The organism is Flavobacterium beibuense (genome assembly GCF_004151245.1).
Classification (GTDB): Bacteria; Bacteroidota; Bacteroidia; order Flavobacteriales; family Flavobacteriaceae; genus Flavobacterium; species Flavobacterium beibuense_A.
In genome coordinates, this window is record NZ_JUIW01000001.1 from 173,015 (window position 1) to 403,700 (window position 230,686).

The following is a 230,686-nucleotide window of genomic DNA, read 5'->3' on the forward strand; positions in this document are numbered from 1 at the left end:
CTGTCTGTAAGGCTGAGTGGTGAATATATAGTTAGTCCGGGGACTGTTTGGTTTGTGCTTAATTCTACATGGAGTGTTGATACCGGTATGGTTGACGTAGTTGTTGCCGAAGTCATTTCACTCGATGATGCCTTAACAGATAATTGATAATTACTAGGAGAAGTAACCCTTAAACCGTTTTGAACTTCAACTGATACCCCGTTAGTATAATTTTCAGCAGTATTAAAATAAAGATTAAAAACTTTAGCACTTGGTTGTAAAATAACATTTTGCTGTCCGTTATTACCGCTATAGTTTATCTGCAAACGTGCACTACCGCCTACTGATTCTGTTCTTGTGGCAATAAGATCTTCGGTTCCGTTACTTTTTATCCTGTATAGCTTGTACTCATAAGCCGATTGATAAGTACCATTTGGACTTGTAAGCAAATGATTTCCTCCCTGTATGATAAGGTTAAACTGAAATACCCTGTTAACCGTATTTGTTAAAGGTACAGTGCTGTGTATAAGCGTTACCTCATTAGTCTTACTTAACTGTATAGGCTGTGTGGAAATATTTATTAGGCTACTGTTGCTCGATCCGTTATTTTGTTGCTGATTAAATTGCAATGAGCTGTATTGTGCGCCTATATTATATGAGTCATAATTATAGTCTTGTATAAGCCTAACGGTAAGTCTCCATTCGGTAACATTATTTGATCCACTGTACTTTTGAATGTTAACGGTTGTTTGATTTACTTCTGTTTTACCATTTACCATTTCGCTGTAAGTACTCATTTGCGGTTGACCGCCACCCCACGAATTAAGGGTTATTTGAGCATTAACAGGTAAGAACGCTACAAGGAAAGCAATAATCAGTATATTTTTAATTTTCATCATAAACTAAATTCGAGTTCTGCTATTTTTATCACGTCTTTTTCGCCGTAAGTCAGGATTGCCGAAACCGTATAATCCCCTTTAGGAAGATCTGATGGTAACACCTGCTTTAATGATCTTATATTATCCGGAAGTGTATAGAATTCTGATTCTTTTAAAATTGTTTTTTTACCGGTACTGTTGTTAAACAGTTCCCATTTAATGGTACCGTCTGCCCAAATTTTGCTTTGATTTTCAATTTTAAGTTCAAGAACTTTATTGTTATCATCATCAGCATAGCTCAGGAAATCAACAAACTCAATAACGGACTCATTTTCCTGTTGGAAACTGTGATAGATTTTTACCCCCATTCTTACAGTAACCTGTATGGAAGCTCCATTTTTATCAGTTGTTTTTCCCGGATTAAGTTGGGTGAAAAAAATCATTGAAGTGTGTACAGGAATTTCAGTATTTGCATCCTGTGGTACCTTAAGTATTATTTCCACCTGCTTTGTTTCGCCTGGCTTGATTACAAGAAATGACGAAGGCAGTATCTGTATCCAGTCAGAGCACGATGTTTCCAGTGTATTAGCATCCAGAATCTGGTTTTTACCTGATTCCTCATACTCCCAGTCACTGAATGAAGTACCTATTTCAAGTTCTTTTTCTGTTGGGTTTGTGATTTTTACAAACTGTGAAACTGAGTTCCCTTTTCCGGTCCTATAATATAGTCTGCCCGGTGTAACCGATATTCCTGCCTGTGAGAAAGCAGTGTTTACAGAGATAAAAGACAAAGCGATAACTAAAAGGAAATTTTTCATGATCTATGGTTATTTATATCATAAAGATATAGAATTTACTGAGGGACTACAGTGTATATAACACTTGTAGTATAGGTTCCGGGTTCTTTATTTAAATAACTACTTGTTTGAGAAGCAGGTATAGTGTATGTTACATGGAAACCTCTTGCACTTTCTCCTTCCCCTGAAGTGATTACTGTGGTGTCGCTCGTGCTTAAAGGTACCGAACCATTAACCGATAAACTTGATGATGGATTGCTGTTTGTACCTGTAAGATCATCTCCCAGTGTAGTTTGTACCATAATAGTATTTACCGGCAATGTAGATGTATTGCCGTTTAGAGAGAAAAACTGGGATGCAGACCTTACACTAACTTCATAACCATTGTTAGAAGTTATCTGTATATGATTAGTTTGCTGAGCAGACGAGTTTCCATTAATGAAGTGCGTGCTCAGGCCCATATCAATATTTACAGAGGGCTGCGATACCTGTATGCTAAGTACCTGGCCTATTAAGACATTAACCTGTGTTTCGGCAGAGCCGATTTGGGAGAAAGCGATAGCCGGGCAAAACTGTAGCACAAGTAGTAAACAGATTTGCGGTATTCTTTTCAAGGGGGATAGTTTTCTTTTGCTTAAGGCAAAAAAATACAAAATAAAGAATGTGAAGAACAGCTCCAACTACCTTGCAGGCAGTTGGGGCTGTTCCTATAAATTTCTCTTACAGTTTGTTTTAATTACAGCGCGTATAGCGAGTAAGTTACTGTAGTAGTATAAGTACCTGTTGTGTGGTTAAGGTATTCTGCAGCACTTGCAGCAGGAATTGAATACTCAATATTGTACCCTCTTAAAGATTCACCAGTATCACAAGAAATGATAGTGTTCTCAGTAGAAGTGCTTAAAGATTGCGCAGTAAGTGTTGGAGAAACAGAAGCCTCTGAACCTGCACCAAGGTAAGAACCTACAGTAGGAGTTACAGTGATTGTACTTACAGGAATAGTTTCAGCACCAGATGTTAAATCTGTAGAAGCGATAACTTTTACTTCATATTCACCTGTAGCACTTACTTGTACGTGGTCAGTTTTTTGACCAGAAGTGTTACCAGACTGGAAATGTTCAGGAGTGTCCATGTCGATATCTACTGAAGCATCAGCAACAGTGATTTCGAATGAGCTACCTAAGTTAACGTTTAATGTTGTTTCTGCAGTGTCTTCTGCTTGAGCGAATAGTGAGTTTGCTGTTAAAGCAACAATTGCAACGGTTGCAACTTTGAAAAAATTAGTCATTAGTTGTTTAATTTTAGTGGGACAATTAAATCTAATTCTTAGGGGGCTAAGCACTTAGATTTTTTCTTTTTGTTAGTTTTAACGATGCAAAAGTATATTCAAATAATGACTAGACAATAGTCAAAAAAGTACTTTTTACTATCATTTTAAGAAAAAAATAACAATGCGCTATTTTAATGTTAAATATGAACTATTTAAGGCATTAAAATGGTATAAGTTACTAGAGTTGAGTATGTTCCGGTAGGCTTGTTAAGGTATTCACTACCTCCGGATACATGGTATTCGATATCGAATGACCTTTTTATGTCCCCACTAGTGGACTGTACTAATGTGTTGTCAGTAAGTGATAAAGCAATAGGTGACATTGTTATACTGCCTTGCGATTCACCACCGATGTTGCCCTGTGTAGGTGTTAATGTGACGGTTCCTATATCTATAGTTGCACCCTCACCGGAAAGATTTGAAGCGGCAGAGACCCTTATTTCATAATTACTGCTGCTCATTATTTCAATGTGGTTTGCCTCAACTATTGATTTACCGTTAATATAATCGTTTGAAGTATTTAATGAAATGCCTACGTTGCTTTGGCTTTCATTAATTTTAATACTTTGTATGTCGTTTAAATGAATATTAAGATTTGTTCCTGCACTATTTTGTGCATTTGCTTCTGTAATATAAAATGAAGCCAAAAGTGCAAATAGTATAGTGTAAATCGTATTCATAAGTCCCCCCTAAAATCAAACAATACCCCAAATATATTATTGAAGGAAATAACTCGTATTAATAGAAGGAAAAAAAACGTTTAAAAGTTTTATTTATTCGATGAAATGCATTTTTTAAAGTTCTGGTAAGAGGGCATTGTGCTGTTTAGAGTAGTCTCTGTACTCTTTAGGTGACATGCCTACACATTTAGAAAAGAAGCGTATAAAGTTGCTGGGTTCTTCGAAATTTAGTTCAAAAGCAATTTCTTTAATATTCATGGAACTATGTAGTAAAAGCCTTTTTGCTTCGAGTATTGTTTGGTCTGTAATCAGTTTTTTAGGTGATATCCCATATATACTTTTGGTTACTTCAGTAAGTTTCTTTGTTGAAGTGTTTAGCTCATCAGTATAAAAACCAAGCTGTTTTTGCTTTTTGAAATTTTCTTTTACTAATTGCCTGAAACTGTTCGCTAACTCATTGTCCGGATTCGCATTTTGATTATAACTTTCTAAGTTATTTAAAAGAGATTCTCTTTGGCAATAAAGCAAGAGTCTTTCTACGCTATTGTGTGTAATTAAATAGGTAAGTTCGTTAAAAGGCTGGATGCATTGTTCTGAGAGAGCTTTATAATGCTGTTCCAGTATAATTTGAGTCGGTATGTCCAGTTTGTATTTAAAAAGTTTTGTTGAATTATCGAAAAACTTACAACTGTTAAGAAAGTTAATGTCAATGTCGTGTCTGCAATAAAAGCTTTCTTCAAAGCGTAGTACCAAAACCTGAAAGGTAGAAGGTGTTTGTATTTTAAAAACCTGGTTTATGCCAATAAAAGCACATTCACCTCTTTTAATATTGATGTTGTTAGTGTCTATCTGTAAATTTACTTCTCCTGATTTTACAAAGAACAAAGTGTAAAAATCTCCACGGCATGAATTATTAAGCACTTCCGATTTTTCGGGCGTGACATAAAAAGCTGCAAACCCGTATGGATAGATATTTTTGTCTAAAGTTATTTGTTTAATCATTTTTTAAATATGGGGTATGTTTTTTCAAAAATATAAAAAACATAGTATTTTGAGATAAAGAAATATTATTTTACGGATAATGCGCACTTTTTAGGGTTAATTTGTTATTAAAAGGTTAAAAGGGATTTAAAAATTATCGAGTTAAGTATTTTTATGAATAACTTGCGTCGCTTTTTAGAATATTTATTGTGTGAATATTTTTACGATTGATGTACGTGGAAAGTGAACTTAAGTTTTAAAAAAACTTATTTAGAAAATAATCTATCTATATTTGCAGGTAAAACCCCAAACTAATTATTAATACCCTTTAAAGTCTTAAATGGAAAATAAAATACGGATTTTGATAACCGGCGGTGCCGGATTTATTGGTTCTAATTTATGCGATTATTTTATAGATAAAAATTATGAAGTAGTATGTCTTGATAATTTTTCAACAGGTCATAAAAAAAATATTGAGCATCTTTTTTCTAACCCTAATTTTACTTCAATAGAAGGAGATATAAGAAATTTCGAGGATTGTAAAAAAGCTGTATCAGGAGCAAAGTATGTACTACATCAGGCTGCCCTAGGGTCAGTGCCCCGATCTATTAATGATCCAATCACGAGTAATGAGGTCAATGTAAGCGGTTTTTTGAATATGCTTACTGCTTCACGTGATGAAGGAGTGAAGAGATTTGTATATGCGGCCAGCTCATCTACTTATGGTGATTCAGAATCACTGCCGAAAGTAGAAGAAATTATAGGTAAACCACTATCTCCTTATGCTGTAACAAAGTATGTTAATGAATTATATGCTGATGTTTTTAGTAAAACATATGGGTTGGAGACCATAGGTTTAAGGTATTTTAACGTGTTTGGAAGGCGTCAGGATCCTAATGGGGCTTATGCAGCTGTAATACCAAAATTTGTAATGCAGTTTATGAGTCACGAAAGTCCTATTATTAATGGGGACGGTAATTATTCTAGAGATTTTACTTATGTAGAGAATGTTATTCAGATGAATGAGCTAGCTATGTTTACAGAAAACCCACAAGCCGTTAATACTGTTTATAATACAGCTTTTGGTGACAGGACTACCCTAAATGATCTAGTAGGATATCTTAAAACGTTTTTATCACAATATGATGCTAAAATAGCAGATGTTGATGTAATTCATGGCCCAAATAGAATTGGTGATATACCACATTCCTTGGCGAGTATAGATAAAGCAACAAAATTATTAAATTATAATCCTAAATATTCTCTTAAAAATGGTCTTGAAGTGGCAGTTAAGTGGTACTGGGATAATTTAAAATAATATACTTCTTTTTTTAATCTAATTATGAAAATAGCAATAATAGGATTGGGTTATGTTGGATTGCCTTTAGCAAGGTTGTTTGCTACAAAATATTCAGTAGTAGGTTTTGATATTAATAAGTCTCGAGTAAATGAATTAAATTCAGGGAAAGATAATACTTTAGAGATTGAGGACGATTTATTAAGATCTGTACTTAAAAAAAGTTCTTCTGAAGATAATGGGTTGTATTGTACAACTAATCTTGATGATATTAGAGATTGTAATTGTTATATAATTACTGTTCCGACCCCTGTTGATAAAAATAACAGGCCAGACTTGACTCCTTTATATAAAGCAAGTGAAACAGTAGGTAAAGTGTTATCAAAAGGAGATATAGTGGTTTACGAATCTACAGTATATCCTGGGGTTACAGAAGATGAGTGTGTTCCCGTACTTGAGAAAGTAAGTGGACTGGAATTTAATAAAGATTTTTACGCAGGTTATTCACCTGAAAGAATTAATCCCGGAGATAAAGAACATACTGTAGAAAAAATATTAAAAGTTACTGCTGGTTCTACTCCAGAAATTGGCAGACAGGTTGATGATTTGTATAAGTCGGTCATTTCTGCAGGGACTCACTTAGCTCCAACGATAAAGGTCGCTGAAGCAGCAAAAGTTATAGAAAATTCCCAAAGAGATATTAATATAGCTTTTGTTAATGAATTAGCTAAAATATTTAATTGTCTTGATATTGATACTCATGCAGTTTTGGAAGCTGCAGGTACGAAATGGAATTTTCTTCCTTTTAAACCGGGATTGGTAGGAGGACATTGCATAGGAGTTGATCCATATTATCTGGCTCAAAAAGCTCAGGAGGTAGGTTATCATCCTGAAATTATATTGGCAGGAAGAAGACTTAATGATAGTATGGGGGAATATGTTGCTTCTCAGGTTGTTAAGTTGATGATAAAGAAAGGAATAGTGGTGAATGGTGCTAAAGTGTTAATACTTGGAGTTACATTTAAAGAGAATTGTCCTGATGTTAGAAATACAAAAATTGTAGATGTAATAAAAGCTTTGCAAGAATACAGTATTGAAGTTGATATTTATGATCCGTGGGCTAGTGCTGAAGAAGTAAAGCATGAGTATAGACTTAAGGTTACTAATACTCAACCTGAAGAAAAGTATAATGCGATAATTTTAGGTGTAGCACATAACGAGTTTAAGAACTTAAATTATGAAGTGCTTAAAGCGGCTAATGGAGTTGTTTATGATGTAAAAGGAGTGCTTGGTGAATTAGCAGATAGTAAACTATAAAGATGGTAGTTAGAAATATATGTTGTATTGGAGCAGGTTATGTAGGAGGGCCTACTATGGCTGTTATTGCTTATAAGTGTCCTGATATAAAGGTTACTGTTGTAGATGTTAATGAGGCCAGAATTAAGGCATGGAATGATGAAGATATTTCTAATATACCTATATATGAGCCAGGGCTAGAAGATATAGTTGCTGAAGCAAGAGATAGGAATCTGTTTTTTTCTACTGATATTGAAAAAGCTATTGACGAGGCGGAAATGATTTTTATCTCGGTTAATACACCTACAAAAACATATGGTTTAGGTAAAGGCAAGGCTGCCGATTTAAAATATATTGAGCTTTGTGCCAGGCAAATTGCTTCTGTGGCTAAAACGGATAAAATTGTTGTAGAAAAGTCTACACTGCCTGTTAGGACAGCTGAAGCAATTAAGAGTATTTTAGATAATACCGGAAACGGAGTTAAATTCCATATTTTATCAAATCCGGAATTTTTGGCTGAGGGTACTGCGGTTCAGGATTTGTTGAATCCAGATCGAGTATTGATTGGCGGTGAAACTAATGAAGATGGTTTTGTTGCTATAAATGCTTTGGTTGATGTGTATGCTAATTGGGTTGGCAGGGACAAGATTTTAACTACAAATGTTTGGTCATCAGAATTATCAAAACTTACGGCCAATGCTTTTTTAGCTCAAAGAGTTTCTTCAATAAATGCTATATCAGCATTATGTGAACAAACAGGGGCGGATGTTAATGAGGTATCAAAAGCGATAGGGATGGATAGTCGTATCGGGTCTAAGTTTTTAAAGGCTTCTGTAGGATTTGGAGGATCTTGTTTTCAAAAGGATATTTTAAACTTGGTCTATATAGCAAAGAGTTACGGACTTAATGAAGTGGCTGATTATTGGGAGCAGGTAATTAAAATGAATGATTACCAAAAAAGACGCTTTGCTTCTAATATCGTTAAGACTCTCTATAATACAGTGTCAGGTAAGAAAATAGTTTTTTTGGGGTGGGCATTTAAAAAAGATACTAATGATACCCGAGAGTCGGCAGCAATATATGTTGCTGATGATTTATTAAATGAAGAAGCAAATATAGCTGTTTATGATCCTAAAGTTGAAAAAGAAATAGTTTATAGAGATATAGACAATCTTAATACAAGAACTTCGGAATTAAATAGAAAACATATTGAAGTTGTTAATGATCCTTATGAGGCTTGTAAAGATGCTTATGCAATCGCTGTTTTAACAGAATGGGATGAATTTAAAACTTATGACTGGCAAAGGATATATGATAAGATGAAAAAACCGGCTTTTGTGTTTGACGGAAGAAATATTATTGACGGAGAAAAGTTAAGAGAAATTGGCTTTGTTTTTAGGAGGATTGGTAATTAAGATATAATATGCAAGAGCAATCAAAACGATTATTATCCAATACTTTTTTTTATACTATTGGTAATTTTGGGGCTAAGTTTTTAATATTAATACTTCTTCCTTTTTTATCATTTTATCTGAGTAGAGCAGATTTAGGGATTTATGATTTAATGATTACTGCCTTAAATTTATTTGTTCCAGTAATAACCTTACAAATTTCAGATGCTGTTTATAGATGGATATTACCTATCAAAGAAGATGATCAGTTGATAAGGAAGGTTGTTTCTAATGGTTTTATATTAATAAGTGGAGGTGTGTTGTTTTTTCAAGTAATATTCTTTTTAACATCTTTATTTGTTGATTTTAAGTATAAATTGTTTTTTTCAATAATGATTATAACGTATTGTTATCTTCCTTTTTTTCAGTATGTTATAAGGGGAGTAGGAAAGACAAAAATATACGCTATAGGTAGCCTTCTGAATGCTTTTTCACTCTTGTTACTTAATGTCTTTTTTTTAGTTTTTTTTAAATTAGGCATTCAGTCTCTATTTATCTCTGTTGTATTGTCTAATTTTCTAACGATATTATTTTATGTTTTTTTTGGAGAGGTGAAAAAAAACTTATCTGTCTTTTCATTTGAAAAAAATCTATTGAAGGAGATGCTTTTTTTTTCAGTTCCTCTAGTTCCAAATACGATTAGTTGGTGGTTAATTAATGCTTCGGATAAGTTCTTGATTTTATATTTTTTAAATGCAGAATTTAATGGGATTTATGCAGTTTCTACAAGATTTCCATCAATAATGATTTTACTGAATTCAGTGTTTATTTTGGCATGGCAAGATCACACTATTACTTCTTTAAATAGTAAAAATAGTTTTGAAGAGAAGGTGTTTGATAAATATATGAATTTTGAATTTTCAGTAGTTTTATTTTTAATTTCTACATCAAAATATTTAATTATGTTTACAGTTGATGGGGATTTTTATGATGCTTATAAGTATATGCCTTTATTGTATTTAGGAGTTGCATATTCTGCTTTCTCAGGTTTTTTTGGTGCGGCATTTTTAAAAGTAAAAAATACTAAAGGTGTTTTAGTGTCAAGTTTTTTTTCAGGCCTAATAAATATTATTTTGAGTTTTTTTTTAATACCATATATAGGGCTGTATGCTCCAGCATTAGGTACACTAGTAAGTTTTATCTTTATGTTTTTTTTAAGGGTTAAACAAACTAAAGATTTTTACTTTATTAAAGTGAATTACTCTAGATTGACTTATTTAACAATTTCGTGTTTATCTTTTGCTTATTTGAGTTTTCTTGATATAAAAGTTGTCAATATTATTTTAATTGTTGTTTCCGTCATTTTATTAGTTGTTTTAAATGCTAATACGATAAAAAAAATTATAAATAGATGAAGAGAATCTTAGTTGTAAATGAAGGTTTTAGTAATAATCTTGGAGATCAGGCTATTAAAAAAAGTTTAGTGCAGTTTTTTGAAGACCGAAATTATCTAGTAGATTTTTCATATTACTCAAATCCTAAAATACAAAGTTTACCTAAATATGATTATTTTTTTAACGATACTTCGTCCTTAATAGAGTTAAGGTTAAAATTAAAAAGTAATCCAATCTTTAATTTTCTATTAATTCTAAAAAATTATTTGAGATTTGTAAAATGGTATTTAAAAAATAGAAGGTTTATTAAAAATCTATTAGTTAATGGAAGATATGACTATGTTGTTATTGGAGGAGGACAATTAATTAATACTACTAATAGAGTTTCTCCTAGTCTTTTCTCTATAGCGGCTTATACATGGAGTACTTTATCATGTAATAGAAGTAAACTAGTCTTTTTAGGAGTAGGAGTAGCGGGGAAGTTTAATGTTGTAGAAAAAAAGCTGTATAAAATAGCATTAAATAAAGCATCTAAAATATGGGTGAGAGATAAGTTTTCTAACTTAGTTTTGTCAGATACATTTAATATCCAGTCGGAAATTATTCCAGATGTAGTATTTTATGATGAATCTTTAAATAGTAGTAAAAGAGTAAAGCAAAAAATCGCGTTGGTAGGTATTTACAGTTTTCATGAATATAATGTTAAACATAAAAATCAATTACTTGAGCTTGAAGACTTTTATTTACCTTGGGTTAATAAAGTTAAGAAATTAAAATCTGACGGTTATATAGTGGAACTGTTTTATACAACTAAAACAGACGCTATAGAGACCATTACGTTTCAAAAAGTATTATATCAAAAATATGATATTGATATCAAAGTATTAAGTGCTACTTCTTTAAATGAATTATATCTCTCTCTTTTAGATGTTGATTTTGTTTATTCTGGGAGAATGCATGCTTTGATTTTTGGATTGAAGGCGGGTTGTAAGGTTGAAGCATTTATTACATCAGATAAATTACAAACGTTTAATGACGAATATATAATTGGAAATAAATCGCCTTTTGAATATAGGGAAATGTTAATAAATGCTATTAATGATTATTTTGTAATATGAAAGTTTTAGTTATCGTTAATAGGCTTGATATGGGAGGGATAGAAAATATGTTGCTTGCCTCTATTAAAAGCTATAAAACAAAAAATATTGATATTTATATAATATCTAATCTAGGAGGGGGGCTAGATCATGAGTTTGTTAAAAAAGGAATTACTTTAATAGATTTAAAAGGGACTAACCCTTTTAAACAGTTTTTTAGACTTTTCTATATTTTAAAGATAGAAAAATTTGATATTGTACATAGTCAGTATAGTCATAATTCAGGTTTCTTAGCTTTGGCTAGCTACCTTAGAAAGGTTCCTTTTTTTATTTCGGTTCATAATCAGAAAGCTGTTTTTAAATTGTCTTGGGAAAATAAATTTTTTTTGTCTACTTTAAGAAGTTTATATTTAAATATTCATAAAAAATTATCATTAGATTTTTCATCTTTAATTGTAGGGCATTCAGAGGTTAATCTAGATTATTATTCAAGAAAATGGAGGGGTAATCAAAAATTTTTTGCAGTAAAGAATGGGATTGATTTTTCTAATTTAAATGAACAAGCAAATTCTAATAATGAAAATAATGTTGCTTTTAAGAATTTTATATACAATGCTTCAAAAGTATTTATTCATATAGGTAGCTTTAAAGATCAAAAAAATCATTCTTTCTTAATTGATTTATTTGAAAAACTTGAGCCAAAAAAAAATAATTATAAATTGGTATTATTAGGTTCAGGCAATTTATTAGGAGCAATTCAAGATAAAGTTAAGAATAGAGGCTTAGAAGATTTTGTTTTTTTTGCGGGTATGCAAAAAGAAATTGGTTTTTATTTGGAAAAGTCAGATATTTTTCTCTTTCCTTCACTTTATGAAGGTTTTGGTAATGTGTTAATAGAGGCTCAGTATATGAAAATTCCTGTATGTGCTTCACAAATAACCCCTCACTATGAAGCTGTTTATAAGGGGTATCATAAATATTTTTTTGATCCTAAGGATTTAAATGATGCGTTTATTAAGACTAATAAGTTAATTGAGGATTATGATAAATGTTCTTTGGGAACAATGATAGATAAGGCATGTTATTTTTCGGCAAATTTTTCTGTAGAGAATATGGTTAATGAAATAGTTTTAAAATATAAAGCAAGAAAACGAGAATTTAATGAAGGCTGATTTAAGAAACTTTACAATTTTAATTGCCATATTGGCAACTATATTCTATTCATTTTATGAAGGCTGGATTTCTTATTTGATTCTTTGGCTGTTTAGTATAGTAGGGACATATTTTCTTTTAAGGTTCTTTAAGAGAAATGAAAGCCGTGAATTATTCTCTTTGTTTCTATTCACATTCTCATTTTATTCTATATATATGTATATTACAAATTATATATATGTTAATAATCCGAGTGATGAGTTTTTCATGATGGTAGATTCTATGAAATTTTGGGATAACTCTAATTTTAAAATGTACACTTTTCAGGATTTATGGGATAACTTTAACGCGCAGGGCGATATTACGTTAAGGTATAGGTTGTTTAATTTTATTTCTATTTTCTTGTCTTTTTTTGCTCAAATTTTTGATGAAAATAATATTCTTGTTCAAAAATGGCAAAGTGTTTATGCCGGAGCATTATCCATACCATTTATATATTTGATTTTAAAGTGCTATGTTTCCCGTAATAAGGCATATAAGTATTCACTTTTCTTTTCGGTGCTTTCTTTTGTCTGTGTTTATTCGATTGTATTTAATCGCGATCCCCATGTGTATTTTTTATATGTTTTAGGAACATATTATGTAGTATATCATGATAGGAGCAAATACGTTTTTGCTAAGTTAGTGATGATTTTTATTTTTCTTATAGGCTTTCGTATTGAACATGCGTTGTTTTTTACACTTTTCATAATGTCTTATTTTTATTTGAAAGCTAAGAAGAATAAGCCTACGATATTGATATCAGGAGTTTTAATGTTTTTTATGTTGGCTTTTTTATCACCTATTCTGTTTAGTAAATATGAAGAGAATGCTGGAGCTTATGAAAATCAAATGGAAAGGGTTGATAGGAAAGAAGTTTCTGTAGGGGCATCCTTTTCGAGTTTACCAGTTGGATTAAAACAATTAGCTATGGCAATAAATGGGCAAATTGCCCCTGCAGTTCCTTTTTGGCGCGGCTGGTACATTGAAAATGCTAATTTGGAAAATTTAAAACATACTTATCCCGGTTATTATACTCCTTGGCGTTTTATGGAAAATGTTGCGGCTACAGTTTGGCTTTATGTGTTAGCAATTGTATTTGCAGGTTTTTACTTTAAGTTACATAAGGCTATTCCTTCTGAGCTATTAGTCCTTTTTGGTTTGGCTGTTCTTTTATTATTGTTGTCTAGTTCTTCAATAAATACCAGGAGAGTGTATTGTGTTTATCCAATTATATATATTGTATCGGTTTTGTTTTACAATGTATTACCTGTTGACTTAAGAAAAAAAATAGTTAATAGGACTACTTTGAGTGTTATAGGATTATATTTGTTGTATTTCTATATTAAATAAGATTTTGTTGATGAAAATTACAATTGTAACAGATCATAGGTTTTTTAGAAAAGGGCATAGTGTATATGACGATTATGTGTTTAATTATGATTTTTTTAAAACATATTTAAAAGTCTTTGATGAAATTCAAGTTGTAGCAAGAGTTAAGAACGTTCAGTCTATTAATCCAAACTGGTCTGTCTCTAATGGAGATAATGTGAGTTTTATTGATATACCCGATATACATGGGTTTAAATGGCTTTTTTTTTCTTCTAAATATTTTAAATTAAAAAAGGCTGAAATTTTATCGACAGATTGTTTTTGCTTTAGAGTTCCTTCACATGCGGCTTGGATTGTTTATAAACTAAACTCCAATAAAAAAGCATATATGTTTGAGTCTATTGGTGATCCGGAAGATGCTATGGCTTCGTCTGATGATGGAATGATAAAGAGAAGTATTTTTAAAATTGTAGGTAGACTTTTAAAAAGGAGAAAACAGAAAATTACTCTGCATTCAAATTTGGGAAGCTATGTTAGTATTAATCACTTACAGCATAAATATCCTGTTAAAAGAGATGTGTTAACAGAATCCATATCAAGTATAAGGCTTGATAAATCAAATTTTTTGACTAATCCAAAGCAATTTGGTTCTAAGACAATAAAAATAGTGCATGTTGGAAGCTTTATCTCTCTTAAAAATCAGAAGGATTTAATTCAATGTGTTCATAAATTATCTAAAGTTTTTGATGTACGTTTAGATTTGATTGGGGATGGAATATTAAAGAACCATTGTTTTACTTTAGCGCAACAATTAAATATTTCAGAAATTGTAACTTTTCATGGTCAAGTAACAGGTTTCAATAAAATAAAAGCTATTTTAGATGATTCTACTTTTTTTGTATTACCATCCTCTAATGAAGGTATGCCAAGAGCGCTAATAGAGGCAATGGCAAGAGGATTGATTTGTTTTGGATCTAGTGTTGGAGGTATAGCTGAATTGCTTTCAAAAGAGTTTACATTTACTCCTGGTAATATTGATGAGATGTATTCTTTAATTTATAACTTCATAGAAAAAACACCCAAAGCTGATTACTTGCTAATAAGTAAAGAAAATGTAAAAAAAGTAGATAGATTTGAGTTAGGAATATTGGAGAGTAAGAGAATAAAATTGATGAAAGAATTAAAGAAAATTACTTATGAAAAGTCTTAAAAATCAGCTTTTTTATGTTTTACCTCTTTGGTTTGTTCAATTAATAACTAATTGGCTTCCAGATAATAGATTGGTTATAGGTTTTAGGGGCTGGCTTGCTCATTTTTTTATTAAGGAATGTGGGAAAAGGTTTCAATTAGGGAGGGATGTAACTTTGTTAAATACTTCTAATTTAAGAATAGGAGATGATGTATATATAGCTAAAGGTTCATGGTTAAATGCTATGGGAGGTTTGTCGATTGAAGATGAGGTTGTTATAGCTCCTTATGTTGTTGTCAGTACTTTGCAACATGTATTTAAAGATAATTCGGTTAGGTTTGGTGGGAGTATAGCTGGGGAGGTGCATATTGGAAAAGGAACTTGGTTAGCTGCACATTCTTCGGTGAAATGCGGAGTTACAATAGGTAAAGGTAATCTTGTTGCTGCAAATTCATTTGTTGTTAAAAGTACAAAAGATAATGTTATCCTCAGTGGAGTGCCAGCAGTATTTGTTAAAAAGAATGAAGATGGTGAGGCATCTTTTTTTTCTAGAGGAGAGTATGAAGAGAAAAAATAAAATAGTTATAGCTATATCAGATTCTTTTTGTGCAAACTTTATTAGGGGGCAGGCGACATTTCTCAAGAGTAAGGGTTATGAGGTTGTTATTGTTTCGGCTCCGGGCACCGAAGTGGAGAAATTGGCATTGGATGAAAAGGTAAGGTTGGAGATTATTGAATTTAGTCGTGAGATATCTATACTTAAAGATCTGAAATCCTTATATGCTGTAATAAAATTTTTAAAAAAGGAAAAGCCAGATTTAGTTAATGCAGGTAATCCGAAAACGGGTTTTCTTTTTATGCTGTCAAGATTTCTTTTTCCGAAAACCCCAATGGTTTTTACATTGAGAGGTCTTAGGTCAGATACATTAAAAGGTCTTAAAAAGAAAATTGTTCGGATAACAGAAAAAATTTCCTGCTCATTTTCCAGTGAAGTGATTGTAATAAGTCCTACATTGAGAGAGCATGCAATTAAGACAGGTATATTGAAGGAGGGTAAAGGAGTCGTTTTTGGTAAAGGCAGTAGTAATGGTGTTGATGTTGATAAATTCATATTGAATGAAGAAAATAAACATCTTGGGAATAATTTAAGACACTCTTTAGGGATATCTGAGGAAGATATCGTAATAGGGCACGTAGGGAGAATTACAAAAGATAAAGGAGTTGAAGAGTTATATAAGGCGTTTAAGGTGTGTGCTTCTTTGAATGATAAGTTAAAGTTGATTTTAGTTGGCCCTGTTGAAGATGGTGATCCCATATCTAATGAAGTACGGGAGTCAATTCTTAATGATTCCAGTGTTTTTCTTTTAGGTAAAAAAGCTAATGTTGCAGAGGTGTATGCAGCATATAACATCTTTGTTTTGTTTTCGTACAGGGAAGGTTTTGGTAATGTAGCCTTAGAAGCAGCAGCGATGAGTAAGCCTGTAATCGTGTCTGATATTCCAGGAGCAAAAGATACAGTTGAGCATATGAGTTCTGGGATGCATGTGGCTTCTAAAAATGTTGAAGAACTTACAAAAGCCCTTCAATTCTATATTGATAATTCAGAGATAAGAATTAAACATGGTGAGTATGGTGCGGTGAGGGCTAGGGAATATTTTTCGTCTGAAGTGATTTGGAATGGTCAATATGAATTATATAAAAATCTTATAAGTGAATAATATTTATATAACCGGAGTTAATGGGTTTGTTGGTACTAACCTTAAGAAATATTTGGATAGTAAGTATAACTGTATAGGTATTTCAAGGAAAAAGACTGTTGAGAATAATATTTTTTCATATGATGACTTTTTGCCAAATCTTAAAGGTGATGCTATAATACACTTGGCTGGTAAAGCCCATGATACAGCAAGTACTTCAAGCCCTGAGGAGTATTTTAATGTAAACAGGGATCTTACAATTAATATTTTTAAAACTTTTTTAGAATCTGATATAAAAGACTTTTTTTATTTCAGTTCTGTTAAGGCTGTTGCAGATACTGTTACAGGAGTATTGAAAGAAGATGTAACAGGAGAACCGCATACTCCATACGGAAAGTCCAAACATGAGGCTGAACAATACTTGTTGAGCCAGGTATTGCCTAAAGGAAAGAGGTTGTTTATAATACGTCCTTGTATGATTCATGGACCGGGTAATAAAGGTAATCTTAACCTACTTTATAAAGTAGTTGAAAAAGGGGTACCCTGGCCGCTAGCTGTGTTTGAGAATCAAAGGTCTTTTTTAAGTATCGATAATTTATGTTTTTTAGTAAATTCACTGCTTGAAAATAAGGGTGTAAAAAGTGGAGTTTATAATTTTTCCGATGATGAAACGCTTTCTACAAATAAACTGATCTATTTAATGTCTCAATCATTAGGAAGAAAACCGAAATTATGGAGGCTAAATAAAGGTCTTATTGTAAAAATAGCTTGTATAGGAGATAGGCTTAAGTTGCCTCTAAATTCAGAGAGACTTAAAAAACTGACCGAAAGCTATGTCGTTTCCAATGATAAAATTAAGTTTGCGTTAGGATTAGAGAAACTACCTGTTGCTGCAGAAGAAGGGCTTAGTGTAACTTTAAGTTCTTTTCGTAAATAATAATTTTTATATTTTATACGATGTTAGATTACTTCTTAATATTTATCTCATTACTTATTTTAATATTAATCTATTTTAAGATTGCCGACAGGTATAATATAATTGATAAGCCCAATGAGCGATCTTCGCATTCTGTTGTTACAATAAGGGGCGGTGGTGTGGTGTTTTCTATAGCTGTAGTAATTGCTTTTCTTTTAGGTTATGCCACTCTTAGCTTAACAGCAGCTGTTCTATTGGTTGCTGTTGTTAGTTTCATAGATGATATTAAACCATTACATCAATTGCCTCGTTTCTTTTCGCATTTTATAGCCGTTTTGTTAATTGTTCTTGATTTAGAAATTTATAATATTAGTTTACTTCTCTTGCCGGTAATTTTAATTTTTGGTATAGGATGGATTAATCTATTCAATTTTATGGATGGCATTAATGGTATTACTGTTTTGTATTCTCTTTCCTGTATTATTACACTGGGCTTTGTTTATAAGATGGACGAGGCTGTATTTCCTGTCTTGGTTATTATGGGACTCTCCTGTTTGGTCTTTGCCCTTTTTAACGTTAGGAAAAAAGCTAAAACTTTTGCAGGAGATATAGGTAGTATCAGTATGGCAGTTTTTCTGGGTTATTTTCTTTTAAAATTGGTTTTAAAAACTAATGAGATTGGCTACATGCTTTTGATTAGTATTTATGCGGTTGATTCCATTGTAACTATAATTTATAGAATTAGGGAAAAAGAAAATATTTTTAAGCCACATAGAACACATTTATATCAGTATCTGGCTAACGAATTAAAAATACCTCATCTAGTTGTTTCATTTAGCTATGCATTTATCCAAATAGCTATTAATGTACTGGTTATTTACACTATTTCAATAGATGTTATGACGATTTATATGTTTTTTGGAATATTGGTACTCCTTACAGCTGTGTATTTACTGCTAAGAGGTAGTGTTTTAAAAAAAATATCTGATAATGCCTAAAGATGTAGTAATAATAGGGGCTGGTGGTGTAGGTAGAGAAATATATGCTCTTATACATAAATATTTCGCCGATGTTTATAAAGTGGTAGGTTTTATTGATGATATAATTAAACCTGGTTCTTTTGTTAATGGCATTGAGATACTAGGTGGAATTGACTGGTATAAATATTCAGGTATAACTAATAGTGTTATAATGGCTCTTGGTAATCCTGAATTTCGTAAGAAAGCTTTTTTAAAATTAGGGGATAACTATGATTATCCTACTATTATTCATCCTGATGTTAAAATTCATGACGAAGTTAGGGTAAAAGTTGGAAAAGGTTGTTTTATATCTGATAACTGTGTTTTAACTACGGATATAATTGTCTCAGATTTTTGTTTTATTAATACCAGTTGTAGTTTGCATCATGATACTCATTTAGAAAAGAATTGTGTTATAATGCCAGGTGTAAGGATAACAGGCGGAGCCAAAATAGGAGAGAACAGCTATATATCTCCTAACGTAGTAATTGCTTCCAAAGTTAATATAAAGGCAAATAGTATTGTAAAGGAGTCAATTTTATAAATTAAACTAAAAAAAATAAGAATCTAATTTTTTTAGATTATTTTTGGATAGCATAAAATAGATAGTTTTGGGGCAGAGAGAAAAGAATAACAACACCTATAAATTAAATGATTACCGATTTTGGACATCATTACATAATCTGGGGTATTTGCCAAGATGGATAATACTCTTATTGGATTTAGTAGTAGTGTCTTTTACCGGTATTTTCTCCTATGTCTTAATTCATAGAACGGGAGTGTCTGTTAAACCTGATTTATATATTATAAGTATTGTTTTCTATCTTTTGATAACTCTTCTATCATTCAGGGCGTTTCGTACTTATGCGGGTATTATAAGGCATTCTTCATATATTGATGCTGTGAAGATTTTCTTTGCTCAGTTTACTACGGCTTTTCTTTTACTTGCTTTTAATAGTCTTTATGAAACGATTAAAGGAGATTTGTTATATCTCAATGTAGGAATATTAATAAATGCTGTTTTTTCATTTAGCTGTTTGTTTCTGTATAGAGTTTTAGTAAAACAGGTTTTTGAGAATTATTTTAATAGTAGTAATGGTAAGAAGTTAGTTAGAGCTATTATATATGGCTCTGATGCTAATGCTATTGCAGTGGCTAATGCATTAAAGTCTGAAATTCCGGGAAGATTTAAATTAGTAGGATTTATTGATAAATCAAGTTATAACAAATCTAAGATGATTTTAGGTTTGCCAATTCTTCAACATAAAAAAAGGATTTCTGTAGTAATGCGGGTTTTCAATGCTGAAGCTTTAGTTATTGCTGATAAGAGTTTGTTAAAAGAAGAGAAACTTGCTATTGTTGACGAATGTCTTGAGTTTAATTATAAAGTCTATACCGTACCCTTAATATCGGATTGGGAAGATCAAAAGGAGATATCTAGGAAAATTAAAAATTTTCAGATACAGGATTTACTTGAAAGAAAGCCTATTGTATTGGATAATAATTCGATTTCTTCTCAAATTAAAAATAAAACTATATTAATTACTGGGGCTGCAGGCTCTATTGGCAGTGAGATTGTTAGACAGGTAATTCAGTTTAGTCCTAAAAATGTTATTATGCTTGATCAGGCTGAGACTCCTTTACATCAGTTAAGTCTTGAAGTTGCCAGGTTAGATTCTCAAGCTAATATTTTTTCTGTTATTTCAGATGTAAGAAATAAAGATGCAATGTCGGAGGTTTTTAGAAAATATAAGCCACAGGTTGTTTATCACGCTGCTGCATATAAGCATGTGCCTTTAATGGAAGACAACCCTTCTCAGGCAATTTTTGTTAATATTTTAGGTACTAAAAATATTGCTGACCTAGCCTGTGAATTTGAGGTTGATAGCTTTGTAATGGTTTCTACTGATAAAGCGGTTAACCCAAGCAATGTTATGGGGGCAAGTAAGAGAATAGCGGAAAAGTATGTTCAGGCACTTCATAATAAGATGATTGTCGAATCAGGTAAATGTAAAACTAAATTTATTACTACCCGTTTTGGAAATGTTTTAGGCTCTAATGGCTCAGTTGTTCCTTTGTTTACAAAGCAAATTGAAGCTGGAGGTCCAATTACTTTGACACATCCTGATATAATTCGTTACTTCATGACAATTCCTGAAGCGTGCCAGCTAGTACTTGAAGCCGGAGCTATGGGGAATGGTGGAGAAATTTATATTTTTGATATGGGTAAGCCAGTAAAAATTATAGATTTAGCAAAAAAAATGATTCGTTTAGCAGGTTTTATTCCGGATAAGGATATTGAAATAAAAATTATAGGATTAAGGCCCGGAGAAAAACTATATGAAGAATTGCTTAATGATACTTCAAAAACGTTACCTACACATCATGAAAAAATAATGGTAGCTCAGGAAGTTTTTGATGATTTTGTGTGCCTTGAGCATCAGGTTGACGATTTGATAGTGATTGCATGTGGTTATTCTTCTGAAGAAGTGGTTTACAAAATGAAACAAATTGTTCCTGAATTTATAAGTATGAATTCTGATTTTGCTATTTTAGATAAAAAAGCATAAATTTCTCTTTTAACTTTTAATTCATACTTTCCGTTTAAAAAAAATTATCTTTGTGCCGTAAAAAAATATTTTCTACTGGAAATTTGTTATCTCTTATTAATTTATATGATTAGAAAAGTCTTACCCTTTTTATTGCTATTTTTAGTGTTCACTTCATGTGTGCCGAGAAAGAAAATTGTGTATTATCAAAATTTACCTTCTTTTGAGGATTCTGAAAATAATTTTGAAACCCGAATTAAATCTGATGATTTATTGATGATAATAGTGTCTGCTCCGGGAGATGCTGCTAAAGATTTTAATTTACCCATTGTTGCTGTAACAGGTACTGATATGTTTTCTTCAAGTATGGATATGGCTTCGGGGCAACAGAGAGTTCAGACTTATCTTGTAGATAATGAAGGTTTTATACAATTCCCTGTTTTAGGGAAGCTAGAAGTAGCTGGAAGAACAAAAAATGAAGTGATTGAAATGCTAAATGAAAAACTTAGTGAATATTTAAAAGACTATGTTGTTAATTTAAGAATTGTCAATTTTGAAATAGTAGTATCTGGAGAGGTTGCAAGACCAGGTAGATTTACTTTACAAACCGAAAGAATAACATTGCCAGAGGCACTTGCAATGGCTGGAGATATGACTGTTTATGGTAAGAGGGATAATGTTTTGGTGAGGAGAGATGTTAATGGTAAAAAGACTTTCAATTATATTGATATGACAAAAGCAGATTTTATCAATTCACCCTTTTATTACCTTGAACAAAATGATGAAGTATATGTTGAGCCGAATAAAACAAAGATAAATTCATCTGGTGTTGGTCCTAATGTTAGCGTGATTATTTCAGCTACATCGGTATTGATTGCTTTAATTGCCATACTTACAAGATAGAAAGATGCAGAATAATTTACCTATACAAACTGAAAACGAAAATAGTGTAAACAGTTTTAATATAAGAGAACAAATTGATAAATATTTCGTTCATTGGAAATGGTTTACTGTTAGTGTAATTGCGTGTTTGTTTTTGGCTTTTCTTTATTTGAGATATTCAACTCCTGAATATCAGATTAGCGCAACCATTTTAATTAAAGATGAAAAAAAAGGTGGTGTAGCCAATGAAGTTTCAGCTTTAAGTGAATTAGGATTGATGGGGGGAAACAGTAATGTAGATAATGAAATAGAAGTTCTTAAAGCCAGGTCATTAACTAGAAACACAGTAAAAGAACTTAAATTTAATATTAGCTATTTTACCAAAGGAAATGTTAAAACAACAGAAGCTTACGTTAGCCCTTATATAAAGGTTAATTTCTACGATGTAATTGACGATTTTTATGAAAAAGATACAGTTTTTACTGTTAAGACAATTTCAGATACTAAGTTTGAAATTTTTGATGCTGAGTCTAATAAGTTAGGTGTACATTCATTTGGAGAGTCTTTTTCTTCAAATCTTGGAACGATGTTGGTAACAATAAATACTGATAGTATCTCGACAAAGAAAATTGATGGTACTAATAGGGAGATAATTGTACAATTAAAAACTTTGGATAAAGTAGCTGAAGAGTACAGGGCTAAACTTCAGATAGCTACAGTAAATAAAATGACGAGTGTGGTTTCTTTATCACTTACCGACAGGGTAAAAGAAAAAGGAGTTGATTTTCTTAATAAACTTATTTATACTTATAATCAGGATGCTATAAATGATAAGAATCAGGTTGCAAGAAATACTGAGGATTTTATTAATAAACGTCTTGAATCTTTAACAAAAGAGTTGGATACAGTTGAGAGGGGAGCTGAAGATTTTAAAAGAGTAGAAAGGCTTACTGATATAGAATCTGATGTGAAACTTTTTCTTAACTCAGCAAATGAATATGAAAAAAGTGTTGTAGATAATAATTCGCAATTGGAGGTAGTAGGTTTCATGATTAATGAATTAAAAAATTCAGAAGAATTTAAGACTTTGCCTTCAAATCTTATTTCCGAAGGAGAGGCTTCGGAGTTGATACAGCAATATAATATGTTAGTGTTAAAAAGAGAAAGAGATTTGGATAGAAGTATGACAGAGATACATCCAAACATATTAGCTATGAATATGCAGTTGGAAGGGTTAAGGGGAAGCATAGTTAAAAGCTTAACTAACCTGCAGTCTTCATTGAAAATTGCGAAAAAGAACCTTGAGCGTCAGGAAAATATGATGGAGGGAAGGGTAGGACAAGCCCCGAGGCAGGAGAGACAATATAGGGTTATTGAAAGACAAAAAGAGGTAAAAGAGCAGCTGTATTTGTTCTTACTTACTAAAAGGGAAGAAAATGCTATTTCTAAAGCCGTAACAGCTCCAAACGCAAAAGTAATTGATAGTGCTTTTGCTAAAGAGCAACCGGTTTCTCCAAAAACTAATATAGTTTTGTTAGCAGCTCTAATGCTAGGTTTATTTATTCCGTTTTTAATTATTTATTTGAGAGAGCTTCTTGATACAAAAATTCATAGTAATGCTGATATAGATCATTTAAAAGTGCCATTTTTAGGTGATGTGCCAAGATCTGAAACGAGTAGTGAGTTGGTTAACTTACATGGTAGATCGGGAACTGCTGAAGCTTTAAGGATCATTAGAACGAATATGGAGTTTATGCTTAATAATGTGCCTGCCGGTACTGCAAAGACCATATTTGTAACATCAACAATTCCAAAAGAAGGTAAGACTTTCATTTCGGTTAATTTAGCAACAACTATTGCTATGACAGGTAAGAAAGTTCTACTGATTGGTATGGATATCAGAAATCCTAAATTAGATGAATATATTAATATACCTTCTAAAGGTTTAACGAATTATTTGTCAACTCCTGGTAGTACAAATATCAATGATTATATAGTTAAGTATGGAGAGTTTGAGGATTTCTATATTATGCCTCCAGGTATAATCCCTCCAAATCCTGCAGAGTTACTTATGAGTAGTAAAGTTGAGGAAATGTTTAAAAAACTACAGACCGAATATGATTATATTATTGTAGATACTGCTCCTGTAAGTTTAGTTACTGATACTCTTATTGTTGCTAATTTAGCACATTCGTTTATTTATGTGTCAAGGGCAAACTATCTTGATAAAAGAATGCTTGTTGTGCCTGAAACTATGTATAAGGAAAATAAGCTTCCTAACATGGCAATGGTGCTTAATGATACCGATAAGAAAACAGGCTATGGCTACGGATATGGTTATGGCTATGGCTATGGCTACGGTTATGGAGCCGATATGGAAACTACTAAATCAGACTGGAAGAGTAAAATTTTTGGTAGAAAGTAAAATCTGACAGTTTTTATAATAATAAAGCGCCTTCTTTAAATTTTAAAGAAGGCGTTGTTTTTTAATGCTTCAATAAGAGGTTCATGCTTTTTGAAGGGTATTTTATTTTTAAAAGCTTCAGCATGTCTCATGTGGTGCGTGTCAGATCCTGTAAAGTCAATTAATTTTTCATTTAATAGTCTTTCAGCTGTCTTAAGTACGCCTTCTCCGTAATATCCTGTAACCGATAACAAGTTAAGTTGGAACAGGCATCCTGCTTTTTTTAGCTTATAATATTCGTCAAATTTCGTATGATAGAATAAGTATCTTTCCGGATGTGCTAATACAGGCTTGTAGCCGGCTACCTGTAATTCAAATAATATGTCATATAAGTTAATTGGTGGATTGATATATGACATCTCCACTAATACATAATTCTCTTTTAGAGTTAATAACTGCTCTGATTTGAATAACTCTACAAAAGTGTCATCCATTAAATGTTCGGCAGCGGCCTTAAAGGGAAAAGAGATATTGTTATCCTTAAGAAATGAAAGAGTGCTTTTTTCTTTTTTAAGGATTCCTTCTCTTGTATTGTTCCAAACTCCCGGTAAGATATGTGGTGTAGCCGTAAATTGAGAAAATCCATAACCTTGAAGAGAGTCTATTAACTGCAAAGTATCGTTTTCGTCTTTGGCTCCGTCATCGATTCCCGGTAATAGGTGTGAATGTATATCTACGTAATCGCTTGGGATTAAATCTGCCAAAGCGACTTTTGGTTTACTGAAAAAAAGCAAGGTTAAATGGTTTTATGTTTAGACTGTAAAAATAAAGTAAAACAGTAACCTTGTAAAGATAATGTAGTTAAATTATACTAAACAGAAGTTTTTAAATACTTTAAGGTTCGTAATATGGCTACTGAGTTAAGTATAATAAGGGGCAACATTATTACAAAATGGGGTTTATTTATAATCAAAACCGTATAAATTACAATTAATGCAATCGAACCCAAACTAAGTGATTTAAGCGCTTTTTTTCTATTAGATATAGCTAGTATGGTTATAACGATAAAAAGAGGATTAAAAAGCAATATATTGTAGTTTAGGAGCAGTTCGTTATGTGATGAATAAAGACTAACTAAACAGAAAAGAATACCAAACAATCCTGCAATTACCAAATAAGATAAATATCCTACTCTTTTTACAGTTAATGCTAATAATATTATTATGAGTATGGTGTAACTGTAATAGCTGTTTAAAAAGGAATTTTCCGATGTGGTTTCGGTTTTTTCTACAATAGTGAAGGTTGACTTTGCTAAAGGGCCATTTATGGTTGTTGTATTGCTAATACCTTCCATTAACTCCTTAGGTAAAAACAGCTTTTCGGATGTGTTATCGGTTTTATAGCCAAACAACAGGTTAATGCCTAGGTTCTCATAAAAATGATTGTCTGCCAGATAAGTGTAAATGATTTCCCTGTATGTTTTTCCTTTGTCTGAATTTTCTAAGGAAATTTTTACCTGTTTATCAATAATATCTGCAACCATAGTGGTACAGTTGCGATCTATAAATTTATAGGTATAATATTTTCTGTCAGAGAAAAGTATATTGTTCAGTTCGTCTGCTATCTGTTGTTTCTGATTAAGGTTTAGATTTAAAACCTGCTCATATACATCTCTTCCGTAGTATTTGTATTCATAGATAAAATCAGCATAAGAAGCTACAGATACGAAATACTGCAAATCGCCCTTTACAAACTTTAAATAAAAATTAGGAGTGTCAAAATCAAAAGTACCGAAATTATAAACAGTATTAATGTTGCTTACAGGGTCAAAAACCCTTATTGCAGTATGACCGAAAACAGAGTAAAGCTCGTTACCCGGGCCACAAGTTAAAAGACTTACTTCAGCTTTTTCCGATAGCGGTATTTGTGCAAAGCTTTTAAATGATAACAGGCTAAAAAATATAACAGCTAATAATACTTTTAAACTTTGCATGGTATTTTTTATCTAAAGAGTCCTAAATCTATTTTTAAAGAAAAGATGTTTGAATATAATGCAGCACTTTGGTCGCCAATATCAGTTAAAGCATAGTCTACTTCTATGCCCTTGTATTTAAAGCCTAAACCAATATTTGGCTGATAGCTTAACTTACCGCTTCCGTCTAATTCCCTTATGTTTTGAAAATTACCTACACCACCTCTAAGGAATACTAAATCTATATATCCGAATTCAAAACCAAAGGCAGGGTCAAAACTCACCGACTCTGTAGATACAAGGTCGTTGGTTTGTGCAAACTGCATGTTGATGTTTGCGGCAGCTAATATACTGTAATCGTAACGGATTATGAATTTTTTTGAAAAGCCCAGCTGTGCTTTTGGTAAAGTAATCTCGCTGCTTTCAGGTAGTTCCTGGTTCTCGCCCGGTACTGCATCACGAATAGCGTCAAAAGCTTCTTCGTTTATATTCCATACATTGTAAGTTGTTGTGATGTCTCTAAGCATTAAACCAAAATTCCATTGATCTTTAGTTTGATACTGTAATCCGATATCAAAACCAAAACCCCATGAATCGGCAAAATCTCCGATTATCCTGCGGATAACTTTGGCATTAATCCCATATTGTAACCCATCTAAAGGTAACGAGCGGGCATAGGATAAGGTAACACCATAGTCGGCCGTTGAAAACAGACTGATCCTGTTGTAATCTATATTCCCTTCGCTGTCTATTAACTGAGTGGTGTTTAAGATGTCGTCTACCCCAAAACGGATAACGGATAAGCCAAAAGCACTTCTGTCGTCTATTGGCATGGCAAATCCGGCGTAGTCATACTGTGCGATATTTGCAAAATAACTGGCGTGCATCAGTGCGAGCTGTTTGTCTTTTACCTTTAAGAGTCCGGCTGGATTCCAGTAGCCGGAATTTACATCGCCGGTACTGGCAGTAACAGCATTGCTCATGCCCAGTGCAGCAGCATCTACCCCAATATTCATGAACTCATTGGAGTACTTTCTAACCGATTGAGCCTGGCTTAAAAAGCAAAAAAATAGTATGGGAAATATAAATTTCTTCTTCAACGCTGTTAATTTGTGCAAATATGAAATAAAAATCTCAATTACTAAACTCTATTTCTATTAACTTATTGTGTTAACTTTGCAGTAAAATTGTAGAACTATGTCTGTTAAAAAACACATTCCTAACGTAATTACATTATTAAATCTTACTTCAGGATTAATTGCACTTGTTTATGCTTTCAATACAAATCTTCAAATGGCATTCTTTTGGGTTTGTATGGGTATCTTTTTTGATTTTTGGGATGGTTTTTTTGCCAGGATATTCAAGGTACAGAGTAAACTCGGCCTACAATTAGACTCTTTGGCAGATATGGTAACCAGTGGTGTAGTGCCGGGTGTTACAATGTATCAGCTTCTTGCTAATATAGCCGACCTAAGGGATGATGCTAATTTAAGTGCCGATAATGCTTATTTAGGTATCCTGCCGTTTGTTGGTTTTATTATAACAATTGCATCTTGCTACAGACTTGCTAAATTTAATATTGACGAACGTCAGACAGACTCTTTTATAGGTTTACCAACACCTGCAAATGCTTTGTTTATTATGAGCCTACCTGTTATATTAGATAAAACAGGGGGAGTAGGACTTGTTTTTGAATGGTTGAGTAATCCGTTTATACTGGCAGGTATAAGTGCTCTTAGTGCATACCTGTTAAATGCAGAAATACCTTTATTCTCACTTAAGGTTAAATATTTTAACTGGGAACGTAACAAGATTCAGTTTGTGTTCCTTATAGTGTCTATTCTGTTATTATTCTTTTTCCAGTATTTTGCCATACCGCTTATTATCCTTTTTTATGTAATATTGTCGGTAATCAACAATATGTCTGCTAAAAAGGTTCATGAAAGCCCATCCGCAAAAGAGTAACGCAAAAAAAATACGTAAGCCTAAACCTAAACAGGCTAAAAAAATAACTCCGGGAAAAATACTCAGGTATTCTTTCCTTATTTTGCTATTGTCTTTTATTGTTGCTGTAGGGTATCATTATCGCAATGGTTTTTTATATTATCTGGGTTTTAAAACCAATAAGCGTATTGAAACTCTTACCAAAGAAGAGCGTAAAATTGCCGATTTAAGGATATATGAGATTGTTTCCCGACACAAGGATAAGGTTTTTGGATTTGATATATCGCAGTATCAGGGAAAGATAGATTGGGACAAGGTGCATGGGGAGAATGAACATTATGCTATGAAGTTTGTTTTTATCCGTTCTACCGCAGGGAAAAACAAAACCGACAGTCAATACAAAACGAATTGGAAACAGGCCGGTAAAAAGGGTTTTATAAGAGGGGCTTATCATTACTACAGACCCAACGAAAATTCAATTAAGCAGGCAGAGAATTTTATCAGTACGGTTAAGCTTGAAAAGGGAGATTTGCCACCTGTATTGGATATTGAAAAAATTCCGAGTAAACAAAGCATGGATAGCCTTAAAGTAGGTTTAAAGCGCTGGCTGGATAAGGTGGAAGGTCACTATGGTGTAAAACCTATAATTTACAGTGGAGAAAGTTTTTATACCGATTTTTTAAAAAAGGAATTTGAAGGCTATACAGTATGGATTGCCAATTACAGTTTCTTTGAAGACGAGATAAGAAAAGAATGGCACTTTTGGCAATTTACCGATAAAGCAGCTATTGAAGGTATTGACGGAAATGTGGATGTAAATATCTATAACGGTAATTATGATGAGCTAAAAAATCATACGCTTGAATTGAGGCAATAAAACTATGATGGTTTAATTGTTTGTTAGTTGTTTTTCGAAACAGATGCTGCTTTCCACATCTTTATATTGTCCGTAATTTGGAATAATACTATAGCCGTTTTTAGTGTAAAGGCTTATTGCGGCTTTTAATTCTTTACTTGTTTCAAGAATACATTTTTTATATCCCAATTCTAAAGCCCATTGCTCTAAGTCATTTAAAACTTTTGTGGCAATTCCCAGCTCGCGTTTATCAGGATAAACAAACATACGCTTTACTTCCATAATTTCAGGTTCATACTCCTTTATTGCTCCGCAGCCACAAGGTATTTCTTCATGAAATGCAACAACCGTATGTCTTATCAGGCCTGTTTTATTATGTTGAGCAAAAAAAGCATGTTTTTCACCGTTTAGGATAGTGAGAAATTTGTCAAGTTCCATTACAAGATTCCTGAAGTCTGTGTCAGATGAGTCAGTTCGTTTTAATTGTATCATTGTGTCAGGTTAATAAAAAAGCACGGATAACCGCGCTTATATTGAATTTTAAAAATTTTCTTCATCAGGAACATTGCTTGGTGCAGCATGTTGCTGGAAATCGAGCTTTTTCTTTCTTAGCTCAAAATTTTGTCCCAGGTATACTTTACGAACCATTTCATCACTTGCCAGGTCTTCCGGTACACCGGCTTTCAATATCCCTCCTTCAAACATAAGATAGGTTTTATCCGTAATGGCCAGGGTTTCCTGTACGTTATGGTCGGTTATAAGAATGCCGATATTTTTATTTTTTAACTGTGCTACAATACGCTGAATATCCTCAACCGCTACAGGGTCTACTCCAGCAAAAGGTTCATCGAGAAGAATAAATTTAGGGTCGGTAGCCAGTGCACGTGCAATTTCTGTTCTTCTTCGCTCACCGCCGGATAAAAGATCGCCTCTGTTAGTACGTATGTGTTGCAGGGAGAACTCATCAATAAGCGCTTCCATTTTAGCTTCCTGTTCTTTTTTAGAAAGATTGGTAAGCTGTAGTACGCTAAGTATATTGTCTTCTATACTTAATTTTCTGAAAACAGAAGCTTCCTGGGCAAGATAACCTATACCATGCTGAGCACGTTTGTACATAGGGAAATCGGTAATTTCCATATTATCAAGGTAAATCTTACCGCTGTTAGGTTTTACAAGCCCTACAATCATATAGAATGAAGTGGTTTTTCCGGCACCGTTAGGTCCTAAAAGACCAACGATTTCACCCTGATTCACTTCAACAGAGATGCCTTTTACTACGCTTCGTCCTTTGTATGTTTTTATTAAGTTATCTGCTCTTAATTTCATGTTTTCAGGTTTCTTGTACGTTATTCGCCTTTGCTGTTTTCTTCCAGAGCTTCCCAAAATTCGTAAGCTCTCCTTAGGTGAGGTACTACTATGGTTCCACCTACAAGTGTTGCAATACCCAGTGCCTCCATAACCTGCTCTTTGTTAAGACCTTCTTTATGGCACGTTTCAAGGTGGTATTTTATGCAGTCGTCACAACGAAGTACTGCCGATGCAACCAGTCCTAAAAGTTCCTTGGTTTTTACATCAAGGGCACCTTCCATATAGGCGTTGGTATCAAGGTTAAAAATACGTTTTATTATTTTGTTGTTATCCGCCAGAAGTTTGTCGTTCATTTTTTGGCGGTAATCATTAAATTCCTGTACTAAATCAGCCATGGTTTATTTTTTTAGCTCATTTGTTTTTAATTCTTTTTTCTCCATTCTGGCCGAAATAAGAATACTTATTTCATATAAAATAGCTAGTGGTATAGTTACTATAATCTGACTCACCACGTCAGGAGGCGTTACTACAGCAGCTACTATAAGCATTATTACGTAAGCAAACTTCCTGTAGCCTCTTAGAGTGGCGGCGGTAACAAGCCCTATTTTAGAAAGGAAATATATTACTATTGGCAGCTCAAAAATCAGGCCACACGATATTACTGTAGTTTTAACCAAGCTAAGGTAGGAGTCAAGGTCAATGTCATTTTTAACCACATCACTAATCCTGTATGTTCCTAAAAAGTTTATGGAGAGGGGAACTATTAAATAATACCCAAATAATACACCTAAAAAGAACAGGGTAGAAGTGGTGAATAAAAATGCGAGAGCATACTTACGTTCCTTATCATAAAGTGCCGGCCTTATAAATTTCCAGAATTCCCATAATATGAATGGAAAAGCCAAAATAAAACCTGCGGTTATGGCTGTCCATATATCGGTAGAAAACTGCCCATCCATGCGGCGGCTTTGTATCTCAAAAGGAATTTCGGTTACGCAAAAACTCTTGTCAAGATCATATTTGTTGGCCAGGTCGCAAAAAAAGCGATAAGTGATAAAATTGCCGTCTTTTGGTGCAAAAATTATTTCGTCAAAAATAAATTTGCTGAAAGCGAAAGCTACGCAGGCAGCTATTAAAATTGCAACGGTACTCCTTATAAGCAGCCACCTTAACTCTTCAAGGTGATCCAGGAAAGACATTTCGCCAGAGTTGCTTTTTTTTGCTTTTTGAGCCATATTAAACTATTCCTTCTTTTAAAATATCGTGTAAATGCAGGATGCCTTTGTATTCGCCATTATCCACTACCACAAGTTGTGTGATGCTAAAGTTTTCCATGGTGTTAAGAGCATCAGCAGCCATATCGGTAGATTTTATTGTTTTAGGATTATGCGTCATGATGTCGCGGGCCAAAACACCTGCAATGTTATCACGGTCGTTAAGCATCCTCCTTATATCTCCGTCGGTAATTATACCTATTACTTTTTCATTTTCCACAACAGCAGTTACACCAAGCCTTTTTTCTGATATCTCAACAATAGCTTTCTTGATGCTGCAGTCAGGACTAACAACCGGTTTATGAGTATCGTCAAGCATATCGCCTACACGAAGCAGCAGTTTTTTACCAAGTGCTCCGCCCGGATGATATTTTGCAAAATCCTCACTTTTAAAGTTGTTAAGCTCCATAAGGCAAACGGCTAATGCATCGCCTAAAACAAGCTGTGCTGTGGTGCTGTTGGTTGGGGCAAGATTATTAGGGCATGCCTCATTTTCTACATACGCATGAAGTACGTAATCGGATTCTTTTCCTAAAAACGAATTTTTATTGGCAGTCATTCCAATAAGTACGTTGCCAAAGCGTTTTAGTAGTGGTACCAGTACTTTTATTTCGGGACTGTTACCGCTTTTTGAAATACATATAACAACATCACCGGGTTGTACCATGCCTAAATCGCCATGAATGGCTTCGGCAGCATGAAGGAATAATGAAGGTGTTCCGGTCGAGTTAAGGGTGGCAACCATTTTGTTTGCAATAATAGCGCTTTTGCCTATTCCGGTTACAACCAGCCTGCCTTTGCTCTGGTAAATTATCTCGGCAGCTTTTGCAAAATCCTCATCTAAATATTGAATAAGGTTAGCAATGCTCTCACTTTCAGAAAGTATGGTTTTCCTGGCAGAAGCCAGTATTGCTTGTGTATTTATCAAACTTGCGAAATGTTTAAAAAGTTGTGCGTATTAAAGATTTTTGTATCTTTATGTTCTGCAAATTTATGTAATTTACTATTAATAAATAATGAAATCGACCGAAATTGACTTACACAAAGAGTTAAAAAAATATTTTGGTTTTAACAAATTTAAAGGTCTCCAGGAAGATGTTGTAAAAAGTATCATTACAGGGAACAATACATTTGTTATAATGCCTACAGGTGGCGGAAAATCACTATGTTACCAGTTACCTGCTCTGGCACTCGATGGAACAGCTATTGTAGTTTCCCCACTCATTGCGCTGATGAAAAACCAGGTTGATGCCATAAGGAGCCTTTCATCAGAACCAGGAATTGCCCACGTACTTAACTCGTCTCTTACAAAAACAGAAGTTAACCAGGTAAAGAAGGATATAACTTCGGGAATAACAAAACTTTTATATGTTGCACCTGAGTCGCTTACCAAAGAAGAATATGTTACTTTTTTAAGAGGAGTAGAGCTTTCTTTTGTGGCTATTGATGAGGCTCATTGTATTTCGGAATGGGGTCATGACTTCAGGCCTGAATACCGTAACCTTAAGAGCATTATTAAACAGTTGGGTGATGTGCCTGTTATAGGTCTTACCGCAACAGCAACACCAAAAGTTCAGGAAGACATACTTAAAAACCTTGATATGTCTGATGCCAATGTGTTTAAGGCATCTTTCAACAGGCCAAACCTGTATTATGAAGTAAGGCCTAAAGCAAAAACCGTAGAATCGGATATTATTCGTTTTATCAGGCAGCACAAAGGGAAATCAGGAGTTATTTATTGCCTTAGCCGTAAAAAGGTTGAGGAAATAGCACAGGTGCTACAGGTAAACGGTATCAGTGCGGTGCCATACCATGCAGGACTTGATGCTAAAACACGTGCCAAGCACCAGGATATGTTCCTTATGGAAGATGTGGATGTGGTGGTGGCAACCATTGCTTTTGGTATGGGTATAGATAAACCGGACGTGCGTTTTGTTATACACCATGACATCCCTAAATCACTTGAAAGTTATTATCAGGAAACAGGTAGGGCCGGCCGTGACGGAGGTGAAGGACACTGTTTGGCGTACTACTCGTATAAAGATATTGAGAAACTTGAAAAATTCATGTCGGGCAAACCGGTAGCAGAGCAGGAAATTGGTTTCGCATTGTTACAGGAGGTTGTTGCCTATGCTGAGACTTCTATGTCAAGAAGGAAATTCCTGCTTCACTATTTTGGGGAGGAATTTGACGACGAGACGGGAGAAGGTGCCGATATGGATGATAATGTTCGTAACCCTAAGAAAAAATCAGAAGCAAAAGACCAGGTGGTTACTTTGCTGGAAACGGTTAGGGATACCAAACAAATGTATAAATCCAAAGAGGTTATATTTACTCTTACCGGAAAGGTGAATGCTCTAATAAAAGCGCATAAGACCGATTCTCAGGCTTTCTTTGGGAAAGGTAAGGAATATGATGAAAAACATTGGATGGCCCTGATCAGACAAGTGCTGGTTGAAGGGTATCTGTCAAAAGATATTGAAACTTACGGTGTTTTAAAGCTTACCAAAAAAGGAGAGGAGTTTATTGCTAATCCTAAATCATTCATGATGACAGAGGATCATGATTATGGCGATGAAACCGATGAAACTACCGTTACGACAGGTAAATCTGCCGGAGGGGTAGCTGATGAGGCTCTTGTAAGTATGCTTAAAGATCTTCGTAAAAAAGTGGCTAAAAAGCTTGGAGTTCCGCCATTTGTGGTGTTCCAGGATCCATCTCTTGAAGATATGGCCTTAAAGTACCCGGTATCTATAGCAGAACTTGGTAATGTTCACGGTGTAGGTGAAGGTAAGGCTAAAAAATACGGTAAGGACTTTGTAGAGCTTATTGAACGCTATGTTGAGGATAATGATATTATAAGGCCGGATGATCTTGTGGTGAAGTCTACAGGAGCTAACTCGGCGCTTAAATTATATATCATCCAGAATATAGACAGGAAGCTTCCGCTTAACGACATTGCAAGCGCTAAAGGCCTTGATATGGATGCATTGCTTAAAGAAATGGAGCAGATTGTTTATTCAGGTACCAAGCTGAATATCAAATACTGGATTGACGAAATACTGGATGAAGACCAGCAGGAAGAAATCCATGAATATTATATGGAATCGGAGTCGGATAATATTAAGGATGCACTAAAAGAGTTTGACGGTGATTATGATACCGAAGAACTAAGGCTTATGCGTATTAAATTTATAAGTGAAGTTGCTAATTAAATTAGCAATAGATAAAATAATAAAAAAGCCCTGAGATTTCTCAGGGCTTTTTTATTGATATCAATATACTACTGCTCATAAAGTTCACCACGATGAGGTTTCAATGCATCGCGTACCTGTATCATGTGCTCATCGGTAACTACCATGTACGCTATAGCGTGCATATCGGTTAGGACTTCAAACCCGGTGATGTTTAACGGCAGTTTTTCTATTGCTATATATTCTTTTAAATGAATTTCATGGTGTTCTGCGGTTTTTGCTCCGGCAGGCCCTTTAAAATCCCATATCAGTTTTATTTTTCTCATTTTTAGAGTAGCTAAGTTAAAGAGTGGCAAAGTTACAAAGTTTGCCTAACAGGTAAAGTCTTTTCTATATTCTTATAGGTTTTAATGATTCAAACTTTTATATTTATCCGGAGATATAGTATTGCATATGGAAATTGAATATTTAAAAGTGTTAGAGTTGAATCCGTATAATTTTGGACATCCTGATTTGAAAAATAAATCTGTTTCATTAGCTGAGATTGAAGATCTTGAATTGTTGTACAATAATGGAAAGCCTTTTCCAAAAGCCTTAAAAGAGCTGCTCTTTTTGGCAGGTGAATATTGTTATATTCTTGATTATGGCATTTTTAATTCACAACAAGAGATGCAGGATTTTGTTAGAGAATTACTTGATGAGGATAATCTTTCAATAGAAAGGCCTTTTTTTGTAATAGATGTGTATAATGCTGGCGATCAGTTTTTATATGTTTATCTTGATGAAGGAAACAATCCTGCGGTATATGAAGGATTTCATTATTTTGAAATTAATTTTAATGGATATTCGCATTTGACTTCTACTAGTTTGCAAAAATTCATAGAGTCTCAAATAGGAGCGGTAAAACAAGGTGGAAATCCTTTTTAATCTGTTCGCTTTCCTTTTTATTACTAATCATAATTTAATACTTAGTAAACCTAACTAATAAAAAAATGAAACACTATTTACTTACCGCCTTATTTATAACCTCATTTTCTTTTGCACAGGAACTTACTTTAGAAAGGGCTAACGGACTTGCCGGGCTTCCGCTAAAGTGCATGCAAAAGGAATATCCTAATAAACTAAGCCAGTTATTGATTGATGAATCGGAACTTGGCGGGCCTAAAGAACTGCACCCTGCCTTTTACGGATGTTTCGACTGGCATTCTTCGGTACACGGGCACTGGAGCCTGGTCTATCTGTTAAAGCGTTTTCCGGATATTGACAGAAAAGAGGAGATAATCAGTAAGCTGAAAGTAAATCTTTCTAAAGAAAATATAGCGGAAGAAATAGCTTACCTGAGCAAAGAGCATGAAAAGTCGTATGAGCGTACATACGGTTGGGCTTGGCTTCTAAAGCTTCAGTTGGAGTTAGAAACGTCCGATATTGCTGAGGTAAAACAACTGGCAGACAATGTAAAATCGCTATCAGATCTTATCGCGTCAAGATATATTGAGTTTTTGCCAAAACTTAATTATCCGGTTAGGGTGGGAACACACACTAATACTGCTTTTGGTATGTCGCTGGCTTGGGATTATGCAGTGTATTCTAAAAACACTGAACTGCAAAATGTAATTAGGGATAATGCACTCCGCTTATTTAAGAATGATGGTGATTGTCCTTTTGCGTGGGAGCCCAGCGGAACCGATTTTCTTTCGCCTTGTATGGAAGAAATGGGTATTATGCAACGCGTAATGCCTGAAAAAGAATTTTTAAAATGGCTTAAGGATTTTGCCAAACCATTGTTTGATAAAAACTACAAATGGGAGCCTGGCAAGGTGTCTGACAGAAGTGACGGACATCTTGTGCATCTTGACGGATTAAACTTTAGCCGTGCATGGAATATGTACAGGCTGGCAAGTCAGTATCCTAGACAGTTTAACCATCTTGTACCTTTGGCTAATGAGCATTTTAATTATTCGTTGCCTGCCATAGTAGACGGTAATTATGAAGGAGAACACTGGCTGGCTTCGTTTGCACTGCATGCTTTTGAAGAGAAGGCTGCTCTTAAGTAGGTTTGTTTTTAAGTGAAAATAATCTCTAAATATTGATTATTTTTGCGGCATGCCAAGAGAACTCCAGATACAGGTTGCCCCAGAGGTAGCTGCACAGCAGCATTTACTTATAGCTCATGTAGCTAAACTTATGCAGGTTAAGCCTGAAGAGATTAATCATATTGCGGTTATAAAGCGCTCTATAGATGCGCGCCAAAAAGCTATTAAGATAAATCTTAAGGTTGCCGTATACTGGAAGGAAACTTTTGAGGAAAACACTGTTCCGTTACCGGAGTATAAAGATGTTTCAAACAGTCAGGAGGTTATTATTGTTGGCGCCGGCCCTGCAGGATTATTTGCTGCCCTTCAGTTAATAGAACTGGGTGTTAAACCTATAGTTTTAGAAAGGGGTAAGGATGTGCAGGAGCGCAGGCGTGACCTAAAGGCAATAAACCGAGACCATGTTGTAAACGAAGATTCCAACTATTGTTATGGTGAGGGAGGTGCAGGAACCTATTCTGACGGTAAGCTGTATACCCGATCTAAAAAGCGTGGTGATGTAGACCGAATTCTTAAACTGTTCGTGGCTTTTGGTGCTGCCGATAATATCATGGTAGAGGCACATCCGCATATAGGTACCAATAAACTGCCTAAGATAATAAAGTCCATGCGTGAAAAGATTATCGAGTATGGCGGTAAGGTACTTTTTGATACCCGTGTAACCGATATTTTGCTTAAAAATAACGAGGTTGATGGCGTTGTTACCCAAAATGGGGATATTATCAATGCAAAAAAAATCATACTTGCTACTGGCCACTCTGCCAGGGATATATTTGAACTTCTGGACCGCAAAAAGATATTTATCGAGGCCAAACCTTTTGCGCTTGGTGTAAGGGCAGAGCATCCACAAACTTTAATCGACAGTATACAGTACAGCTGTGATTTTAGGGGAGAATATTTACCGCCGGCGCCTTACAGTATTGTAAAGCAGGTAAACGGCAGGGGTATGTATTCTTTCTGTATGTGTCCGGGTGGGGTTATAGCACCATGTGCTACCAGTCCGGGTGAGGTTGTTACCAATGGCTGGTCACCTTCTAAAAGGAATCAGGCTACAGCAAACTCAGGTATTGTAGTAGAATTGAAGCTGGAAGATTTTAAACCGTTTGCAAAATTTGGTGCACTTGCCGGAATGGAATTTCAAAAAAGTATTGAGCAGAAAGCATGGCATCTGGCAGGGGAAACCCAAAAAGTGCCTGCGCAACGCATGATAGACTTTACCCAAAGTAAGGTTTCGGCCGATATTCCTAAAACATCTTATGTGCCGGGTACAACTTCGGTTGAATTAGGACAGGTGTTCCCGGGATTCCTTACACAGGTAATGAGGCAGGGGTTTGTAGATTTTGGTAAATCTATGAGAGGATATTTAACCAATGAAGCCATACTACATGCGCCGGAATCGAGGACGTCATCACCTGTGCGTATACCGCGTGATCCGTATACTTTAGAGCATGTGCAGATAAAGGGGCTTTATCCTTGTGGTGAAGGTGCCGGATATGCCGGAGGTATTATTTCTGCTGCAATAGATGGTGAGAAATGTGCTATAAAATGTGCTGAAGAACTGAATTAATTTATGGAGTCGGTATTTCCTCTTCATAAATTTTATGTCCTGCCCTGTCATAATAGATACAAGTCATTTCTACCATATCAACAACCCATTTTTCCACACCATCGTTGGCAGCATCTTTACAAAATTGCGGATAATCGGTTTCTCCTGCCTGATGGGCGTTGAGGTGATGTATAAAATCGCTCATGTTTCCGGTATCTGCAACCAGAAGATTGTCATATTTAGGGGGTGACTGTATGCGGTAATTGTCACAGCCCCAGTATACGGTATGGCCGTCTTTTACATAGGTATTGTAATGAATTACCCCAAGGGCTATAAGGTCCTGAATGTACTGTGGAAAGTCTGCACCACTTTTAACTTTAGAGTGCGCTTCCTTAATTTGGTCAATTGTGAACATACTCTATAAAATTTATTATATCAAAGATACATAAAATATTGGTGTCCAATAAATATGATCTAATAGGTAATAGGCTTCTTTTCCGCTAATATTTTCTTATTTTTGAAAGCTATTATATAAAGATGACAGAAGAAAAAGTAATACTTGTAAACGAAAAAGACGAACAGATAGGACTGATGCCAAAAATGGAAGCACATGAAAAAGCTTTATTACACAGGGCATTCTCCGTTTTTGTATTGAACTCTAAAAACGAAATAATGCTGCAGCAAAGGGCAGCAGATAAATACCACTCCCCATTATTGTGGACAAATACCACCTGCAGTCATCAGCGTGAAGGTGAAACTAATATTGAGGCCGGTAACCGCAGGCTTATGGAGGAGATGGGAATTAAAACCGAACTTAAAGAGCTGTTTTCATTTATCTATAAGGCTCCTTTTGATAATGGACTTACTGAGCATGAACTGGATCATGTAATGATTGGTTACTACAATGACGAACCTAATATTAACAGTGAAGAAGCCGAAAGCTGGAAATGGATGAGTATTGATGATGTGAAGGAGGATATGAAAGCCAATCCCGAGGTATACACAGTTTGGTTCAGAATTATATTTGAGGAGTTTTATCATTATCTTGAAGATCATAAATTACCGCAATAATGAGAGTTACTGTTAGCAGAAAAGCACATTTTAATGCCGCACACCGCCTTTATCGTAAAGACTGGAGTGAAGAGCAGAATGATACTGTTTTCGGGAAATGTAATAACCCTAATTTTCACGGGCATAACTATGAGCTTATAGTTGGTGTTACAGGGGAAATAGATCCGCAAACAGGTTATGTGATAGATATTAAAGTGCTGAAGGATATTATTGCAGAAGAGGTTGAGGTGCCTTTTGATCATAAGAACCTTAATCTTGATGTGCCGGAATTCAAAGATCTTAACCCAACTGCCGAGAATATAGTGGTAGTGATATGGAACAGGATAAGAAGGCGTATCGACTCTCAAATGGACCTTGAGGTGGTATTGTATGAAACCCCAAGGAATTTTGTAACTTACAAAGGCATCTAAATAATAAGTATTATAATGGAATTATATCCGCTGGTTTTTGAACCAATTTTAAAAGACAGGATTTGGGGAGGTACCAAACTCAAAACCGATTTAGGTAAAAACATACCTACACAAACAACAGGTGAAAGCTGGGAGCTTTCCGCTGTACCGGGAGACGTTAGTGTTGTTAGGGAAGGAGCTTATAAGGGCAAACCCTTAAGCCAACTTTTAGAACAGTTTCCTCAGGAGATTCTTGGAAGGAAAATACACGATCAGTTTGGGACACAATTTCCTTTACTGTTTAAGTTTCTGGATGCAAGGGAAGATCTTTCCATACAGGTTCATCCGAATGACGAATTGGCTAAACAGAGACATAACTCTTTTGGTAAAACCGAAATGTGGTATGTAATGCAGGCTGATGAAGGAGCTAGGATAATTGTAGGCTTTAAACACAAATCAAGTCCAGATGAGTATTTGGAGCACCTTAATAATAAAAACCTTATTGAGATTCTTAATGAGGTTGAGGTTAAAAAGGGTGATGTGTTTTTCCTTGAAACAGGTACCATACATGCAATAGGTGCAGGGATTGTTATTGCTGAAATACAGCAGACATCTGATATTACCTATCGTATTTATGACTGGGACAGGATAGATGCTAATGGTAATTCAAGAGAATTACACGTTGAGCAGGCTCTTGATGCCATGAACTACAATACTACCGATACACAAAAGCAGTACACACAAACACTTAATACAGGAAATGTAATGGTAGACTGCCCTTATTTTACCACAAGTTACTTTCCTTTAAACGGAACGGCTTCTGTTGATAAGGATGGCAGCAGCTTTACTGTTTATATATGTACTGAAGGAGAATATAGCTTTAAAACTGATGGTAAAAGCTATTCGTTTAAAAAGGGCGATACCATATTAGTGCCTGCTGCATTAAAAGCATTTGAGCTTAGCGGAGACGCTACGTTGCTAGAAATATGTATTTCTTAACAACGGAGGAAAAAATTAATTGTAATTTTGCATAAAATTTAAAAACAAAAATAAGATGGCAAGTGTAAAAACTTTAAAGAAGGACATTAATTACGTTTTAGGAGATATTATCGAGGCAGTTTACATTTGGGAGATGACAACTCAGGGGAAACCAACAAAAGAGTCGGAAGCTATTATAGATGAAGCTATTACTGTTTTTGATAACTTAATTTCAAAAATTAACCAAAAAAACGTAGAAAATAAAAAAGATCATTTCAGACAAATTAATAAAGAACTGGAAGAATCTGCTGGTCAGCTTGTTGCAAAAATCAACGCGCTGTAAGGAAAAATTTCAATAAAAAAGTGCAAATTTTTTTTTGGAAAATTCAAAACCAGTCTTATATTTGCACCCGTATTGAGATGCCGGTGTAGCTCAGCTGGCTAGAGCAGCTGATTTGTAATCAGCAGGTCGTGGGTTCGAGTCCCTCCATCGGCTCAATAAAAAAACCGCTTCATTTATGAAGCGGTTTTTGTTTTTATAAGTTATTTCTTTTTTGCACGGTTGTTCTATTTTTAGTAGTAATGGCAAAATGTTGAATGTTACTTCTACAGTTTTGGTGCCCTGCATCTAATGCATATATCTTAAAATAAAAACAGCAAGGTGTAAACCTTGCTGTTTTTATTTTATCGGAGTTTTAAAAAGCTTATTTCACTTCTGCGGCCTCATCTTTTTTTCTGTCCTCTAAAAGTTCGGTTAATATTTTTCCGTAGTGTGATTCTGCTACTTTAGGAGTCATGCTCTTTTGCATCGTGTCCAGATATTTTATATTGATATCGTGAATTTCAGAAAGGGCAATGTATGGCCCTACTTCGTGATCTGAATGATTGATAACAAAATTAGCAGTGATTAGGTACCTGCGTTTTAAAAGCTGTTCTTTCTTCTCACTGATGCTGTCTATTTGTTTCAGGTTGTTATTTTGAATTGCCTCAATACTTTTTTGGGTAAGGTCAAGGTCAATATCTATATAACGTTTCCTATGCTGAAGGAATTCTTCATATATCTTCTGGTTTTCCGATCCCGTAATTTTTGCTCTGGAATAGAAACCTTCAATATTTGAATTGATGGTCATATTACCAGGTTCGGCAAAAAACGCTAATTTATCGTCCATAGAATTTGTTTGCCCTCTGTCCAGTATAAGGTATAGCATTTGAGGCGAATCGATGTTTAAATCGCTTTTAAAACTTGAATTCCCTTTAATTATTATACTGTCCAGAGTAACATAAGAAGTGTCCTGGAGTTTCTTTATATAGAGTGTACCCTGTTTAAAGCCTCTAATGTTACCTGTAATATGCAGGTTGGTGTCGGCTTTTTTATCGTCGTTACAAGCAAAAAGTGTTACAGCGGCAAACAGGGCCAAAATAGTTTTTTTCATAAGTTAATAAAGCGGTTAAATTTTTCGCAAAGTAATAAAATTTACCTGTTTAGATAAATAAAAAATGCTGCTTTAAAGCAGCATTTTTTTTGGTATGTATAAATTGTTAATCGTCTAAAAACATTCTTGCCAGTTTTTTGTTGCTGTTATGAACAAACTCAACAAAAAACGATCCTATTCCATATCCCGGAGCTTCAGTACCTGTTGTACATACTCTGGTAGTCTCTTTTTTGGAAACTGTTTTTACAACAGTAGTGTCCTCAGTTCTAATGGCTGAAACCTTGGTCGTCTTTTCTGTCTTGGTTTCTTTGTTGGTGTGAGTAACTGTTGTATTGTTTTCTGTAGGATTTGGTGTGGTATTATTGCCGTTATTACCATTGTTGGCAAAAGCGGTAAAGCTTAATCCCATGAAAAATATGATAAATAATGCTTTCATAATAGTAAGGTTTTTTTGCCGCTTTGTGTTAAACAGCTTTGATTATAGGGCTTAAATATAATAAAATTTTGGATACCAAAGTGTTAACCTTTTAACCAGGCCTCCTTTAATTTGGTTTTACTTTCGATTGAAGCATGGTAACCTTCCACCTGTTCTGTAGGTAAAACAACTTTACCTTTTACATCCTGTTCCTTGCCTTCGCGCTTAATTTTTAGTGTAATATCTTCACCGTCTTTCCAGCTCATGCTTGTCATGATAAGATCGTAAATATTATCAAGGTTGTACGCTGTTCCGTTAACGGATGTTATAATGTCTCCTGTTTTAAGTTCCAGAGTATCCATAAATGCATTGCCTTCTACAGGAAGTAGTACGATTTCCTTATCCTTGTTTATGGTTACATAAGGGATTTCTTCGTTTTTAAGGAATGGTGTCCCTTTCTTTTCGACAATGGTTTGGGTTACCCCCATTTTCGCCAGATACTCGTCATAAGGAATAGGTGTGTCGCCACTTACATAAACCTTTAAAAAATCTTCTACCTGTGGTGAAGTAAGTTTTGCTATATCCGCAAAAAGGTCATTGTCATTAAAAGGTTTGTTACTTCCATATTCTGCCGAAAGGTTTCTCATAAGGTCTAAAATCCCTTTTTCACCGTTGGTGTTTTCTCTTATCTGTATGTCAATACACATCGCAATAAGCGCACCTTTAAGGTATACATTGTAGTAAGAATCTTTGTACGGAGACTCAAGTATGTTTTTACTCATTTTAGTGAAATTCATTGTTTCGCTAAACTGCTTAGACTGCGCAATCTTATCGGCCATACGGGCATAAAATTCATCTTCGGTTATGAGTCCCTGGTTTACCTGGAACAGATTGGCAAAATATTCGGTAACACCTTCATACATCCATAAATGTTCAGACATCTTAGGGGTGTTATAGTTGAAGTAATGAATTTCATTTGAGTGTATGCTTAACGGAGTCACAATGTGAAAGAACTCGTGAGATACCACATCTTTCAGGGTTGATATAAGCTGGTCAAGAGGCATCATTTCAGGCATAACCACAGTAGTGGATATTGTGTGTTCTAATGCTCCAAATCCTCTGGCATCCGGTTTTTCCATATCGGTTAGGTAAATCAGCACACTGTATTTCTTAGTGCTGTTTATAGCTCCTAAAAAACGTTTTTGAGCACGCATCATGGTTTCCATGTCCGGAGTTATATCGGCGGCTTTTACCTTTCCGCCAGGAGAGTATACGCTAATAAGAATTTCCATGCCATCTACCGTAAAGGTCGTGTAATCAGGCTTAGAATACATAATAGGATGATCTACCACATCAGGGTATCTCGGTGATTTAAATATGTCTGTCTCATTACTTGTATCCTCGTCTATAAAAGAGGTTGAGGCCCATAAATCGGCAGGGTGCGATATGGTAAGTACATAAGGCAATTCGCTCTTGCCTTCAAAGTAACCTACAAATCCGTGAGTGTTTAATACAAAGTTGTCATTTGCTGCAATGTTTGTTCCTGCCGGAGAGAATATATCGTGAACACCTGTTCCTTCAATATCATAAGTGTCGTTTACCCAGTAAGTAACTTTTACAAGTTTATTGGCATCGGCTATTTTCCATGAGTTTTCATCAGGATGCTCAACCTTAAGCTCACGTCCTTTTTTGTCATAAGCCTTAAAGTCGTCTATAAACTTACCGTAATTGTCGCTGGAGTATGTTCCGGGTACAATTTTCGGAATGTAGAAAGTAGTGGTTTTGTCGTCCAGTTTTGGAGCGGTAACAGTAACCTGTACTTTGTCGTTAGTAACATTTTTCAGGTCTATAGCAACCTGTACATCCTCATGCTTTTGAGCTGTTGCAACACTGCACACAGATAAAGCGAGTGCAATTGTTTTAATAATTGTTCTCATTTGCTGTTTTTTGGTACGTATATGTATATCAAAACATGAGGATGTTACAGATTATTATGATTTTTTTTGAAATTATTTTACCTGTTGCTTAATCCAGGTTGATATTTCATTTAAGGCTACAGGAGCAATGGTTTGTTCTATGGTTTCATATTCCGACACCTCTCCGGTTGTACATTCCTGGAATAAGTGATTTAGGTTAGGCAGTTCCTTCGTTGTAACCTTTTTGTTTCCGCCTTTAGCTGTTGCATTTTTTATGCCTGCAAGATCTTCCTGTGGCGGTACCTGCAGGTCTTCACTGCCATTAATTGCCAGTATAGGGCATTTTACTTTTTCCAGATTTGGGGCAGGATTGTATCGGATAAAATACAGGAACCATGGAGAGGTAAGCTCTGCAATCTGCATTTCTGTATATTGATCAACCTGTTCCTGTGGAATACCTTTTTCAAGGAATAAAGGTTTCATCTCGGTATTGTAAATTTGAGATAATCCTGATTTTATAGTGTTCTTGTCGGTTTCCTTTAAAATCACATCATATAACTTTCTGTTTACAGAACCCAGTTTTTGAAGCTCTTCTTCCGGCATACCACCTGCCTTGTTTATAAGGTAGTTTTGTTTCATTAAAATTTCATCACCTGATATTCCGGGACCTGCCATAAGTACCAGAAAAGCAACGCTATTGTTTCTGGCCGCTATCATTGGGGCTATCATACCGCCTTCACTATGCCCTATCAGTCCAACCTTGTTTTTGTTTATTTCCGGTCTTGACTTAAGGTAATTAAAAGCGGCTTCGGCATCAGTAGAAAAATCGGCAGAAGTTGAGGTAGCAAAAACACCCTTTGACTCGCCAACACCTCTGTCGTCAAAACGAAGTACGGCAATACCGTTTTTAGTTAAGTAATCTGCAAGTAGCAAGAAAGGTTTGTGATCCAGTATTTCAGAATTCCTATCCTGAGGGCCGCTACCACTTATTAGTACTACAGCAGGGTAGTTGCCTTCTTTTTTAGGTAATGTAAGTGTTCCGGCTAAAGTTATTCCCGCGCTTTCGTTTTTAAAAGTTACGTCTTCAGTATAGTAGCCATAGGGAGGCTGTGGCTCCTGTGGCCTTTTTGGTTTTTCTATTTTTATTTCATCCCTTCCTAAGTCAAGCGGAATTTCATACCCCTTTTGTTTATAGGTACCTTTTATAATGTTGTTTTCCATAGTTCCGTTATACTCCAGCTGTCCTGCCGGAATAGCAAAGGCAAGGGTGTTATTTTCAAAACTTATGGTTGTTACGGGAATTCCTGTTACTCCCTGATCAGGACTGTCCATAGTTGCGGAATAGCCGGTTTCGGTTTGTGTAATATTAATAACAAGGCGAACTGTTGTGCCCGGTACTTTTAATAATCCGTTCCATGTGCCTGTAATATCCTGAGCAAATGCAATACTGGCAAAACACAGTGTTATAAGGGTAATAAGTTTTTTCATAATGTTTTAGTTAATAGTTGAAATCAATAGGGATGAAACTACTTCTGCAATAATAATAGCCAGTATAAAAGCTATAGTGTGTGCTACCTTTTTAGAATTACTGGCCGTTTTAAATCCGTTATACAATAATGTGATATACCATACCAGTGCCCCAATCATTACAATAGCTGTAATTCCTATTGCGGTATAGTCTAAAGCTGTAAGATTTAGTGATTGTGGGTCTTGTGGGTCTATAGAAAGTAATTTTTCATCTATTCCGGGAGAAATGAATTCCGGATTGAATATAGGTAAGAAACAATAGATAATTCTTGCAATAAGTACAGTATTAAGGATATCTATTATTCGGGTCTTTTTATTTACAGTAATGGCTGCGGCAAAAAGAAACACGGAAAGGGTAACTATATTGATAAGATTATCTATAAAAGGAGCTTCAAATCTTACATCGTTTACAAGATGCATGTCAAGTATACCGTCAAAGCGGGCATTAAGATAATAGGCAACTAAGGAGCATAAGGCAGCCATTATAAAGCCTGTTATAAATAGCTGTTTCTCCGTGTACTTTTCAAAGGGGTTAAATAGTAATTTTTTCATGGTGGTTATTCCTGGTTTTGCAGTTGTTTTATTTTACTGATAAGGTCGTCAAGCCTGTTTCTTACTGTAGGATAGCTTATTCCCATTTGTGAAGCCATTTCCTTAAGGCTGCCGCTGGTTAAAAAGAACTGGAGTATAAAATCCTGTTCTTCCTGGTTAAGCCGCAATAATACAGGTAAGGGAAAGTTGCCGCTAACAGTAGTGCTGCACGAGGGGCAGGCCAGTTGAGAAACATTCAGCGATGACGAACAACTGGGGCATGTAATGGGCAGTTTAGGTATCATGTTAATATTGTTTACTTAATTGTATTGCAATATTAATAAAATTAAACTAAACTTTAATAAAGTTAAAATAAAAATTATTAAAGATTAAATTTTGGATATAAAAAAACTCCCATTCGGGAGTTATATAAGTTTTAAAATTTGTTCTTAAAGTAATACTTCGAATCCAAATCATCATCTTCCAAATCACTGAAGTTTTGTGGCTTAGGCTTTGGTTTTTTAGCAGCTACTTTTTTCTTCCACAGTTCAAAATTATCAGCCTGCAGTTTCTTTTTCATAATTTCGGTTACTTCCTTCTCGGATAAGCCAAATTCTTTTTTAATCTCCTCGAAAGGCTTCCTTTCTTCCTGAGCCAAAGTTACTATCCTTTCTATAGCCGCTTTGTCAAGTTCGTGGTTACTCTTTTTCATCAGATGAAAACATTAATATCAAATAATAGTTTAAAGTTTAATCAATATTACTAAAAAAAATGTTTGATTGTAAGGGTTCCGTAAATTTTTGTGTTTTTTTAAAAAGGTTTCAGTATTAAGGGGTTAACGTTGCAGTTTTTTAAAAAAATATCAAATAAGGGTTAAATTTTTTTAAAGAGATATTTTTTTAAAGCAAATTTAAACATAGCAATAGGCCCAGTATAACAATACAATTTGTAGAGGTAACCTTATAAATCGTATAGTTTTAGATAATCCTAACGAAACATTATCATTAAGATACATATACATATTTGCAGGAAATATGGCTATAAGTAATGCCATTATACCTAGTGCTGCATACGATGTTGCAAAAGGAAAACATAATAATACACCTAAAACTATTTCGGCTAATCCGGCTAGGATATTTAGCACTTTTGGAGCCGGAAAAAGCGGCGGTATAATTTTAGTGTAAATCTTTGGTACCCTAAAATGGTTAAGCCCTGCAAGTATATACAGTGTAGCCATTACATATAAGTGCCAGGGTAAGCTCATAACTAATTGATTTTATATCAAATATACTCATAATTGCCGGATTTGTTCCGGTTGCCAATATTCATTATTACAACAGCAGCAATTATAAGGGCTATGCCTGTCCATTGTACAGCAGTTACTTTTTCATGCAGGAGTACAAAAGCCATAGTTACGGATACCGGAAGCTCCAACGAAGAAACTATACTACCCAAACCAATACCGGTTAAAGGAAAGCCTGTGTTTAATAACAGCGGCGGAATAATGGTGCCGAATAAAGCCAGTACCAGTCCATATTTAATAAAAATATCCATGTTATAATTTCCTGTCCAGGTAAATGCAGTATAAATAAGTACTATTACTGCACCACCATATAAAAAGTAAAGACTCCTTTTTGAAGAGGAGAGATGCACTGCTATTTTATTAGAAGCAAACATTGTGGCCGTAAAGGCAGCTGCCGCAAGCAGGCCTAATACAATACCTCTCCAGTCGGGGATCTCGTTTGTGTTAAGTAAATTGGTCGCCATTGCCGTGCCTATAAGTACGATAATAACGGCTACTATTTTTTTGGCGGAAGGCAGGGTTTTGGTAAGCAGCGATTCCAGTACTACACCCATCCATACGGTTTGCATAAGTAACACAATTCCCATAGAAACAGGTATGTATATTACCGACAGGTAATAAAATACACTTGTAAATCCTGTTGATGTACCGGCTATTATAAGATGAAGTTTGTCTTTGTTTGTAGCTTTTACTTGTGTGTCCCCGTTTCTTTTCTTCTGAAAGAGGTTAATGAGTAACATGCCAACTATGCCTAAAAGTATTTGGGATGAGGTTACTTCGGCAGTGGTATAACCTTCTTTATAAGAAAGTTTTACCATAGTGGCCAGCATACCGTAGCTGGTAGCGCCCAGGCCAACTAAAAAAACGCCTTTTAATATATTCTTGCCCATTTGTTTTATTGAAAAACAAAGTTACTGTTTAAGTTTTTACCAATAAGTTAAAACTATGTTTATGGTTAATATACTAAATCAACTAAAAATATAGTTATAGGTAATAACCTACATCTTAACTATATGACTGCCAAATTATACTTACTGTTACTGCTTTCTGTTTTTAGTTGTTCAGGAACTAAAAAAGAGGAGCCTAAAGTAACCGAAAAAGACTATTCTGCCATACATACCGAAGCGCTTACCTTTTGTAAAGAAAAAGGTTTTAGCGAAGATTACTATTTTTTGGTAGACATGAGTGTACATTCTGGTAAGAACCGCTTCTTTGTATATAGTTTTAAAGATACGCTTGTTACCGACAAGAATCTGGTTACACACGGCAGCTGCGATAAGTTTGACGATAACCCATATAAATACCAAACTGCCAAATTCAGTAACAGAGCCGACAGTCATTGTTCTTCCAAAGGGAAATATAAGGTTGGAAAACGGGATTACAGTTCGTGGGGTATTAATGTAAAATACTGGCTGCACGGACTGGAAGAAAGCAATAACAATGCAGTAGACAGGGTAGTGGTATTACACTCTTGGGATGCCGTGTCAAACAGGGAAATCTATCCTCAATATAGTCCGCTTAGTTGGGGTTGCCCTGCGGTGTCAGATATTTTTATGAAGAAACTGGATGAAAAGCTGAAACAGACAACCAAGCCTGTTTTGTTATGGATTATAGAATAGAGTGGATTTGTTGATTAGGTTAACTGTGTTTCTTCGCTTCTTCAAGTAAATCGCTAAGGTGAACCCTTAATGCTTTTACCGATATGCTTATTTCCCAAAAGGAAACAGCAAACGATGCTAATAAAAGTAACAGGCTTAGCCCGAAAATATAGGTGCCCCAAAGGTTACTGCCTACAAATAATAATGCCATTGCAAATACCGAAAAGAACAGGCTTAATACTCCGTACATCTGCATGTGGCGTATTAAGGTCAGTCTTTTGTTGAGGTTTTGTATTTCCAGTAATATACTTTTTGTTTCGTTTTCGTCGTAGTTTTTCTTTAACCCGCGAACTATAGTGGCAATGGTAAGGAATCTGTTGGTATAAGCAAGCAGGATTAATGATGTTGCCGAAAATAAAAGAGCCGGGGTTTCAAGGGAAAGATTCATAAATCAGGTTTGTGAAATGGTGTTATAAAGATACTTTTTTTAATGAAGCCTTTAACAAAAAACCTGCAACTTTCGATGCAGGCTTCTCGGTTATTTTTTCTTCTTTTTCTTTGGTTTGCAGGTTTTGCAAAAATCAGCGAGTTCTTCAATTTCTTTCAGCACCTCTTCGTGAAGCCTTTTAAGTTCTTCACTTTTTTGACCTATGTCGGTTGCTTTTCCTGCTTTGGCAGTCCTGTCGGCATACTCTCTTCTTATATTATCAAATAATGGTTGTACATAACTAATATCTGAAAAAGTACCTTTTTCCTCATAAAGCATTTTCCTGAATTTTCGGGCATACAGTTCGCAGGCGTCAAATTCATATTGGGCAAAATCTACCATTTTTAATGCTGTTTCCTCATTAGGTGCGATTATAATAGCCGATTCAGGAAAAAACCTGTTGCTTACTTTAGAATTAAAGTTTTTGGTAAGCATAAACTCTATATTGGTCATTTGTACGCCATAATCTAAACTGGCAGAACTGTAAACACTATAAAGGTTTGTTTCTCCTATTTGTGTGCTTTCCGATTTGAAATCGGCCAACGTTAATTTATATTCCGGGTTCCAGTCTACAACATTAAAATCCTGTGCGGTAAGTATGCTGCATATAAAAAACAGGGCGAGTGTAATGTGTGTTTTCATAGCTTTTTAAAATTTTTCGCAAAACTAAGTAATTAAGCAGATTATAAAAACATAAAAAAACCTGTGGCTCTCACCACAGGTCTGTTATAATTATTTTGAAGAGAGATTTCTCGACTTCACGATGTTTCGCCCGAAATGGAAATTACTTTATCAGGTCAAAACTACGTTTTACAAAAGCGGTAAGCTCTTCACCCTTAAGAAGGTTTTGAGATAGCTTGGCAAGGTCAAGCGCCTGTTTTACCAATGCTTCCTGATGCGTTTTGTCTCCGCTGTTAAGTATGTTTGATGTAAGCTCGTGGTTAGTGTTTACAATAAGGTTGTACATTTCAGGGAAGTTACCCATACCAAACATACCTCCGCCACCTGTCTGGCTCATTTCTTTCATACGGCGCATAAACTCAGGCTGTGTAATCCTGAACGGAGCTGCATTACTGTCCATAGCCTCAAGCTGAACGCTGTAAGTGGTTTTAGGTACAATCTCTTCCAGTACGGTTTTAAGTTTTTCCTTTTCTTCTTCGCTTAGTTTAGAGATCTGCTCGTCGTCTTTCTTAATAAGCTTGTCTATATGATCGGCATCTACACGTGCAAAAGTAAGATTCTCGTTATCGGCCTCTAATTTTTGTATTAAGTGTGATACGATAGGGGAGTCAAGAAGAAGTACTTCGTATCCTTTCTCTTTAGCATCTGCAATATAGCTGTGCTGTGCATCCTTATCGCTTGCATAAAGTATTACCAGTTTACCGTCTTTATCTGTCTGGTTTGCTTTAAGGGCTTCTTTAAGTTCTTCCAGTGTGTAGAATTTGTTGTCTACAGTCGGGTATAGTACAAATGCACCTGCTTTCTCGTAGAATTTAGGCTCGCTAAGCATACCATACTCCAATACGATTTTAATATCGTTCCATTTTTGCTCAAAGTCCTCACGGTTTTCTGTAAACAGTGATTTAAGTTTATCGGCTACTTTACGTGTAATGTAGTTGGATATCTTTTTAACGGCACCATCTGCCTGAAGGTAAGAACGCGATACGTTTAACGGAATATCCGGAGAGTCGATTACACCTCTAAGCATGGTAAGGAATTCCGGTACTATACCTTCTACGTTATCGGTAACAAAAACCTGATTTTGGTATAGCTGTATCTTGTCTTTCTGAACCTGTAAATCGGCAGAAAGTTTAGGGAAGTATAAAATACCCGTAAGGTTAAACGGATAGTCTACATTAAGGTGGATGTTAAACAGCGGCTCCTCAAACTGCATCGGGTATAACTCATGGTAGAAGTTTTTGTAATCTTCCTCGTTAAGGTCGCTAGGCTGTTTTGTCCATGCCGGGTTAGGATTGTTTATAATGTTGTCAACCGTAATCTCTTCTGCTTTGTAATCTTCAGGAGCATCTTCCGGTTTAGGAAGTGTTTCTGTACGGGTACCGAATTTAATAGGCACCGGCATAAACTTGTTGTATTTTTTAAGCAGTTCGCTAATGCGGTGCTCTTCTAAAAATTCTGTAGAATCATCTGCAATGTGCAGGATTATTTCTGTACCTCTTTCGGTCTTGTCAGAAGGCTCTAGTGTAAACTCAGGGCTACCGTCGCAAGTCCAGTGTACTGCAGGCTCATCTTTATAAGATTTGGTGATAATCTCTACTTTTTCAGCAACCATAAATGCTGAGTAGAAACCTAAACCAAAGTGCCCTATAATGCCTGAATCTTTAGCTGAGTCTTTGTATTTTTCAAGGAACTCCTCAGCTCCGGAGAAAGCTACCTGATTGATGTATTTTTCTACCTCTTCACCTGTCATACCAATACCCTGATCGATAATATGAAGCTTTTTACCTTCCTTGTCTACCTTAACCTCTATAACAGGATTGCCATATTCTACTTTGGCTTCTCCTATGCCTGTAAGGTGTTTAAGTTTAAGTGTAGCATCTGTTGCATTTGAAACCAGCTCACGTAAAAAGATTTCGTGGTCGCTGTATAGAAATTTCTTGATTAAGGGAAATATGTTCTCTACCGAAACATTAATTTTTCCTGTTGTCATAGTATGATGTTTTTTATTGTTTTCTGATTGTGCTTATTCAAATAAGATACCAACACTCGTTTGGTGACAAATTGACATTTTGTTTTCCACGTTTGTCAGTAATCAATGGTTTTGATTTGTTAAAAAAAGAAAATTTTAAGAAAACATTAATTACAGCGGGGGTTTGCGAGGTTTTTTATTCTAATCCCGCTGATAATAAATGATTTGTAAGAGGTGAAAAAAATCTCACGTGAAATTAACCGATATTTCCTGTTAAAAAACAGTGGTAGCTATTGTTTGGTAACACTAAATGTGATTAACTTTATTCAACGAAATAAGTATATAACCTAAAAACTTAAAATAGCAGTTATGAAAAAAGTATTGTTTTTATGCATGTGTGTAATTGCCTTAGCCTCATGCTCTTCGCTACATCAAAAATCGCAGGTTGGTATTAAAGGAAACTGGACAATATCAAGCGTTACCTATCCGGGATCAGACTATATTAAGGTAACTTCCTTTGATGTTGCCGACTCTCAATGCTTTGTGGGAAGCTCATGGAAGTTTGTGAGTAACAACAACACTGGCGAAATGACCCTAAATAAAGTAGGTTGCCCTGCTTTTTCAAGTCCTATTATATGGTCGGTAACTAAAGACGGATCATTTACGCTAAAAATTACCGAAGGTGAAAAAGGGAAAAGAGTAACTCAGGGTTATTTCCTTAAAGTAATGAACCAGTCTGAAAGTTCATTCCAACTTGTAGACAATGTAAATGTTGGCGGTAAGAATGTAGATGTTGTTTACCAGTTTAACAAAATGTAATATCAATAAAACAAAAATAAAGATTATGAAAACGACGAAAATTTATTTATTGGCTTTTGCCTTTATTTTCAGTATAGGTTTTACATCGTGTGAAGCCACAAAGAATATGAATAATACACAAAAAGGTGCCGGTATTGGTGCTGCTTCGGGAGCGGTTATCGGTGGTATTATAGGTAACAATGTTGGTAAAGGAGGTAATACTGCACTGGGTGCCATTATTGGTGGTGTTGTAGGTGGTACTGCCGGAGGTCTTATAGGTAACAGTATGGACAAACAGGCAAGAGAGATTGATGAGGCTTTACCGGGTGCAGAAGTTGAAAGGGTAGGAGAAGGTATTAAACTTACACTGGGTGAGAACTCGGTTAATTTTGACCTTAACAAATCTTCATTAACTTCTACAGCAAAAGCTAATCTTGATAAGCTTGTTCCTGTATTTAATGACTATCCTGATACTAACATTGATATTTTTGGTTATACTGACAGTAGCGGTAGCGATGATTACAACCTTAAATTATCTGAGCAGAGAGCTGCTTCAGTAAAAACATATCTGGTTAGTAAAGGTTTAAGTGCCGGTCGTATCAATACAATTGGTCGTGGCGAGGCAGATCCTATTGCTTCAAATGATACTAAAGAAGGTATGAGTAAAAACCGTCGTGTTGAGTTTGCAATTACTGCAAATGAAAAAATGGTTGAAGATGCTAAAAAACAGGCTCAATAATAAATTGAGTTATATATACAGAAATAAAAAAGGCTGCCTATTGGCAGCCTTTTTTATTTTATCTCCAGTCGGAATCTCCTCGGTTTTTTCCTAAGTAGAAAACAAGGCCTGCAGAAAGGTTTAATAACTTACCTACCGAAGGCGGATCGGTTTCATTTCTGTATCGTGCGCCGTTATAATCAAAATCCTGACTGAAATTCATTATAAATGATGAGTCAAGATAAAAAGCCATACGATCAGTAATTTTGATTTGAGGCGTAATACCAAAAATAATATGGCCAATATTATCCTGGCCCGGATAGCGTTGCGATTTCATATTAGAATATCCAAGCCCGGCATGTGCTAAAAGATTAAAGCTAGTATCGCTGTGATATTTCAGATTAAAGGTGCGGGCAAGATTATTTACAACCTGTGCCGAAACCCTAAAATAATCAGAGCCATAGTTGGGAACATCTTTTTTTCTGAATTTATCTGAGCCGAAATCAAATTTAAACCCCCATTGCTCATCTGCCATATAACGGAAGGCAAATTCGTAATGTCTGAAATCAGAAAATCTTGCTACAGGAATACTCGCTCCATAGCCCCCTTCTAGGGAAAACTGGTCATTTTTACTTTGAGAAAAAGCGCAAAAAGAGAGCGCCAGCATACAAAGTGTGATGGTTTTTTTCATGTTTTAATAATTGGGTTAGATAGGTGTGTTTGTGTAAAGAAATAAAAAAAAAATAAAAAACAGTAAAAACTTAAAACCGCTACTACACTTTTTACGTATATATAACATATGTTATGATTTTTTTAAGAATTTATGAGATTCAATATTCTAAATGATATCTCACAAACGAGTTTGTTTATTTATTGGTTAGGTTGATAAGGGTGCTTTCTCCTCTTTTGAGATTGCGCCCTTATTTATTTTTAAGCACAGGGCTTTTTTGCTGTAAATCCTTTACTTTTGCAGGATTAAAAATTTATAATTTTCAATGCTTGCTGTAAAGAATATTTCTTTTGGATATACCGAAAAAAAAATAATCCATAATCTGGATTTTACTGTTAAGAAAGGACAGAATATAGCTGTAATAGGTGAAAGCGGTTGCGGAAAAAGCACTCTGCTTAAACTTATTTATGGACTGTTTGATCTTGATGAGGGAGAGATAATCTATAAGGGAGAACCTGTTTTAGGACCAAAGTTTAACCTTATCCCGGGAATGCCGTACATGAAATATCTGGCTCAGGATTTTGATTTGATGCCCTATATAACTGCAGCTGAAAATGTAGGGGCTTATCTTTCTAATTTTTATCCGGAACAAAAACAAGAACGCATTGCCGAGCTTTTGGAAATTGTAGAGATGACCGAATTTGCCGATATAAAGGCACAATACCTTAGCGGAGGGCAACAACAACGTATAGCACTCGCAAAAGTATTGGCATTGGAACCGGAGATCTTGCTTCTTGATGAGCCTTTTAGCCATATAGATAACTTTAGGAAAAATGCTTTGAGGAGAAACCTTTTTGCTTATCTCAAACAAAAAGGAGTTACCTGTATTGTTGCCACACACGATAGTACCGATGCACTTTCTTTTGCTGATGAGACTATAGTGATAAAAGGGGGAAGGATGATAGGTAAAGCACCCTCTAAAGAAATTTATTATAACCCCACAGATAAGTATACAGCATCACTTTTTGGTGAAGTTAACCAGATAAAACTGGAACTGCTTACACTAACACAAAAGGAAGACGAAACAGTTTTAATTTATCCGCACCAGCTTAAAGTAACAGAAGAAGGTCCGCTTAAAGTTGTTGTTAAACAATGCTATTTTAAGGGTAACCGATATCTTATTAAATCGGCCTTAAACAGGCAGGTAATATTTTTTGAACATTATAAAGAATTACCAGTAAATACAGAAGTAAGCCTTACGGTTGATAGAAACGCCTTTGGATAATCTGTCTTAAATATTGTAAAGCAGTTGTTTAGCATTCTTAAGTTTTGTCAAAAAACCAAATTATTTTCAATTCCTTTTTAAGGAATGTTTATTTTTACATCTGCATTTTTATTAAAACAAACAATTTATGTATCATTCAAAGATTTCAGGCTTAGGCTATTATGTTCCGGAAAATGTTGTTACAAATGACGATCTTTCCAAAATTATTGAGACCAATGATGAGTGGATTCAGGAACGTACCGGTATAAAGGAGAGAAGGCATGTAGTAAAAGGAGATGGTGATACTACCACTACTATGGGGGTTAAAGCCGCTAAAATAGCTATTGAACGTGCAGGTATTGACAAAGAGGATATTGATTTTATAGTATTTGCAACACTTAGCCCTGATTATTATTTTCCTGGGCCGGGTGTACTTGTGCAAAGAGACTTAGGTATGAAAAGGACTGTTGGGGCTCTTGATGTAAGAAACCAGTGTTCCGGATTTATATATGCACTTTCTGTAGCCGATCAGTTTATAAAAACAGGTATGTACAAAAACATACTTATTATAGGTTCTGAACTTCATTCAACCGGACTTGATATGACAACAAGAGGTCGCGGGGTTTCGGTTATTTTTGGTGATGGTGCCGGTGCTGCAGTTTTAACAAGGGAAGAAGATACTACTAAAGGTATACTTTCCACACATCTTCATTCGGAAGGGCAGTATGCAGAAGAGCTTGCTTTAATCGCCCCGGGTATGGGTAAAAGATGGGTAACCGATATTATTGCAGAGAATAACCCTGATGATGAGAGTTATTACCCTTACATGAACGGACAGTTTGTGTTTAAAAATGCCGTGGTTCGCTTTAGTGAAGTTATTATGGAAGGCCTAAATGCAAATAACCTTAAAGTGTCTGATATTGATATGCTGATACCGCATCAGGCTAATCTTAGGATTTCTCAGTTTATTCAACAGAAGTTTGGTCTAAGTGATGATCAGGTATATAACAATATTATGAAGTACGGTAATACAACTGCCGCTTCTGTGCCGATTGCACTTACTGAAGCTTGGGAAAATGGTAAGATAAAAGCAGGAGATACTGTAGTGCTTGCTGCTTTTGGTAGCGGATTTACATGGGGTAGTGCCATTATAAAATGGTAAATGAAATTTAAGAAGATGATTCTCTTAAGTGCACTTGCTGTTCCTGTTGCTTTAGGGATATATTATTTTATTCCTGAAAAAGCATTGCCAAAAGGTAGTGAGGTAGACAAGCTTGTAGTGTATAAATCTAAAAGGAAAATGCTGGCTTACAGCGGTGAAAGCCTTCTTAAAACCTATACAATTTCTTTAGGTAAGAATCCTCTAGGACATAAACAGTTTGAAGGGGATAACAAAACACCCGAAGGTGTTTATACCATTAACGATCGTAATGCCAATAGTAATTATCATAAAAATTTAGGTGTTTCCTATCCTAATGAGGCCGACAGGGAATTTGCTGAAAAGCAAGGCAAAGCACCAGGCGGACTGATTAAGATTCACGGGTTAAGAAATGACCGCGGATATATAGGTAAGTTTCATAGATGGAAAGACTGGACAGCCGGCTGTATAGCTGTAACCGATGAGGAAATAGATGAGCTTTATAAAGCAGTAAAACATAATGCGGTAATAGAGATACTGCCATAAAACAAAAAGCCCGAAACTATGTTTCGGGCTTTTTTACTAACTACTAAATCTAATGTATAAAAAAACTAAATTCTCTTATTTTTAGAACATACCGCCACCACTTTGTTTAGTGTTATTATCGCGGTATTTACGCTGCATAGCCCTGTTTTTACCACCTCCAAATCGGTAGTTAAGGCTAAAGTATGCCGTATGGCTCTCCCAACGGAATTCTCCGCTTTGCGGAAATGGGTATTGGCTGTCAAAAGCATAGCGCATGGTTTTGAACATGTCGTTAAAGCGAAGGTTAAATGTAAGTTGGTTGTCAAGCAGGTTATAGCTAACACCAGAATCAACTTTGTACATTTCCTTACTATTGTTTTGTACCCCGTTTACAGGGCCTCTGTAGAACCCGAAAAGGATAAAGCTTAGTCGCTTGTTAACCCTGAAGTTTGCATTAAGCCTTGCGTTAAATGCATTGGCGTCTATCTGCCTTATAACAAACTCATAGGTTCCGTCAGGTTGTGATTGGCTTACAGCTCCTTTTTGTGATATGCTTGAAAAATCGATAGCCGGCTGGATATCCATCCATTTTGCTATTTTATAGTTTGCTGAAACTTCAAATCCGTAAGACTTATTGTTGTTATAGTTGTCAAACGTCATGATCTGGTCGTTAGGGTTTTCTGTAGTTTCATCCGGATATAAAACCCTGCTAATCTCATCATTTATCAGTCTGTAGAATATACCTGCAGTAATTGAAGATCCTTTTTCAAATACTTTAGTATAATTAAGCTCTACCGAGTTAGTGAACTGTGGCTCCAGTTCCGGATTACCTAATGATGTAATAAGTGGAGTAGAAAATTCCCTAATAGGCTTAGTCTGTTCAAGGCTTGGTCTGTCTACACGACGGGTGTAGCTTACCTGGAACATATTTTTTTGGTTCAGGTTATAAGTTAGGTAAGCCGAAGGGTATACTGTAATATAATCGTCGTCAAAAGCTACGCCGCCGCTATTTGATTTTGCCTGTACCTTATAACTTTCAAAACGTGCACCTAACTGATAGCCTATTTTTTCGAATTTCTGTCCGAAAGTGGCATAGGCTGAATAGATATCCATATCGTAAGTATAGTCTGAAACCGGGTTTGTAATCAACGAATTCGTTGTGTTGTAATCGTTGTCTGAACGGATGATTCTGGACTCTGCACCAAGCTCTAAAGTAGACTTTTCGCTAAGCGGGTTTACATAGTCAAGGTTTATGGTTGTATTGGTGCGGTTATCTTCAACTCTGTCTATATAGTTGCTGGGTACATTACCTGTTACAATATCATAAATACCTGCCTGAGATCCTTTTGTCTCGTTAAGGTTACCTTCAAAATCTAAGGTATGTCCGTCTTTATCAAACTTATGCTTGTAGGCTAAGTTGTAAGTGTTGTTATGGTTACCACTGTCAAATACAGACTCCTGTGTGGTGTCTTCAGAATCACTACCTGCATAGTCTATGCCTATGTTGATGTTTGTGTCAGCAGAAAAGTTGTTCAGGTTTACATAGGCAGAAATGGTGTTTTTATCATCTAGATAAAAGTCTAAACCAAATTTACCAAAGTAATTTTCGTTATCGTTAACTACATCAATGTCTTGTAAAGAATTAACATCTGGAGTATTTCTCTCAACTTTTCCCCAATTATAGTTTTTGCCAAAGTTACTACCTGTGGTTGCAAAGAAGTTAACTTTACCCATACGGTAGTTCATATCTAAAGAGTTGTTGAACTTTGGTACTTTACCAAAAGTGATACCCGAGCTTAGGTTACCATTAAATCCGTCGTTTGTGTTTTTGTTCAGGATTATATTTATGATACCGGACATCCCTTCAGGATTGTACTTTGCACTTGGATTAGTAATAAGTTCTATCTTTTTAATAGAGGTAGATGGTATCTGTTTTAATAACTGTGTCGGACTTATATTGGTTGGCCTTCCGTCTAATAATACCCTTACATTCTGGTTTCCTCTAAGGGAGATGTTACCGTCCTGATCTACATTTACGCTTGGTATGTTGTTCATGATCTCGGCAGCAGTACCCCCGGCTGTAGTAAGGTCACGGCCAACAGTAATAACCTTACGGTCAAGTTTTTGCTCTATGGTAGAAACTTCTTTTACTATTTCTACTTCCTCAAGTACAGTGTTCGATTCTGTAAGCTGAATGATTCCCATGTCGATAAATCTTGCAGCATCACCAAGGGTAATATTTTCTTTGTGGGTTGTATAGCCCATAAACTGTACTTCTACAGTATATTTTTTAAGTTCGAGATTTTTAATTGTAAAAAGTCCGTTATCTTCGGTAATACCTCCGGTAACAACCTGGTCGCCGTTTTTAACCACTATACTTACATAAGGCAGGCTCTCTTTAGTTTTACTGTCTACTACCTTTCCTGTAATACTTCCCGGGTTTTGGGCATACGCAGAAATCAGGCTCCCGAACAGGAGCGCAAAAAGAAATTTGATTTTCATTTGTTCGATTAATTGATTGATGATTGAACCGGCAAGTGTACAGCCTTAAATGAATGGCGATACACTAAAACCGACAAGGCATTTTAAATTTTTTATCCCGCCTTGTTATACATAAGACATAACCGGGCATAAAATGTTACAGGTTTTTTTAAATTTTTTTTCATGCCCGCCCTAACAGCTTTATTATGAGTGTAAAACTAGTTTTTTAAATTGTAAATAAGGTGTTGCAAAACAGACAATTGAAGGGGGTTAACACGACAGGATTCAAAATATAACTGCTGTAATTATTTTAAGAATTTTCCTTTCTGCCTCTCGGGCAAATAATTTATCTTTGCAGGCTTAAAATCAATATAAAAATGGCATTATCACAAATACTTACTTCCCATATCGAAAAAGCGGTAAACGAACTGTTTAGTGTAACCCCTGAAAAGGTTGAACTACAGGCAACACGCAGGGAGTTTGAAGGCGATATTACCATGGTTATTTTTCCGTTGCTTAAAATTATAAAAAGCAATCCGGTAGAATTAGGAAATAGAATAGGGCAGTACCTTGTAGAGAATTCTGAAATTGTAGACGGGTTTAATGTAGTGTCCGGATTTTTAAATATTGTAATTTCTGATGCTTACTACATCAGTTTCTTTAACGGTATAAAAGAAAACGAAAACTTTGGTCTTTTATCTCCTGAACCGGGCGATAAGGCTGTAATGGTAGAGTATTCTTCACCTAATACAAACAAGCCGCTTCACTTAGGGCATGTGCGTAATAACTTATTAGGATACTCTGTGGCGGAAATTATAAAAGCTTCAGGTAAAAAAGTATACAAAACTCAGGTTATTAACGATAGAGGTATACATATCTGTAAGTCAATGCTGGCATGGCAAAAATTTGGCAACGGGCAAACTCCGGAAAGCACAGGCTTAAAAGGGGATAAGCTGGTTGGTAATTTTTATGTTGAGTTTGAGAATGAACTTAGGAAGCAGGCCAAGCCAATTTTTGAGGCATTTATAAATGGAGATTTCTCACAAGATAAGACAGCTAATAGTGAAAAGCTGAGCGGTTTTAATGAAGAGATTAAAAAGTTTACAGCTATGCGTGATGAAAAAATCGCACAGTTGGATATTCAAAAAATAGAAGCTTTTGATAAGGAATTGGCTTCTGAAATTACAGAAACTCTTTCTCAGGGAGGTACTATTTCAAAAACTTTTTCAGGATTCAGAAAAAATGCTCAGGATGACCTTTTGAAATCTAAACCTTTTAAAGAAGTAGATGCTTTATTAAAACCGATTATTTCTTTAGAAGATAAAATTGATAATCTGATTTCTGAAATTAATGATGCTGCCCGTAACAGTACTGTAGTAATGCAGGAAGCTAAAGAAATGCTTCGTAAATGGGAAGCAGGAGATGCTGAGGTAATTGCATTATGGAAAGAAATGAACCAATGGGTGTATGCAGGTTTTGCAACTACATACAACAATCTGGGAGTTAATTTTGATAGCTATTATTATGAAAGCAATACCTATTTATTAGGTAAAGACGTAGTTGAAGAGGGGCTTGCCAGGGGTATTTTCTTTAAAAAAGAAGATGGCTCTGTATGGATTGACCTGACCGAAGACGGCCTTGATGAAAAATTGGTGCTTCGTGCAGACGGTACATCGGTTTACATTACCCAGGATATAGGTACTGCCATACAGCGTGTAAAAGATTATCCGGATGTGGGCGGTATGGTTTATACTGTAGGTAACGAACAGGATTACCATTTTAAAGTACTTTTCCTTATCCTTAAAAAACTTGGTTTTGACTGGGCAGAGAACCTGTATCACCTTTCTTATGGTATGGTAGATCTTCCGTCAGGAAAAATGAAGAGCCGTGAAGGGACTGTAGTGGATGCTGATGATTTAATGAGTGAAATGACTTCAACAGCTAAGCAGATATCTGAAGAACTTGGTAAACTTGAAGGCTATTCTGACGGAGAAAAAGCAGAGCTGTACAGAACTATAGGCCTTGGGGCTTTAAAATATTATATACTTAAGGTAGACCCTAAAAAACGTATACTGTTTAATCCGGAAGAGTCGGTTGACTTTGCAGGTAATACAGGTCCGTTTATACAATATACTTATGCAAGGATACAGTCGCTTATCCGTAAAGCTGATTTTGATTTCTCTAAATCTCTATCAAATGCTGATATTGCCCTGCATGAAAAAGAGAAAGAATTGCTTAAGATTATAGCAGAGTATCCTGAGGTGATACAAAATGCTGCTAACAGTCATAGCCCTGCACTTATTGCCAATTATACTTATGAACTGGTAAGGGAGTATAACTCTTTCTATCAAAGTGTACCGGTATTGGGGTCGGAAATTGAAAACGAAAAAATATTCAGGATACAGCTATCCAAAAAAGTAGGCGAAACAATAAAATCTGCTTTCGCTATGTTAGGTATAGGTGTGCCGGAGAGAATGTAATAAACAGCCAGTTTTTGTGAGCCATAATAAAAAACCTTATTTCTTTCAGTCGTTTGCTATTGTCGTACTGTCAATAGCAGCATTTATTGGCTTTAAACAGGTTTTGCCAAAAAAGATTTTCACCGAATCAACTACAGTAAGTAAAAATGTTGTGGTAGACAGCCTTTTGCTCGAAGCAATTGAGGCTACCGACACCATAACTGTGGAAACTGATACGATTACCGAAGAGGATATTGTTTTTGAGAAAAAGTATGGTGTGCAGTTTCCAACAGAAACTTTTGAGCAGTATAAGGGATATCAGCACTTGGTGCCTTTGTTTCAAAAATTATATGAGCTGGAAACCACTGGTGAAGGTAAGGTTAGGATAGCTTACTTTGGCGACTCCATGACCGATGGTGATATGATCGTGCAGGATTTCAGGTCTAACCTTCAGGAGAAATTTGGGGGAGAAGGCGTAGGTTTTGTAAACATAACCTCTGAGTCTGCCGCATCAAGATCTTCTGTAGTACATCAGTTTTCAGGTAACTGGAAAACACAATCCTACTTAAATGTAAAAAATCCTTTAAGGCCTTTTGGTGTTAACGGCCATGTGTTTTTTGTAAAGCATGATACGGTAAATCCGGTATGGATTAAGTATAAGGCAGGTGGCTTAAAGCACATGTCTAAACTTAACAGTCCTACACTTTTCTATGGGCAAAGTGGTAATAATGAGGCAAGTGTTGCAGTGATAAACGGAAAAGATACTATAGTTAAAAAGCTTAATCCGACAAAAAGGTTAAATACCCTTTTACTTTCTTCCGGTGATCTTAAAACACTTAAGGCAGACTTTATTAAAGCCGATTCAATTCCTTTTTACGGAGTTAACTTCGATAATGGGAGGGGTGTTCATGTAGATAACTTCTCTAACAGAGGTAATTCCGGCTTACCTATTTCCATGTTCAATACTAACCTGATGAAAGCTTTTAATGATAAGCTGGGTTACGATCTTATTGTGCTGCATTATGGTACCAATGTGCTTAACTATGGCTCATACAATTATAAGTGGTATGAAAGGGGCATGACAAGAGTGATTAATCATTTAAGGGAATGTTTTCCGGGAGTTGCTATTTTAGTAATTTCAACTGCTGATAAGTCCACCAAATATGACCTTGAAATGAAAACCGATTCTGCAGTAGTACCTTTAGCACAGGCTCAAAAAAGATTCTCAATACAATCTGAAGCTGCTTATGTAAACCTTTATACACTTATGGGAGGCGACGGCTCTATGGTAAAATGGGTTGAAGAGGTACCTGCAATGGCAAATAAAGACTATACGCACTTTAATTATAAGGGAGCTAAAAAAGTAGCCGACCTGATTTATACCCAGGTTATAAATGGCTATGAGCAATATAAAAAACTCAGGGCTAAAAGTAAGCCGGTTGAAATAAATGATCCGGAAGAGCCGGAAACTGAAAATGATTCCGTAATACTTCATAAAGATTCGCTAAATGATTAAAAAGGTATTAGGGATGTTGTGTTGTCTGGCATTTTATGCCAATGCGTCTGCTCAGGTTGACTCTGTGGAAGTTGATATGGATAGTGTTGTGATAGACAGCACAATTATCATTTCAGATAATATTATCACAAACACTTCGGTGCTTGATCCGGTGTTTGAAAAACTTTTTAAACTGGAGCAGCAAAAAAAGGGGCATATCAATATAGTGCATATAGGAGACTCCCATATTCAGGCCGACTTGTTTTCAGGAAAGGTGAGGGAAGAGCTTCAGGCTAAATATGGTAATGCGGGCGCCGGGTTTTCGTTTCCTTACAATCTGGCAAAAACAAACGGAGGTTATAAGGTAAAATTTACTTCTAATGCTTCATGGGAAAGCAGGAGGAATATCTATACTCCCGATGGTACAGAAGTAGGTTTGAGTGCAATAGGGCTTACCACAGCCGAAAATTTTGTGCTTGGTCTTGAAGTGCGTGACACTTCCGATTATTTTAATACCATAAAAATTGTAACTCCGCATAATTCGTCTTTGTTTGATGTGGCTACAAGCTCAAAAACAATAACATTAGAATCGACAGAGCCTAAAGTTATAGTCCATAAGATAAAAAGCGGGGAAGCACTTTCCATAATTGCTGAAAAGTACAATACATCAGTATCGGAAATAAAAAAATATAATGGTTTACGCTCCAATAATATCAGGGCAGGGAAAACCTTGAAAATTCCTACGGGAGAGAAGGTTAAGAAAGAGGTTCAGCGTTCGGAATTCATTCCGCTGGATTTGCAAAAAGACAGTCTTAGCAGCTACTATTACAGCAGTGAGCGATTGTCTAAAATATACCTGTTGCCTAACAAGCAGGAAAAGCTTTATAACCTAAATGGGGTAATATTAGAAAAGGATGCTCCTGGTATATTGTACCACACAATTGGTGTTAATGGGGCAAAATGTTCTGACTATAATAAATACCCTATGTTTTTTGAGCAGTTACCGGCTTTGAATCCTGATTTGGTGATTGTGTCCCTAGGCACTAACGAGTCGTTTGATAAGCTTACAGCTACAGAATACATTGCCCAGCTTAATATGTTTATTGATAGTGTAAAGGCAGAAAATCCATATGCATGCGTAATTATTACTACGCCGCCGCCATCACTATTCAAAAAGAAATATCCTAATACATTTGTTGGGGATTATACAAGAAATATTCTGATACAGGAAACAGAAAAGGGTTATGCAACCTGGAATATGTTTGCTGTTTTAGGCGGGCTTTTTAGTGTAAATGAAAACGCTAAGAAAGGATTGATGTCTTCCGACAGGATACACTATTCAAGGGAAGGCTATAAACAGCAGGGAGAACAGTTTACAGAAGCATTTTTAAATGCATACAATAATTTTAAATTAAACAGGCAATAATGCAGTTTTCAGATTTAATTCCGCACTTATCGTGGCAGGATGTATTGGGTTGGTTTGCATATAACCCAAATGAGCCTTTACTTTTCAATTCGGGAAGGTTCTTAAAGCTGTTTATTGTTTTTTATGCCATATATATTCTTTTAAGGAAAACTTTTCACTTAAGGATATTCTATGTTATCTGTTTTTCGCTGTATTTCTACCAGCAGTCAAGCGGTAAGTATTTTTTGCTGCTGTTGTTTACTTCGGTGCTTGATTATACTCTTAGTTACTTTTTATATAGGGAGACCAATGCCCTAAAGAGAAAGCTTTATGTATGGTTTAGTGTTGTGGTTAACCTAACCTTTTTGGGCTATTTTAAATATACAAATTTCCTAATAGGTAATTACAACGATTTGTTTGGCGGAACATACTCTTTTCATGATATTATACTACCGGTAGGTATATCGTTTTATACGTTCCAGTCTATAAGTTATACAATTGAGATTTACAGAAAAGAGATTACCCCGGCCAAGAGTTTTCCGGATTATCTTTTCTTCGTTTCATTTTTTCCGCAATTAGTCGCGGGACCTATTGTAAGAGCTAAGGATTTTATCCCTAAGATTTATGAGAAACTAAATGTAACCAAGGAAGAGGTTAACTATGGTCTGTTTCTTATTATTGGCGGACTTATAAAAAAGACAGTAATTTCAGATTACATTTCAATAAACTTCGTAGACCGTGTTTTTGATTCGCCTAACAGCTATACGGCTTTTGAGAACCTGATGGCTTCTTATGGGTATACTATTCAGATCTATTGTGATTTCTCCGGTTATTCCGATATGGCTATAGGTATAGCATTGTTATTAGGTTTTGAGTTACCACCTAACTTCAGGACTCCTTATAAATCGGGTTCAATAACCGAGTTTTGGAGAAGATGGCACATATCGCTTTCTACCTGGTTAAAGGACTTTTTATATATCTCGGTAGGGGGTAACAGGTACGGTTCTATTGCCGGTTTTCTTTTCCCGTCGCTATTTTTCTTCGGGCTTATAATATGGGGTGTAACCTATGGACCCACAAGCTATATTCCTTTTGTAATAGGTTTAGGGTCTACTTTACTGTTCATACTTACATTTGTGCTTTCTAAGAATAAGGAGAAGACAATGTATACCAACGCAAACCTTATGACGACAATGTTGTTGGGTGGCTTATGGCATGGTGCCAGTCTCAGGTTTATCATTTGGGGAGCGCTACATGGTATGGGACTTGCTGTGCATAAGCTTTTTCAGGAATTTTTCCCTGATAAAAAGAATGTAAAACTAAATTTTGGTTCTGCCTTATGGAAAATATTTTCGGTAGTGCTAACATTTCATTTCGTAGCATTTTGCTGGATTTTCTTCAGGGCTAAAGACTTTACCACTGCACTCGATGTAATTAAAAATATAAGTGATGTAAGATTTAATCCTGAAGAATGGCAAACTATTATACTTGGATATAAAAATGTATTTGCCTTAATGTTAGTGGGTTATGTTTGGCATTTCCTTCCTGAGAAATTTACTGAGTTTATGAAACAGGCGTTTTATAAAACTCCGTTGATTTTCAAAGGTATACTGTTAGGACTGGTTTACTGGTTGGTTTATGCGGCAGCCTCAGCAGGGCCACAACCGTTTATTTACTTCCAGTTCTAAATATTTTTCATTCTAACGTTAAGTTAGTTAGGTTTTAATGCAAAAAATTTATTAAATTTCGCGTTTTAACACTAGCTTTACTAAGAATTATGAGAAAAAAACTACCATTTTTAACCTTTTTATGCCTTACTTTCTTTAGCAGTCTTACTTTGACTGCCCAGGAAGAACCTTACACTTTACAAGTGTTTAACCAGGCGGTGTATTACGGTATGTATGAAGCTACCGTAGACGAACCGGTACCTGCAGACGCTATAAGAAATAGCAACTCTTCATATGGTAAAATGCTTACAGAGGAACAACTTGCTTCTTTTGGTAACAGGCTTACTATGAGAGTTACCCTTAATCCGCTTTGTGATAATTATGACAGGATAGGGAATGTTAACCTTGCTTTTGTGCCTAAGGGACAAACTACTTATGTATATAATGAAGTACAAAGAATAGAGCTTGGTCGTTTCATAACTCCTTTTATGAATAAAAACAATACTTCTGTTCAGGAAGTACCTTATGAGTGGCAAATTGATAATATAACTCAGATATTTCATGATGAGAACATAACATCAGAATTCGACTTATGGGTTGAGCTTGAGGTTTATGGTTATCAGGGTGGTCCCGGTCAGGGTGGAGCCGCTGTTGAAATAGCAGGATGTGCAAACAGAAACGATGTTTATCAGGGTAGCCTTGAGTTTATTTCCACAGAAGATCCATTAATAACAAACGGAGATGATAATACATTTATTCCGCTTTCATTTAAGTATGAACTTAAAAACTACACTTTAGACGGAACGGATGTGATAGGCGAAACAGTAAGGACAATTAATTTTACATTAGACCAAGATGTGCCTAACGCCAAATTTTATCTTATAACGTCTAATCACGGATCAAATTCAGGAGGAGAAGAATATATCAGAAGACAGCATTATGTTTATCTTGATGATGAGCAGGTGTTTACTTATAAACCGGGAGGTGTATCTTGTGTGCCTTTCTTTAACTATAATACACAGCCTAGCTGTATATATTATGACTGTTCACAAAACCCATCTCCTCCAAGACCTGATACTAACGCAGCATGGTCATGGAATAACTGGTGCCCGGGTGATAAAATTCCTATAAGGGTAATTGATTTAGGAAACCTAGAGGCAGGTGAGCACTCGTTTAAAATTGATGTTCCGGATGCTCAGTTTGCCGGAGGACAGGGATACTTCCCTATGTCTGTTTATCTTCAGGGCTTCTCGCAAACTTTAGGAGTCGAGGATTTTAATACAACTGCATTTACATTATTTCCTAATCCGGTTGTTGATATTGCCGAAATACAAACTGTAGATGGTAGCAGCATAAGAAATGTTACTGTGGTAAATACACTTGGACAGATTGTTTATTCAGGTTCAAGCGAAAAAGTTAACTTGTCTCAGCTTCAAAGCGGTGTTTATATTGTAAATGTAAAGTTTGATGACAATAGGACAGCGACTCAAAAACTTATAAAGAACTAAATTGATTAAATGATAGTTTTTAAAAGCCCACTTAAGTGGGCTTTTTTATTTAGAACTTGAGCCTTATCATGGCGTTCGGTATACGTTCTACAGAGTATGTGTTTACAACCTCAATTAGGTCGGTGTCATTATTTATTCTGTAGTAGCGGTTAAGAATGTTTTTTCGGTTAAGAATGTTTAATATTGATACACCCATTTGTAAAGTCCCTGCATTTTTTACTTCTAATGAATACATGGTAGAGAAATTAACCTCAAAAAAGTTCTCTATATTCGATGAATTAGGATAAGAATAACTAATTTCAGGATATCCAGGGGTTGTATATACGGGGTCGTTACTTACAGGGACAGTTTCAGGTCGTCCTGTATGCCATTTTGCCCCTAATGCAAATTTCAGTTTTTTCCATTCGTAGGTTGCTGCACAGTTTATGGAGTGCTTAACTTCAAGATTGTTAGGGAACTTTGAAGGGTCAAAATCTTTAAAGTCATATTTGTTGTTATTCCAGGTATAGCTAAACCAGGCATAGAATCCGTGAAATTGTTTCTGAACTAAAAATTCGGTACCAAAAACCCTGTAGTTTCCGGTTAAATTGGTGAACTCAAGCTGGTTTTGAAAACCTTGTTCAGGAGTAGTTATACCTCTAACTTTTTTATAGAAATTTTCCAGGGAAACCTGCCAGCTGTTGTTTTTATAGTATATCCCGGCAGATATTTGTCGGCTTTTCTGTATAGGGATATCTTCTCCGTTTGCCATTATCCAGCGTCTTTTTTCTATGCCTAAAAAGTCCTGCTGTACTTCAGCTATTTGTGAGGTTGCCTGACTCTTAATTTCTCCCAAGGCTTCAAGCTTCCATGTGTTGTTAATGGTGTAATTAAACTGTAACCTTGGCTCCAGCAAAAAAGCGGAAAGTCCTCCAAAATAGTTGGCCCTAAGTCCTGCTTTGGCGTAAAAATTCTGATCTTCGGGGTTGTATTCTGCTTCAGCTATAGCTGCATGAGTTCTTAAAACATTTTTAGTGTCTTTATAAAAATCAGGTGAGTTTACCTTATCGATATTTCTTATGCCTAATTCGTTAAACTGGTAGCCGGTATTAAGCGTCAGCTCCGGCCTTAAAACAGTGCTGTTAGAAAGTCTTAAGCCTGTATCTGAAATGTTGTTTTCCTGCTCTACAACCTGATTGTTAAGCAGTGCTTCGTTATTCCCGTCAACGTGATAATATGAACTGTAGAGGGTTACTTCTCCTTGGTTTGTTTCATTCCATTGTGATTTCCATGTTGCAGATCCACCCAGTGTTAACTGGTTAAGGCTACTGCTGGTAACAACAACCTGTGTTTGTGTAATGGTTCCTTGTGTAAAATCAAGATTGTTTTTAATACCTATAAAATCGATAAATAATTCGCTTTTATCACTTGTCTTTAAATGATACTGTCCTGTAAAGTCGTAAAAATAGAATTCCTTATCACTTTTATAATTTACATCATTACTGTTGTTAAGCTCAGTAACTACTGTGTTCTGGAAAATCCGTTTAGAGTATTTACTGTAGGAGGGCAATTCTATAAAATCGGTAAAAGAACGTCTGGCAGACAGTTCAAGGCCTGATTTTTCGGATAACTTCAATACCGAATAAAAATCGATGTTAATCATGTTAGAGCCTATACCGAAACTGCTCTCATCTATATTTTTTGAACGGGAAGAAATATCCACAACGCTGGAAACACTTTCGCCGTAAAAAGCAGAGGTACCATTCTTAAAGATTTTTATCTGATGGGGCAGGTTAGGGTTAAAACCGGAAATTAAACCAAAAAAATGACCTGTTTGAAAAAGCCTTATGCCGTTCCATAAAAACAGGTTTTGGTCGTGTGTACCGCCCCTTACATTGATGTTGCTTACTGTTTCGTCTACACTACTTATGCCGGGTAACTGTTGCATGGTTTGCAGTACATCGGGTTCGATAAGTCCCGGTAGTATACCAAACTTTTTGGGTTCTATAACAAAACTTCCGTCTTTCTTTTTAGAGATACCGGTTGTAAGGTAACGATCGGCAACTATTTCAGGTAATGTAGTGTCAAAGATAATTTGCAGTATAATGTTACGGCAGTCATCTTTAAAACTCTTCGCTGTAAATGTAATAGGGTTATAAGAGGCGTGTGAAATCTCTAAATAATCATTGTTGTTCCTGATAATTTTAAAATATCCTTTGGAGTCGGTAATTTCTTCCTGGCTGCCATTAACGTACTTAATAAGTGCGCCTTCAACAGGAACCTGATTTTCATCCAGAACATATCCGCAAATAAACTCTTCACTTATAGGTTTATATATACTTATGTAATTACCCGCCTGTTTAAAGCTAAGACCTGTTTCTGTCTTTATATAGGAGATTTTTTCAGCTAAGTTTTTTTTGCTTTCAGGTGGTACAATCTTTATTGGAGATACATCCTCATTGAGGTAGCTGAACTTTACATTGTGTTGTTCCTCAATCTGTACCAATATGGTTTTTAAAGGCAAAAGCTTTTCAGTGTCCTGAGAGTAGGCTGCCCGGACGAAAAAAAAAAATAATGTAAAGAAAAAAAACAGCTTTTGTTTTAATATCATTCTGCCGATAAAATAACGGTGCCCTTACCTGTTTTTTCAGCTTTTAAATGATACTTTTCTGTGAAAAAGCTAAGTGTTGTTTCAAGGTCATTCATAGGCAGGGTACCTTCAAATTTGCTTTTAGCGGAAAAGGATACATTTTTATCCAGCTGAATTGAAACTGCAAAATGCCTTTCGATCTCCTTAATTACGTTTTCAGGTTTTTCGGCTGTAAATGTAATCTCGTTGTTAATCCATCCTGGCTGAGCAGCTTTAGTTTCAGGGATTTCAATTTCCTCTCCTTCCTCAAAGGTAACACTTTCGCCTGGAGTAAGGAATACTTCCTCTGTTTTATAAATAACTTTAACCTTACCTTCAAAGCAGGTAACATCAAAACGATTGTCTCTGGCTTTTACATTAAACTGTGTACCTACTACAGTAACAGTTCCAAGTGGGGTGTTTACATCAAAGGTTTTTCCTTTTGCAACTTTAAAAAAGGCTTCGCCTTTAAGCTCAACACTACGCTTTTTGTTCCAGTTCCATGATTTGTATTCAGCTTCAGAGTCTGAATTAAGTACAACTTCAGAGTTATCAGGAAGTAAAAATTCTGTTTTTTCACCAGCTGCCGCTATTTGGGTGGTAGCATGGTTTGTGTTGTAAAAGAAAGTAACACAAAGTGCTATTATTAAAACTGCGGCAATGCGAACCAGCCATGGCCTGTGCAGGCGTATAACTTTTGTTTGTGCAGTTTTGTTATTTCTTTTTGCTTTTATATTGTTGTAAATAGCGTCTGCATCTGTCTCGGGTGCTTCCAGCTGAGCAGAGTATTGGGCTATCTTTTTGTAAGTTTCAAATTTCGGCAATGATTCAAATTCCCTTAGCTCCTTTTCATCCATCTCTCCGGCAAGCCACTTCGCTAATTTATTATCGTCTTTCATTGTTTTGTTCGTTTCTTTGCTTTGTAAACAGTTATTATTCAAAATACCCTACCTAAAATTGTCAATTTCTTTTCTAAGCTCAACCAAGGCACCGTGAATTCTTTTTTCCACGGCCTTAACGCTTATGTCTAACATTTCGGCAATTTCATAATATTTCTTTCCGTCTATACGGTGAAGAAGGAATGCTGTTCTTTGTGCCTCCGACAGTTTTGCAATGGCATTTTGCAGCTTTGCTTTAAACTGGTCTTCTTCCATTACAAATTCAGGACTCTCTGATGAAGAGGTAGGTCCGTTATGCTTTTTTGCATATTCCAAAACAACTTTCTGGTGTGCTATCTGGTTTAAGGTAGTATTATTAGCAACGGTGTATATAAAAGATTTGGCTTTCTCAACCGGTACATTGGCGCAGTTTTCCCAAAGCTTTATAAAAGCTTCCTGGGTTACGTCTTCTGCCTGCTCTTCATTCCCAAATTTGTAAAACAGATAGTTTTTCAGTGTTTTGACGTGGGTCTTAAAGAAGTTTGAGAACAGAAGTTCTTCGCAGATATTGTTATTGGAGTTGTTTTTCATTTTCGGAGTACAATGTCTTTGTGAAATTATAAAAAAAAAGCAAACCAGGTAGGGAATTTTCTCCTTTAACTGTTTTACTATCCGAAAACGGTAATAACATTTATGAAGCTCGACAAAGCAAAAATATATATTTTTTTTATTCTCATAACATTATTTCTGTTTTCCTGTCAAAGTGAGGAAAATGTTGTTTTGCAGGATGATACCGAGAATCTTATTTCAGGTTCGCAATTGGTAGATAAAATGCTGCAGTTAACACAAAATCCGGTATGGGCAGATAATATAATTGACAGTACTGATTGTTTTTCGGTAAAGCTTCCTGTAAATGTTCTGGTTAACGGGCAGGAATTGCACATTGCCGAGATTTCTGATTTTATTTCGGTTGATGATATTTTCAACGAATCACAACAGGATGTAGACATGGTGCAGGTTGAATTGCCTGCAACTGTTGTTTATGCAGACTATACCGAAAGCGAAATTTTGACACAGGAAGATTGGGATTTAGCTTCAGATTGTGTTAATACTGCTTCTACAGGCTTAAAGTGTTTGCGTTTTGTTTATCCGTTGTCGGTAAATATCTACGACACGGTTTTTCAGGTGGCCGATGTACAGGTGATGGATGATGATATGGAATTTTATGGTTTTTTGAATAATCTTAATGTAAATGTTCTTTCGGCTATTGCTTATCCTGTTGTTGTGGTTAAACCCGGTGGTGAGGAAGTGAGCTGTAATAATAATAATGAATTGCTAAGTACTTTAAGTATGTTTTATGAGTGTGATTGATAATTATGGTAAATAATTTGATATTTTTATTAAAAACATTCAATTACTAACTTAAACTACTAATTATGAAAAAACACGTTCTTAAATTAATGTTGGCATGCACTTTGATATTGTTTGCAGCAGCATGTAGTTCTGATGATGACAACTCATCTGTAAACAATGATTTGTCTGAAATTATTAGTATGGCACAGTCCGGCTCATGGAAGGTATCTTCTTATGTAGATTCAGGTAACGATGAGACGAACCATTTTACAGGATATAATTTTACTTTTGGAAGTGGTGGCGTACTTACTGCAACAAACGGAGATGCTACTTACACCGGAACATGGTCGGTTACTAATGATGACGACAGTAATGATGATAACCCAAGCGGTGATGTAGATTTTAATATTGCATTTGCCTCACCAGCAGATTTTGCCGATCTTACAGATGACTGGCATATTGTGGAGGTTACTGCTACAACTATTAGTCTTATAGATGTAAGTGGGGGTAACGGAGGAACAGATACTTTGGTATTTGTTAACAACAATTAAAACAATTTCCTTTTGCAATATTTGTAAAGGAATAACAATAGATGAAAAAGAAAACTACTTATTTCTTGGATAAACAAGAAGCTAAAAATTTTTGAATTGCTATGAAGATCTAAAGCTTACGTTTATCGATTAAAAAACCAGTCTTTTACAGACTGGTTTTTTTTATGAAAAATGTTAGAAAACAGGGTAGGGTATAAATCAATATAACTGTTTTACTATCAAACCGATTAACAGATGCAATAAATTAATCGTAAAGTTTGTGTTTTTTTTAATATTCAAGTTTTTTCCTCAAGAAAACCGGTTTCTCATAAAGACCGGTTTTTTTATGCCTGTAAATCTGTAACTTCAAAATCAAATTCTTAAATTTGCACCTCATAAAACAGAACCGTAAATTATGTTTGATAATTTAAGTGATAAATTAGATAAAGCCTTTCATATCTTAAAAGGGCACGGAAAGATTACAGAAGTAAACGTAGCAGATACCCTAAAAGAAGTGAGAAGGGCATTACTTGATGCCGACGTTAACTTTAAGATAGCTAAAGATTTTACTACCAAGGTTAAGGAAAAAGCTATTGGTGAAAATGTATTGACTACACTACAACCGGGCCAATTAATGGTTAAGCTTGTTAAAGATGAGCTTACCGAATTAATGGGTGGCGATGTAGCAGGAGTAAACCTTTCAGGTAATCCGTCAATAATATTAATGTCAGGTTTACAGGGTTCGGGTAAAACCACTTTCTCAGGTAAACTTGCCAATTTCCTTAAAACTAAAAAGAATAAGAAACCTTTACTTGTAGCGTGTGATATTTACCGTCCTGCGGCTATAAACCAGCTTCATGTAGTAGGTGAGCAAATAGGTGTAGAGGTATACTCTGAAGAAGGAAATAAAAATCCGGTTGAAATTGCTCAAAATGCTATTAAGCATGCTAAAGCAAACGGATTTAATGTTGTAATTGTCGATACTGCCGGTCGTCTTGCTGTAGATGAGGAGATGATGAACGAGATAGCAAATGTTCACAAGGCTATAGAGCCGCATGAAACACTGTTTGTTGTTGACTCCATGACTGGTCAGGATGCTGTAAATACTGCTAAGGCTTTTAACGACAGGTTAAACTTTGACGGTGTTATACTAACCAAGCTGGATGGTGATACCCGTGGTGGTGCCGCTATTTCAATCAAATCGGTAGTTAACAAGCCAATCAAGTTTATAGGTACTGGTGAGAAGATGGAAGCGATTGATGTTTTCTATCCTTCACGTATGGCCGACCGTATTCTTGGTATGGGAGACGTTGTGTCGTTAGTAGAAAGGGCACAGGAGCAGTATGATGAGGAAGAGGCAAGAAAGCTTCAGAAGAAAATCGCTAAAAACGAATTTGGTTTTGACGATTTCCTTTCTCAAATACAACAGGTAAAGAAAATGGGTAACATGAAAGACCTTATAGGTATGATACCCGGTGCAGGTAAAGCACTTAAAGATGTGGAGATTGAAGATGATGCCTTTAAGCATATCGAAGCTATTATACATTCTATGACCCCGGGCGAAAGAAGCAAACCTTCTGTTCTTGATGCTAAAAGAAAGAACAGGATTGCAAAAGGTTCGGGTACGTCCATACAACAGGTTAACCAACTGCTTAAGCAGTTTGACCAGATGAGCAAAATGATGAAGATGATGCAGGGTGGTGCAGGAAAAAACATGATGCGAATGATGGGCGGAATGAAAGGCATGAGGCCATAAGAAAACTGTAGAGGCGCGGGTAACCGCGTCTTTTTTAATAATAATTAATAGATATAACATGCAGTTATTAGACGGGAAAAAAGTTTCTGAAGACATTAAGAATGAAATTGCCGCTGAGGTAAAAAAAATGAAGGACAATGGTGAAAAAGTACCTCACCTTGCAGCGGTTATTGTTGGTAATGACGGAGCAAGCCTTACTTACGTAGGTAGTAAAGTAAAAGCATGCGAGCGCATTGGGTTTGAGTCTACACTTATTAAGCTGCCAAGCACTATTTCTGAAACTGAGCTTTTAAAGAAAATTGAAGAGCTTAATCAGGATGATAATATAGATGGCTTTATAGTTCAGCTTCCTTTACCGGAACAGATTGACGACCAGAAAGTACTTATGGCTATAGACCCAAGTAAGGATGTGGACGGTTTCCACCCTGAGAACTTTGGTAAAATGGCTTTGGATATGACTACTTTTATTCCGGCTACTCCATTTGGTATTCTTGAGCTTTTAGAGCGTTATAATGTACAAACGGCAGGTAAGCATACTGTAGTTATAGGTCGTAGTCACATTGTGGGAAGGCCAATGAGTATTCTTATGGGACGTAAAGGTTTCCCTGGTAACTCTACAGTAACACTAACACACAGCCATACCAAAAACATCAGTCAGATTACTACACAGGCAGATATTATTATTACAGCTTTAGGTGTGCCTAACTATCTTAAAGCAGAGATGGTAAAAGACGATGCGGTTATTATTGACGTGGGTATTACCCGTGTGCCGGATGAAACTAACGAGAAAGGTTATAAGATTACAGGAGATGTAGACTTTGCTAATGTTAGCAAAAAAGCATCTTACATTACTCCGGTTCCGGGTGGCGTGGGTCCTATGACAATTGCAATGCTTCTTAAAAATACATTACTTGCAAGAGAACAAAGGGCTTTAAGAGGCCAATAATAAGGAAATAGTATTTTATATAAAATAAAAAGGCTGCTAATAATATTAGCAGCCTTTTTGCTTACGGAAAAAAACTATCATTAGTCAATTTTAAGCACTTTTATCTGCTTAGAATTATTACCGGAATGCACAGTTAGGAAATAAGCACCTGCCGAAAGATCGTTCATGTTTATTTCTGCCTGTTCTGCATTTATGTTTTGTTGTAATACAAGTTGTCCTGTAATATTATATACTTCTACAGTATCAATTATATTAGTATTGCTTACAGTTATGTTGTTTTTTGTTGGGTTAGGGTAATAGGCAAAACCTTTAAAGTTATTCTCGTAAATGCCTAACTCTTCTTCGGTAGTAAAACTTACCATTACCCAGTCGCTCCATATTGGCCCGCACTGTGTTCTTACAAAAGCATAGTATGTGGTTTCAGGTTCAAGTTCACTAAAATTGGTCGTAAAGTTTCCTTCCTGAGTACCTTCTGCCGGAGGAGTTTCGGTATTACCTATTGCATATTGGTAAACGTTGGGGTCTGAATTACCCTCTGTAGTGCCTTCCCAAGTTAGTGTAGCTGATGAGTCTGTAATATCAGATACCTGTAAATTTGCAGGTACACCACATGAGCTTTCTTCAATGCTAAAGTTGTCTACATAGATACTTCCCTGTCCGCCTTCGCTTTGTGCGTTGAAACCAATGTAGTATACTCCGTCTTCCTGAACCGTAATATAGTTTACTTCATTTGTAGCCGGTGTAGCAGCAGTAACAGAGTGATTTCCTAATACACCTCCTTGCGATGCTGTAACAGGGTCTGGGTTCGTACTTAAAGTAACTTTAAGAGTTTCTGTAAATTCACTGCTGTCGTTACCGTAAGTATACTCTACCTTATAACGAGTGCCTGCTGTAAGTTCTATTCCCTGAGTAAAATACCATGAGTCAGCGTTAGCTTCAGTACCTGTATATTGTAGTGTATTGGTTTCAAAGCCGCTTCCCGGATTGTTTGCAGTGCTCCACATATTACTGCTGTTTGTTGCTAATGAATTACATGCAGGTATAGCAGGTGCTGTAGCAGATTCAAAATCCTGTGAGTAAGGAACAGTTGCTGTTTCTGTACATGGAGTGGTAAATACCATTGCAGGAGTCCATTCACCTACTACAGGACCGCATAATGTTCTTAGAAACACATAGTAAGTAGTGTCTGCATCAAGCTCATCAAAAGTTACGTTAAGTTCGTTTGTCATTGCCATATCTTCTTCAGATGGAGTACTACTCGTTCCATAAGTATAAAAGTACCCTATAGCGGTGCCTCCCTCAGCAGGCGACCACTCTATAGTAGCGCTATCTGATGATAATGCAGTAATATTTGGATTTTCCGGCAGTTCACAATTCCATGTTGTGATTGTTATATCATCGATGTATAAGCTGCCTTGTGAAGCGTCGCTAGTAGCCTGGATACCAAAATAATATACACCAGCAGCCGGACTGAAAGGAGGTGATACAAACTGATGCTCTTCACCATCATTAATTCCGGTTACACTCATTAATGTGCCGGTCCATGTTTCAGGATCAGGTGAAGTGCCAAATTTAAGATTGAAGCTTTCAGTTGTGGTATCACTATTATTTCTGTATCTAAAACTTACTTTGTAATAAGTTGCAGCTTCTAATTCTACCGGTGCAGTAACAAATACTGCATTGGCAGCTTCAGTAGCGGTATTATACACTAGTGTATTAGTCTCAAAGCCATTACCAGGGGTGTTTGTTGTAGTCCAGTTGTTTCCTGTTCCTAAGTTGAAGGCTGCTGTACATTCCGGGAAATCCGGAGCATCTACCGATTCAAAATCTATTGTATATGGCAGGGCTACCGGTACACAAGGAGTAGTAAATTCAATAACTTCCCATTCGCTGTTTATATCGCCACACACATTTTTTACAAAAGCATAATATGTTGTATTGGCTTCCAGTTCGCTAAGGTCCTGAGATAACTCTGTAATAGTTTCTGGAGAGTCAGGCGGGGTGTTTGTGGTAGAGTATCCAAAATAGTACCCTGTAGATGAGATATTTCCTTCTGTTGCTTCTTCCCATGTTATTGTTGCGCTGCTATAAGTAACAGCACTAGCCATAGCATTTTCAGGAGTGCCACAAACAGTTTGCTGTATTGAAAAATCATCGACATACAGTTCGCCCTGATTTGCTTCGCTTACAGCACGGAAACCTATATAATATGTGCCGGTTTCTTCTACAGTAAAGAAGTGGTCATGTGTGTGCGGTATGGCATCATCTATGGTTGCTGCATATAATGGCATTGCATCTTCAGCAGTAGGTGAAAGCCCATAAGTAAGTATAATGCTTTCAGTGGTCTCGGTACTGTTATTACCATACCTAAATGATATTTTATAATTCGTTCCGGCTTCAAGCGCTATACCTTGTGTAAATAAAAAGCTGTTGGCTATAGCATTGCTTGGTATGTACTTTAGTGTGCCGCTTTCAAAACCAAATCCTGGATTTGTAACGGTTTTCCAATGAGGAGTTGAAGGAGCTACAGATGTTGTACATTCAGGCAATAAACTTGCTGTTACAGTTTCAAAATCCAAAGTGTATGGAGGCTGTACAGCCGGACACGATGTGGTAGTAAAGGTCACCCCGGTAGTCCAGTCGCTCCATACACCTGAACAAAATGACTTTACATAAGCAGTATAAGTAGTGCCCGGTAATAGCGGATAATAGCTTGCTAGGCTTGTTGTAACTGTAGTAGCACCATCAATAGCTTCTGCTGTGCCTTCAACAAAAGAGGTTTGGTAAAACTGTACTTCGCTACCTGTTGAAACGGCATCCCAACTAAGTAAGGCGCTGTTAGACGTGATTTCTGTTACTGCTGCATTGGTAGGTGCATTACATTGTGCATTTGTTGTAAGTACTCCAAGCAACAAAAAAGGAATCAAAAGAATAATTTTTTTCATGATCAATTTTTGTAATAGTTAATAGTTTGTAGTTTGAAATTTCCCTGCCGCCTAAAAAGTGTGACAGAAAAACCAGGTACAACATTAACGAAAAATCAATCTTTTTTTAGTTAACTTGTTGATATTGTGTTGTGTAAAAAAGCGACAATAGCATTGACAAAAAGTGACAGTTTGTATTTATGTTGTTGATAATGTGTTTGTTATGTTGGTATTGTGAGTTGTTTTTTTATTCTTTTCGAAAACGTTTTCATTTTTTAAATAAAAAGTATAAATAGGCGTTTTTGTGTGATAAAATGATAGAAAATAAAATTTTTGAGTTATGTTTTTTGTTAAAAAGCATAAAAATAAAAAGAGCTTAACATCTTAAGCTCTTTTTTATGAATGGTTTGTAGTTAGAAATCTGTTGAACGGCTAAGGCTGTCCCATTCTTTTATTTCCTGGCTAAGCTGCTCTATTTTAGCTTGTGCCATAGTTACTGAATCACTTCCTAGAAATAAATATAAGGGAGGATTTTCTGTTTCAGATGCTTTAATCATTGCCGCTACACCTTTAACCGGATCGCCCTGTTGATTACCGTTTATGGTGTTTTGATGCATTGCCTGAGAATCGCGGGTAGATTTATATTCTTCCATCGGATTTTGGGTAACTGCAAGAGAATCGGAATTTAGGAAATTGGTCCTGAAATAACCGGGTAACACGAGTGTTACATTTACATTGAATGCTTTAGCTTCTGCAGCCAGTGCCTCGGTAAAACCAGCCATTGCAAATTTTGTAGCACAATATATACCAAACCCGGGGAAGTTACCTACAAACCCGCCAATAGAAGAAATGTTGAATATATGTCCTGACTGTTGTTTGCGCAGGTAAGGCATTACTTTACGTATTATGTTAAGCGTACCAAAAACATTTACTTCGAAGTTTTGGCGTGCCTCTGCATCGGTTAATTCTTCCAGGCTACCTAATAAACCGTAACCGGCATTGTTTACTACATTATCAATGTGTCCAAATTTTTCTATTGTAGCTTTGATAGCTTTTTCTACGCTTTCTTCGCTGCTTAAATTAACTTCAAGAGGAAGGAAATTATCGTGTTTGCCTGCAGCTGTTTCCAGTTGCGTAATGCTTCTTGATGTTGCGGCTACATAATTGCCTTTTTCTAAAAGTTGTTTAACAAACTCAAGGCCCAGGCCTTTACTTGCTCCGGTAATAAACCATACTTTTTTTGTGTCCATTGTTTTTTGAAATTAAAAATCGGTTGATGTTGTAATATCTTTTGATACACCGATTTGGTTAGTTAAATCTTCAATTTTAGTTTTTGCCCTATTATAGGCATCTGATCCTATAAGTAGAAAAACTGGAGGTTCAGGGTTAAATCCTGTTTCTATTATTACAGCCGAACCTTTTTCAGGGTCTCCCTGTTGGTGTCCGTCTTTTGCTTTAAAAATTGAATGAGTTTCTCTTATGGCAGTGTAATCAGGAATTACATTTTCCGAAAGAAAAAGCGACTCATCCGTAAGAAAACTGGTTCTGAAAGCTCCCGGTAAGACAGCAGTAGCTTTAATACCTAATTCTTTTACGTCCTGTGCTAATGCTTCGGTTAATCCTGCTACTGCAAATTTTGTTGCTGCATAAGCTGTCCAGCCTATACCTGGTGCGAAACCTGCAATAGACGAAATGTTGATAATGTGACCTGATTTTTGCTTACGCATGTATGGTAATACATTGCGTATGGTATTGATAGTACCAAAAACATTAACATCGAAGCTGTCTCTTACTTCTTTATCGTTTAGTTCCTCAAGGCTGCCGCCTATACCGTAACCTGCATTGTTTATAAGCACATCTACAGATGAGAAAACGTCATTGGTTTTCATTATCGCAGCATTTACGCTTTCATTATCGGCAAGATTAACTTCTAAGGGAAGAAAGTTGTCTCCGGTAAAGTCAACTGCTTTAATAAGAGCTTCTTTGTTTCTGGAAGTAGCGGCAACTTTTTGGTTTAGTTTTAAAAGCTGCTTTACAATAGAGAGGCCTAGGCCTTTAGATGCTCCGGTTACAAACCATACCTTTTGTTCTTTTTTGCTTTCCATAATTTTTGTTTTTATTATGGTACAAAGTTCGGTAAGGTTTAGTGTTTAACTATTGCTCGAGTCAAACCATTGATTGCAAAAATCAAACATTTCTATAAGTAGAAGGCGTTTGGGTAGTTTGTTTCTTAAAAAAGTTATTAAAATGTGATGGTTCCTCAAAACCAAGGCTGTTACTTATCTCGGCTATATTCCAGTCGGTATGTCTTAAAAGGGCTTTGGCTTCGGCAAGTACTCTTTCACTAATAAGTGAGGTTGTGGTTTTACCTGTAGTTTGCTTTATAGCACGGTTAAGGTGGTTTACATGGATGGAAAGGTTTTGAGCAAAATCGTTGGCTGATCGCATATTAAATCGCTGAACGGGATTTTCTATTGGGAATTGCCTTTCCAGTAATTCATTAAATATGGAAGTGATTCTTGAATTGGCATTAGGGTGAGTGTATAGGTTTTCAGCAGGCTCGGTTTTTAACGCCAGGTGAATAAGTTCGTTAAGGTAGCCTCTTAGTAAATCATACTTAAATGTATAGTCTGATGCTATTTCGGTTAGCATTTTTTCAAATACAGCAGCAATTGTCTCTTCCTGAGCATGGTCTAATATATAAGACGGTTTGCCGCCCGGAGCAAACATAGGCAGTTCGTTAAGGCTTCCTTTTATTTTTTCCGTAAAGAAAGGTGCTGTGAATATGCAAAAGTAGCCTGTAGGATTGTCACTTAATGTTTCCCACGTATAAGGTACCTGAGGATTGAAAAATACAAGCGAAGTTCCATCTACCTCTAAGCTTTTATCAGCATAGTGGTATAGGTTATGTCCTTTTATAAAAGTTATTTTGTAATAGTCCCTGCGAGTATAGCGTACCTGTTTGCCGGGTTGCAGACAGTCTTCAAGCCTGAAAACATTAAAGTGGCCTACACCGTCGTTAAGGTTTTGAGGGACTTCTTTTCTTTTTTGTTCGTAAAACTGGATTAAAGATTCTGATTCCATAATAGAGCTTATTGCAAAATTCAATCAAAGATACGAAATAATGCAGTAGCCTTATGAATCTTATTTTCTTTTCCTGAAGTTGTCCCTGTTCCTGTTGTTGCCCGAATTGTTAGGTTTAGGTGTGCTACTGTTGTTAAAAGGCCTTTTTGCTTCAGGTTTCGGTAAGCTTGCTTCTTCTGTTTTACTTGAAGGCTCGATTAGCTTATTTAGTTCTTTAATTTCGTTAGGAGTAAGTTCACGGTATCTTCCTACAGGAACATCCAGCGAAATATTGATAATACGTATACGCTTAAGTGCTGTTACCTCATAGCCTAAAAATTCGCACATACGCCTGATTTGTCTGTTAAGTCCCTGGGTGAGTACTATCCTGAAAATATATTTGCTTATCTGCTCAACTTTACATTTTCGGGTAATAGTATCCAGTATAGGTACGCCATTGCCCATGCGTTGGATAAAACGATCTGTTATGGGTTTGTTTACCGTAACCACATATTCTTTTTCGTGATTGTTTCTGGCTCTAAGTATCTTGTTAACTATGTCGCCGTCATCAGTCATAAAAATTAGTCCTTCACTAGCTTTGTCAAGTCGTCCGATAGGAAATATGCGGGTAGGATAATTGATGAAGTCGACTATATTGTTTTTTACCTCGGGATTGGTGGTACATTCAATACCAACAGGTTTATTGAAAGCAAGGTATATGTTTTTGCCTCTTTTTTCGGTAATTAGCTTTCCGTCTATACGTACTTCGTCGTCCTGGCTCACTTTAGTTCCCATTTCCGGAACTACTCCGTTTATGGTTACACGTCCTTCCTCGATTAGTTTGTCGGCTTCCCTGCGGGAACAATAGCCGGTTTCCGAAATAAATTTATTTAAACGTTTAAGCTCTTCCATTGTGCAAAGATAAGGTTTATTCTATGCTTATTTCTCAAAAAGGAAAGTGTAGATTTTTTTGTATAGCTCGTCATCATGCATGCTGTGACCTAAACCTTTTGTTACTACAAATTCGACATCAGGCCATGCTTCGGCAATTTTTTTGCCTTCTTTAAATGATACTACCTCGTCTTTTACGTCGTGGGCAACAAAACCTTTTGCCTTTATTTGAGAGGCAAATATACTCCCTGAAAATTCGTCGGTTTTTATCTTGAAGTGTTTAAAGAAATGTTTTTTAAGTAACTGGATTACATTAAGGTTTAGGCTTAACATCCCCGCATAGTTTTTAAGTAGAGTGTTGAGGTCGCTTGGTGCTCCAAGTATTACCATTTTTTCTATGCTGTCGTTAGGGTAATAGAACTGATAGTGTAGGGCAGTGGCACCACCCATAGAATGGCCAACCATGAATTTTGGTTCAAGCTTTTTTACCACAATATCTAAAAACTCTGAATAACGCGGTACGCTAAACTCGTGCCCGGAAGAAAGACCGTGTGCAGGCGCATCAACCGCTATAATGGTGCACCCTGCTTTTTTAAGGTAAGGGATAAAAAGCTCCCATCGGGAGGCATTGCTTTCCCAGCCATGTACCAGTAGTACTTTAGTATTGTTACCTTTCCATATATATGTTTGGAAAATGAAATTATCATGAGTAATAATTTCGGCTTCGGCTTCCTTTAAAATATCCGGAAGGCTTTCTTTAGATAGTCTGCCGTCACGGGGTTCGCTAAAAAATTTATAGGCAAGCCTGCTTGCTTTTTGCGGAGCAATGTAACTGAGAATATTTATGTAAAGTCCTATGGATTTTGACAGGAAAAAAGTAATCAGTTTCTGCATGGCGGTTAAAAAAGCCCCGCATTGCGGGGCTTAGTAATTATAATTTTGCGAACAGTTGTTCCATTTTTTCTTTTTCTTCATCAGCAAGCATGCTGTCTACCAGAATTCTTCCGCTGTGCTCATCTGTAATGATTTTTTTGCGGGAAGCAATTTCCATTTGTGTTTGTGGCGGAATGGTAAAGAAAGATCCTGCAGAAGCACCTCTTTCAATAGATACTACAGCAAGCCCATTTCTTACGCTGGTGCGTATTCTTGTATATGCAGCAAGTAGTCTTTCTTCAATTTGTGCCTGATATTCAGCTGATTTTTCGATAAGGAAGTTTTCCTCTTTTTCAGTTTCAGCCATAATAGCATCAAGCTCAGATTTTTTATGGTTAAGGTGGCTCTTTTTAGCCTCAAGTCTGTCGTGAGACTGACCGATAACCTCTTTTTTGTGTTCAATAGAGGCTTTCATCTCCTTAATGTGCTTTTCAGCAAGCTGGATCTCAAGCTCTTGGAATTCAATCTCTTTAGTTAAAGAGTTAAATTCGCGGTTGTTGCGAACGTTCTTTTGCTGCTCAGTATACTTCTTGATAGCAGATTTGTGCTCATCAATGGCATTTTTCTTTTCCTTGATTTGTTCTTCAATAGATTCAAGGTCACTTTTAAGTTTGTCAAGCCTTGTACTTAATCCTGCTACTTCATCTTCAAGATCTTCCACTTCCAGCGGAAGTTCCCCTCTTACATTTCTGATTTCGTCTATTCTTGAATCAATTAACTGTAAATCATAAAGTGCCCTTAACTTGTCTTCAACACTTAATTCCTTGGTATTCGCCATATTTATAAGTACTTAACTGGATTTGTATTTTCTTCCGATAAAATGATTGCAAAATTAGGGATTTTTTTCGTAAGATAATCAACTATATAATTTTTTGTATAGCGTTCGCTCTCAAAATGTCCTATATCTGCTAATAAAAGTTTGCCTTCAGCTTCATAAAACTGGTGATATTTAAGGTCTGCCGTTAAAAAGGCATCTGCTCCCTGTGCTATTGCATTTTTTATGGCAAAGCTTCCTGAGCCGCCTAAAACGGCAACTTTTTTTATTGGTTTGCCTGTAAAAGCGCTATGCCTGATACCTCCGGTTTCCATTTTTTCTTTTACAAAGCGCAGAAAATCTTTTTCATCCATGGCCTGTTCTAACTCCCCAATCATGCCTAAGCCGATATTTTGATGCCTGTTTTCAAGACTGTAAATCTCATAGGCTACTTCTTCATAAACATGGTTGCTGAAAAGCGCTTTCAGGATTTTAGATTCAAGATGTTTTTCAAAAGTTACCTCAATTTTAATTTCCTTATCCTCTACAAACTCTCCGGGCATGCCTATGGTTGGGTTGCTGTCGTCGTTACCCTGATAGCTTCCAAAGCCCTGTGATGTAAAGCTGCAGTTTTCATAATTGCCTATATTTCCCGCTCCTGCATCAAATAATGCATTGCGCAGTTTTTCCATGTTTTCGGGTATGGTATAGGTAATAAGTTTTCGTATGTAGTTTTCTTTAGGGACTAATATCTTAGTATTTTGTAAGCTAAGCGCATCACAAAATATTTTGTTTACGCCGTGTTTATGATTATCAAGTGCTGTGTGAACTGCATAAATAGCAACATCGTTTTTTATAGCTTTTATTATGGAACGCTCTACATAGTTCTTTCCGGTAATTTTTTTAAGCCCCGAAAAAAGTATAGGATGGAAACATACAACCATATTGCAGTTTTTAGCAATGGCTTCATCAATAACATTTTCCAGCGCATCGTGGCATACCAATACTCCGGTGGTTTGATTATTACTGTTACCTACAAGCAGCCCTACATTATCAAAATCTTCCGCATAAGCCAGTGGAGCCATTTGTTCTAAAACCGTAATAACATCTTTTATTTTCATGATAATTTTATAGTGTTATCCCAAAAATAAAAATTATTAAGCTAAGGCCAATAAGAAGTTTAATTTATAGTGTAAAAAATTTTACTTTCGTAATATGAAATTCATCAGGAAAATTTTACTTCCTTTTTCGTTGTTGTATTGGTTACTTATGGCCATGCGTAATCTTTTTTATAATAAAGGGATATTTAAATCTACAGAGTTTACACTACCTATAATTGCTATAGGTAATCTTAGTACAGGAGGTACCGGTAAATCGCCACAAACAGAATATCTTATAAGGTTACTTAAAGATAAATTCAGGATTGCCACTTTAAGTAGGGGGTACAAAAGAAAATCTACAGGCTACGTTTTAGCAGATGCTAATGCTAATGCCAGTTTACTTGGAGATGAACCCTATCAGTTTTACAGTAAATTTCCGGATATTAATGTTGCAGTTGATGCTGACAGGACTAATGGGATTACCGAACTCTTGTCTCTTGAACCAAAACCGGAAGTTATTATTCTTGATGATGCTTATCAACATCGAAAAGTAAAAGCAGGTTTTTATGTTTTATTGACTGCTTACGGAGATATTTATTCAGATGATTATCTTTTACCTGCCGGGAATTTAAGAGAAGGAAGAAGCGGAGCTAAAAGGGCAGATGTGATAATAGTTACTAAATGTCCGTCTCATTTGTCTGGTGCAAAAAAACAAGGGATTATTAAGAAGCTACGCCCGTTACCTAACCAGAAGGTTTACTTTACAGCTATAGCTTATGATACTGTTGTTTACAATGGAGTGTCTCATCTTAATACAATAGAAGTAAAGGCTATGAAAAAAGTATTGGTTGCCGGTATAGCAAAGCCTCAGCCGTTTTTTAATCATTTAAAAAATGAAAATGATATTTGTCTTATTTATCCTGATCATCATGATTTTTCCGATAAGGATATAAAAGACATCCTTGCCGCCGCAAAAGATAAAATAATAGTTACTACCGAAAAAGATTATGTAAGGTTAAAAGGTAAACTTCCTTCAGATAAACTTTTTTACCTGCCTATAAAAACTTCTTTCCTTGATAGAGGAGACGAGTTTGATAAAGCCGTTTTAGATTTTATTGCTGATTATAAATAAAACCTACTTATTATAAATAAAACCTACTTGCTGATGAAAAGGATAAGGTCTATTATTCTTGAAGAGTAGCCTATTTCGTTGTCATACCATCCTACAACCTTTACCATTTTATCTATTACCGATGTAAGCTGGGCATCAAAAAGACATGAATTCCTGTTGCCTAAAATATCTACCGATACAATGGGGTCTTCAGTATAAGCCAATATTCCTTTAAGTTCATTTTCTGAAGCTTTCTTAAAAGCCTCATTTATTTCCTCAATAGAAACCTCACGCTTTACGTAGCAGGTAATGTCGGTTAGCGATCCGTCCGGTACAGGTACACGTATACCGCTTCCTCCAATTTTGCCTGCAAACTCAGGAAATATTTTGGTAAGTGCTTTAGCAGCTCCGGTAGTAGTAGGTACTATAGATTGTGATGCGCCCCTTGCCCTTCTTAAATCTTTATGTGGCTGGTCGTGAAGGCTTTGGTCTGTAGTGTAAGAGTGAACAGTAGTTATGTACGCCTGGTTAATACCGCAAAGGTCATTAATAACCTTCATCATTGGTGCTGCATTGTTAGTGGTACAGCTGGCATTTGAGATGATGGTTTCTGTACCATCTAAAACATCTTCATTTACTCCTAAAACAACAGTTTTAATTCTGTCATCTTCGGGCGGTGCAGAAAGTATAACTTTTTTGGCTCCCGCTTGTATATGTTCGTTAGCCTCTTCCAGTGTTTTAAATTTACCGGTAGATTCTACTACTATATCAACGTTAAATTGTTTCCAGTCAATATCCTTAACCAGTCTCTTTCTTAAAAAAGCATAACTTTTACCGTCAATAATAATTGAATCAGTAGTATTATTTACTTCATAAGGAAGTATTCCGTGTATACTGTCATACTTAATAAGGTGGGCCATGGTTTTTGCATCGGCAATATCATTTATGGCAACAACTTCTATTTGAGGATGGTTAAGCAAAAGCCTGAAAAGGTTTCGGCCTATGCGGCCAAAACCATTTATGGCAATTTTTATTTTGTTATCCATTGCTGTGAAAACAATTTAAGCGGAAGTGCTATTAAAGGATATGTTTTTGTGCTTTGTATGAAGAACGTACAAGGGCGCCGCTTTCTACGTGGCGGAAACCTAGTTCAAGTCCTATTTCTTCATATTTTTTAAACTGATCCGGAGTTATAAACTCTTTTACAGGAAGGTGTTTTTTACTTGGCTGTAAGTACTGGCCTATTGTAAGTACGTCAAGGTTTACGGCTCTAAGGTCGTGCATGGTTTGTATTACCTCTTCTTCGGTTTCACCAAGACCCAGCATAATACCCGATTTAGTACGGTTAATGCCATTATCTTTAAGATAACGAAGTACTTCAAGGCTACGCTCGTATTTAGCTTGTATACGAACCTCGCGCGTAAGTCTTTTTACAGTTTCCATGTTATGAGAAACAACCTCAGGAGAAACTTCAATAATACGGTCTATATTTCTTTCAATACCCTGAAAGTCCGGTATAAGTGTTTCAAGGGTAGTATTAGGGTTCATCCTACGGATAGCCTTAACGGTTTCTGCCCAAATAATAGAACCGCCATCCTTAAGGTCGTCACGGTCTACACTTGTAATAACAGCATGCTTTATGTTCATTAACTTAATAGAACGAGCTACTTTTTCAGGCTCATCCCAGTCCACAGTTTCGGGGCGTCCGGTTTTTACACCGCAAAATCCGCATGATCGTGTACAGGTGTTACCTAATATCATAAAGGTAGCAGTACCTTCACCCCAGCATTCACCCATATTAGGGCAGCTGCCCGAAGTACATATAGTATGCAGTTTGTACTTGTCTACCAGTCCTCTAAGTTCAGTATATTTTTTTCCTGTAGGAAGCTTAACCCTAAGCCATTTAGGTTTTTGTGTAAGCTGTCCGTTTTGGGCGGTTGGTCTTGCAGTGTCTAATACGGTTTCCATAATAAAAACTTTAGACTGCAAAGATAAGGGATATTTGTGGATATTATGTAATGATTAATTATTATGGGATAAGTGTGAAATTTTTTGTGTTATTATAATAAAAAAGCCCCTTGGTGAGGGGCTTTTGACACTATTTTAAGTTAAGTGTTATAGGGAGATTATATGCTGTTCTAACTGGCTTGCCGTTTTTTATGCCGGGTTTCCATTTTTTGTCAAGCGATTTCAACACCCTTTCAGCTTCTTTACCCATGCCATATCCCGGATCTCTTGTAACTTTTATGTTAGACATGGTTCCGTCTTTTTCAATGATAAAAGAAACAAACACTTTTAAGGTAATATTTGTCTGCGTTTGTGGGGCTTGGAATCGGTTGCCTACAGTTTTGTAGAACTTGTCCATCCCTCCGGGGTATTCGGGCTGTACATCAACCCTCATATTACTTATGGTTCCTTCGCCTTCGGTTACTTTGTCTCCTTCTGCCGTACCAAGTTCTTTCCCGCTTTCACCAAGTGTTATGGTTCCTTCAGGGTTTCCTTTTGCCGTAATGCTTGATGGATCGGCATCCTTAAAGTCATTCATAGTAGGTAAAGTATCAATAACTGTACTTGCATCTACTACCTTAAGTTGGTTTAGCTTAACTTTATTAGTTACAGGTGCCAGTGCATCCTGTGGTTTTGGCGGCTCAGGCTTTGACGGTTCAGGTGTCTCAGGGGCTGGTTTTTCCGGTTTTTCCGGAAGATTTACAAGCACAAGAGTATCTTTTTCAATCGGTACAATAGTTGCTGTCTCACCCGGGCGGGGAGTAGGGTTTATATTGCTCGCTATGGCTGGTATTGCCACTAACAGTGCAACTACAGCGATACCTGAGAACAAAGCCAGAAGAGTATTTTTCGGATCTTCTTTACGAAGTTGGTAGGCTCCGTATTCCTTGTTGCGGCCTTCAAAAACAAGGTCAATCCATGCTCGGTCGAAAACGCTTACTTTTGACATAATAAGATGATTTAAAGTTTGTTAATAGGATTTGATTTTATTACTAAAACGATTTCGAAGATTTTCTTATTGTAAGAAATATGATAAAGTTTTAATAATATTTATTGTGCTGAAAAGACATTTTTTTAATGAATATCTTTACGAAAAAAAAATATGCGGTTATTTTCTCTTTTATTACTGTTCTGTTTAACAGGATATTCTCAGCCAACTACAGGTTTGAAGTTTACCCAACTTACCGATGATATCTATGTTTACACTAACTATAAGTTCTTTTCGGGAACACAGTTTCCTTCAAACAGTATGTATATGGTAACCGATGAAGGTGTTGTACTTTTTGATACTCCCTGGGATGAAAATCAATTTCAGCCATTATTGGATAGCATAGAGAAAAGGCATAAAAAGAAAGTGATTCTTTGTATCGCTACACATTTTCATGATGATAGTAGTGCCGGACTGGAATATTACAGCAGTAAAGGAATAAAAACATATACTTCTAAAATGACCTACGATATTACCCTATCTAAAAAGGAGGGAAGTTCTGCAGAATACACTTTTAAAAAAGATACTGTTTTTAATATTGGCGGTAAGGTTGTTGATACATATTATCCGGGAGAGGGACATACTAAGGATAATATTGTTTTGTATGTAAAAGATGAAAAGGTTATTTATGGAGGATGCCTTATAAAGAGTATCGAGGCAGTGGATTTAGGGAATGTAGCCGATGCGAGCGTGGATGAGTGGGAACAGACAATGAAAAATCTAATGAAGAACTATCCTAATCCAAATTATGTGATACCCGGGCATTTTGCCTGGTCTAAAGGAGATGAGTCCATAAAACATACAATTAAGCTGTTGAGGGAAAGCAGGAAAGAATAAGGTTATTTCTTTTTACCGTTTCTAATAATATCGGCAAGTAATTTCTTAGCCCTAAGCAATTTAATCTTTACATTATTAAGAGGTTCGTTTAGCTGTTCTGCGATTTCCTGATAACTCAATTCCTGAAAGTAACGAAGCTGTATCACTTCCTGATAATGAGGTTTAAGCTGCTTTATACATTCTAAAAGGCTGGAAAGATTCTGTTCCTTAATCAGCTCGTCTTCAGCAGAAGGGGAGCTGTCGGCAACATTGTAGGCCTGTTGGTTTTCCTCGTCGGTAATATCAATAAACAGCGACGATTTCTTTTTCCGTAAAATGTCTATATGTACATTTTTGGCTATAGCAATAAGCCAGGTGCTGAAAGCATATTCCGGATTATAGGTTGAGATCCTGTCAAAGGCTTTGGCAAACGTTTCTATAACTATGTCTTCGGTATCGGTTTCGTTTTGGGTACGCTTCAGCATAAAGCCGTAAACTTCATTCCAAAAGAAGTCCAATAAAAAAGTAAAGGCAATCTGGTCGCCCATTTTTGCCTTTTCTATATTGCCTTGTATTATTTGTGAGTTTATTTCCAATGTACAGGTTTTGTAAACATGTTGCTTATATACACGTTAAGCTGAGTGAAGATAAGCATTATTTCTATAAAAGGAAACCAGTACATTACATCTTTTTCCTTAAGCTTGCCGGCGCTGTACCCTAAAGTTAACCATGCTATAAGATATCTGAAACCTATTACCGGAACCACATACAGCCAGTTATAGCCTGATATTAAAAGTGCAGCAGCAAAAAACGGGAAAAGAAGCTGGGCTATAAAAAACAGCCTGATGCGTAATTTGTCGCTTCCTTTAAAAATAGAGTGTAAGTATATCTGTCTCTTTTTTTGCGCAAACCATTGCCTGTATGTTTTTTTTGCCTCACAGTAGGTAAAACTTTCGGGAGTATAGCAAATTGTGGTGTTTTTTCCTGTAGCTGCCTGATTGATAAAAAGTGAGTCTTCACCACTTCTTACATGCATGTGGCTCATATAACCGTTTACAGCAAAAAATTCGTCTTTTTTGTAAGCCATGTTGCGTCCTTCACCAAGATACGGGCTTCCCATTTTTGCCCAAGCAAAGTATTGGGTAGTACGCAGCATCTCGTCAAAACGGATTATTTTATTTAAAAGAGAATTTTTCACTTTTTCATAAGCACCGTATCCTAATACAATGGTATCGTTTTGAGAAAATTGTGAACTCATTTGTGTTATCCAGTCTTTAGAAGTAGGGTAGCAGTCTGAATCGGTAAATAATAAATATTGTTTTTTAGCTGCTTTAATGCCCAGTGTAAGTGCAAACTTTTTGTTAGCCCAAAACGCTTCGTTATTTTCAACTTTTACGAGACGTATATGAGGATATTTTTGCTTAAATTCCTCTAAGATGTCCAGAGTTTCATCGCTGGATGCATCATCAATAAGTACAACCTCAAAGTCAGGATAATCCTGCTCTGCAATAAGAGGAATATATTTTTTTACGTTTTCTGCTTCGTTTTTAGCACATATAATAACCGAAACCGGAACTTTTTTAGGGGTTCCCGACTGTGCTTTTGCAAAGGCAAATCTTCCAAAAACAATTAGGTAATAAAATAGTTGTATGGCGGTAATACCAATAAAAATATAGAAGGTAATATTAAGCATGCAGGTATTTTTTGTTTGGCGATTTTACAGCAAAATTAGAAAAAAGATTGAGTTTGTTAAGGCTAAAAACAATTAAATAACATTAACCTCTGCTTCAATCCTGATTCCGAAATTAGTATAAACGGTTTCCTGTATTTTTTTAGCAAGCTGTAGTAATTCCTGTCCGGTTGCGTTGCCGTAGTTTACCAGTACCAGAGCCTGTTTTGCGTGCACACCTGCATCTCCAAAACGTTTGCCCTTAAAGCCCGACTGCTCTATAAGCCATCCTGCAGGAACTTTTACTTCAGTTTCCGAAACTACATAATGAGGCATTTGCGGGTGCTGGGCATGTGCTTTTTCAAAAAGTTCTTTGCTTACAATAGGATTCTTAAAAAAGCTTCCGCTGTTGCCCAGCTCTTTTGGGTCGGGTAATTTGCTTTGGCGTATTGCTATAACGGCATTGCTTACATCCTTTATGGTAGGTTCAGCAATATTGTTTTGGGCAAGCATCGCCAGAATATCACCATAGGCGGTGTTTATTTTATGGTTGTTTTTGGTTAGCCTGAATGTAACCGAAACAATAACATATTTGTTTTTGAGATTGTTTTTAAAAACACTTTCCCTGTATGCAAATTCACATTCCTCTTTTGTAAATGTCTTTATCTCCTGTGTTTCAATATCCATAGCTTCGCAGGAAACAAAAGTGTCTTTTATTTCGGTACCATAGGCACCAATATTTTGTATTGGGGTTGTACCTACATTGCCGGGTATTAATGAAAGGTTTTCAAGTCCGCCATAGTTTTGAGAAATACTGTAAACAACAAACTCATGCCAGTTTTCTCCTGCCATTGCTTTTAGGTGAACATGGTTGTCGTCTTCAAAGACCAGTTCTTTGCCTTTTATGTCTACATGTATAACCAGGGCATGGATGTCCTGAGTAAGTAACATATTGCTGCCGCCGCCCAGTATAAACTTTTGCTTATTGCTGTTTTCTTTAAGGGTTTGAGAAAGCTCTGAAACGGAGTGTACGGCTACAAACTCGTCTGCATGGGCATTAATGCCAAAAGTATTATAGTTTTTTAGCGGATAGTGTAAAGCAATTTCCATAGTATGGTTTACGTTTAGTGCGGCAAAAGTACATATTTAAACTACTCTTCGGTAGTCATGGCGCGGTTTATATATTCTATAAGCGGTTGCATTACCAATAATTTTTTTGCCGTTTCTTTTATAAAGTTTTTGTCGGCTAAATCTTTATCGCTTAGCTTATGTGTAACCGTGAAGCTTTTAAGTTTTAAAAAGTCTATGGCTGGATGATCTTTGTCATAATCCTTTGGCGCCGTTTTAAGGCTTTGCTCCCTGTCAAAATCGCCATACAGTTTTTTAAAATTTTTATTCTCCAGTATTTCTTCAAGGTCTTCATAAAAACCGGCTATTTCACGGCGCATTTTTTTAAGTGAAACAGGATCAGGCATGTGCAGGCCTCCGGCAATAAAGCTGGCGCCTTTTTCTATATGCAGGTAATAGCCACCCATGTTGAAATCTTTATTTCCTGCCGATAGCCATATTCCCATATTAGTTTTATAAGGGGATTTGTCTTTAGAAAAACGGATATCACGATTAATCCTGAAAGTACAATTTTTTGCTTCAAGATGCTTTAGCGAAGTATCTGTTGCACTTACTTCTTTTATAAGTTCTTCGGCAACATTTTTATAGTCTTCTTTATAAGTTTTATATCTTTTTTGATTTGCCTGAAACCACTCACGGTTATTATTGTTTTTAAGGTCTTCTAAAAACGGAAGTATAGATGATGGCAGCATAGTTTGGTTTTTTATAAGTTAAAGATACGATAACTCTGGTGGGTAGACTTCACAATGGTTTCGGTACGTTCAGGGTGTGTATCAGAAATAAATATCTGTCCAAATACCTTATCGTTAACCATTTCCACAATTTTAGATACCCTAGTCTCGTCCAGCTTATCAAAAATATCATCAAAAAGTAAGATGGGCAATACCCCGCTTTGTTTTTTTATAAAGTCAAACTGGGCAAGCTTTAAAGCTATTAAAAAAGATTTTTGCTGTCCCTGCGAACCAAATTTTTTGATAGGGTGGTTTTCTATTTCAAACGAAAGGTCGTCTTTATGTATACCTACACTTGTATATTGTAGTACCTTATCACGCTGTAGGTTTTCTTCCAGTAATTCATTAAGAGGTTTTTCTTCCAGCTGGCTCTGGTATACCAGTGTTACATCTTCTGCTGAGTTGGTTATGGCATGATGATGTGAATTAAATATAGGAATGAAATCGGCAAGGAATTGCTTGCGCTTTTCAAAAATAATATGCCCTAGAGTGGTTAGCTGCTCGTTATATATGCCTAGTGTTTCCTTGTCAAAAGTACGGTTAATGGCAAAATATTTAAGCAGGGCATTACGTTGTGCAACTATTTTTTGATAGCTGATGAGCTCCTGTAAATAAGCCGGGTCCAGTTGTGAGATAACACTATCTATAAATTTGCGTCTGGTTTCACTGCCTTCCATAATAAGGTCGTTATCAGAAGGGGAGATGATAACCAATGGTATAAAGCCGATGTGTTCAGAGAACTTGTCGTATGCTTTACTGTTTCTTTTTAAAACTTTTTTCTGTCCTTTTTTAAGGCTGCATACAATTTGCTCAGTACGCTCATTTTTTTCAAAAGTCCCGTCTATAACAAAAAATTCTTCTCCGTGCTTTATGTTTTGTATGGCTAGCGGATTAAAATAGCTTTTACCGTAAGAAAGATGGTATATGGCATCAAGTACATTTGTTTTACCAATGCCGTTTTTTCCCACAAAACAGTTTATCTTTGAGTCGAACTCAAAATTAGCTTCAGATATATTCTTGTAATTTAGGAGGGATAAATTTTTTAGGTACATTTGCAACTGTGTTCTTGATAGTGAGAACCTTGAATAATAATCGCACTTTTATAAAAGAGCCTGCAAATTATTGAAAAATATCGACAAAAAGGTCTTTTAATATTCAATAAAAATTTTATTTTTGCGGCTCACTAAATTAAAATAGATGGCAACATATAACAAAAGAGGGTACAAAGCTCCGAAACCGGAAGAGGTTAAAGATGTAGTAGAACCGCAGGAAACTTTTGATGGTCAGAGTACAACTGAAGAAGTATTTAATACACTTGACGAAACCGCTTCTAAAACAGAAGAATGGGTAGCCAGAAACCAGAAGCCTATTCTTGTAGGTTTACTAGTGGTTGCTCTAGGATTAGTAGGGTATATGTTATATGACCGCGTTTTAGTTGAGCCTAAAGAAACTGATGCCGTTAACGATATGTTCCAGGCTGAGCAATATTTTATTCAGGCTACAAATTCAACAACAGCAAAAGACTCTTTATTTAATCTTGCCCTAAACGGTGGTGAAGGTAAAATGGGACTTTTATCTGTTATTGATACGTACTCTGGTACTGATGCAGCTAATATTGCCGATTATATGGCAGGTATGGCTTACCTTAACACAGGTAAATACAAAGAGGCTATTGAGCATCTTGATAACTATAAAGGAAAAGAACTTACAACTGGTATATTAGCAAAAGGTGCTATTGGTGATGCTTTTGTACAATTAGGCCAAAATGAGCAGGCTCTTGAGTACTACAGCAAAGCTGTGGCTATGGGAGATGATGCACTTGCAACTCCTCGTTTCCTTTTCAAAGCAGGACAAGTTTCTGTACAGATGAATAAAAAAGCTGAAGCTAACAAATACTTTACTCAAATTAAAGATAAGTATGAGTCGGCCCCTGAAGCTAACAATATCGAGGCTTATATTGCAATGACAGAATAAGGAATGGCAACGGCTAATAAAAACTTATCACAATATGATAAAAACACAATCCCAAATGCGAAAAATTTTCGATTTGGGATTGTTGTTTCTGAATGGAATGAATCCATAACAGAAAATCTTTGCAAAGGTGCTATTGATGCATTGCTTGAAAATGGCGTAAGTGAAGAGAATATAGTTAAGTGGGATGTTCCCGGAAGTTTTGAGCTTATTTATGGTTCTAAAAGAATGATAGATACTCAAAACGTAGATGCTGTTATTGCCATAGGCAGCGTTATACAGGGAGAAACTAAGCATTTTGATTTTGTATGTGAGGCAGTATCCCAGGGAATAAAAGATCTTAACGTTCAAACTGATATTCCTGTCGTATTTTGTGTACTTACCGATAATACACTGCAACAGGCTATAGACCGCAGCGGAGGTAAACACGGAAATAAAGGTACAGAAGCAGGGATAGTAGCTATTAAAATGGCGTATTTAAGATCTGTTACCAGCTAAAAAATTTACTACATTTATATTACTTAAATTTTAATCAAATTTTAAATAAATATTTATTTTTTGAAACTAAAAAAGTAATATCTTCGTATAACAATAAAAAGCCGGATAAATTAAGGTAAGGTGTGGTTTACCGGCTTCCCTCCTGTCTTCGGGCAGGAGGGTTTTTCATTTTTAAGAGTAGGGTTATTGTTTTTATAATGAACTCTTTAGGTATTTTCTCGCTCTTGCAGGTAAGCATTTTTATTGTACTTTCATTATACTGTTTAATGAAATGTCAATCAATAAAAACGGGCTTATGTTTACCTTTTCTAATAGTATTAGTGTTTTTACATTGTTAGTCACGGCTTTAATGGCCGGATTGTTCTATTCTTATTCCTTTTCTGTAAATCCAGGACTGGCTCCTTTGGATGATAAAAGTTATCTTTTAGCTATGCAATCCATAAACAGGGCAATCTTAAATCCCATATTCTTTATCTGCTTTTTTGGCTCGGTGGCACTGCTTCCGCTAAATGCTTATTTAGGCTATGAGGGAAATATTACTTTAAAATTTTCTTTTTTGGCTCTTGCTGCAGCTTTTTATATAATCGGGCTGTTTGGTATAACTATTTTATATAATGTGCCTTTAAACGAAAGTCTGGGGGCTTTTAAAATTGAAGGGAGCAGTGCTGAACAACTTTCCGATATGCGCAAGGCATTTGAAGGACCATGGAACCGCTGGCACAGTATCCGTACAGGTGCTGTAATAATCTCTTTTATATTGTTAGCAATAGGTAGTGTATTGCCCAAGTCAACTTAAAATGATAAGTGAATTTATAGTTTTTAAATAAAATGCTTGACTCTTACCTTACGTCATACCCTAGTTTTGCAGCATAAAATTTAAGCAAATGGAAAAAAAGTATACAGTAAAACAGCTGGCAGAGATTGCGGGAGTGAGTGTCAGGACCCTGCATTTATACGATAGTATGGGACTTTTATCTCCTTTGGTAAGATCGGAAGCTAATTACAGGCTATATGGTACAAAAGAACTGTTGAGGCTGCAACAGATACTTTTTTACAGAGAGCTTGACATTCCTTTAAAGGAGATAGCACTATTACTGGATGATCCTGATTTTGATGAGTTACAATCGTTAAAGGCACATAGAGAAATGCTTATTTCAAAAAAGGAAAGATTGCTAATCTTATTAGAAACTATCGACAAAACTATTGATTCACTTAAAAACAAAACGATGTTAAAACCCGAAGAATTGTATGAAGGACTGTCGCCGGAAAAAGCGGCGGCCTATAAAAAAGAAGCTGTAAAAAAGTATGGCGAAGAAGTGGTAGATAAAGCCCAAAGCCATTTGCAGAATTTAAAGAAGAATGAACTTCAAAAACTGGTAGAGGAACAAAAGGAACTAGCGGTACAACTTTATCAATATAAAAATCAAAGCCCCATGAGTAATACCGTGCAGCTTCTTATCAGGAGGCATTATGAGAATACACGAAAGCTTTGGGGAACCAGTCAGGCCAAAGACACTCAGGCAGAAGCTTACAAAGGATTAGGGCTTCTGTATTTAAATGATGAGAGGTTTACCTTGGTAAACAATGTTTATGATGAAGAGTTTGCCCGCTTTTTGAGCCAGGCAATGGAGTATTTTTCAGATAATAATCTATAAAAAAAGAGCCCCTATATAGGGGCTCTTTTTTTATTTTGTTTCCGCAGGTTTTATTATCCCGTCTTTTTCAAGTTGCTTAAGCAGTGTTTCAGTATATCCCTTTACAAAGTTGTCTATATCATAAGGGTTGTAAGTTTCTGATTGTGCAGACCAGATTAGTTCTTCTGACGCAGTATCGTAAAGATTACTTTCAATATAATAGGTTCTGTCTGTTGTGTAGTAGCCTGGGTCATACATCATTGGATATACGTTTGAGTAGTATCCGTAAAAACTGCCATAATAACCATATCCCATGCCCATAGGGTAATAAGATGTGGTTCCGGGGACATATCTTGTTGAAGTTTCTTTATCTTTCATTGTAACCGTAAAAATTACATCGGCATTTGTAGCCTTAATTACTTTAAGTAATTCTTCTCTGGAAGGCATATCGTCTTTAGTAAATGTTCTGGTAAATACATTATGGCTTTTATAGCTCTCAACCCCTCTTTGACTGGCCTGAAATGCCAGTTCATTTTCCAGTGTTGTTTTGGCCTCCATGTTGCCTGTAAGTGCTGCTATAAAGATGCTTTTAATTTTTTCGCTTTTAATTTTTTCCTGATTGGCCCATGAACCGGTAATTTTTGTGTTTGAAGAAGAACAGGAAATTACAAGGGCTGAAAACAGTAACAGAAGTAAGTAACCTTTTTTCATAATCTATTGGTTTAGTGTTGTTTCCTTTAAAGATAAGATTTGTTTTCTTAAAATTTTCCCAATGAAAGTCTTTTTCCTCGTAATAAAAAAGACAGAATTATAATTCTGCCTTTTTTATTACTTTATTTCTTTCCAGTTTTTTAAAAATTTTATCGGTGTATTCTTTTGTGAGTCCTTCTAAATCATAAGGATTAAATGTTTCGGTAGTGGCAGTCCATAATAATTCATGAGTTTCTATATCATAAAGACTGGTTTCTACATTATATACTTTCTCAATTACATAATAACCTACAAAGTTAGTTTGTGATCCTGGAGTAGGCGTAATATTAATACTGCCAAAATCAAAAAAGCGAAAAAAGTAATCATAGTATCCTTTATCTATATCACCTGTTCCGGGTCTTACAATAAATCCTTTTATATATCTTTCGCAATATTCTTTATTTAGTATTGTAACTGTAAAAAGAGTTTTTGCTTTTGTTGTTTCTAGTATTCTGTCTAATTCAGCTTTAGAAGGCATTTCATCTTTGGTAAAGCTCTTAGTAAACAGATTATGGCTTTTATAAGTTTTAATATCAAACTGATTTGCTTTATAGGCCAGTTCATTTTCTATAATGGTTTGTTCGTCATGGTGAGGAGTAAGCACGGCTATAAAAATGCTTTCCAGAGGTTTGTCTTTAATTTTTTCCTTGTTTCTCCATGAATTTATAACCCTTGTGTGAGATGTTGAACACGAAATAAAAAGAACGGATAATAGTAATAGTAAGGTATTTTTTTTCATTTATTGGTTAAAAGTATTTTGTTAGGGTAAGGCTTTAATATACTTAATTATTGGTAGGTAACATAAGGAATCAATCCGCGAAGTCCCATATCTGTCAGAGTTTCTCCGGCAGCAGGTTCAAACTTGCCATCTGCATTTACCTCATTCCACTCAAAGCTGTCTTTAATGGAGAATGATAGGTTTATGGTAATATCCTTTGTTTCGTTTCCTGTTATGCTTAATCCGTTAGCGAACTGGCCTGTTAGTACACAAGATCCCTGAGGGATAGGAGAGGACTCAAATAATGGGTTAGGTACGGTTACCGCACCTTCAGGAGCCTGTCCGTCTATTATAAAGCCAAGGGTTTCAAATGCCCAGTACCCCTGTAGTTTATTGCTGTTTACCGCTACGGTATTCCCGTTAATATCAAAAGAGGTTATGTAATTGTTGTAGCCTATAAAACTTGCCATTGTACCGGTTAGTTCGTTACCGTTGCTTAGAAACTTTATGGTTCCGTTTTGATAGGAAACAGATACCCTTACCCAACTATAATCTCCTGCTGCTACCTGACTTAAGGGTATGGTAAGGAAAACTTCGCCATCCTGTCCTAAAATAGCTTTGCTAAAGTCGATAGCCTTACTTCCTCCTGCAGTTGTTTCTTCGCCTTTATAAACTATTTCTCCTTCTCCGAGTAAAGTGGTAGCCGAAGGGGCAAGTTCAATATAATGTGCACTCATGTAATTTACAAGCGGGGTTTGTGCTGCATTGCCTTCTCCAATTTCCGAAGGTTGCCCGAAGTTATTGAGCCTTACCTGGTTCTTATCAAACTTAAGTTTTATTACTAGGTTAGGTTCTGCTGTAGTTTGAGAATCGTCAGAGTTGCTGCATGAGAATAAAAATACAACGCTGCTTAAGGTTAATGCTATTAGTTTTTTCATAGTGGATGGTTGATTAATAATGGCAGTAAAAATAGTATTTTATTTATAATTAAAAAGCCGGACTATAAGTCCGGCTTTTTGTTATTTGTTTTAATATTATTTTAAATGCTTGGCAAAGAATCCCATCATGCATTTGTATAGTTCGAGCCTGTTTTCTTCATGTCCAAATCCGTGGCCTTCATTATATTTTACCATATAAGGAACATCAAATCCTCTTTTTCTCAGGCTTTGTACTACCTGATCGCTTTCATTGATGTTTACCCTTGGGTCATTAGCGCCCTGTACTACAAACAGAGGTTTGGTAATTTTATCTACATTAAGGGCAGGAGATACTTTTTTCATTATTTCCTGATCTTCTTTAGAGTTCTCGTCATACCATTGTTCATAAACCTGTCCTAAAAACGGTTTCCAGTAAGGAGGGAACGATTTAAAGAATGTAAACAGGTTGGATACTCCTACATAATCAACACCGCATGTATATAGATCCGGAGTTTTTACCAGGCTTCCTAAGGTGGCCAAGCCGCCATAGCTTCCTCCATATATAGCAATCTTTTTATCGTCAATCATGTTAAGCGATTTTACATAAGCAACGCCATCTTCAAGGTCGTCTAGCATTTTACGGCCTATCTGTTTATTTCCTGCCTGAGAGAATTCTTTTCCGTATCCGCCCGATCCTCTGTAGTTAACCTGAAGTGTTGCATATCCTCGACTGGCAAAAAGCTGTGTTTCCGGGTTGAAGCCCCAAGTGTCTCTTGGTCCGTATGGCCCTCCGTGCGGATTAACAATAAGGGGTACTTTCTTACCGTCTTTGGCTTCTTTAGGGATAGTTAGGTAACCATGTAATGTCAATCCGTCTCTTGATTTAAATTCAATAGGGCGCATCTCTGCCATATCTGCCTCTTTAAGATTTGGCATCAGGTTAAAGATTTCTTTAAAGGTATCTTTCTTAACATCGTAAAAATAGTATGTGCCATAAAGCTTGTCACTGCCTACATAAAGTAACAGCTTGTCCTCATCATCAGTTACATTGGTAATGCTTACCTCTTTGTCTTTAAATTCTTTTTTGAATCGTTTATCAAGTTTTTTATAAGTCTCACTTACGGGAATAACTTCCGATTTTTCGCCTGTATAATAATAGCAGTCTACTTCATAACCTCTTTTGCGTGATGTTTCTATCCCATCAGCATCATAGGTCTTATCTGCAAATAATTTCTTTATGGTTTTGCCTTGGGCAAAATCATAAAGTATAATTTCATTGGTATTGTTTTCAAGATTTGACAGCACATAGGCATCATGCGGATTCTCTGTAGCATAATTGAATTCCAGTATGCCAAACAGGTCTTTCCATGTTGTTTCCATAGCTTTTTTAAACGGCTCTTTTTCACTTAGCCTGTAATACAGGACATAGTTGGTGCCATTTTGCTGTTGGGTATATGCCTTAAGGTTTCCGTCTTTGTCAAAGTCATAACCGCTTATGGGGTTGGATAGGTCTTTGTTTTCAAAAAGCTTTACATAATCACCGGTATTGATATTTATTTTATAAGGTTCAAAAACTTCAGGATTGTCCTTATTCATCTGAATGATCATAAAATCCTTCTGGTCTTTCAGGTTATTTAAAACGCTAACCCTTACGCCATCAAACGGAGTAAGCTCTTTTTGATTTTTACCATCAAGATCCACAGCAAACAGATGGTAATTTTCATTACCTCCGTTGTCCATTACATAAATAAGTCTGTTGTTGTTAGCCCAACCATAGCCTCTTATAAGGTCTTTGTCTTCTTCAATAACGCGGGTTACTTTGTCTGTAGCAGTGTTTTTGACATACACATGCCTTTTGCCGTCGTCTTCTTTTTCCATGTATGAAAAATACATACCGTTAGGCGAGAACTGGAAAGAGCTTTGCATCGGTTTCTTAAAATAATCCTCTACAGAGTATTTATAGCTGCCTTTTTCCTGTGCCGCTAATTTTTCAAGTTCCTGTTTGGAGGAAGGGAGCGAAGTGTCTCCCGGCAATTCCGTTTTTTCCTGTGCCGTAATACTGCTTAAAACAGTAAATGCAAGAATGGTTAAGATTGATTTTTTCATTTTTTCTTACAGTTTAAATGATTGATTTTTGATTAATGATTCACTATAAATATACTGAATTATAACATTAACTGCTCTTTGAGTTAAATAGTATTCGTTTAAATGTAAAAAAGAGCGGTTGTACTTTATAAAAAGCACACCCGCCCAAACTTAAATAACCAAGACAATTAATTTATTAATCGTAATCGGTATATCTTACGGCAAATACACAACGGTTATCCTGTCCGTATTTAGAAGTTTCATATTCTGTAAGGTTCCATAAGTAACCTGTGCTGCTGTCATAGTAAAGGTCCTCAGCTCCGTGTGGCCAACGGTAACGTGTACCGGCTCCGTCACCGCTATAGTGACGCACTAAACGTGCAGTAGAACCTTCGTAACTGCTGTTACCTGTTGTTGTTAGTATACTTGTACCTGTTTGTCCTCTTCGATATACACCCTGTACTCTGTAAACAGGTCCGTTGTCGCCACTTTCGTTATCCTGAGGCTCAAGCTGCTGTACAGTCTGGCTTGTAATTATCTGTCCGTTTGAGTTTAAAGCAAATCCATATATCTTAGGAATTTGGTTGTCAGACTGATCTAGGTATTGTCCTGTCCAAAGTCTTGCCTCGCCATCATTTCCTGTTCCTAAAGATATACATGAGTAAGGATTAGCATTATCTATGTCATAATATCCTGTTTGCGGAAGTATATAAGCATAATCAAATGCTTTTAGTGTTCCGTCGCTCTCACGGCCTATACGGCTCTTTGTACTGTCGCCGGATACTGCGATAAGTTTTCTGATGTCAAATACACGCATACCCAGTTTAGTATCTACAACATAAATTTTGTTATTAGAGTAGGCTACACCTCCGGCATGTATGGTAACAGGGCAAAACAGATCTAACTGATTGTATGAGTTAGAAGACTTGTATAACTGGCTGTTGTTCATGTTAGCCTTGTTTTGTACAAGTAGGATATGACGATACGTAATACTGTTCATATTAGTAATGTCTACTAATGCAATTCTAACACCTTTGTGTTGGTTGTTAATACCTGCAATAGTACCGGGGCCTACACCATACCAAGTGGCAAGAAGGAATTTTTTCCCTCCGTAGCTAAATCCTGTAAGACCCTGTGGTCGCCATTCTTCGGTTTGTTCGTCACCGCTGTTCCATTTAAACCCTGTAACCTGATTGGCTGCCGGAATGTTAAACCCGTAAACGCTGTTGTAGCCGCTTTTAGTAGCGGTACGGTTAAGGCTAATGTCATCTGGCTCAAGGAAGCCGTAAGACGACAATGAGTTTACAAAGCTGCTCTCGTCTACATAGCTGATAGGCAGATTGAGAAAAGCCTTAGTTGTAACCTGGGTGTCCTGAGATGTTGCAGCATCATCAGCACTTTGCTCAAGATCGTTTGAGCACGAACAAATTGCACCAGCCATAAGCAGGGCTGCAAATTGTTTTAAGTAAGTGGTTTTCATTTTTATGGTTTTAATAATTATTCGGCTTGTAATGCAGAACAATTCCCCATCATCATTTTCTTTTCATGAAAGTGTTATTGCTTGTAAAAGACTCAAATAAAATAAAAATATACCATCTAATGTTTACGGCTCTATTATTAAAATATTAATAATAAAACGTTTATTTAATTAATAAATAGTGAATATTTATAACGTTAGTTTTTTCGCTATGATAGTTTCTTTTTATGCCTGCGGGAGTAAAACCGTGCGCCTGCTGCAAGCAGGATATAGAGTACAACTATTGCTGCCATTTGCTGCCACTGATTTTTAAGTTCGTAGTATAAAATGAGCAGCCCGCCCAGGGTTAATCCTCCAATAGCCAGGAGTGTCAAGACAGAGGAAGACTGTGTTTTGTCTTTTATTTTATAATTAGCAATAGCCATTAATAAAGAGACTAGTAAGAAGGTTACGCTGCCGAATTCCAGTATAAGCTCCAACCCGCCGATAAGAATAAGTACCGAAGCAAAAACGGCCATAAAAAGAGTAGCATTTCGCGGGATTTTATTTTTACGTTTGGTTACAATTTCCGGGAAGTAGCCATCGTCGGCAATAGCGGCAAGTTGTCGGGAAGCTCCAAAAACAGTCCCACTTATGGCGCTGCTGGTTGCTAGTAGTGCACCTGCAATTACAAGGGTGCTGCCCAGTTTTCCCAGTGCCTCACCTGCTCCGGCTGCCAGTGCATATTCCTTATTCTGAATTATTTTCTCCGCAGGAATGGCAAATAGCGCCCCTAATGCTATTACCACATATATAAGTATGGCCAAAACAATGGCACTGTATATTGCTCTGGGAATATTTTTGTCAGGATTTTTCATTTCGTTTACGGCATTGATAACGAGCTGAAATCCTTCAAAGGCAACAAAAGTAACAGAGGCGACTATCAGTATATTGAGAACACTTGATTTTTCGGCATCAACAGCCATAGTGTCTATAAAGTTAGAGAAGCTTGTTTCGCCATGCTTCATAAGTACAAATGATATTATGGAGAGTAATACCAGTTTGGTATATACCATTATGTCTTCTATTTTACCCATACCATTTACGCTCCAAAGGTTAATAGCGGTAAAAACTCCTATTATACCAATGGCTATTCCTTTCCTGATCCATATATCTCCCGAAAAATCGGTACTGCTTATAGCATAGGATGAAAAAGTATAAGCATATAAAGCCAGTGTGCTGATATATCCGAAAATAACAAACCATCCAATTACCGAGGCCAAAAAAGGTTTATGGGGATATGTTTTTTTATAGAAGGCATAAGTGGCTCCTTCGTCCTTATAATATAACCCGAGTTTTACATACGAGTAGGCAGCCAATGAAGCTATAATACCTCCTATGATAATAGCTACAGGTGTAACATTGCCTATTATTGATACGGATACACCAAGGATAGTAAAGATTCCTCCGCCTACCATTCCTCCTAAAGCAATTGCTATTAGTTCTGCCAGACCAAGGTTTTTGGTTTTAGATTGTAATCCCATGTAAGGTAAATTTTTGAGGTAAGTATAACAAAGTTAGGTCTTTGTAAGAGAGATAACATTAATTTTAGCTTAAAGCTTGTATAATGAAAGCATAAAAAAACCTGAGTAATGCTCAGGTTATATGGTTTTGATGGTCATTATCTTATCTTCAAACTCATCTTTGTTGTGTGATTTACTTTTTATACGGGTCTTGTAGGTATACACTGTTGAAACCGAAAGCTCAAGGAAGTCGGCAATTTGTGTACTGTCCTGTATACCCAGTCTATACAAGGCAAACAAACGCATTTCGGTGTTCAGTAGTTCTCCCTTCTTAATGATGGTTTTATGATTATCAGGAAAAAGGGCATTAAAATCCTCTATAAAAGTGGGGAATAACCTTAGGAAAATCTCATCAAAGTGATGAAAAAGGTTTTCCCTTTCCTTTTTTACATTATAACGCTTAAGGCTGGTAATAACTTCGTCGGTCTTTTTAGATATAATCTTTTGAATCGTACTTTTCTGTAAATGGTCAATTTTATTGATAAAGTCTGATGTAGCTTTAATAAAGTAGGCGATATATTCTTCTTTTATAATATTGGCTTCACTAAGGCTTACGTTCATCTCCTTTAGTTTGGTATAGGATTCTGCCATTGCTTTTCGGGAAGCATTCCTTTCTTTTAGCTGCCTGAAAATAATTACTAGGAATACTATAATGATAGCCGCAAGTACTGCCAGCAATATTACAATATTTTCAAGGGTATCATTCTTATCCTTAATTTTATTGAGCTGTGCTTTTTCTATAATAGGCAGTATGGAAGAAATTTCAATTTTACGGTGTCTGGCATCATAAAAAGTAGCATCATCCATTGCCAGATTAATGTATTTATTAGCTTTTTCAAGTTCACCTGTCTTGAAAAGCTCATTAGCAAGATTACGTAATGCAACAGTTTCCTTTGTGGCATTTTTAATATCTGCTATCGCTGCCAATGTGAGGTAGTAAATACCTTTTTCCTTTAATCCTTGTTCCGAATATATATACCCTAAGCTTGAAGTGGCGATGCCATAATACTCAACTGGAAGCTTATAGTTGTTTATCCAATAGCTAAAAGCAAACTCAGCATCTTTACGGTCCTGCTGTTTCATCCGCTTTAGGCTTACTACAGCCCAGTAATCGTTTGTATTGGTGTCGGCAATCGCTATAGCCTGATTGATATATTCGGTGCCTTTTTGTATATAGTGCACATTATACCTTTGGTCTCGGGTATAATCGGCAAGGTCATAATAGGCACGGGCTTTTACAGAGAAATATTCATATTGTGTTTTTAGATCAAGTCTTTCTGTGTTTTTAATGCTTGAAAGGGTGTCTATCGCTTCTTTAAATAGTCCTGATGATAACAAAACAAATCCTTCCTTTATTTTGGTTTTAGCCAAAAGCTCAGGGTCTTTTAATTTTAGTGCTACATCCTTAGCCTCTTCAATATAGTAGTATGCCGAATCATATTTAAATGATCTGTATTCATTAAACAATGACATATAGGTGGTATATAAAGCTCTTTCATCTTTGCTAAGGATAAACTTCTCCACATGGGTTTTTAATTCCTTTATAGCCGTATATTTCTTTTTAACGTAGAAATCCTTTTTTTGAAGTTCAGCATCCAGTTTTTCAAGAATAGGGTCATTGCCCTTTGCAAAAAGGGAAAAAGTTGTCAGCAAAAAAAAGAGGCTTAGAAGCTGTTTCATTCTGTGAAGTTTTATAGCCTTAAAATGTTGTTATACTACCACATCATTAGCTCACGGCTTTAATATCAAGATAAAAAATAAAGATTTTTTTAACAGATTATTATTGAAAGCCAAAAATACGGTAAAAATTTTCAAGTCAATAAAAAAAATATAATATAAATAAAGTATTGAAAATAAATAATATATATTTTTTGTATATCGTTATTTAATTAGCTTTTTATAAGTATAAATTAATCTAAACATCTACTTGATTTTTTATTGATTGATAAAAATATAATCAATTGAATAATAATAATTTATTTTGAAAAATACCTTTCAATTATCTTGATTTTTAATGAATGTTTTTTTTAAGATTTTTTTAAGAGGTAGTTTCGTATTACTCTTTATTGCATGAGTAACGATTACCTAACAAAAACAACAATTTATGAGAAGTAAAATTATTTATGGGTTAGCTATCATGGGGTTACTGGCCGTAGGCTGTAACGATCCGGATGATGGCAGTTATGTAAATCCTATTACCATTTATGAAAAGGTAGATGGCGAATGGGGATTAATGAATTTAAAGATGGTTGATGAATATGCTAAGGCAAATGCCATAGAACCATCAGAACAAAACCTTAGTGCATTATTTAACTACGAAGACTTTAAGCTACGTCTTAATGTAGACGAAAATATGCAGCCAACAACTTATGAGGTATTGGGTGATGTTCCTCCATTGTTTTCTCCTAACGGTTACTGGAAGCTTAGCTCTCCTTTCCAACAGCCAAATGGTGAAGCTATAAAAATATATTTATATAGTGATGCCCAAAAAACTACGCTTACAGATGAGCTTAAATTAATATCTGTACCGGGCAGTAATGAGCAAATGGAAATTCAGCTGGTAAGGACATCAGGAGGTACTCCTTTTGTTTCCTATTCATTTAAGTTAAATGCAGTTAATTAAGACTAACATGAAAAAAATTATACATTCACTAATATTAGCCTTTTTGCTGTTGCCGGGTATTGCCAAGGCACAGGAGGCGGCAGGGTCTATAAACGACATTTGGTCGTTCCCTGTAATATATGCTTACGACGAAGAAGTGACTTGGTTTTTTGACCTTTCCACTACAACGTTTGCGGCAGAATCTGACGTTTATTTATGGATATGGTCGCCATCTGAACCGGATGCAGGTAACTGGGAAAATTCATCTGAATTTGCCAAACTTACCTATGAAGGTAATATGGTTTGGAGTTTTACCCTTACGCCAACCGAATACTTTAATATGTCTGCCGAAGATATTGCTGCAAGTGCAGGCTTTTGGTTCCGTTTAAAAGACAAAACAGGTTCACTACAATCTGAAGTGCATAATGTAGGTTATACTCCTTTCTCTGATTTTCCGGGTTCAGGGGAGTTGTTTAAATCATATCCTTCTTCACCTCTTATCGATGAAGGTGTAAGTATCCTGTTTAACGCTAACCTTGCAGAAGGTTTTGAAGATGCTACTTCTGTACATTTTCACAGCGGGCTTAACTTTTGGGATCTTAAGGTAGAGTACCAGTCATGGATACCTGAAGTTGTTGAGAAAACACGATTAAAAAACATGGGCGGAGGTATCTATAAAATGGACCTTATACCTCAGGAATACTACAGTGCTCCTGATGGTTATGTAATGGAAAATATAGCTTTCCTTTTTGTTAAGGATGATTGGGCAGCTACAACTCCGGATCAGGTAATTTATGCCGGGGAGTTTATTCCGCCACCGCCACCGGAATTTAAATTTTTCCCTTTACAAATTAGCAAGAAAGACTTTTTAGGGATAATAAGAACTAACAATGAGCCGGGAATAAATACACTTATTTATACGATTACTGCTGGTTCTGTTGAACTTACAGGTGAGTTTGCCGGGGGAGTAAGCGAAATTAAAGGATTTGTTAATCTGGTTACGGCACTGCAAAATGTAGATGTTACAGAAATTCATGTAGTGGTAAAGGATAATACTGACAGGACGATATCTGATTCGGTTATTCCGCTTAAACAGTTGGATTAATAATTCACAATCAACTTAAAAAATCTTTCAATGAATAGTAAAAATACAAAAGCAGGCCTGTACCAGGTACGGGCTAATAAATTGCTGATGCTTACGGTTTTCATGCTTTTATTCTCGGTGGGTATGTATGCCCAGGGGAAAAAGCTGATTTCTGGTACTGTAAATGATAAAACCGGTATGGGTTTACCGGGCGTTTCGATAATTGAGGTTGGAACAACAAACAGTGTAGCTACAGATGTAGACGGTAAGTTTGTTATTGAAGCTGCTGTAGGCAGTACACTTGAAATATCGTTTGTAGGGTATGATACACAAACTATAGTAGTGGAACAAAATACCTCTACGCTAAATGTAACTCTCGAAGAAGGTGCTTTAATGCTTGATGCGGTTGAGGTAGTTTCGGTAGGTTATGGTACCATGAGAAAGTCTGACTTAACAGGTGCAATTTCGACTTTAAGCGGAGACGATCTGTTAAAAGGTAATATAACTTCTACGTCAAGAGTACTTCAGGGTAAAGTTGCCGGTTTAGCGGTAGTACAGGATACGGGTGATCCAAGTGCAGGTTCTTCTATAAGATTAAGAGGAGGTACATCACTAACGGCAAGTAACAGTCCGCTAATTGTAGTGGATGGTGTTGCCGGTGTGGATATAGATATCGTTCAGCCGAATGATATAAAATCAGTAGACGTTTTAAAAGATGCTTCTGCAACTGCTATTTACGGTTCAAGAGGTGCTAATGGTGTAATTATCATTACCACTAAGAGCGGCAGAAAAGGTGCATCAATTGTTTACAACGGTTTTACAGGTATAGGAAAGGCAGCTAACAATCTTGACCTTCTTTCTGCAGACCAATGGAGAGGTTATGTTCGTGATAACAACCTTGCTGATGCGGTTGATTACGGAGGGGATACAAACTGGCAAAAAGAGATTCAACAAACTGCGGTTTCTCAAAACCATAACTTAAGCATTAGTTCAGGCACAGAAACAAGCGGACTAAAAGCTTCGATTCAGTATTTTGATAATGAAGGTGTTATCAAAAAATCAGGCTTAGAGAGATTAAGCGGTAATATTAACGCTTATCAGTATGCTTTTAATAAAAAACTTAAGTTTGATGTTGGTTTAATGGCCAATATAGACAAATGGAATCCGGTTGATTACAGGGTTTTTGAACGTTCATTTAACCTGAACCCAACAATTCCTGTATATGATGAAAACGGTGATTTTACATCTGTAGGAGGTACTCTTTATGAAAACCCGGTTGAAATACTTACTAACCGTACTGCAGACAGCAGAAGACACAGGTTATTAGGTTATTTTAAAACAGAGGTAGATATATTTAAAGATTTTAAAGCCGTAGTAAACACTTCATTAGAGCACAATGCATTACAGGCAGATCAATACAAGCCTTCTTACGCAGTTCTTGAAGGTAGAACTGAAAACGGTTACGCACAAAAAACATATGCAGAATATACTACTGCCCAAATAGAAACTTACCTTACTTACAGCAAACTGTTTGATAAGCATAGCGTTAATGTTATGGCAGGTTACTCTTATCTTGAAAATGTATATCAGGGCTTTGGTGCTCAGCGCAGCGGATTTGAAACAGACTTATTTGGTTACAATAATTTAGGTGCAGGTTACAGTTACCGTTTGGGTGATGTTTACTCTTATAAAGGAAAGTCAAATCTTGTTTCTTTCTTTGGTAGGGCAAACTACTCTTACGATGGTAAATATATGGCTACGGCTACAATTAGGAGAGACGGTTCAAGCCGCTTTGGTGCAAACAACAAATGGGGTGTATTCCCTTCGGCTTCGGTTGCATGGAGAATTTCAGATGAAAACTTTATGAACTGGTCAGATAACTGGTTAGGTAACCTTAAGCTAAGAGTAGGATATGGTGTAACAGGTAACCAGGACGGTATTGGTGAATACAAATCACTTTCTATACTTGGAGTAGGTCAGGATAGTTACTATAACCCTGCTACCGGGACATGGAGCCTTGCTTATTCGCCAACACAAAACCCTAATCCGGATCTTAAATGGGAACAGACAGGTCAGTTAAATATTGGTCTTGACTTTACATTATTTAATATCCTTTCAGGTTCATTTGAATATTATTCAAAACAAACAAAAGATCTTCTTTATACGTATCAGGTACCACAGCCACCTTACTTAGTGGGTACTATGCTTGCTAACGTAGGTGAACTTTCTAACAAAGGTGTGGAGCTTACATTAAATGCAGATGTTATTAATAAAGATAAGTTTACATGGAGTGTAAACGGTACGTTTGCTCATAACAAGCAGGTTATTGAAAAACTTTCAAACCAGACTTATGAAACAGATATTATCTACAGTGGTTCGTTACACGGCCTTTCAGGTATGTCTAACCAGTACTCACAAATTATTGCAGAAGGTTATCCTGTAGGTACTTTTTGGGGTAAGGAATTTCTTGGGTTTGATGAGGACGGACAGTTTATCTTAAGTGAAGAGGAAAAAGCTATTGGAGATGTTCAGCCAGACTTTATTATGGGTCTTGGAATGAATTTTACATACGATAAATTTGATTTAGGTATTTCTGGTTACGGTATGTTCGGGCAGGATGTACTTAACGCAACAGCAATGATGCTTAACGATCCTAACAGGCTTCCGGCATACAACGTACCGGACAGCTATGTAGGTTCTGGTATTAATTCTGCTCCTACCTATTCGAGCTACTGGATTGAAAAGGCTTCTTTCTTCAGATTACAAAATGTAACGCTAGGCTATACTATACCATTTGAGAATATTGGTTCTAAACTAAGAGTATATGTAATGGGTGAAAACCTTGCTGTGTTTACAAATTATGATGGTACAGACCCTGAAGTAAACCTTACTGGTCTTGCAAATCCGGGTATAGACAGGTTTAACAACTATCCAAGGCCAAGAACTTTTTCAATAGGTCTTAATTTCACACTTGCTGAATAAGCGATTTGATAACCTTAAATTTTAAACTAATGAAAATTAAAATAACAGCATTATTCCTTACTTCGCTTTTTGCACTGTCTTGTACAGATCTTGATGAAGATCTGTATGACAGAGTTAAGGATGATAACTTTGGAACTACTCCAAGTGAGGTGGAGGCCCTGGTAGGTGGAGCTTATTCTTCATTACGAGGTTTTAGCGACGGAATTTCAAACTCATTTCCGGGTAGCGAATATGTGTTTTTCCTTAATGCAGTAAGTTCAGACGAAACCGTAATCCCAACAAGAGGTACCGACTGGTTTGATGGCGGGCAATGGCAAAGAGCACAAACCCATACATGGCAACCAAGTGACGGTATGATACTTTCTGCATGGCGTTATTGCTATGCGGGTATCGCAAAAGTGAACTCTATTATTTACCAGATAGATAAGTCAGGCTTAACGGATGAGGCTAAAACTCCTATCTATGCAGAGCTAAGAGCAGTTAGGGCTTATTATTACTACATGTTATTAGACATGTTTGGTAATGTGCCTATTGTTACTGATTTTGAAGACCAGAACTTACCTTCAAACTCAACACGTCAGGAAGTGTATGACTTTGTGGAATCGGAGCTTTTAGATGCACTTCCGCACCTTAAATCAGAAATTGTATACTCTAAGTTTACTAAAAATGTAGCTTATTCTTTACTGGCAAGGCTATATCTTAATTCAGAGGCATTTATTGGTGTGGCCCGTTGGCAGGATTGTATAGATATGTGCCAGAATATTTCAGGCTATTCTTTAAATGTAGACTACTTTGGAAACTTTGCTACAGAAAATCAGACATCAGGAGAGATAATATTTGCTATTCCTTATGATCATACAGCAGGTACAGTAGGTAACTATATGAGCTCTATGAGCTGCCATTACCTTCACAGGTTTACTATTTCGCCAACTGGAGACTATCCCTGGAGTGCAAATGGTATGTCTGCAGAACCGGGTGTTTACTCAAGTTTTGAAGAAGGCGACATAAGACGAAACGCTATGGTTGAAGGTGAGCAAATCAATCTTGCTACCGGTTCGGTTATTATTATGGATAGCGGAGAACCGCTTATTTATACAGAGGATATTCCTGATTTTACAAACTCTACTCAAAATGTAGGTATCCGTTTAGGAAAATATGAAATGAAACCGGGTGAGACCTGGGAGAGAGATCACGACCTTGTGGTTATCCGTTATTCAGAAATTCTTATGATGCAGGCAGAATGTTATGTACGTTTAGGTTCTCCGGGACTTGCACAGCCATTTGTAGAGCAGGTAAGATCTCGTGCAGGTGTTGATACACCGGGTACAATAGATTTAGACTTTATAGATAAAGAACTTTTAAGAGAATTCCTTTTTGAGGGAAGAAGAAGAACCGATAACATCAGATTCGGTACTTTCTTCCAGCCTGGATGGGAACTGGGGACTACAGAGCCATACAGAGCTATTTTCCCTATACCGGAAACAGTGGTGAATACCAATGCCAATCTGGTACAAAACCCGGGCTACTAATTTGTGTTAGTTGCCGGTCTTCCATGTTTGGGTTAGTCGTGGAAGGCCGGCATCTTTTAAGCTTAATAAAAAAAGATTTGATGAACAGGTATTTTACAATATTATTAATAGGGGCTGTAAATTTTGGTATTGCCTTTAGCTGCGGTAGCTGCAGTAAAGACGATTCAGGATCTCAGGATACTCCGCAGGAGGAAACCATAGATCCTGTAGCAGTAACTAAAACAAATGCTACAAAAATTTATATGCACTATATGCCCTGGTTTGAAACCAAGGAGAGCAGTGGCAATAACCAGTGGGGTTACCACTGGACAATGGCTAATAAAAACCCTGACAATGTTGATGCAAACGGGCACAGGGAAATAGCTTCACATTACTATCCGCTAATCGGACCGTATCATTCGGGCGATAAAGATGTTATTGAAAACCATTTACTGCTGATGAAGTACGCAGGAGTAGATGGTATTTTGATTGACTGGTATGGGACTTTTGATTTAAATGACTTTAAGGCATTAAAAGAAAACTCCGAACAGATTATCGATATGCTCGATGAGGTTGGACTGCAGTATGCCATTGTGTATGAAGACAGGTTTTTAAATGATATTGTGAATGCAGGGTTGGCACCTACCGTAACAGGAGCTGCCAAAACAGATTTGGGCTACATGCAAAGCAATTATTTTAATGATGATACTTATATCAAAATAAATAATAAGCCTTTGCTTTTAAACTTTGGTCCTATAGTGCTGCAAACACCAGATCAGTGGACCAGTGCTTTCAGTAACCTGAGTACAAAGCCTACTTTCCTTACCTTATGGAATGAGTCGGCAGAGGCTGGTTCAAATGCTTCGGGAGAGTATGCATGGGTGTATGAAAACAATGCAAACCTTAATAATTTTTATGTAAATAACCTTCCTAACCTGGATGTGGCTATGGGTAGTGCTTATCCGGGGTTTCATGATTTTTATGCAGAAGGCGGTACTTCTACAGTTATTGGCTGGACCATAGATCATAATAACGGGGCTATACTAGATGAAACATTAAGCATGGCACAAAACGCTAATCTTAATTACCTGCAGCTGATAACATGGAATGACTTTGGAGAAGGTACTATGTTTGAGCCAACGGCAGAGTTTGGCTACAACTACATTCAAAAAGTAAAAACATTTGCAGGGGTGCAAAACACAGGAAATGTTTTTACTGAAATAAGTAAACTTTACGATTTAAGAAAAGAGTATAAAGGCAATCCTGATATTCAGAAAAAGCTTGATAAAGCATTCAGTTATTTTGTTTCAATGCAAGCCGATAAAGCGATAGCGCTATTAAACGAAATCCAGTAATAATTGTAATTAATGCAGATAATGAAAAATAAATTATACAGGTTGTGCCTTACAGCTGTTGCTTCGGTATTGGTTTTTTCCTGTGGTACAGAAGAAAAAGTATATACAATAGCATCACCGGGTAACAACAACGAGTTGGTTTTTAAACTAACAGAAACAGGACAGCCTGAGTATAGTTTTTCCTTTAACGGGAAAAAAGTGATTGAACCTTCCTTAATGGGGTTTGAATTTCAGGATACAGATAAAATGACCGAAGGTTTTGAGGTAGTTAATACCGAACAAAATACGGTAAAACAATCATGGGAACAGCCTTGGGGCGAATTTAAAACGGTTGAAGACAACCATAACGAGCTTATTGTTCATTTAAAGGAATCTAAAGGGGCTGGCCGTTTAATGGATATTGTTTTCAGGGTTTTTAATGACGGAGTAGGTTTTAGGTATTCGTTTCCTAAACAGCCTAATCTTGACAAGGTTAAGATTTCTAACGAGGTTACACAATTTACTTTCCCTTTTGATAATGATGTGTGGTGGATTCCTGTTCATGGGGAGAACAGCTACTATGAGAGTTTTTATCGTAAAACTCCTATGAGTAAGACAGACACCATTAACACGCCGGCTACTTTTGAAACCAGGGACAGCCTGTTCGTTGCTGTACACGAGGCTAATTTAACAGACTTTGCATCCATGACTTTGTTAAAGACTCAGGGTAACACTTACAAGAGTGAACTGGTTCCATGGGCCGATGGTGTAAAGGTATATGCACAAACTCCTTTTGTAACACCATGGAGAACTATTATGGTAGGTAATAAGGCGGGAGATTTAGCTACATCTGCATTAACACTGAACCTTAATGAACCTTGTAAGATTGAAGATACTTCATGGATTACACCTACCAAGTATGTTGGTATATGGTGGGGCATGCATCTTGAAAAATATACTTGGGGACAGGGTGAAAAACATGGTGCTACAACAGAAAATACCAAAAAATATATAGATTTTGCCGCAGCAAATGGTTTTGACGGTGTGCTTGTGGAAGGATGGAATGAAGGATGGGACGGAGACTGGACTGCAGATGGTACTGCATTTAGCTTTGTAAAGCCTTATCCTGATTTTGATCTGGAAGAAATAACAAGATATGCCGCAGAGAAAAACGTGAGGCTTATAGGGCATCATGAAACTGCCGGGGCAGCAAGTCACTATGAAAGTCAGCTTGAAGATGCTTACAACCTATATAATAAAGTGGGTGTAAATTCGGTTAAAACCGGATATGTAAACAAGTATCTGGATAAGAAAGAATGGCACGACGGACAGTATGGTGTTCGCCATTACAGAAAAGTAATAGAAACAGCTGCCAAACACCGTATTATGATAGATAACCATGAGCCTGTAAAAGGTACAGGATTATGGCGTACCTATCCTAACCTTATGGCTCAGGAAGGGGCAAGAGGGCAGGAGTATAATGCATGGTCGGCAGATGGAGGTAATACTCCTGAGCATACTACAATTATGCCTTTTACAAGACTGCTTGCCGGTCCGTTTGACTTTACTCCGGGTAATTTTAATTTCGATTATAAAACACCTAACAATGCCATGGTACAAACTACCGTAGCTAAGCAATTGGCTTTGTATGTGGTTATTTTCAGTCCGCTGCAAATGGCTTCAGACCTGCCTGAAAATTATGAAGGCAAGCCTGCTTTTCAGTTTATAAAAGATGTACCATGCAATTGGGAGGAAACCAAAGTGCTTGATTCTAAAATAGGGGAATATGTAACTATTGCACGTAAAGACAGAAATAGTAACGACTGGTACTTAGGTTCGATAACCAATAGTGATGCAAGAGAACTAAATATTCCTTTAGATTTCCTTGAAAAAGGTACGGCTTATGAAGCAGAAATATATGCAGATGGTGAAGGAGCAAATTACAAGACAAACCCGTATCCGGTAGTTATAGAAAAGAAAACGGTTAACAGTACCATGACATTAGACATGAAGCTTGCTCCGGGCGGAGGTACTGCAATAAGAATAACACCATTAAAAATAAACAGGTAGATATAGACTTGTATTTGTGATTATGTTTTAGTTAAAGCGGGGAGTGGAGGCCCCGCTTTTTTTATAGTATAGAAGTAATAGTTTTTTTTAAGGCACTACCTGCCAGTTTAACCATCTCCGGCCAGTCGGTTGCAGCCGTGCCGTCTGCTCCGTCAGAAATATATTTAAGACAAAGGAAAGGTATGTTTTCCTGTTTTGCTATAAGAGCTAAAGGATAGGCTTCCATGTCAATTACATTGTAATCTTCGGTATTATGATCCATTACAAAACTGTCGCCTGTACCGCAAATTCCGTGAGGTAAATTATCAATACTGATGCCGTATTCCAATATCGGTTTATGTACGGAAAAAGGAGTTTGGTACTTTTCAAACCCTAATGCGGTAACATCCATGTCCCTTTGCACAAATCCGGTACAGCAAACCACTTCACCGCGTTTATGTGAAGTGCTTCCCGCCGATCCTAAGTTTATTATTATGCTGGGTTTTTCCTCATGAATGCGCTTCATAAGATTGTACATGGCATTAAGTTTACCAATGCCTACAAAAAGAGGGCTTACATCGGCAAACTCATGAGTTGCTTCCGATTCTAAAGCGAAAACATATAATGGATTTTCCAGTAATCCTGCTTGGGTAGTTAAATTAGGGTAATTTATAACAGACATGAATAATCTAAATTTCTGCAAATTTAAGCCAAAAAAATAAACCTGTTTTTAAACAGAAAGGCCAGACAATTGTCTGGCCTTTTTTATTAGATATATTGTGTTTTTAAAGCATCATACCTCCCGATACTTCAATACGCTGACCATTAATCCAACGTCCTTCTTCAGAACATAGGAAGGCAACCACTCCGCCAATATCTTCCGGTAAGCCTACGCGGCCTAAAGCCGTTACGCTTGCAACCTGAGCGTTAACTTCTTTGTTGTCTCTTACGTGTCCGCCACCAAAATCGGTTTCTATAGCTCCCGGAGCAACAATGTTTGCTGCAATACCGCGTGGACCTAATTCTTTAGCTAAATACCTTGTAAGTACTTCTATGGCACCTTTCATAGATCCGTAGGCAGATGAACCGGGGAAAGAGAAACGCGCTAAGCCTGATGAGATATTTATAATACGTCCGCCATTATTAAGATATGGTAGGGATTTTTGCGTAAGGAAGAAAACACCTTTGTAGTGAATGTTAAAGATGTCGTCTACCTGTTCTTCGGTAGTTTCTGCAAAAGGAGAATAAAGCGCAGTTCCCGCATTGTTTATAAGGAAATCGAAGTTAGTACTTCCTGTATGCTCCTTAAGATGTTCGGTAACTTGTTTTAAGAAAGGGTCAAAGCTTTTTGTGTCGGCAGTGTTTAACTGATATGCAATTGCTTTTTGTCCAATTGCTTTAATCTCTTCTACCACTTCATCAGCCTGTTGTTTGTTGCTGTGGTAAGTAAGTATAACGTCAATTCCTTTCTTTGCAAGGCTTATTGCCATATTTCTACCTAACCCGCGACTTCCGCCTGTAACTAAAGCTATTTTGTTTAATGTATCCATTTTTTAATCAATTTTTAGTTGTTATTATTTTATGGTACAAAGTTCAGACAGAAAGTCATCTTGAGGTTTGCAAACATCAATCGGTTATTTGCAAAATTCAAATATCGCTATCAGGAACGGAAAGAAAGTGGAGCTAATGCGGTCTGTTTTTTAAAGAAGTTAGAAAAATGTGCTACTTCCTCAAAGCCCAGACTATCGGCAATTTCAGATACATTCCAGTCGGTTTGCTTTAAAAGTATTTTTGCCTCCTGTAAAATGCGTCCGGTTATAATATCGGTAGTGGTTTTGCCTGTACTTTCTTTTAATACCTTGTTGAGGTGGTTTACATGTATGGCAAGCCTTTCGGCATATTCTTTTGCAGTGCGTAACTGTAGTTTTTGGTTAGGAGATTCTATAGGGAACTGGCGTTCCAACAGTTCTATAAAAAGTGCTATGATTCGGCCCGAAGCATTTTGTTCAGAACGCAAAACAGTAGCAGGCTGAAGCTTTTGTCCGTAATGAATAAGCTCTATCAGGTAATTGCGAAGCAAGTCGTATTTAAATTCATAGTCGGAAGCAATTTCTTTCTGCATCTTCCTTAAAACCAGTTGAATTTCATCGGCCATTTCGTCGTCGATTTCAAAAACAGGATATCCTCCCGATTTAAAGATTGGGAGTTCGTCCAGCACTATGCCACTTTTGTTTTTAATAAGGAACTCATCGGTAAATACACAAAATAGTCCTCCCTGATTTTCATCCAGCGGATACCAGTGATAGGGTACTTTTGGTGTGGCAAACAGCAGTGCGTTTTTTTCTATGTTAATTACCTTGTCCGCATACTCAGCGCGGTTCTTTCCCCTAATCAGGCTTATTTTATAATAGGCTCTCCTGTTATAAGGCATCACGTTTTTTTTCTTCACTTCCTTTATTGTTTCCGAAATATCAAACACATTAAAGTGGCCTACTTCTTTACTAATACCGGGAGGTAAAAGGGAGGCAATATCTCTTCCTGTAAAGTTTGCGGCTTCTCTATAAAATTCTTCAAGTGAGGTGTTGTTAATGTTTTTCATAACTACCGTTTTTTGCAAAATTCAAAGGTAGTAAATGTTTTATTTTTATTTTGATTAATATTTGTTTAAAATGTTTTATTGTATTTTTATATAAAAAAATGAAGTTCACAGTGAATAAAAAATATGATAGACTAGAGTTTAATAATTATCATATTTATAATAACAATAGAGGAGAAAAAGGTGGTGGCAATAAAATCTATGAAGGTTTTTTTAAGTGTAAATTAGTGCATAATAATATGTTCTCTGTAATAATTCCAGATCTCATATACATTAAAACTGCAGAAGATACTTTTTTGTGGTTTCAATTTTATTCTTTTTTACCCAATCACTTGTCTAAGTTTTCTTCTGAAGAAATAATGGGTATAGTTGATGTTGATATTGCTTTTGGGCATACCCTCAGAATTGTTTTTTCTAAAAAAGGGCATGTAAAAAATTTTCCTGATCAATCAAATCTTTTTCAATGTGAAATTTATGGCCCCGATGATTTATTAGAATATTCTACAGGTTGTGGGAAAATTATAGATGAAACACCTTATATAAAACTTTATCATCATACATTACCTGATATCAAAGTTTTAATTGAGAATTCATCATATTACAAAGGTTCTCTTTGGAATTTTCAAGGTACTAAAAAACTTAAATCAATATGCTATTCATATTTTACAAGTTTAGATAAAATTATTCAGGAGCAGGATTTGTTAGCTATTGCAATGTCAAGTGATGGAACTATTAATTTAGTGTTGGATATAACTTTAGAGCCAATATCTATTAAAGTTTATAGAGAAAGTACCTCAAATCGTACTGCAACTCTTGAACAATATATTGATTCAACAATTATTATGAATAATCATATTTGGATGCATAAACATGATACTAATGAATATGTTTATTATGAAGTATGTAGTTCTTTTATATATAGAGTAGGATTAGATATTCAAACAGATCTTCCTTTTAATGACAGTATAATCAGTAGAGTTGAAAATGTTATGACGCCAGATTATGTCGTTTTAGGTGATGCTGCTACTAAGTTAGGACTTTTAGCACCCTTTGATGAAGAATTTACAACCCATGTTTTTAAGATAGAGCCTTTCGATGGTGTTGAAACAAATATTTTAGACTTTTGGTTTGATAATTCAAATAAGGACTTATATACTGACAAAAAAATCACTCCACCTAAGTTTGAGTAAGATTAAAGCTCTTATTTTGTTGTATGATATTCCATCCAGCTTTGAATCCTGCCTACATACATTTTAAGGTAGTTTTCCGACAGGAAAATATTAGACCAGTCAAAACGTTGAGATTGTACTCCCAAGTAAAAAATAAAAACGGCTGCAGCTGCATACGGAATGATATCCAGTTCCTGTTGTGAAAGCGGATTTATACTTTGATAGCCGTTTATAAAGGCCTTAGCTTTTTTGTTATAAATGCCCTTATCTGCCTCTATAATGAAGAGATGTTTGCAGAAATAGGCAACATCAAGTATAAGCGGGCCGTTGCCAAAAAAGTCGAAATCAAAAACGGTTACTTCCTTTTTGTCGGTAATAGCCATGTTATCATACCACATATCCAAATGCACTATCCCTTCTTTAAGATGAACTTTATTGAAGGTCTCTTTTATTTCTTCTCCGAGTGCCTTTAGGTATTCCATCTCTGGTAACTCATTACTAAAAAACGCATTGGCATACTGATAGGGAAGGTCTACAAGGGTCTGGCTGTTATAATGTATTCGGTTTACAGTTTTGTTTTCCGCCGCCAGATGGAATTTACCCATAATTGTACCAATGTAATGGCAGGTGTCTTCATCAATAAAGCGCACTTTTCCTCCTTCTGCAAAAGAAAAAACTACTGCATAGCGAATCCCTTCGGGAGCGTTTATTTTCTGAATGTAACTTCCTGTTTTGTCCGGTATAGGGTAGGATATGTTCAGCTTATTTTCTTTTAATGATAAAAGCAGGGTGATTTCCTCTTCAATTTCCTGTTTAGAACGCCAATTATGGCAATATGACCTGAGTACATGTTTATCACTATTCCCAGATAGCATATAGGTGTGATTCATCCCTGTCCTAAAAAGTGAACATTGAGTGCTTTGTTCTAAGTTGTACTGAGATGTTATAAATTCTCCAAGCTCTTTTGCACTCAGTATTGATCTTGTTACAGGGAAGGTTTTCATGGTTGTTTAATTGAAAGGGAAGCAAAAATAAGGATTAATATGTTTTAAGCTGCTTTTTATCATTTTCACATTTCTATAACAATTGTTTAATTGTTTCTTGCTAAATTGGAGTTCACCAAAAACCAAAACCATGAATAAACGAGGAGAAATAATTATTGTTGATGATGATATTGATGATCTCGACATTTTAGAAGAAATATATAATATGTTACCCTTTGAGAACAAACTGGTGTTGTTTCATGATGGGGAAGAGGTTTATTCTTATCTTAAAGATCCTGAGGCTTATCCTTTTTTGATTATTTCAGATATAAATATGCCTAGAATGAATGGTTTCGAACTGCGGGATAAGGTATTAAGTGATGCCGAAATCTCAGGGAAGATTATCCCTTTTGTATTTATTTCCACATCGGCCGACAGGACTATGATGAAGAAATATTGCCGGAAATCATTTCATGGCTATTTTGAAAAAAAGAGCGATATAACTGAGATGACTAATATGATGGAGAGAATAATAGGATATTGGAAGGATGGCATACCTTCGGATTAAGTTGTAGTTGACAGAAAAATATTTAAAAAGCTTCGGTGAAAACCGGAGCTTTTTTTGTTGGGAAATATAATGTGTTTGTACAGCAAAGTAATGAGGTTATATAATTTAGCATTTTTTGGCATTTCTTTGTAATTTTCTTAAATCAACGTTTGTTAATTTAGAAGTCAAAAGCTAAAGAAATGGAAAACCTTAAACCAATTGTACTTATAGACGACGATATTGATTATATCGATTTAATGGTGGAAGCCTACGGAACGCTTCCGTACAGAAACAAACTTCTGATTTTTCATGACAGTATAAGAGCTTATGAGCATCTTGTTGAAAACAGTATAGCTCCTTTTTTAGTAATAAGCGATATTATTATGCCTAAAATGAACGGTTTTGAATTACGGGAAAATATACAGGCAAATCCGAAATTCTCAGGACATATGGTTCCGTTTGTTTTCTTAACCGGTGCAGCTGAGTTGCCACATAGTAGTAACAAGAGTTTAGCAGAAAATGGTTTTTTTGAGAAAAAATCAGATTTTCAGGATCTCAGAAAAACATTAGACGAAATTATAAACTACCATTATAATATGGTTGAAGTGTAGTTCTTACTATAGAAAAAACAAATAAAAAGCTTCAGTTTTCACTGAAGCTTTTTATTTGGGGTGGCTAAACGATTCTCTGTAATGTAATTTGTCAAACGTTTTAAATTTTAAAGTGGGAGAATATAACTAGTCAATTACAATACTTGCAATTGCTTTTTCCATAGCCGTTTCTTTAACTCCGGGTACTTTAAGGCCTTCAGCACGGAATACTGTGAGATCAGTCATTCCTAAAAAACCGAGAAAGTTTTTCAGGTAGGGAGTAACAAAGTCATTATCTTTTCCGGGACCTTCAGAATAGATGCCACCTGATGCCATGGCTACATATACTTTTTTGCCTGTCACCATACCAACAGGACGGCCGTCTTCCCCATATCCAAAAGTGACTCCAGCTCTTGTAATATGGTCAATCCATGATTTTAGTGATGAGTGTATTGTAAAGTTGATAAGCGGTGCACCGATTACAATAATATCAGCATTCATTAATTGTTCAACCAGTTTATTGGAGAGTTGAATAGATTTTCGGTCTTTTTCGGTCATCTGCTCTTCAGGTATAAAGAATGTGCCTAATACTTCTGGAGTGAGATGTGGTATGTCATTCTCTACCAGGTTTAACTCTTCAATAGTACTACCTGGGTATTTTTTCTGAATTTTTTCTACTACAGCATTTCCTAATTTGATACTATACGACTGTGAACCCATTAAGCTTGATTGAATATGGAGGACTTGTTTCATAAGTTTAAAATGATTTATGTTGAAACAAAGGTAGGATTTGGTGGTATGTAAAAGATAGTAGTTACCTAATGGAAAGTGGTTACTTTTAGGGAAGTTACTATCTTTGCTGTATGGAAACAATTGAAAATAAAATACTTCCAAATAAAGAAGAATGTGCAGGGGCTCTAAAAAACGTTTTTGATGCAATATATGTTTTAAATGGAAAATGGAAATTGCCATTAGTGCTTAGCCTCATGCAGTCTTCAAAGCGCTTTAATGAAATTCAGAAGGAAATAAATGGTATTTCGCCAAAAGTATTAGCCAATGAACTGAAAGACCTGGAATTAAATTTTCTTATTAAGCGTAATGTGTACCCCACAACCCCGGTTAGTATTGTATATGAAGCTACAGACTACAGCTATACCCTCAAAAATATACTGATTGAATTAAGTCATTGGGGTGAGAACCACAGGAATAAGGTAAAAGGTAAGGTTTAAATAAACGTATAATATTTCGTGATGTTATTTAAAATACTTTAATTTTTGTCAATGCGTTGACTCTTGTAATATTTGGATTTTGAAGTGCTATAAATAATGTATACTGTATACATTTTGTAAGGTGTTGAAATAAAAAAAGCTCCAGTTTTCACTGAAGCTTTTTTTGTCGGGGTGGCAGGATTCGAACCTGCGACCTCCTGGTCCCAAACCAGGCGCGATGACCGGGCTACGCTACACCCCGTTTCTCGGTTAAGAGGTTGCAAATATACTACTAAAAATCAATTTACAAACACTATAGTAAAAATTTATTTTTTGATAGTCAAATCTGATATATAAGTGTAGTTATTTTTTTAATTAAAACTTACATTTGCATCTCTTTGATTAAAACTAACAGTTAAAACTATGTCTGATTCTATCGAAAAAATAAAATGTCTTATTATAGGTTCAGGTCCTGCGGGTTACACTGCTGCTATTTATGCAGCAAGGGCTGATATGAACCCAGTATTATATACCGGTATGGAACCGGGAGGCCAGCTAACTACAACTACAGAGGTTGATAACTTTCCGGGATATCCGGAAGGTATTGACGGACCAACAATGATGGTGCAGCTGCAACAGCAGGCTGAGCGTTTTGGTACTCAGGTGCGTATTGGTATGGCTACAGCAGTAGAATTTAGCAAAGAAGCCGGAGGATGGCATAAGGTTACTATTGATAATAATAAAGAAGTTCATGCACAAACTGTAATTATTTCTACAGGTGCTACTGCAAAATACCTTGGATTACCAAGTGAGCAACGCCTTAGAGGCGGGGGAGTTTCTGCATGTGCAGTGTGTGACGGTTTCTTCTACAGAGGTCAGGATGTTGCTATAGTTGGAGCAGGGGATACTGCTGCGGAAGAGGCAACTTATCTTGCTAACATCTGTAAAAATGTTACCATGCTGGTAAGAAAAGATTTCATGAGAGCTTCTAAAGCTATGCAGCACCGTGTGGAGAACACTCCTAATCTAAAAGTACTTTACAATACTGAAGTTGATGAGGTTATTGGTGATCAGGTTGTAGAAGGGCTTAGAATGGTTAATAACCAGACAGGAGAGAAATCTGAAATTGCCATTACGGGACTTTTTATCGCTATTGGACACAAACCTAATACCGATATCTTTAAAGGTCAGCTGGATATGGATGAGACAGGTTACCTTATCACTCAGGGTAAGAGTACTAAAACTAACATTCCTGGTGTATTTGCTTCGGGAGATGTACAGGATAAAGAGTACAGGCAGGCAATTACTGCTGCGGGTTCAGGCTGTATGGCTGCCCTTGATGCAGAACGTTACCTTGCTACTTTAGAGAGTCATTAATAACTCTAAGTTTAGATATAAAAAAAGCAGTGCGTGAGCACTGCTTTTTTATTGATATAAATTTCTTTTAGATTTCTTTTTTAGATATAACCGCGCTGTCTGCAAAAGTTTTTACTTCTATTTTGGCATCACCATAAAAACCAACGGCTGCTTTACCCGAAGCTGAAATAACAGCTGTTTCTGCGGCCATAACATTACTGTTTGAGTAGCCTTCTGCTATAAGTTCAAGGTTTTTCACGGTAAATTTATGTCCGGTAAATGAGGCGCTGTTATCCACTCTTAATAGTGCCTGTGGCGCATCTCCTTCTATAACCGCTACACTTTCCTGATATAGGTCGAATTTAGCCGCCTCGCTGGCTGCTACTAATGCTTTTAGGTTTGCCTTTTTACTTAGTTCAAAAGAGCCTGTTTCTCCTTTAAAGTTTATTTCAGCCTTAGTCTTGTCGTTAAGGTAAAGGCTAAAGTTATTTGCCCTTACATTAAGGTAAGATTTTGAATAATCAAAGTTTTTAATAGTAACGGTGTCAAGTTCTAAATCGGCCAGGGCATTAATAACGGTCTCATGCCTTGCAGTAATATTTTTAAGGTTTTGAGTGTAAGTTACTCTTACGGTGAGTTTATCAAAACGGCTTATATCCTTAGAGGTATATATTCTTAACGTACTACCGTTAACATCGGTTTGTATAGCATCGTGAAGGTTGTCGTCTGCTTCGATCTCAATTCCTTCTCCGGCTCCTTTAACCAAAAAGATTTCAATATTATCTTCTACCTCCAGGTTTTCAAAAGATGCTATTTCTCGCTGGGTAACAGTAATGATTTTAGACCCTTTTATTTTCTCTTTTTTTTGTGCAAATGCTGCCGTACTAAGCAGTAAGGTTAATACTATTATAAAATACTTTTTCATGTGCATTGTTTAGTAATGGTTAGCGACAAATATATAAAAAAAACACCGGCGTGTACCGGTGAGATAAGGTTATACAAATTACTCTGCGGCTTTGTGGTCATAACTCAATATTCGCGACATTTTCCATGTTCCGTCAATCAGTAGCAATACATGAGTAAATTTTGCCGTTCCGGTTTTTTTCTCACTATTATTCTCAACTATATAAAACTCATGTTCCCCTGTTAATATTGCCCCGTAGCCTTCTAAAGGATAAACTTTAAATGTATTCGTCAATGGTTTGCGTAACACCTTTGTCTTGGAGTCATTACAAATGTAATTTTGCATACTTTCAATTAGTTTGTCCAGTCCTTTACTATAGCCGGCCTTGTCATGGTAAAACTCCAGATCTTCAGTAAAAAAGCTGCTGAACTGTTCCAATTTACAGGTGTTGTACATTTCAAAGGCTTTAGCGTCCAGAGCAATTATTTTTTCTTCAAGCTCTTTTTGTGATTGCGGATACTTATCCTGAGCGACTGAAAATGCAGAGATAAGTACTGCAAAAATGATGATTATATTTTTCATTTTGATTGCTTTGATTGATGATTAAACAAAAAAAACACTGTGGTAAGCAGTGTTTTTTAGAAATGGCCGGAAGGTTTATTCTTGTTTTACCTTACCTCCCGAAGAAGTGTTTTTATTTATTGTAGCCGGAGCGCCTGCGTATGAAACTGAAGCTCCGCTTGATGCTTCTGCATTTAGGCTATTACTTGGGTTTACAGTAACCGAGCTTCCGCTAGATGCCTCAGCATCTGCATTTGATACCAGTAAATCTTTAGCGTTAAGTGTACTTCCGCTAGAAGAGTCTGCTTCCAGTTTTTGGGCCTTACCGCTTACTTTTAAAGAGCTTCCGCTGCTTGATTCTGCCGTTACGTTGACCGCTTGAATACTAACTTCAAGTTGGCTTCCGCTGCTTGACGATAATCCTAAGTCATTACCTTTAATGGTATTCTTGCTAATTACATTAGCACCCGAAGAAGCAGCTATTCTTTCAATAACAGGCATAGTAACTATTACTTTTTTAGAGCTTGCTTTCTGGATACCTACATCGCTGGTAATAACCAATTCACCATTTTTAATCTTGGTAGTTATGTGCTCCTGTAGATTATCATCGGCTTCTACAACTATTGATGTCTGGCTTCCCTGTTCAATAACAACTTCAAGACCTCTGTTGCCGGATACCGAAGTGAAACTTGCATCGGCATTTCTTTGGGATGTTACGACGTTTCCGTTTCCGTCTATCCCAAATCCGCAAGAGGATAATAACAAAGCTGTAGCTATTGCTAATATGGCTTTTGTTATGTGGGTTACAATTTTTGTCATGATTCTGGTTTTAGCTGGTTTTATTTATTTGTTGATTGTGTCTTTTGGCTTCTCTGTAACTTTTATATTAATGTCGGCATTGCCTTCAGATATCATTATATGACCGTGTGCTACAACGTCTGTATCAACGCTATCTCCACTTTCCCCTTCAACAGGACAGTCAAGGCACTCCAGTTCGTCTTTCACAAGTTTGTATATGTGATCCTGGTCATTATACGGGATGTACAAAGAATAGTAGCTTCTGTGGTAATGTCTTATGCTTTTGTCGGCATTTAAAATTGTACCTTCCGGAATATATACATATACTTTAACCTTTTGATTCCTAAACTTGTTGCCAACCTCAGTTGTAATATAATTGTCTAAAGTTAAATTATTTCCTTGTAAATCAAAACTGTAGTTTATCTTTTCTGCTCTTTCCCTTGCTTCATTTATAGAGCCGCCTTCAGCAACTTTCTCTACCTGTAGATATGGGGTTTGGGCGTCGGTCTTCATAAAGTAAAGTTCAACACTATTAGAGTAAAGTAAGTTAGTACCTGTAGTGTCCTGTACAAATCTGAAGTCCGTATTCTGATCTACAGTTTTAGCAAAATATTCATCATACCTGAACTTAATGTTTAAAGTATCTCTTGGTGTAAGTAATATTTCTTCTTTTTGCATTGTTTTACCTTCATAAGCTACTTCGGTTGCCTGTCTTATTCCCAGATAGATTGAGAAGGCTACAGCAATAAGCCAGATGGCAAGCAATGTATACTTTGTTGTATTACCTATAGGTCTCGGGTTTTCAATAAGAATTTTAAGTCCTAGAAGGAATAGAAAGAAGAAAGGTATACCAATAGTTATAAAGAAAAGTAAACCTAATATCCATAGGGGAGTTTCGGTATAATTGGCAATGTTCATCAGTTCATGCCAAGGTCCGCCCGGTATTCCTGAAGTAAACAATACTGTAAAGAAAAATATGATAAGACTACCCAGTGTAATGGCTGCAAAAATTGTTATTAGCGCACCAATTACCTTAGAGATTGCTTTAAAAATTGCAAGAAATACATTACCGATGCCACTGCCAATTCTTTCGGCACCAGTTTTTGCATCGTTTCCCAGCTTGTTGTAATCTACGCTTTGAAATTTTGAGGAAATATTGTCAATTTCCTCACGAACCTTTTTTTCAATATTGGTAATGTTTATAGGTTCACCGGTCATTTCAAGTTTTTCTGTAGTTGTAATTGCTTTTGGGATAAGTATCCATAAAAGCAGGTAGACAAAAATACTTGTGCCAAATGAAATGAACAGTGTTATTATAAAGATGATTCTCACCCATAAAGGATCTATCCTGAAGTAATGCGCAACACCCGCACACACGCCTCCTATCATACCGCGGTCACCATCTCTGTAAAACTTTTTGGTTTTGGTGTAGCCCGGTGCAAAATAGGTTTGTGAAGAAGAACTGTAAGAACTGCTTCCTGTTGTTTCTTCGTCTATTTTATAATCTTCAGGCTGACCCATTATAGCAATAATATCGTCAATTTCTCTAATGCTCACAACCTGTTTGTCATTTTTAAGTTTTTCTGACAAAAGCTCTGCAATCCTGCCTTCGATGTCGTTCATTATCTCTTCTTTTCCATCCGGAGTAAGTGAGCGTTTTATAGCATCAAAATAGCGGGTTAACTTTTGATAGGCGTCTTCGTCTATATGAAAGAAAAAACCTCCTAAATTTATACTTACTGTTTTGTTCATGGCTATGAGTTTTGACTTGTTATAATGTTTACTGCGTCGGACAATTCTGTCCAGGTGATACTTAATTCTTTTAAAAATTCTTTTCCTTCATCGGTAAGCCCGTAATATTTTCTTGGTGGCCCCGAGGTTGATTCTTCCCAGCGATAGCTAAGAAGCCCGTCGTTTTTCAGTCTTGTAAGCAAAGGGTAAACAGTACCCTCTACTACCAGTAGCTTAGCGTTTTTAAGAGTGTCCAGAATTTCTGATGTGTAGGCATCCTTTTCCTTTAAAACTGAAAGGATGCAAAATTCCAATACCCCTTTACGCATTTGCGCCTTTGTGTTTTCAATGTTCATAAGACTCTTTTGTTTTTAATTGAACTGTTCATTTTTTGATTGATGATTGATGATTGATGATTGATGATGATTGAAATGGCTGATTGATTTGTTTATTTTATAAATTTTATGGTAAATGGATAATTGTAATTTTCTCCGTTACTGTTTTTTACTGAGGCATATATTATTAAAAAGAACTCAACAACTTTTATAGTAACAAGTAAGATGGCTGCTATTATGGCAATGGCAGCAATGCCTGATATTCTTCCTGTTGTAAATTGACTCTCCATATTATTAAATGCGTCAATAGAGTTAAAATCTATTCCGCTAAATACTGTATAAAGCAATAGTGGTATTGCTATTATGATTAAGAGTAAAGAGTAAACTAATAAACTAAGCTGAAAATTAATGATTTGCTTTCCGTTATAGTCTACAAATTTAGATTCCTGCTTTTTAATACTCCATATTATTACCGGAAAAATAAAGTTTCCTAGAGGTATAAAGTACTGAGTGTAAGCACTAAGCTGCATCAGTATGGCTGTATTTCGGTTTGCTGTGGTTTCCATAGTATATTGGTATGTCAGTTAATATTCTATGCAAATATATTTCTTTTAAAAGGTATTATGCAATACAAAGTACTTAATTTTAACAAAATTTTAACAAAAATAATTCTATGCAATCATAGCAATTAAATTGTTATATTAGCATGAAAACCAATGACTATGCGCTTTACACCATCAAAACTTAATTCGTTTTTGTTTTTAAAATTACCCTCGGCTTATATATGCGGAGTAAGGGTAAAACAAATTACTACAGAGCAATGTACTGTTACAGTAAAACATCGCTGGATTAATCAAAACCCGTTTAATTCTATGTATTTTGCCGTTCAGGCAATGGCTGCCGAATTAACTACGGGGGCTTTAGTTATGTACCATATTAAAGAGAGTGGTAAAAAGATCTCTATGCTTGTAGCTAACAATAAAGGAAACTTTACTAAAAAGGCGAAGGGAAGGATAACTTTTGTTAGTAATGATGGGCATCTTATTAAAGATGCTATAGAAAGAGCCATAGAAACAGGTGAAGGACAAACCTTTTGGATGACATCTATAGGTGAGGATGAGGCCGGAGACCAGGTTTGTCAAATGGAATTTGAATGGAGTATTAAGGTGAAATAGTTTTGTAAGTATAAAATCACAAAATTCAGTTAAAGCGCTTATGTTTAACTAATATTTACATAACTTGGTTTTAACTTTGATAAAAAAGAGGTATGAAAGTTTTGATCACCGGCGCTACCGGGCTTGTGGGAGGTGAATTGGTATCCCTTCTGCTAAAAAACGGTATTCAAATAAACTATCTGACGACATCACAAAAAAAAATACAAAAACAGGATTTGTATAATGGTTTTTATTGGGATCCTGAAAAAGGTATTATTGATGAAAGCTGCATTGAAGAAGTTGATGTTGTTATACATTTAGCAGGCGCACCTATTGCCAAACGCTGGACAAAAGAATATAAAGAAGAAATACTGGAAAGCAGAACGCTTTCAACGAATGTGATTTATAACCTGATTAAAAGTAAAGAAAACAGGATTCATCAGCTCATTAGTGCTTCCGCAATAGGTATTTACCCTGATAGTCTGGAGAAGGTTTATTCAGAAGATAGTAGTGAGGTTGATGATTCTTTTATTGGAAGTGTTGTAGAGAAATGGGAAGAAGCTGTAGATAGCTTTTCACGTTTGGGCATCAGAGTGGCTAAAGTAAGAACAGGCCTTGTACTTTCCGGTAAAGGAGGTATGCTTGCAGAAATAGCTAAGCCGGTACGTTTTGGTATGGGTTCGGCTTTTGGTTCCGGCAATCAAATGCAGTCATGGATTGATATAGAAGATCTTGTAGATATATATTATTATATACTTAATAATGAGCTTGAAGGGGTTTATAATGCAGTAGCTCCTTATCCGGTTTCTCAAAATGAACTGGTTAAGTGTGTAGCTAAAGTTTTAAACAAGCCTTACTTTATGCCTAATATCCCAAAATTTGCTATGGAATTAGTCTTGGGAGAAATGCATATGCTGCTTTTTACCAGTCAAAATGTTAGCGCCAAAAAAATAATAGGGCAGGGGTATCAGTTTAAATACCTTTCTCTTGAAAAAGCACTTGAAAACGAATTAAAATAAAAATCCCCGCCATTAGCGGGGATTTTGTTCTTTATAAAGATTACTTAGTAGCTTTTATGTTTACTTTAAGCTCAATTTCATCATCAACATATTTATCTCCTAAGTTGTCAAAAATACTTTTAGAAGAATAGTTTACGCTCCATAAAGTTCTGTTTATCTTGAAGTTTTCACTTGTAAGGGTAACAGCTTCCGGAGTAACTGTAATAGTTGCAGGGAATTTAATGTTTTTAGTTGTTTCTTTTAGTGTAAGATTACCTTCAACCATAGTTTTTCCTGCTTCCTGAGTAATGCCAGTAATTTCAAAAGTACCTGTAGGGTATTTTTTTACGTTAAAGAAATGATCGGCAGTATCTTCTTTGCCTAAACCTTTAAGGTGAGCCTCAAGATCTTCTTTACCATTTCCTGCCTCAAGGTCAGTTACGGTAATAGAGTTCATGTCTATAACAAATTTTCCTGATTCTACTGAATCATTCTTTACAGAGAATTCACCTTCAGAAAGGTTTATTGTACCTGTGTGTTTTCCTGTAGGTTTAGAACCTGTCCAGTCAATTGTAGATTCAGCAGTGTTAACTGTGTACTTTACAGCTTCTGCACTTGCCTCTGCAGCTTCAGTAGCGTCAGTTGTTTCAGCATTTTCTGTGTTGTCTTTTTTACATGAAACCGTAAATGCAAGCGAAGCGCAAAGCATAAGGATGGTAAGTTTGTTTTTCATACTAATATTTTATTAATGAATATTGAACACAAATCTAAAATAAAAAGCTTAAAAATAAACGTGACAATTTGACATTTTATCGGATTTGGCAATACATTTGCACTCGGTTTTCCACACTAGAAATAATGTTTAAGAAAATATTTAAAAATATGAGCCAGGAAAATTCTGAAAATGTTGAAAAAGACTTGACACAGGATAATATAGTTAACGATAATGAAGATACTGTAAATGAAGGTATTCCTTCTGCAGAGGGGTTGACGGAAGAAGAGAAGCTTAGAGAAGAGCTGGCTAAGGAAAAAGATAAGTTTTTACGACTTTTTGCGGAGTTTGAAAATTATAAAAAAAGAACATCTAAAGAAAGGGTTGAACTTTTCAGGACTGCCAATCAGGAAGTTTTACAGGCTTTATTACCGGTTCTTGACGATTTTGACAGGGCACTTGTGCAAATTTCAAAATCGGAAGATGAGATTCTGCTAAAAGGTGTAGAACTTATACATAATAAACTTAAAGATACGTTAGTGTCTAAAGGCTTAGAGCAGGTTGACATTAAAGCAGGTGACGATTTTAATGCTGACTTTGCCGAAGCTATTACACAAATACCGGCTCCCAGCGAAGACCTTAAAGGCAAGGTGGTAGATGTAGTGGAAAAAGGATATAAGCTGGGTGATAAAATTATTCGTTTCCCTAAAGTAGTTATAGGTAGCTAATTAGAGAACTGTAAAAGCAAACACAAGGATGAAAAAAGATTATTACGAAATACTTGGTATTGAAAAGGGCGCAACTGCTGAACAGATAAAGAAAGCCTACCGAAAGAAGGCTATTGAATATCACCCTGATAAAAACCCGGGTAACAAAGATGCGGAAGAGAACTTTAAACTGGCTGCTGAAGCTTATGAAGTACTTAGTGATCCAAATAAAAAAGCGCGTTATGACCAGTATGGTCATGCAGCATTTGAAAACGGAGGCTTTGGCGGCGGAGGTGGTATGAATATGGATGATATATTCAGCCAGTTTGGTGATATTTTCGGAAGCGCATTTGGCGGAGGCTTTGGAGGTTTCGGCGGCTTTGGCGGAGGCAGCGGCCAGCGCAGGATGAAAGGAAGCAACCTACGTATTAAAGTAAAGCTTAGCCTTGAAGAGGTTGCTAACGGTGTAGAAAAGAAAATTAAAGTTAAACGTAAGGTACAGGCTAAAGGTGTTAGCTTTAAAACATGTCCTACCTGTAACGGTACGGGGCAGGTTATGAAAATTACCAATACTATTTTAGGTAGAATGCAAACAGCATCTGCCTGTCATAGTTGTGGCGGTACCGGACAAATTATAGATTCTAAACCTAATCATGCCGATGCGCAGGGTATGGTAATGGAAGATGAAACGGTTTCAATCAAGATACCTGCAGGAGTTGTAGACGGTATGCAGTTAAAGGTTGCCGGTAAGGGTAATGATGCTCCGGGTAATAATAGTATTCCGGGTGATCTTATCGTGGCAATTGAAGAAATTGAGCACGAAACACTAAAACGTGAAGGCGAAAATCTGCATTTAGATCTTTATATAAGCTTTGCAGAGGCTGCTCTAGGTACAAGTAAAGATATAGAAACGGTGTCAGGCAAGGTAAGAATTAAGCTGGAGGAAGGTATTCAGTCAGGTAAAATTTTAAGGCTTAAAGGTAAGGGTATACCTAGCATCAATAGCTACGGAAGTGGCGATTTACTGGTGCATGTTAACGTATGGACACCTAAAAAACTAACTAAGGAACAAAGGCAATTCTTTGAGAATTCCCTTACAGATGAAAACTTTACTCCGAGCCCTGAAAAGTCGGATAAATCTTTTTTTGAAAAAGTTAAAGATATGTTTTCATAATTTAAGATAAATTTATATATTTGAAATTCACTAGGTAACTAGTGAATTTTTCTTTTTCATAGCAATTTTTCCCATCCTTATGCCAATAAGGGTGGGTTTTTTATTTATCTTTATATCATAACGTATAATAATCATTTTTATTATGAAGAATTTAATTGTTAAATCAATTTTTACATTAGTTATTGCAGCTTCGTTTACCGGATGCGGTGAAAATGAAACCAAAGAAATTTATTGTGGTACAGAAATGTCGGCATTTCAGGCTATGGAATTAAAGAAAACAGGTGATGCCGGATATAAGTTCTCGGATGATGATAAAAAGCTGGCAGCTGATGTGATTGAAAAACTTAATGCAATGTACGATGGTAAGTATAAGTTTAATTTAGGTTTTATTGAAAGAGACACTGAAAAGATAAGTTTATATGTTATTGTACCGGATGATAAAGAAGTAATGGAAAAAGTAAGCTGCTTTTTACTACAAAACGATTTTGAAGGGAGGCTTCCTAAAACCAAAAACCTTTTGTTCTATACAGAGTCGTATGATAAGCTGCTTATAGGGATAAAAAATAAACAATAATACTATCAATATAAAAAGAAAGAGCGGCAATAATATGCCGCTCTTTCTTTTTATATGATTAATTCTTAAACCTCTTCCATTGTTATTATTTTTTTCTCAAAGAGTTCGGTAACATCTTCGCTTTCGGGGTTGAGAGTCCATATCTTAAAGCCTAATGCCTCTGCAGCATCGGTATTAAATTTTTTATCGTCTATAAGCAATGTGCGCTTTGGGTGTATGTCGTGATTATTTATAAGGTAGTTGTAAGCTTCTATGTCCGGTTTTCGGACTCCTATTTCATGGGAGAAATAAACCTTTTCAAAACACTGGTAGAAATCCATGTAAAAAGAGGCCCCTGCGTCATGCTCAAACTTTTCTATATGTATAGGGTCGGTATTGCTTAACAGAAAGCAACGGTAATTAGCTGAGAGCTTTTGAAGGAACTCCAGTCTGTAAAGCGGAAAGTCGCCTATACCTGCATTCCAGGCTTCACGTATTTTTCCCGGATCGGCATTAGGTATGTAGGCTTTTATTCCTCTAAGGAAATCTGCCTCTTTAATCTTTCCTGTTTCAAACCTTTTTTCAAGCTTGTCCAATTCTTCAGTCCATTCTTTAAGGCCCAGGTTTTTCAGCGCATTATCGCGGGCTACATTATCTTTATTGATAAAAACATCGCCGAAATCAAATATAATAGTGTTAATCATGATTCCTGAAAATTAAAAGTTCGTCATTAAGTACAGTGTACCTTTTTGCTGCTGTGGCGTTTAATACCGGTGCTTTTATCCCCTCATGAAAAAGGGTTTCACCTTTAAAAACCCTGGCTTCGTCCCACAAACCATAATCAATAAAAGTTTGGAGGGTTTGCCTACCGCCCTCAATAATGACCGACTGAATGTTATGTTGGTATAACACCTGCGTTATCTGCCGGGGGAGGCTCTCGTTAAAATCTATTTTTTCAAAAAGGAAATTCCCTAAGTTAGGCAAATTCGTTTTTTCTGTCAAGATAATTGTATTTATTTTTTGATTTTTAACAAAATAACTACCTGGTATTCTGTTGTTTCTGTCTAAGATAATTCTTGTTGGGTTTGGTCCTGTCCAGTCTCTTACATCAAGTTTAGGATTATCGTCCATAACCGTATTAGTGCCGGCGAGTATGCTCATTTCTTCGCTACGCCATTTATGTACTAGCTGCCTGGAATAAGAATTGGCTATCCAAACAGGCTTTTTGCTTTCAACTGTGCCATCGTTAGGCCTGTTCTTTTGTGACGGACTTATAAAGCCATCAGCCGTTTGTGCCCACTTTAATATTATATATGGTCGTTTCTTTTCATGAAAAGTAAAGAAGCGCCTGTTAAACTCACGACATTCTTTTTCCAATACTCCTATAATTACTTCGCGATTTGCTTCCTTAAGCTTTTTTATACCGTTTCCTGCTACCTTTTCATGTGGGTCGGTTATTCCTATTACTATGGTTTTTATTTGCTGCTGTATGATTAAATCGCAACATGGAGGTGTTTTTCCGTAATGGCTACAGGGTTCCAGACTTACATAAAGGGTAGACAGGGGAATTAAATGTTTGTCTTCTTCTTTTACGGAATTAACGCAGTTTACCTCTCCGTGAGGTCCTCCGTAAGGAGAGGTGTGTCCTTCTCCTATAATTTTACCGTTATATACAAGTACAGCCCCTACAGAAGGGTTAGGCATAGCTTCCCTTAAACCTTGTGCGGCAAGGTCAAGACAGCGTTGCATGTAAAGTTCGTGGTTCATGGGTAGCGTAGTAAAACATCAAAGTTACAAAGTTTTATGCAGTGACAATTTCAAATTGAGTAGTTTTGCAAAATGGATTCGGTTATCATCAGGCCAATAGTGAAAGAAGACAATATAGCGGTTGCAAAAGTAATACGCGATGTACTTATAGAGCATAATGTGCCTAAGGTAGGTACGGCTTATGCCGATGCTTCTCTTGACTATATGTTTGAAACTTACAGCACATCCAATTCGGTATATTATGTGGTGGAAAAAAATGGCAAAATTATTGGAGGAGCAGGTATAGCACCTTTAGAGAACGGACCTGAAGATACCTGCGAACTGCAGAAGATGTATTTCCTGAGCGAAGCAAGAGGGCTTGGGCTAGGAGAGAAAATGATGCAAAAATGTATAGAGAGCGCTTCGGGTTTTGGCTTTAAAAGATGTTATTTAGAAACTATGCCATACATGGAGAGTGCACAAAAGCTGTATAAAAAGTCAGGATTTAATTATCTTGATGCCCCAATGGGCTGTACAGGTCATAATTCTTGTCCTGTGTGGATGATAAAAGAACTGAATTAACCAATGAACATTAGAGAGTACCGTAGTTTTTTTCTGGAGAAGCTAAGTGCTGTTTATGATACAGCAGAAGCTGAAAGCCTTTTTTACATATGTCTTGAAAACCTGAAGAGGTGGAAAAAGATAGATCTTGCCATGAATAGTAATGCTGAACTGACAAGAATAGAGCTTATTAAGTGGAATGAGGTTCTTACCGAACTGGAAGAACAACGCCCCATACAGTATATTTTTGAGAATGCCCATTTTTACGGACTTGAATTCTTTGTGAATGAGAGTACGCTTATTCCGCGGCCTGAAACCGAAGAGTTGGTAGAATGGATTATTAATGAGAATAAAGATAAGAAGGATATAAAAATCCTGGATATAGGTACCGGTAGTGGCTGTATAGCTATTACGCTGGCTAAATACCTGCCTAATGCTAAGGTATTTGCTATAGATGTATCTAAGGATGCCCTGGCAACGGCAAAAAGAAATTCGATTAGGAATGAGGCTGACGTTACTTTTATAGAAAAAGACATACTGACAACAGAATCACTTCCCGAAAGTTTTGATGTAATAGTATCTAATCCTCCTTATGTACGTAATCTGGAAAAGCACGAGATTAAGAAAAACGTATTGGCATTTGAACCTCACCTGGCACTTTTTGTAGATGATAACGACCCTTTGCTTTTTTACAGGAAAATAGCACAGCTTGCTAAAGCCAGTTTGCCAAAAGAGGGGAAACTTTACTTTGAAATAAATCAGTACTTAGGTTCAGAAACAGTAACTATGCTGAAGGAAAAGGCTTATAGTAATGTAGTGCTTAAAAAAGATATTTATGGCAACGACCGTATGGTTGCTGCTACACTTAAATAATTATTCATAACGCAGCGATTCCACCGGATCTAAAGCCGCAGCTTTAATAGCCGGGTAAGCACCTGATACTATAGTTACAACTAACACTGTACCGAATGCAGCCATAGTGGCTGTCCATGGCATAGGGAAAGAACCATTTATAAGAAGTGAAACCCCAAAACCGGTAAGTAGTCCCAATAATAGTCCTAATACGCCACCAAAAAAGCTTATTATCAGTGTTTCTGTAAAAAACTGCATGGCAATGGTATTTTTTGTAGCTCCTAATGATTTACGTACTCCAATTTCTCGTGTACGCTCGGTTACCGATACCAGCATGATATTCATAAGTGCTATGGAAGAACCAAAAACGGTAATGATACCTATTAACCAGGCGGCTGTTCCTAAAATCCCTATTTGGGTAATTAGTCTTTGTAATAATTCATCACTACGCTGTACACCAAAATTGTCTCCTTCAATGGGGTTTAGTTTTCTTACCCTTCGCATGGTGATTATGGCTTCGTCTACAGCACCGTCAATCATATCCTGATTTTCGGTTTTTACTTTTATATCGTAGTTTATGTTAGGTGCGGTAAATAACGATCTCGCTACCTGAATTGGTAATAGTACTCTTAAATCCTGTCTGTTGCCAAAGGTAGATCCCTGCTCTTTTAAAACACCTATAACCTTAAACTTTGCGCCTCTTATGGATAGGGTTTTACCTATAGGGTTTACATCTTTTAAAAGTCCTTTTTCAAAGTCAGAGCCTACAACACATACATAGTTGTTATTTTCAATATCAAACGAGGTAAAGTTTCGGCCTTTTGTGGTTTCAAGTCCGGAATTAGGCATGAAATAATGGTCTACACCCAGTATATTAATTTCCGGATCGGTCTTTTCTGCACCGTATTTTACTTCAATACCACTGGCTGCTGTAAAAGAAAGAGAAACAGTAGAGAGCGGGAAATTATATTTTTCCTGAAATGCCTTAGCCTGAGGGTATGTAATGGTTGGGTTAACTTTTACTTCATTAGAATTTTGTCTTATCTGTTCGGAAAAATCATAACGACTTAAAGAGAAAGTATTGGTTCCCATGCTTGAAAAATTGCCTGTAATAGTGTTTTCTAATACGGTTACTGCTGCAAGAATCCCTACAAGTCCCCAAATACCAACCCCAATAATAAGTACTGTAAGTATGGTGCGAAGCAATTGTGTCTTGATGGAACTGAAGGCTATTTTTGTATTTTCCCTAAACAGGCTAAACATAAATTATGATTTTAGCCACTAAAATACATAATTTGTTTCATGTTTGCAGAGTAAATTAATCAGGATGATGTTATGTAAGCTTAAAAGGTAATAATAGTAAGCAAAAGCCTTAAACTAAAAGCGCAAACTGTATTATATTTGCAATTAAATTAAAAATAAGATTTACTATGGCACAAAAACCGGGAATTCCGAAAGGCACAAGAGATTTTTCACCAGCAGAGGTGGCTAAGCGTCAATATATAATATCGGCGATAAAGCATCATTTCGAGACTTTTGGATTTCAGCCAATAGAAACTCCTACATTCGAAAACTCATCTACCTTAATGGGTAAGTATGGGGAAGAAGGAGACAGACTTATTTTTAAAATTTTGAATAGCGGTGATTATTTAAAAGATATTCGTGAAAATTGGGATCATGCTTCCCTTTTTGTAATTAACTTTTCTCATTTATTTACAGGCTTGTTTAAAAGATATAAGAGTAATGAAAATGACTATAATGAGGCCTTAGAAGAAGGGTTAGATATCTTTTTTTCTTATGATAAACAGGATAGAAGTTTTTTGAAAAGTTTTTTTACTACTCGAGAATTAGATTTAATTAAAATATTTGATAATATTGATAACTCAATAAGTAAATTCAAGTTTGAAGAACAAGAATTTTTTAGACTTGCACAGAGAGAATATCTTGACGTTAAACTGGCTAAACTATATGACAGTAATAAAATAGCGTCTCAAATTTCAGAAAAAGCCCTTCGTTATGATTTAACAGTGCCTTTTGCACGTTATGTGGTGCAGCACCAAAACGATATTGTATTCCCTTTCAAGCGTTACCAGATACAACCTGTATGGAGGGCGGATAAGCCTCAAAAAAGTCGTTACAGGGAGTTTTATCAGTGTGATGCTGATGTAGTTGGTTCTAAATCGTTATGGCAGGAGGTAGAGTTTGTGCAGCTGTATGATAATGTTTTTGCCTCTTTAGGACTTAGCGGTGTAACCATTAAGATTAATAACCGTAAAATACTTTCTGGTATAGCTGAAGTGATTGGAGCGAAAGATAAACTTATAGATTTTACTGTTGCCCTGGATAAGCTTGACAAAATAGGGGAAGATGGTGTTAAGAAGGAAATGCTTGAAAAAGGTATAAATGAAGATGCAATACAAAAGGTACAGCCACTATTTAATTTTACCGGAACCATTAACGAAAAGCTGGATAAATTAAATGCTTTACTAGCTTCGTCTGAAGAAGGTTTGAAAGGTGTAGAGGAGCTTCGCTTTATATGTGATAATGTTGCTGCTGTAGGTCTTGGCGAGTCAGTACTGGATCTTGATGTTACTTTAGCACGCGGACTAAACTATTATACCGGGGCTATATTTGAGGTTTCGGCTCCTGCCGGAGTAAAAATCGGCTCTATAGGCGGAGGCGGCAGATATGATGATCTTACAGGTATATTTGGTTTAAAAAATATGAGCGGTGTAGGTATATCATTTGGTTTAGACAGGATTTATGATGTAATAGAAGAACTTAATTTATTCCCTGAAACCGTAACCGAAGCTACAAAGGTTTTATTTATAAACTTTGGTGATAATGAATCGTTATACGCTGTAAAAGCGATAAAGAAATTAAGGGAAAGCGGAATCAAATCAGAACTTTATCCTGATGCTGCCAAAATAGGAAAACAGTTTCAGCACGCAGATAAAAGAGAAATACCTTTTGCGGTATTGACTGGTGCAGAAGAAATAGCTAATAATACGTTTACGTTAAAGGACTTGAAATCTGGGGAACAAACTTTGGTTACCTATGATGAGTTGAAACAAAAACTTCAATAATATAAAAAAGCCTCTTTTTAAAGAGGCTTTTTTATACCTCTATGGTCTGAATGCTGTTTCGGGTTACAAGACCTGTTGTGTCTTCCACTATTTCTATTCCTAAAATTTCAAAAGGGCGTTCTATAAAACCGTGTATAGATATATAATCCATAGCCAGTGTATCAAAACTATCGGGGTGAAGGACAATAGCAATACTGTCTGTTAACTCGTTTTCGAGTATGAAGTCCCTGATTCCGGCAAAATTTATTTTACCATTTTGCATGTTTACGTTATTTGGTAATCAGGTATTTATTGGGGAGGTTAATTGTACTGCAATTTGCAACTTTATTCCTATAATGTGTGTTATGCTATTTTACTATAATAGTTATAAGATTGTGATGTAAACAAAAAAATCCGGCCTTATGACCGGATTTTTTGTGATTTTGGTTAGCAAGATGAATTTTTATTGAACTGCATCTAAAATGTGAATTTTGCTTTTAGGTATATTACCATTGTTATCCTGAAGGATTTCAATGCCTAAAATTTCAAACGGGCGCTCAATTTGATTATCATTAAAATCCAGGTAATCCAGCACCAATTCATCAAAACTGTCAGGGTGTAGCACAATTGATACACTATCAGTTAATTCGTTTTCAATAATAAATTCACGCATAGCGTCATAAGTAATTTTCTCCATAAGCTTGGTTATTTAAGTTTTCATAAAAATAGATATTCTGATGAATCAACCTAAGGGAAAACTGTTAAAAATTTAAACTTTAACAAATTAAAAAACGATGTAGGTAAAATATTGTTATAAAAAAGTTAATAAAATTGCCGTTTAGAGATGTTGTTAAAATACTGACAATGTGTGATATTATGTTCTTTCTTGTTAAAAAGCTATTTTAGAATTCATTTTTTAAATAAAAAATATCTTTCTCTAAATAAATTTAAGTAAAGTTGCATATTCAATTAATATATAAATATTCATGATTTTGCGCTTTAAACTACAATTACTTTTATCAATTGTTTTTATTTCATTTACAGGATATTCTCAAAATAAAGAAGAGGTTTTAGAGCAGGGTAAACTTCTTTATAAATCGGAAAAAGCTTCATGGCATGGAACCGATTTACTAATGGAACGCTTTAAAGCTAAGACAAAAGTTGTAGGCGGCTATTTTTCTTATACCGAAAATAACAGGAATATTAATGTATTCTATAATAGGGACACAGTGCCACAGGTAATTTTATCTTTTTCATTTGATGATACCTATTTACCGGGAGCAGTTAAAATTGATAGTGTGGCAAGAGATCTTTCCTCTTACGAAAAAAGCCTTTATATCATTAGGAAAAAAGCAATGGAAGAGCTGCAAACCAATGAGGTGTTTGAGTTTTATAATGGTACAAACTTTAATCCGGTACCAATTATATACAAAGGTAAAAAGATGGTTTATTTTTTTACAGGGCCGCAATCCAGTAATGTTGTGATTTTTGGTAATGACTACCTTATTACTTTTAATGAAGATGATACTGTACAGTCGGTTAAAAAGCTTCACAGTAGCATTATACCTCTTAACTATAGTAATGACCCAAATCAAATCAGTTCACTGCATAGCCATAATGATGAATCGGGAGATATTATAACTGCGACCGATATATGTACCTTAATGCTTTACAGCCCGTATACAAACTGGGAAAATCATTATGTGCTTTCTACAAAATATGTTTCGGTTTGGGACTGTATTAAAAACGAACTTAGGGTAATTGACAGATCAACCTGGGAAAAGGCCATGAAGCCAAATAATGAATAGAGCTTATTCTTTAATAATATTATTCAGTTGCTCCAGTAAAGGTATCTGCTTTTCATTGATAAGGTTTTTGGCTTCTTCGAAGCTAAACCATCCTGCACGGTCAATTTCAGGGAATACTGTATGTTTTCCGGATTTTGGCGGCCATTCGAGGGTAAATGTATTACTCTTGATAACATAAGGATCTAAATCTCCTTTAGCAGCCCAACAAAATACTTTTTTGCCTCCTTTTTGAATTATGGGTAGTAGTTCGATAAAAGGAGGAATAGGTGTATATCCTGTTTCTTCTTCAAATTCTCTAGTAGCGGTAGTAAGAGGAATTTCATTTGGGAGGCTTTCTCCTTTTGGTATGGTCCACCAACCTTCATTTTTATTTTTAAAATAAGGACCTCCCGGATGAACCAGGAAATATTCGATGTTGTTATTTATATTCCTGAATAACAGGATTCCGTAACTAATTTTCATTTTTTTCTAAAAATGTGCAGTTAATAGATAAAAATAAGCATTTCGTAGTAATGTTAATGTTTTTAAGAAAATTTAAACATTTATTATCACTTTATTATCAAAATTTTAAGGAAAAAACATTGATATTTGCAACATTAACCAACAACAATTTACCCCATGAAAAAGAACATCGACCTTGCTACCATCAAAAGATTTATTCTGGCCAATGCTTTAAAAGGAAATGTGATGCTTATGCTTCATCCTTCTAACTTTGAAAAATTGGTTAATGCCGGAAAAAAGAAAGTTAAATCATTACGTGTTGCGGGAGTAAATATTATTGCCGATAACAATAATGAGGTGAAAGAAAACGAAATTGATGTACTTGAGATTAATTTAGCATAGTACATCAGTAAAGCTAAAAACGAGAAAAGAGCTGCCTTAATAAAGGCAGCTCTTTTTTGTTTTATCAATTTATAACATCCTTAAGAATACTTTATCATATCATTGGCTGTTAGGAGGTTAGTTATTAAATAACTTTATACTAAGTAATTAACCTAAAAAAAAGCAAAATTATGGAAGCCAATGTAATACAGCCGAAAGCTACGGCTACAGATAGTAAAAAGCAGAATTTTTCAAAATATGATCCTTCAGGAACAGATCCTAATCGTTATGCGGCAGTATCCAATCCTAAAGAGGCAGATGAATACCTTCATGGGAAGAAAAGTATTATACCGGGATTAAGGGTAAATGTAGGTACTACAGAAAGGTTACTTATGATAGCTGCAGGTTCTTACCTGTTATACCGCGCATTGAAAAAGAATGATGACAGCAAGGTATTAGAGAGTATGGCTGCGGGGACTATGCTTTTTAGAGGAGTAAGTGGTTATTGCCCTGCTTATGATGCCCTGAAAGGGAGTAAAATGCTTAAAAGTAATAATATTTCTATCACTGCTAACTTAACAGTTGATAAGCCTGCACATGAGGTTTACAGTGCGTGGCGTACTTTAGAAAACCTTCCGTTGTTTATGAAACATTTGGAAAGTGTGACTGAAGTAAGCGAAAACGTTTCTGAATGGAAAGCAAATATACCCGGAGGTCTAGGTTCAATTAAATGGAATGCAGAGATATTGATGGATGAACCGAATAAGGTGTTGAGCTGGCAATCGCTGCCGGGTGCAACAATTAATAATTCTGGTAAAGTGAAGTTTAAAGATAATGGGGCGAGTACAGAAATAGATGTTACTATTTCTTATCATGCGCCGCTAGGTATGCCGGGTGCCGGTGTAGCTAAATTACTTAATCCGATGTTTGAAAATATCGTATTTAATGATATAGAGGGCTTTAAAAGTTACATGGAGTCCGGTAACGCGCCTATACCGCAGGAATAAAGATTCCTTTTTAGTAGTGCCTTTGGGCACAAAAAAACTCCTCTTTTTTAAAGAGGAGTTTTTATTTTTTTAATTGGCTGTATGCCTTATTTAATAATTCCAAAAATTCCGGCTGCAACCATTGCAGCAATGATAGCCCCAACAGCAATTTCAATATATCTTATAATATTATCTTTCTTTTTGAAAGCTAAGTGAAAGTTATATTTCTTTTTACGGGCTAAAGTGTTTCCGTTGTAGTTAGGTGTGTTTTTCATAGCATTATTCGTTTATTACGTGGATAAATTTAATACATGCTAAATTTTAATGAAAATCATTTAACATTGCCTTAAAAATAATTATTTATTTGTAAAATCCAAATAGTATGCCATGTTTCGTTATTCGATTGGGTTTAACTAATTTTGTGCTTTAATATTACATTTTGAAAAAAGAAATTGTTGTTATAATAGGTGGGCCGGGCTCCGGCAAGACTTCTATAATAGATGAGCTTATTAAAAAAGGACATATCTGTTACCCTGAAGTTTCTCGCGAGGTAACGCTTGAAGCTAGAATACAGGGTATAGAACAGCTTTTTTTAGAAAAACCATTGCTTTTTAGTGAACTTTTACTTGAGGGCAGGAAAAAACAACACGCAGATGCTTTACAGGAAGAGTCACGGATAGTTTTTTTAGACAGGGGAATACCCGATGTGCTGGCTTATATGCATTATATAGGAGATTCATATCCTGTAGCTTTTGATGATGCCTGCAAGGAATATCGCTATACTAAGATTTTCTTTTTGCCACCCTGGGAAGAAATTTACTCTCCAGATGAAGAACGTTATGAAAACTGGGAACAGGCTAAGTTAATAGCCGATCATTTAGTGGAAACCTATACAAATTATGGTTATAATTTAATTGAAGTGCCAAAAGATACGGTTGATAACAGAATTCTTTTTATCTTAGGGCATCTTTCTTAATTTGAGTATGCAGCAACCCCTAGATATTTTAAAAAACTATTGGAAACACGATAGTTTTAGGGAACCACAGGAACAAATAATACAATCTGTTTTACAGGGAAAAGATACACTTACCATTATGCCAACCGGTGGAGGTAAGTCGGTGTGCTTTCAGGTGCCTGCTATGTTAAAAGAAGGCATTTGTCTTGTAATTTCCCCTTTGGTAGCATTAATGAAAGATCAGGTTGCTAATCTTCAGCAAAAAGGGATTAAAGCTATTGCGCTTACAGGAGGCATATCTGTTGATGAAATAAGTGATTTGCTGGATAATTGCCGTTTTGGTAACTATAAGTTCTTATATCTCTCGCCGGAAAGACTTCAGGCCGACTGGATATTGGACAGATTAAAGGAACTACCTATAAATCTTGTTGCTGTAGATGAGGCACATTGTGTATCGCAATGGGGGCACGATTTCAGGCCGGCTTATTTAAAGATATCTTCCCTAAAAAACTATCTGCCTAAAGTTCCTTTTCTGGCTTTAACCGCTTCGGCTACAAAAAGGGTGAGGGAAGATATTATTAAACACCTGCAACTTGATAGTCCTGCTGTTTTTGTAAAATCGTTTACAAGGGAAAATCTTGCTTATATGGTTTTTGAAACAGAAGACAAACTACACAGGATGCAGCAGATTCTTACTAAAAATCCGCAATCTTCCATAGTATATGTGCGAAACAGAAAATCATGCCATGATGTGTCAAGACAGTTGGAGTCGTTAGGCTTTAAGGCTACTTTTTATCATGGGGGGCTTACATCAGTAGAGAAGGAAAAGAATATGAAGCTGTGGTTAAGCAATCAGGCTCAGGTTATGGTGGCTACCAATGCTTTTGGTATGGGCATAGATAAACCGGACGTTAAAACGGTAATACATATACAACTTCCCGAAAATATGGAGAGTTATTATCAGGAAGCTGGCAGGTCTGGGCGTGATGGCACAAAGGCATTTGCGGTTTTACTTGTAAATGCATCTGATGCGCAGATAGGTAAAAAGCAGTTTTTAGAAGTGCTGCCTGACAGGCATTTTTTAAAAGACGTATATATAAGACTTAATAACTATTTGCAGATAGCTTATGGTGAAGGTATAAATCAAAGCTTTGCCTTTAATTTTAATGTTTTTTGCAGGCAGTATAATCTTCCGGTTGTAAAAGCGTACAATGCTTTGCAGTTTTTAGACAGGCAAGGTATTATTACCATGACAAAAGAGTTTTCGGAAAAAATCACTATCCAGTTTCTTATATCCAGTAAAGAGGTGATGAGGTATGTTAGCCTTAACCAAAATGATGAGGAAGTTATTCTTGCCATATTAAGGAATTATCCCGGAATATTTGATATGGAGACAAATCTTAATGCCGATTTGATTATAAGGAAAGCCAAAACCACTCTGGAGGAACTACAACAGGTTTTAAAAAGGCTGAGTGATAAAGAGGTTATATCGTATCATAGTTTGGGTAACGACAGCAGGCTTACTTTTAATGAGGTTAGAGAGGATGATTTAACCATCAATAGGGTTGCTAAGTTTTTAGAGAGACAGAATGATATTAAAACTACGCAGCTTGACCGGGTTATTAGTTATATAAATGATACCGAAACCTGTAAAAGCAGGCTGATATTAAACTATTTTGATGAAGAGTCTGATAAGGACTGCGGGATATGTTCCTGGTGTATAAATAAGGTTAGAAAAGCTAAGGAGCCGGCTGAAACGGCTACTGCAATTTTAGAGTTACTTGAAAAGGGAGCTATGTCGTCAAGAGATATAGAGGAAAAGCTGGAACTTACGCCAAAGGAGACTATTTTTGCAGTACAGATCCTTTTAGAAAACGACAGGATTAAGATAAATACCAATAATCAATATATATTAAAGTGATGGAAAGACTGAAGATCGTGTTTATGGGTACGCCGGAATTTGCTGTAGGGATACTCGATACCATATATCAGAATAATTATGACATAGCAGGTGTTATTACTGCACCCGATAAACCTGCCGGAAGAGGTCAAAAGGTAAAATTCTCTGCTGTTAAGGAATATGCACTGGAGAAAGGACTACCACTTTTACAACCGATCAATTTAAAAGACGAATCTTTTTTAGAGGAGCTTAAATCGCTGGAGGCAAATCTTCAGGTGGTTGTAGCTTTTAGAATGTTGCCGGAGGCAGTGTGGAAAATGCCTAAACTGGGTACGTTTAATCTGCATGCTTCATTGTTACCTCAATATAGGGGGGCAGCTCCTATAAACTGGGCAGTCATTAACGGAGAGGTGAGAACCGGAGTTACTACCTTTTTTATAGATGAAAAGATTGATACCGGCGCCATGATATTAAGAGAGGAAACATCTATTGATGATAATGAAACAGCAGGTGAGCTTCATGATAGATTAATGGAGCTGGGGCAAGGTACTGTTTTAAAGACTTTAAAGCTTATAGAGACAGGTCGTGCGGAAACTACAATTCAAAAGGAAACAGAAGATATAAAAACGGCTTATAAACTTAATAAGGATAATTGTAAAATAGACTGGTCTAAACCGGGTAGGGAAATACATAATCTGGTAAGAGGGCTTAGTCCGTATCCGGCTGCATGGTGCTTTGTAAAAGATAATGGAGAGGAGTGGAATGTGAAGATTTATGAAACCGTGTTTGAAGAAACAAAGCCAAATGAGACTGCAGCAAGCATAATTGCGGGTAAAAAAGAGATAAAAGTTGCTGTGACTGATGGTTATCTACATATAAAAAGTCTTCAGTTTCCCGGAAAGAAAAAAATGACAGCTCAGGAATTGCTTAACGGTATGCAGTTTTCTGACGCTGCTAAGGTTCTGTAACCCCAATAAACACTGATATTTTAAGAAAATTTTAATAAAACAAACAAGTTTATTAACATTTAAACCGAAGTTATCAACAAATAAACGGAATTAACCTATAAACACTTGTGTAATTTGATTTTCCTATTAAATTTGTAGTACAGGATTAGAAAAACAATAATTTTAACCAAACAATTAATAACAATTATTATGAACAAATCAGAATTAATCGACGCAATGGCTGCAGATGCAGGAATCTCTAAAGGTGCAGCAAAAAAAGCTTTAGAATCTTTTGTTGGTAACGTAGGCACTACATTACAAAAAGGAGGAAGAGTATCACTTGTAGGATTCGGATCTTGGTCAGTGTCTAAAAGAGCTGCTAGAGAAGGTAGAAACCCTCAAACAGGTAAAACAATTAAAATTGCTGCTAAAAACGTGGTTAAATTTAAGCCAGGGGCTGAGCTTGATGGATCTGTAAATAAGTAATATCAGTTTGCATATAGTATAAAAGCCTCCATATTTGGGGGCTTTTTCTTTTAAACTTTTATAAATTGTTTTGGATGTAGGTAATTTTTTCTTTAAATTTATTTCAAAATGCAAAGACTATGATTTCACTAAAACCCAAAAAAGGTCACCTGCTGATTGCAGAGCCTTCCTCCATTGGAGATCTGTCTTTTAACAGATCTGTAGTTTTACTAGCCGATCATAATGCAGAAGGTTCTATAGGCTTCATCCTTAATAAACCTTTAGGTTATTCGATACAGGATCTTATTCCTGAAATTCATGGTAAGTTTAAAATATATAATGGCGGGCCTGTAGAACAGGATAATTTGTATTTTATTCATAATGTTCCAGAGCTTATACCGGAGAGTATAGAAATTTCCAGTGGAATTTACTGGGGAGGTGATTTTAAATCTACCAAAGATTTAATTAATCAGGGTAAAATTAAGCGTAATAATATCCGCTTCTTTTTAGGATATACAGGTTGGGCGGCTCATCAGTTGGAGGATGAACTTGAAGATAATTCATGGATTGTTTCTGAGAACAGTTATGAAAACAAAATCATAGGTAAGTCCAGTACTTCTTTCTGGAAAGAAAAAATCATGGAATTAGGAGGAGAGTATCTGATTTGGTCTAACTCGCCTGAAAATCCGGCGCTTAACTAGCCGAGTCTTATTAAAACATTTAATTTTTTTATCAGTTCGGAAGCCAGAGTGTTTCCGTATTCCTTTTTGCGATATTTTGTTATCGGCTGAATTCCTTTTATCACATTTGTAATAAATATCTCGTCGGCCTTTTGAAGGTCAAAAGGAGATATGCTTTCTTCAGAAACTTCAAGTGCTTCAGTTTTTCGGGCAATAGAAAGTATTTGTTTTCTCATTATGCCGTTTAAACAGCCATCTGTTATAGGTGGGGTGACTAGTTTGTTTCCTTTAAGCATAAAAACATTGCCCTGTAAAGCTTCAATTACGTTTTTGTCATCATTTATAAGCAGGCAGTTGTTAAGTCCATTTTCGTGGGCAAAAATGCTTCCTGTTATCTGAATCATTTTGTTGGTGGTTTTCAGGGTAGACAAAAGCTGCTTGGTAACGTAAAAATCTTTAAACAGATCTACTTCATAAGTGTCTTCATTTAAAGAGTAAAGAGGCTCGGCTATTGCTTCAGCAGTAATTATAAATTCGGCATCATTTGTTGTTGGGAGATATAATCCGCCCGGTTTCCTGAAGAAAATTACCCTTGCGCGGGCAGAAGCTGATATTCCTAAGTTTTCGGTAAGGATTTTAACCTGTTCTTCCATGTATTCCATAGTGAAATGCATAGGGATTTCCATTCTGATAATCCTCATTGATGCCATTAACCTGAAGTAATGATCTTCGGGAAAAAGAATTTTTCCGTCTATTACTTTTAGTGTTTCAAAAACAGCGTCGCCATATAAAAAGCCTCTGTTTTGTTCTAATGAAAGGTTTGTGTTATCTGTAAGGTTACCGTTATAGTTAATCATAAAAAAAGCCCTGAAAATTCAGGGCAAATATAGCTTTTATATGAATGAATTCCTAAACGGAACCGATAACATGTTTAAGGTCGGAAATTTGATTTTCCCACAACTGTTTAGACTCGTCAACATCGTCTTCGTCAGCAAAATCAACAACAACTAAGGAAACGTCTTTCGTGATTTCATCCACAAGTATGCGCATTTCAAAATAATAGTCGGTATCGTTATTGTCGTCATCTAACCAGCGAAACTTAACTTTTTCACCATTTTTCTTAGAAGTCATCCTTGCTTTTTCCTCACTGTCGTTCCAAATAAAACTAAAAACTTCTCCTCTTGAGTTTACATTGTCTGCAAACCACTCTGAAAGACCTGAAGGGGTAGATATATATTGGTATAACAGTTGGGGTGAAGAGGTTAGGGGGAATTCTATTTCATATTTTACTTTTACGTCCATACTTAGTTATTTTTTGGAAATATATAATAATTACTATTCATATAAAAGCGATTTGAAAAATAATTTTTTTTCTGCAAAATATATTTGCAACCTTTAAATTTAGTTATATATTTGCACCCGCATTCAAGGATGTAATAACCGAGAATAAATGGCGAGGTAGCTCAGTCGGTTAGAGCGCAGGATTCATAACCCTGAGGTCACGGGTTCAACTCCCGTCTTCGCTACAAAATTTGTAAAAAGCTGTAAGAAAAACTCTTGCAGCTTTTTTTGTTTTTATACCTCTGTGGTTTTTTAGTTTAAAGCGATTTTAATTCTTAAAAACGATTCTTGTTTTTTTACTTTTTATCCTTCTTTTTACTTGCTTTTCATTTAAAATTTTTCGCTTATTAAAATCTTACATATTTAACTCCTTGCTAAAGAGCTTTTTTCGTGTTATTTCTAAAAAAAAACATAAAAAAATAACAGGTTATTACAACTTTGTTATTTAATTAACAAACGTATAATTCTTACAACTTTTAACAGATTAAACTGGTTATATTTGTTAAAAGGCCAGTATTTTTATGGCTTAAACATAAATTACGCTAATTAATTATCAACTAAATTTTTTTTCTATGAAGTTAAAATTACCTCGTTTTCTTTGTGCGCTGGTTCCTTTAATGTCGCTATCTGCGGCTGCTCAGGAGTACGTGCCTCTTACCGTAACATCGGGCTATAATGCAGACGTGGTTGCAAATGGTGCTGGTAGTGCTTCTTCATCTACCAGTATTCAGGTTGACAACGACAGTTTTGCCTTTTTAAGTACTGACTTTGTTTCGCCAAGTAATGCATCATATTCAGGAGCTTTGCCAGCTACAGGTTTAGTGAATTCAGCTGCTACTGCAGGATTAAGCTATCAGTTTGCTCCATTTAGCGGTAACAACTCTATGCGTATTCCTACTTCTTCTACCAGTTTAACAGCAGTTTTTTCTAATCAGGTAATGGCTAGTAAGCTTTATTTACTTGGTACCTCAGGAAGTGGACAGTCAACAATATCAGTAACAGTTAATTTTACTGATGCGACTTCGCAAGTTTCTACAGGTTTAATACTGCCGGACTGGTTTAACAGTACATTACAACCGGTAGCTGTATCTGGTTTTGGTAGGGTTAGTATTGCTACTAATGCTATTGAAACTCCAACAGGAAACCCAAGACTTTATCAGTTAACAGTAAATATTGATGCTGCAAATCAGGGTAAGCTTATTGAAAGTGTTCAGGTAACTAAAACATCTACTGCTGCCAGTGTTGTAAACATTATGGCTTTTACTGCAGATGCTATTCCTTCTTGTCCGGCTCCAACTAATCTTACTTCTTCTTCTACGCCGGATAGCGGTACAGTATCATGGTCTCCTGCACCGGTAGTGCCTTCTGGAGGATATGATTATTACATGTCTGCAACAAACACTCCTCCTACAGAAACTACTGAGGTTACTAACGTAGCTAATACTGTTAACTCGGTTACATTTGAAGATTTAACAGCTGGTACTACATATTATGTATGGGTGAGATCTAATTGTGGAACGGATGATTTAGGTAACTGGGTAATGACTACCGTTACTCCCGGACAAATTACGGCTACTTATAGCTTAGGTGATGCTAGTACATCTTTGCAGGGAGATCCTACACCTACAACTATTTCAAGTTGTCCTGTTCCATTATCAGTAACAGTGCCTGATGGGTATCAGGTGGCATCTGTTGATGTGTCTTATAATATGTTCTCGCAAAATAATGCTTATAAGTCAGAACAGCGTTCTATACTTTATTGTGTTACCTCTGGTAATGCAGAGCCTTCTGTAGCTGTTGGCGGTCCTGCTGATTTTCTGGGAGGACTTGTAACATATAACCGTACTGGACTATCAATTGCTAATGGATTAACTGGTGTTGTTCAGTTTCAATTAAGAGCGATGAGAACTTGGGGTCCTAATGAAGATTGCGGTGTATTTTACACAGCTGTAGTTAATGGTACATTTGAAATTACGGTTACTTATGAGCCATTCGTGTGTGATTTGCCTGCACCAGAAGCTGATGATCAGATAGCATGTGGAGGTATTGGTTTTACAGTTTCAGATTTAATGGTAGAGGGAGCTGGTAATACTGAGTTCTACTGGTATGCTACTGAAGATGCTACTGAGCCTTTGGATCCTGAAACTCTTATCGAGGAAGATGGTACTTATTATGTTTCTCAATATATAGGAACTTGTGAGAGTGACAGAACAGAAGTAGCTGTGACAGTGAACTCTGTAAACCCTCCAACTGCAGATGCTGAGCAAACAGTTTGTCCGGGATCTCTTATTGCGGATTTAACAGCTCAGGCTGAAACAGGCGGTGTTCTTTTGTGGTTCTTAACTGCTGATGCTCCAAACCCAGTGGGTACAAATACCCCTCTTACTGAAGGTTCGTATTTTGTATGTCAGCAAAAAACAGGTTGCCGTAGCCCGAGAGTTGAGGTTGAGGTGGTATTTACAGATGTTCCTCTTCCAACTGTAGAAGATCAGGAAGTTTGCCAGGGAGCAACAGTTGCTGATCTTGTTGCTGAGGGTGATGAAGGTGCAGCTATCCATTGGTATGCTACTGCTGATTCTCCTTTTGTTCTTAATGGAACTACAGTGTTACAGGAAGGTACTTATTTTGTAGCTCAGGCTCCTGAAAATTGTGGAGATAGTGACAGGGTAGAAGTACAAATTACTTTTACAGAAGTGCCTGTGCCAACAACATCTGCCAGTCAATCTCTTTGTGAAGGTGCAACGGTGGGTGATTTAATGGCTCTTGCAGAAGGTGAAGGTATGCTACACTGGTATGCTACTGCCGATGCTCCAAACCCGTTAAATGAATCAACACTAATTCAGCCGGGATCATATTTTGTTTCTTTTGAACAGTATGGTTGTGGAGAAAGTGAAAGGGTTGAGGTTGTTGTAGACTTTAACGAGATTGCTGCTCCCGGAACTGAAACTAATCAATATTTTTGTGGTAGTGTAACTGTTGATGAATTATTCTCAGTTGCTCTTCCTGGTGCTCAGGTACAATGGTATGCTACAGAAGATGCTGAAGAGCCAATTGCTGAAGGCACTGAACTTGAGCCCGGAACTTATTTTGCAAGACAGATAATTGCAGGATGTGTAAGTGCTGCAAACGATACTCATGTGTTTGTTAATGCTGTGCCAGATGCTCCTACAGGAGATGAAAACCAATCTTTTGCTGAAGGTTCTGTTGTGGAATCTCTAGAGGTTACTGCTGCCGGAAACGGTACTTTGAATTACTATGTGATGGTAGAAGGCGAGATGGTAGCTGTAGAGCCGGGGGATGAACTAATGGATGATACGGTTTACTATGTTACACAAACTGTTGAGGGTTGTGAAAGTGAGCCTCTTGAAGTTGAGGTTGCTATACTTCTTGGTGTAAATGATTTTGCTGCTGCAGGGTTGCAGGTTTATCCTAACCCGGTAGAAAGTATGCTAACTATTACAAGTAAAGAGTTTGTTTCTCAAATAACTATTACCAACCTATTAGGTCAAAAAGTAATGGATGTTGCTGTGAACGGTAACAATACAGAGCTAAATGTTTCTTCTCTGCCGCAGGGTACATATATCCTTCAGGTATATGGAGAGGAAGGGAAATCTCACTCTACTAAAATTGTAAGAAAGTAATTTCTAATAATATATAGTATAAAAAGGGCGCTATTAAGCGCCCTTTTGTTTTTTAAAGCCCTATAATACTAATTGGTTAAATTGCATACAGGGCTTTTATCGTATTACGAATGCTGTAGTTCCAGCTCGTTGTAATTTTTGTTGTCATTAGTTTCCGGTACCTCCACGTACTTTATTTTAAACATGGAGCGTATTATGGCAGCAGTACATAAAACACTTATAAGTAATACTGTTAGGTGAACGGCTTTAAAGATAAGATAGTTGGCTTCTCCTGTTTTGGTAAATTCTACAGAAAGGTTGTATCCTGAAATTGCCATCAGCACAACCGTTGGTATCAGCAATACTAGTTTCATACTGTTTATTTTTTATTGATTTGTATACTGCAATTTCGCTCTTATAAATCATAATTTTAGCCAACCATATGCTAATTAATGCTTAAAATTTATATTGTAACTAATTAGTTAACAGAATGATAAAAACTAACTTGATTATAAAGGGTAATAATGTAAATATGCATTACGTTTGTATTAAAGTATATGTAAAATGAAAAGTTGTGTAAAAGAATTTTGTAATTTTATAACGGATATGAAGCTGAATGAGTACAAACAATTAAGTGATGAAAAGCAGTATAATATACTTTGGGATAAAGGTGTTTTAGTTGATGCCTGTATTGAAGGTAAAGTGAAAAAACTGCTATATGCCATAGACAATTTTTTTGTTGAACTATGGTGCGATTTGTTAACTAATAATGTGAGCTGGAAACTCAGTTTTAAACAGGGGCGGCTTTTAGAGAAATATCTTAACCGATATCCGCTGGAGTTTATTTACAATATAGAAAAGGAATAAAAAAAGGCACTCATTGAGTGCCTTTTTTTATTTTACTGTAACAGCTTTATCAATTAGCCAGTTGTAAAGACGTTCTGCATCGTTTACATTAAACAAGCCAGTGCCGGGGTTCATGGTCGCTGCCGTGCCGCAGGCAACACCCATACAGGCCATTTGTGTTGCTGATCCGTTTTTTGCAAGTATAGATACCATTCCGGCAACCATGCTGTCTCCGGCGCCTACTGTACTCAGTTTTTTTACAGAAGGGGCGGGTATATGCAGGCAACTATTAGCAGTTACCAGATACGCTCCCTGCGGACCCATAGATACCACTATCATTTGAGCCTTCCCTTCTTTTATAAGTTTTTTAGCCGCTTCGTCAGCCGCTTCGTTGTCTAATGTTTCTATTCCTGTAAGACGACTTAATTCGCCAAGATTTGGTTTTAGCAGGTAAACACCTTCTTCCAGTATTGCAGTAAGTGCATCGCCCGATGTATCGGCTACCACTTTAGCTTTTTTCTGTTTGGCAATGGCCGTAATTTGTTTAAGTACGGCAGCATCCATCTCCGGAGGAAGGCTTCCGCTTATAACAACTATTTCGGGAAAAGGCGAGAAATTGCTGATAGTGTCTATTATTTTATTGACCTCTTCATTGCTTACAACTTCGCCAGGCATACCAAAACGGTACTGTTCGTTACTTACAGTATCTACGATAGTGAAATTTTCACGAGTTTCTCCCTGTGTGTTTACAGGTAGTATGTCTACTTTTTCTTTTAACAGTAATTCTTCAAGGAGTTTGCCGGTGCGCCCACCCGACGTGAATAAAGCTGTGGAGTTTATACCAAGCCTTACGAGTCCGCGTGAAACATTAATACCTCCGCCTCCCGGTTCATATTTAGGAGGTGCGCAGCGTAGTTTTTTTTCCGGTTTAATATTGGCTACTTCACTGCTTTTATCTACAGTGGGATTTAGTGTAATAGTAAGTACTTTCATTAAGGTTTAGGCTTATTATTTAGATAAAAGCTAATTTACCAAAATGATTGGTTTTGCACGTATGCAAAAAAGTAAAAATTAATAAAGCAAGTGGAAGGTGTGTGGGGTGAGTGTGTGTGAGGGAAAGATTAAGGCTGTAAAAAGCGCTCCAATATGCTATACTCGTTGCTTAGCTCGATATAATAGCAGTCTTTAGGGATTTCTACATCAAATTTTGAGATTTGCTTATCGGTAAAACCACGTTGTTTAAGCTCCTCTTTAGTGTGAAGTAGTACAGGCTCATCACCCACGTAATACAAATTTGCATCGTTTTTGCTAATTTCCTTAACGTGACCTGAGATGCCATAATCCATCGAATTATACAGCAAATCTTTTTCCAGCTCTTCGTCTGAAAGCTGGTTAATCCATGCTTTAAGGTCTTTCAGCTTCATAGGCTACAATTATTTTTAATGCTTAGCCTTTGGGGGACTAATCGGTTAATACACATAAAAATACGACGTAAAAATATTAAAATTTTGTTAATCTTTTATTAATAATCCTACTTTTTTGCATTAGAAAAAATAATTTATTATAGTGTAGCCGCCCTGAAGTTGGATTTATTCAGCTATTACTGACTTTAACCGATTTTGGTAAACTGTATATCGTCTAGATGTCACAAGGCAAAATGTTAGGGTTACTGTTCCTGTTAAACAAGTCTATAGATAACCAGATTTGAAGGGATTAAGATAAGGTTAATTTAAGGTTTTGCTCAATAAAGCCAGTGTTTAAGCGTTATATTAGCAGCTAAGGTGTTTAAAGAAAGTTTTTAATGAAGAAGTTAGATTTAAAGCATACCACATTCCATATTTTGATAGGAATTTATTTTTTGTGGGTCGCAGTAATTACCGTACTTATAGGTTTGACTGCCTTTAATCAAATAAACCATATAAATACCGAACTTAATGAAGTATTCCTGTTCTGGATACTTTTAAACCTGTTTATGGGTACTGCTATTTTTACAGTAATAAGAATGTTTAGAAATAAAACTATAGTAAACAGGATAGTACTTTATACTTATGTATTTGTTGTGGGCGCTTCGGCAGGGGTTTGGTATTTGGTAAAAGCATAAAAAAACCGCTGCTAAGGGTTGCAGCGGTTTTTAACCAAATAAACAATCTAAAATAACCTAACCTTTTTATGAAGATTTGTATTATATAGATGCAAATAATATAAAAAGGTTGCTTGATTAAAGAAAATATTTGTGTACTTTGTAAATCGTAACCCCAACAGTTATTTATAATAGATTTAGTGGGGTATAGTGTATATTTGCGTTTTATTTTTAATGTAGAATGGATAAGAAAAGCGAAGATTTTTATAGGAGACTTCATGAAGAATTAGCCGGATCAACTACTTGGCCCTCTGAATATTTATTTAAATTCATTGTGCCTTCAGATCCTGAAAAAATTAAAGAAATAGAAAAAGCCTTTGACCAAATGGGGGCAGTAATTGAAACAACACAATCCAAAACTGGAAAGTATACCAGTGTTTCAATAAATGTAACAATGAAAAGTGCCCAGGCTGTGGTAGATAAATATATTGAAATGTCTACCATAGAAGGTATCATTTCACTTTAAAAACAAAAAAATGAAATACAATCCTGACGATGCCATAGGATATCTGGAATATAATGCCGAAAGGCCTAAACTTATTATTCCGGAATATGGCAGGCATCTGCAAAAACTTATAGAACAGGCAGTAGAACTGGAGGATAGGGAAGAGCGTAACAAAGCTGCAAAATATATTATATCGGTTATGGGAAGCCTTAACCCGCACCTGCGCGACGTGCCCGATTTTCAGCATAAGTTATGGGATCAGATTTTTATAATGTCTGATTTTAAACTGGATGTTGATTCTCCATATCCTATACCTTCTAAAGAGATGCTGGAGCAAAAACCTGATACGCTTGGTTATCCGCAAAACTTCCCTAAATACCGTTTTTATGGTAACAACATTAAATACATGATTGATGTTGCTAATAAATGGGAAGAAGGTGACCTTAAAACTGCGCTGATTATGGTTATAGCTAACCATATGAAAAAATCATACCTGAGCTGGAATAAGGATACAGTAAAGGATGAAGTTATTTTTGAACACCTGCTGGAACTTTCGGGAGGAAAAATAAACCTTCTTAAAACAGATGAAGAGCTTTCGGCCTCTACCGATTTAATGAGGGTTAACAAAAAAACCAGCAACAAGACCCAGTTTAGCAATAACGGCAAACAAAAAGGGCACAGAAACAACAACACTAAGAACCAAAACAATAAAAACAGAAAATCCTAAATTTCTTTAACGCCGCATGGGAACATTTAAAATTGAAGGAGGAGTACAATTAAAAGGAGAAATAACGCCTCAGGGTGCAAAAAATGAAGCTTTACAAGTGTTATGTACTGTATTGCTTACACCCGAAAAAGTTACGATTACCAATATTCCGGATATTATTGACGTAAATAAGCTTATTACACTTTTAAAGAATTTAGGCGTAAAGATTGAGAAATTAGGACACGGTGCTTATATATTCCAAGCTGATGAGGTAAATTTAGGTTACCTTGAATCGGAAGCTTTTAAAGAGGAAGGTAAGTCACTTAGGGGGTCTATCATGATTGTAGGTCCGCTATTGGCTCGTTTCGGTAAGGGCTATATCCCTAAACCGGGAGGTGATAAAATAGGAAGAAGGAGGCTTGATACCCACTTTGAAGGTTTTATCAATCTGGGAGCTAAATTCCGTTACAATAAAGAAGATTATTTTTATGGCGTAGAAGCCGACAGGCTTAAAGGTACTTACATGCTTTTAGATGAGGCATCGGTTACCGGTACAGCAAACATTATTATGGCTGCCGTACTTGCTGAAGGCAAAACTACAATCTATAATGCAGCTTGTGAACCATACCTGCAGCAGCTTTGTAAAATGCTTAACAGCATGGGTGCTAAAATTACAGGAGTAGGATCTAATCTTGTGGAAATTGAAGGTGTGGAAAAACTTGGTGGTTGTGAGCACAGAATACTTCCGGATATGATTGAGATAGGAAGTTGGATTGGTCTTGCTGCCATGACCAGAAGTGAAATTACCATTAAAAATGTTAGTTGGGATAATTTAGGTATTATTCCAAGTACTTTCAGGAAGCTTGGTATTACACTGGAGCGTAGGGGAGATGATATTTACATCCCTGCTCATGCAGATGGTTATGAAATTCAAAATTATATAGACGGTTCTATACTTACCATTGCTGATGCTCCGTGGCCGGGCTTTACACCCGACCTATTGAGTATTGTACTTGTTGTGGCAACACAGGCAAGGGGTAGTGTACTTATTCACCAAAAGATGTTTGAAAGCCGCCTTTTCTTTGTAGACAGACTGATAGATATGGGGGCAAAAATTATCCTTTGCGACCCGCACAGGGCTACGGTTATCGGTCACGATTTCAAATCGCAGCTTAAAGGTATAATGATGTCTTCACCAGATATCAGGGCCGGTATATCACTTGTTATTGCGGCACTTTCTGCAAAAGGTGTAAGTACAATTCAAAACATAGACCAGATAGACAGAGGTTATGAAAGAATAGACGAGAGGTTAAGAGCGCTTGGTGCTAAGATTACCAGAGAAGCGTAATCCTTTACTCGCAATAATAAAAAAGAGCTGAAATTTTTCAGCTCTTTTTTTTATTAAATTTGATTTAGATTCACAGAAGTAAGATTTTTTGAAAACTCAAGATACAATAAGACCACTCTATAAACCAATTCAGTCAACAGTTATTGGAGAAAGTTTAATGTATAAAGAACTTCTTCCTGATTTTCAATTGAAGGATCTTATATATTGTTATTGGGAACTGAAAACTACACAAAAACTTTCGGAAGCTTACACTTATAATGTAGTAGCAGATGGTTGTATTGATGTGTTTTTTGAGCTGAACAATCCTCAAAACAGTTATGTGATGGGTTTTAGCAACACTAATACAGAGTTTGCCATAAATAAAACATTTCATTATATAGGCATACGTTTTTTGCCTACAGCTTTTACCCGCCTTTTTAACGTAAGGGCCACTGAATTGACTAATCGTTTTGAATCGCTTTATGATGTTGTGCCTGCTCTGTCAAAATTTATTTCTTTTAAAATAAAAGATAATTCTACTCATAACGAGATCGCCTCTTTATTAAATGATTTTTTCTGTAACTATCTGAATATATATAATGTTGATGTTGATAAACGTTTTTTCAATGCTTTCTTAATTACATTAAAGCATAGGGGAATTTTAAATGTTGAGACTGATCTGGACACAGGTATTAGCTCAAGGCAGTTAAGGAGAATGTTTGAACATTATGTTGGAACTAATGTAAAAACATTTTGTAAAGTGGTACGTTTCCAAAATCTTTTAAATTTATCACAACAGGGAAGCCGCAACATAAACAAAATTTTTTATGATGCAGGATATTACGATCAGGCACATTTTATAAAAGATTTTAAAAATCTTTATGGGATTACCCCGGGTAAATCACTACAAAAATAATGTCCGTTTTTTACAATTATAATTGTTTGATTTAAGCAAACTTTGTTTTATCAAACAATCAAAAGATGGGACATTTATTAATTACTCTTGTGATTGCTGTAACATTCAGCGGCTATTCACAAACTAAAAAGTCAGCAATTATGAAGTTAAATGCAGGAATTATTACTGAAAAACTGAGTGAAACCAAGAAGTTTTATACAGAGAATTTAAATTTTGGAGTAACATTTGAAAATGATTTTTTTATTTTGTTGCATACACCGGGGCATGAATCAGAAATTAGTTTTTTACTTCCACATCATTCCTCTCAACAACCTTTATTTCAACAACCTTTTAAAGGTGAAGGTGTTTATATTACAATAGAAGTGGAGGATGTTGATAAGCTTTATGAAGAAATTAAAAACAAAGGCATTCCAATTAAAATTGAATTGAGAGATGAGCCTTGGGGAGACAGGCATTTTGCTATTATTGATCCAAATGGTGTAGGTGTAGATATTGTAAAATATACTGCGAAATAATCAAAAAATCCCATCTGTAAAGATGGGATTTTTTGATTGATGACTGAACCCTAGGTATGAGTTTATGTGTGTGGGATTAAAGACTGTCTACTATATCTAAGAACTTAAGTCCGAACATTATACCGTCTGTTGCAAAGCCTCCTTGGTAAGCCCTTACGTAATCTACCCTAAATACCCTGAATTTACCAAAACCAATATTGTCAAATCCGGCGGTAAACTCATGATAAGGTTTGTAATCCGGGGTAGCAATACCATGATAACCTACTACAAGATTCCATTGTAATTTGTTAAGTAAAGGTATTTTATTCATTATAAAGCCCTTAAAGTTATGTTCTACATGCGACTCAAAATAAGAATCGTTAGTGCTGTGAGAGTAATAGGGTAACAGATTAAATGCATTAAGGTTACCATTACCTGAGTTAACATGAGTTTGGTTGCCGTTAAAGTGCTTGTAGTCCATAAATGCAATATTATCTGCATTAAAGAACTTGCCTGCTTTTAGGTTGATGCCAAAATCACCTTTGTTACCTAAAGTAACATTGTAAAAGGTTCTTGCAGCGATAAAATCATATTCATACTGACTTTCACTAGCAGCAAAAGCTTTTGTGTATTGTACCGCAATAGTAGGGTAGTTGGCAGTACTTACATTTATTTTGCCGTCAGGCCTTGTTATGTATTTTTGACCAAAACGTACAGTAGCATTAACTGTGGCCTCCATTAAATGATGAGTATCAAAAGCCGGAGTTGTATAATCGTTTGGTGCCAACGGGTTATTTGATGTGTAATCATGGTCGTTTTTAATCAGTACATAATCAGTATTATTAAACAGTTGCTTACGTCTTAAATACTGAACTGATCCGCCCATGTTTAAACCTGTAAATATCTCTTTGCTGTAGTTTAGTCTTGCAAAAGTCTTATCGTATAGTTTCATGTAATTATCCTTAAAGAATAATGTACTTACACTGTTTACAAACGGACTTATAGGTTGAGATGCATTAAACTGTTCAGTCTTGCTACCCCCCGATAAAGTAAAGATACCCACTTTGCCAAAACGGTGTGATAACCATCCTGTAACCCTAAGCCTGTCTTCTGCAACACCATAATTAAAATCAGCACCTACAGAAGTATATTTTTTAGTGTCTTCATCATAATGACGGAATGAAAGCCCACTTTTAAATACCCAACCCTGTACTGTGTTGTACATAGGTATTTGTAACAGGCCATCGTAACTGTATCTTGTATTTTTAGCCGAATTCCTGTACGTGTATCCCGAAATGATATCAGTTAAATGGAATTTATTGTTCTTTTTGTCGATTGAATCCAGGTATGCCGGAGATTTGTGAACGGTTTGTATACTGTCTTTTTTAAAGTAGTCTGTTACTTCCTCATCTGTAAGAGGTATTGGTCTCATTGTCTGCCAGTATATAGAGTCTTTTTTGTTAGAATCTTCTTCAATATATACTATTTCCTTACCAAATGTTCCTTTTTCAAAATGGTCCCGGAATACGTAATTATTGTAAACATGCGTAAATGTCCCTGTAATACCTACGCCAAATATTCCTGCTTTTATATCGAAAGTCTGTGAGTTTTTAGCCCAAATCCTGTTTGTGGTATTGTAACTGAAGTTTTGTTTAAGGTTAAGGTTTTCCAGTATCGGTTGTTGCATCCTGTATCCTTTAATGTCAAAGTCAACCGCATAGATAGCCCAACTGTCGTCTACTATATATATATAACCTTCAAAAACCGGTTCTTTATCTCGTCTTGGTATAACCTTAATTTTACTGATTGAGTTGTTATTGTCATCAAAGAAAGTTCCCTCAAATTTGTATTTATAGTAATTAAAGGCATTGTTAGCCAAAGGCGAAATCATTTTTATATTAAACTCTATATAGTTGTCATAAAAATTATAATAAGTACCTAAAGCGGTGTTGTAACTAAATCCGTTATCATTACCGCTTATTTTTGATGCTACTATACGTTCTTTTAGATTGTTAGGCTGTTCAAAGGTGATTTTTGACACCGTTTCGGAGAGGTAAACAATTCCCGATCCTGTCGAGTCTAAAACAGAAGTCATTTCTTCATCTTCAACCTTAACTCCCATAATTTTTGTTGGTACATTCTTTACCCTGAAAAGACCTTTTGAATAGAAATCGGCCTCAAAACGGCCTGTCTTTTCTGAATTTTCCTTTTTATGAGCGATGGCTTCTCTTATAATCCTGTTAGCCGGGTTTTCAGTATTCGATATAACTACCTCACTAAGGGTATAGGTCTCATCCTGTAAAACAATATTAAGGGTGTGAGGTAAAGAAGTTATGTTGATTGTTTCTTTTTTTGTTTTAAAGCCTATTGACTGAAATACTACTACATAAGTTCCGGTTTTTTTAATTCCCAGTTCATATACGCCTTCTTCGTTAGCAGTTGTTCCTGTATAGGTGTTTTCTAGGCTCACACTTACAAAAGGTACAGGCTCACCATTGGTAGTGGTGATTTTTCCTTTAATTTGGGCAGAGGTATTTAGTGTGGTAAACAGTAATAATAAACAGGTAATTAGTTTGTACATGTTTTTTAATAGTTAAGGTAAAATGATTATTTAGATTGGTTTTTTAAAGATAGACGTATAAATTTTATAAAAGGTTGCATGGCTGCATTATTTTATTCTTTCTTTATCTTTGAGGTCTATTATTCCTGATGTATGAAAAAGATAAAAGAAGCCGAGCTGAGAAAAGATAGTTCTGTAAATAAAATACAGTTTGACAAAGAGTGGTTCTATTCGGTTAAGGATATGCAGTACTATTTAGGAGAAGATCTTACCGGAGTAGAATATGTAACCCTTCCAGTATCTATTGATGGAGTAAAATTTAATATTAAGTGTGCTACACTAGAAGATATAGAACGTTTTAGGGAAAAAGAACCTCTTGAAGAATTCAAGGGCAGTGTTTTCAGGAAAAAATAATTAGTTTTCCAGAATATCCAGGAAGCTAAGCCCGAATATTACTCCGTCGGTCATTTTACTTCCCTGATACGATCTCAGGTAGTCTATTCTAAGGAAGCGGAAACGACCCCAACCCAAATTATCCAATCCTACGGTAAATTCCATATAAGGTTTCTGATCAGGAACTCCCAACACATGGTAGCCCGTAACCAGGTAATAATTCAGTTTATTGAGTAAAGGTACTTTGTTGGCCAAATACCCCTTGAAGTTGTATTCGGCATGTGCTTCAATATATTTATCGTTTGTACTGTGTGTGTAATATGGTAAAAAGTTGAAAACATTTAAATATCGCTCTGATTTGCCTACATGGGTTTGATTACCGTTAAAATGTCTGTAATCGGTAAAAGCTATGCTGTCACTATTGAAAAATTTACCAGCCCTTATACTTATTCCTAAATCACCCATATTACCTACTGTGGCATCATAAGTGATTCGCGTAGACAGATGGTCAAAATTATAATCATCTACATTTGAAGCAAATCCTTTTTCGTAACTCACCATCACTCTTGGGTACTTAGTGCCAAGGTTTATTTTTTCGTTAGGCCTTAGCATGTACTTTTGAGCAAATGTAAACCTCGCCGAAACCTTTGTTTTAATCATATGGTGCTTTTCAAAAGCAGGGGTGTCATAAGCTTCCGGGTCTAGAGGGTTGTTTGAGGTATATGGTTTACGTGCATTTTTAATGGTCGAAAAATTGGTGTTGTTAAACAGAGACCTTTTTCTTGTATATTCAGCTGAACTGAAGAATTCAATACCATTAACCAATTCTTCCTCATAGCTGAGGCGCAGGAAGTTATTGTCGTATAGCTTCATGTAATTATCCCTGAAAAATAATGTACTTACACTATTTACGATCCTGTTTATTGGTTTTTCAGGGTTAAACTGTTCTATACTGCTACCACCGGTAATAGTAAGTATTGGGTTACTTATGTTGTTAAATTTATGAGCGATGGTTCCTGTAGCTCTAAAGCGTTTTTCGGCGAAGCCATAATTTAGTTCGGTACCAACCGTAGTATAGGCTTTTGTTTCAGGATTTGTTTTAGTGAAATAGAAAGTTGGGTCTATATGGTAGGCCTGAACGGTATTAAAAGCAAGCTTTCTTATTATCCCCGAAAATTTTATTTCCCAGTTTTCATCAGTATTCGTGTAGGTATACCCGACAGGTAATGAAAAGACCAGAAAACGATTCTTCTTTTTATCCAGTGAATCTTTATACTGTTCGGTTTGTTTTAGTTCTTCAAGCTTTTCCTTTTTAATGTAATCTTCCTTTTCCTCTAAGGTTAAAGGTATTGGCCTGTTTTTATTCCAATAGGAATCAGGTTTTTTATTGGTATCCTCATCAAAAGCCAATACACGGTTACTTAAATGCTGTTCTTTAAAGTCTGGGTTCAGATTAAAATTACTGTATACAGCACTAAATCTTCCCGATAGGTCTACATCCATTATTTCAGTATTAAAGTCAATTGTCTGAACATTTTTTGTCCACGTTTTTTCCTGCGAGTTATAACCGAAGTTTTGCTTTATGGTAAGGATATCGACCAAAGGCTGTTCTATTAATAAACCTTTAATGCTTAAATCTAGGGCATATAATTCACCACTTTCATTTACTATATAGATATAACCATACATGGCAGGTTCACTGTCACGTTTTGGGGTAACTTTTATCTTGTTTATTAAATAGCCGCTTTTGTCGTTAAAAGAATTTTCTAATTCATAATTATAATAGCTAAAGGCATTGTCGGCTATAGGAGATATAACACTGGTTTCAAAAGGCAGGTAATTTTCATAAAAGTCGAACTCAGCGGCATTAGCATTATTATAGCTGAAACCACTGTCTTCTCCGCTTACTTTTGATGCAATTATAACTTCGTTAATGTTGTAAGGTCGCTTGAATTTTATTTTAGAGACCGTTTCAGAAAGGTATAAAACACCACTTCTTGTAGAGTCTAATGTGCCGCTAAAGTCACCCACTTTCTGACCGAGTATTTCTTCCGGGACATCGCTTATGCGTAATATACCACGAGAGTAAAAGTCGGCCTCATAATTGGATGTTTTTTCTCGGTTCTTTCTTTTTTCCTCTATGGCTTTTTTTATAATCTTGTCAGCCTGTTCTTTTTTGCTTTCAATTACAACTTCGTTTAGAAGATATTCTTCACTGTCAAGTTGTACATTAAGCTCAAATGGAAGTTTGTCAACAGTAAGTACAACCTCTTTTGTTTTATAGCCCAGCGACTTAAATATAAAGGTGTAATCTCCGGTTTTGGTTGCCGGAAGATAAAACTCACCATCCTGATTGGTTGAGGTGCCGTAGGAACTGTTTTTTACAACAATACTGGCAAAGGGAACTGGATCACCTTCTTTAGAAGATACTGTTCCTCTTATTTGTGCTACTACAAATGAGCCATATAGAAGCAATATTAGTAGCAGACACTTTTTCATATAATTTATTTTAATAATGATTGTAAGGCTAGATCGTAGCTTTTTAGACCAAAGCCAATAATAACTCCGGCAGCAACAGGTGATATAAATGACTGATGCCTGTAAGTTTCTCTTGAAAAAGTGTTAGATATATGAACTTCCACTACCGGAGCGGTAATGGCTTTAATAGCGTCGGCAATGCCAATTGAGGTGTGTGTGTAGGCACCTGCATTAAGTATTATCCCATCATAAGTAAAACCGGTTTCTTGTATCTTGTTTATAAGTTCGCCTTCTATATTACTTTGATAGTAGGATAGTTGCATTGAAGGGAAGCGATGCTTTAATGTTTCGAAATAATCCTCAAAACTTCTGCTTCCGTATACTTCGGGTTCGCGCTTTCCAAGAAGGTTAAGGTTAGGTCCGTTTATAATGATGATTTTCATATTCCTCTTTTTGTAAAAGTAGCTATTCACACCCAAGAAAGCATACTGCGTAAGAAAAAATTTAACATTTAAAAACAATAAAAAACCCGGATAAGACATGCATAACCGGGTTATTATTTATAATTACCTGATTTTTAAAAATAGTATCCTACTGATAACTGGAATACTCCATTTTTAGAATCTACATTATCATAAGTGTCTGTAAGGCCAATATTGTAACGGGCCTGTGCAAAAAGACCCATAATGATTTTAAGTTCCACACCGCCAGAAGCAGCTAAATCAAAACTGTTTGGGTCATTATCAAAAACTTTGTCTGCATCATTCACAAGGAATGAGAACTGTGGTCCTGCCATAAGACTGAATTTACTTGGTATAATGTAAAACTTAGCCATTACAGGAACAGAAATATAGTCAAGATTGATGTCTCTTGCTACTTCACCTATACCGCCTTCATCATATTTTGCTTTTCCTCCCTGTGATGAGAAAAGCCCTTCTGCCTGAACAGAAAACATAGGAACCAGGTTTATTTCAAGCGCTGCACCGGCATGAAAGCTGGTTATCCCGTCGCTGTTAATATCGCCCTGAAAGTTTGAAAAGTTTGCTCCGGCTTTAATACCTAAATCAATTCCCTGAGCGTTCATGGCAAAACTACCTGCCAAAGCTGCAATTAAAAAAAAGATTTTTTTCATAGTCATTATATTTAAGTTTGGTTACAGTACTTGTAAGTATCTAAACAAAAGTATATAATAACTTTTGAGAAAAATAGTACTAAAGTCAACATTTATGAGAGTTTTAGGTTAAATGTTTCTTAAAATAAGGAATGGTGATTATTTAAAATTTAAGTAAAAATTAACATTATTAATATTTATTATTTAAATAATGTTGCTGTATGTTGAAATATTTTTTACTACGTGTTGTTTTTCCTGTTAAAAAAATTATATATTTGGCCCGTAACAATTAAATTCAAAAAACGATGAAAAAAGTTTTATTATCATTAACTGCTTTATTTGCATTTGGTTTAGTAAGTGCTCAGGACACAAATGGAGGATTTGCCAATGGAGATCTTTTTATCTCAGGTACAGTAGGTTTTTCAAATGAGTCCACAGGTGATGTAAAATCTAACGGTTTTACAGTATCACCAAGATTAGGTTACTTTGTAAGTGAAAACATTGCAGTTGGTGTTTCTTTAGGGTATACCAGTACTACTGATAAAGCTCCAAACACAGAAGATGAAACACTTTCTATGCTTGAGGTAGGTGCATTTGGTAGATATTATTTTACTCCTGCCAACAAATTCTCTTTATTTGGCCAATTAGGTGTGGCATATGCATCTAATAAATGGGAGCAAGGAGATTTAGAGGCTAAATCTAATGGTTTTAACATTGGATTAGCTCCTGGTATCAACTATTTCGTTTCAGATCATTTAGCTCTTGAGGCTACTTTCGGTATTCTTGGTTATTCAACTGATAAGCCGGACACAGATGGTGCTGAATCAACTGATACTTTTGAATTTGGAGTAGATATGAGTAATATCAATTTTGGTATTGTTTATAAGTTCTAATTAAGTTTATAAGAAAGCAAAAACCTCCCAATAGGGAGGTTTTGTTTTTTTATATATGAAATAAGTTTTTAGAACTTATATCCTATACCTATCTGGAATACTGAATTTTTAACATCTCTGTTATTTACTATATCAGTAAATCCTTGAGTATAGCGTCCGGTAGCAAATAAACCCATAGGAGTTTCAAATGTAAGGCCTGCAGCTACACCAAAATCAAAATCTTCAGCTTCATCAACATTAAGATCACCATCATCAGCATTAGCTTCAGCATCAATTTCTTCATTTACTTTGAATCCAAACTGAGGTCCTGCTTCTATACTTAAGCCGTCTAAAATGTAAACCTTAGCTAAAACCGGTACGTTAATGTAGTCTAACTGATATTCAACTTTACCATCTCCGCCAAAAATACCGCCGTCTACATCAGTTTCAAATCCCTGACCTGAATATAATGCCTCTGCCTGAAGGGAAAACATTTCTGTTAATGGAAACTCAACCAGTGCACCTACATGGAAGCTTGTTCTTGAATCAGGGCTGTCAAAATCATCGCCGCTAACAGTGGCAAAGTTTACACCACCTTTTATACCAAATTTAGGGGTAAATGAATCGTTAGTTTGTGCATTTACCGTCGAGACTGCTCCCAGGAATAAAAATCCTACCGAAAATAATTTAATTAGTTTTTTCATCTTTTTCATGTTTTTTTGTTTTGTATGTCAAAATTATATTATTAATCTTGGGTTAATTATCAAGGAATTCTTAATTCACATAACTTTAACCTGTATGAAAAATTGGATTAAATTTATAACCGATTATAAATCGTACCTCAAAATAGAGCGTGGTCTGTCTGTAAATTCGGTTGAAAATTATTCTTTTGACATAAACAGGCTGGTAAATTATCTCTCTGATTCCGGGCAGGATATATCGCCTCTAAAAATAACTGAGGAGACTATACAGGAGTTTATTTATAGTGTTTCATCTGAACTTAATGCCAGATCCAGAGCAAGGATAATTTCGGGTCTCAAGAGCTTTTTTAATTATCTGGTTTTTGAGGATTATAGAAAGGATAGTCCTATGGAACTCATAGAAGTGCCAAAAATAGGGCGTAAGCTCCCCGATACGCTTTCTGTAGAAGAAATAGATAATCTTATAAACGCCATAGATTTAAGTACTAATGAAGGGGAAAGAAACAGGGCAATGGTGGAAACATTGTATAGTTGCGGGTTAAGGGTCTCGGAATTGATAAGCCTTAAAATGTCTGACCTGTTTTTTGATGAAGGCTTTATAAAAATTACAGGTAAGGGTAATAAGCAGCGTTTTGTTCCAATAGGTAATTATACTCAAAAGTACATTAATCTGTATGTTAGTACTATAAGGAATAAGCTTGAAATTAAAAAAGGACATGAGGATACTCTATTTCTTAACAGAAGGGGCAGTGGGTTAACCCGTGCCATGATTTTTACCATAATAAGAAATCTTGCTGAAAAAACAGGACTTAATAAAACAATTAGTCCACACACATTCAGGCATTCTTTTGCGACACACCTGCTTGAAAATGGTGCAGATTTAAGGTCAATTCAATTAATGATGGGGCATGAATCTATTACTACCACAGAGGTTTATATGCATCTGGATAGAAAATTCCTTAATAAAGTTCTAAATACATATCATCCAAGGAAATAAAAATTGCAGAATTCTTAAAATTTTAGTAAGTTTCAATCGTAATAATTGTGCTTACTTTTAGCATGGTTATTTCCTAACCACCTTAAACTATATGACTGACCCTCAAAACAAACAAAAGGCAGACAGTCTTTATAAAAAACTTCTGAATCAGATACCTGATTTGATTTTTTATATCTCATGGGATGAGGTAAACGGTTATTCTATATTGTTTCTGAGTGAAGCGGTAAATGAAATCTTCGAATATTCTGTTGAAGAGCTTTTGGAGAATAAAAGGCTTTTTTATACTGACAGGATACTGGAGCAGGACAGGGATGCTTTTGTTGAAAGGGTGGAATATTGCCGAAAAAGTTTAGTGAACTGGAATCAGGAATTCCGTGTTCAGTTGCCTAAAAAAGGTCTGCGTTGGATGAGGCTTAATGCCAAACCGGAAAAGCAGGAGGATAACAGTATTAATTTTTACGGAAGAGTAAGTGATATAACCGATCAAAAGGAACAGGAACATCAGCTCCAGGTTTCGGAGGAGCGTTATAAGTTTGCCCTTAAGGCAGCATCTGAGGGGATTTGGGACTGGGATATGCAAACCAATATGGTTTATTTTTCGGCTCAGTCCATGAAGATTATAGGTAAGGAGGAAAAAGAAGCCATTATACCGTTAAGGGATTGGCAGGAACGAATGCATGTGGAAGATATAAGAGAGCATGCCTTAGCAAAGGAAAGGCATTTAACAGGGGAGACACCCTCGTTTGAAAATATATACCGTATTAAAACCGATGAAGGTAAATACAAATGGGTTTTAAGCAGGGGAAGGGTAGTACAGTTTGACAGTGCCGGTGCTCCTATACGTTCCATAGGTACTCATAAAGATATTACGCAGTTAAAGGAAAAAGAAATTGAGTTAGGCGATACAATTAATATTGTTGGGGAGCAAAATAACCGATTGGTTAATTTTGCTCATATCGTTTCTCATAATTTGCGTTCGCATGCAGGAAACCTTAAAATGCTTATAGATGTTTTTAAAAATGCAGGCCAGGAAGAACGTGAGGAAATGCTTGAACATCTTGAGGCTATTTCAAATGGTTTATATGTTACCATAGGGCATTTAAAAGAACTAGTAGAAATCCAGTTTGAGGTTAAAAACGTAAAAGAAAGGGTGAACCTTAGGCACTATCTTAAAAATATCCTTAACATTTTGCATAACGAGATTAAGAAGCATGGCGTAAATATTGAAGTAAATATACCTTTAGATGTAATGGTTAATTACAATCCCGCCTATCTGGAGAGTATACTTTTAAATTTTACGACCAATGCGATTAAATACTCAAGTCCCGACAGACCCCCGATTATTTTATATGATTTTGAGATAAAAGACGGAAAGAAAATCCTTTCCATTACAGATAATGGTTTAGGTATTGATTTAAAGAAACACAAAAATTCATTGTTTGGTATGTATAAAACATTCCATAAAAATCAAAACTCAAGAGGCATAGGCTTGTTTATAACAAAAAACCAGATAGAGGCAATGGGTGGTAGTGTAGAAGTTTATAGTGAAGTGAATAAAGGGACCACTTTTAAAATTTATTTTAAAGATGAAGATTAGGAACCTGTGTGTAATAGATGATGATAAGATTTATCACTTTTTACTTAAGAATCTTCTTAAGCAAAACAATATTGATGTAAAGTCTGTCTTTTTTCAGAATGGGCAGGATGCTATTGATTTTTTGTCGGACGAAAAAAATAATGACGACTTGCCTGATCTTATTCTTTTAGATGTTAATATGCCTATAATGAATGGCTGGCAATTTCTTGAAGAATACATTAAGCTTAAGTCTAACTTTGGTAAAGATCCACATATATATATGATAAGCTCATCCAATAATGAGGTTGATATAAACAAGGCAAGGGAATTTTCTAGTGTAGTAAAAGACTATTTTTTGAAGCCTATCTGCAAGGAAGACCTTCTTAAAATCTTTATTTAAGCGATATATAGATTTTATTTATATGAGGTATAACAAAAAACAATTACTTAATACTTTGTCACGTTCCAGAAACGTAATAATTTTGCTTAACACTGTTAAGTAATTTAAAAGCTTTAAAAATGGGTAGTAAAGAGCGCATAATGAGACAGAAGGAAGAGACCCGGGCTAATATACTTACGGCCGCGAGAGAGATTGTTAAAGACGAAGGGTGGCAGGGCTTAAGTATGCGTAAGATAGCTGATAAGATAGAGTATACTGCTCCTATCATTTATGAGTATTTTGCGAATAAGGAAGCGATATTACAGGAACTTACGTGCAAAGGTTTTACAATATTGACTAAAGATCTGGAGACTGCCAAAGCAAAATCGGATAATCCGGCAGAACAATTAGAGGGAATGTGGTTAGCATACTGGAATTTTGCTCTTAAGAACAAAGAGATGTATCAGCTAATGTATGGAGTGGAAATGACATGTTGTGCACAACGCACTACAGAATCTGATGCTCCTTATCAGCTTATCAGCGATTCTATAGGTAAGCTGATGAAGGAGAGTAAGCCTGATCCACATGTAATAAAACAGAAATATTTTACTTTTTTCTCTGTAATACATGGTCTTATTTCAATAAATATTGTTGGAAACGGACTTTCTGATGATATAAACAAACAAATACTTAAAGATGCCATAAGCGGTATTATACGATACATAGAAGAATAGAGAAATCTATTTTTTTGATCTTCAACTTAACACTGTTAAATAGTTTATAACCGTAAATTAATTCATCAATCATATTTTTTTAATCTTTACTTAACATCGTTAAATAATTTAATCTATGTAAAACACTCAAGCAATCATTTTAATCAAAAATTTTTTTATCTAACAATTTAGCACCATTAAATAATTTAATAGTATTATGAATCGAATCACATTAATCTTAATTCTTGCAATTGCAATCCTGATGTCTGCCTGTACAGGTAACACGGCATCAGCCCCGGCCGCACAGGCAATACCGGTTCCGGTAATATCCATCAGCAAGGGTAAAGCAACTACATATCAGGAATATCCTGTAATGGTAGAGGGAAGGGTGAATGTACAGATACGCCCACAGGTAGACGGATATCTTGAAACATTATATGTGGATGAAGGAGCTTTTGTAAAAGCCGGACAGTCTATTTTTAAAATAGATGATCACCGTTATCGCGAACAGTTAAACAGTGCTGTTGGTAATCTTAACGCAGCTGAGGCAGCTCTTATAAATGCACAGTTAGAAGTTGAAAAACTAACTCCGTTAGTGGCTGAAAAGGTAGTTTCTGACTATCAGCTAAAATCGGCAAAGGCATCACTTAAAGTAGCTGAAGCTAATAAAAAGCAGGCTGAAGCCGCAGTAGCCTCTGCAAAAATAAACTTAGGTTATACTTTAATTACAGCACCTGTAGCAGGTTATATCACAAGACTGCCTAAAAAACAGGGAAGCCTTGTTTCTGCTTCAGATCCAGAGCCTTTAACTACACTTTCAGATATCGCTGTTGTACATGCTTATTTCTCTTTAGGAGAGTCGGATTTCTTAAGCTTTAGAGACAGGTATGAAGGAAATACCCTTAACGAAAAACTTAAAAACCTTCCTCCGGTTTCATTGGTTCTGGCAAATGGTACTGTGTATGAAACTCAGGGTAAAATTGATATGGTGGATGGGCAGTTTGACCGAACAACCGGAGCGATTACCCTGAGGGCTAGTTTTCCTAACAGTAAAGGATTATTACGATCAGGCAATACAGGAAGGGTACGTTTAGGTATAGCACATGATGATGTTATGCTTGTACCACAGGCTACAACTGTTGAAGTGCAGGACAGGGTATTTGTTTACACTGTTGATAAGGATAATAAAGTTGCAAGGAAACCAATTACCATAATAGGTAAAAGTGGTACAGATTATTTAGTTTCTGAAGGGCTTGAAGTAGGGGACAGGATAGTATCAAAAGGTTTCGAAAACTTACAGGAAGGAGCTGTGGTCGTTCCGCAGAAAGCAGAATCAGAAATGGCTTCCAAGTAATTTATAACCAACAATTTAATTAGAAACAAAGATGTTTAGAAAATTTATAGACCGGCCGGTTTTGGCTACGGTCATATCCATCCTATTGGTAATTTTAGGGGTAATCGGCCTCTTTAGACTGCCCTTGCAGCAGTTTCCGGATATTGCTCCGCCGGCTGTTCAGGTGACTGCTCTTTACCCGGGTGCTAACGCAGAAACGGTTTTGCGTTCGGTTGCTCCGTCACTTGAGGAGTCCATCAACGGGGTAGAGAACATGATATATATGAGCTCAACAGCCAGTAATGACGGTTCATTGGTTATTACAGTATATTTTAAACTGGGTACCAACCCAGATCAGGCAGCAGTAAACGTACAAAATAGGGTGGCTCAGGCTACCAGCCAGCTGCCATCAGAAGTTATACAGGCAGGTGTTACCACAGCTAAGCAGCAAAACAGCCTTATTATGGTAACTGCTTTATATTCTGAAGATGAAAAAACATACGACCAGACATTCCTTACTAACTATGCCCAAATTAATATTATTCCTGAGATTAAAAGGATACCGGGTGTAGGTCAGGCAGCAATTTTTGGTGGTAATAAAGATTATTCCATGAGGGTATGGTTAAAACCGGCCCAAATGACAACCTATAACATTACCCCTAAAGAAGTGATGGCAGCAATACAGGATAAAAACCTGGAGGCTGCGCCGGGTAAGTTTGGTGAAAACAGTGCTGAATCGTTTGAATATGTTATAAAATATAAAGGTAAATTAAGTAAGCCTGCCGATTATGAAAGCATGATTATACGTACAAATCCTGATGGTTCAATTCTACGACTTAAGGATGTGGCTCGTGTAGAGTTTGGTTCCTACACTTATGGTAACTTTACAAGGATTAATGGTAGGCCGGGAACTAACATTATGGTTATACAGTTACCGGGTTCTAATGCAAATGATATCCAGATTGCTATCAGCGAACTGATGGATAAGGCAGAAAAAAGCTTTCCTAAAGGAGTAAAACGTGTAAATATTTATAATACGAAGGTAATGCTTGATGCCTCTATTTCTCAGGTTAAATCCACTCTTGTTGAGGCATTTTTACTTGTGTTTATAGTAGTGTTCCTGTTCCTGCAGGACTTTAGGTCTACACTTATTCCTGCCATAGCGGTTCCGGTTGCTATTATGGGGACTTTCTTTTTCATGAGTCTGTTTGGGTTTTCAATAAACCTGCTAACATTATTTGCACTTGTATTGGCAATTGGTATTGTGGTGGATGACGCCATTGTAGTAGTAGAGGCAGTGCACTCTAAAATGGAGAGAGGCATGTCGCCTAAACATGCAACCACATCGGCAATGAGTGAAATTACAGGGGCTATTATTTCCATTACACTGGTTATGTCGGCAGTATTCCTTCCGGTAGGCTTTATGGAAGGATCTACAGGGGTGTTTTACAGGCAATTTGCCTTTACCCTGGCAATAGCCATTGTTATATCAGCAGTAAATGCATTAACACTAAGTCCGGCTTTAGCAGCGCTTTTTCTTAAGGATAATCATCATCACAATCAAAACGGACATGCTGTTAAAACCACTTTCAAACAACGCTTTTTTGCCGGATTTAATAACGGGTTTGAAAAAGTAACCAATAGATATATGGGAAGCCTTCGTTTTCTTATTCGCAATAAATGGCTTAGCCTTGGCGGATTAGGATTAGTTATTTTGGCTACCGTATGGATGGTAAAAACGACACCGTCAGGGTTTATACCTTCAGAGGATCAGGGATTCATAGCTGTATCGGTATCTATGCCGGCAGGTACTTCCCTTGACCGAACCATTAAAATTCTTGAAGAGGCCGAAGGTGTAATTAATACAGTAAAGGCTAACAGAGAAATTGACGGACTTTCCGGCTTTAATATGCTTACACAGTCTTCAAGCCCGTCGTTTGGTGTGCTTTTCCTTAATCTTAAACCGTTAAAAGAACGTGGAGAGATAAGCGATATAGAAGACATTATGAACGAGGTACGTGGTAAGCTTTCCTCAGTAAAAGGAGCTAACTTCTTTGTGTTTACATTCCCTACCGTTCCAGGTTTCAGTAATATTGACGGACTTGACTTTGTACTTCAGGATCGTACCGGAGGAAAGCTGGATAAGTTTAGTGAGGTTGGAAACAGGTTTATTGGCGAACTTATGAAAAGAGATGAGATTGCAGTGGCCTTTACACCTTTCAGGGCCGATTATCCTCAATATGAATTACAGGTGGATGATGTAAAAGCGGAGCAGCTTGGTGTAAGCGTAAAAGACTTACTGCAAACAGTGCAGGCTTATTACGGTAGTGCTCAGGTGTCTGACTTTAACCGATTTGGTAAGTATTACCGTGTAATGGTGCAGGCCGATAAAGATAATCGTGCCACACCGGAGTCGCTTAATGCGGTATATGTAAAAAACAGGACCGGTGAAATGGTGCCTGTAAATACACTGGTTAAACTTGAAAGGGTTTACGGACCGGAGAATGCATCACGTTACAACCTGTTTAACTCAATGGGGGTTAATGCAATTCCGGCTCCGGGATACAGCTCGGGAGCGGCAATTAAAGCAGTTGAAGAAGTGGCCGAGAAATATCTTCCTCAGGGATACTCTTATGAGTTTTCAGGTTTAACAAGAGAGGAAATTATTTCCGGTGGACAATCAACAGTAATTTTCCTTTTAAGCTTACTGTTTATTTACTTCCTTCTTGCAGCCCAGTATGAAAGTTATATACTACCGTTAGCAGTAATACTTTCTATTCCTACGGGTGTATTCGGGGTATTTGCAGCCATTGGTATGACAGGTATTTCTAATAACATTTATGTACAGGTGGCACTTGTAATGCTTATAGGTCTGTTAGCTAAAAATGCCATCCTTATTGTCGAGTTTGCAGTGCAGAGAAGAAGGCAGGGTAAAACATTGCTTTCTGCTTCACTAGAAGCGGCTAAATTAAGGTTAAGGCCTATTATCATGACATCGTTGGCCTTTATTGTAGGTCTTATACCAATGATGTTTGCCATAGGACCATCTGCTAAAGGTAACCACTCAATCAGTATTGGTGCTGCCGGAGGTATGCTTTCGGGAGTAGTACTGGGTCTGTTTATCATTCCTGTATTGTTTATTGTGTTCCAGTACATTCAGGAAAAAATATCGGGTAAACCACAGCCTAAAAACATCAAGCAGGAACATTTGGAACCTGCAGAACTTGAACTGATGAACTAATTTATTAAGGCTCCTCTTGAGTAGGAGCCTCTAAAATATCAACAATGAAAAATTTATATATATATCTTTTATCTGTTCTTTTTCTCATGCTAACAGGGTGTAAGGTCTCTAAGGATGTGGAAACTCCACAGCCTGACCTCCCTGTAGCATACAGAAATGCAATTACTACGGCAGATACTTCGACAATTGCCGATATTGAATGGCGTACATTTTTTCCGGATGCTACTTTACAGCAACTGATAGATAAAGCTCTTTCGGGGAATTACGACCTGCAACAGGCTCTTAAAAATATAGAGGCTTCCAGATTATTACTTAAGCAGTCTAAATGGGGTAATGTACCGCAGCTTAATGCTTATGTAACGGCAAGCTCTACAATTCCTTCCGAAAACAGTCTGAACGGATTGAGCGCTAATAATTTTCTAGGTACAAGCCATGTAGAGAATTATGATGCCGGACTATCATTATCATGGGAAGCGGATATTTGGGGTAAAATAAGCAGCAGGAAAAAAGAGGCTTTAGCGCAATACCTAAAGACTGAAGAAGCAAAAAAAGCAATACAAACGGAATTAGTATCAGGCGTTGCTCAGGGGTACTATAACCTGCTTATGCTTGATGCACAGCTAAGCGTAGCGAGAAAAAATCTTGATTTAGGTAATAACACTGTTCGCATAATACGAATGCAGTTTGAATCGGGACAGGTTACATCTTTAGCGGTAGAGCAGGCAGAAGCGCAAAGGCTTAATGCGGCTCAAATAGTGCCAATGCTTGAAAAAGAGGTTGTACTACAGGAAAATGCGCTTAGTGTACTAACCGGAGAGCTTCCTGCTGAGGTTGCCAGAATAGCTTCTATAGATCTTGAACCTGTTTATGAGGATATAAGTACCGGTATACCCGCAGCAGTTGTGAGCAGAAGACCGGATATTAAAATGTTTGAATACGATCTGGCAGCTGCAAATGCAAGGGTAGGGGTTACAAAAGCCCAAATGTATCCGGCATTAAATATTACGGCATCTGGTGGTTTAAATTCTTTTAAATCGGATAACTGGTTTAATATGCCTTCTTCTTTATTTGGTATGGTGGCGGGAAGCATTGCCCAACCTTTATTGAATAATAAAAGATTAAGGACACAATATGAAGTGGCTAAAGTAGAAAGAGAGAAGGCTGTATTGGCTTTCAGACAGGGAGTATTGGTAGCTGTTAGCGAAGTCTCTGATGCTTTGGTAAAAATAGAAAAACTTAAGGAAGAACAGCAGTTTGCTGAACAAAGGGTAGCAAGTTTACAAAGGGCTACCGGAAATGCTGACAAATTGTTTAACAGCGGGATGGCAAACTATCTGGAAGTAATTACTGCTCAAGGTAACGTGCTTCAGAGTGAGCTTGACCTGGCAGCATTAAAGAGAGACCAGCTAAGTGCCCTGGCCGAATTGTATAAGGCTTTGGGTGGTGGCTGGAAATGATGGTGTTTATTGTTAAAAAAGGAAAAGCTGCCCCAAAAGGGCAGCTTTTTTATAATAAACCGGATTTGCTTCCGTATTATTTAGCAATATTAACAGCTCTGGTTTCGCGGATAACAGTAATTTTTACCTGCCCCGGATACGTCATTTCTGTTTGGATTTTGTGTGAAATTTCAAATGAAAGGTTAGCAGCCATTTCGTCGCTTACTTTTTCACTTTCAACAATTACACGAAGCTCTCTACCTGCCTGAATTGCATAAGCACTTTTAACTCCGCCAAATCCGTAAGCGATATCTTCAAGATCTTTTAGACGCTGGATGTAAGAGTCAAGAACCTGTCTTCTTGCACCCGGTCTTGCACCTGAAATAGCATCACAAACCTGAACGATAGGAGAAAGAAGTGATTTCATTTCAATCTCGTCGTGGTGAGCACCAATAGCGTTACAAACTTCTTCTTTTTCACCATATTTCTCAGCCCACTGCATACCAAGTAATGCGTGCGGAAGATCACTTTCTGTATCCGGCACCTTACCTATATCGTGTAATAAACCTGCTCTTTTTGCAAGCTTAACGTTAAGCCCAAGTTCTGCAGCCATAAGTCCGCAAAGCTTAGCAACTTCGCGAGAGTGTTGTAGTAAATTTTGTCCGTAAGAAGAACGGTATTTCATTCTACCTACAATCTTGATAAGTTCAGGGTGTAATCCGTGAATACCAAGGTCGATAACCGTACGTTTACCAACTTCAATAATTTCGTCTTCAATCTGTTTTGCTGTTTTAGCAACAACCTCTTCAATACGTGCAGGGTGAATCCTTCCGTCTGTAACAAGTTTATGAAGTGCAAGGCGTGCAACTTCTCTTCTTACAGGGTCAAAACAAGAAAGAATGATTGCTTCCGGAGTATCATCAACAATAATTTCAACTCCTGTAGCAGCTTCCAGGGCACGGATGTTTCTACCTTCACGTCCAATGATTCTACCTTTTACATCATCCGATTCGATGTTGAATACAGATACACAGTTTTCAACTGCTTCTTCCGTACCAATACGCTGAATAGTATTGATGATGATTTTCTTAGCTTCCTGTTGTGCGGTAAGCTTAGCTTCTTCAATAGTATCCTGTATGTGAGACATGGCAGTGGTTTTAGCCTCTGCTTTAAGGCTCTCTACAAGCTGGTTTTTAGCTTCTTCTGCCGATAGGCCCGAAATAACTTCAAGTTGCTCTACCTGGCTTTTGTGTAACCTGTCAATCTCAGCCTGTTTTTTGTCAAGAAAATCTATACGGTTGTTGTAATCGGTAATTTTAGCTTCAACTTCGTCATTAAGCTTTTTTGTTTTAGCAAGCTCATTAGAAACCTGAGATTCTTTATCACGGGTTCTTTTTTCAGCCTCGGCAATTTTTTTGTCTTTGCCAAGTATTACCTGTTCGTGTTCTGCCTTTAGCTCAAGAAATTTTTCTTTTGCCTGCAGTAATTTATCCTTTTTAATGGCTTCGGCATCTGTCTTGGCATCTTTTAATATTGATGCCGCCTCCTTCTTCGCGTTTTTAATAAGAGTGGAAACGTTTTTCTTCTCCAGGAATTTTGCAATCCCGAATCCGAATCCGATCCCCGCGATGCTGCCAATAATTATCAATAGTGTCGAGTCCATAGTTTGTTTATGTAAAATATATATATAAAAAAAGCCTACATCAGGAAGATTGTATAAACTCGTAAAGACAAGTTTTGGGCTAACCCGCTGTTCAAGGATCTGCTCAAAGGCAGCTTGCTTTAGTAGCGATGATTCACCCATTTTAATTTGTTAGTGTTGAGTTTATCAAATATGTACTAATGTAGGCAGTATTTTTGACGTATGTTTAAGAACGTTTTTTTTATTTATCTGAGAGGAATTTACCCAGTTTTTCATCCATCTGCTGCAGTCTGTTAAAAGCTTCTTCAAAGTCGGTAGACTTGTCAATTTGCTTTTGTTCAACCTGTGCTGCAAACTGCAACGCACACATTGCCAGTACATCCTGCTTGTCTCTTACGGCATAGTTTTCTTCAAACTGCTTGATCATGGCATCAATCTTTTTGGAAGCGCTTCTCAGGCCTTCTTCCTGTGCCGGGGTTACTGTTAACGGGTACACCCTGTCGGCAATTGATATCTTTATCTTTAGTTTTTCATCCATTTCCTGCTAGTCAGAAAGTTGTGCTATGCAATAATCAATTTCGCGGATCAATGAATTTATTTTGAGTTTTGTATCCCTCTTATTTTCGTCACTGCCCAGTAATGAATTGGCGGTTTTTAGCGTTTCAATCTGCTTTTGCAGAGAAGCTATTTCCTGTGCCTGACCACTGATAACCGAAGACGAACGCGTAATTTCGTTCGCCAGCTCCTGATTTTGCCTTTCAAGCTTTTCCGTTTTCTGGACCAGCTTTTGCAGCTTATTTTCAAGAGAATCAACTATTTCGGATAATCCGTTCATTACAGTCAACTTCATTACATGATTCTACAAAGTTAATATTACTTTAATTACATACAACTGTTTGTTATAAAAATTATTACAATATCTTTATGTTTGCCGTAATAATTTGTTATGTAAACAGTTATAACAAACAGATTTTGGCACTATTTTTTCTGGTGCTTTTTTATAATTTAGCCATATGAGAATTTTCTTTTTACTTCTGTTATATTCAACCGCTTTATTTGCCCAAAACACTTATCCCGAGGATTATTTCCGTTCCCCAATGGATTTACCGTTACATCCTTCAGGGACTTTTGGTGAGCTTAGGCGCAATCACTTTCATGCCGGTATCGACTATCGAACCGAACAAAAAACCGGACTGCCTGTTTGTGCTGCTGCAGAAGGCTATGTATCGCGCATTAGGGTTTCCAGCTATGGGTATGGTACGGCTTTGTATATTGATCACCCTAACGGATACACTACGCTTTATGGGCATTTAAATGAATATGCACCAAAGATTGAGGAGTATGTAAGGGCGCAACAATATGAAAAGAAAAGTTTTGATATAGAGTTATTCCCAAAACCGGGGGAGTTGCCTGTTGGTAAAGGTGAACTCGTTGCTTTATCGGGTAATACTGGTGGTTCCGGTGGGCCACACCTTCATTTTGAATATCGTGATACCAAAACAGAGGAAATAATCAATCCGTTATTCTTTGGTTTGAATAAGATTATGAAAGATACCCAAATGCCTACGGTGTATGGCATTATGGCGTATGCTTTGGGAGATAAGGCTGTGGTAAATGAATCGGAAAAACCGGTTACACTGCACTTGAAATTACTAAAGGACGGGACTTATCTGGCCGATAAGATATATGCCAGAGGTAACGTTGGGCTGTCTATAAATGCTACCGACAAGAGTACGGGAAGCCTGGGTAATAACGGTGTTTTTAAAGTTGAGACTTTTGTAAACGGATCACCGGGTTTTAAGGCTGTTTTTGACCAGTTTGCTTTTGATGAGTCGCGTTACATCAACTATTATATAGATTACCAAAAGTATATGGCTAACGGTCAGCGTTTCCAAAAGCTTTTTGTAACAACCCCTTATCCTTTGGACGTGATTAGGGATAACGCCACAAACGGACAGATTGAAGTTAAGGAAGGAGAAACGGTAAACTACCGTATTGTGGTTTCTGATTTTCACGGCAATAAGAGGGTGGTGAACGGGAGTGTTGAGTTTAGCGACAAGCCTGCAACCATTACACAGCCAAAAAAGATAACGCCTTATTTTGTTAAAATGGCTAATGATAACAGCTATACAAAAGATGGGGTTTCGGTTTTTATTCCTGCTAATACACTGTACGAAGACTTTTACATGGACTTTGATGTAAAAGATTCCATCTTATATCTTCATGACGATTCGGTTCCGGTTCATGGCAATATTATCGTTTCTTTTGACGTTAGCCATCTGTCGCCCGAAGTGCTGCAAAGAACATTTATAGCTGGGGTAGACGGAAACAGAATTCTATATAACAACAGTTATATGGAAAACGGCAAGCTAACGGCTAAGGTAAGATACTTGGGTAAATTTAAGCTGGCGCAGGATAACACGCCGCCTAAAATATTCAGCCCTAGCTTTGCAGAAGGTAAATGGCTAAGTTCAAACAAAACGTTTAGTCTTAAGATTAGTGATGACCTTTCGGGTATCGCTACCTTTGATGCCTGGCTTAACGGTAAGTGGATATTGATGCATTATGACTACAAGACACGCATAATTTATCATAATTTTAGTGATGGTATTGTAGATGAGGGGCGTAACGATTTAAAAGTTACGGTTACCGATAATGTGGGAAATTCTGCTACCTTTGAAACACATTTTTTCAGAACTCAAAAAACAACATCTGTTGAAAAAGATAAATAAGTTATTTACGCTGGCTTTTTTATTGGTTAGCGCTGTAGTATTTGCTCAACAAAAACCCGTTATGTACGGTATACTTCTGGATGAAAATCAGAATCCTATTGAAGGAGTTAATATTTATTATGCCGATATTGAAGGCACCGTAAGAACAGTGTCTAATAGTAATGGTTTCTATAAAATTGAAATTCCTATAGAGAGGGAAGTTGTGGTGTGGTTTGAGCATACAAGCTTTAAACTGTCTTCATTAGATGTTGTGATGCAGGCAAACGATACTGCAGAATTTAATTTTATATTGCTTACAGGACATACAGAGCTGCAAAATGTTGTTATAGATAAAACTGTAGATAAGGACAGAATTGAAGGCATTATAAGTGTTTCACCTGAGGATATAAGAAAAATACCTTCAGCATCTGGAGGAGTTGAAGAGTTTATTAAGATTATAGGAGGTAATTCCAATAATGAGCTTAGTACACAGTATGCTGTACGTGGCGGTAATTATGATGAAAACCTTGTGTATGTAGAGGATGTGGAAATATATCGTCCTTTCCTTATTCGTTCCGGTCAGCAGGAAGGCTTAAGCTTTACGAATTCTACTATGGTAAAAAAATTAAGCTTTTCTGCTGGTGGCTTTCAGGCTAAATATGGTGATAAATTATCGTCGGTTCTTGATATTACTTACAGGAGGCCGGTAGATTTCGGGGCACAGCTTGAAGCCAGCTTTTTGGGTGGTAGCCTAACGGTTGAAGGAGTTTCTAAAGATAAAAAATGGAATGCCGTTGTAGGCGGGCGTTACCGTGATAATAGTTTACTGGTTAACAGCCAGCAGACAGAAACAAATTACAAACCTACTTTTGCAGATATACAGACAATGGTAAACTTTAATCCTAATGAAAAGTGGGAAATAAGTTTTTTAGGAAATGTATCTGAAAATAAATACCATTACCAGCCATTTTACAGGCAAACCAACTTTGGTACCATAGACGACCCTATTGCGCTTCAGATATTTTATGACGGACGGGAAAAGGATGAGTACAAAACCTATTTTGGTGCTTTAAAATCAACTTACATTGTATCTGAAGATTTTACCCTAAAGGTAATAGGTTCCATATATCACACACAGGAACAGGAACACTTTGATATACTGGCGCAGTATGCACTTGGTGAGGTAGATACAAATATTGGTTCTGAAACTTTTGGTGACGTACGTTTTGCCAGGGCAGTAGGCTCTGAATTGAACCACGGACGTAATGATCTTGATGCTCTAATTGTAAATGCAGAGGTAAAGGGTTTTCATGACCTGGAAAAGAATAAAATCGAATGGGGGATAAAATATACCCGTGAAGATATTCATGACCGCTTGGTAGAATGGCAGGTTATAGACTCTGCCGGTTTTTCTATAAATCCGCCAATTGTAGATTTACCACGTAACGATCAGCCCTATAACCCATATACAGGTCCGCTTGTACCTTATAGCGGAGCAAGGGCAACAAACTTTACTCAGGTAAACAGGTTTTCGGGATATGCACAATGGAGCAGAAGAGCAAAATGGGGTAGAAGTGAGGTTTGGATGAATGCAGGTGTGAGGGCACAACAATGGCAAATAACCGCAAGAGGTTATGAAGATGGCGACAATAAAATTGTAGTTAGCCCAAGGGCACAATTTTCAATAAAACCGGCTTGGGAAATGGATATGCTTTTCAGGCTTTCAGGAGGATATTACTACCAACCTCCTTTTTATCGTGAGTTAAGAGCACAGGATGGTTCTATAAATACCAATGTAGATGCGCAGCGTTCGGTTCATGTAGTCTTGTCTAACGACTATAGTTTTAAAACTAAAAAAGGTAAGAAATTCAAGCTTGTCTCAGAAGCTTATTATAAAACCCTTACGGATGTAAATACCTATACTTTAGAAAACGTAAGGATAAGATACCGCGCTAACAACGATGCTGTAGCATATACCTATGGACTAGATATGAGGCTTAATGGTGAGTTTGTGCCGGGTACAGAGTCTTGGCTGAGTTTTGGGTATATGAAAACAGAAGAAAACCTTAACGACAGAGGGTATATATCACGCCCTACCGACCAAAGACTTAAGTTTGGTATCCTTTTCCAGGATTATGTGCCTAACATCCCCAATATCAAAATGTATCTTAACCTGGTTTATAATACAGGGCTTCCGGGAGGTTCTCCTTCTTATGCCGATCCTTATATATATCAGTCAAGGCTTAATGATTATCGTCGTGCTGACATAGGTTTTTCTTATGTGTTTACAGGACCGGGAGTTGAAAAGAAATATGACGAAGATCATTGGTTGTCTACTTTTAAGGAGCTTTCACTGGGCTTAGAGATATTTAACCTGTTTAATAACCAAAATGCTATTACCAATACATGGGTGAGGGATGTATATACTAAAAATCAATACGGTATCCCTAATTATTTAACATCCCGTGTATTTAGCCTTAAGCTTTCGGCCAGGATTTAATTTTTTGAAACATTTTGTTTATTTTTGATATGGTATTCAATACAGGATACCGATATTCCCTATACAATGAAAAAAGTTGCAGTTGTTATATTAGCCTTTACATCATTATTTACCATTAGCTGTAAAAAAGAAGAAGAAAAACCTAAGGTTAAATATGAAGAGTCTATGGAAGTTAAAAAGGCCGTGAGAAAGCCGGATTCTTCGCAAATTAAGGTTGCCGATCTTCCGGTACATATGGAGGGAACAAAATACCTTATCCATCCGGTAGGGGACATGCGTATTTATGACGATAATGCTAAAACATACGGAAGCAGCAGAATGAATAATGTAAGCTATGCTATATCCAATTATAACCGCTATGAACTTACCGGTTATTTTGAGAACCTTAAATTTCAGCACATAGATTCTACAGCTTTAAATCCGTTAACGGATAAGCTTGTACAGATACAAACAGCCACTTATTTAAATACTGTTGCCGAAAGGATCAAAAAACAGATTTTAGTATATACTCTTGTAGATAGTGATACCAATCAGGATGGTAAAGTGGATTCGAATGACATTCGCTCTTTATATATAAGTGATATAAGCGGCAAGAACTTTACCAAGCTTTCTAAGGATATGCAGGAGCTTATAGACTGGAATATTATAGATGCTCAAAACAGGCTTTATTTCCGTACTATTGAGGATATCAATAAGAATGGTGCTTTTGATAAGAATGACAAAGTGCATTATCAGTATTGCCAGCTTAATTCCGGTGAATGGACGGTGGAAGCTTATGAGCCTGTATACTAAATAAGAATATCGCTTTCCAAATCCGATTTTTCAATATTAAAATTAAATCCCAATTGCTCCATAAGTTGGAAAACCAGGTTTTTGTACCAGTTTTCTGATTTTGGGTGTATGTATACTTTTTCTATAAGTTTATTGATATCGATATTTATCTTAACACCTTCATTAATATTAAGATTGTGTTTGGTAAGATTAGATATTATACGAACCTCCCTTTCATACTGAAAGCTTTTTCTTTTAAAGAGGAAAGGGAAAAAGTCATTATCAAAGGGAATATATTCTTTTTTGTAATCTATATATTTGACCTCGCCTATATGCTGTTTATAGCGTGTTTCAGGTTGTAATGCTTCTTCCAGTCGTTTAACGGTTGATTGTATGGCAAGTCCCTCGCTGTTTTGGGTAAATATTTGCCACATGGCATATGACTCATATTCATTGATGTGCCAGCTGCTTATTACCACATTTTTACGATGAGTTTTGTAGGAATCTAAAAATTTGGGATTGTTTTCGGATATTTTTTTCAGTTCCTCAAAAGTGGGTTCGCTAAAAGTACCTTCATACTGGTCTTCAAATTTATCAGACCGCGACATAAAGAGTTGTTTGCATAACAGGAGATCCAAAAACTTAGACAGGTCAAGGTATTTCCATACAATAGTGTCGGCATCCGGACGCGTTATCTGCTCATTAGAAACATGCATGGGAGGGATATTTGTACTTAAAGTTACGAATGTTCCTTATTACTACGGTTAAAAAAGTGTTATTAGTTTTTAACTGTTAAGGAAAATATCTTTAAGGTCTTTAAAATGTTCTATGGCATAAGTCGCTGATTTTATATCATGCCACCCAAACTTGTTATATAAAACGGTATCTATTCCTAAATCTTTTGCAGCCTGAATTTCCGATTTTGGATCATCACCTACTACAAGAACTTCTTCCGGTTTATAGTTATAGCGTTTCAATATACTGTCGAACACTTCCTTTTTACTGGTGAGTACAGGGTTTACAACATGAATTTCCTTAAAATCATTTTCAATCCCAAGATGTTTGATTTTAGAATACTGCATTTTTTCAAAACCGGTAGTAACTAAAAAGCGTTCGGCCTGTATGTTTTTAATTTCAGGGTAATCCTCAAAAGCAGCTATAGGTTGGCTGTATTCAAGACTTTCCTGAACGTCAATAGCTTTTTGTGTTAGTTCGTCACTAAGGCCGAATTCCTTGGCAACAAGCCTGAAAGGCGTCCTCATGGTTTCCTTTTTAATAGCTTCAAGATTGTCACTGTGAAGTCCTGTTTCGGCTATAAGGTCAAAAAGGGGTGCGAAAAGTTTGTCGCCTATTGCATGTACAGGGTATAATGTGTTATCAAGATCGTATATAATAGCTTTTTTAGGCATAGTAATTTTTTTACAAAATTATCGTATAATAAGAATGGCTGCAATATTGCAGCCATTCTTAACGTATTATTATCATACAACGTTTTAGTGTTATTCAAATGATTGCATGCCCACCAGTTTTTTATAAGTACCATCTGTGGCCATAAGCTCGTCGTGAGTACCTTGCTCTACAATACGGCCTTTTCTCATTACTACAATTCTGTCTGCCTTTTGTATGGTAGAAAGCCTGTGTGCAATAACTACAGAAGTACGGTTTTGCATCATGTTTTCAAGTGCCTGTTGTACCAGTCTTTCGCTTTCTGTATCAAGAGCAGAAGTAGCCTCGTCAAGAATCATGATAGGAGGGTTTTTAAGTACGGCACGGGCAATACTTAAACGTTGTTTTTGTCCGCCGGAAAGTTTATTACCACTATCGCCTATATTGGTGTCTATACCTTTTGGAAGGTCTTTTACAAACTCGTAGGCATTGGCAATTTTAAGTGCTGCCATGACTTCTTCTTCGGTAGCATCAGGTTTACCCAGCATTATATTGTTTCTGATAGTATCGTTAAACAGAATACTGTCTTGGGTAACAAGTCCCATAAGCCCGCGTAACGAATGTAAACTTAAATCCCTTATGTCTGTTCCGTCTATTCTTACGCTTCCTTCCTGTACATCATAAAAGCGGGTAAGCAGGTTTGCAATGGTACTTTTACCACTACCGGACTGACCTACAAGTGCAACGGTTTGCCCTTTAGGTACGGTTAGCGAGAATTCTTTAAGTACGTTTTCATCTTCGTATCTGAAGTTGATATTTTCAATGGAAATGCTATTGTCAAAAGAGGCTTTTTCTATAGCTCCCTGTTTGGTTATTATAGGATTATCCTGATCCAGTATTTCCATAACACGTTCTGCAGCTGCATTACCTTTCTTCACATTGTATGAAGCTCTTGAAATGGCTTTTGCGGGAGTAAGGATGTTGTAAGCAAGCCCCATGTAAGAAATGAAGTCGGGTGCGTCCAGTGTGCCTTCCACAAGCACCATGTGTCCACCAAACCATAAAAGGGCAGCAATGACTACTATTCCTAAGAATTCACTCAATGGAGTGGCTACGTTTTGCCTGTTTAGTATTTTATTTGAAAGATGGAAGAAACGATTGTTTGAATCTCCAAATTTGCCTTCAAAAGTTTTTTCAGCGTTAAATCCTTTTATAACTTTTAGTCCGCCCAGTGTTTCTTCCAATATAGAAAGAAAATAGCCCTGTTCTCTTTGTGCTTTATCGGACTGCCTTTTTAATGACTTGCCTACTATTGATATAAGCCATCCTGAAAACGGGATGAAGACAAAAACGAATAGTGTTAGCTTAACGCTTATTACAAACATTGTAATGATTGTAAAAAGTATAGTTAACGGTTCGCGTACTATAAGCTCCAGGATAGAAAGGAAAGAGTGTTGTATTTCTAATACATCAGACGATATCCTTGACATGATATCACCTTTTCTCTTTTCTGAAAAGAACGAAATAGGTAATGCTACCGTTTTATTATAAATGGCGTCTCTTATATCTTTAAGTACTCCGTTTCTTAAGAAAGTAATAAAGTACATTGCTCCATAGTTGCAAAGGTTTTTGAGAAGGAACAGGGAAATGATTAGTCCTATCATTATGGAAAGAACATATTGTTGTCCGTGTTCGGCTGAGGTGGTACTGATGTAGTATCCCATATAATCTTTTAGGTATCTTCCGGTATCCCTAAAACCTTCATATACAGGCTTGCTGAAAATCTGTTCTTCCTTTTCAAAGAGAACAGTCATCATAGGTATCAGTGCTACAAAAGACAGTGCACTAAATAACGCATACCAAATATTAAAAAATATGTTTAGGTAAGCATACCTTTTATAGGGTTTCGCAAAGCGAAATATTTTTTTAAAGTAATCCATTTATTATATTAAATTCATCTCTTGTACAATATTCCTGATTTTCTGATCAAGACTTGCCTCCACTTCACGGGCATCCTCCACTTTATCAAGTGTACTGTTTACGCTAAAGTAAAACTTGATTTTTGGCTCTGTACCGCTTGGTCTTGCGCATATTTTTGTGCCGTCTTCCAGATAATAGATAAGCACGTTAGATTTTGGCAAAGTTAACGCTTCTTCTTCACCTGTAAACATATTTTTTGCGGTAGACGATTGGTAATCCTCAATCATCACAACACGTTCGCCATCAATCTCTTTTAGCGGTTTTTCGCGCAGGTCAATCATCATCTGTTTTATTTCCTGAGCACCATCCATACCTTTTTTGGTTAGTGATATCAGATACTCTTTATAGAAACCGTACTTAACGTATAGTTTTAAAAGTTCCTGATAAAGCGAACTTGCGTTGGCTTTTGCCTGTGCAGCCAGTTCACATAACAATAGGGTAGAGGTAACGGCATCCTTATCTCTAACGAAATCACCAACCATATATCCAAAACTTTCTTCACCGCCGCCAATAAATTGCAGTTCCGGGAAGTCAACGATCATTTTGGCAATCCATTTAAAACCGGTAAGTCCTACTTTAAAGTTTACACCATATTCACTTGCCAAATCCATTATCATTGGTGTAGATACTATGGTAGAGCCTATAAACTGCTGTCCGGTTATTTTGCCCTGCTTTTTCCACTGCTCTAAAAGGAAGTGTGTCATTAGTATCATGGTTTGGTTACCATTTAATAACGTCATAACTCCCTGGCTGTTTCTTACTGCAACACCAAGTCTGTCGCTATCAGGGTCAGTGCCTACAACAATATCAGCATTTACCTCGTTAGCCAGTTCAATTGCCATTGCCAATGCTTCCGGCTCTTCGGGATTCGGGGATTTTACGGTAGGGAAATTTCCGTTTGGTGCAGCCTGTTCTGCTACAATATGTACATTACTGTAGCCTGCATTTTCAAGTAAATCGGGTATAAGCGTTACCGATGTACCATGTAACGGAGTGAAAACAATCTTAAGGGCATCTTTTGCCTCCTGAGGCGTATTGAAAGTTGCTGCCTCTACAGAAGCACCTAAAAATGCTTTGTCAACTTCACTGTCAATATATTCAATAAGATTTTCGTTTGCATTAAAGTTGATCTGATCATATTCTAATGCTTCAATAACCTTTATAATTTCTCCATCCTGGGGAGGTACAAGCTGTCCGCCATCCTGCCAGTATACTTTATAGCCGTTATATTCCGGCGGGTTGTGTGATGCGGTAAGTACTATACCTGCATGGCAGCTTAGGTGTCTTACAGCAAAAGATAGTTCCGGAGTTGGTCTAAGGTCGCTAAACAGGTATACTTTAATGCCGTTTGCAGAGAAAACATCGGCTACAGTTTTAGCGAGTGTGTCGCTGTTGTTACGGCAGTCATAAGCTATAGCAACTTTTATTTCCTGTCCTTTAAAAACATCTTTCAGGTAATTGCTAAGGCCCTGGGTAGCTTTTCCAAGAGTGTATTTATTAATACGGTTAGTGCCCGGCCCCATGATGCCTCTCATTCCGCCGGTTCCGAATTCAAGATTTTTGTAGAAGCTGTCCTCAAGTTCTTTTGGTGAAGACGTCATCATTTCCTTAACAGCTTCCTGTGTCTGACTGTCAAATAGGGGTGAAAGCCATACATTAACTTTATCAAGTATCGATTGGTCGATATGCATATCTTTTATATTTAGAAAAAGACATATTTAATATGTCTTTTATAAAGTTTCACTTATTTTATAACGTTCTTCGTTGCTTTTAGTTCTTAGGATTATTTCTCCTAAAAAGCCTGCTAAGAATAACTGTGTACCAATTATCATGGTGGCAAGCGCTATATAAAACCAAGGGTTGTTTGTAACCAGTATTGCAGGTTCGTTAAGGTATAGTTTATAAAGCTTAGTAATACCTATATATAGTGCCGACAGGAAACCAATTATAAACATAAGTACCCCCATAGCACCAAAAAGGTGCATGGGCCTTTTGCCAAAGCGCGACAGGAACCATATGGTAATAAGATCAAGGAATCCGTTAATAAAACGGCTCATTCCAAATTTTGAGGTTCCATATTTACGGGCCTGATGTATTACAACTTTTTCACCAATACGGCCAAAACCTGCATTTTTTGCAAGTACCGGAATGTAGCGGTGCATTTCTCCCGAAACTTCTACGTTTTTAACCACTACATTTCTGTAGGCTTTAAGGCCACAGTTAAAATCATTAAGCTTTACACCTGATGTTTTTCTGGCGGCCCAGTTAAAAAGTTTAGATGGTAAGTTTTTTGATATCACCGAGTCATAACGCTTCTTTTTCCAACCTGAAACAAGGTCAAATCCCTGTTGTATAACCATATTGTACAGTTCCGGTATTTCATCCGGACTATCCTGCAGGTCAGCATCCATAGTGATAATAACATCGCCCTGGGCTTTGGCAAAACCGGCATGCAATGCCTGTGATTTACCATAATTGCGTAAAAAGCGTATGCCTTTTATGCATGGATTTTGTGCAGCAAGCTGCTCTATAATGCCCCATGAATTATCTGTACTGCCGTCGTCAATAAAAATAACCTCATAGGTGTAATTATTGGCGGTCATTACATTAACAATCCACTGGTGTAATTCTTTTAAGGACTCCTCTTCATTAAGGAGTGGTATAACTATGGATAAGTTCATTTATTATAATGCTCCCGGATTATCTTTTTTAACAAATGCACCAACTAATAGAGACCATATAAGACCAAGGAAAGCATGCATAACTATTGTTAAAGGCCCTGAAATATAAGGTAACATTGTTTTTTCAATTATTGACATTGACATCTGCAGTTCTTCAGAAGATATATTAGGCCTTTGATGTACAGTTACCGTTTTCATTGTTTCAATAAATTCAGTAATGAACTCAGGAAAAATTAGCCAAAAAATGAAATAAAATACAGAATAGATAAATGCAGCTAAAACTGTTATTGATACACCTAGTTTAAGGCATTGAGAAAATGAGATGTATCCTCCATTAATGTTCTTTTTGTAGTTATTGCATCCTAAAGAAATAAATATGATAGGTAAAATGCAGAAATTAAGGACATTTGTAAATGTTCCAACCCAACCTGATTTAATAGGGTCTGGTTTAAGTACGTACATTAAAACGAATTCCAAAATCATTATTGAGCCAAATACAATTCCGTATGATGTGGCCGATTTTGCAGGAGATATTTTTTTTTCCAAAATGTTGTTTTCTTGTTCCATTTCTGATTGGTTTGATTTTAATCTACAAATATACTAATTACAGTATAATGAGTCGCTAAAAATATAATATCGTTACAGCTAAAAAAATACTGTATACTATTTGATATTAAAAAAATAGTTGTACTTTTGCGCTCTGAATTAAAAAGTTTAAATACAAAAAGTTGTAAAACGTTTACACCTTTCTGATAAGGGAAGCCGCGAAATGGTTTTGCAGCCAAACAATAAAAATTTACAAAGATGAAAAAAGGTATTCACCCAGAGAATTACAGATTAGTAGCTTTTAAAGACATGTCTAACGAGGATGTTTTCATTACTAAATCTACAGCAGATACAAAAGAAACAATTGAAGTTGACGGAGTTGAATATCCGGTTGTGAAAATGGAGATCTCAAGAACTTCACACCCTTTCTACACTGGTAAATCTAAACTTATCGATACAGCTGGTCGTATTGATAAATTCAAAAACAAATACGCTAAATTCAAAAAATAATTCTGAATTTATCTATCATACAAAGCCTTCCCGAAACGGAAGGCTTTTTTTATATATAGGTGTTGATTTTTCGGAAAATACGTATTGCAATTCAGTATTTTCCTGTATTGTTTCGAAAAAGTTTGATAAATAAATTTGTCACTTAATTAAAAAATTATAACAAATGAAAAATTTATTTAAAATTAGCTTAATCTTGTTTGTCGTATTTTCTTTTATTTCTTGTTCAGATGATTCTGCTCAGATGAATGAAGAGAACTATAAAGTTCGAGATTATTCAGATTTTGAAACAAAACAAGAAACTGTTGTTGTGTGTGAAAAACTAACATTAAAAATAGTTCAGTACGTAACGCTTGGTTTAGTTGAACAAGAGAGAGGAGCTAGTGTTTATGTTTGTTGTGGAGGACCATTCATGACTTCTCCATTAACAATGTGCCAACCTGTAAGTAAAGGTACTTATGATTATTGGACAGGATTGATTGACAAGAAAAAGGAAGCTATGGGGACACCTATTGAAGAGATAATTGATCCAGAACTAAATCCAGCAGATGTCACATACATTGAGGTTAAAGAAAGCAATGAAGTTAATGGTGTTAAAATAATAGCTAAAAGATACCCTGTTCAGGATGGAATAGTGTATTTTGAATTAGAATAGGCAAAAATAGTCTTATTTTAGACCTTAAAAGTTCTTAAGATTTCAAAATCTTAAGAACTTTTTTATTGAAAAGATTTGATGTAAATTCGTGGCAGTCGCTTTTTAATGCTAAAAACCACAGTAATGAACTACATATTATTTGACGGAACGGTGCGCAACGCCCTGTTGCCTTTTACATTTACAAGGCCTGTTGCCGATATTCGCGTGGGAATATTAACCATACGTGAAAAATGGGAAAAATATCTGGGCTATACCACAACCACTCTTACCGAAGAGTACCTTATGGATAAATACCCAATGGTAGAGATGGAAGAGAATATTATGATTAATGCTTCTTTCCTGCCTAATGAGGTGCTTGCCGAGATGGTACAAAGCCTTGAGGAAAACCAGGCTATATTTTATGGTGATGAGGTTATAGCTTTCTACACAAAAGATACTCAGGAAGAGGTGGATTTTGACAGCTATGAAGCTATTGAATATACTGAAGACTGCCTACGTATTGAAAATCCGTGGGACATATTTAAAAACAATGATGCAGCTATAAGAGAAGATTTCGAGCTTCTTACTGCCGACAGGGTTTCACAGCCTATACCGTCGAGTGTTAATGTTATTGCTGCCGAAAATATATTTATAGAGGAAGGTGCAAAGCTGGAATTTGTAACGCTTAATGCTTCAACCGGGCCAATTTATATTGGTAAGGATAGTGAGATTATGGAGAACTCTGTAATCCGGGGGCCGTTTGCGCTTTGCGAAGGAGCTCAGGTAAAACTGGCTACAAAAGTATACGGTGCTACTACGGTTGGCCCTCATTCAAGAATAGGAGGAGAGGTAAGTAACTCGGTACTATTTGCTTACTCAAACAAAGGGCACGATGGTTTCTTAGGGAACTCGGTGCTTGGTGAATGGTGTAACCTGGGTGCAGATACCAACAATTCTAACCTTAAGAATAATTATGAGGAAGTAAAATTGTGGAGTTATGAAAAGGAAGGCTTTGTTAAAACCGGACTTCAGTTTTGCGGGCTTATGATGGGAGACCATAGTAAATGTGGTATCAATACCATGTTCAATACGGGTACGGTAGTAGGGGTGAGTGCTAATATTTTTGGTAGCGGATTCCCTCGCAATTTTGTACCTAGTTATTCATGGGGAGGGGCTTCAGGCTTTACCACTTACATTACTAAAAAAGCTTTTGAAACAGCACGTATTGTAATGTCAAGACGTAATGTAGAGTTTACCGAACAGGACGCAGCCATACTGGAGCATGTGTTTGAGGAAACCAAAAAATGGAGAAAAGAATAATTATACAGATTTGAGAAAAAAATCTAATAGGAATAAAACGAAACTGGGAAGCCTGCTGTTATTGCTGGCTTTCTTTTTTTATTTTGTTGTTGTAAAGAATAACGGCTTTACAAAACAGGAAAGCAAACCTGAGATCACAAACGATACTGAGCTGGCCCAATTTACAGGAAAAGTAGTCTCTGTAAGTGATGGCGATACATTTAAGGTTCTGTATAAGGGGAAAAAACAAAGGATACGCCTGATGGATATAGACTGTCCTGAAACGGGGCAACCGTTTGGTAAGGAAGCGAAACAATATGCTAATAGCTTATGTTATGGTAAAACAGTAACTGTAAAGGCAGATGGTGGTCGTGATCAGTATGGACGGATATTAGGATATGTATATGTAAATGATACACTAAATATAAATGCCCAACTGGTTAAGGAAGGTTTGGCATGGCGTTACAAATATTCTGAAAACGAAAGTTTGAAGGAACTTGAGAGTCAGGCAAAAAAACAACATAAAGGATTATGGGTGCAACAAGACCCTATCAATCCATGGGAATGGAGAAAACAACATTCAGGGAAATAAAACAGGCAGCTATAAGCTGCCTGTTTCAGTTATCAAGAAATAACCGGAGTCCTCATTCTCCGGTGTAGGTTTAGTCGTCGAGTCTTAAAAATTTACCGTTGTTGTCAAACTCCAGTTCAAGGTCATTCAAAAGTTCTACTTTATATCCCCAGCGTTTTTTTTCTGCTTTTTCAACTCCCTGTCCTTTATAGTTTTTATGTATGTATTGCGTTATAACCTTTGGTAAAACAGAATCAGGAAGGGCATAGCCGTTGCCGTCTATTTCCTTACAATTTCCCTTTGCGTCAAATTCAATTTCCGTGCCGCCTGTCATTAAAACTTCATATTCTGTTTCGGTAATGTCCTTGTCTTCTATTACATAAGAAGGGGCCTGATTAGGGAAGTTTTTAGAAATAAAGGTTTTTGCTGCCGGAGGCAGGTCGTTAAGGGTTATTTTTCTTTCCTGGCCAAAGGCAGAACAAGAGATTAAAATGATTAACAATGTCGAAAGTCTTAAAAGTGTCTCCATAACTATGTATTTTTATTTTACAGTACAAGTTTATAGCCTGAATCTGGAAACAATTAGGAAAGCAGAATTATTATGGAAAAATAATCCTGAAAATATGCTTTTGGTTAAATTCATATTCTGCAGTAAGGTTATATACTGATGCTATAGATTGTACAATGGCAAGCCCTAATCCGGTAGACTGTTCGTTTAGTGTACTACGGAAAAATCGATCAAAAATCCTGTCTTTGTCAAGAGGGGTATCTCCGTTATTTAAAAAAGTCAGTCGGTTCTTATCAATAATAATCTCAACAGAACCTCCGGCTTTAGTGTGTGTTATTGCATTTTTAAGGAGATTGTTAAGCAGGGTAGTTGCCAGTCCTTTATTCATAGTAAAATGAAGCTGTGCTGCGTTAATAGTGGTAAGATTTACTTCTTTATAATCGGCAAAATCCTTAAACTCTTCCGTGATTTCACTAACTAAAGTATTATAGTTAATATCCTCTTCCTCTTCAAACTGTTTGTTTTCAATTCTGGAAAGCATTAACAGTGATTTGTTTAAGCGTACAAGACGGTTTAGGGTATCGCTTATTTTAGAAATTTCGGTTGCCTGCTCTTCGTTAAGGTTGTTGTTCTCTAAAATAAGTTCCAGTTTGTTAAGGCTTATGGCAAGAGGTGTTTGCAGTTCATGAGAAGCATTTTCTATAAACTGTTTCTGACTGGTAAATACGGTTTCGTTTCGTTGTAATACCTGCTCCAGCTCTTTGCCTAAATTCTTAAACTCTGTAACAGGTGAATCAGGAGCTTTAAACTTAACTCCTGAACCAAGCTTAAAGTTTTTAAGCCTGTATAAAAGTATATAGAATGATTTCCATACTTTTCTGAGTATGATATGGTTTAACAATGCAATACTTATCACCAGCATAAAATATAATGCGATAAGTGCTGTCATTAAATCTTCCAGAAGCTCATCCTCTTCAACAATAGAGGCTCTTATGGTTAATTTGTACGGATTGCCGTGAGCATCATTAAAAACGGTTTCCAGATAGCGGAAAGGTTCATTGTCATCGTCGTATTCCATATACTCAAAGCCCGACATGAATTTATCTGAGAAATCATACAGCGGCCCTTTTGGGAGGGGCTCAACCTTAAACTGATTGATCCCAAACTCTCTGGTTTCTAAAATGCTTTCATTGGCATACGCCTCACGGGTTATAAGTATTTTGGAGTTTTTAAGTCCGTCATCAATATTGTCATAAACTTCGTCAAGTATTACCATATAGAAAAGGCTCGCCCAAAGCGCTATAACTGCCAGTAGTGCCACAATAAGGTAACGTAATGTATAAGTGCGAAGTTTCATTTAAGTCATTTTATATCCGATGCCGTAAACCGATTGTATATCAGCATCAGCGCCGTTGTCTTTTAGTTTTTTGCGTAGGTTTTTTATTTGTGAATAAACAAAATCAAGATTATCGGCCTGATCGGTATAATCACCCCAAACCGATTCTGCCAGGGCTGTTTTATTGATTAGCCTGTTGGGATTAATCATAAAATAATAAAGAACATCATATTCTTTACGATTCAGTGTAATGGAATTTTCATTAATAAATACTTCTCGTTGTTCGGGTAGTATTTTAATATTGCTCCATTCTATAGCGTTATTGCCATTATGGCTTTTTCTCCTTACGGCCGATTTGATTCGTGCGTGCAGTTCGGCAAGATGAAAGGGCTTGGCTAGGTAATCATCGGCACCTAAATCGAGGCCTTTAACTTTATCGTCTACGGCATCTTTTGCAGAAATGATAATAACCGCGTCGCGGCGTTTCATGTCCTTAAGTTCTTTTACTAGACTAAGGCCGCTTCCGTTAGGCAGCATTATGTCTACCAGAATACAGTCGTAGTCATAACCACCTATTTTATCCATCCCCGAAATATAATCGTGTGCAGTTTCTACAATATATTTTTCCTTTTCAAGCGATTGGGTTATAGTGTCCCTAAGGTTGGTTTCATCCTCTATTATCAGAATCTTCATTCTTACTTTCCGTTTAGGTATATCAAATATACATATTTGAAATGCCAAGGTAATTTCAAATTTGGAAAGAATTGGGAATTTTGCATCAGGTGGTATATAAAAGGATGCTGTTTATTCTTTCTTATCCTTTTTGGTTGTTTTTAATGTAAGCAGGTTTAGCGGGTTAATCCCTAATCCGTTTACATCCTTACCAGTAAAACGGGCAGCCTTATCATAGAAAAGTACAATTACGGGAGCTTCTTCCATAACTATAGCGTCCAGTTGTTTATAAATCTCCTGACGTTTTTTATCGTCCGTTACTAAAAAGCTTTGCTCGTATAACCTGTCGAACTCTTCATTTTTAAAGTGGGTATAGTTAGGCCCTCCCGGAGAAAAGTTCTTGCTGTAAAATAATGAAAGATAATTTTCTGCATCAGGATAATCAGCTATCCAGCTGGCTTTAAAGAAAGATACTTTTCCGGTAGAAATGGCTTGCGAAAGGGTAGAGGGTGGGTTAACATCAACTTCTACATTCAATCCTATTTTTTGCCACTCGCGTTGCAGGTATTCGGTTATGTCAAGGTAAGAGGCACTCGTGCTAATTTGTATCTTAGGATTCTTATCTCCTGTTTCTGCTTTGTAGGAAGCCACAAGTTCCCTGGCTTTAACAGGATTGTAATTATAGCCTTCGCAACCAAAACCACCAAGCCCGGTAGGTATCATTCCGTTGGTGCCGGGAGTACCCATGCCGTTTCTTAGGTACATAATCATTTTAGCACGGTCAAAACCATAGTTAAGCGCCTGGCGTATTCTTTTGTCCTTTACGGCATCATCCGGACCATCCAGCCTAAAGCCCATATACTCGGTATTAAGGTAAGGTCCTGTAATCATTGAAACTTTCTCGGTGTATTTTGGCTGAAGTTGTCCTTTTGGAGTTAATATTTCATCTTTATAAGAAGGGTCTAAACCGGAAACAAAATCCTTTTTACCCTGAACGAATTGAAGAAAACCACTTTGTTTATCGGGTAAAAAGGTTATTGCCACAGCTTCCAGATAAGGCAGTTGGTTACCCTGCTCGTCCTTTTCATAGTATAAAGGATTTTTTCTCAGTACCAGCTTAACATTTTCCTCCCATATCTTAAACTGAAAAGGACCGGTACCAATAGGATTTGACCTGAAGTTGTAACCCTGTTTTTCAAAAGCTTCATGAGGTACCACAGAGGCATACTTCATCGTTAGCAGCCCTAAAAAGGCAGGGAAGGTTTTGTTGAGTTGTATTTCAAAAACCGAATCATTTACGGCATAAAAATTCTCAACATTTTGTAGTATCCATCTTCCGGGAGCGGCTACCTGTTCGTCTAACAGGCGATTAAGGCTATAAGTAAAGTCGGCTGCTTTTACAGTACGGGTACTGTCGTTGCCAAACAAATCGCTTTTATGAAAGTATACATCGTTTCGTAGAGTAAAAGTATAGGTTTTTCCATCTTCGGATATATCCCATTTTTTAGCGATATCCGGTTTTATATTCAGACTGTCGTCAAGCTGTACCAGTCCGCTAAACATTTGGTTACAAACCCAAATAGACGGCCTTATGCGCGAAAAAGCGGGATCCAGAGAGTTTACGGCGGCATTTTCGTTATACCTGAAAACAAGATGGTCGCGGTTTTGGCTTTTGTCGCCGGAGCAGGATATAAAAAGGAGAAATAAGCAACAAATTGATATATAGGTTATTATTGATTTCATCAAGTCGATTTTTGTATGTAAATTTGCAACCTCTTTTTTGTAGAGGTAAATATAATTAAAGTTACTGCTTTACAAGGAGCTTATACAATGGAAAACAGGAAAAAAGTCGCTTTTTATACTTTAGGATGTAAACTGAATTTTTCGGAAACATCTACTATTGCCCGTAGTTTTCAGGACGAAGGGTTTGATCGTGTTGATTTTGAAGATGAGGCTGATATTTATGTTATCAATACCTGCTCGGTTACAGAAAATGCCGATAAGCAGTTTAAGCAGATAGTTAAAAAGGCGATAAAGAAGAATGATAAGGCATTTGTGGCGGCAGTAGGCTGCTATGCTCAGTTAAAACCTGAGGAGCTTGCCGCTGTAGACGGGGTAGACCTTGTGCTTGGTGCAACCGAAAAATTTAAGATTACCGATTATATAAACGACCTTTCTAAAAATGATATGGGCGAGGTACATTCCTGCGAAATATCGGAAGCTGATTTTTATGTAGGAAGTTATTCTATAGGCGACCGTACCCGTGCTTTTTTAAAGGTGCAGGATGGTTGTGATTATAAATGTACTTATTGTACCATTCCGTTGGCAAGGGGTATTTCAAGAAGTGATACTTTAGAGAACGTACTTAAAAATGCCAAAGAAATATCAGAACAGAACATTAAGGAGATAGTTCTTACAGGTGTAAATATTGGTGATTACGGAAAAGGTGAGTTTGGTAACAAAAAGCACGAGCATACTTTTTATGAGTTGGTTCAGGCATTAGATAATGTTGAAGGTATTGAGCGTTTAAGGATTTCGTCTATCGAGCCAAACCTGCTTAAAAATGAGACTATAGAGTTTGTTTCCCAAAGCCGTACGTTTGTGCCGCACTTCCATATACCATTACAATCGGGTAGTGATGATATCCTTAAACTTATGAGGAGACGTTACCTGCGAAATGTGTATACAGAACGCGTAGCTAAGATAAGGGAGGTAATGCCACACGCCTGTATTGGTGTTGATGTTATTGTTGGTTTCCCTGGTGAGACCGATGAGCATTTCCTTGAGACGTATAATTTCCTTAACGAACTGGAAATATCATACCTGCATGTGTTTACTTATTCTGAAAGGGATAATACACCCGCAGCCGAAATGGATGGCGTAGTAACTATGAATGTGAGAAGCAAACGAAGCAAAATGCTTAGGGGACTTTCGGTTAAAAAACGCCGTGCGTTTTATGAAAACCAGATAGGTACAACCAGAACAGTATTATTTGAAGGTGAAAACAAGGAAGGGTATATTCACGGATTTACCGAAAATTATGTAAAAGTAAAAACACCGTGGAATCCGGAACTGGTAAATACCTTACACGAAATAAAACTTACCAAAATTGATGAAGACGGTATAGTAAGAATGGAGTTTGTAAATGAACCTGTTTTTGTTTAAGAAGTTTTCCATTTCGAGCGAAATGCAATGATAATATAAAACCCTGCTTTTTAGCAGGGTTTTTATTTAAGGAGTGTTATCTGTCAATTTTTCTTCCAATGAACTTTTCCAGTTCTGCATACATATCTTCAATAGACATCACTTTTAAATCCGGATGGTTTCTTAACCATTGTGCATTGAGAGTTACTAATGCTTCCGGAATTTCAAAATAAGTGTCATCATCTATTTTGTCCTTTATCGGGCTCTTGCCAAATTCCTGATCCATAAAACCATCAAACTCTTTACGGGTAAGAGAATCGATTTTTTCTGTCTGCATTCTAAAGTAATCTGAGTGCGCCTGAGAACCTACCTTTTCAAAAGCCTCTTCAAGTATCTCGTTAAGGTTTTCGGTCCATTGTGAGTTGTATACAAACTTGGCAAAACCATCGGTATTTACCTGTGAGGTATAATAATCCAGATAATAGCTTGTAAGAGCATCTTCATGTATATCTTCGTCTGCTACACCTTCTTCACGAAGCAGGTTTATTACTGCTATATTAGAATTGATAATAGCATTTGTGTCTTCGCTGTTAAAAGCATTTTCAGAAACAATTATCTTGTCAAATTTCATGTGTATCAAAATTATTTGCCGTAAAGGTAGCAATAAGTTATAACTCCAGTGTTATAAGCCTTTTCTCTATAATTAACTTTTTAAACTGCAATTTTTCACAAATCCACTCCAGGGCATTGCGGTGATACATAAAAACATGCGTATGGTCATTTTTATAATACCAGCTTCCAAAATCCCTGTTCTCATCAAACAGGTCGGTCATGAGGTAAAGTTTAGCGTTAGGAAGTAACAGGCTTTTTAAAAGTTCAAATTCCTTAAAGGGTTCTTTAAAATGTTCGGCTACTTCGGTGCAGGTTACATAGTCATATTGCTTTTTAAGCAGTTCCGGATTGTTATGAAAATAAAGATCGTACTGCTCAATATGGTAATTATTGTCCTGCAGTACCTTCACAATAGGTGATCCGGTTCCCGATCCAAAATCCAGTCCGTGATGTTGTGGAGAAAAATCTGTGAGAACAACATTCGTTGCCGGACTTACAAAATTCTGATACCCCAAATCGTCGGGGTTGTTATTGTGGTGTTTGTAATGAGCTTCTTCCTGTGTGTGGGTTAAATAATTCTTTGGGTGCAGAAAAACAGAAAGGCAAAGGGAACATTGTAAAAATTCCCTTTGCCCATGTGTGTAAAAGCTTTTAGATGTACCGTTGCATAACGGGCAGTAAAGGCTTTCCATATTTTTTACGGATTAGTAGACCAAATGCCGCTTTCCTTAATAAATACCCTGCGGTTTAGTTTTAGTTGGGCTACAATCAGTTCGGCAATATCCTCTGCCTGCATAACCTTTTCCGGATTACCGTCGGTAAGGTTCAGGTTAATAGCCATATCTGTTGCTACTGTGCTAGGTGTTAGTGCTGTTACCCTTATATTGTGTTTACGTACTTCCTGCATTAGCGATTCTGTCAATCCCATAACAGCAAACTTAGAAGCACTGTATGCACTTGTTATTGGTGCACCTTTCAGTCCGGCAGTAGAAGAGATGTTTATAATATCTCCGCTCTGTTGCTCAATCATGCCCGGCAGCACAGCTCTTGTGGCATAATATATACCGAAAAGATTTACTTTGATGATGTTTTCAAATTCTTCGGGAGTCAGGTCAAGGAATTTACCAAACTTTCCTATACCGGCATTGTTTATCAAAATGTCTATCGTTTTGAACTCGCCCAGAACTGTGTTCACTGCCTGATTAACCGATTCGATATCGGCAATATCAGCAGTTACTATAACTGTTTTTACACCATAAGGTTCAATTTCTTTAGCAACCTGTTCTAAATCGGTTTTAGTACGGGCTAACAGTGCTACATTAACACCTTCGGCAGCCAGAGCAATTGCTACAGCTTTGCCAATACCTTTTCCTGCACCTGTAATAAGCGCATTCTTTTGTTTTAAATTTTGCATTATATTAATAAATAGATGTTTAGATCCTTATCCCTGGAGGAAGCATTTCCTTGTATTTGGGATTCTTTTTAAAAAATGCAGCAATTTTTGGATATGTAGGTACCACCCTTAATCTTTTTTCTTCGGCAATTGCCAAAATTTCTTTTAAAAAATCAGAAACTATCTCATCATCTTCATCCACTCCTTCAGGCACATTAATTTTTGTCAGGAAAATTTTCCTCTCCTGGCCTGAGTATTCTACCGACATCATTTTGTTGTCTACCATAGTTTCAAACTGTCTCGAGAATTCGTTGTCTTTAATTTCCATAGTTTTTAGTTAAACTTCATTGGAACCTCAATTACAAGTATTTTAGCCTGTTTGTTTACTTTAATGTCAAAGCTTTCAAACTCTACAATACCATAAGCGTCGCGTTCCCTGATGGTTTCATTATTAATTTCAATTTCTCCCTCTATAAGAAAAAGGTAAACTCCGTTTTCAGGAATTTTTAAGTTATAAGTGGTAGTGGTTCCTGCATCAAAAATACCGAGGTTTAAAAAAGCCTGCTGGTGTATCCATAGGGCATTTCCGTCATTTTTATCCTGTGGGGATACCACGGTAACAAATGCATTTTTATTTTTTTCAAGGTCAAAGCCTTTTTGGTCATATCGTGGGGTAACATTATCTTCTTCCGGGAAAATCCATATCTGCAATGTTTTGGCCTGGTCGGTCTCGCTGGCATTCATTTCGCTGTGCTGTATGCCTGTTCCGGCACTCATTACCTGTACTTCTCCAAATTTCACAGTGGCTTCATTTCCCATACTGTCGCGATGCGTAAGTCCGCCTTCCAAAGGTATGGTAATAATTTCCATATTTTCATGAGGATGGGTACCAAATCCTGTTCCTCCTGCTATAGTATCATCATTTAGTACGCGCAGCATACCAAACTGTACCATATCAGGGTTATAGTAGTTGCCAAAAGAGAAAGAAAAGTTAGCTTTTAGCCAATTATAATTAGCAGTTCCTCTTTTGTTTTTAGGAAATATCCTGTGTCTCATAAATTATTGATAAATTAAAACAGGGCGCAATTTGCGTGTCGATAAAAAAGTTTAATTTTATACAAATTTCGTAATAAAATTTGATAAATAGCGTCTTTTTGACGTTAAAACACAAAGAATGGAGAAGATTCCTGTATATTTTATGCCCGGGCTGGCAGCCAGCCCCAAAATATTTGAAAATATAAAATTACCTGAAGACAGGTTTGAAATGTACTTTTTAGAATGGATTTTACCGGAACCTCATGAATCGTTGGAGAAATATGCCAAACGTGTGGCTGCTAATATCAAACATGAGAACCCGGTGTTGGTTGGGGTTTCCTTTGGAGGGATTTTGGTACAGGAAATTTCACGTATAATAAAAGCCAGAAAGGTTATTATTATCTCAAGTGTTAGATCGAGTCTTGAATTCCCCAGAAGGATGCGTTTTGCAAAAATGACAAAGGCGTACAGGATATTTCCAACTTCATTAATGGAAAAGGTAGACTGGTTGGCCCGTGTGTCTTTTGGTAACAATATGATTACCAGGAAACTTAATTTGTATGAAAAATATATGTCTTTTAGGGATAAGAAATACCTAGATTGGGCGTTTGAAACTGTAATAACATGGAATAGGGCAGAAGCCGATGAAAAAGTAGTACATATACACGGTACTGCCGATGAAGTTTTCCCTGCAAAGTATATTAAAAGCTATATTCCTGTTAAGGGAGGTACTCATATTATGATAGTTAACAAATATAAATGGTTTAATGAAAATTTACCTGCGTTAATAGAGGGTTAGGAACGGTTTTTGTAACTTTACAGTAACCAAAAGAAGAAGAAATTAATCACAAAATACTATACTGAAATGGAATGGATGAAGAAAGCCGGAGTTGTAGCCTCGGTGATATTGGTGGGCGGAGCAACTTTTCACGCTGTAACGGATAAGGAGACAGCAAAAAATCAGGAAAACACTACTACTGAAATTATAAATTACTTTCCTGCTAAGGCAGATTTTGCAGGAGAAGAAGTACCATTGCATATAATAGATGTAAAAGAGAGGCTGGACAGGGAGCTAATGGTAAATGCCAATCTTCATGCTTCTACACTGCTTATTTTAAAGAGGGCTAACAGGGCGTTTCCTGTCATTGAGCCTATTTTAAAAAAGTATGGTGTTCCTGATGATTTTAAATACCTTGCCGTTATAGAGAGCGGACTTGTAAACGCAGTTTCTCCGGCGGGAGCGAGGGGAGTATGGCAGTTTATGCCAGCTACCGGAAGGGAATATGATTTAGAGATCAATGATTATGTAGATGAGCGTTATGATTTGGAAAAATCTACAGAGGCTGCGTGCAGGTATCTTGTGTCGGCTAAATCAAGGCTAGGTTCGTGGACAATGGCTGCGGCATCTTATAATGGAGGTGTTGCAGGGGTGAACAGGCAGGTTGATTTTCAGCAGGAAGGAAATTATTATGATTTATTACTTACTGAGGAAACTTCACGTTATGTGTTCAGAATACTGGCATTGAAAGAAATTATGCAGGATCCGCTTAAATTTAATTTCAGGTTGTTGCCTGATGATTTGTATCCTGTAATTCCTGTAAAGAAAATTCAGGTTAGCTCTTCAATACCCGATCTTGCTGTTTTTGCAAAAGAGCAGGGTGTAAATTATAAGATATTAAAACTGCATAACCCATGGATGAGGGACAGGAAACTGGATGTTAAATCAGGAAAAACATATACAGTAGAAATTCCTTTACAGGGATATTACTAAAATAAAAAAAGAGCGCTTAGCGCTCTTTTTTTATTTTACGGCTATAGTTTCTTTTACTAATTCTTTACCCAATACAATGGTAGAAAGTCCGTCAAGGTAAGAGTTGTAATTTAAGGTATATGCTTTTCTGTAAGTTGTGCGTTTAGGGCTTAGCTTGATACCGCATCGTCTTATGTCTACAATATTTTTGTCTTCGTCAAGGTAAAAACTGGTAGGGAAACCTAATGTATGCTTTATTGAGGCTATTGCCGATTCATCATTTTTATAGGTCTCGTGTGCATAGCATACAGTAATGTTATGGTTAAACTTGCGGGCTATTTTTTTCATGTCATGCCTGCGGTTCCAAAACACTACTACAAATTTTACATCTCTGCCATATCTTTTTGCCAGTTTATTTAAGGCAGGAATTTCTCCTGGGCTGGTAACACACCAGGAGGCGTAAGTAATAAGTATTATGGGTTTTTTCTCTTTACTGAACCTGAATTTTCCCCCGCGTACTTTTTTAAATACAAATTCGTCAAATCTTGTTCCGGTAAGTCTGTTTTCTACAAGGGAGTCAAACAGGAATTTTCCTCGTTCAAAATCACCCTTACGGTAAGCTATTGCGCTTTCACGTTTGTACTGCTTAAGGTCGACCTTTATAGCATCGGAAAAATAATGAAGACTATCGCTCTGACTGTGGCACAGGAGCGGAAAAAGCATAATTACCGTAATTAGTAATAATCTTTTCATAAGCCTTAACAATTTTATTATATAAAAATAGTTAAAATTTATGTAAAATTATATTTTGTTAACGGGAATATACGAAGTGCAAAAAAATCCGCTGAATGACAATTTGTAGGATTCTTTTTATGTAATATGTAGTTTTATATTTATTTTCCAGATAATTATTAATATCTGGAAAATACTGAATTTTTAACTGGATTTTGAATGCTGTTGAGGGGTAATTTTGTATCAGCTTGCTGCTATTGCTTTTATTTCCTTAGTGTCTATATTGAGAGTAAAGTTATTCCATTCCTCATCGGACTGTCCCATGTAATCACTGTATTGCCCGTATATAATATTACTTTCAATTTTCAATATTGTTAAATCATCCGGTCCAATACTGTTTGAATGCCAGGTTGTCCCATCTTTTTCAATAATAGAGATGTTACCATATTCGGTTAAAATTATTCTATCATCAGTAAGTTGGTTTGCATATATCAAAGAACGCCCAAATGTTGAGATGGGTTTCTGTTCATCTGGATTCATGACATAACATATTCCGTTAGCTATTATTACAATATGTTTGTTTAGTTCAAAAGAAACTGTGAGATCGCCATCTCCGTTTTGAAAGTTAGCTATCCATTCCGTATTGTCGGACTTGAAAAATCGTACTGCAAGCTCTTCAGAATAGGTGTTGTTATTCGGGATTGATATGTACATTGGGCCGTAAGGGGGGAGTGATTTTAATATTTCATAGCGCTTCATGTTTCAAATATAAATATTCCTGACGTTTTATAAAATAAAAAAGACCACCTGCTTGGGTGGTCTTTCAATTATAAAAAGTATATTTTAATATCTTCTCATTTGTTGCTGAGGGCCTTTTTTCATTTGTGCCTTCATCATAGCAATCTGGTCTTTAAGCATTCCCTGTTTGTCAAGTTTCTTAGCTTCACTAAGTAGCTTCTCGGCTTCAATCTTTCTGTTTTTTGTCATTGCTATACCTGCGAGGTTAAGTTTTGCCATTGCCAGGTCCTGATTCATGCTAAGTCCAAGCTCTACAGCTTTTTTTAGGTATTTTTCGGCAGCATTAAGGTTTGTTTGCGAAACCATAAGTCCGTGCAGGTAATTGTAATACCCCTGTTGTTTTCTTACTAAGGCCGCTTCAGGATTCTTTATTTTGTTAAGCCATTTAGTAGCTCCCTCAAAATCCTGTTTCCTTAATTTAAGGAAAGCCATAACAATTATTTCGTTTTTAAAATATAGTAAAATGAAGATAAGCGAAAGCAGTATAAGGAAAATACCATTGCCTATATTGTTTTCGGTAAACTGCCATACAGCAGTTATAACTATTAAAGCAGCTAATATCAGCTTAATGTTTTTGTTGAACATAATTATTTTTTAATTTTGTGACTGCAAAGGTAAGAAAATGAATTAAAAATATTTTCCTAAAACCACTTGCAAGAAAAAAAAGTCTTCGTATATTTGCACGCGGTTTTAGGATACCAGATTCTGAAAGCTCGACGAAGATATTCAATTAAGATTTAAAGATACAAAGCAATGAGTAAGAGAACGTTTCAACCATCAAAAAGAAAAAGAAGAAATAAGCACGGTTTCATGGAAAGAATGGCTTCTGCCAACGGTAGAAAAGTGCTTGCTCGCAGAAGAGCTAAAGGAAGACATAAATTAACTGTTTCCAGCGAACCAAGACATAAAAAATAATGTTTTTGTTTAGAAAATATATAAAGGTGTTACTTATTAAGGGTAACGCCTTTTTTTATACCTAAGCGAAATTTTGCCCCCAAATAAAGGGGGATTTTTTTAAAATAATAATAGTAACTTTGCAAAGTTTCTCACACAGGGAACGATAATTACAACTACTTACATATACAATGCCGAAAGACAGTTCTATCAAATCAGTTTTAATCATAGGTTCAGGGCCAATCATCATTGGTCAGGCCTGCGAGTTTGACTACGCCGGTTCACAGGCGGCAAGATCTTTAAGGGAAGAGGGAATTGAAGTAATTCTTATCAACTCTAATCCAGCAACCATCATGACCGACCCTTCGATGGCCGATCATGTGTATCTTAAACCTCTTACCACCAAATCTATTATTGAAATCTTAAAGGCGCACCCGAATATTGATGCAGTACTGCCTACAATGGGAGGACAAACTGCACTTAACCTTTGCCTTGAAGCTGAAGAAAAAGGAATTTGGGCTGATTTTAATGTAAGACTTATAGGTGTTGATATTAACGCTATTAACATTACAGAAGACAGGGAGCAGTTTAAGCAGTTACTTGAAAAAATTGAAATTCCTGCAGCTCCGGCTAAAACAGCTAACTCTTTCCTTAAAGGTAAAGAAATTGCACAGGAGTTTGGCTTCCCGCTTGTAATCCGTCCTTCGTTTACGCTGGGTGGTACAGGGGCAGCTTTTGTACATAAAGAAGAAGATTTTGACGAACTGCTTACACGCGGACTTGAAGCTTCTCCTATCCACGAGGTGCTTATTGATAAGGCACTTTTCGGATGGAAAGAATATGAGCTTGAGTTACTTCGTGATAAGAATGATAACGTGGTTATCATTTGTTCAATCGAAAATATGGACCCAATGGGTATCCACACAGGAGACAGTATTACTGTAGCTCCGGCTATGACCCTTTCTGATACAACTTATCAGAGAATGAGGGATATGGCAATCAAAATGATGCGCAGCATAGGTAACTTTGCAGGTGGATGTAATGTTCAGTTTGCGGTTAGCCCGGATGAGAAAGAAGATATCGTTGCAATCGAGATTAATCCTCGTGTATCACGTTCTTCTGCCTTAGCATCAAAAGCAACAGGTTACCCAATTGCAAAAATTGCTTCTAAGCTGGCACTAGGTTACCACCTTGACGAACTAATGAACCAGATTACTAAGTCGACTTCAGCTTTATTTGAGCCTACACTTGACTATGTAATAGTGAAAATACCTCGTTGGAACTTTGATAAATTTGAAGGTGCAGACAGAACTCTTGGACTTCAGATGAAATCGGTAGGTGAGGTTATGGGTATCGGACGCTCGTTCCAGGAAGCTCTTCACAAAGCTACCCAGTCTCTTGAAATTAAAAGAAACGGTCTTGGTGCAGACGGTAAGGGTTATACCAACTATGAGCAGATTATAGAAAAACTTACTTATGCAAGCTGGGACAGGGTATTCGTAATTTATGATGCAATCCAGATGGGTATACCATTAAGCCGCATCCACGAAATTACAAATATAGATATGTGGTTCCTTAAGCAATATGAGGAGCTTTACACTCTTGAAAAAGAAATATCTACTTTCACTATAGATACTTTACCTAAAGAATTACTTCTTGAGGCTAAGCAAAAAGGATTTGCCGACAGGCAGATTGCCCACATGATGAAATGTCTTGAAAGTCAGGTGTACAACAAACGTGAGGAAATGGGTGTTAAACGCGTTTACAAACTGGTTGATACCTGTGCGGCAGAGTTTAAGGCACAAACTCCTTACTACTACTCAACTTTTGAAGCTGAGATTGAAAAGGCAGACGGTACAAAATATGTATCTAACGAGAGTGCTGTTTCCGACAGGAAAAAAGTTATTGTACTGGGATCAGGCCCTAACAGGATTGGTCAGGGTATCGAGTTTGATTACTCTTGTGTACACGGTGTACTTGCAGCGTCTGAGTGTGGTTATGAAACTATCATGATTAACTGTAACCCTGAAACGGTATCGACCGACTTTGATACGGCAGACAAGCTTTACTTTGAGCCTGTTTTCTGGGAACATATCTATGACATTATCCGCCATGAAAAACCTGAAGGTGTAATTGTACAGCTTGGAGGGCAAACAGCTCTTAAGCTTGCAGAAAAACTTGACAGATATGGTGTTAAAATATTAGGTACAAGCTTTGAAGCCCTTGACCTTGCTGAAGACAGAGGACGTTTTTCTGAACTACTATCAGAATTAAAAATACCATTCCCTAAGTTTGGTGTGGCTGAAAGTGCAGAAGAGGCTTCTAAACTTGCCGATACATTAGATTTCCCGCTACTTGTAAGACCGTCTTACGTACTTGGTGGACAGGGTATGAAAATTGTAATCAACAAGAAAGAACTTGAAGAACACGTTATCGACCTGCTTAAGAGCATTCCTGGTAACAAGCTGCTTTTAGACCACTATTTAGATGGTGCTATAGAGGCTGAGGCTGATGCAATTTGTGACGGAGAAGATGTATATATCATCGGTATCATGGAGCATATTGAGCCATGTGGTGTACACTCTGGCGACAGTAACGCAACGCTACCTCCATTCAACTTAGGAGAATTTGTAATGCAGCAGATAAAAGATCATACTAAGAAAATCGCAGTAGCGCTTAAAACAGTAGGTCTTATCAATATACAGTTTGCAATTAAGGATGATGTTGTTTACATCATCGAGGCAAACCCAAGAGCATCGAGAACGGTTCCGTTTATAGCAAAAGCTTATGGTGAGCCTTATGTAAACTATGCTACTAAAGTAATGTTAGGTGAGAAAAAAGTAAAAGACTTTACTTTTAATCCTCAACTTAAAGGATATGCTATCAAGCAGCCGGTATTCTCTTTTAACAAATTCCCGGGAGTAAATAAGAAACTGGGTCCTGAAATGAAGTCTACAGGTGAAAGTATCCTTTTCATAGAAGATCTTAAAGACGATCAGTTCTACGAACTGTACTCAAGAAGAAAAATGTATCTAAGCAGATAATACCTGGTATATATAAATTAAAAGCCCGCTAAAAGCGGGCTTTTTTTATTATGTCGCCTTTTTTACCATCTCTTTTTGTAGAAATAATTCCAGTGTTTACTTACGGTTAAGTTAATATGATATATTTGTTAAAAATACACGAAACCAACTAGTTAAAAACATGAATTTAATTTTTACCCGAAAGCGTTTGCTTGCTGTTATACTATTGCTGCATGTAATAGTGTTTGGACAGGTTACTTTTACCGATAGTAATCTTCCTATAGTTATTATTAATACGGATATCGATCCTAATACAGGACAGCCTACTGAGATTCCGGACGATCCTAAGGTATGGGCCGATATGAAGATTATTTATCATACTGATGGTACCCGTAATTATATGACCGATCAGGACAACACTGATTTTCTGGATTATGATGCCCGGATTAAGATAGAGCTTCGCGGATCGACCTCACAATTGTTAGAGAAAAAGCAATACGGCTGGACTACGTATGATAATGAGGGGAACAAGCAAAATGTAAGTATATTGGGTATGCCCAGTGAAAATGACTGGATACTTAACGGTCTTGCTTTTGATGCTACACTAATGAGAGATTATCTTATATATAATCTTTCCAGGGAGATGGGGCAGTATGCATCCCGAACCCAATATTGTGAAGTTGTTATTAACGGAAATTACAGAGGATTGTATGTGCTTCAGGAAAAACTGAAGGACGATTCTAAAAGAATCAATATTGAGGAAATAACTGAAGACGACAATTCCGGAGCTAACCTCACCGGAGGTTATATTACAAAGGCTGATAAAACGACAGGTGGAGACCCTGTGGCGTGGGTTATGGCATCGGATGCTCAGGATACCGATTTTATACATGAGCTTCCTAAACCTGAAGATGTTACTGCAGAACAAAATGCATATATACACAGTCAGTTTACCGCATTAGAAACAGCTGCTCATAATAATAATGCTGGTTTGGAAGATGGCTTTCCGTCTATTATAGACGTGCCTACTTTTGTTGACTTTATGATACTTAACGAACTATCATCAAATGTTGATGCCTACCAGATTAGTACCTTTTTCCATAAAGACAGGGGAGGCAAGCTTAGGGCAGGACCGGTTTGGGATTTTAACCTGAGCTTTGGTCATGATGAGTTTGGTGACAGGAGTCACCCGGATATTTGGCAGTTTGATAACGGCGATAATGAAGGGCCGAGATTTTGGAAAGAACTTTTTGAAAATACTGAATTTAAATGTTACCTGTCCCGACGCTGGAATACACTTACAGCAGACGGAAATACATTAAGCTACAACAGTCTTAATGATTTTATTGATGAAACTGTTGATTTGATTAGCGAAGCGGCTGCAAGAGAACAATTACGTTGGGGTACTGTACCTAACCATGCAGCGGAAATAACATCTCTTAAGAGTTTTATTTCAGAAAGGATAGACTGGATAACCGACAACGTAGGTACATTTTCAGCATGTGCCGATGTTGAACTTCCGTCGTTAGTAATAAACAGAATTAATTATCATCCGGGAGAAACAGAAGAGTTTCCTGAGTCGGATGATCTGGAATTCATAGAAATAATAAATACAGGAGCCGAGACAGTTGACCTTACAGGAATATATCTTAGTGAGTTGGGTATATCTTATCAGTTTTCGGCAAATGCTACTCTTGAGGCAGGCGAGGGGCTGTTCTTAGCCAGTAACCCGGAGGTTTTTGAGCAGCGATATGAAACAACTGCTTTTGGTAAGTTTGAACGTAACTTATCAAACAGTACACAACGACTGGTACTGGCTGATGGCTTTGGGAATGTAATTGATGAGGTAGAATATGACGATGATACACCTTGGCCGGACGCAGATGGTAACGGTAGCTATTTAGTACTAACAGACACTTCTCTTGATAACAGTCTTGCTTCAAGCTGGACTGCAGTTGCTGAAGGGGCATTAGGTACAGAAAGCTTTATAGAGTCTGCTAAATTGATACTTTATCCTAACCCGGTAAGTAATATGTTATCGGTTAGAGCCAATACAGATATTGCTGTAATTAATGTTTACGATATTTATGGTAAACTTTTACTGTCGGCAAATCCTACTTCTGTCAATGCAGAAATAGATTTTAGCGTTTATCAGTCTGGTATTTATATGGTAAACATCACTACCGTACAGGGAACAACCAGTAAAAAAGTAATAAAAAGATAGTTTTAATTTTTGTTTCAAATAAAGATCCTGCTGAAAGGCAGGATTTTTTTATTGTATTAAGCAGCAGTTTAAATTCTTTATATTTGAGGAATCCAATTACCATCAATCAATGAATGTTTTTAAAGGAATAATAAACACTAAAGCAAAGACCGACAGTAACACTGGTTTCAGTACAAACCCTTCTACTTATGGAGGCCGTTTTATAAACAAAGACGGTACTGCCAATATAGAAAAGCAGGGAATACCTTTCTTAAGCCGTATAAGTTGGTATCATATGATGCTTAATATGCCGGCTTGGAAGTTTATTGCCTTACTTTTTACTTTTTATGCAGGTATCAATTTCATTTTTGCGGCCCTTTATTACCTGATAGGTTTAGAGTATTTAGATGGGGTAGGTAATTATGGTTCAGAATGGGTGAAGTTTGGTAAGGCTTATTTTTTTAGCGCACAAACATTTACAACTGTTGGATACGGACATATTAGTCCTAATGGTTTTTTTACAAGTGCTCTGGCGGCTACAGAGGCTCTTACAGGGCTTTTAAGCTTTGCTATTGCTACAGGTTTGTTTTATGGTCGTTTTAGCCGTCCTAAGGCTTTTTTAAAGTTCTCAAAAAATGCAGTTATTGCTCCTTATAAAGATATCAATGCTTTTATGATTAGGCTGGCTCCTTATAAAAATACCAACCTTATAGATGCTGAGGCACGTATGACCCTTGGTATGAGTATTAATGAAAACGGACAGATGGTAACCAAGTTTTATACGCTGAATCTTGAGCTCCAAAAAATCAATTCACTTACATTAAGCTGGACACTGGTGCATCCCATTACTGAAGACAGTCCCTTTTACGGTTTTACAAATGAAGATTTTGAAAATACCGAAGGCGAAATTATAGTATATATAAAAGCGTTTGATGATCTTTTCAGTTCTACAGTAGCCACAACCACTTCCTATTTGTTTGATGAGATTGAATATGGGGCTAAGTTTGAGATTATGTATAACGAGAACGAAGATAATACTACAACCATATTGCATCTTGATAAGATAAATGCTCACAGAAAAGCCGAATTAAACAAATACTAATTCATAACTGCAAAATACTAAGTAAGCCATGCCCTATACTAAATAGGGTATAAGTTTTAGGTTTTTATAAAGTTACTTTGTAATGTATAATCACAAAATTTAACTAAGCCAAAAAACGAAAGCTTATGAAAAAATTATTACTATTATCAGCATTAATGGGAACTTTTAGCCTTATGGCTCAAACAACCCATCACATTACTAACTGGGCGATGGGTATTTCTTCCAACGATGCCTCGATGACAATAGACCAGGGTGATACAGTAGAATGGACCTGGAGTGACAGTACTCCTCATACCGTAACTTCTCAGGCGGGTAGTGCAGAGAGTTTTGATAGTGGTATGGTTACAGGTATTGGTCAAACCTATTCACATACTTTTACAGAAATAGGTGATAATCCATACAGATGTAGTTTTCATGCCAGTATGCAGGGTACAATTACAGTACAGGAAGTACTGGGAGTAGAAGATGTAAGTAAGGTTTCGTTTGAATATTTTCCAAATCCTACAACAGATATACTAACAATTAATGCAGCTGATGTTATTGATAATATCGCTGTATATGATATGAGCGGCAAGCTTATCATGCAGGCTTCAAATGCCGGAAACTCTAACAGTAAGATTTATTTTCAGGATTACAATGCAGGTACTTATCTTGTAAAGGTTACAGTAGCAGGGCAAACAAAAACAATATCTGTAGTTAAACAATAAACATCAGTTTTTATTTAATAAAGCAAGTGTGTGTGTGAAAAAAGCCTGTTCGGTATCGAACAGGCTTTTGTGTTATTACTTATAAAAGACTAACAATATTCTATTAGTTTTTTACTCTTTAATAATTTTAGTTGTAAAATATTTTCCGGCACTATCTTTAAGTATAATGCCATAAGTACCTTGTGCAAGATTCTCTACAGGAATCGTATTGTCGGTTACTTGTAATGTACTTACAACTTTTCCGTTAAGGCTATAAATGATTGCACTAACAATTTCATTATTTTGCATATCAACTTTAATATAGCTTTTTGCAGGGTTAGGATAAAGAGTGAAAGGTGTCTTTTGTATTTGCGCAGTTCCTAATGTCTGTCCTTCTGTAACATGAGTAGTTTGGTTAATAGTAGGGTTGTTTATTACATCTATCAAACCAGATGGCCATTTTATAACAAGTTGGTCAACAGTTTCTGTCTGTCCTAAACCAAAATGTACATTAAGTGAACTCATATACTCAAAACTGTCTCCACTTCTAACATCGCGTATCTGTTGTGTCCAGGTTCCTCCTGTAGCGTGTATCTCAACTCTGGCGCCAATACCATTTCGGTTACTTTCATTGCCTTCAAGGGTAATTTTCATCCAGTTATTGTCGTTGCTGTTGTTGAATAGTATTTTATTTCCGTTATAAATATCCAGAAACCCATCATTATTTAAATCTCCTATAGGGCCGCTACCACCAGGCACTAACATAGGAGAGAAAGTCATATCGCCATTATTTAACATGATGGTATTGTTTCCTCCAAAAACGTCAATAAAGCCATCGTTATTAAAATCGTGAGCAAAATGGTCGTGTGTTATCCCATCGAATGATTCAAAACCGGTGCCTGCAGTAACATCCGAAAAAGTTCCATCGCCATTATTATGCATAAGTTTATGATGTCCGGCTATAAATGAGCTGGCACCCACAAAGGCATCCATATACCCGTCATTGTCGTAGTCTCCCCATGCAGATGACCATGTTTGTATCATGTCTGCCATATTAGATTCGTTAGTGTCAGCACTGGCTACAGTGGTAAATACGCCATTTCCGTCATTACGATGTAGTTCATTCATAGCAGCAGGATCTCCGCCACCTCTACATTTTGCAATAAACAGGTCCTGGTCGCCGTCATTATCATAATCTACCCAAATGGAACCATAATTTCCACCTTCGGGATAATCTCCAAGTCCGCCCTGAATAAATTCATAACCTCCTTCTCCGTCATTAAGAAAGTAGACATTTGGCTGAACATCATGGCAAACAAAGGCATCAAGGTTGCCATCGTTATTTATGTCTACAAAATTTGTTCTTTGGGAAAACAGATAAAAGTTTGACGGAGATTCTATAATATCAGAGAAAGCAGTACCGTCTTCATTAGCCAACATAATAGCTGCTCCTGAATCATAGCCATAAAGCAGGTCGTTATAACCATTTTTATCGAAGTCTCCTGCAGCCATACTCCATGAGGGCATAAATACAGTTGAAGGTGCACTAAGTGCTGCACTTGTAAATCCGGATCCGTTTGAGTCTTGATAAAGTACATATACAGTTCCGTTGGAAGGAGCTACGATGTCATCAAGATAATCACCGTTAAGATCGGTAACACATATTTTATAATCGCCATCTATACTTATGTTTTGTGTTGTGAACATAGGTAACTGGAAAACAGTTTCCGTAACGGTGAATATAAAAGCATTTGCCTCCCATCTGTTGTCAAAAGCGATATAATAAGTCTCTCCTGCAACTGCACTAAAAACAACAAGAGATGTAAGGCTGCCTCCGCTATCATCATCACTTGCAATACAGTTTAAGCTGCTGCATTCGCCGGAATATACCATAACCCTGGTGTCATGATTTGGTTGTCCCGGAATGTTAGTAGATATAATAACATTGTGGTCTTCAGTTCCGGTATAGCTATACCATATACCCATAGTAGGTGATCCGTCATCTAAGCAGTTTACAGGAACTTCGCTTCCTGCAGAAAATGTTGCATTATATTGGCCTTCGCCAATAGCAACTGCCTGGTCGCAGCTTTGTTGGGCATGCAAGGTACAGCAGCCCGATAAAGCTAATAGTAAAGTAATTCTTTTAAGCATAGTTTAGTTGATTTGATTTTTGGTCTAAGGGCATGGTTCTTCCATGCTGTTAATCCATTCTTTAAAAAGATCCAGTGCTTCCTGATGCCTTATAGTCCTGCCCAGTAAAGGCATTCTTTCGTTTTCTGCTACAGAGTTTAACCTATAGTACATTTCAGAACGTTCAGAATTACCCTTGGTTATAATGTGAGTTAAAGAATTGTTTATAAATTCTTCCGGCTCTACACATATCCCAAGGTTGGCAGGGTTAGTAGTTTCATTAAACGCTAATCTTATTGGTCGGTAATCGCAATGTGACCCTTCGCGGTGGCAATGGGCACAGTTAATGTCAAGGTATGAACGAACCCTTAGCTCAAGAGGCTGAGTTTCGTCTTGCCAGTCTATAGTAGTAATAATGTTGTCAGGTAAATTGTTTTGTAAATAGCCGGCTTCCACCCATTTTGCTAGTTGGTTTTTACTGCCGTCGCTATAATTAAAAAGTTTGTTTAGGTTTTGTGGTTTAGGCCCTATAGGTACTGTATCGAGTTCTGATTTATGACATGTATAACATTCTACCTTAGAAGGGATTCTGTAATTAGTGGTTTTGGTTTCACCGCTTTCCATCCATGAAATGTTTGTATAACTGCCATTCATGTTAAGAGTTGCCTCGGTTTGAGTGTCATTCCATACATAATTGGCAAAAATCCATTTATCACCTTTTTTAATTAAAAGCCGGGTTTCTATTATTCGGGTCTTATTTTCGGGCAGTACATTGTCATAATAAAAGTTTTTAATGAGTACACTGCCTGAAGGAAAGCTAAGCACTTCGCTGTCGCTGATATATTGCGCCTTTACATTTTCAGGCATCCATACAAACCTTTTTTTGTGAGCATAATCAGTAAATAGTGTACTATTTAAATCATACGGTATTACTCCTTTTACGGGCTTAAGATTTTTAATATCGCCCTCAAAAAAATTATAATCGGATAGTTTGGGATAAGGTACTGCTTCAAGATTCAGGACAACAGGAGAAGGATCTGGTATTTCTGAGTATTCTTCCGCGTCATCTTTTCCACATGAGGAAAAAGCGGTAATTAAAGATATATATAGACATATCTTTACAATAAAGTGTTTTTTCATAGAGTTATATCAGCAATTTTTATAATAATATAACAAATATATAACAAAACACTTACCGAAAAAGAAAAGTGTGTTAAAACTTATGTATTTGATTTTTAGTGTTATATATTAAACACTACTGACAGCTTGTTTGGAGGGAATTTATCCACTCCTCCATCATTAACATAGCTTCTTCATCAACAACTGTACGTCCTCTTAAAGGCATCATTTCCGAAGGAATAGTGTTGTTCATCCTATAATAAATAAGAGATTCTTGAATGTTTTGTCCTGAAATGAGATAAGGCTCACCGTTTGTGGCAAAATCACTTGGTGGTACACATACACCTAGGTTAACAGGGTCGCTGGTTTGGTTAAAGGCAAAATTCATAGGTGTATATCCGCAATATGCGCCTTCTGTATGGCAATGTGCACAGTTTACATCGAGATAAGAGCGAACTCTTAACTCAAGAGGTTGTGTATCGTCTTTCCAGTCTACTGTAGATATTATTTGTGAAGGAGCAGAGTTTAAATAACCAGCCTCAATCCATTTGGTAATCTGATTTTTGACCCCGTCATTATAATTGTATGATTTATTAAGGTTTTGCGGTTTAGGGCCTATTGGACTTAACTGTCCATTAAATGTATGGCAAAGAGCACAATCTGCTTCTGAAGGTATTTTGTAATTTATTGTTTTGGGTGTACCATTATGATTCCAGGACATCCTTACAGTGCTTCCTTCCATATCAAGGTAAGCTTCGGTTTGGTCACCATTCCAAACATAATTGGCAAATATCCATCCTGATTGTTTCTTAATAAGTAAACGGGTTTCTAAAATTCTTGTAGCGTTTTGGGTCCCTATATTTTCATAATAAAAGTTCTTAATCAATACAGTACCTGTAGGAAAATTTGGGACAGCTCCGTCACTGGTATATGTAGCGGTGGTAGTATCAGGCATCCATACAAAACGTTTTTTTAAGGCATAATCGGTAAACAATGAACTATTAAGATCATAAGGTAATACACCGTAAACAGGCTCAAGGTTTTTAAGGTCGCCTTCATAAAAATTATAATCCGATAGTGTTGGGTAAGGAACAGCAGCAAGGTCTAGTACTACTGGTGAAACTTCGGGAAGCTCGGTGTAGTTATCACTGTCATCAGAACCGCAAGATATGATTATTGATGTTGTTGCTAAAAGTATAATAAAAGCTGATAAAAAGTAAAGTTTTCTCATATTTGCTGCATTAATTATAATGAAAGGACAGCAAATATATATAAAAAATAAAAAGAATGGTATTACAGGTCCAGTTTAACGTTATAAAGATTAAGGCCTTCTAAAGCCTCGGGTGTAGTGTGGTCAAATGTTTCCTCATGCATATTTCTTTCTTTTTTTAAAGCGATACGCCTAACAGAATTATAAAAACGTCTTACTTCTTCCAGGTTAGAAAGAATAAGTGTAGGTACTTTTACATTGTTCCCATTTTCGTCTTTGGCAACCATTGTAAAATAAGAAGAGTTACAGTGTTTTACCTTGCCGGTTTGTATGTTTTGTGAAGTAACGCGTATACCTACCACCATAGAACTGTTACCTACATAGTTAACCGAAGCTTTCATTGTAACCAGTTCACCTATTTCTATAGGGTTTAAAAAATCTACAGTGTCTACAGAAGCCGTTACACAATAACACCCTGAATATTTAGATGCACAAGCAAAAGCAATCTGGTCCATAAGCATAAGAATGTAACCTCCATGAATTTTTCCGCTAAAGTTAGAGTGGGAAGGAAGCATCAGTTCAGATATTGTAACTTTTGATGCACTTACTTTTTGTACGCTTACAGTCATTATTAATGGTATTATAAGTTAGGTAACTCGTTGTCGTTATCTTCTTCTTCTTCATTGCCTCCTGAAAGTAGTGCCCTGTTGACTATGTTGTCAGGAAGAGATTTTTTGGCTTTGGCTCCCATTTTTTTAAGCTTTTCTATACTGGTAATTATATTACCACGGCCATCTACCAGTTTATTCATAGCGCCTTCATAGGCTTTTTTGCCTTCTTCCATTCTTTTGCCTACCATGATCAGATCGCCTACAAACCCTTCAAACTTATCGTATAGAGAGCCTGCCTGTCTGGCTATTTCATAAGCATTTTCCTGTTGCTTCTGGTTAGTCCACATGCTGTCTATAGTACGGAGTGTAGCCAGTAAAGTGCTAGGGGTTACAATAACAATATTGCGTTCAAAAGCTTTATTGTATAATGTGGCGTCTTCGTTAAGTGCAATGGCAAAAGCAGGTTCTATAGGTATGAAAAGCAATACAAAATCAGGACTTTCCATTTTGTACAGGTCATGATAGTTTTTATCGCTAAGCTGATCTACGTGTCTTTTTATGGAGCCTATGTGTTCTTTTAAATGGAGTGTTTTAGCAATCTCGTCCTCTTCATTTACATAACGCTCATAAGCAACTAATGATACTTTTGAGTCCACTATCATCTTTTTACCATCAGGAAGATTAATTACAACATCTGGTTGTATACGGTTTCCTTCTTCGGTAGTATAGCTAACCTGTACCTCATACTCACGGCCTTTTTCAAGACCCGATTTTTCCAGAACGCGTTCCAGTATAAGCTCTCCCCAGTTACCCTGCATCTTACTGTCACCTTTAAGAGCTTTGGTAAGGTTAAGGGTTTCACGGCTCATCTGTTCGTTCATTTCACGAAGGCCTAATATTTGCTGGCGTAATGCGGCATGATAATCTATACTTTCTTTATGGGTATCTTCAACTTTCTTTTCAAACAGGTGTATTTTTTCCTGTAGGGGAGAAAGTATATTTTTCATGTTTTCTCGATTCTGTTCAGTAAACTTGGTCGATTTTTCTTCCAGTATCTTATTGGCAAGATTTTCAAATTCTTTGGTGAATTTTTCCCTTAGCTCTTCTGTTTCCTGACGCTGTTCACGCATACGTTCCAATAGATTGTCAAAATCGGTTTCTTTTTTGGTAAGCTGTACGGTAAGTGCGTCTTTTGCTGTGCGTAAATCGTCACGCTCTGCAATTGTCTGTATTATCTGTTTTTCAAGTCCGGTTCTGTCATTAACGGCCTGTTGTTTAAGTTGCTCTATAGTTAAGGTAAGGCTGTTATTACGTTCTTCAAGAACTTTTCTGTCTGAAACGGACTTTGATGAAAATATAAGTTTGCCAAGGTAAACACCTATTGCTAAGGCAATAATAAAGGCAGATAATAAAGTAATGGTATCAGGCATTTGAAGTGTATTTGCTAATGGGTAAAAATAAGCAAAATATTGCAAGGCAATGCACAAAAAAATACTGTTATATTTGTTAGACAAACCATTTGTTATGAAAAAACACCTTACATTTCTTTTTCTGTTACTATCATATTTTTCTCACTCCCAGTCATGTACCTGTGAAGCTGAACTGGACGCTCTTTACAATACAGTATTAAGTCTTACCTCGTATAAAAATAATTTGGCAGGTAAAAAGTATGAAGAATATAAACGTACATATGAATGGCTTAGAAAAGAGGCTGAAAAAGAGAAACAAAAAATACCATGCTTTTTAATACTTGCTAAACTACTTGAACCTGTTACTGATAATTCTGTTACTTTTTCCTTGGGTATGTATGATGATGTGAAGGTAAGTCCGAATGATCAATTTTTTAAGGAAAAGCAGGTTTTCTTTATGTCTGAATTTGCGAAGTACAATATTAAAGCTCATGTTGATACAGATTCAATTGAAAATATTTTAAGGAATAAACCGGAAAGCGATATTGAAGGGATATATTATAAAGCTAAACTGAGGGTTGGGTTGTATAGGACTAAAGCAAGGGATAGTTTGGCAGGAGTAATATTAGACTCTGATTATCCCAACTGGAAAAAAGGAGATGTAGCTTTTCTACTTTATGAAAAATCACCTAATCATTTTACAGCCATCCATAGTCAATATTTGACCAATCAATATTATCTGCAAAAACATGAAAAATATATTAATGGAAGGCTTGCCCAGGGAAAGTGGTCAAAAAGTGTTGAGAGGGATGATATTTTGTTAAATGGTACAGGTGATAAGGTGAAATTTGACTTTAAGTTTGTAACCTCTGATATTCAATATGTAAGATTAGGTTATCTCGCGTCTGTAATGAATTATGAAAAGGCGGAAGTTTTTTTGGGCAGGGTAAAGGATAGCCTTAAGTCAGATAATGTTATTGTAGATTTGAGAGAGAATTCTCACGGAAGCGAAGATGTAGCAAAACCATTCTTAAAGTTTTTAAAGAAGTATTCCAGAAAACATGATATTTATATAATTATAAATGCCGGTATTAAAGGAGCAGCAGAAAGGCTGGTAGCTGAACTTAAAGGCGAGGAAAGAATACATTTGTTAGGAGAAGAAACATCAGGTATACTTGCTTATGGGTATGTAGATGTAGTAAATAGCAGATTAGCCTGTGGGAACTACCTTTTTCATAGTAATAATGCAGAATATATGAAACTGCTTAAATATGAGGGGTCAGGAATTACTCCTGATTATGTTTTAAATACTGATACTGACTGGGTAGAGCAAACCATAACTATAATAAAAAATAAACATGAGTAATATTACCACTTTTAAAAAGTTTCCGGATGTAATACAGGCTAAAGAACTTAAGGAGTTTTTACAGCAAAATGGGATTCAAAGTTTCGTGAGTGATGGTAAACCCTCTGTTGATAATAGCTTTGGTGGTGGTATCCCTGTGGATTATGAGGTTAAAATAAAAGCTGGTGATTTTGAAAAGGCATCTTTGCTTGTTGAAGAGAGGGTTAAGGAAACACTGGAAGATGTTGATAAGGATTATTACCTGTTTTTATTTACTAATGAAGAACTGTATGATGTTTTAATCAAACAGGACGAATGGAATGAGTTTGATTATCTTCTAGCCAGAAAACTTTTAACTGATAGGGGAAAGGTAATAGATGAGGATTTATTAAACAGCCTCAAGAAACAAAGAATTGCAGATTTTACAAAGCCTCAGTCTCATGAAAAAACGTGGATCTTTGCCGGTTATATATTTGTATTAATGGGAGGTTTTTTAGGGATACTTATAGGGTATATGTTATGGGAATCTAAAACAACGCTGCCAGACAGAAGAGTCATCTATACTTATTCTCAAAAATCACGTAGTCACGGACTTATAATTTTTTGCCTGGGTATATTTTTGTCTGCTATTTACATATTAGGAATTTTTTTAGATGAATATATGATTAGCCTTTATTAAGAATTTTAAAACTTTAATTTTAGTACTATTTTAAATATTAAAAAAGTGTTAAAGGGTTTAAAATGATATTGTTGGTTAAATTAACTTATCCGAAACCCGCATAAAGAAAGGACTTGTTAAAATTTCGTAATTTTTTTGTTATAATTTGCTGGTTATCTGATATGTAAATTAGGTTTTTAGAAGTGTTTTCCTATATTTGGAGGACACCCAACTATAAACCAATGGAAAAAACATTTACTACCTTTAAAACTATGCCCGATCTTGATCAGGCAAAAGAGATGAAACGTTTCCTGAGCAAAAACAACATCAGGAGTTTTTTAAACGATAATCATTCTACCGAGAAGTGCGAATTTGAAATCATGGTTATGGCAAGTGATTATAATAGCGCTTCACAACTTGTAAAAGAAAGTACAGAGAAGTTGATTGAAAAAGTGGCAAGCGACTACTGTCTTTATTCTTTTAGCCAAAAGCAACTTTATGATGTACTTCTTAACGAAGATGTATGGAGTGATTTTGATTATCTGTTAGCTAAGAAGATACTGAATGAAAAAGGACTTCCTACAGATAGTGATTCTATTAGCAGACTAAGGGAAGAAAAAAAGAAAGACACTGCAAAGCCAGAATCTTCTCAGATTTTACACATCATGGGCGGTTACATTTTAGCCCTGATGGGAGGAGTTGCCGGTATTGTTATTGGCTTTTTAATGTGGAATTCTCAACGACAAATGCCAAACGGTATAACTGTATTCAGTTATAGTGAAGTTGAGAGAAGACACGGAAGAATAATATTTGGACTTGGTATTCTTATTTTTGTAATTGTACTTAGTATAAGGTTAAGGCAAATACCTGTCTAGATTTCCAGCCAGTTTTCCAATATTTTTTTTCCGTTTGGAGTTAATACAGACTCCGGATGGAATTGCACCCCCCTTACATCATATATTTTGTGGCGTAATGACATTATTTCGCCATTATCGTCTACGGAGGTTACTTCCAGTACTTCCGGGAAATTTTCTTTTGCCACGCACCAGGAGTGGTAGCGCCCCACATTTATTTCTTTTTCCAGGCCTTTAAATAAAGGCTCATCATCAACCAGTATTGAGATACTAGTTGCAACTCCGTGATAAACAGTATTGAGGTTTATTAGCTTTCCGCCAAAAACTTCACCAATGGCCTGTTGCCCTAAGCAAATACCCAATATGCTTTTATATGGAGCATACTTTTTTATTACGCTTTTAAGCAATCCTGCATTGGCCGGTACACCGGGACCCGGAGATAAGAGTATCTTGTCAAAATCTTCAGCATCCTCTAAGGTGAGTTCGTCATTTCTTAAAACAGTAACTTCACAGTTAAGGCTTTCCAGGTAGTGTACAAGGTTGTAAGTAAAGCTGTCGTAGTTATCTATTACCAGTATTTTCTTCATATGCATAGCGGTTTGCAAATGTATAAAACTTAGTGGTAAAAAAAATATCTTAAAAATCTACTAAACTGGTAGACTATTTAAAAAAATAACTATATTTGTTATGCACAAAAGAATATATGGCAGTTTTAACAAACAAGTGTATGGCGTGTATGTGTTTCTCTTTAAACGAGGAAGCACTTGCTGTACATGGAAATTAGGTTCAAACCTAAACAGTAAACAGTTAGTGAGCTCCTCGTAACCCGAGGAGCTTTTTTTATTTAAAATATTTAGCATTATTATGAAACATCCCGTTTATACCGCAAATTATTTGAAATCGGGAGTGCTACCCGATAAGCAAAAAACAGGTTACTGGATAGAGGAATTTTTTCAGTGGCTTTTTTGCATCGGTCCGCAATATGCCGATTATGATTTCTTTTTAAAGAAGGAGCAGGAACTAGATGGACTACTTTCTGACTTGCTATGCCTTTCGGGACTGGAAGAGGAAAAAATTAAGCCATTATTACTTCATCTTAAAGATAAGATAGTAACACTTCATGAAAAAATGGAAGACAATCTTAAAGCCATTTTTGCTTTTGATCCTGCAGCTAAGTCAAGAACCGAAGTACTGGTTTCCTATCCCGGTTTCTTTGCTATAGCCATTTACCGTATCGCCCACGAATTATGGATTAATAATGTACCAGTATTGCCAAGGCTTATAAGTGAATATGTACATGGCAGGACAGGTATAGATATTCACCCCGGGGCTACTATAGGCGACAGATTTTTTATAGACCACGGCACTGGTATTGTAGTTGGGGAAACATCAGTAATAGGCAACGACGTAAAAATATATCAGGGTGTAACATTAGGGGCTTTAAGCGTACATAAAGAAGAAGCTTCTGTTAAGCGCCATCCTACCATAGGTAACGGAGTTACCATTTATGCCAATGCAACCATTTTGGGAGGTAATACAATTGTGGGCGACAATTCTGTAATAGGAGGTAACGTATGGATTACTAATTCTATACCTCCTCATTCCTTAGTATACCATAAAAGCGAAATAACTATAAAAACGAAGGAAACATTTCCTGAGCCGTTAAATTTTGTAATATAAAACCGCATCGATATGAAAGCAAATAACATCTTAGAAACCATAGGTAACACACCTCATGTAAAACTTAATAAACTTTTTAAAGGAAAGAATGTATGGATTAAGCTGGAACGCAATAATCCGGGAAACAGCATTAAAGACAGGATTGCAATGGCAATGATAGAAGATGCCGAAGCAAAAGGACTCCTGAAACCCGACAGCATTATAATTGAACCTACTTCGGGTAATACGGGTATAGGTCTGGCTTTTGTAGCTGCCGTGAAAGGATATAAGCTGATTTTGGTTATGCCGGAATCAATGAGTGTGGAGCGCAGAAAGCTTATGTCTATTTACGGAGCCGAATTTGAATTGACCCCGCGTGAGAAAGGTATGAAAGGTGCTATAGAAAAGGCAAGGGAGTTAACCGAGTCTACACCTAATGCATGGTCGCCAAGTCAGTTTGATAATCAGGCCAATGTTGAGGTACACCGCAAAACAACCGCACAGGAAATTCTAGTCGATTTTCCTGAAGGTATTGATTACCTTATAACAGGGGTTGGTACAGGTGGGCATATAACTGGTGTTGCTGATATTTTAAAACAAAAATTCCCTAACCTGAAAGTATTTGCAGTAGAGCCTGAGGCTTCGCCTGTATTAAGCGGAGGAGATCCGGGATTGCATCCCCTACAGGGAATAGGAGCGGGGTTTGTACCGTCTATTTATAGAAAAGACCTTATTGACGGAGTAATAACTGTAGGCAAGGACGAGGCTTTTGATTTTGCAAGAAACATTGCCAAAACCGAAGGTATACTGGTAGGAATCTCAACTGGTGCTTCTCTGGCAGCTGTAAATAAAAAGCTGGCAGAAATACCTGACGGGGCAACTGTTCTTACTTTTAACTATGATACGGGAGAGCGATACCTTTCTATTGAGGGATTGTTCTAATGTATATTTTTAGTTAGAAAAAGAAACCCCCGATGGAATCCATCGGGGGTTCTTTGTTTCAATTTAAACTCTAATTAGAACTGTAGGTTTACTGTAAGTTCAAACTCGTCGTAGATCATATTGTCTCCAAGACCGTCAAAAATACTTCCTGAATTGTATTCAATACCATATTTAGTTCTGTCTACATTAAACGCAGTAGTTGCAGAATTCTTATTTACGGTAAGATCAAAAGTTACAGGTTTAGTGATGTTTTTAATTGTTAAGTCAGCAGTAACTGTATAAACGTTAGCAGATTTAGCCTTAACTGATTTGAAAACAAGTTTAGAAGTAGCATGGTTATCTGTACCAAAGAAATCTTTAGCTTTTAAGTGGCCTTCAAGTTTTTCTTTACCTTGTCCTGCAGCTAAATCAGTAACGGTGATAGATGTCATATCTACAGTAAAGTTACCACCTGTAAGTTTACCGTTTTTAAAATTAAGTACACCATCTTTAAAGCTGATAGTACCTTCGTGCTGTCCGGTAACTTTTTTACCTACCCAGCTGATTTTGCTTGAAGAAGTATTGATTTTCTTGTCCTGAGCTGATGCTGTTATGGTACCAAGAGCTACTACTAATGCAACTACGATTGTTTTGAAATTTTTCATTTTTTAATTTAATTAATTTAAGAATATTAGATAGTGATAAATAATTCGTTTTCAGGTTTTCTAACCTTTTTAAGGTGCTGGAAACCGTCTTCTTCGTGGCGGTAGCCCACAGATGCAATAACTGCTGTGCTTAAACCAAGTTTGTCAAGGCCAAGTATCTCATCAAATTGCTGAGCGTTAAAGCCTTCCATTGGTGTGGCATCTATATGTAATAGTGCAGCAGTATTAATAAGGG

The 230,686-nt window shown here is 36.4% G+C and carries 225 protein-coding genes, 3 tRNA genes and 1 other RNA gene (2 of these 229 cut by a window edge); 113 read left to right on the top strand and 116 right to left on the bottom strand.

Annotation, left to right across the window (positions count from 1 at the left end; genetic code table 11):
• The 6 genes from NU09_RS00840 to NU09_RS00865 all read right to left on the bottom strand — a co-directional run.
• On the bottom strand, nucleotides 1-878 hold the 5' portion of the coding sequence (locus tag NU09_RS00840; RefSeq protein WP_129749353.1) for a hypothetical protein. It extends 145 nt beyond the left edge of the window; the window shows 878 of its 1,023 coding nt (coding positions 1-878); the start codon lies at nucleotides 876-878; the stop codon falls past the left edge of the window.
• Complete coding sequence (locus NU09_RS00845) at nucleotides 875-1,675, bottom strand: molecular chaperone (protein WP_129749354.1); 801 nt, start codon at nucleotides 1,673-1,675, stop codon at nucleotides 875-877. Before NU09_RS00845 ends, NU09_RS00840 begins: the two co-directional genes overlap by 4 nt.
• 35 nt (nucleotides 1,676-1,710) lie before the next feature.
• Entirely contained in the window at nucleotides 1,711-2,268 is a 558-nt protein-coding gene (locus tag NU09_RS00850) for a hypothetical protein (protein ID WP_129749355.1), read from the bottom strand.
• A 122-nt stretch (nucleotides 2,269-2,390) separates the two neighbouring features.
• A complete protein-coding gene (locus NU09_RS00855; RefSeq protein WP_129749356.1) occupies nucleotides 2,391-2,939 on the bottom strand; it encodes a hypothetical protein in 549 nt (182 codons plus the stop codon).
• Between the two features lie 194 nt (nucleotides 2,940-3,133).
• Nucleotides 3,134-3,661, bottom strand: a complete 528-nt coding sequence (locus NU09_RS00860; RefSeq protein WP_242501807.1) for a hypothetical protein — start codon at nucleotides 3,659-3,661, stop codon at nucleotides 3,134-3,136.
• Nucleotides 3,662-3,775: 114 nt separating this feature from the next.
• Nucleotides 3,776-4,663 carry a helix-turn-helix domain-containing protein gene (locus tag NU09_RS00865; RefSeq protein WP_129749357.1) on the bottom strand — a complete coding sequence of 296 codons (888 nt, stop codon included), beginning with the start codon at nucleotides 4,661-4,663 and terminating at the stop codon, nucleotides 3,776-3,778.
• Between the two features lie 319 nt (nucleotides 4,664-4,982).
• Between NU09_RS00865 and NU09_RS00870 the strand changes: the two genes are divergently transcribed.
• From NU09_RS00870 to NU09_RS00945, 16 genes are all read left to right on the top strand, one after another.
• A complete protein-coding gene (locus NU09_RS00870) occupies nucleotides 4,983-5,960 on the top strand; it encodes an SDR family oxidoreductase (RefSeq protein WP_129749358.1) in 978 nt (325 codons plus the stop codon).
• A gap of 24 nt (nucleotides 5,961-5,984) precedes the next feature.
• Nucleotides 5,985-7,256, top strand: coding sequence for a nucleotide sugar dehydrogenase (locus tag NU09_RS00875; RefSeq protein WP_129749359.1), 1,272 nt, complete (start codon nucleotides 5,985-5,987; stop codon nucleotides 7,254-7,256).
• A gap of 2 nt (nucleotides 7,257-7,258) precedes the next feature.
• Complete coding sequence (locus NU09_RS00880; RefSeq protein ID WP_129749360.1) at nucleotides 7,259-8,650, top strand: UDP-glucose 6-dehydrogenase; 1,392 nt, start codon at nucleotides 7,259-7,261, stop codon at nucleotides 8,648-8,650.
• 8 nt (nucleotides 8,651-8,658) lie between these two features.
• On the top strand, nucleotides 8,659-10,041 hold the full coding sequence (locus tag NU09_RS00885; protein ID WP_129749361.1) for a lipopolysaccharide biosynthesis protein: 1,383 nt from the start codon (nucleotides 8,659-8,661) through the stop codon (nucleotides 10,039-10,041).
• Nucleotides 10,038-11,138 (top strand): polysaccharide pyruvyl transferase family protein, encoded by a 1,101-nt coding sequence (locus tag NU09_RS00890; RefSeq protein ID WP_129749362.1) that lies wholly within the window; start codon nucleotides 10,038-10,040, stop codon nucleotides 11,136-11,138. Before NU09_RS00885 ends, NU09_RS00890 begins: the two co-directional genes overlap by 4 nt.
• Nucleotides 11,135-12,289, top strand: coding sequence for a glycosyltransferase (locus NU09_RS00895; RefSeq protein WP_129749363.1), 1,155 nt, complete (start codon nucleotides 11,135-11,137; stop codon nucleotides 12,287-12,289). Before NU09_RS00890 ends, NU09_RS00895 begins: the two co-directional genes overlap by 4 nt.
• Nucleotides 12,279-13,661 (top strand): hypothetical protein, encoded by a 1,383-nt coding sequence (locus NU09_RS00900; protein WP_129749364.1) that lies wholly within the window; start codon nucleotides 12,279-12,281, stop codon nucleotides 13,659-13,661. Before NU09_RS00895 ends, NU09_RS00900 begins: the two co-directional genes overlap by 11 nt.
• A gap of 10 nt (nucleotides 13,662-13,671) precedes the next feature.
• Nucleotides 13,672-14,850 (top strand): glycosyltransferase family 4 protein, encoded by a 1,179-nt coding sequence (locus tag NU09_RS00905; protein WP_129749365.1) that lies wholly within the window; start codon nucleotides 13,672-13,674, stop codon nucleotides 14,848-14,850.
• Nucleotides 14,837-15,406, top strand: coding sequence for an acyltransferase (locus NU09_RS00910; RefSeq protein ID WP_129749366.1), 570 nt, complete (start codon nucleotides 14,837-14,839; stop codon nucleotides 15,404-15,406). The genes NU09_RS00905 and NU09_RS00910 overlap by 14 nt, the downstream gene beginning before the upstream one ends.
• Complete coding sequence (locus NU09_RS00915) at nucleotides 15,390-16,547, top strand: glycosyltransferase family 4 protein (RefSeq protein ID WP_165357629.1); 1,158 nt, start codon at nucleotides 15,390-15,392, stop codon at nucleotides 16,545-16,547. The genes NU09_RS00910 and NU09_RS00915 overlap by 17 nt, the downstream gene beginning before the upstream one ends.
• Nucleotides 16,540-17,463, top strand: coding sequence for an NAD-dependent epimerase/dehydratase family protein (locus tag NU09_RS00920; RefSeq protein WP_129749368.1), 924 nt, complete (start codon nucleotides 16,540-16,542; stop codon nucleotides 17,461-17,463). The genes NU09_RS00915 and NU09_RS00920 overlap by 8 nt, the downstream gene beginning before the upstream one ends.
• Before the next feature lie 20 nt (nucleotides 17,464-17,483).
• Nucleotides 17,484-18,440 (top strand): MraY family glycosyltransferase, encoded by a 957-nt coding sequence (locus NU09_RS00925; RefSeq protein ID WP_129749369.1) that lies wholly within the window; start codon nucleotides 17,484-17,486, stop codon nucleotides 18,438-18,440.
• Nucleotides 18,433-19,005: a hypothetical protein gene (locus NU09_RS00930; protein ID WP_129749370.1), complete on the top strand. Its 573-nt coding sequence runs from the start codon at nucleotides 18,433-18,435 to the stop codon at nucleotides 19,003-19,005. Before NU09_RS00925 ends, NU09_RS00930 begins: the two co-directional genes overlap by 8 nt.
• A gap of 67 nt (nucleotides 19,006-19,072) precedes the next feature.
• Nucleotides 19,073-21,031, top strand: a complete 1,959-nt coding sequence (locus NU09_RS00935; RefSeq protein WP_129749371.1) for a polysaccharide biosynthesis protein — start codon at nucleotides 19,073-19,075, stop codon at nucleotides 21,029-21,031.
• Between the two features lie 105 nt (nucleotides 21,032-21,136).
• Entirely contained in the window at nucleotides 21,137-21,913 is a 777-nt protein-coding gene (locus NU09_RS00940; RefSeq protein WP_129749372.1) for a polysaccharide biosynthesis/export family protein, read from the top strand.
• 4 nt (nucleotides 21,914-21,917) lie between these two features.
• The gene (locus NU09_RS00945; RefSeq protein WP_129749373.1) at nucleotides 21,918-24,317 is read left to right on the top strand and encodes a GumC family protein; all 2,400 of its coding nucleotides are present in this window, start codon (nucleotides 21,918-21,920) and stop codon (nucleotides 24,315-24,317) included.
• A 35-nt stretch (nucleotides 24,318-24,352) separates the two neighbouring features.
• On the opposite strand, the gene NU09_RS00950 is transcribed toward NU09_RS00945, so the two are convergent.
• From NU09_RS00950 to NU09_RS00960, 3 genes are all read right to left on the bottom strand, one after another.
• Entirely contained in the window at nucleotides 24,353-25,090 is a 738-nt protein-coding gene (locus NU09_RS00950) for a CpsB/CapC family capsule biosynthesis tyrosine phosphatase (protein ID WP_129749374.1), read from the bottom strand.
• A gap of 77 nt (nucleotides 25,091-25,167) precedes the next feature.
• Nucleotides 25,168-26,289, bottom strand: coding sequence for a DUF4105 domain-containing protein (locus tag NU09_RS00955; RefSeq protein WP_129749375.1), 1,122 nt, complete (start codon nucleotides 26,287-26,289; stop codon nucleotides 25,168-25,170).
• A gap of 8 nt (nucleotides 26,290-26,297) precedes the next feature.
• Nucleotides 26,298-27,284, bottom strand: a complete 987-nt coding sequence (locus NU09_RS00960) for a PorV/PorQ family protein (protein WP_129749606.1) — start codon at nucleotides 27,282-27,284, stop codon at nucleotides 26,298-26,300.
• A 181-nt stretch (nucleotides 27,285-27,465) separates the two neighbouring features.
• Between NU09_RS00960 and NU09_RS00965 the strand changes: the two genes are divergently transcribed.
• Both NU09_RS00965 and NU09_RS00970 read left to right on the top strand, forming a co-directional pair.
• Nucleotides 27,466-28,233 (top strand): CDP-alcohol phosphatidyltransferase family protein, encoded by a 768-nt coding sequence (locus NU09_RS00965; RefSeq protein WP_129749376.1) that lies wholly within the window; start codon nucleotides 27,466-27,468, stop codon nucleotides 28,231-28,233.
• Nucleotides 28,208-29,089: a glycoside hydrolase family 25 protein gene (locus tag NU09_RS00970; RefSeq protein ID WP_129749377.1), complete on the top strand. Its 882-nt coding sequence runs from the start codon at nucleotides 28,208-28,210 to the stop codon at nucleotides 29,087-29,089. Before NU09_RS00965 ends, NU09_RS00970 begins: the two co-directional genes overlap by 26 nt.
• Nucleotides 29,090-29,101: 12 nt before the next feature.
• Here NU09_RS00970 and NU09_RS00975 read toward each other — a convergent pair whose 3' ends face one another.
• From NU09_RS00975 to NU09_RS00995, 5 genes are read right to left on the bottom strand one after another with little or no spacing between them, the layout of a single operon-like run.
• Entirely contained in the window at nucleotides 29,102-29,560 is a 459-nt protein-coding gene (locus NU09_RS00975) for a GNAT family N-acetyltransferase (RefSeq protein ID WP_129749378.1), read from the bottom strand.
• Nucleotides 29,561-29,608: 48 nt separating this feature from the next.
• Nucleotides 29,609-30,394, bottom strand: coding sequence for an LPS export ABC transporter ATP-binding protein (gene lptB / locus NU09_RS00980; RefSeq protein WP_129749379.1), 786 nt, complete (start codon nucleotides 30,392-30,394; stop codon nucleotides 29,609-29,611).
• Nucleotides 30,395-30,414: 20 nt separating this feature from the next.
• Nucleotides 30,415-30,771, bottom strand: coding sequence for a carboxymuconolactone decarboxylase family protein (locus NU09_RS00985; protein WP_129749380.1), 357 nt, complete (start codon nucleotides 30,769-30,771; stop codon nucleotides 30,415-30,417).
• A 3-nt stretch (nucleotides 30,772-30,774) separates the two neighbouring features.
• Nucleotides 30,775-31,575, bottom strand: coding sequence for a twin-arginine translocase subunit TatC (gene tatC / locus NU09_RS00990; RefSeq protein ID WP_129749381.1), 801 nt, complete (start codon nucleotides 31,573-31,575; stop codon nucleotides 30,775-30,777).
• Nucleotides 31,576-31,612: 37 nt separating this feature from the next.
• Nucleotides 31,613-32,578, bottom strand: coding sequence for an SIS domain-containing protein (locus NU09_RS00995; protein WP_165357630.1), 966 nt, complete (start codon nucleotides 32,576-32,578; stop codon nucleotides 31,613-31,615).
• Nucleotides 32,579-32,666: 88 nt separating this feature from the next.
• Between NU09_RS00995 and recQ the strand changes: the two genes are divergently transcribed.
• Nucleotides 32,667-34,865, top strand: coding sequence for a DNA helicase RecQ (gene recQ, locus NU09_RS01000; protein ID WP_129749382.1), 2,199 nt, complete (start codon nucleotides 32,667-32,669; stop codon nucleotides 34,863-34,865).
• Between the two features lie 68 nt (nucleotides 34,866-34,933).
• Here recQ and NU09_RS01005 read toward each other — a convergent pair whose 3' ends face one another.
• Entirely contained in the window at nucleotides 34,934-35,170 is a 237-nt protein-coding gene (locus tag NU09_RS01005) for a hypothetical protein (RefSeq protein ID WP_129749383.1), read from the bottom strand.
• A 127-nt stretch (nucleotides 35,171-35,297) separates the two neighbouring features.
• Between NU09_RS01005 and NU09_RS01010 the strand changes: the two genes are divergently transcribed.
• The 3 genes from NU09_RS01010 to NU09_RS01020 all read left to right on the top strand — a co-directional run bounded on the left by NU09_RS01010 (nucleotide 35,298) and on the right by NU09_RS01020 (nucleotide 38,504).
• Nucleotides 35,298-35,771: an SMI1/KNR4 family protein gene (locus tag NU09_RS01010; RefSeq protein WP_129749384.1), complete on the top strand. Its 474-nt coding sequence runs from the start codon at nucleotides 35,298-35,300 to the stop codon at nucleotides 35,769-35,771.
• Between the two features lie 65 nt (nucleotides 35,772-35,836).
• On the top strand, nucleotides 35,837-36,898 hold the full coding sequence (locus NU09_RS01015; RefSeq protein ID WP_129749385.1) for a DUF2891 domain-containing protein: 1,062 nt from the start codon (nucleotides 35,837-35,839) through the stop codon (nucleotides 36,896-36,898).
• Nucleotides 36,899-36,947: 49 nt separating this feature from the next.
• Nucleotides 36,948-38,504 (top strand): NAD(P)/FAD-dependent oxidoreductase, encoded by a 1,557-nt coding sequence (locus NU09_RS01020; protein ID WP_129749386.1) that lies wholly within the window; start codon nucleotides 36,948-36,950, stop codon nucleotides 38,502-38,504.
• Nucleotide 38,505: 1 nt separating this feature from the next.
• Here the strand turns inward: NU09_RS01020 and NU09_RS01025 are convergent, their stop codons facing one another.
• On the bottom strand, nucleotides 38,506-38,898 hold the full coding sequence (locus NU09_RS01025; RefSeq protein WP_129749387.1) for a DUF1398 domain-containing protein: 393 nt from the start codon (nucleotides 38,896-38,898) through the stop codon (nucleotides 38,506-38,508).
• A 122-nt stretch (nucleotides 38,899-39,020) separates the two neighbouring features.
• On the opposite strand from NU09_RS01025, the gene idi reads away from it, so the two are divergent.
• The 5 genes from idi to NU09_RS01050 all read left to right on the top strand — a co-directional run bounded on the left by idi (nucleotide 39,021) and on the right by NU09_RS01050 (nucleotide 41,417).
• Entirely contained in the window at nucleotides 39,021-39,554 is a 534-nt protein-coding gene (gene idi / locus NU09_RS01030) for an isopentenyl-diphosphate Delta-isomerase (RefSeq protein WP_129749388.1), read from the top strand.
• Entirely contained in the window at nucleotides 39,554-39,964 is a 411-nt protein-coding gene (locus NU09_RS01035) for a 6-pyruvoyl trahydropterin synthase family protein (protein ID WP_129749389.1), read from the top strand. Before idi ends, NU09_RS01035 begins: the two co-directional genes overlap by 1 nt.
• 15 nt (nucleotides 39,965-39,979) lie before the next feature.
• On the top strand, nucleotides 39,980-40,942 hold the full coding sequence (locus NU09_RS01040; RefSeq protein WP_410501047.1) for a type I phosphomannose isomerase catalytic subunit: 963 nt from the start codon (nucleotides 39,980-39,982) through the stop codon (nucleotides 40,940-40,942).
• A 55-nt stretch (nucleotides 40,943-40,997) separates the two neighbouring features.
• On the top strand, nucleotides 40,998-41,264 hold the full coding sequence (locus NU09_RS01045) for a hypothetical protein (protein ID WP_129749391.1): 267 nt from the start codon (nucleotides 40,998-41,000) through the stop codon (nucleotides 41,262-41,264).
• Between the two features lie 79 nt (nucleotides 41,265-41,343).
• Nucleotides 41,344-41,417, top strand: a tRNA-Thr gene (locus NU09_RS01050).
• A 208-nt stretch (nucleotides 41,418-41,625) separates the two neighbouring features.
• Here NU09_RS01050 and NU09_RS01055 read toward each other — a convergent pair.
• From NU09_RS01055 to NU09_RS01095, 9 genes are all read right to left on the bottom strand, one after another.
• Nucleotides 41,626-42,354 (bottom strand): DUF4369 domain-containing protein, encoded by a 729-nt coding sequence (locus tag NU09_RS01055; protein ID WP_129749392.1) that lies wholly within the window; start codon nucleotides 42,352-42,354, stop codon nucleotides 41,626-41,628.
• Between the two features lie 106 nt (nucleotides 42,355-42,460).
• Nucleotides 42,461-42,790, bottom strand: coding sequence for a hypothetical protein (locus NU09_RS01060; RefSeq protein ID WP_129749393.1), 330 nt, complete (start codon nucleotides 42,788-42,790; stop codon nucleotides 42,461-42,463).
• An 83-nt stretch (nucleotides 42,791-42,873) separates the two neighbouring features.
• Nucleotides 42,874-44,706, bottom strand: a complete 1,833-nt coding sequence (locus tag NU09_RS01065) for a peptidase M61 (RefSeq protein ID WP_129749394.1) — start codon at nucleotides 44,704-44,706, stop codon at nucleotides 42,874-42,876.
• 72 nt (nucleotides 44,707-44,778) lie between these two features.
• Nucleotides 44,779-46,173 (bottom strand): alpha/beta hydrolase family protein, encoded by a 1,395-nt coding sequence (locus NU09_RS01070; protein WP_129749395.1) that lies wholly within the window; start codon nucleotides 46,171-46,173, stop codon nucleotides 44,779-44,781.
• A gap of 6 nt (nucleotides 46,174-46,179) precedes the next feature.
• Entirely contained in the window at nucleotides 46,180-46,764 is a 585-nt protein-coding gene (locus NU09_RS01075) for a hypothetical protein (RefSeq protein ID WP_129749396.1), read from the bottom strand.
• Nucleotides 46,765-46,769: 5 nt separating this feature from the next.
• Nucleotides 46,770-47,048: a DUF2089 family protein gene (locus tag NU09_RS01080; RefSeq protein ID WP_129749397.1), complete on the bottom strand. Its 279-nt coding sequence runs from the start codon at nucleotides 47,046-47,048 to the stop codon at nucleotides 46,770-46,772.
• A 131-nt stretch (nucleotides 47,049-47,179) separates the two neighbouring features.
• Nucleotides 47,180-47,455: a DUF2805 domain-containing protein gene (locus tag NU09_RS01085; protein ID WP_129749398.1), complete on the bottom strand. Its 276-nt coding sequence runs from the start codon at nucleotides 47,453-47,455 to the stop codon at nucleotides 47,180-47,182.
• Nucleotides 47,456-47,653: 198 nt separating this feature from the next.
• On the bottom strand, nucleotides 47,654-48,007 hold the full coding sequence (locus NU09_RS01090) for a DoxX family membrane protein (protein WP_129749399.1): 354 nt from the start codon (nucleotides 48,005-48,007) through the stop codon (nucleotides 47,654-47,656).
• Nucleotides 48,008-48,024: 17 nt separating this feature from the next.
• A complete protein-coding gene (locus NU09_RS01095; RefSeq protein ID WP_129749400.1) occupies nucleotides 48,025-48,936 on the bottom strand; it encodes an EamA family transporter in 912 nt (303 codons plus the stop codon).
• Nucleotides 48,937-49,059: 123 nt separating this feature from the next.
• Here NU09_RS01095 and NU09_RS01100 point away from each other — a divergent pair, with 123 nt between their 5' ends.
• Complete coding sequence (locus NU09_RS01100; RefSeq protein WP_129749401.1) at nucleotides 49,060-49,665, top strand: murein L,D-transpeptidase catalytic domain-containing protein; 606 nt, start codon at nucleotides 49,060-49,062, stop codon at nucleotides 49,663-49,665.
• Nucleotides 49,666-49,684: 19 nt separating this feature from the next.
• Here the strand turns inward: NU09_RS01100 and NU09_RS01105 are convergent, their stop codons facing one another.
• From NU09_RS01105 to htpG, 3 genes are all read right to left on the bottom strand, one after another.
• Nucleotides 49,685-50,092, bottom strand: coding sequence for a DUF2721 domain-containing protein (locus NU09_RS01105; RefSeq protein ID WP_129749402.1), 408 nt, complete (start codon nucleotides 50,090-50,092; stop codon nucleotides 49,685-49,687).
• Between the two features lie 90 nt (nucleotides 50,093-50,182).
• Nucleotides 50,183-50,773 (bottom strand): hypothetical protein, encoded by a 591-nt coding sequence (locus NU09_RS01110; protein WP_129749403.1) that lies wholly within the window; start codon nucleotides 50,771-50,773, stop codon nucleotides 50,183-50,185.
• Nucleotides 50,774-50,915: 142 nt separating this feature from the next.
• On the bottom strand, nucleotides 50,916-52,802 hold the full coding sequence (gene htpG, locus NU09_RS01115; protein ID WP_129749404.1) for a molecular chaperone HtpG: 1,887 nt from the start codon (nucleotides 52,800-52,802) through the stop codon (nucleotides 50,916-50,918).
• Nucleotides 52,803-53,150: 348 nt separating this feature from the next.
• Between htpG and NU09_RS01120 the strand changes: the two genes are divergently transcribed.
• Nucleotides 53,151-53,600, top strand: a complete 450-nt coding sequence (locus NU09_RS01120) for a lipocalin family protein (RefSeq protein WP_129749405.1) — start codon at nucleotides 53,151-53,153, stop codon at nucleotides 53,598-53,600.
• Nucleotides 53,601-53,625: 25 nt separating this feature from the next.
• Nucleotides 53,626-54,318 carry an OmpA family protein gene (locus tag NU09_RS01125; RefSeq protein WP_129749406.1) on the top strand — a complete coding sequence of 231 codons (693 nt, stop codon included), beginning with the start codon at nucleotides 53,626-53,628 and terminating at the stop codon, nucleotides 54,316-54,318.
• Nucleotides 54,319-54,376: 58 nt separating this feature from the next.
• On the opposite strand, the gene NU09_RS01130 is transcribed toward NU09_RS01125, so the two are convergent.
• Entirely contained in the window at nucleotides 54,377-54,988 is a 612-nt protein-coding gene (locus tag NU09_RS01130) for a hypothetical protein (protein WP_129749407.1), read from the bottom strand.
• A 304-nt stretch (nucleotides 54,989-55,292) separates the two neighbouring features.
• Here NU09_RS01130 and NU09_RS01135 point away from each other — a divergent pair, with 304 nt between their 5' ends.
• The 3 genes from NU09_RS01135 (at nucleotide 55,293) to NU09_RS01145 (ending at nucleotide 57,915) form a co-directional block, all read left to right on the top strand.
• Nucleotides 55,293-56,252 (top strand): ABC transporter ATP-binding protein, encoded by a 960-nt coding sequence (locus tag NU09_RS01135; protein ID WP_129749408.1) that lies wholly within the window; start codon nucleotides 55,293-55,295, stop codon nucleotides 56,250-56,252.
• 127 nt (nucleotides 56,253-56,379) lie between these two features.
• Complete coding sequence (locus NU09_RS01140) at nucleotides 56,380-57,393, top strand: 3-oxoacyl-ACP synthase III family protein (protein ID WP_129749409.1); 1,014 nt, start codon at nucleotides 56,380-56,382, stop codon at nucleotides 57,391-57,393.
• On the top strand, nucleotides 57,394-57,915 hold the full coding sequence (locus NU09_RS01145) for a murein L,D-transpeptidase family protein (protein WP_129749410.1): 522 nt from the start codon (nucleotides 57,394-57,396) through the stop codon (nucleotides 57,913-57,915).
• A gap of 81 nt (nucleotides 57,916-57,996) precedes the next feature.
• Here NU09_RS01145 and NU09_RS01150 read toward each other — a convergent pair whose 3' ends face one another.
• A complete protein-coding gene (locus NU09_RS01150; protein WP_129749411.1) occupies nucleotides 57,997-60,396 on the bottom strand; it encodes a TonB-dependent receptor domain-containing protein in 2,400 nt (799 codons plus the stop codon).
• Nucleotides 60,397-60,752: 356 nt separating this feature from the next.
• Here NU09_RS01150 and argS point away from each other — a divergent pair, with 356 nt between their 5' ends.
• The 5 genes from argS to NU09_RS01175 all read left to right on the top strand — a co-directional run bounded on the left by argS (nucleotide 60,753) and on the right by NU09_RS01175 (nucleotide 68,909).
• A complete protein-coding gene (gene argS, locus NU09_RS17270; RefSeq protein ID WP_129749412.1) occupies nucleotides 60,753-62,855 on the top strand; it encodes an arginine--tRNA ligase in 2,103 nt (700 codons plus the stop codon).
• A 16-nt stretch (nucleotides 62,856-62,871) separates the two neighbouring features.
• The gene (locus NU09_RS01160; RefSeq protein WP_129749413.1) at nucleotides 62,872-64,350 is read left to right on the top strand and encodes a hypothetical protein; all 1,479 of its coding nucleotides are present in this window, start codon (nucleotides 62,872-62,874) and stop codon (nucleotides 64,348-64,350) included.
• The gene (locus tag NU09_RS01165) at nucleotides 64,343-65,755 is read left to right on the top strand and encodes a LysM peptidoglycan-binding domain-containing protein (protein WP_129749414.1); all 1,413 of its coding nucleotides are present in this window, start codon (nucleotides 64,343-64,345) and stop codon (nucleotides 65,753-65,755) included. The genes NU09_RS01160 and NU09_RS01165 overlap by 8 nt, the downstream gene beginning before the upstream one ends.
• On the top strand, nucleotides 65,755-67,422 hold the full coding sequence (locus NU09_RS01170; RefSeq protein ID WP_207209741.1) for an MBOAT family O-acyltransferase: 1,668 nt from the start codon (nucleotides 65,755-65,757) through the stop codon (nucleotides 67,420-67,422). Before NU09_RS01165 ends, NU09_RS01170 begins: the two co-directional genes overlap by 1 nt.
• A gap of 89 nt (nucleotides 67,423-67,511) precedes the next feature.
• On the top strand, nucleotides 67,512-68,909 hold the full coding sequence (locus NU09_RS01175; RefSeq protein WP_165357631.1) for a peptide-N-glycosidase F-related protein: 1,398 nt from the start codon (nucleotides 67,512-67,514) through the stop codon (nucleotides 68,907-68,909).
• 49 nt (nucleotides 68,910-68,958) lie between these two features.
• Here NU09_RS01175 and NU09_RS01180 read toward each other — a convergent pair whose 3' ends face one another.
• From NU09_RS01180 to NU09_RS01190, 3 genes are all read right to left on the bottom strand, one after another.
• Nucleotides 68,959-71,412, bottom strand: a complete 2,454-nt coding sequence (locus NU09_RS01180) for a TonB-dependent receptor plug domain-containing protein (RefSeq protein ID WP_165357632.1) — start codon at nucleotides 71,410-71,412, stop codon at nucleotides 68,959-68,961.
• An 83-nt stretch (nucleotides 71,413-71,495) separates the two neighbouring features.
• Complete coding sequence (locus NU09_RS01185; protein WP_129749417.1) at nucleotides 71,496-72,416, bottom strand: FecR family protein; 921 nt, start codon at nucleotides 72,414-72,416, stop codon at nucleotides 71,496-71,498.
• Nucleotides 72,417-72,464: 48 nt separating this feature from the next.
• Complete coding sequence (locus tag NU09_RS01190) at nucleotides 72,465-72,986, bottom strand: RNA polymerase sigma factor (RefSeq protein ID WP_129749418.1); 522 nt, start codon at nucleotides 72,984-72,986, stop codon at nucleotides 72,465-72,467.
• A 102-nt stretch (nucleotides 72,987-73,088) separates the two neighbouring features.
• Between NU09_RS01190 and NU09_RS01195 the strand changes: the two genes are divergently transcribed.
• From NU09_RS01195 to NU09_RS01210, 4 genes are all read left to right on the top strand, one after another.
• Nucleotides 73,089-73,766, top strand: coding sequence for a hypothetical protein (locus NU09_RS01195; RefSeq protein WP_129749419.1), 678 nt, complete (start codon nucleotides 73,089-73,091; stop codon nucleotides 73,764-73,766).
• Nucleotides 73,767-73,831: 65 nt separating this feature from the next.
• Nucleotides 73,832-74,299 carry a hypothetical protein gene (locus NU09_RS01200; RefSeq protein ID WP_129749420.1) on the top strand — a complete coding sequence of 156 codons (468 nt, stop codon included), beginning with the start codon at nucleotides 73,832-73,834 and terminating at the stop codon, nucleotides 74,297-74,299.
• 394 nt (nucleotides 74,300-74,693) lie between these two features.
• A complete protein-coding gene (gene ffh, locus NU09_RS01205) occupies nucleotides 74,694-76,034 on the top strand; it encodes a signal recognition particle protein (protein ID WP_129749421.1) in 1,341 nt (446 codons plus the stop codon).
• A 58-nt stretch (nucleotides 76,035-76,092) separates the two neighbouring features.
• Nucleotides 76,093-76,980: a bifunctional 5,10-methylenetetrahydrofolate dehydrogenase/5,10-methenyltetrahydrofolate cyclohydrolase gene (locus NU09_RS01210; RefSeq protein WP_129749422.1), complete on the top strand. Its 888-nt coding sequence runs from the start codon at nucleotides 76,093-76,095 to the stop codon at nucleotides 76,978-76,980.
• 80 nt (nucleotides 76,981-77,060) lie between these two features.
• Here NU09_RS01210 and NU09_RS01215 read toward each other — a convergent pair whose 3' ends face one another.
• The 8 genes from NU09_RS01215 to NU09_RS01250 form a co-directional block, all read right to left on the bottom strand.
• Nucleotides 77,061-79,925, bottom strand: a complete 2,865-nt coding sequence (locus tag NU09_RS01215; protein ID WP_129749423.1) for a fibronectin type III domain-containing protein — start codon at nucleotides 79,923-79,925, stop codon at nucleotides 77,061-77,063.
• Nucleotides 79,926-80,317: 392 nt separating this feature from the next.
• Nucleotides 80,318-81,154 carry an SDR family oxidoreductase gene (locus tag NU09_RS01220; RefSeq protein WP_129749424.1) on the bottom strand — a complete coding sequence of 279 codons (837 nt, stop codon included), beginning with the start codon at nucleotides 81,152-81,154 and terminating at the stop codon, nucleotides 80,318-80,320.
• 12 nt (nucleotides 81,155-81,166) lie between these two features.
• The gene (locus NU09_RS01225; RefSeq protein ID WP_129749425.1) at nucleotides 81,167-82,009 is read right to left on the bottom strand and encodes an SDR family NAD(P)-dependent oxidoreductase; all 843 of its coding nucleotides are present in this window, start codon (nucleotides 82,007-82,009) and stop codon (nucleotides 81,167-81,169) included.
• 82 nt (nucleotides 82,010-82,091) lie between these two features.
• Nucleotides 82,092-82,988: a helix-turn-helix domain-containing protein gene (locus NU09_RS01230; protein ID WP_207209742.1), complete on the bottom strand. Its 897-nt coding sequence runs from the start codon at nucleotides 82,986-82,988 to the stop codon at nucleotides 82,092-82,094.
• A 60-nt stretch (nucleotides 82,989-83,048) separates the two neighbouring features.
• Complete coding sequence (rluF, locus tag NU09_RS01235; protein ID WP_129749426.1) at nucleotides 83,049-83,879, bottom strand: 23S rRNA pseudouridine(2604) synthase RluF; 831 nt, start codon at nucleotides 83,877-83,879, stop codon at nucleotides 83,049-83,051.
• Between the two features lie 27 nt (nucleotides 83,880-83,906).
• Complete coding sequence (locus NU09_RS01240; RefSeq protein ID WP_129749427.1) at nucleotides 83,907-84,752, bottom strand: alpha/beta hydrolase; 846 nt, start codon at nucleotides 84,750-84,752, stop codon at nucleotides 83,907-83,909.
• 37 nt (nucleotides 84,753-84,789) lie between these two features.
• Complete coding sequence (locus NU09_RS01245; RefSeq protein ID WP_129749428.1) at nucleotides 84,790-85,569, bottom strand: zinc ribbon domain-containing protein; 780 nt, start codon at nucleotides 85,567-85,569, stop codon at nucleotides 84,790-84,792.
• Between the two features lie 2 nt (nucleotides 85,570-85,571).
• Entirely contained in the window at nucleotides 85,572-86,666 is a 1,095-nt protein-coding gene (locus tag NU09_RS01250) for a Nif3-like dinuclear metal center hexameric protein (RefSeq protein WP_129749429.1), read from the bottom strand.
• 94 nt (nucleotides 86,667-86,760) lie between these two features.
• Here NU09_RS01250 and lpxK point away from each other — a divergent pair, with 94 nt between their 5' ends.
• Nucleotides 86,761-87,777 carry a tetraacyldisaccharide 4'-kinase gene (gene lpxK / locus NU09_RS01255; RefSeq protein WP_129749430.1) on the top strand — a complete coding sequence of 339 codons (1,017 nt, stop codon included), beginning with the start codon at nucleotides 86,761-86,763 and terminating at the stop codon, nucleotides 87,775-87,777.
• A 23-nt stretch (nucleotides 87,778-87,800) separates the two neighbouring features.
• Here the strand turns inward: lpxK and gap are convergent, their stop codons facing one another.
• The 3 genes from gap to NU09_RS01270 all read right to left on the bottom strand — a co-directional run bounded on the left by gap (nucleotide 87,801) and on the right by NU09_RS01270 (nucleotide 90,712).
• Nucleotides 87,801-88,802 (bottom strand): type I glyceraldehyde-3-phosphate dehydrogenase, encoded by a 1,002-nt coding sequence (gene gap, locus NU09_RS01260; protein WP_129749431.1) that lies wholly within the window; start codon nucleotides 88,800-88,802, stop codon nucleotides 87,801-87,803.
• A gap of 31 nt (nucleotides 88,803-88,833) precedes the next feature.
• On the bottom strand, nucleotides 88,834-89,724 hold the full coding sequence (gene lipA, locus NU09_RS01265) for a lipoyl synthase (RefSeq protein WP_129749432.1): 891 nt from the start codon (nucleotides 89,722-89,724) through the stop codon (nucleotides 88,834-88,836).
• A 130-nt stretch (nucleotides 89,725-89,854) separates the two neighbouring features.
• Nucleotides 89,855-90,712, bottom strand: coding sequence for an energy transducer TonB (locus NU09_RS01270; RefSeq protein ID WP_129749433.1), 858 nt, complete (start codon nucleotides 90,710-90,712; stop codon nucleotides 89,855-89,857).
• Between the two features lie 153 nt (nucleotides 90,713-90,865).
• On the opposite strand from NU09_RS01270, the gene bla reads away from it, so the two are divergent.
• Nucleotides 90,866-91,588, top strand: coding sequence for a BlaB/IND/MUS family subclass B1 metallo-beta-lactamase (bla, locus tag NU09_RS01275; RefSeq protein WP_129749434.1), 723 nt, complete (start codon nucleotides 90,866-90,868; stop codon nucleotides 91,586-91,588).
• A 2-nt stretch (nucleotides 91,589-91,590) separates the two neighbouring features.
• Here the strand turns inward: bla and NU09_RS01280 are convergent, their stop codons facing one another.
• The 5 genes from NU09_RS01280 to recF form a co-directional block, all read right to left on the bottom strand.
• Nucleotides 91,591-92,163, bottom strand: a complete 573-nt coding sequence (locus NU09_RS01280; protein ID WP_165357633.1) for an RNA polymerase sigma factor — start codon at nucleotides 92,161-92,163, stop codon at nucleotides 91,591-91,593.
• Nucleotides 92,154-93,260, bottom strand: coding sequence for a glycosyltransferase (locus NU09_RS01285; RefSeq protein WP_129749435.1), 1,107 nt, complete (start codon nucleotides 93,258-93,260; stop codon nucleotides 92,154-92,156). Before NU09_RS01285 ends, NU09_RS01280 begins: the two co-directional genes overlap by 10 nt.
• Nucleotides 93,261-93,332: 72 nt before the next feature.
• Nucleotides 93,333-94,346 (bottom strand): UDP-N-acetylmuramate dehydrogenase, encoded by a 1,014-nt coding sequence (murB, locus tag NU09_RS01290; RefSeq protein WP_129749436.1) that lies wholly within the window; start codon nucleotides 94,344-94,346, stop codon nucleotides 93,333-93,335.
• Nucleotides 94,347-94,387: 41 nt separating this feature from the next.
• Nucleotides 94,388-95,056, bottom strand: a complete 669-nt coding sequence (locus tag NU09_RS01295) for a DUF2461 domain-containing protein (RefSeq protein WP_129749437.1) — start codon at nucleotides 95,054-95,056, stop codon at nucleotides 94,388-94,390.
• An 11-nt stretch (nucleotides 95,057-95,067) separates the two neighbouring features.
• Entirely contained in the window at nucleotides 95,068-96,147 is a 1,080-nt protein-coding gene (recF, locus tag NU09_RS01300; RefSeq protein ID WP_129749438.1) for a DNA replication/repair protein RecF, read from the bottom strand.
• 145 nt (nucleotides 96,148-96,292) lie between these two features.
• On the opposite strand from recF, the gene NU09_RS01305 reads away from it, so the two are divergent.
• The 4 genes from NU09_RS01305 (at nucleotide 96,293) to NU09_RS01320 (ending at nucleotide 99,219) form a co-directional block, all read left to right on the top strand.
• Nucleotides 96,293-97,069, top strand: a complete 777-nt coding sequence (locus NU09_RS01305; protein WP_129749439.1) for a tetratricopeptide repeat protein — start codon at nucleotides 96,293-96,295, stop codon at nucleotides 97,067-97,069.
• A gap of 3 nt (nucleotides 97,070-97,072) precedes the next feature.
• Entirely contained in the window at nucleotides 97,073-97,564 is a 492-nt protein-coding gene (ribH, locus tag NU09_RS01310; protein WP_129749440.1) for a 6,7-dimethyl-8-ribityllumazine synthase, read from the top strand.
• Nucleotides 97,565-97,835: 271 nt separating this feature from the next.
• Nucleotides 97,836-98,360 (top strand): DUF1772 domain-containing protein, encoded by a 525-nt coding sequence (locus NU09_RS01315; protein ID WP_207209743.1) that lies wholly within the window; start codon nucleotides 97,836-97,838, stop codon nucleotides 98,358-98,360.
• 88 nt (nucleotides 98,361-98,448) lie between these two features.
• Nucleotides 98,449-99,219, top strand: coding sequence for a MerR family transcriptional regulator (locus NU09_RS01320; RefSeq protein ID WP_129749441.1), 771 nt, complete (start codon nucleotides 98,449-98,451; stop codon nucleotides 99,217-99,219).
• Between the two features lie 30 nt (nucleotides 99,220-99,249).
• On the opposite strand, the gene NU09_RS01325 is transcribed toward NU09_RS01320, so the two are convergent.
• The 7 genes from NU09_RS01325 to NU09_RS01355 all read right to left on the bottom strand — a co-directional run bounded on the left by NU09_RS01325 (nucleotide 99,250) and on the right by NU09_RS01355 (nucleotide 108,387).
• On the bottom strand, nucleotides 99,250-99,909 hold the full coding sequence (locus tag NU09_RS01325) for a hypothetical protein (protein ID WP_129749442.1): 660 nt from the start codon (nucleotides 99,907-99,909) through the stop codon (nucleotides 99,250-99,252).
• A 97-nt stretch (nucleotides 99,910-100,006) separates the two neighbouring features.
• A complete protein-coding gene (locus NU09_RS01330) occupies nucleotides 100,007-100,687 on the bottom strand; it encodes a hypothetical protein (RefSeq protein WP_129749443.1) in 681 nt (226 codons plus the stop codon).
• Nucleotides 100,688-100,734: 47 nt separating this feature from the next.
• The gene (locus NU09_RS01335) at nucleotides 100,735-101,604 is read right to left on the bottom strand and encodes a hypothetical protein (RefSeq protein ID WP_129749444.1); all 870 of its coding nucleotides are present in this window, start codon (nucleotides 101,602-101,604) and stop codon (nucleotides 100,735-100,737) included.
• A gap of 96 nt (nucleotides 101,605-101,700) precedes the next feature.
• Complete coding sequence (locus NU09_RS01340; RefSeq protein ID WP_129749445.1) at nucleotides 101,701-103,689, bottom strand: alpha/beta hydrolase family protein; 1,989 nt, start codon at nucleotides 103,687-103,689, stop codon at nucleotides 101,701-101,703.
• A gap of 175 nt (nucleotides 103,690-103,864) precedes the next feature.
• Nucleotides 103,865-105,148 carry a hypothetical protein gene (locus tag NU09_RS01345; protein WP_129749446.1) on the bottom strand — a complete coding sequence of 428 codons (1,284 nt, stop codon included), beginning with the start codon at nucleotides 105,146-105,148 and terminating at the stop codon, nucleotides 103,865-103,867.
• A 206-nt stretch (nucleotides 105,149-105,354) separates the two neighbouring features.
• A complete protein-coding gene (locus tag NU09_RS01350; protein ID WP_129749447.1) occupies nucleotides 105,355-106,668 on the bottom strand; it encodes an APC family permease in 1,314 nt (437 codons plus the stop codon).
• A 117-nt stretch (nucleotides 106,669-106,785) separates the two neighbouring features.
• The gene (locus NU09_RS01355) at nucleotides 106,786-108,387 is read right to left on the bottom strand and encodes a DUF6377 domain-containing protein (RefSeq protein WP_129749448.1); all 1,602 of its coding nucleotides are present in this window, start codon (nucleotides 108,385-108,387) and stop codon (nucleotides 106,786-106,788) included.
• Nucleotides 108,388-108,811: 424 nt separating this feature from the next.
• Here NU09_RS01355 and NU09_RS01360 point away from each other — a divergent pair, with 424 nt between their 5' ends.
• From NU09_RS01360 to NU09_RS01385, 6 genes are all read left to right on the top strand, one after another.
• A complete protein-coding gene (locus NU09_RS01360; protein ID WP_129749449.1) occupies nucleotides 108,812-109,330 on the top strand; it encodes a DUF5004 domain-containing protein in 519 nt (172 codons plus the stop codon).
• A 7-nt stretch (nucleotides 109,331-109,337) separates the two neighbouring features.
• Nucleotides 109,338-110,414: a hypothetical protein gene (locus tag NU09_RS01365; protein ID WP_129749450.1), complete on the top strand. Its 1,077-nt coding sequence runs from the start codon at nucleotides 109,338-109,340 to the stop codon at nucleotides 110,412-110,414.
• Between the two features lie 30 nt (nucleotides 110,415-110,444).
• Entirely contained in the window at nucleotides 110,445-113,375 is a 2,931-nt protein-coding gene (locus NU09_RS01370; protein WP_129749451.1) for a SusC/RagA family TonB-linked outer membrane protein, read from the top strand.
• 29 nt (nucleotides 113,376-113,404) lie between these two features.
• Nucleotides 113,405-114,904: a RagB/SusD family nutrient uptake outer membrane protein gene (locus NU09_RS01375; protein WP_129749452.1), complete on the top strand. Its 1,500-nt coding sequence runs from the start codon at nucleotides 113,405-113,407 to the stop codon at nucleotides 114,902-114,904.
• 80 nt (nucleotides 114,905-114,984) lie between these two features.
• The gene (locus NU09_RS01380; protein ID WP_129749453.1) at nucleotides 114,985-116,238 is read left to right on the top strand and encodes a glycoside hydrolase family 71/99-like protein; all 1,254 of its coding nucleotides are present in this window, start codon (nucleotides 114,985-114,987) and stop codon (nucleotides 116,236-116,238) included.
• A gap of 21 nt (nucleotides 116,239-116,259) precedes the next feature.
• On the top strand, nucleotides 116,260-118,287 hold the full coding sequence (locus tag NU09_RS01385) for a glycoside hydrolase family 97 protein (protein ID WP_129749454.1): 2,028 nt from the start codon (nucleotides 116,260-116,262) through the stop codon (nucleotides 118,285-118,287).
• Nucleotides 118,288-118,348: 61 nt separating this feature from the next.
• Here NU09_RS01385 and NU09_RS01390 read toward each other — a convergent pair whose 3' ends face one another.
• From NU09_RS01390 to NU09_RS01400, 3 genes are all read right to left on the bottom strand, one after another.
• Nucleotides 118,349-118,948, bottom strand: coding sequence for a nucleosidase (locus NU09_RS01390; RefSeq protein WP_129749455.1), 600 nt, complete (start codon nucleotides 118,946-118,948; stop codon nucleotides 118,349-118,351).
• A gap of 103 nt (nucleotides 118,949-119,051) precedes the next feature.
• A complete protein-coding gene (locus NU09_RS01395) occupies nucleotides 119,052-119,816 on the bottom strand; it encodes an SDR family NAD(P)-dependent oxidoreductase (RefSeq protein WP_129749456.1) in 765 nt (254 codons plus the stop codon).
• A 110-nt stretch (nucleotides 119,817-119,926) separates the two neighbouring features.
• Nucleotides 119,927-120,865 (bottom strand): helix-turn-helix domain-containing protein, encoded by a 939-nt coding sequence (locus NU09_RS01400; protein WP_129749457.1) that lies wholly within the window; start codon nucleotides 120,863-120,865, stop codon nucleotides 119,927-119,929.
• A gap of 98 nt (nucleotides 120,866-120,963) precedes the next feature.
• Between NU09_RS01400 and NU09_RS01405 the strand changes: the two genes are divergently transcribed.
• Nucleotides 120,964-122,052, top strand: coding sequence for a hypothetical protein (locus NU09_RS01405; protein ID WP_129749458.1), 1,089 nt, complete (start codon nucleotides 120,964-120,966; stop codon nucleotides 122,050-122,052).
• A gap of 11 nt (nucleotides 122,053-122,063) precedes the next feature.
• Here NU09_RS01405 and NU09_RS01410 read toward each other — a convergent pair whose 3' ends face one another.
• Nucleotides 122,064-123,035 (bottom strand): phosphotransferase, encoded by a 972-nt coding sequence (locus tag NU09_RS01410; RefSeq protein ID WP_129749459.1) that lies wholly within the window; start codon nucleotides 123,033-123,035, stop codon nucleotides 122,064-122,066.
• Between the two features lie 130 nt (nucleotides 123,036-123,165).
• Between NU09_RS01410 and NU09_RS01415 the strand changes: the two genes are divergently transcribed.
• Together NU09_RS01415 and NU09_RS01420 are read left to right on the top strand one after the other, a co-directional pair.
• Entirely contained in the window at nucleotides 123,166-123,582 is a 417-nt protein-coding gene (locus NU09_RS01415) for a response regulator (RefSeq protein WP_129749460.1), read from the top strand.
• Between the two features lie 179 nt (nucleotides 123,583-123,761).
• Nucleotides 123,762-124,172: a response regulator gene (locus NU09_RS01420; RefSeq protein ID WP_129749461.1), complete on the top strand. Its 411-nt coding sequence runs from the start codon at nucleotides 123,762-123,764 to the stop codon at nucleotides 124,170-124,172.
• A gap of 126 nt (nucleotides 124,173-124,298) precedes the next feature.
• On the opposite strand, the gene NU09_RS01425 is transcribed toward NU09_RS01420, so the two are convergent.
• Nucleotides 124,299-124,904, bottom strand: coding sequence for an FMN-dependent NADH-azoreductase (locus tag NU09_RS01425; protein ID WP_129749462.1), 606 nt, complete (start codon nucleotides 124,902-124,904; stop codon nucleotides 124,299-124,301).
• Between the two features lie 110 nt (nucleotides 124,905-125,014).
• On the opposite strand from NU09_RS01425, the gene NU09_RS01430 reads away from it, so the two are divergent.
• Nucleotides 125,015-125,380, top strand: a complete 366-nt coding sequence (locus NU09_RS01430) for a winged helix-turn-helix transcriptional regulator (protein ID WP_129749463.1) — start codon at nucleotides 125,015-125,017, stop codon at nucleotides 125,378-125,380.
• Nucleotides 125,381-125,546: 166 nt separating this feature from the next.
• Here the strand turns inward: NU09_RS01430 and NU09_RS01435 are convergent.
• Nucleotides 125,547-125,621 (bottom strand) — tRNA-Pro (locus NU09_RS01435).
• Between the two features lie 161 nt (nucleotides 125,622-125,782).
• On the opposite strand from NU09_RS01435, the gene trxB reads away from it, so the two are divergent.
• Nucleotides 125,783-126,736, top strand: coding sequence for a thioredoxin-disulfide reductase (gene trxB / locus NU09_RS01440; protein ID WP_129749464.1), 954 nt, complete (start codon nucleotides 125,783-125,785; stop codon nucleotides 126,734-126,736).
• 67 nt (nucleotides 126,737-126,803) lie between these two features.
• Here the strand turns inward: trxB and NU09_RS01445 are convergent, their stop codons facing one another.
• The 6 genes from NU09_RS01445 to NU09_RS01470 form a co-directional block, all read right to left on the bottom strand.
• Entirely contained in the window at nucleotides 126,804-127,640 is an 837-nt protein-coding gene (locus NU09_RS01445; RefSeq protein ID WP_129749465.1) for a GIN domain-containing protein, read from the bottom strand.
• Between the two features lie 78 nt (nucleotides 127,641-127,718).
• Nucleotides 127,719-128,201 carry a nuclear transport factor 2 family protein gene (locus NU09_RS01450; protein ID WP_129749466.1) on the bottom strand — a complete coding sequence of 161 codons (483 nt, stop codon included), beginning with the start codon at nucleotides 128,199-128,201 and terminating at the stop codon, nucleotides 127,719-127,721.
• Nucleotides 128,202-128,276: 75 nt separating this feature from the next.
• A complete protein-coding gene (locus NU09_RS01455; RefSeq protein ID WP_129749467.1) occupies nucleotides 128,277-128,999 on the bottom strand; it encodes a head GIN domain-containing protein in 723 nt (240 codons plus the stop codon).
• 24 nt (nucleotides 129,000-129,023) lie between these two features.
• Entirely contained in the window at nucleotides 129,024-130,730 is a 1,707-nt protein-coding gene (locus tag NU09_RS01460; protein ID WP_129749468.1) for a PspC domain-containing protein, read from the bottom strand.
• 2 nt (nucleotides 130,731-130,732) lie between these two features.
• Nucleotides 130,733-131,065 (bottom strand): PadR family transcriptional regulator, encoded by a 333-nt coding sequence (locus NU09_RS01465; RefSeq protein WP_129749469.1) that lies wholly within the window; start codon nucleotides 131,063-131,065, stop codon nucleotides 130,733-130,735.
• 92 nt (nucleotides 131,066-131,157) lie between these two features.
• A complete protein-coding gene (locus NU09_RS01470; RefSeq protein ID WP_129749470.1) occupies nucleotides 131,158-131,610 on the bottom strand; it encodes a DUF4870 domain-containing protein in 453 nt (150 codons plus the stop codon).
• A gap of 156 nt (nucleotides 131,611-131,766) precedes the next feature.
• On the opposite strand from NU09_RS01470, the gene NU09_RS01475 reads away from it, so the two are divergent.
• On the top strand, nucleotides 131,767-132,219 hold the full coding sequence (locus tag NU09_RS01475) for a DUF4442 domain-containing protein (protein WP_129749471.1): 453 nt from the start codon (nucleotides 131,767-131,769) through the stop codon (nucleotides 132,217-132,219).
• 92 nt (nucleotides 132,220-132,311) lie between these two features.
• The gene (locus NU09_RS01480) at nucleotides 132,312-133,217 is read left to right on the top strand and encodes a TIGR01777 family oxidoreductase (RefSeq protein WP_129749472.1); all 906 of its coding nucleotides are present in this window, start codon (nucleotides 132,312-132,314) and stop codon (nucleotides 133,215-133,217) included.
• Between the two features lie 40 nt (nucleotides 133,218-133,257).
• Here the strand turns inward: NU09_RS01480 and NU09_RS01485 are convergent, their stop codons facing one another.
• Nucleotides 133,258-133,929 carry a YceI family protein gene (locus NU09_RS01485; RefSeq protein WP_129749473.1) on the bottom strand — a complete coding sequence of 224 codons (672 nt, stop codon included), beginning with the start codon at nucleotides 133,927-133,929 and terminating at the stop codon, nucleotides 133,258-133,260.
• A gap of 149 nt (nucleotides 133,930-134,078) precedes the next feature.
• On the opposite strand from NU09_RS01485, the gene NU09_RS01490 reads away from it, so the two are divergent.
• The 3 genes from NU09_RS01490 (at nucleotide 134,079) to NU09_RS01500 (ending at nucleotide 136,363) form a co-directional block, all read left to right on the top strand.
• Nucleotides 134,079-134,636 carry a nucleotide exchange factor GrpE gene (locus NU09_RS01490; protein WP_410501048.1) on the top strand — a complete coding sequence of 186 codons (558 nt, stop codon included), beginning with the start codon at nucleotides 134,079-134,081 and terminating at the stop codon, nucleotides 134,634-134,636.
• A gap of 28 nt (nucleotides 134,637-134,664) precedes the next feature.
• A complete protein-coding gene (dnaJ, locus tag NU09_RS01495; RefSeq protein ID WP_129749475.1) occupies nucleotides 134,665-135,789 on the top strand; it encodes a molecular chaperone DnaJ in 1,125 nt (374 codons plus the stop codon).
• A gap of 142 nt (nucleotides 135,790-135,931) precedes the next feature.
• The gene (locus tag NU09_RS01500; RefSeq protein WP_129749476.1) at nucleotides 135,932-136,363 is read left to right on the top strand and encodes a hypothetical protein; all 432 of its coding nucleotides are present in this window, start codon (nucleotides 135,932-135,934) and stop codon (nucleotides 136,361-136,363) included.
• 65 nt (nucleotides 136,364-136,428) lie between these two features.
• Here NU09_RS01500 and NU09_RS01505 read toward each other — a convergent pair whose 3' ends face one another.
• Nucleotides 136,429-137,046, bottom strand: coding sequence for an HAD family hydrolase (locus tag NU09_RS01505; protein WP_129749477.1), 618 nt, complete (start codon nucleotides 137,044-137,046; stop codon nucleotides 136,429-136,431).
• Nucleotides 137,039-138,109: a bifunctional diaminohydroxyphosphoribosylaminopyrimidine deaminase/5-amino-6-(5-phosphoribosylamino)uracil reductase RibD gene (gene ribD / locus NU09_RS01510; protein ID WP_129749478.1), complete on the bottom strand. Its 1,071-nt coding sequence runs from the start codon at nucleotides 138,107-138,109 to the stop codon at nucleotides 137,039-137,041. The genes NU09_RS01505 and ribD overlap by 8 nt, the downstream gene beginning before the upstream one ends.
• A gap of 72 nt (nucleotides 138,110-138,181) precedes the next feature.
• Between ribD and NU09_RS01515 the strand changes: the two genes are divergently transcribed.
• Nucleotides 138,182-138,670, top strand: coding sequence for a GNAT family N-acetyltransferase (locus NU09_RS01515; protein ID WP_129749479.1), 489 nt, complete (start codon nucleotides 138,182-138,184; stop codon nucleotides 138,668-138,670).
• Nucleotides 138,671-138,673: 3 nt separating this feature from the next.
• Complete coding sequence (gene prmC, locus NU09_RS01520; protein WP_129749480.1) at nucleotides 138,674-139,522, top strand: peptide chain release factor N(5)-glutamine methyltransferase; 849 nt, start codon at nucleotides 138,674-138,676, stop codon at nucleotides 139,520-139,522.
• On the opposite strand, the gene NU09_RS01525 is transcribed toward prmC, so the two are convergent.
• Entirely contained in the window at nucleotides 139,523-140,764 is a 1,242-nt protein-coding gene (locus NU09_RS01525) for an ABC transporter permease (protein ID WP_129749481.1), read from the bottom strand.
• Nucleotides 140,765-140,931: 167 nt separating this feature from the next.
• Between NU09_RS01525 and hisS the strand changes: the two genes are divergently transcribed.
• Nucleotides 140,932-142,587: a histidine--tRNA ligase gene (hisS, locus tag NU09_RS01530; RefSeq protein ID WP_129749482.1), complete on the top strand. Its 1,656-nt coding sequence runs from the start codon at nucleotides 140,932-140,934 to the stop codon at nucleotides 142,585-142,587.
• Between the two features lie 31 nt (nucleotides 142,588-142,618).
• Here the strand turns inward: hisS and NU09_RS01535 are convergent, their stop codons facing one another.
• Together NU09_RS01535 and NU09_RS01540 are read right to left on the bottom strand one after the other, a co-directional pair.
• A complete protein-coding gene (locus NU09_RS01535) occupies nucleotides 142,619-142,849 on the bottom strand; it encodes a hypothetical protein (RefSeq protein ID WP_129749483.1) in 231 nt (76 codons plus the stop codon).
• Between the two features lie 180 nt (nucleotides 142,850-143,029).
• Entirely contained in the window at nucleotides 143,030-143,263 is a 234-nt protein-coding gene (locus NU09_RS01540) for a hypothetical protein (RefSeq protein ID WP_129749484.1), read from the bottom strand.
• A gap of 289 nt (nucleotides 143,264-143,552) precedes the next feature.
• Between NU09_RS01540 and NU09_RS01545 the strand changes: the two genes are divergently transcribed.
• Complete coding sequence (locus NU09_RS01545; protein ID WP_129749485.1) at nucleotides 143,553-144,374, top strand: hypothetical protein; 822 nt, start codon at nucleotides 143,553-143,555, stop codon at nucleotides 144,372-144,374.
• A 3-nt stretch (nucleotides 144,375-144,377) separates the two neighbouring features.
• Here the strand turns inward: NU09_RS01545 and NU09_RS01550 are convergent, their stop codons facing one another.
• Nucleotides 144,378-144,836: an NUDIX hydrolase gene (locus NU09_RS01550; RefSeq protein ID WP_129749486.1), complete on the bottom strand. Its 459-nt coding sequence runs from the start codon at nucleotides 144,834-144,836 to the stop codon at nucleotides 144,378-144,380.
• Between the two features lie 156 nt (nucleotides 144,837-144,992).
• Here NU09_RS01550 and NU09_RS01555 point away from each other — a divergent pair, with 156 nt between their 5' ends.
• Nucleotides 144,993-145,217, top strand: a complete 225-nt coding sequence (locus NU09_RS01555) for a hypothetical protein (RefSeq protein ID WP_129749487.1) — start codon at nucleotides 144,993-144,995, stop codon at nucleotides 145,215-145,217.
• Between the two features lie 170 nt (nucleotides 145,218-145,387).
• Nucleotides 145,388-146,203 carry an SRPBCC family protein gene (locus NU09_RS01560; protein ID WP_129749488.1) on the top strand — a complete coding sequence of 272 codons (816 nt, stop codon included), beginning with the start codon at nucleotides 145,388-145,390 and terminating at the stop codon, nucleotides 146,201-146,203.
• Nucleotides 146,204-146,289: 86 nt separating this feature from the next.
• Here NU09_RS01560 and NU09_RS17035 read toward each other — a convergent pair whose 3' ends face one another.
• Nucleotides 146,290-146,457 carry a hypothetical protein gene (locus NU09_RS17035; RefSeq protein WP_165357634.1) on the bottom strand — a complete coding sequence of 56 codons (168 nt, stop codon included), beginning with the start codon at nucleotides 146,455-146,457 and terminating at the stop codon, nucleotides 146,290-146,292.
• A gap of 164 nt (nucleotides 146,458-146,621) precedes the next feature.
• Here NU09_RS17035 and NU09_RS01565 point away from each other — a divergent pair, with 164 nt between their 5' ends.
• The 5 genes from NU09_RS01565 (at nucleotide 146,622) to NU09_RS01585 (ending at nucleotide 151,150) form a co-directional block, all read left to right on the top strand.
• Nucleotides 146,622-147,158 (top strand): AAA family ATPase, encoded by a 537-nt coding sequence (locus tag NU09_RS01565; RefSeq protein ID WP_129749489.1) that lies wholly within the window; start codon nucleotides 146,622-146,624, stop codon nucleotides 147,156-147,158.
• A gap of 7 nt (nucleotides 147,159-147,165) precedes the next feature.
• Nucleotides 147,166-149,058, top strand: coding sequence for an ATP-dependent DNA helicase RecQ (locus NU09_RS01570; protein WP_129749490.1), 1,893 nt, complete (start codon nucleotides 147,166-147,168; stop codon nucleotides 149,056-149,058).
• A complete protein-coding gene (gene fmt, locus NU09_RS01575) occupies nucleotides 149,058-150,005 on the top strand; it encodes a methionyl-tRNA formyltransferase (RefSeq protein WP_129749491.1) in 948 nt (315 codons plus the stop codon). Before NU09_RS01570 ends, fmt begins: the two co-directional genes overlap by 1 nt.
• A 189-nt stretch (nucleotides 150,006-150,194) precedes the next feature.
• Nucleotides 150,195-150,470: an HU family DNA-binding protein gene (locus NU09_RS01580; RefSeq protein WP_129749492.1), complete on the top strand. Its 276-nt coding sequence runs from the start codon at nucleotides 150,195-150,197 to the stop codon at nucleotides 150,468-150,470.
• A 119-nt stretch (nucleotides 150,471-150,589) separates the two neighbouring features.
• Complete coding sequence (locus NU09_RS01585) at nucleotides 150,590-151,150, top strand: YqgE/AlgH family protein (RefSeq protein ID WP_129749493.1); 561 nt, start codon at nucleotides 150,590-150,592, stop codon at nucleotides 151,148-151,150.
• Here NU09_RS01585 and NU09_RS01590 read toward each other — a convergent pair.
• Both NU09_RS01590 and NU09_RS01595 read right to left on the bottom strand, forming a co-directional pair.
• Nucleotides 151,147-151,986 (bottom strand): aminotransferase class IV, encoded by an 840-nt coding sequence (locus NU09_RS01590; protein ID WP_129749494.1) that lies wholly within the window; start codon nucleotides 151,984-151,986, stop codon nucleotides 151,147-151,149. The genes NU09_RS01585 and NU09_RS01590 overlap by 4 nt on opposite strands.
• A 52-nt stretch (nucleotides 151,987-152,038) precedes the next feature.
• Complete coding sequence (locus NU09_RS01595; RefSeq protein ID WP_129749495.1) at nucleotides 152,039-152,431, bottom strand: START-like domain-containing protein; 393 nt, start codon at nucleotides 152,429-152,431, stop codon at nucleotides 152,039-152,041.
• Between the two features lie 150 nt (nucleotides 152,432-152,581).
• Between NU09_RS01595 and NU09_RS01600 the strand changes: the two genes are divergently transcribed.
• Together NU09_RS01600 and NU09_RS01605 are read left to right on the top strand one after the other, a co-directional pair.
• A tRNA-Met gene (locus NU09_RS01600) sits at nucleotides 152,582-152,655 on the top strand.
• A gap of 387 nt (nucleotides 152,656-153,042) precedes the next feature.
• A complete protein-coding gene (locus NU09_RS01605; protein ID WP_129749496.1) occupies nucleotides 153,043-156,111 on the top strand; it encodes a T9SS type A sorting domain-containing protein in 3,069 nt (1,022 codons plus the stop codon).
• Nucleotides 156,112-156,215: 104 nt separating this feature from the next.
• Here the strand turns inward: NU09_RS01605 and NU09_RS01610 are convergent, their stop codons facing one another.
• Nucleotides 156,216-156,464 carry a hypothetical protein gene (locus tag NU09_RS01610; RefSeq protein WP_129749497.1) on the bottom strand — a complete coding sequence of 83 codons (249 nt, stop codon included), beginning with the start codon at nucleotides 156,462-156,464 and terminating at the stop codon, nucleotides 156,216-156,218.
• Nucleotides 156,465-156,654: 190 nt separating this feature from the next.
• Here NU09_RS01610 and NU09_RS01615 point away from each other — a divergent pair, with 190 nt between their 5' ends.
• Nucleotides 156,655-156,957, top strand: a complete 303-nt coding sequence (locus NU09_RS01615; protein WP_129749498.1) for a hypothetical protein — start codon at nucleotides 156,655-156,657, stop codon at nucleotides 156,955-156,957.
• 27 nt (nucleotides 156,958-156,984) lie between these two features.
• On the opposite strand, the gene NU09_RS01620 is transcribed toward NU09_RS01615, so the two are convergent.
• On the bottom strand, nucleotides 156,985-157,929 hold the full coding sequence (locus tag NU09_RS01620; protein WP_129749499.1) for a 1-phosphofructokinase family hexose kinase: 945 nt from the start codon (nucleotides 157,927-157,929) through the stop codon (nucleotides 156,985-156,987).
• A 128-nt stretch (nucleotides 157,930-158,057) separates the two neighbouring features.
• Nucleotides 158,058-158,360 (bottom strand): hypothetical protein, encoded by a 303-nt coding sequence (locus NU09_RS01625; RefSeq protein ID WP_129749500.1) that lies wholly within the window; start codon nucleotides 158,358-158,360, stop codon nucleotides 158,058-158,060.
• A 377-nt stretch (nucleotides 158,361-158,737) separates the two neighbouring features.
• Here NU09_RS01625 and NU09_RS01630 point away from each other — a divergent pair, with 377 nt between their 5' ends.
• The 6 genes from NU09_RS01630 (at nucleotide 158,738) to NU09_RS01655 (ending at nucleotide 162,985) form a co-directional block, all read left to right on the top strand.
• Nucleotides 158,738-159,037, top strand: a complete 300-nt coding sequence (locus tag NU09_RS01630; protein ID WP_129749501.1) for a hypothetical protein — start codon at nucleotides 158,738-158,740, stop codon at nucleotides 159,035-159,037.
• A gap of 220 nt (nucleotides 159,038-159,257) precedes the next feature.
• Nucleotides 159,258-159,542, top strand: coding sequence for a DUF493 family protein (locus NU09_RS01635; protein ID WP_129749502.1), 285 nt, complete (start codon nucleotides 159,258-159,260; stop codon nucleotides 159,540-159,542).
• Between the two features lie 10 nt (nucleotides 159,543-159,552).
• Nucleotides 159,553-160,248 (top strand): DUF4290 domain-containing protein, encoded by a 696-nt coding sequence (locus tag NU09_RS01640; RefSeq protein WP_129749503.1) that lies wholly within the window; start codon nucleotides 159,553-159,555, stop codon nucleotides 160,246-160,248.
• Between the two features lie 16 nt (nucleotides 160,249-160,264).
• Nucleotides 160,265-161,575, top strand: coding sequence for a UDP-N-acetylglucosamine 1-carboxyvinyltransferase (gene murA / locus NU09_RS01645; RefSeq protein ID WP_129749504.1), 1,311 nt, complete (start codon nucleotides 160,265-160,267; stop codon nucleotides 161,573-161,575).
• An 88-nt stretch (nucleotides 161,576-161,663) separates the two neighbouring features.
• Complete coding sequence (locus tag NU09_RS01650; RefSeq protein ID WP_207209744.1) at nucleotides 161,664-162,470, top strand: helix-turn-helix domain-containing protein; 807 nt, start codon at nucleotides 161,664-161,666, stop codon at nucleotides 162,468-162,470.
• 140 nt (nucleotides 162,471-162,610) lie between these two features.
• Nucleotides 162,611-162,985: a VOC family protein gene (locus NU09_RS01655; protein ID WP_129749612.1), complete on the top strand. Its 375-nt coding sequence runs from the start codon at nucleotides 162,611-162,613 to the stop codon at nucleotides 162,983-162,985.
• A 76-nt stretch (nucleotides 162,986-163,061) separates the two neighbouring features.
• Here the strand turns inward: NU09_RS01655 and NU09_RS01660 are convergent, their stop codons facing one another.
• Entirely contained in the window at nucleotides 163,062-165,545 is a 2,484-nt protein-coding gene (locus tag NU09_RS01660; protein ID WP_129749505.1) for a DUF5686 and carboxypeptidase regulatory-like domain-containing protein, read from the bottom strand.
• Nucleotides 165,546-165,677: 132 nt separating this feature from the next.
• Here NU09_RS01660 and NU09_RS01665 point away from each other — a divergent pair, with 132 nt between their 5' ends.
• Entirely contained in the window at nucleotides 165,678-165,938 is a 261-nt protein-coding gene (locus NU09_RS01665; RefSeq protein ID WP_129749506.1) for a hypothetical protein, read from the top strand.
• On the opposite strand, the gene NU09_RS01670 is transcribed toward NU09_RS01665, so the two are convergent.
• The 3 genes from NU09_RS01670 to NU09_RS01680 all read right to left on the bottom strand — a co-directional run bounded on the left by NU09_RS01670 (nucleotide 165,939) and on the right by NU09_RS01680 (nucleotide 169,527).
• Nucleotides 165,939-168,416, bottom strand: coding sequence for a DUF5686 and carboxypeptidase regulatory-like domain-containing protein (locus NU09_RS01670; protein WP_129749507.1), 2,478 nt, complete (start codon nucleotides 168,414-168,416; stop codon nucleotides 165,939-165,941).
• Between the two features lie 5 nt (nucleotides 168,417-168,421).
• Nucleotides 168,422-168,838, bottom strand: coding sequence for a type II 3-dehydroquinate dehydratase (aroQ, locus tag NU09_RS01675; RefSeq protein WP_129749508.1), 417 nt, complete (start codon nucleotides 168,836-168,838; stop codon nucleotides 168,422-168,424).
• Nucleotides 168,839-168,972: 134 nt separating this feature from the next.
• Nucleotides 168,973-169,527 (bottom strand): porin family protein, encoded by a 555-nt coding sequence (locus tag NU09_RS01680; RefSeq protein WP_165357635.1) that lies wholly within the window; start codon nucleotides 169,525-169,527, stop codon nucleotides 168,973-168,975.
• A gap of 284 nt (nucleotides 169,528-169,811) precedes the next feature.
• Between NU09_RS01680 and NU09_RS01685 the strand changes: the two genes are divergently transcribed.
• Nucleotides 169,812-170,399 carry a porin family protein gene (locus NU09_RS01685; RefSeq protein WP_129749510.1) on the top strand — a complete coding sequence of 196 codons (588 nt, stop codon included), beginning with the start codon at nucleotides 169,812-169,814 and terminating at the stop codon, nucleotides 170,397-170,399.
• 68 nt (nucleotides 170,400-170,467) lie between these two features.
• On the opposite strand, the gene NU09_RS01690 is transcribed toward NU09_RS01685, so the two are convergent.
• A complete protein-coding gene (locus NU09_RS01690) occupies nucleotides 170,468-171,082 on the bottom strand; it encodes a porin family protein (RefSeq protein ID WP_129749511.1) in 615 nt (204 codons plus the stop codon).
• Nucleotides 171,083-171,176: 94 nt separating this feature from the next.
• Here NU09_RS01690 and xerD point away from each other — a divergent pair, with 94 nt between their 5' ends.
• The 7 genes from xerD (at nucleotide 171,177) to NU09_RS01725 (ending at nucleotide 180,775) form a co-directional block, all read left to right on the top strand.
• Nucleotides 171,177-172,076 (top strand): site-specific tyrosine recombinase XerD, encoded by a 900-nt coding sequence (gene xerD, locus NU09_RS01695; RefSeq protein ID WP_129749512.1) that lies wholly within the window; start codon nucleotides 171,177-171,179, stop codon nucleotides 172,074-172,076.
• A 91-nt stretch (nucleotides 172,077-172,167) separates the two neighbouring features.
• The gene (locus NU09_RS01700) at nucleotides 172,168-173,673 is read left to right on the top strand and encodes a sensor histidine kinase (RefSeq protein ID WP_129749513.1); all 1,506 of its coding nucleotides are present in this window, start codon (nucleotides 172,168-172,170) and stop codon (nucleotides 173,671-173,673) included.
• A complete protein-coding gene (locus NU09_RS01705) occupies nucleotides 173,663-174,052 on the top strand; it encodes a two-component system response regulator (RefSeq protein ID WP_129749514.1) in 390 nt (129 codons plus the stop codon). The genes NU09_RS01700 and NU09_RS01705 overlap by 11 nt, the downstream gene beginning before the upstream one ends.
• A gap of 119 nt (nucleotides 174,053-174,171) precedes the next feature.
• Nucleotides 174,172-174,765 carry a TetR/AcrR family transcriptional regulator gene (locus NU09_RS01710; protein WP_129749515.1) on the top strand — a complete coding sequence of 198 codons (594 nt, stop codon included), beginning with the start codon at nucleotides 174,172-174,174 and terminating at the stop codon, nucleotides 174,763-174,765.
• A 196-nt stretch (nucleotides 174,766-174,961) separates the two neighbouring features.
• Nucleotides 174,962-176,098, top strand: a complete 1,137-nt coding sequence (locus NU09_RS01715) for an efflux RND transporter periplasmic adaptor subunit (protein WP_129749516.1) — start codon at nucleotides 174,962-174,964, stop codon at nucleotides 176,096-176,098.
• A gap of 31 nt (nucleotides 176,099-176,129) precedes the next feature.
• Nucleotides 176,130-179,318: an efflux RND transporter permease subunit gene (locus tag NU09_RS01720; protein ID WP_129749517.1), complete on the top strand. Its 3,189-nt coding sequence runs from the start codon at nucleotides 176,130-176,132 to the stop codon at nucleotides 179,316-179,318.
• 44 nt (nucleotides 179,319-179,362) lie between these two features.
• Nucleotides 179,363-180,775: an efflux transporter outer membrane subunit gene (locus tag NU09_RS01725; RefSeq protein ID WP_129749518.1), complete on the top strand. Its 1,413-nt coding sequence runs from the start codon at nucleotides 179,363-179,365 to the stop codon at nucleotides 180,773-180,775.
• 76 nt (nucleotides 180,776-180,851) lie between these two features.
• On the opposite strand, the gene rny is transcribed toward NU09_RS01725, so the two are convergent.
• The 4 genes from rny to NU09_RS01745 form a co-directional block, all read right to left on the bottom strand.
• On the bottom strand, nucleotides 180,852-182,417 hold the full coding sequence (gene rny, locus NU09_RS01730) for a ribonuclease Y (protein WP_129749519.1): 1,566 nt from the start codon (nucleotides 182,415-182,417) through the stop codon (nucleotides 180,852-180,854).
• 55 nt (nucleotides 182,418-182,472) lie between these two features.
• Nucleotides 182,473-182,579: non-coding RNA, 6S RNA (ssrS, locus tag NU09_RS01735), on the bottom strand.
• A gap of 58 nt (nucleotides 182,580-182,637) precedes the next feature.
• Nucleotides 182,638-182,934, bottom strand: a complete 297-nt coding sequence (locus NU09_RS01740) for a cell division protein ZapA (RefSeq protein WP_129749520.1) — start codon at nucleotides 182,932-182,934, stop codon at nucleotides 182,638-182,640.
• 6 nt (nucleotides 182,935-182,940) lie between these two features.
• Nucleotides 182,941-183,231: a hypothetical protein gene (locus tag NU09_RS01745; RefSeq protein WP_129749613.1), complete on the bottom strand. Its 291-nt coding sequence runs from the start codon at nucleotides 183,229-183,231 to the stop codon at nucleotides 182,941-182,943.
• Between the two features lie 178 nt (nucleotides 183,232-183,409).
• On the opposite strand from NU09_RS01745, the gene NU09_RS01750 reads away from it, so the two are divergent.
• The 3 genes from NU09_RS01750 (at nucleotide 183,410) to NU09_RS01760 (ending at nucleotide 188,399) form a co-directional block, all read left to right on the top strand.
• Complete coding sequence (locus NU09_RS01750) at nucleotides 183,410-185,128, top strand: M23 family metallopeptidase (RefSeq protein WP_129749521.1); 1,719 nt, start codon at nucleotides 183,410-183,412, stop codon at nucleotides 185,126-185,128.
• Nucleotides 185,112-187,607, top strand: coding sequence for a TonB-dependent receptor (locus NU09_RS01755; protein ID WP_129749522.1), 2,496 nt, complete (start codon nucleotides 185,112-185,114; stop codon nucleotides 187,605-187,607). The genes NU09_RS01750 and NU09_RS01755 overlap by 17 nt, the downstream gene beginning before the upstream one ends.
• 66 nt (nucleotides 187,608-187,673) lie before the next feature.
• Complete coding sequence (locus NU09_RS01760) at nucleotides 187,674-188,399, top strand: hypothetical protein (protein ID WP_129749523.1); 726 nt, start codon at nucleotides 187,674-187,676, stop codon at nucleotides 188,397-188,399.
• Here NU09_RS01760 and NU09_RS01765 read toward each other — a convergent pair.
• From NU09_RS01765 to NU09_RS01790, 6 genes are all read right to left on the bottom strand, one after another.
• Nucleotides 188,396-189,094 carry a DUF2971 domain-containing protein gene (locus tag NU09_RS01765; RefSeq protein WP_129749524.1) on the bottom strand — a complete coding sequence of 233 codons (699 nt, stop codon included), beginning with the start codon at nucleotides 189,092-189,094 and terminating at the stop codon, nucleotides 188,396-188,398. The two genes, NU09_RS01760 and NU09_RS01765, sit on opposite strands and share 4 nt — an antisense overlap.
• Nucleotides 189,095-189,163: 69 nt before the next feature.
• Nucleotides 189,164-189,787, bottom strand: a complete 624-nt coding sequence (locus tag NU09_RS01770) for an HAD family hydrolase (RefSeq protein ID WP_165357636.1) — start codon at nucleotides 189,785-189,787, stop codon at nucleotides 189,164-189,166.
• 90 nt (nucleotides 189,788-189,877) lie between these two features.
• A complete protein-coding gene (locus tag NU09_RS01775; protein WP_129749526.1) occupies nucleotides 189,878-191,704 on the bottom strand; it encodes an ABC transporter ATP-binding protein in 1,827 nt (608 codons plus the stop codon).
• Between the two features lie 3 nt (nucleotides 191,705-191,707).
• Nucleotides 191,708-193,435: a phospho-sugar mutase gene (locus tag NU09_RS01780; protein WP_129749527.1), complete on the bottom strand. Its 1,728-nt coding sequence runs from the start codon at nucleotides 193,433-193,435 to the stop codon at nucleotides 191,708-191,710.
• 39 nt (nucleotides 193,436-193,474) lie between these two features.
• A complete protein-coding gene (locus NU09_RS01785) occupies nucleotides 193,475-194,425 on the bottom strand; it encodes a glycosyltransferase family 2 protein (RefSeq protein ID WP_129749528.1) in 951 nt (316 codons plus the stop codon).
• A 3-nt stretch (nucleotides 194,426-194,428) separates the two neighbouring features.
• Entirely contained in the window at nucleotides 194,429-194,992 is a 564-nt protein-coding gene (locus NU09_RS01790; RefSeq protein ID WP_129749529.1) for a DUF4199 domain-containing protein, read from the bottom strand.
• 237 nt (nucleotides 194,993-195,229) lie between these two features.
• On the opposite strand from NU09_RS01790, the gene NU09_RS01795 reads away from it, so the two are divergent.
• The 4 genes from NU09_RS01795 (at nucleotide 195,230) to NU09_RS01810 (ending at nucleotide 198,003) form a co-directional block, all read left to right on the top strand.
• Nucleotides 195,230-195,481 (top strand): type B 50S ribosomal protein L31, encoded by a 252-nt coding sequence (locus NU09_RS01795; protein WP_129749530.1) that lies wholly within the window; start codon nucleotides 195,230-195,232, stop codon nucleotides 195,479-195,481.
• A 163-nt stretch (nucleotides 195,482-195,644) separates the two neighbouring features.
• Nucleotides 195,645-196,133: a hypothetical protein gene (locus tag NU09_RS01800; protein WP_129749531.1), complete on the top strand. Its 489-nt coding sequence runs from the start codon at nucleotides 195,645-195,647 to the stop codon at nucleotides 196,131-196,133.
• Between the two features lie 123 nt (nucleotides 196,134-196,256).
• The gene (locus NU09_RS01805; RefSeq protein WP_129749532.1) at nucleotides 196,257-197,432 is read left to right on the top strand and encodes a GlmU family protein; all 1,176 of its coding nucleotides are present in this window, start codon (nucleotides 196,257-196,259) and stop codon (nucleotides 197,430-197,432) included.
• Nucleotides 197,433-197,442: 10 nt separating this feature from the next.
• Nucleotides 197,443-198,003: a thermonuclease family protein gene (locus tag NU09_RS01810; RefSeq protein WP_165357637.1), complete on the top strand. Its 561-nt coding sequence runs from the start codon at nucleotides 197,443-197,445 to the stop codon at nucleotides 198,001-198,003.
• 70 nt (nucleotides 198,004-198,073) lie between these two features.
• Here NU09_RS01810 and NU09_RS01815 read toward each other — a convergent pair whose 3' ends face one another.
• From NU09_RS01815 to NU09_RS01830, 4 genes are all read right to left on the bottom strand, one after another.
• A complete protein-coding gene (locus NU09_RS01815; protein ID WP_129749534.1) occupies nucleotides 198,074-198,511 on the bottom strand; it encodes a PepSY-like domain-containing protein in 438 nt (145 codons plus the stop codon).
• A gap of 70 nt (nucleotides 198,512-198,581) precedes the next feature.
• Entirely contained in the window at nucleotides 198,582-199,847 is a 1,266-nt protein-coding gene (locus NU09_RS01820) for a sensor histidine kinase (RefSeq protein WP_129749535.1), read from the bottom strand.
• The gene (locus tag NU09_RS01825) at nucleotides 199,848-200,519 is read right to left on the bottom strand and encodes a response regulator transcription factor (RefSeq protein ID WP_129749536.1); all 672 of its coding nucleotides are present in this window, start codon (nucleotides 200,517-200,519) and stop codon (nucleotides 199,848-199,850) included.
• A gap of 111 nt (nucleotides 200,520-200,630) precedes the next feature.
• Nucleotides 200,631-202,241 carry an ABC transporter substrate-binding protein gene (locus NU09_RS01830; protein WP_129749537.1) on the bottom strand — a complete coding sequence of 537 codons (1,611 nt, stop codon included), beginning with the start codon at nucleotides 202,239-202,241 and terminating at the stop codon, nucleotides 200,631-200,633.
• Between the two features lie 87 nt (nucleotides 202,242-202,328).
• On the opposite strand from NU09_RS01830, the gene mtaB reads away from it, so the two are divergent.
• Nucleotides 202,329-203,663: a tRNA (N(6)-L-threonylcarbamoyladenosine(37)-C(2))-methylthiotransferase MtaB gene (gene mtaB, locus NU09_RS01835; protein ID WP_129749538.1), complete on the top strand. Its 1,335-nt coding sequence runs from the start codon at nucleotides 202,329-202,331 to the stop codon at nucleotides 203,661-203,663.
• 76 nt (nucleotides 203,664-203,739) lie between these two features.
• Here the strand turns inward: mtaB and NU09_RS01840 are convergent, their stop codons facing one another.
• From NU09_RS01840 to NU09_RS01860, 5 genes are read right to left on the bottom strand one after another with little or no spacing between them, the layout of a single operon-like run.
• The gene (locus NU09_RS01840; RefSeq protein ID WP_129749539.1) at nucleotides 203,740-204,273 is read right to left on the bottom strand and encodes a hypothetical protein; all 534 of its coding nucleotides are present in this window, start codon (nucleotides 204,271-204,273) and stop codon (nucleotides 203,740-203,742) included.
• Between the two features lie 37 nt (nucleotides 204,274-204,310).
• Nucleotides 204,311-204,946, bottom strand: coding sequence for a class I SAM-dependent methyltransferase (locus NU09_RS01845; RefSeq protein WP_129749540.1), 636 nt, complete (start codon nucleotides 204,944-204,946; stop codon nucleotides 204,311-204,313).
• Nucleotides 204,947-204,951: 5 nt separating this feature from the next.
• Nucleotides 204,952-205,668: a 3-ketoacyl-ACP reductase gene (locus tag NU09_RS01850; protein ID WP_129749541.1), complete on the bottom strand. Its 717-nt coding sequence runs from the start codon at nucleotides 205,666-205,668 to the stop codon at nucleotides 204,952-204,954.
• Nucleotides 205,669-205,687: 19 nt separating this feature from the next.
• Complete coding sequence (locus tag NU09_RS01855) at nucleotides 205,688-205,975, bottom strand: GNAT family N-acetyltransferase (protein WP_129749542.1); 288 nt, start codon at nucleotides 205,973-205,975, stop codon at nucleotides 205,688-205,690.
• 5 nt (nucleotides 205,976-205,980) lie between these two features.
• Entirely contained in the window at nucleotides 205,981-206,703 is a 723-nt protein-coding gene (locus NU09_RS01860) for a pirin family protein (RefSeq protein ID WP_129749543.1), read from the bottom strand.
• A 118-nt stretch (nucleotides 206,704-206,821) separates the two neighbouring features.
• Between NU09_RS01860 and NU09_RS01865 the strand changes: the two genes are divergently transcribed.
• Entirely contained in the window at nucleotides 206,822-207,481 is a 660-nt protein-coding gene (locus tag NU09_RS01865) for an alpha/beta hydrolase (protein WP_129749544.1), read from the top strand.
• Between the two features lie 66 nt (nucleotides 207,482-207,547).
• Nucleotides 207,548-208,453 carry a lytic transglycosylase domain-containing protein gene (locus NU09_RS01870; RefSeq protein ID WP_129749545.1) on the top strand — a complete coding sequence of 302 codons (906 nt, stop codon included), beginning with the start codon at nucleotides 207,548-207,550 and terminating at the stop codon, nucleotides 208,451-208,453.
• 30 nt (nucleotides 208,454-208,483) lie between these two features.
• Here the strand turns inward: NU09_RS01870 and NU09_RS01875 are convergent, their stop codons facing one another.
• From NU09_RS01875 to NU09_RS01885, 3 genes are all read right to left on the bottom strand, one after another.
• Nucleotides 208,484-209,185 (bottom strand): TlpA family protein disulfide reductase, encoded by a 702-nt coding sequence (locus NU09_RS01875; RefSeq protein ID WP_129749546.1) that lies wholly within the window; start codon nucleotides 209,183-209,185, stop codon nucleotides 208,484-208,486.
• A gap of 222 nt (nucleotides 209,186-209,407) precedes the next feature.
• Nucleotides 209,408-209,923, bottom strand: coding sequence for a hypothetical protein (locus NU09_RS01880; RefSeq protein ID WP_129749547.1), 516 nt, complete (start codon nucleotides 209,921-209,923; stop codon nucleotides 209,408-209,410).
• 84 nt (nucleotides 209,924-210,007) lie between these two features.
• Nucleotides 210,008-210,547, bottom strand: coding sequence for a DUF2892 domain-containing protein (locus NU09_RS01885; protein WP_129749548.1), 540 nt, complete (start codon nucleotides 210,545-210,547; stop codon nucleotides 210,008-210,010).
• Between the two features lie 168 nt (nucleotides 210,548-210,715).
• On the opposite strand from NU09_RS01885, the gene rpmH reads away from it, so the two are divergent.
• The 5 genes from rpmH (at nucleotide 210,716) to NU09_RS01910 (ending at nucleotide 217,891) form a co-directional block, all read left to right on the top strand.
• The gene (rpmH, locus tag NU09_RS01890) at nucleotides 210,716-210,877 is read left to right on the top strand and encodes a 50S ribosomal protein L34 (protein WP_026979292.1); all 162 of its coding nucleotides are present in this window, start codon (nucleotides 210,716-210,718) and stop codon (nucleotides 210,875-210,877) included.
• 170 nt (nucleotides 210,878-211,047) lie between these two features.
• Nucleotides 211,048-213,900 (top strand): carbamoyl-phosphate synthase large subunit, encoded by a 2,853-nt coding sequence (gene carB, locus NU09_RS01895; protein WP_129749549.1) that lies wholly within the window; start codon nucleotides 211,048-211,050, stop codon nucleotides 213,898-213,900.
• A 160-nt stretch (nucleotides 213,901-214,060) separates the two neighbouring features.
• Nucleotides 214,061-216,103, top strand: coding sequence for a CotH kinase family protein (locus tag NU09_RS01900; protein ID WP_129749550.1), 2,043 nt, complete (start codon nucleotides 214,061-214,063; stop codon nucleotides 216,101-216,103).
• A gap of 109 nt (nucleotides 216,104-216,212) precedes the next feature.
• Nucleotides 216,213-217,184: an ion channel gene (locus tag NU09_RS01905; RefSeq protein WP_129749551.1), complete on the top strand. Its 972-nt coding sequence runs from the start codon at nucleotides 216,213-216,215 to the stop codon at nucleotides 217,182-217,184.
• Nucleotides 217,185-217,309: 125 nt separating this feature from the next.
• The gene (locus NU09_RS01910) at nucleotides 217,310-217,891 is read left to right on the top strand and encodes a T9SS type A sorting domain-containing protein (protein ID WP_129749552.1); all 582 of its coding nucleotides are present in this window, start codon (nucleotides 217,310-217,312) and stop codon (nucleotides 217,889-217,891) included.
• Between the two features lie 111 nt (nucleotides 217,892-218,002).
• Here the strand turns inward: NU09_RS01910 and NU09_RS01915 are convergent, their stop codons facing one another.
• The 5 genes from NU09_RS01915 to rmuC form a co-directional block, all read right to left on the bottom strand.
• On the bottom strand, nucleotides 218,003-220,021 hold the full coding sequence (locus NU09_RS01915; RefSeq protein ID WP_129749553.1) for an FG-GAP-like repeat-containing protein: 2,019 nt from the start codon (nucleotides 220,019-220,021) through the stop codon (nucleotides 218,003-218,005).
• 24 nt (nucleotides 220,022-220,045) lie between these two features.
• On the bottom strand, nucleotides 220,046-221,140 hold the full coding sequence (locus NU09_RS01920; protein ID WP_129749554.1) for a hypothetical protein: 1,095 nt from the start codon (nucleotides 221,138-221,140) through the stop codon (nucleotides 220,046-220,048).
• Between the two features lie 115 nt (nucleotides 221,141-221,255).
• Complete coding sequence (locus NU09_RS01925; protein WP_129749555.1) at nucleotides 221,256-222,350, bottom strand: hypothetical protein; 1,095 nt, start codon at nucleotides 222,348-222,350, stop codon at nucleotides 221,256-221,258.
• 62 nt (nucleotides 222,351-222,412) lie between these two features.
• Nucleotides 222,413-222,958, bottom strand: coding sequence for an acyl-CoA thioesterase (locus NU09_RS01930; protein WP_129749556.1), 546 nt, complete (start codon nucleotides 222,956-222,958; stop codon nucleotides 222,413-222,415).
• Nucleotides 222,959-222,969: 11 nt separating this feature from the next.
• On the bottom strand, nucleotides 222,970-224,370 hold the full coding sequence (gene rmuC, locus NU09_RS01935; protein WP_129749557.1) for a DNA recombination protein RmuC: 1,401 nt from the start codon (nucleotides 224,368-224,370) through the stop codon (nucleotides 222,970-222,972).
• A 94-nt stretch (nucleotides 224,371-224,464) separates the two neighbouring features.
• Between rmuC and NU09_RS01940 the strand changes: the two genes are divergently transcribed.
• The 3 genes from NU09_RS01940 (at nucleotide 224,465) to NU09_RS01950 (ending at nucleotide 227,227) form a co-directional block, all read left to right on the top strand.
• The gene (locus tag NU09_RS01940; protein WP_129749558.1) at nucleotides 224,465-225,715 is read left to right on the top strand and encodes a hypothetical protein; all 1,251 of its coding nucleotides are present in this window, start codon (nucleotides 224,465-224,467) and stop codon (nucleotides 225,713-225,715) included.
• Nucleotides 225,708-226,373 (top strand): hypothetical protein, encoded by a 666-nt coding sequence (locus NU09_RS01945; RefSeq protein WP_129749559.1) that lies wholly within the window; start codon nucleotides 225,708-225,710, stop codon nucleotides 226,371-226,373. The genes NU09_RS01940 and NU09_RS01945 overlap by 8 nt, the downstream gene beginning before the upstream one ends.
• A gap of 221 nt (nucleotides 226,374-226,594) precedes the next feature.
• On the top strand, nucleotides 226,595-227,227 hold the full coding sequence (locus NU09_RS01950; protein WP_129749560.1) for a hypothetical protein: 633 nt from the start codon (nucleotides 226,595-226,597) through the stop codon (nucleotides 227,225-227,227).
• Here NU09_RS01950 and NU09_RS01955 read toward each other — a convergent pair.
• The gene (locus NU09_RS01955; protein WP_129749561.1) at nucleotides 227,224-227,793 is read right to left on the bottom strand and encodes an anthranilate synthase component II; all 570 of its coding nucleotides are present in this window, start codon (nucleotides 227,791-227,793) and stop codon (nucleotides 227,224-227,226) included. The two genes, NU09_RS01950 and NU09_RS01955, sit on opposite strands and share 4 nt — an antisense overlap.
• A 277-nt stretch (nucleotides 227,794-228,070) precedes the next feature.
• Between NU09_RS01955 and epsC the strand changes: the two genes are divergently transcribed.
• A complete protein-coding gene (gene epsC, locus NU09_RS01960) occupies nucleotides 228,071-228,886 on the top strand; it encodes a serine O-acetyltransferase EpsC (RefSeq protein ID WP_129749562.1) in 816 nt (271 codons plus the stop codon).
• A 12-nt stretch (nucleotides 228,887-228,898) separates the two neighbouring features.
• Complete coding sequence (gene cysK, locus NU09_RS01965; RefSeq protein ID WP_129749563.1) at nucleotides 228,899-229,807, top strand: cysteine synthase A; 909 nt, start codon at nucleotides 228,899-228,901, stop codon at nucleotides 229,805-229,807.
• Between the two features lie 74 nt (nucleotides 229,808-229,881).
• Here the strand turns inward: cysK and NU09_RS01970 are convergent, their stop codons facing one another.
• Both NU09_RS01970 and NU09_RS01975 read right to left on the bottom strand, forming a co-directional pair.
• Nucleotides 229,882-230,451 carry a YceI family protein gene (locus tag NU09_RS01970; protein ID WP_129749564.1) on the bottom strand — a complete coding sequence of 190 codons (570 nt, stop codon included), beginning with the start codon at nucleotides 230,449-230,451 and terminating at the stop codon, nucleotides 229,882-229,884.
• 26 nt (nucleotides 230,452-230,477) lie between these two features.
• On the bottom strand, nucleotides 230,478-230,686 hold the final stretch of the coding sequence (locus NU09_RS01975) for an NAD(P)H-dependent oxidoreductase (RefSeq protein WP_129749565.1). Its footprint extends 424 nt past the window's final position; 209 of the gene's 633 nt are visible here — the last part of the coding sequence; its start codon lies off the right edge, out of view; its stop codon occupies nucleotides 230,478-230,480.

Coding starts and splice junctions, on each gene's coding strand:
- NU09_RS00845 (WP_129749354.1), bottom strand. CDS start 1,675: ATGAAAAATTTCCTTTTAGTTATCGCTTTGTCTTTTATCTCTGTAAAC.
- NU09_RS00855 (WP_129749356.1), bottom strand. CDS start 2,939: ATGACTAATTTTTTCAAAGTTGCAACCGTTGCAATTGTTGCTTTAACA.
- NU09_RS00860 (WP_242501807.1), bottom strand. CDS start 3,661: ATGAATACGATTTACACTATACTATTTGCACTTTTGGCTTCATTTTAT.
- NU09_RS00865 (WP_129749357.1), bottom strand. CDS start 4,663: ATGATTAAACAAATAACTTTAGACAAAAATATCTATCCATACGGGTTT.
- NU09_RS00870 (WP_129749358.1), top strand. CDS start 4,983: ATGGAAAATAAAATACGGATTTTGATAACCGGCGGTGCCGGATTTATT.
- NU09_RS00875 (WP_129749359.1), top strand. CDS start 5,985: ATGAAAATAGCAATAATAGGATTGGGTTATGTTGGATTGCCTTTAGCA.
- NU09_RS00880 (WP_129749360.1), top strand. CDS start 7,259: ATGGTAGTTAGAAATATATGTTGTATTGGAGCAGGTTATGTAGGAGGG.
- NU09_RS00885 (WP_129749361.1), top strand. CDS start 8,659: ATGCAAGAGCAATCAAAACGATTATTATCCAATACTTTTTTTTATACT.
- NU09_RS00890 (WP_129749362.1), top strand. CDS start 10,038: ATGAAGAGAATCTTAGTTGTAAATGAAGGTTTTAGTAATAATCTTGGA.
- NU09_RS00895 (WP_129749363.1), top strand. CDS start 11,135: ATGAAAGTTTTAGTTATCGTTAATAGGCTTGATATGGGAGGGATAGAA.
- NU09_RS00900 (WP_129749364.1), top strand. CDS start 12,279: ATGAAGGCTGATTTAAGAAACTTTACAATTTTAATTGCCATATTGGCA.
- NU09_RS00905 (WP_129749365.1), top strand. CDS start 13,672: ATGAAAATTACAATTGTAACAGATCATAGGTTTTTTAGAAAAGGGCAT.
- NU09_RS00910 (WP_129749366.1), top strand. CDS start 14,837: ATGAAAAGTCTTAAAAATCAGCTTTTTTATGTTTTACCTCTTTGGTTT.
- NU09_RS00915 (WP_165357629.1), top strand. CDS start 15,390: ATGAAGAGAAAAAATAAAATAGTTATAGCTATATCAGATTCTTTTTGT.
- NU09_RS00925 (WP_129749369.1), top strand. CDS start 17,484: ATGTTAGATTACTTCTTAATATTTATCTCATTACTTATTTTAATATTA.
- NU09_RS00930 (WP_129749370.1), top strand. CDS start 18,433: ATGCCTAAAGATGTAGTAATAATAGGGGCTGGTGGTGTAGGTAGAGAA.
- NU09_RS00940 (WP_129749372.1), top strand. CDS start 21,137: ATGATTAGAAAAGTCTTACCCTTTTTATTGCTATTTTTAGTGTTCACT.
- NU09_RS00945 (WP_129749373.1), top strand. CDS start 21,918: ATGCAGAATAATTTACCTATACAAACTGAAAACGAAAATAGTGTAAAC.
- NU09_RS00955 (WP_129749375.1), bottom strand. CDS start 26,289: ATGCAAAGTTTAAAAGTATTATTAGCTGTTATATTTTTTAGCCTGTTA.
- NU09_RS00960 (WP_129749606.1), bottom strand. CDS start 27,284: ATGAATATTGGGGTAGATGCTGCTGCACTGGGCATGAGCAATGCTGTT.
- NU09_RS00965 (WP_129749376.1), top strand. CDS start 27,466: ATGTCTGTTAAAAAACACATTCCTAACGTAATTACATTATTAAATCTT.
- NU09_RS00970 (WP_129749377.1), top strand. CDS start 28,208: ATGAAAGCCCATCCGCAAAAGAGTAACGCAAAAAAAATACGTAAGCCT.
- NU09_RS00975 (WP_129749378.1), bottom strand. CDS start 29,560: ATGATACAATTAAAACGAACTGACTCATCTGACACAGACTTCAGGAAT.
- lptB (WP_129749379.1), bottom strand. CDS start 30,394: ATGAAATTAAGAGCAGATAACTTAATAAAAACATACAAAGGACGAAGC.
- NU09_RS00985 (WP_129749380.1), bottom strand. CDS start 30,771: ATGGCTGATTTAGTACAGGAATTTAATGATTACCGCCAAAAAATGAAC.
- tatC (WP_129749381.1), bottom strand. CDS start 31,575: ATGTCTTTCCTGGATCACCTTGAAGAGTTAAGGTGGCTGCTTATAAGG.
- recQ (WP_129749382.1), top strand. CDS start 32,667: ATGAAATCGACCGAAATTGACTTACACAAAGAGTTAAAAAAATATTTT.
- NU09_RS01005 (WP_129749383.1), bottom strand. CDS start 35,170: ATGAGAAAAATAAAACTGATATGGGATTTTAAAGGGCCTGCCGGAGCA.
- NU09_RS01010 (WP_129749384.1), top strand. CDS start 35,298: ATGGAAATTGAATATTTAAAAGTGTTAGAGTTGAATCCGTATAATTTT.
- NU09_RS01015 (WP_129749385.1), top strand. CDS start 35,837: ATGAAACACTATTTACTTACCGCCTTATTTATAACCTCATTTTCTTTT.
- NU09_RS01020 (WP_129749386.1), top strand. CDS start 36,948: ATGCCAAGAGAACTCCAGATACAGGTTGCCCCAGAGGTAGCTGCACAG.
- NU09_RS01025 (WP_129749387.1), bottom strand. CDS start 38,898: ATGTTCACAATTGACCAAATTAAGGAAGCGCACTCTAAAGTTAAAAGT.
- idi (WP_129749388.1), top strand. CDS start 39,021: ATGACAGAAGAAAAAGTAATACTTGTAAACGAAAAAGACGAACAGATA.
- NU09_RS01035 (WP_129749389.1), top strand. CDS start 39,554: ATGAGAGTTACTGTTAGCAGAAAAGCACATTTTAATGCCGCACACCGC.
- NU09_RS01040 (WP_410501047.1), top strand. CDS start 39,980: ATGGAATTATATCCGCTGGTTTTTGAACCAATTTTAAAAGACAGGATT.
- NU09_RS01045 (WP_129749391.1), top strand. CDS start 40,998: ATGGCAAGTGTAAAAACTTTAAAGAAGGACATTAATTACGTTTTAGGA.
- NU09_RS01055 (WP_129749392.1), bottom strand. CDS start 42,354: ATGAAAAAAACTATTTTGGCCCTGTTTGCCGCTGTAACACTTTTTGCT.
- NU09_RS01060 (WP_129749393.1), bottom strand. CDS start 42,790: ATGAAAGCATTATTTATCATATTTTTCATGGGATTAAGCTTTACCGCT.
- NU09_RS01065 (WP_129749394.1), bottom strand. CDS start 44,706: ATGAGAACAATTATTAAAACAATTGCACTCGCTTTATCTGTGTGCAGT.
- NU09_RS01070 (WP_129749395.1), bottom strand. CDS start 46,173: ATGAAAAAACTTATTACCCTTATAACACTGTGTTTTGCCAGTATTGCA.
- NU09_RS01075 (WP_129749396.1), bottom strand. CDS start 46,764: ATGAAAAAATTACTATTTAACCCCTTTGAAAAGTACACGGAGAAACAG.
- NU09_RS01080 (WP_129749397.1), bottom strand. CDS start 47,048: ATGATACCTAAACTGCCCATTACATGCCCCAGTTGTTCGTCATCGCTG.
- NU09_RS01085 (WP_129749398.1), bottom strand. CDS start 47,455: ATGAAAAAGAGTAACCACGAACTTGACAAAGCGGCTATAGAAAGGATA.
- NU09_RS01090 (WP_129749399.1), bottom strand. CDS start 48,007: ATGAGCTTACCCTGGCACTTATATGTAATGGCTACACTGTATATACTT.
- NU09_RS01095 (WP_129749400.1), bottom strand. CDS start 48,936: ATGGGCAAGAATATATTAAAAGGCGTTTTTTTAGTTGGCCTGGGCGCT.
- NU09_RS01100 (WP_129749401.1), top strand. CDS start 49,060: ATGACTGCCAAATTATACTTACTGTTACTGCTTTCTGTTTTTAGTTGT.
- NU09_RS01105 (WP_129749402.1), bottom strand. CDS start 50,092: ATGAATCTTTCCCTTGAAACCCCGGCTCTTTTATTTTCGGCAACATCA.
- NU09_RS01110 (WP_129749403.1), bottom strand. CDS start 50,773: ATGAAAACACACATTACACTCGCCCTGTTTTTTATATGCAGCATACTT.
- htpG (WP_129749404.1), bottom strand. CDS start 52,802: ATGACAACAGGAAAAATTAATGTTTCGGTAGAGAACATATTTCCCTTA.
- NU09_RS01120 (WP_129749405.1), top strand. CDS start 53,151: ATGAAAAAAGTATTGTTTTTATGCATGTGTGTAATTGCCTTAGCCTCA.
- NU09_RS01125 (WP_129749406.1), top strand. CDS start 53,626: ATGAAAACGACGAAAATTTATTTATTGGCTTTTGCCTTTATTTTCAGT.
- NU09_RS01130 (WP_129749407.1), bottom strand. CDS start 54,988: ATGAAAAAAACCATCACACTTTGTATGCTGGCGCTCTCTTTTTGCGCT.
- NU09_RS01135 (WP_129749408.1), top strand. CDS start 55,293: ATGCTTGCTGTAAAGAATATTTCTTTTGGATATACCGAAAAAAAAATA.
- NU09_RS01140 (WP_129749409.1), top strand. CDS start 56,380: ATGTATCATTCAAAGATTTCAGGCTTAGGCTATTATGTTCCGGAAAAT.
- NU09_RS01145 (WP_129749410.1), top strand. CDS start 57,394: ATGAAATTTAAGAAGATGATTCTCTTAAGTGCACTTGCTGTTCCTGTT.
- NU09_RS01150 (WP_129749411.1), bottom strand. CDS start 60,396: ATGAAAATCAAATTTCTTTTTGCGCTCCTGTTCGGGAGCCTGATTTCT.
- argS (WP_129749412.1), top strand. CDS start 60,753: ATGGCATTATCACAAATACTTACTTCCCATATCGAAAAAGCGGTAAAC.
- NU09_RS01165 (WP_129749414.1), top strand. CDS start 64,343: ATGATTAAAAAGGTATTAGGGATGTTGTGTTGTCTGGCATTTTATGCC.
- NU09_RS01170 (WP_207209741.1), top strand. CDS start 65,755: ATGCAGTTTTCAGATTTAATTCCGCACTTATCGTGGCAGGATGTATTG.
- NU09_RS01175 (WP_165357631.1), top strand. CDS start 67,512: ATGAGAAAAAAACTACCATTTTTAACCTTTTTATGCCTTACTTTCTTT.
- NU09_RS01185 (WP_129749417.1), bottom strand. CDS start 72,416: ATGAAAGACGATAATAAATTAGCGAAGTGGCTTGCCGGAGAGATGGAT.
- NU09_RS01190 (WP_129749418.1), bottom strand. CDS start 72,986: ATGAAAAACAACTCCAATAACAATATCTGCGAAGAACTTCTGTTCTCA.
- NU09_RS01195 (WP_129749419.1), top strand. CDS start 73,089: ATGAAGCTCGACAAAGCAAAAATATATATTTTTTTTATTCTCATAACA.
- NU09_RS01200 (WP_129749420.1), top strand. CDS start 73,832: ATGAAAAAACACGTTCTTAAATTAATGTTGGCATGCACTTTGATATTG.
- ffh (WP_129749421.1), top strand. CDS start 74,694: ATGTTTGATAATTTAAGTGATAAATTAGATAAAGCCTTTCATATCTTA.
- NU09_RS01210 (WP_129749422.1), top strand. CDS start 76,093: ATGCAGTTATTAGACGGGAAAAAAGTTTCTGAAGACATTAAGAATGAA.
- NU09_RS01215 (WP_129749423.1), bottom strand. CDS start 79,925: ATGAAAAAAATTATTCTTTTGATTCCTTTTTTGTTGCTTGGAGTACTT.
- NU09_RS01220 (WP_129749424.1), bottom strand. CDS start 81,154: ATGGACACAAAAAAAGTATGGTTTATTACCGGAGCAAGTAAAGGCCTG.
- NU09_RS01225 (WP_129749425.1), bottom strand. CDS start 82,009: ATGGAAAGCAAAAAAGAACAAAAGGTATGGTTTGTAACCGGAGCATCT.
- NU09_RS01230 (WP_207209742.1), bottom strand. CDS start 82,988: ATGGAATCAGAATCTTTAATCCAGTTTTACGAACAAAAAAGAAAAGAA.
- rluF (WP_129749426.1), bottom strand. CDS start 83,879: ATGGAAGAGCTTAAACGTTTAAATAAATTTATTTCGGAAACCGGCTAT.
- NU09_RS01240 (WP_129749427.1), bottom strand. CDS start 84,752: ATGCAGAAACTGATTACTTTTTTCCTGTCAAAATCCATAGGACTTTAC.
- NU09_RS01245 (WP_129749428.1), bottom strand. CDS start 85,569: ATGGCGAATACCAAGGAATTAAGTGTTGAAGACAAGTTAAGGGCACTT.
- NU09_RS01250 (WP_129749429.1), bottom strand. CDS start 86,666: ATGAAAATAAAAGATGTTATTACGGTTTTAGAACAAATGGCTCCACTG.
- lpxK (WP_129749430.1), top strand. CDS start 86,761: ATGAAATTCATCAGGAAAATTTTACTTCCTTTTTCGTTGTTGTATTGG.
- gap (WP_129749431.1), bottom strand. CDS start 88,802: ATGGATAACAAAATAAAAATTGCCATAAATGGTTTTGGCCGCATAGGC.
- lipA (WP_129749432.1), bottom strand. CDS start 89,724: ATGGAAACCGTATTAGACACTGCAAGACCAACCGCCCAAAACGGACAG.
- NU09_RS01270 (WP_129749433.1), bottom strand. CDS start 90,712: ATGTCAAAAGTAAGCGTTTTCGACCGAGCATGGATTGACCTTGTTTTT.
- bla (WP_129749434.1), top strand. CDS start 90,866: ATGCGGTTATTTTCTCTTTTATTACTGTTCTGTTTAACAGGATATTCT.
- NU09_RS01285 (WP_129749435.1), bottom strand. CDS start 93,260: ATGCTTAATATTACCTTCTATATTTTTATTGGTATTACCGCCATACAA.
- murB (WP_129749436.1), bottom strand. CDS start 94,346: ATGGAAATTGCTTTACACTATCCGCTAAAAAACTATAATACTTTTGGC.
- NU09_RS01295 (WP_129749437.1), bottom strand. CDS start 95,056: ATGCTGCCATCATCTATACTTCCGTTTTTAGAAGACCTTAAAAACAAT.
- recF (WP_129749438.1), bottom strand. CDS start 96,147: ATGTACCTAAAAAATTTATCCCTCCTAAATTACAAGAATATATCTGAA.
- NU09_RS01305 (WP_129749439.1), top strand. CDS start 96,293: ATGGCAACATATAACAAAAGAGGGTACAAAGCTCCGAAACCGGAAGAG.
- ribH (WP_129749440.1), top strand. CDS start 97,073: ATGGCAACGGCTAATAAAAACTTATCACAATATGATAAAAACACAATC.
- NU09_RS01315 (WP_207209743.1), top strand. CDS start 97,836: ATGTCAATCAATAAAAACGGGCTTATGTTTACCTTTTCTAATAGTATT.
- NU09_RS01320 (WP_129749441.1), top strand. CDS start 98,449: ATGGAAAAAAAGTATACAGTAAAACAGCTGGCAGAGATTGCGGGAGTG.
- NU09_RS01325 (WP_129749442.1), bottom strand. CDS start 99,909: ATGAAAAAAGGTTACTTACTTCTGTTACTGTTTTCAGCCCTTGTAATT.
- NU09_RS01330 (WP_129749443.1), bottom strand. CDS start 100,687: ATGAAAAAAAATACCTTACTATTACTATTATCCGTTCTTTTTATTTCG.
- NU09_RS01335 (WP_129749444.1), bottom strand. CDS start 101,604: ATGAAAAAACTAATAGCATTAACCTTAAGCAGCGTTGTATTTTTATTC.
- NU09_RS01340 (WP_129749445.1), bottom strand. CDS start 103,689: ATGAAAAAATCAATCTTAACCATTCTTGCATTTACTGTTTTAAGCAGT.
- NU09_RS01345 (WP_129749446.1), bottom strand. CDS start 105,148: ATGAAAACCACTTACTTAAAACAATTTGCAGCCCTGCTTATGGCTGGT.
- NU09_RS01350 (WP_129749447.1), bottom strand. CDS start 106,668: ATGGGATTACAATCTAAAACCAAAAACCTTGGTCTGGCAGAACTAATA.
- NU09_RS01355 (WP_129749448.1), bottom strand. CDS start 108,387: ATGAAACAGCTTCTAAGCCTCTTTTTTTTGCTGACAACTTTTTCCCTT.
- NU09_RS01360 (WP_129749449.1), top strand. CDS start 108,812: ATGAGAAGTAAAATTATTTATGGGTTAGCTATCATGGGGTTACTGGCC.
- NU09_RS01365 (WP_129749450.1), top strand. CDS start 109,338: ATGAAAAAAATTATACATTCACTAATATTAGCCTTTTTGCTGTTGCCG.
- NU09_RS01370 (WP_129749451.1), top strand. CDS start 110,445: ATGAATAGTAAAAATACAAAAGCAGGCCTGTACCAGGTACGGGCTAAT.
- NU09_RS01375 (WP_129749452.1), top strand. CDS start 113,405: ATGAAAATTAAAATAACAGCATTATTCCTTACTTCGCTTTTTGCACTG.
- NU09_RS01380 (WP_129749453.1), top strand. CDS start 114,985: ATGAACAGGTATTTTACAATATTATTAATAGGGGCTGTAAATTTTGGT.
- NU09_RS01385 (WP_129749454.1), top strand. CDS start 116,260: ATGAAAAATAAATTATACAGGTTGTGCCTTACAGCTGTTGCTTCGGTA.
- NU09_RS01390 (WP_129749455.1), bottom strand. CDS start 118,948: ATGTCTGTTATAAATTACCCTAATTTAACTACCCAAGCAGGATTACTG.
- NU09_RS01395 (WP_129749456.1), bottom strand. CDS start 119,816: ATGGATACATTAAACAAAATAGCTTTAGTTACAGGCGGAAGTCGCGGG.
- NU09_RS01400 (WP_129749457.1), bottom strand. CDS start 120,865: ATGAAAAACATTAACAACACCTCACTTGAAGAATTTTATAGAGAAGCC.
- NU09_RS01405 (WP_129749458.1), top strand. CDS start 120,964: ATGAAGTTCACAGTGAATAAAAAATATGATAGACTAGAGTTTAATAAT.
- NU09_RS01410 (WP_129749459.1), bottom strand. CDS start 123,035: ATGAAAACCTTCCCTGTAACAAGATCAATACTGAGTGCAAAAGAGCTT.
- NU09_RS01415 (WP_129749460.1), top strand. CDS start 123,166: ATGAATAAACGAGGAGAAATAATTATTGTTGATGATGATATTGATGAT.
- NU09_RS01420 (WP_129749461.1), top strand. CDS start 123,762: ATGGAAAACCTTAAACCAATTGTACTTATAGACGACGATATTGATTAT.
- NU09_RS01425 (WP_129749462.1), bottom strand. CDS start 124,904: ATGAAACAAGTCCTCCATATTCAATCAAGCTTAATGGGTTCACAGTCG.
- NU09_RS01430 (WP_129749463.1), top strand. CDS start 125,015: ATGGAAACAATTGAAAATAAAATACTTCCAAATAAAGAAGAATGTGCA.
- trxB (WP_129749464.1), top strand. CDS start 125,783: ATGTCTGATTCTATCGAAAAAATAAAATGTCTTATTATAGGTTCAGGT.
- NU09_RS01445 (WP_129749465.1), bottom strand. CDS start 127,640: ATGAAAAAGTATTTTATAATAGTATTAACCTTACTGCTTAGTACGGCA.
- NU09_RS01450 (WP_129749466.1), bottom strand. CDS start 128,201: ATGAAAAATATAATCATCATTTTTGCAGTACTTATCTCTGCATTTTCA.
- NU09_RS01455 (WP_129749467.1), bottom strand. CDS start 128,999: ATGACAAAAATTGTAACCCACATAACAAAAGCCATATTAGCAATAGCT.
- NU09_RS01460 (WP_129749468.1), bottom strand. CDS start 130,730: ATGAACAAAACAGTAAGTATAAATTTAGGAGGTTTTTTCTTTCATATA.
- NU09_RS01465 (WP_129749469.1), bottom strand. CDS start 131,065: ATGAACATTGAAAACACAAAGGCGCAAATGCGTAAAGGGGTATTGGAA.
- NU09_RS01470 (WP_129749470.1), bottom strand. CDS start 131,610: ATGGAAACCACAGCAAACCGAAATACAGCCATACTGATGCAGCTTAGT.
- NU09_RS01475 (WP_129749471.1), top strand. CDS start 131,767: ATGCGCTTTACACCATCAAAACTTAATTCGTTTTTGTTTTTAAAATTA.
- NU09_RS01480 (WP_129749472.1), top strand. CDS start 132,312: ATGAAAGTTTTGATCACCGGCGCTACCGGGCTTGTGGGAGGTGAATTG.
- NU09_RS01485 (WP_129749473.1), bottom strand. CDS start 133,929: ATGAAAAACAAACTTACCATCCTTATGCTTTGCGCTTCGCTTGCATTT.
- NU09_RS01490 (WP_410501048.1), top strand. CDS start 134,079: ATGAGCCAGGAAAATTCTGAAAATGTTGAAAAAGACTTGACACAGGAT.
- dnaJ (WP_129749475.1), top strand. CDS start 134,665: ATGAAAAAAGATTATTACGAAATACTTGGTATTGAAAAGGGCGCAACT.
- NU09_RS01500 (WP_129749476.1), top strand. CDS start 135,932: ATGAAGAATTTAATTGTTAAATCAATTTTTACATTAGTTATTGCAGCT.
- NU09_RS01505 (WP_129749477.1), bottom strand. CDS start 137,046: ATGATTAACACTATTATATTTGATTTCGGCGATGTTTTTATCAATAAA.
- ribD (WP_129749478.1), bottom strand. CDS start 138,109: ATGAACCACGAACTTTACATGCAACGCTGTCTTGACCTTGCCGCACAA.
- NU09_RS01515 (WP_129749479.1), top strand. CDS start 138,182: ATGGATTCGGTTATCATCAGGCCAATAGTGAAAGAAGACAATATAGCG.
- prmC (WP_129749480.1), top strand. CDS start 138,674: ATGAACATTAGAGAGTACCGTAGTTTTTTTCTGGAGAAGCTAAGTGCT.
- NU09_RS01525 (WP_129749481.1), bottom strand. CDS start 140,764: ATGTTTAGCCTGTTTAGGGAAAATACAAAAATAGCCTTCAGTTCCATC.
- hisS (WP_129749482.1), top strand. CDS start 140,932: ATGGCACAAAAACCGGGAATTCCGAAAGGCACAAGAGATTTTTCACCA.
- NU09_RS01535 (WP_129749483.1), bottom strand. CDS start 142,849: ATGCAAAATGGTAAAATAAATTTTGCCGGAATCAGGGACTTCATACTC.
- NU09_RS01540 (WP_129749484.1), bottom strand. CDS start 143,263: ATGGAGAAAATTACTTATGACGCTATGCGTGAATTTATTATTGAAAAC.
- NU09_RS01545 (WP_129749485.1), top strand. CDS start 143,553: ATGATTTTGCGCTTTAAACTACAATTACTTTTATCAATTGTTTTTATT.
- NU09_RS01550 (WP_129749486.1), bottom strand. CDS start 144,836: ATGAAAATTAGTTACGGAATCCTGTTATTCAGGAATATAAATAACAAC.
- NU09_RS01555 (WP_129749487.1), top strand. CDS start 144,993: ATGAAAAAGAACATCGACCTTGCTACCATCAAAAGATTTATTCTGGCC.
- NU09_RS01560 (WP_129749488.1), top strand. CDS start 145,388: ATGGAAGCCAATGTAATACAGCCGAAAGCTACGGCTACAGATAGTAAA.
- NU09_RS17035 (WP_165357634.1), bottom strand. CDS start 146,457: ATGAAAAACACACCTAACTACAACGGAAACACTTTAGCCCGTAAAAAG.
- NU09_RS01570 (WP_129749490.1), top strand. CDS start 147,166: ATGCAGCAACCCCTAGATATTTTAAAAAACTATTGGAAACACGATAGT.
- fmt (WP_129749491.1), top strand. CDS start 149,058: ATGGAAAGACTGAAGATCGTGTTTATGGGTACGCCGGAATTTGCTGTA.
- NU09_RS01580 (WP_129749492.1), top strand. CDS start 150,195: ATGAACAAATCAGAATTAATCGACGCAATGGCTGCAGATGCAGGAATC.
- NU09_RS01585 (WP_129749493.1), top strand. CDS start 150,590: ATGATTTCACTAAAACCCAAAAAAGGTCACCTGCTGATTGCAGAGCCT.
- NU09_RS01590 (WP_129749494.1), bottom strand. CDS start 151,986: ATGATTAACTATAACGGTAACCTTACAGATAACACAAACCTTTCATTA.
- NU09_RS01595 (WP_129749495.1), bottom strand. CDS start 152,431: ATGGACGTAAAAGTAAAATATGAAATAGAATTCCCCCTAACCTCTTCA.
- NU09_RS01605 (WP_129749496.1), top strand. CDS start 153,043: ATGAAGTTAAAATTACCTCGTTTTCTTTGTGCGCTGGTTCCTTTAATG.
- NU09_RS01610 (WP_129749497.1), bottom strand. CDS start 156,464: ATGAAACTAGTATTGCTGATACCAACGGTTGTGCTGATGGCAATTTCA.
- NU09_RS01615 (WP_129749498.1), top strand. CDS start 156,655: ATGAAAAGTTGTGTAAAAGAATTTTGTAATTTTATAACGGATATGAAG.
- NU09_RS01620 (WP_129749499.1), bottom strand. CDS start 157,929: ATGAAAGTACTTACTATTACACTAAATCCCACTGTAGATAAAAGCAGT.
- NU09_RS01625 (WP_129749500.1), bottom strand. CDS start 158,360: ATGAAGCTGAAAGACCTTAAAGCATGGATTAACCAGCTTTCAGACGAA.
- NU09_RS01630 (WP_129749501.1), top strand. CDS start 158,738: ATGAAGAAGTTAGATTTAAAGCATACCACATTCCATATTTTGATAGGA.
- NU09_RS01635 (WP_129749502.1), top strand. CDS start 159,258: ATGGATAAGAAAAGCGAAGATTTTTATAGGAGACTTCATGAAGAATTA.
- NU09_RS01640 (WP_129749503.1), top strand. CDS start 159,553: ATGAAATACAATCCTGACGATGCCATAGGATATCTGGAATATAATGCC.
- murA (WP_129749504.1), top strand. CDS start 160,265: ATGGGAACATTTAAAATTGAAGGAGGAGTACAATTAAAAGGAGAAATA.
- NU09_RS01655 (WP_129749612.1), top strand. CDS start 162,611: ATGAAGTTAAATGCAGGAATTATTACTGAAAAACTGAGTGAAACCAAG.
- NU09_RS01660 (WP_129749505.1), bottom strand. CDS start 165,545: ATGTACAAACTAATTACCTGTTTATTATTACTGTTTACCACACTAAAT.
- NU09_RS01665 (WP_129749506.1), top strand. CDS start 165,678: ATGAAAAAGATAAAAGAAGCCGAGCTGAGAAAAGATAGTTCTGTAAAT.
- NU09_RS01670 (WP_129749507.1), bottom strand. CDS start 168,416: ATGAAAAAGTGTCTGCTACTAATATTGCTTCTATATGGCTCATTTGTA.
- aroQ (WP_129749508.1), bottom strand. CDS start 168,838: ATGAAAATCATCATTATAAACGGACCTAACCTTAACCTTCTTGGAAAG.
- NU09_RS01680 (WP_165357635.1), bottom strand. CDS start 169,527: ATGAAAAAAATCTTTTTTTTAATTGCAGCTTTGGCAGGTAGTTTTGCC.
- NU09_RS01685 (WP_129749510.1), top strand. CDS start 169,812: ATGAAAAAAGTTTTATTATCATTAACTGCTTTATTTGCATTTGGTTTA.
- NU09_RS01690 (WP_129749511.1), bottom strand. CDS start 171,082: ATGAAAAAACTAATTAAATTATTTTCGGTAGGATTTTTATTCCTGGGA.
- xerD (WP_129749512.1), top strand. CDS start 171,177: ATGAAAAATTGGATTAAATTTATAACCGATTATAAATCGTACCTCAAA.
- NU09_RS01700 (WP_129749513.1), top strand. CDS start 172,168: ATGACTGACCCTCAAAACAAACAAAAGGCAGACAGTCTTTATAAAAAA.
- NU09_RS01705 (WP_129749514.1), top strand. CDS start 173,663: ATGAAGATTAGGAACCTGTGTGTAATAGATGATGATAAGATTTATCAC.
- NU09_RS01710 (WP_129749515.1), top strand. CDS start 174,172: ATGGGTAGTAAAGAGCGCATAATGAGACAGAAGGAAGAGACCCGGGCT.
- NU09_RS01715 (WP_129749516.1), top strand. CDS start 174,962: ATGAATCGAATCACATTAATCTTAATTCTTGCAATTGCAATCCTGATG.
- NU09_RS01720 (WP_129749517.1), top strand. CDS start 176,130: ATGTTTAGAAAATTTATAGACCGGCCGGTTTTGGCTACGGTCATATCC.
- NU09_RS01725 (WP_129749518.1), top strand. CDS start 179,363: ATGAAAAATTTATATATATATCTTTTATCTGTTCTTTTTCTCATGCTA.
- rny (WP_129749519.1), bottom strand. CDS start 182,417: ATGGACTCGACACTATTGATAATTATTGGCAGCATCGCGGGGATCGGA.
- NU09_RS01740 (WP_129749520.1), bottom strand. CDS start 182,934: ATGGATGAAAAACTAAAGATAAAGATATCAATTGCCGACAGGGTGTAC.
- NU09_RS01745 (WP_129749613.1), bottom strand. CDS start 183,231: ATGAACGGATTATCCGAAATAGTTGATTCTCTTGAAAATAAGCTGCAA.
- NU09_RS01750 (WP_129749521.1), top strand. CDS start 183,410: ATGAGAATTTTCTTTTTACTTCTGTTATATTCAACCGCTTTATTTGCC.
- NU09_RS01760 (WP_129749523.1), top strand. CDS start 187,674: ATGAAAAAAGTTGCAGTTGTTATATTAGCCTTTACATCATTATTTACC.
- NU09_RS01765 (WP_129749524.1), bottom strand. CDS start 189,094: ATGCATGTTTCTAATGAGCAGATAACGCGTCCGGATGCCGACACTATT.
- NU09_RS01770 (WP_165357636.1), bottom strand. CDS start 189,787: ATGCCTAAAAAAGCTATTATATACGATCTTGATAACACATTATACCCT.
- NU09_RS01775 (WP_129749526.1), bottom strand. CDS start 191,704: ATGGATTACTTTAAAAAAATATTTCGCTTTGCGAAACCCTATAAAAGG.
- NU09_RS01780 (WP_129749527.1), bottom strand. CDS start 193,435: ATGCATATCGACCAATCGATACTTGATAAAGTTAATGTATGGCTTTCA.
- NU09_RS01785 (WP_129749528.1), bottom strand. CDS start 194,425: ATGAACTTATCCATAGTTATACCACTCCTTAATGAAGAGGAGTCCTTA.
- NU09_RS01790 (WP_129749529.1), bottom strand. CDS start 194,992: ATGGAACAAGAAAACAACATTTTGGAAAAAAAAATATCTCCTGCAAAA.
- NU09_RS01795 (WP_129749530.1), top strand. CDS start 195,230: ATGAAAAAAGGTATTCACCCAGAGAATTACAGATTAGTAGCTTTTAAA.
- NU09_RS01800 (WP_129749531.1), top strand. CDS start 195,645: ATGAAAAATTTATTTAAAATTAGCTTAATCTTGTTTGTCGTATTTTCT.
- NU09_RS01805 (WP_129749532.1), top strand. CDS start 196,257: ATGAACTACATATTATTTGACGGAACGGTGCGCAACGCCCTGTTGCCT.
- NU09_RS01815 (WP_129749534.1), bottom strand. CDS start 198,511: ATGGAGACACTTTTAAGACTTTCGACATTGTTAATCATTTTAATCTCT.
- NU09_RS01820 (WP_129749535.1), bottom strand. CDS start 199,847: ATGAAACTTCGCACTTATACATTACGTTACCTTATTGTGGCACTACTG.
- NU09_RS01825 (WP_129749536.1), bottom strand. CDS start 200,519: ATGAAGATTCTGATAATAGAGGATGAAACCAACCTTAGGGACACTATA.
- NU09_RS01830 (WP_129749537.1), bottom strand. CDS start 202,241: ATGAAATCAATAATAACCTATATATCAATTTGTTGCTTATTTCTCCTT.
- mtaB (WP_129749538.1), top strand. CDS start 202,329: ATGGAAAACAGGAAAAAAGTCGCTTTTTATACTTTAGGATGTAAACTG.
- NU09_RS01840 (WP_129749539.1), bottom strand. CDS start 204,273: ATGAAATTTGACAAGATAATTGTTTCTGAAAATGCTTTTAACAGCGAA.
- NU09_RS01845 (WP_129749540.1), bottom strand. CDS start 204,946: ATGGAAAGCCTTTACTGCCCGTTATGCAACGGTACATCTAAAAGCTTT.
- NU09_RS01850 (WP_129749541.1), bottom strand. CDS start 205,668: ATGCAAAATTTAAAACAAAAGAATGCGCTTATTACAGGTGCAGGAAAA.
- NU09_RS01855 (WP_129749542.1), bottom strand. CDS start 205,975: ATGGAAATTAAAGACAACGAATTCTCGAGACAGTTTGAAACTATGGTA.
- NU09_RS01860 (WP_129749543.1), bottom strand. CDS start 206,703: ATGAGACACAGGATATTTCCTAAAAACAAAAGAGGAACTGCTAATTAT.
- NU09_RS01865 (WP_129749544.1), top strand. CDS start 206,822: ATGGAGAAGATTCCTGTATATTTTATGCCCGGGCTGGCAGCCAGCCCC.
- NU09_RS01870 (WP_129749545.1), top strand. CDS start 207,548: ATGGAATGGATGAAGAAAGCCGGAGTTGTAGCCTCGGTGATATTGGTG.
- NU09_RS01875 (WP_129749546.1), bottom strand. CDS start 209,185: ATGAAAAGATTATTACTAATTACGGTAATTATGCTTTTTCCGCTCCTG.
- NU09_RS01880 (WP_129749547.1), bottom strand. CDS start 209,923: ATGAAGCGCTATGAAATATTAAAATCACTCCCCCCTTACGGCCCAATG.
- NU09_RS01885 (WP_129749548.1), bottom strand. CDS start 210,547: ATGTTCAACAAAAACATTAAGCTGATATTAGCTGCTTTAATAGTTATA.
- rpmH (WP_026979292.1), top strand. CDS start 210,716: ATGAGTAAGAGAACGTTTCAACCATCAAAAAGAAAAAGAAGAAATAAG.
- carB (WP_129749549.1), top strand. CDS start 211,048: ATGCCGAAAGACAGTTCTATCAAATCAGTTTTAATCATAGGTTCAGGG.
- NU09_RS01900 (WP_129749550.1), top strand. CDS start 214,061: ATGAATTTAATTTTTACCCGAAAGCGTTTGCTTGCTGTTATACTATTG.
- NU09_RS01905 (WP_129749551.1), top strand. CDS start 216,213: ATGAATGTTTTTAAAGGAATAATAAACACTAAAGCAAAGACCGACAGT.
- NU09_RS01910 (WP_129749552.1), top strand. CDS start 217,310: ATGAAAAAATTATTACTATTATCAGCATTAATGGGAACTTTTAGCCTT.
- NU09_RS01915 (WP_129749553.1), bottom strand. CDS start 220,021: ATGCTTAAAAGAATTACTTTACTATTAGCTTTATCGGGCTGCTGTACC.
- NU09_RS01920 (WP_129749554.1), bottom strand. CDS start 221,140: ATGAAAAAACACTTTATTGTAAAGATATGTCTATATATATCTTTAATT.
- NU09_RS01925 (WP_129749555.1), bottom strand. CDS start 222,350: ATGAGAAAACTTTACTTTTTATCAGCTTTTATTATACTTTTAGCAACA.
- NU09_RS01930 (WP_129749556.1), bottom strand. CDS start 222,958: ATGACTGTAAGCGTACAAAAAGTAAGTGCATCAAAAGTTACAATATCT.
- rmuC (WP_129749557.1), bottom strand. CDS start 224,370: ATGCCTGATACCATTACTTTATTATCTGCCTTTATTATTGCCTTAGCA.
- NU09_RS01940 (WP_129749558.1), top strand. CDS start 224,465: ATGAAAAAACACCTTACATTTCTTTTTCTGTTACTATCATATTTTTCT.
- NU09_RS01945 (WP_129749559.1), top strand. CDS start 225,708: ATGAGTAATATTACCACTTTTAAAAAGTTTCCGGATGTAATACAGGCT.
- NU09_RS01950 (WP_129749560.1), top strand. CDS start 226,595: ATGGAAAAAACATTTACTACCTTTAAAACTATGCCCGATCTTGATCAG.
- NU09_RS01955 (WP_129749561.1), bottom strand. CDS start 227,793: ATGAAGAAAATACTGGTAATAGATAACTACGACAGCTTTACTTACAAC.
- epsC (WP_129749562.1), top strand. CDS start 228,071: ATGAAACATCCCGTTTATACCGCAAATTATTTGAAATCGGGAGTGCTA.
- cysK (WP_129749563.1), top strand. CDS start 228,899: ATGAAAGCAAATAACATCTTAGAAACCATAGGTAACACACCTCATGTA.
- NU09_RS01970 (WP_129749564.1), bottom strand. CDS start 230,451: ATGAAAAATTTCAAAACAATCGTAGTTGCATTAGTAGTAGCTCTTGGT.